General features: G+C 64.7%; 215 protein-coding genes, 2 tRNA genes and 1 pseudogene (1 of these 218 only partly in view). 112 read left to right on the forward strand and 106 right to left on the reverse strand.

Features of this window, described 5'->3' with window-relative positions:
* Together FJ964_RS17545 and FJ964_RS17550 are read right to left on the reverse strand one after the other, a co-directional pair.
* A partial coding sequence (locus FJ964_RS17545; protein WP_140551556.1) for a DUF1003 domain-containing protein occupies positions 1-914 on the reverse strand: 914 nt, incomplete at its 3' end.
* A 472-nt stretch (positions 915-1,386) separates the two neighbouring features.
* Complete coding sequence (locus tag FJ964_RS17550; RefSeq protein WP_140551557.1) at positions 1,387-2,280, reverse strand: D-alanyl-D-alanine carboxypeptidase family protein; 894 nt, start codon at positions 2,278-2,280, stop codon at positions 1,387-1,389.
* Between the two features lie 387 nt (positions 2,281-2,667).
* Between FJ964_RS17550 and FJ964_RS17555 the strand changes: the two genes are divergently transcribed.
* The 3 genes from FJ964_RS17555 to FJ964_RS17565 all read left to right on the forward strand — a co-directional run bounded on the left by FJ964_RS17555 (position 2,668) and on the right by FJ964_RS17565 (position 4,924).
* A complete protein-coding gene (locus FJ964_RS17555) occupies positions 2,668-3,771 on the forward strand; it encodes a hypothetical protein (RefSeq protein ID WP_140551558.1) in 1,104 nt (367 codons plus the stop codon).
* A 128-nt stretch (positions 3,772-3,899) separates the two neighbouring features.
* A complete protein-coding gene (locus tag FJ964_RS17560) occupies positions 3,900-4,511 on the forward strand; it encodes a nucleoside triphosphate hydrolase (protein WP_140551559.1) in 612 nt (203 codons plus the stop codon).
* Between the two features lie 95 nt (positions 4,512-4,606).
* Positions 4,607-4,924: a hypothetical protein gene (locus FJ964_RS17565; protein WP_140551560.1), complete on the forward strand. Its 318-nt coding sequence runs from the start codon at positions 4,607-4,609 to the stop codon at positions 4,922-4,924.
* 40 nt (positions 4,925-4,964) lie between these two features.
* On the opposite strand, the gene FJ964_RS17570 is transcribed toward FJ964_RS17565, so the two are convergent.
* The 3 genes from FJ964_RS17570 to FJ964_RS17580 all read right to left on the reverse strand — a co-directional run bounded on the left by FJ964_RS17570 (position 4,965) and on the right by FJ964_RS17580 (position 7,310).
* A complete protein-coding gene (locus FJ964_RS17570) occupies positions 4,965-5,669 on the reverse strand; it encodes a glutathione S-transferase N-terminal domain-containing protein (RefSeq protein WP_140551561.1) in 705 nt (234 codons plus the stop codon).
* Between the two features lie 173 nt (positions 5,670-5,842).
* Entirely contained in the window at positions 5,843-7,051 is a 1,209-nt protein-coding gene (locus FJ964_RS17575) for a beta-ketoacyl-[acyl-carrier-protein] synthase family protein (protein WP_140551562.1), read from the reverse strand.
* 4 nt (positions 7,052-7,055) lie between these two features.
* Positions 7,056-7,310 (reverse strand): acyl carrier protein, encoded by a 255-nt coding sequence (locus FJ964_RS17580; protein ID WP_140551563.1) that lies wholly within the window; start codon positions 7,308-7,310, stop codon positions 7,056-7,058.
* 203 nt (positions 7,311-7,513) lie between these two features.
* Here FJ964_RS17580 and FJ964_RS17585 point away from each other — a divergent pair, with 203 nt between their 5' ends.
* The 5 genes from FJ964_RS17585 to FJ964_RS17605 are packed head-to-tail and all read left to right on the forward strand — an operon-like array spanning position 7,514 to position 9,883.
* A complete protein-coding gene (locus FJ964_RS17585) occupies positions 7,514-8,356 on the forward strand; it encodes an urease accessory protein UreD (protein ID WP_140551564.1) in 843 nt (280 codons plus the stop codon).
* Positions 8,357-8,384: 28 nt separating this feature from the next.
* A complete protein-coding gene (locus tag FJ964_RS17590) occupies positions 8,385-8,687 on the forward strand; it encodes an urease subunit gamma (protein ID WP_140551565.1) in 303 nt (100 codons plus the stop codon).
* Between the two features lie 10 nt (positions 8,688-8,697).
* Complete coding sequence (locus tag FJ964_RS17595) at positions 8,698-8,952, forward strand: DUF1272 domain-containing protein (protein WP_140551566.1); 255 nt, start codon at positions 8,698-8,700, stop codon at positions 8,950-8,952.
* Between the two features lie 31 nt (positions 8,953-8,983).
* A complete protein-coding gene (locus FJ964_RS17600; protein WP_140551567.1) occupies positions 8,984-9,571 on the forward strand; it encodes a HupE/UreJ family protein in 588 nt (195 codons plus the stop codon).
* Between the two features lie 6 nt (positions 9,572-9,577).
* The gene (locus tag FJ964_RS17605) at positions 9,578-9,883 is read left to right on the forward strand and encodes an urease subunit beta (protein ID WP_140551568.1); all 306 of its coding nucleotides are present in this window, start codon (positions 9,578-9,580) and stop codon (positions 9,881-9,883) included.
* Between the two features lie 80 nt (positions 9,884-9,963).
* On the opposite strand, the gene FJ964_RS17610 is transcribed toward FJ964_RS17605, so the two are convergent.
* On the reverse strand, positions 9,964-10,452 hold the full coding sequence (locus FJ964_RS17610; protein ID WP_140551569.1) for a hypothetical protein: 489 nt from the start codon (positions 10,450-10,452) through the stop codon (positions 9,964-9,966).
* A 132-nt stretch (positions 10,453-10,584) separates the two neighbouring features.
* Complete coding sequence (locus FJ964_RS17615) at positions 10,585-10,962, reverse strand: hypothetical protein (RefSeq protein WP_140514392.1); 378 nt, start codon at positions 10,960-10,962, stop codon at positions 10,585-10,587.
* A 164-nt stretch (positions 10,963-11,126) separates the two neighbouring features.
* On the opposite strand from FJ964_RS17615, the gene ureC reads away from it, so the two are divergent.
* The 9 genes from ureC (at position 11,127) to FJ964_RS17660 (ending at position 17,908) form a co-directional block, all read left to right on the forward strand.
* Positions 11,127-12,842 carry an urease subunit alpha gene (gene ureC / locus FJ964_RS17620; protein ID WP_181172516.1) on the forward strand — a complete coding sequence of 572 codons (1,716 nt, stop codon included), beginning with the start codon at positions 11,127-11,129 and terminating at the stop codon, positions 12,840-12,842.
* Between the two features lie 127 nt (positions 12,843-12,969).
* Positions 12,970-13,458 (forward strand): DUF29 domain-containing protein, encoded by a 489-nt coding sequence (locus FJ964_RS17625; RefSeq protein WP_140551571.1) that lies wholly within the window; start codon positions 12,970-12,972, stop codon positions 13,456-13,458.
* Positions 13,459-13,508: 50 nt separating this feature from the next.
* The gene (locus tag FJ964_RS17630; RefSeq protein ID WP_140551572.1) at positions 13,509-14,102 is read left to right on the forward strand and encodes a hypothetical protein; all 594 of its coding nucleotides are present in this window, start codon (positions 13,509-13,511) and stop codon (positions 14,100-14,102) included.
* Between the two features lie 45 nt (positions 14,103-14,147).
* Complete coding sequence (locus FJ964_RS17635) at positions 14,148-14,753, forward strand: glutathione S-transferase family protein (protein WP_140551573.1); 606 nt, start codon at positions 14,148-14,150, stop codon at positions 14,751-14,753.
* Positions 14,750-15,325, forward strand: a complete 576-nt coding sequence (ureE, locus tag FJ964_RS17640) for an urease accessory protein UreE (RefSeq protein WP_140551574.1) — start codon at positions 14,750-14,752, stop codon at positions 15,323-15,325. The genes FJ964_RS17635 and ureE overlap by 4 nt, the downstream gene beginning before the upstream one ends.
* Positions 15,318-15,989 (forward strand): urease accessory protein UreF, encoded by a 672-nt coding sequence (locus tag FJ964_RS17645; RefSeq protein WP_140551770.1) that lies wholly within the window; start codon positions 15,318-15,320, stop codon positions 15,987-15,989. Before ureE ends, FJ964_RS17645 begins: the two co-directional genes overlap by 8 nt.
* Positions 15,986-16,426, forward strand: a complete 441-nt coding sequence (locus tag FJ964_RS17650; RefSeq protein WP_140551575.1) for a DUF3995 domain-containing protein — start codon at positions 15,986-15,988, stop codon at positions 16,424-16,426. The genes FJ964_RS17645 and FJ964_RS17650 overlap by 4 nt, the downstream gene beginning before the upstream one ends.
* Complete coding sequence (ureG, locus tag FJ964_RS17655; RefSeq protein WP_140551576.1) at positions 16,423-17,064, forward strand: urease accessory protein UreG; 642 nt, start codon at positions 16,423-16,425, stop codon at positions 17,062-17,064. The genes FJ964_RS17650 and ureG overlap by 4 nt, the downstream gene beginning before the upstream one ends.
* Positions 17,065-17,140: 76 nt before the next feature.
* On the forward strand, positions 17,141-17,908 hold the full coding sequence (locus tag FJ964_RS17660) for a class II aldolase and adducin N-terminal domain-containing protein (RefSeq protein ID WP_140551577.1): 768 nt from the start codon (positions 17,141-17,143) through the stop codon (positions 17,906-17,908).
* A gap of 270 nt (positions 17,909-18,178) precedes the next feature.
* Here FJ964_RS17660 and FJ964_RS17665 read toward each other — a convergent pair whose 3' ends face one another.
* On the reverse strand, positions 18,179-18,811 hold the full coding sequence (locus tag FJ964_RS17665) for an HAD family phosphatase (protein WP_140551578.1): 633 nt from the start codon (positions 18,809-18,811) through the stop codon (positions 18,179-18,181).
* A gap of 255 nt (positions 18,812-19,066) precedes the next feature.
* On the opposite strand from FJ964_RS17665, the gene FJ964_RS17670 reads away from it, so the two are divergent.
* Positions 19,067-20,026 carry a sugar-binding transcriptional regulator gene (locus FJ964_RS17670; protein WP_140551579.1) on the forward strand — a complete coding sequence of 320 codons (960 nt, stop codon included), beginning with the start codon at positions 19,067-19,069 and terminating at the stop codon, positions 20,024-20,026.
* Positions 20,027-20,073: 47 nt separating this feature from the next.
* On the opposite strand, the gene FJ964_RS17675 is transcribed toward FJ964_RS17670, so the two are convergent.
* The gene (locus FJ964_RS17675; protein WP_140493424.1) at positions 20,074-20,259 is read right to left on the reverse strand and encodes a hypothetical protein; all 186 of its coding nucleotides are present in this window, start codon (positions 20,257-20,259) and stop codon (positions 20,074-20,076) included.
* A gap of 110 nt (positions 20,260-20,369) precedes the next feature.
* Here FJ964_RS17675 and gcvA point away from each other — a divergent pair, with 110 nt between their 5' ends.
* From gcvA to FJ964_RS17720, 9 genes are all read left to right on the forward strand, one after another.
* On the forward strand, positions 20,370-21,275 hold the full coding sequence (gcvA, locus tag FJ964_RS17680; protein WP_140551580.1) for a transcriptional regulator GcvA: 906 nt from the start codon (positions 20,370-20,372) through the stop codon (positions 21,273-21,275).
* A 213-nt stretch (positions 21,276-21,488) separates the two neighbouring features.
* Entirely contained in the window at positions 21,489-22,799 is a 1,311-nt protein-coding gene (locus tag FJ964_RS17685; protein WP_140551581.1) for a sugar ABC transporter substrate-binding protein, read from the forward strand.
* A gap of 125 nt (positions 22,800-22,924) precedes the next feature.
* Positions 22,925-23,797, forward strand: coding sequence for a sugar ABC transporter permease (locus FJ964_RS17690; RefSeq protein WP_140551582.1), 873 nt, complete (start codon positions 22,925-22,927; stop codon positions 23,795-23,797).
* Between the two features lie 11 nt (positions 23,798-23,808).
* On the forward strand, positions 23,809-24,633 hold the full coding sequence (locus tag FJ964_RS17695) for a carbohydrate ABC transporter permease (protein WP_140551583.1): 825 nt from the start codon (positions 23,809-23,811) through the stop codon (positions 24,631-24,633).
* Between the two features lie 60 nt (positions 24,634-24,693).
* Positions 24,694-25,698: an ABC transporter ATP-binding protein gene (locus FJ964_RS17700; RefSeq protein WP_140551584.1), complete on the forward strand. Its 1,005-nt coding sequence runs from the start codon at positions 24,694-24,696 to the stop codon at positions 25,696-25,698.
* Positions 25,695-26,465: an L-iditol 2-dehydrogenase gene (locus FJ964_RS17705; protein WP_140551585.1), complete on the forward strand. Its 771-nt coding sequence runs from the start codon at positions 25,695-25,697 to the stop codon at positions 26,463-26,465. The genes FJ964_RS17700 and FJ964_RS17705 overlap by 4 nt, the downstream gene beginning before the upstream one ends.
* Positions 26,466-26,627: 162 nt before the next feature.
* Complete coding sequence (locus FJ964_RS17710; RefSeq protein WP_140551586.1) at positions 26,628-28,106, forward strand: mannitol dehydrogenase family protein; 1,479 nt, start codon at positions 26,628-26,630, stop codon at positions 28,104-28,106.
* Between the two features lie 9 nt (positions 28,107-28,115).
* Positions 28,116-28,799, forward strand: a complete 684-nt coding sequence (locus FJ964_RS17715; RefSeq protein WP_140551587.1) for an HAD-IA family hydrolase — start codon at positions 28,116-28,118, stop codon at positions 28,797-28,799.
* Positions 28,796-30,382: an FGGY-family carbohydrate kinase gene (locus tag FJ964_RS17720; protein ID WP_140551588.1), complete on the forward strand. Its 1,587-nt coding sequence runs from the start codon at positions 28,796-28,798 to the stop codon at positions 30,380-30,382. Before FJ964_RS17715 ends, FJ964_RS17720 begins: the two co-directional genes overlap by 4 nt.
* Positions 30,383-30,504: 122 nt before the next feature.
* Here the strand turns inward: FJ964_RS17720 and ugpC are convergent, their stop codons facing one another.
* The 6 genes from ugpC to FJ964_RS17750 all read right to left on the reverse strand — a co-directional run bounded on the left by ugpC (position 30,505) and on the right by FJ964_RS17750 (position 36,927).
* Entirely contained in the window at positions 30,505-31,590 is a 1,086-nt protein-coding gene (ugpC, locus tag FJ964_RS17725) for a sn-glycerol-3-phosphate ABC transporter ATP-binding protein UgpC (RefSeq protein ID WP_140551589.1), read from the reverse strand.
* 2 nt (positions 31,591-31,592) lie between these two features.
* A complete protein-coding gene (locus FJ964_RS17730) occupies positions 31,593-32,639 on the reverse strand; it encodes an NAD(P)-dependent alcohol dehydrogenase (RefSeq protein ID WP_140551590.1) in 1,047 nt (348 codons plus the stop codon).
* Positions 32,640-32,654: 15 nt separating this feature from the next.
* Entirely contained in the window at positions 32,655-33,467 is an 813-nt protein-coding gene (locus tag FJ964_RS17735) for a carbohydrate ABC transporter permease (protein ID WP_140551591.1), read from the reverse strand.
* Positions 33,468-33,478: 11 nt separating this feature from the next.
* Positions 33,479-34,345, reverse strand: a complete 867-nt coding sequence (locus FJ964_RS17740) for a sugar ABC transporter permease (RefSeq protein ID WP_140551592.1) — start codon at positions 34,343-34,345, stop codon at positions 33,479-33,481.
* Positions 34,346-34,498: 153 nt separating this feature from the next.
* Positions 34,499-35,770 carry an extracellular solute-binding protein gene (locus FJ964_RS17745; protein WP_140551593.1) on the reverse strand — a complete coding sequence of 424 codons (1,272 nt, stop codon included), beginning with the start codon at positions 35,768-35,770 and terminating at the stop codon, positions 34,499-34,501.
* A 230-nt stretch (positions 35,771-36,000) separates the two neighbouring features.
* The gene (locus tag FJ964_RS17750) at positions 36,001-36,927 is read right to left on the reverse strand and encodes an AraC family transcriptional regulator (RefSeq protein ID WP_140551594.1); all 927 of its coding nucleotides are present in this window, start codon (positions 36,925-36,927) and stop codon (positions 36,001-36,003) included.
* A 284-nt stretch (positions 36,928-37,211) separates the two neighbouring features.
* On the opposite strand from FJ964_RS17750, the gene FJ964_RS17755 reads away from it, so the two are divergent.
* Positions 37,212-38,615 (forward strand): MATE family efflux transporter, encoded by a 1,404-nt coding sequence (locus FJ964_RS17755; protein WP_140551595.1) that lies wholly within the window; start codon positions 37,212-37,214, stop codon positions 38,613-38,615.
* A gap of 48 nt (positions 38,616-38,663) precedes the next feature.
* Here FJ964_RS17755 and speB read toward each other — a convergent pair whose 3' ends face one another.
* Positions 38,664-39,719: an agmatinase gene (gene speB / locus FJ964_RS17760; RefSeq protein ID WP_140551596.1), complete on the reverse strand. Its 1,056-nt coding sequence runs from the start codon at positions 39,717-39,719 to the stop codon at positions 38,664-38,666.
* A gap of 194 nt (positions 39,720-39,913) precedes the next feature.
* Here speB and pncB point away from each other — a divergent pair, with 194 nt between their 5' ends.
* From pncB to FJ964_RS17800, 7 genes are all read left to right on the forward strand, one after another.
* Positions 39,914-41,218 (forward strand): nicotinate phosphoribosyltransferase, encoded by a 1,305-nt coding sequence (gene pncB / locus FJ964_RS17765; RefSeq protein WP_140551597.1) that lies wholly within the window; start codon positions 39,914-39,916, stop codon positions 41,216-41,218.
* A 60-nt stretch (positions 41,219-41,278) separates the two neighbouring features.
* A complete protein-coding gene (locus FJ964_RS17770) occupies positions 41,279-42,721 on the forward strand; it encodes a hypothetical protein (protein WP_140551771.1) in 1,443 nt (480 codons plus the stop codon).
* Positions 42,722-42,877: 156 nt separating this feature from the next.
* Positions 42,878-44,182 (forward strand): ABC transporter substrate-binding protein, encoded by a 1,305-nt coding sequence (locus tag FJ964_RS17775; RefSeq protein ID WP_140551598.1) that lies wholly within the window; start codon positions 42,878-42,880, stop codon positions 44,180-44,182.
* Positions 44,183-44,400: 218 nt separating this feature from the next.
* On the forward strand, positions 44,401-45,282 hold the full coding sequence (locus FJ964_RS17785) for a branched-chain amino acid ABC transporter permease (protein WP_140551599.1): 882 nt from the start codon (positions 44,401-44,403) through the stop codon (positions 45,280-45,282).
* Positions 45,279-46,241 (forward strand): branched-chain amino acid ABC transporter permease, encoded by a 963-nt coding sequence (locus FJ964_RS17790; RefSeq protein ID WP_140551600.1) that lies wholly within the window; start codon positions 45,279-45,281, stop codon positions 46,239-46,241. The genes FJ964_RS17785 and FJ964_RS17790 overlap by 4 nt, the downstream gene beginning before the upstream one ends.
* Complete coding sequence (locus tag FJ964_RS17795; RefSeq protein ID WP_140551601.1) at positions 46,238-46,963, forward strand: ABC transporter ATP-binding protein; 726 nt, start codon at positions 46,238-46,240, stop codon at positions 46,961-46,963. The genes FJ964_RS17790 and FJ964_RS17795 overlap by 4 nt, the downstream gene beginning before the upstream one ends.
* Positions 46,960-47,679 carry an ABC transporter ATP-binding protein gene (locus FJ964_RS17800; protein WP_140551602.1) on the forward strand — a complete coding sequence of 240 codons (720 nt, stop codon included), beginning with the start codon at positions 46,960-46,962 and terminating at the stop codon, positions 47,677-47,679. Before FJ964_RS17795 ends, FJ964_RS17800 begins: the two co-directional genes overlap by 4 nt.
* 55 nt (positions 47,680-47,734) lie before the next feature.
* Here FJ964_RS17800 and FJ964_RS17805 read toward each other — a convergent pair whose 3' ends face one another.
* Positions 47,735-49,117 carry a sodium:proton antiporter gene (locus FJ964_RS17805; RefSeq protein ID WP_140551603.1) on the reverse strand — a complete coding sequence of 461 codons (1,383 nt, stop codon included), beginning with the start codon at positions 49,115-49,117 and terminating at the stop codon, positions 47,735-47,737.
* Between the two features lie 76 nt (positions 49,118-49,193).
* Positions 49,194-49,808, reverse strand: coding sequence for a bifunctional nicotinamidase/pyrazinamidase (pncA, locus tag FJ964_RS17810; RefSeq protein WP_140551604.1), 615 nt, complete (start codon positions 49,806-49,808; stop codon positions 49,194-49,196).
* 333 nt (positions 49,809-50,141) lie between these two features.
* On the opposite strand from pncA, the gene FJ964_RS17815 reads away from it, so the two are divergent.
* From FJ964_RS17815 to FJ964_RS17840, 6 genes are read left to right on the forward strand one after another with little or no spacing between them, the layout of a single operon-like run.
* The gene (locus tag FJ964_RS17815; RefSeq protein ID WP_140551605.1) at positions 50,142-51,002 is read left to right on the forward strand and encodes a xanthine dehydrogenase family protein subunit M; all 861 of its coding nucleotides are present in this window, start codon (positions 50,142-50,144) and stop codon (positions 51,000-51,002) included.
* On the forward strand, positions 50,999-53,824 hold the full coding sequence (locus tag FJ964_RS17820; protein ID WP_224713353.1) for a molybdopterin-dependent oxidoreductase: 2,826 nt from the start codon (positions 50,999-51,001) through the stop codon (positions 53,822-53,824). The genes FJ964_RS17815 and FJ964_RS17820 overlap by 4 nt, the downstream gene beginning before the upstream one ends.
* The gene (locus FJ964_RS17825; RefSeq protein WP_140551606.1) at positions 53,821-55,362 is read left to right on the forward strand and encodes a 6-hydroxynicotinate reductase; all 1,542 of its coding nucleotides are present in this window, start codon (positions 53,821-53,823) and stop codon (positions 55,360-55,362) included. Before FJ964_RS17820 ends, FJ964_RS17825 begins: the two co-directional genes overlap by 4 nt.
* Positions 55,363-55,379: 17 nt before the next feature.
* On the forward strand, positions 55,380-56,264 hold the full coding sequence (locus FJ964_RS17830) for a UPF0280 family protein (RefSeq protein ID WP_140551773.1): 885 nt from the start codon (positions 55,380-55,382) through the stop codon (positions 56,262-56,264).
* Entirely contained in the window at positions 56,257-56,841 is a 585-nt protein-coding gene (locus FJ964_RS17835; RefSeq protein ID WP_140551607.1) for an amino acid synthesis family protein, read from the forward strand. The genes FJ964_RS17830 and FJ964_RS17835 overlap by 8 nt, the downstream gene beginning before the upstream one ends.
* Entirely contained in the window at positions 56,838-57,299 is a 462-nt protein-coding gene (locus FJ964_RS17840; RefSeq protein WP_140551608.1) for a MarR family transcriptional regulator, read from the forward strand. The genes FJ964_RS17835 and FJ964_RS17840 overlap by 4 nt, the downstream gene beginning before the upstream one ends.
* A gap of 203 nt (positions 57,300-57,502) precedes the next feature.
* Here the strand turns inward: FJ964_RS17840 and FJ964_RS17845 are convergent, their stop codons facing one another.
* The 3 genes from FJ964_RS17845 to FJ964_RS17855 are packed head-to-tail and all read right to left on the reverse strand — an operon-like array spanning position 57,503 to position 61,361.
* Positions 57,503-58,471: a substrate-binding domain-containing protein gene (locus FJ964_RS17845; RefSeq protein ID WP_140551609.1), complete on the reverse strand. Its 969-nt coding sequence runs from the start codon at positions 58,469-58,471 to the stop codon at positions 57,503-57,505.
* On the reverse strand, positions 58,468-59,778 hold the full coding sequence (locus FJ964_RS17850) for an ABC transporter permease (RefSeq protein ID WP_140551610.1): 1,311 nt from the start codon (positions 59,776-59,778) through the stop codon (positions 58,468-58,470). Before FJ964_RS17850 ends, FJ964_RS17845 begins: the two co-directional genes overlap by 4 nt.
* Positions 59,775-61,361 carry a sugar ABC transporter ATP-binding protein gene (locus FJ964_RS17855; protein ID WP_140551774.1) on the reverse strand — a complete coding sequence of 529 codons (1,587 nt, stop codon included), beginning with the start codon at positions 61,359-61,361 and terminating at the stop codon, positions 59,775-59,777. The genes FJ964_RS17850 and FJ964_RS17855 overlap by 4 nt, the downstream gene beginning before the upstream one ends.
* Positions 61,362-61,580: 219 nt before the next feature.
* Between FJ964_RS17855 and FJ964_RS17860 the strand changes: the two genes are divergently transcribed.
* The gene (locus tag FJ964_RS17860; protein WP_140551611.1) at positions 61,581-62,600 is read left to right on the forward strand and encodes a LacI family DNA-binding transcriptional regulator; all 1,020 of its coding nucleotides are present in this window, start codon (positions 61,581-61,583) and stop codon (positions 62,598-62,600) included.
* Between the two features lie 48 nt (positions 62,601-62,648).
* On the opposite strand, the gene FJ964_RS17865 is transcribed toward FJ964_RS17860, so the two are convergent.
* On the reverse strand, positions 62,649-63,650 hold the full coding sequence (locus FJ964_RS17865) for an LLM class flavin-dependent oxidoreductase (RefSeq protein ID WP_140551612.1): 1,002 nt from the start codon (positions 63,648-63,650) through the stop codon (positions 62,649-62,651).
* A gap of 110 nt (positions 63,651-63,760) precedes the next feature.
* Positions 63,761-64,930 carry an AI-2E family transporter gene (locus FJ964_RS17870; protein ID WP_140551613.1) on the reverse strand — a complete coding sequence of 390 codons (1,170 nt, stop codon included), beginning with the start codon at positions 64,928-64,930 and terminating at the stop codon, positions 63,761-63,763.
* Between the two features lie 194 nt (positions 64,931-65,124).
* On the opposite strand from FJ964_RS17870, the pseudogene FJ964_RS17875 reads away from it, so the two are divergent.
* Positions 65,125-65,550, forward strand: a pseudogene (locus FJ964_RS17875) (transcriptional regulator); the annotation flags it as partial.
* A 44-nt stretch (positions 65,551-65,594) separates the two neighbouring features.
* On the opposite strand, the gene FJ964_RS17880 reads toward FJ964_RS17875, so the two are convergent.
* Positions 65,595-66,653 (reverse strand): LLM class flavin-dependent oxidoreductase, encoded by a 1,059-nt coding sequence (locus FJ964_RS17880; protein WP_140551614.1) that lies wholly within the window; start codon positions 66,651-66,653, stop codon positions 65,595-65,597.
* 220 nt (positions 66,654-66,873) lie between these two features.
* Between FJ964_RS17880 and FJ964_RS17885 the strand changes: the two genes are divergently transcribed.
* Positions 66,874-67,302, forward strand: coding sequence for a DUF6481 family protein (locus tag FJ964_RS17885; protein WP_140551615.1), 429 nt, complete (start codon positions 66,874-66,876; stop codon positions 67,300-67,302).
* A 184-nt stretch (positions 67,303-67,486) separates the two neighbouring features.
* Here the strand turns inward: FJ964_RS17885 and sugE are convergent, their stop codons facing one another.
* Together sugE and FJ964_RS31005 are read right to left on the reverse strand one after the other, a co-directional pair.
* Positions 67,487-67,801 carry a quaternary ammonium compound efflux SMR transporter SugE gene (gene sugE, locus FJ964_RS17890; RefSeq protein WP_140491423.1) on the reverse strand — a complete coding sequence of 105 codons (315 nt, stop codon included), beginning with the start codon at positions 67,799-67,801 and terminating at the stop codon, positions 67,487-67,489.
* 250 nt (positions 67,802-68,051) lie between these two features.
* Entirely contained in the window at positions 68,052-68,252 is a 201-nt protein-coding gene (locus tag FJ964_RS31005) for a hypothetical protein (protein ID WP_181172521.1), read from the reverse strand.
* A gap of 200 nt (positions 68,253-68,452) precedes the next feature.
* Between FJ964_RS31005 and FJ964_RS17900 the strand changes: the two genes are divergently transcribed.
* Complete coding sequence (locus FJ964_RS17900; protein ID WP_140551616.1) at positions 68,453-69,406, forward strand: cation diffusion facilitator family transporter; 954 nt, start codon at positions 68,453-68,455, stop codon at positions 69,404-69,406.
* A 125-nt stretch (positions 69,407-69,531) separates the two neighbouring features.
* Complete coding sequence (locus tag FJ964_RS17905; RefSeq protein ID WP_140551617.1) at positions 69,532-69,936, forward strand: GFA family protein; 405 nt, start codon at positions 69,532-69,534, stop codon at positions 69,934-69,936.
* Positions 69,937-69,956: 20 nt separating this feature from the next.
* Here the strand turns inward: FJ964_RS17905 and FJ964_RS17910 are convergent, their stop codons facing one another.
* A complete protein-coding gene (locus FJ964_RS17910; RefSeq protein ID WP_140551618.1) occupies positions 69,957-71,243 on the reverse strand; it encodes a DNA recombination protein RmuC in 1,287 nt (428 codons plus the stop codon).
* A 103-nt stretch (positions 71,244-71,346) separates the two neighbouring features.
* On the opposite strand from FJ964_RS17910, the gene def reads away from it, so the two are divergent.
* The 4 genes from def to truA are packed head-to-tail and all read left to right on the forward strand — an operon-like array spanning position 71,347 to position 74,096.
* Complete coding sequence (gene def / locus FJ964_RS17915; RefSeq protein WP_056573548.1) at positions 71,347-71,877, forward strand: peptide deformylase; 531 nt, start codon at positions 71,347-71,349, stop codon at positions 71,875-71,877.
* 7 nt (positions 71,878-71,884) lie between these two features.
* Positions 71,885-72,820 (forward strand): methionyl-tRNA formyltransferase, encoded by a 936-nt coding sequence (gene fmt, locus FJ964_RS17920; RefSeq protein ID WP_140551619.1) that lies wholly within the window; start codon positions 71,885-71,887, stop codon positions 72,818-72,820.
* A complete protein-coding gene (locus tag FJ964_RS17925) occupies positions 72,817-73,323 on the forward strand; it encodes an N-acetyltransferase (protein WP_140551620.1) in 507 nt (168 codons plus the stop codon). The genes fmt and FJ964_RS17925 overlap by 4 nt, the downstream gene beginning before the upstream one ends.
* Before the next feature lie 23 nt (positions 73,324-73,346).
* Positions 73,347-74,096, forward strand: coding sequence for a tRNA pseudouridine(38-40) synthase TruA (gene truA / locus FJ964_RS17930; RefSeq protein ID WP_140551621.1), 750 nt, complete (start codon positions 73,347-73,349; stop codon positions 74,094-74,096).
* Here the strand turns inward: truA and FJ964_RS17935 are convergent.
* Together FJ964_RS17935 and dapE are read right to left on the reverse strand one after the other, a co-directional pair.
* A complete protein-coding gene (locus tag FJ964_RS17935; RefSeq protein WP_140514320.1) occupies positions 74,084-74,713 on the reverse strand; it encodes a transporter in 630 nt (209 codons plus the stop codon). The two genes, truA and FJ964_RS17935, sit on opposite strands and share 13 nt — an antisense overlap.
* A gap of 5 nt (positions 74,714-74,718) precedes the next feature.
* A complete protein-coding gene (dapE, locus tag FJ964_RS17940) occupies positions 74,719-75,912 on the reverse strand; it encodes a succinyl-diaminopimelate desuccinylase (protein ID WP_140551622.1) in 1,194 nt (397 codons plus the stop codon).
* Between the two features lie 129 nt (positions 75,913-76,041).
* Between dapE and FJ964_RS17945 the strand changes: the two genes are divergently transcribed.
* Complete coding sequence (locus FJ964_RS17945; protein WP_140551623.1) at positions 76,042-77,079, forward strand: 2-dehydropantoate 2-reductase; 1,038 nt, start codon at positions 76,042-76,044, stop codon at positions 77,077-77,079.
* A gap of 74 nt (positions 77,080-77,153) precedes the next feature.
* On the opposite strand, the gene FJ964_RS17950 is transcribed toward FJ964_RS17945, so the two are convergent.
* Positions 77,154-77,531, reverse strand: a complete 378-nt coding sequence (locus FJ964_RS17950; RefSeq protein ID WP_224658961.1) for a DUF805 domain-containing protein — start codon at positions 77,529-77,531, stop codon at positions 77,154-77,156.
* Positions 77,532-77,672: 141 nt separating this feature from the next.
* Positions 77,673-78,527, reverse strand: coding sequence for a 2,3,4,5-tetrahydropyridine-2,6-dicarboxylate N-succinyltransferase (dapD, locus tag FJ964_RS17955; RefSeq protein ID WP_140551625.1), 855 nt, complete (start codon positions 78,525-78,527; stop codon positions 77,673-77,675).
* Between the two features lie 146 nt (positions 78,528-78,673).
* Here dapD and FJ964_RS17960 point away from each other — a divergent pair, with 146 nt between their 5' ends.
* On the forward strand, positions 78,674-79,519 hold the full coding sequence (locus tag FJ964_RS17960; protein WP_140551626.1) for an LOG family protein: 846 nt from the start codon (positions 78,674-78,676) through the stop codon (positions 79,517-79,519).
* Between the two features lie 59 nt (positions 79,520-79,578).
* Here the strand turns inward: FJ964_RS17960 and FJ964_RS17965 are convergent, their stop codons facing one another.
* Positions 79,579-80,289, reverse strand: coding sequence for a pyrimidine 5'-nucleotidase (locus tag FJ964_RS17965; RefSeq protein ID WP_140551627.1), 711 nt, complete (start codon positions 80,287-80,289; stop codon positions 79,579-79,581).
* A 161-nt stretch (positions 80,290-80,450) separates the two neighbouring features.
* Here FJ964_RS17965 and FJ964_RS17970 point away from each other — a divergent pair, with 161 nt between their 5' ends.
* The 3 genes from FJ964_RS17970 to FJ964_RS17980 all read left to right on the forward strand — a co-directional run bounded on the left by FJ964_RS17970 (position 80,451) and on the right by FJ964_RS17980 (position 82,986).
* Positions 80,451-81,212, forward strand: a complete 762-nt coding sequence (locus FJ964_RS17970) for a GGDEF domain-containing protein (protein WP_140551628.1) — start codon at positions 80,451-80,453, stop codon at positions 81,210-81,212.
* A 167-nt stretch (positions 81,213-81,379) separates the two neighbouring features.
* Positions 81,380-81,550 (forward strand): hypothetical protein, encoded by a 171-nt coding sequence (locus tag FJ964_RS17975; protein WP_140551629.1) that lies wholly within the window; start codon positions 81,380-81,382, stop codon positions 81,548-81,550.
* The gene (locus FJ964_RS17980; RefSeq protein ID WP_140551630.1) at positions 81,547-82,986 is read left to right on the forward strand and encodes a GMC family oxidoreductase; all 1,440 of its coding nucleotides are present in this window, start codon (positions 81,547-81,549) and stop codon (positions 82,984-82,986) included. Before FJ964_RS17975 ends, FJ964_RS17980 begins: the two co-directional genes overlap by 4 nt.
* Positions 82,987-83,121: 135 nt before the next feature.
* Here the strand turns inward: FJ964_RS17980 and FJ964_RS17985 are convergent, their stop codons facing one another.
* The 3 genes from FJ964_RS17985 to FJ964_RS17995 all read right to left on the reverse strand — a co-directional run bounded on the left by FJ964_RS17985 (position 83,122) and on the right by FJ964_RS17995 (position 86,342).
* A complete protein-coding gene (locus FJ964_RS17985; RefSeq protein ID WP_140551631.1) occupies positions 83,122-84,096 on the reverse strand; it encodes an amino acid ABC transporter permease in 975 nt (324 codons plus the stop codon).
* A complete protein-coding gene (locus FJ964_RS17990) occupies positions 84,093-85,397 on the reverse strand; it encodes an FAD-binding oxidoreductase (protein WP_140551632.1) in 1,305 nt (434 codons plus the stop codon). The genes FJ964_RS17985 and FJ964_RS17990 overlap by 4 nt, the downstream gene beginning before the upstream one ends.
* A 180-nt stretch (positions 85,398-85,577) precedes the next feature.
* A complete protein-coding gene (locus FJ964_RS17995; RefSeq protein ID WP_224519058.1) occupies positions 85,578-86,342 on the reverse strand; it encodes a transporter substrate-binding domain-containing protein in 765 nt (254 codons plus the stop codon).
* Positions 86,343-86,419: 77 nt separating this feature from the next.
* Here FJ964_RS17995 and FJ964_RS31360 point away from each other — a divergent pair, with 77 nt between their 5' ends.
* Positions 86,420-87,253 (forward strand): Lrp/AsnC family transcriptional regulator, encoded by an 834-nt coding sequence (locus FJ964_RS31360; protein WP_224713355.1) that lies wholly within the window; start codon positions 86,420-86,422, stop codon positions 87,251-87,253.
* Positions 87,254-87,414: 161 nt separating this feature from the next.
* Here FJ964_RS31360 and phhA read toward each other — a convergent pair whose 3' ends face one another.
* Positions 87,415-88,251 (reverse strand): phenylalanine 4-monooxygenase, encoded by an 837-nt coding sequence (phhA, locus tag FJ964_RS18005; RefSeq protein WP_140551634.1) that lies wholly within the window; start codon positions 88,249-88,251, stop codon positions 87,415-87,417.
* 129 nt (positions 88,252-88,380) lie between these two features.
* Between phhA and FJ964_RS18010 the strand changes: the two genes are divergently transcribed.
* Complete coding sequence (locus FJ964_RS18010; RefSeq protein ID WP_140491470.1) at positions 88,381-88,857, forward strand: Lrp/AsnC family transcriptional regulator; 477 nt, start codon at positions 88,381-88,383, stop codon at positions 88,855-88,857.
* 303 nt (positions 88,858-89,160) lie between these two features.
* On the forward strand, positions 89,161-89,619 hold the full coding sequence (locus FJ964_RS18020; protein WP_140551635.1) for a RidA family protein: 459 nt from the start codon (positions 89,161-89,163) through the stop codon (positions 89,617-89,619).
* 25 nt (positions 89,620-89,644) lie between these two features.
* On the opposite strand, the gene argB is transcribed toward FJ964_RS18020, so the two are convergent.
* Complete coding sequence (gene argB / locus FJ964_RS18025; protein WP_140551636.1) at positions 89,645-90,538, reverse strand: acetylglutamate kinase; 894 nt, start codon at positions 90,536-90,538, stop codon at positions 89,645-89,647.
* Positions 90,539-90,705: 167 nt separating this feature from the next.
* Positions 90,706-92,199 carry an amidase gene (locus FJ964_RS18030; RefSeq protein WP_140551637.1) on the reverse strand — a complete coding sequence of 498 codons (1,494 nt, stop codon included), beginning with the start codon at positions 92,197-92,199 and terminating at the stop codon, positions 90,706-90,708.
* Positions 92,200-92,345: 146 nt separating this feature from the next.
* On the opposite strand from FJ964_RS18030, the gene FJ964_RS18035 reads away from it, so the two are divergent.
* The 4 genes from FJ964_RS18035 to msrB all read left to right on the forward strand — a co-directional run bounded on the left by FJ964_RS18035 (position 92,346) and on the right by msrB (position 95,053).
* A complete protein-coding gene (locus tag FJ964_RS18035; protein WP_140551638.1) occupies positions 92,346-92,885 on the forward strand; it encodes a sigma-70 family RNA polymerase sigma factor in 540 nt (179 codons plus the stop codon).
* Entirely contained in the window at positions 92,882-93,580 is a 699-nt protein-coding gene (locus FJ964_RS18040; protein ID WP_140551639.1) for an anti-sigma factor, read from the forward strand. The genes FJ964_RS18035 and FJ964_RS18040 overlap by 4 nt, the downstream gene beginning before the upstream one ends.
* A gap of 222 nt (positions 93,581-93,802) precedes the next feature.
* A complete protein-coding gene (locus FJ964_RS18045; protein WP_140551640.1) occupies positions 93,803-94,360 on the forward strand; it encodes a fasciclin domain-containing protein in 558 nt (185 codons plus the stop codon).
* 189 nt (positions 94,361-94,549) lie between these two features.
* Positions 94,550-95,053 (forward strand): peptide-methionine (R)-S-oxide reductase MsrB, encoded by a 504-nt coding sequence (gene msrB / locus FJ964_RS18050; RefSeq protein ID WP_140551641.1) that lies wholly within the window; start codon positions 94,550-94,552, stop codon positions 95,051-95,053.
* A gap of 168 nt (positions 95,054-95,221) precedes the next feature.
* Here the strand turns inward: msrB and FJ964_RS18055 are convergent, their stop codons facing one another.
* Both FJ964_RS18055 and FJ964_RS18060 read right to left on the reverse strand, forming a co-directional pair.
* Complete coding sequence (locus tag FJ964_RS18055) at positions 95,222-96,814, reverse strand: DHA2 family efflux MFS transporter permease subunit (protein ID WP_140551642.1); 1,593 nt, start codon at positions 96,812-96,814, stop codon at positions 95,222-95,224.
* 22 nt (positions 96,815-96,836) lie between these two features.
* Positions 96,837-98,021, reverse strand: a complete 1,185-nt coding sequence (locus FJ964_RS18060; protein WP_140551643.1) for an HlyD family secretion protein — start codon at positions 98,019-98,021, stop codon at positions 96,837-96,839.
* 128 nt (positions 98,022-98,149) lie between these two features.
* On the opposite strand from FJ964_RS18060, the gene FJ964_RS18065 reads away from it, so the two are divergent.
* Complete coding sequence (locus FJ964_RS18065) at positions 98,150-98,884, forward strand: TetR/AcrR family transcriptional regulator (RefSeq protein WP_140551644.1); 735 nt, start codon at positions 98,150-98,152, stop codon at positions 98,882-98,884.
* Between the two features lie 17 nt (positions 98,885-98,901).
* Here the strand turns inward: FJ964_RS18065 and yihA are convergent, their stop codons facing one another.
* From yihA to FJ964_RS18080, 3 genes are all read right to left on the reverse strand, one after another.
* Positions 98,902-99,561 (reverse strand): ribosome biogenesis GTP-binding protein YihA/YsxC, encoded by a 660-nt coding sequence (yihA, locus tag FJ964_RS18070; protein ID WP_140551645.1) that lies wholly within the window; start codon positions 99,559-99,561, stop codon positions 98,902-98,904.
* Positions 99,558-100,196, reverse strand: a complete 639-nt coding sequence (locus FJ964_RS18075) for a CatB-related O-acetyltransferase (protein ID WP_140551646.1) — start codon at positions 100,194-100,196, stop codon at positions 99,558-99,560. Before FJ964_RS18075 ends, yihA begins: the two co-directional genes overlap by 4 nt.
* 123 nt (positions 100,197-100,319) lie before the next feature.
* Positions 100,320-100,634, reverse strand: coding sequence for a hypothetical protein (locus FJ964_RS18080; RefSeq protein ID WP_140551647.1), 315 nt, complete (start codon positions 100,632-100,634; stop codon positions 100,320-100,322).
* 176 nt (positions 100,635-100,810) lie between these two features.
* Here FJ964_RS18080 and FJ964_RS18085 point away from each other — a divergent pair, with 176 nt between their 5' ends.
* From FJ964_RS18085 to FJ964_RS18095, 3 genes are read left to right on the forward strand one after another with little or no spacing between them, the layout of a single operon-like run.
* Positions 100,811-101,275 carry a MarR family transcriptional regulator gene (locus FJ964_RS18085; protein ID WP_140551648.1) on the forward strand — a complete coding sequence of 155 codons (465 nt, stop codon included), beginning with the start codon at positions 100,811-100,813 and terminating at the stop codon, positions 101,273-101,275.
* Complete coding sequence (locus FJ964_RS18090) at positions 101,268-102,557, forward strand: HlyD family secretion protein (protein ID WP_140551649.1); 1,290 nt, start codon at positions 101,268-101,270, stop codon at positions 102,555-102,557. The genes FJ964_RS18085 and FJ964_RS18090 overlap by 8 nt, the downstream gene beginning before the upstream one ends.
* Complete coding sequence (locus FJ964_RS18095; RefSeq protein ID WP_140551650.1) at positions 102,554-104,092, forward strand: DHA2 family efflux MFS transporter permease subunit; 1,539 nt, start codon at positions 102,554-102,556, stop codon at positions 104,090-104,092. The genes FJ964_RS18090 and FJ964_RS18095 overlap by 4 nt, the downstream gene beginning before the upstream one ends.
* Before the next feature lie 299 nt (positions 104,093-104,391).
* Here the strand turns inward: FJ964_RS18095 and yidC are convergent, their stop codons facing one another.
* The 3 genes from yidC to rpmH are packed head-to-tail and all read right to left on the reverse strand — an operon-like array spanning position 104,392 to position 106,729.
* A complete protein-coding gene (gene yidC / locus FJ964_RS18100) occupies positions 104,392-106,212 on the reverse strand; it encodes a membrane protein insertase YidC (protein WP_140551651.1) in 1,821 nt (606 codons plus the stop codon).
* Positions 106,213-106,226: 14 nt separating this feature from the next.
* A complete protein-coding gene (gene rnpA, locus FJ964_RS18105) occupies positions 106,227-106,580 on the reverse strand; it encodes a ribonuclease P protein component (RefSeq protein ID WP_140514294.1) in 354 nt (117 codons plus the stop codon).
* 14 nt (positions 106,581-106,594) lie between these two features.
* A complete protein-coding gene (rpmH, locus tag FJ964_RS18110) occupies positions 106,595-106,729 on the reverse strand; it encodes a 50S ribosomal protein L34 (protein WP_008833937.1) in 135 nt (44 codons plus the stop codon).
* Positions 106,730-107,020: 291 nt separating this feature from the next.
* Between rpmH and FJ964_RS18120 the strand changes: the two genes are divergently transcribed.
* Together FJ964_RS18120 and FJ964_RS18125 are read left to right on the forward strand one after the other, a co-directional pair.
* On the forward strand, positions 107,021-108,508 hold the full coding sequence (locus FJ964_RS18120; RefSeq protein ID WP_140551653.1) for a HAMP domain-containing sensor histidine kinase: 1,488 nt from the start codon (positions 107,021-107,023) through the stop codon (positions 108,506-108,508).
* Between the two features lie 226 nt (positions 108,509-108,734).
* Positions 108,735-108,811: transfer RNA gene (locus FJ964_RS18125), tRNA-Arg, on the forward strand.
* A 207-nt stretch (positions 108,812-109,018) separates the two neighbouring features.
* On the opposite strand, the gene FJ964_RS18130 is transcribed toward FJ964_RS18125, so the two are convergent.
* From FJ964_RS18130 to FJ964_RS18165, 9 genes are all read right to left on the reverse strand, one after another.
* Entirely contained in the window at positions 109,019-109,672 is a 654-nt protein-coding gene (locus tag FJ964_RS18130) for a hypothetical protein (protein ID WP_140551654.1), read from the reverse strand.
* A gap of 142 nt (positions 109,673-109,814) precedes the next feature.
* On the reverse strand, positions 109,815-110,189 hold the full coding sequence (locus tag FJ964_RS18135) for an avidin/streptavidin family protein (RefSeq protein ID WP_140551655.1): 375 nt from the start codon (positions 110,187-110,189) through the stop codon (positions 109,815-109,817).
* A gap of 154 nt (positions 110,190-110,343) precedes the next feature.
* Positions 110,344-110,466 carry a hypothetical protein gene (locus FJ964_RS31675; protein ID WP_263493428.1) on the reverse strand — a complete coding sequence of 41 codons (123 nt, stop codon included), beginning with the start codon at positions 110,464-110,466 and terminating at the stop codon, positions 110,344-110,346.
* Entirely contained in the window at positions 110,463-111,053 is a 591-nt protein-coding gene (locus tag FJ964_RS18140) for a DUF308 domain-containing protein (protein ID WP_140551656.1), read from the reverse strand. Before FJ964_RS18140 ends, FJ964_RS31675 begins: the two co-directional genes overlap by 4 nt.
* Before the next feature lie 314 nt (positions 111,054-111,367).
* Positions 111,368-111,991, reverse strand: coding sequence for a hypothetical protein (locus FJ964_RS18145; RefSeq protein WP_140551657.1), 624 nt, complete (start codon positions 111,989-111,991; stop codon positions 111,368-111,370).
* A gap of 96 nt (positions 111,992-112,087) precedes the next feature.
* A complete protein-coding gene (locus tag FJ964_RS18150) occupies positions 112,088-112,669 on the reverse strand; it encodes a TetR/AcrR family transcriptional regulator (protein WP_140551658.1) in 582 nt (193 codons plus the stop codon).
* A 159-nt stretch (positions 112,670-112,828) separates the two neighbouring features.
* Positions 112,829-113,893, reverse strand: a complete 1,065-nt coding sequence (gene arsB / locus FJ964_RS18155; RefSeq protein ID WP_181172518.1) for an ACR3 family arsenite efflux transporter — start codon at positions 113,891-113,893, stop codon at positions 112,829-112,831.
* 56 nt (positions 113,894-113,949) lie between these two features.
* Positions 113,950-114,456 (reverse strand): arsenate reductase ArsC, encoded by a 507-nt coding sequence (locus tag FJ964_RS18160; protein WP_140551660.1) that lies wholly within the window; start codon positions 114,454-114,456, stop codon positions 113,950-113,952.
* Between the two features lie 17 nt (positions 114,457-114,473).
* Positions 114,474-114,806, reverse strand: a complete 333-nt coding sequence (locus FJ964_RS18165) for a metalloregulator ArsR/SmtB family transcription factor (RefSeq protein WP_140551661.1) — start codon at positions 114,804-114,806, stop codon at positions 114,474-114,476.
* 281 nt (positions 114,807-115,087) lie between these two features.
* Here FJ964_RS18165 and FJ964_RS18170 point away from each other — a divergent pair, with 281 nt between their 5' ends.
* Positions 115,088-116,065: an alpha/beta hydrolase gene (locus FJ964_RS18170; RefSeq protein WP_140551662.1), complete on the forward strand. Its 978-nt coding sequence runs from the start codon at positions 115,088-115,090 to the stop codon at positions 116,063-116,065.
* Positions 116,066-116,092: 27 nt separating this feature from the next.
* Entirely contained in the window at positions 116,093-116,524 is a 432-nt protein-coding gene (locus FJ964_RS18175; RefSeq protein WP_140551663.1) for a nuclear transport factor 2 family protein, read from the forward strand.
* A 20-nt stretch (positions 116,525-116,544) separates the two neighbouring features.
* Here the strand turns inward: FJ964_RS18175 and FJ964_RS18180 are convergent, their stop codons facing one another.
* The 3 genes from FJ964_RS18180 to FJ964_RS18190 all read right to left on the reverse strand — a co-directional run bounded on the left by FJ964_RS18180 (position 116,545) and on the right by FJ964_RS18190 (position 118,744).
* Positions 116,545-117,102, reverse strand: coding sequence for a TMEM175 family protein (locus FJ964_RS18180; protein WP_246676195.1), 558 nt, complete (start codon positions 117,100-117,102; stop codon positions 116,545-116,547).
* A gap of 215 nt (positions 117,103-117,317) precedes the next feature.
* The gene (locus FJ964_RS18185) at positions 117,318-117,917 is read right to left on the reverse strand and encodes a Pr6Pr family membrane protein (RefSeq protein ID WP_210243370.1); all 600 of its coding nucleotides are present in this window, start codon (positions 117,915-117,917) and stop codon (positions 117,318-117,320) included.
* 125 nt (positions 117,918-118,042) lie between these two features.
* Positions 118,043-118,744, reverse strand: coding sequence for a GntR family transcriptional regulator (locus tag FJ964_RS18190; protein ID WP_181172512.1), 702 nt, complete (start codon positions 118,742-118,744; stop codon positions 118,043-118,045).
* Between the two features lie 217 nt (positions 118,745-118,961).
* On the opposite strand from FJ964_RS18190, the gene FJ964_RS18195 reads away from it, so the two are divergent.
* From FJ964_RS18195 to FJ964_RS18225, 7 genes are all read left to right on the forward strand, one after another.
* Positions 118,962-120,002, forward strand: coding sequence for an ABC transporter substrate-binding protein (locus FJ964_RS18195; RefSeq protein ID WP_140551665.1), 1,041 nt, complete (start codon positions 118,962-118,964; stop codon positions 120,000-120,002).
* A gap of 73 nt (positions 120,003-120,075) precedes the next feature.
* Entirely contained in the window at positions 120,076-121,158 is a 1,083-nt protein-coding gene (locus FJ964_RS18200; RefSeq protein ID WP_140551666.1) for an ABC transporter ATP-binding protein, read from the forward strand.
* On the forward strand, positions 121,158-122,084 hold the full coding sequence (locus tag FJ964_RS18205; protein WP_140551667.1) for an ABC transporter permease: 927 nt from the start codon (positions 121,158-121,160) through the stop codon (positions 122,082-122,084). The genes FJ964_RS18200 and FJ964_RS18205 overlap by 1 nt, the downstream gene beginning before the upstream one ends.
* Positions 122,081-122,881: an ABC transporter permease gene (locus FJ964_RS18210; RefSeq protein ID WP_140551668.1), complete on the forward strand. Its 801-nt coding sequence runs from the start codon at positions 122,081-122,083 to the stop codon at positions 122,879-122,881. Before FJ964_RS18205 ends, FJ964_RS18210 begins: the two co-directional genes overlap by 4 nt.
* Before the next feature lie 48 nt (positions 122,882-122,929).
* A complete protein-coding gene (gene ggt, locus FJ964_RS18215) occupies positions 122,930-124,516 on the forward strand; it encodes a gamma-glutamyltransferase (protein ID WP_140551669.1) in 1,587 nt (528 codons plus the stop codon).
* Between the two features lie 141 nt (positions 124,517-124,657).
* Positions 124,658-126,178, forward strand: coding sequence for an acyl--CoA ligase (locus FJ964_RS18220; protein ID WP_140551670.1), 1,521 nt, complete (start codon positions 124,658-124,660; stop codon positions 126,176-126,178).
* A gap of 2 nt (positions 126,179-126,180) precedes the next feature.
* Positions 126,181-127,161, forward strand: coding sequence for a 2-dehydropantoate 2-reductase (locus FJ964_RS18225; RefSeq protein ID WP_140551671.1), 981 nt, complete (start codon positions 126,181-126,183; stop codon positions 127,159-127,161).
* Between the two features lie 206 nt (positions 127,162-127,367).
* On the opposite strand, the gene FJ964_RS18230 is transcribed toward FJ964_RS18225, so the two are convergent.
* The 7 genes from FJ964_RS18230 to FJ964_RS18265 form a co-directional block, all read right to left on the reverse strand.
* On the reverse strand, positions 127,368-129,263 hold the full coding sequence (locus FJ964_RS18230) for an ABC transporter ATP-binding protein (protein WP_140551672.1): 1,896 nt from the start codon (positions 129,261-129,263) through the stop codon (positions 127,368-127,370).
* Between the two features lie 208 nt (positions 129,264-129,471).
* Positions 129,472-130,416: an acetamidase/formamidase family protein gene (locus FJ964_RS18240; RefSeq protein WP_140551673.1), complete on the reverse strand. Its 945-nt coding sequence runs from the start codon at positions 130,414-130,416 to the stop codon at positions 129,472-129,474.
* A complete protein-coding gene (locus FJ964_RS18245) occupies positions 130,406-132,049 on the reverse strand; it encodes an ABC transporter substrate-binding protein (protein WP_140551674.1) in 1,644 nt (547 codons plus the stop codon). Before FJ964_RS18245 ends, FJ964_RS18240 begins: the two co-directional genes overlap by 11 nt.
* Before the next feature lie 34 nt (positions 132,050-132,083).
* The gene (locus FJ964_RS18250) at positions 132,084-133,004 is read right to left on the reverse strand and encodes an ABC transporter permease (protein WP_140551675.1); all 921 of its coding nucleotides are present in this window, start codon (positions 133,002-133,004) and stop codon (positions 132,084-132,086) included.
* Positions 133,001-133,909 carry an ABC transporter permease gene (locus tag FJ964_RS18255; protein ID WP_140551676.1) on the reverse strand — a complete coding sequence of 303 codons (909 nt, stop codon included), beginning with the start codon at positions 133,907-133,909 and terminating at the stop codon, positions 133,001-133,003. The genes FJ964_RS18250 and FJ964_RS18255 overlap by 4 nt, the downstream gene beginning before the upstream one ends.
* Entirely contained in the window at positions 133,887-134,504 is a 618-nt protein-coding gene (locus FJ964_RS18260) for an ANTAR domain-containing protein (RefSeq protein WP_140551677.1), read from the reverse strand. The genes FJ964_RS18255 and FJ964_RS18260 overlap by 23 nt, the downstream gene beginning before the upstream one ends.
* Positions 134,501-135,595 carry a transporter substrate-binding protein gene (locus tag FJ964_RS18265; protein WP_140551678.1) on the reverse strand — a complete coding sequence of 365 codons (1,095 nt, stop codon included), beginning with the start codon at positions 135,593-135,595 and terminating at the stop codon, positions 134,501-134,503. Before FJ964_RS18265 ends, FJ964_RS18260 begins: the two co-directional genes overlap by 4 nt.
* A gap of 979 nt (positions 135,596-136,574) precedes the next feature.
* Here FJ964_RS18265 and FJ964_RS18270 point away from each other — a divergent pair.
* From FJ964_RS18270 to FJ964_RS18280, 3 genes are all read left to right on the forward strand, one after another.
* Complete coding sequence (locus FJ964_RS18270) at positions 136,575-137,429, forward strand: MetQ/NlpA family lipoprotein (RefSeq protein ID WP_140551679.1); 855 nt, start codon at positions 136,575-136,577, stop codon at positions 137,427-137,429.
* Between the two features lie 93 nt (positions 137,430-137,522).
* On the forward strand, positions 137,523-138,620 hold the full coding sequence (locus FJ964_RS18275; RefSeq protein WP_140551680.1) for a methionine ABC transporter ATP-binding protein: 1,098 nt from the start codon (positions 137,523-137,525) through the stop codon (positions 138,618-138,620).
* The gene (locus FJ964_RS18280; protein WP_140551681.1) at positions 138,601-139,254 is read left to right on the forward strand and encodes a methionine ABC transporter permease; all 654 of its coding nucleotides are present in this window, start codon (positions 138,601-138,603) and stop codon (positions 139,252-139,254) included. Before FJ964_RS18275 ends, FJ964_RS18280 begins: the two co-directional genes overlap by 20 nt.
* A gap of 43 nt (positions 139,255-139,297) precedes the next feature.
* Here FJ964_RS18280 and FJ964_RS18285 read toward each other — a convergent pair whose 3' ends face one another.
* Both FJ964_RS18285 and FJ964_RS18290 read right to left on the reverse strand, forming a co-directional pair.
* Positions 139,298-140,983 carry a hydantoinase B/oxoprolinase family protein gene (locus FJ964_RS18285; RefSeq protein ID WP_140551682.1) on the reverse strand — a complete coding sequence of 562 codons (1,686 nt, stop codon included), beginning with the start codon at positions 140,981-140,983 and terminating at the stop codon, positions 139,298-139,300.
* A 1-nt stretch (position 140,984) separates the two neighbouring features.
* Positions 140,985-143,069: a hydantoinase/oxoprolinase family protein gene (locus tag FJ964_RS18290; RefSeq protein ID WP_140551683.1), complete on the reverse strand. Its 2,085-nt coding sequence runs from the start codon at positions 143,067-143,069 to the stop codon at positions 140,985-140,987.
* 222 nt (positions 143,070-143,291) lie between these two features.
* On the opposite strand from FJ964_RS18290, the gene FJ964_RS18295 reads away from it, so the two are divergent.
* The 5 genes from FJ964_RS18295 to FJ964_RS18315 all read left to right on the forward strand — a co-directional run bounded on the left by FJ964_RS18295 (position 143,292) and on the right by FJ964_RS18315 (position 149,738).
* Positions 143,292-144,119, forward strand: a complete 828-nt coding sequence (locus FJ964_RS18295; protein WP_140551684.1) for a ferredoxin--NADP reductase — start codon at positions 143,292-143,294, stop codon at positions 144,117-144,119.
* Positions 144,120-144,328: 209 nt separating this feature from the next.
* On the forward strand, positions 144,329-145,369 hold the full coding sequence (gene deoC, locus FJ964_RS18300) for a deoxyribose-phosphate aldolase (protein WP_140551685.1): 1,041 nt from the start codon (positions 144,329-144,331) through the stop codon (positions 145,367-145,369).
* Positions 145,370-145,438: 69 nt separating this feature from the next.
* On the forward strand, positions 145,439-147,811 hold the full coding sequence (locus FJ964_RS18305; RefSeq protein WP_140551686.1) for an aldehyde dehydrogenase family protein: 2,373 nt from the start codon (positions 145,439-145,441) through the stop codon (positions 147,809-147,811).
* A 181-nt stretch (positions 147,812-147,992) separates the two neighbouring features.
* On the forward strand, positions 147,993-148,724 hold the full coding sequence (locus FJ964_RS18310; RefSeq protein ID WP_140551687.1) for an SDR family oxidoreductase: 732 nt from the start codon (positions 147,993-147,995) through the stop codon (positions 148,722-148,724).
* Between the two features lie 168 nt (positions 148,725-148,892).
* A complete protein-coding gene (locus FJ964_RS18315) occupies positions 148,893-149,738 on the forward strand; it encodes a fumarylacetoacetate hydrolase family protein (protein ID WP_140551688.1) in 846 nt (281 codons plus the stop codon).
* Between the two features lie 52 nt (positions 149,739-149,790).
* Here the strand turns inward: FJ964_RS18315 and FJ964_RS18320 are convergent, their stop codons facing one another.
* The 6 genes from FJ964_RS18320 to FJ964_RS18355 all read right to left on the reverse strand — a co-directional run bounded on the left by FJ964_RS18320 (position 149,791) and on the right by FJ964_RS18355 (position 156,770).
* A complete protein-coding gene (locus FJ964_RS18320; protein WP_140551689.1) occupies positions 149,791-150,789 on the reverse strand; it encodes an ABC transporter ATP-binding protein in 999 nt (332 codons plus the stop codon).
* Positions 150,790-151,015: 226 nt separating this feature from the next.
* Positions 151,016-152,077 carry a Gfo/Idh/MocA family oxidoreductase gene (locus FJ964_RS18330; protein WP_140551690.1) on the reverse strand — a complete coding sequence of 354 codons (1,062 nt, stop codon included), beginning with the start codon at positions 152,075-152,077 and terminating at the stop codon, positions 151,016-151,018.
* 124 nt (positions 152,078-152,201) lie between these two features.
* Complete coding sequence (locus tag FJ964_RS18335) at positions 152,202-153,041, reverse strand: carbohydrate ABC transporter permease (protein ID WP_140551691.1); 840 nt, start codon at positions 153,039-153,041, stop codon at positions 152,202-152,204.
* A 221-nt stretch (positions 153,042-153,262) separates the two neighbouring features.
* Complete coding sequence (locus FJ964_RS18345) at positions 153,263-154,192, reverse strand: sugar ABC transporter permease (RefSeq protein WP_140551692.1); 930 nt, start codon at positions 154,190-154,192, stop codon at positions 153,263-153,265.
* A gap of 249 nt (positions 154,193-154,441) precedes the next feature.
* Positions 154,442-155,701, reverse strand: coding sequence for an ABC transporter substrate-binding protein (locus FJ964_RS18350; RefSeq protein WP_140551693.1), 1,260 nt, complete (start codon positions 155,699-155,701; stop codon positions 154,442-154,444).
* 118 nt (positions 155,702-155,819) lie between these two features.
* Positions 155,820-156,770 carry an N-acetylmuramic acid 6-phosphate etherase gene (locus FJ964_RS18355; protein WP_140551694.1) on the reverse strand — a complete coding sequence of 317 codons (951 nt, stop codon included), beginning with the start codon at positions 156,768-156,770 and terminating at the stop codon, positions 155,820-155,822.
* A gap of 199 nt (positions 156,771-156,969) precedes the next feature.
* On the opposite strand from FJ964_RS18355, the gene FJ964_RS18360 reads away from it, so the two are divergent.
* The 5 genes from FJ964_RS18360 to FJ964_RS18380 are packed head-to-tail and all read left to right on the forward strand — an operon-like array spanning position 156,970 to position 161,973.
* Positions 156,970-157,848 carry an N-acetylglucosamine kinase gene (locus FJ964_RS18360; RefSeq protein ID WP_140551695.1) on the forward strand — a complete coding sequence of 293 codons (879 nt, stop codon included), beginning with the start codon at positions 156,970-156,972 and terminating at the stop codon, positions 157,846-157,848.
* Positions 157,845-158,627 carry a GntR family transcriptional regulator gene (locus tag FJ964_RS18365; protein ID WP_140551696.1) on the forward strand — a complete coding sequence of 261 codons (783 nt, stop codon included), beginning with the start codon at positions 157,845-157,847 and terminating at the stop codon, positions 158,625-158,627. The genes FJ964_RS18360 and FJ964_RS18365 overlap by 4 nt, the downstream gene beginning before the upstream one ends.
* Positions 158,624-159,676, forward strand: a complete 1,053-nt coding sequence (locus FJ964_RS18370) for an SIS domain-containing protein (RefSeq protein ID WP_140551697.1) — start codon at positions 158,624-158,626, stop codon at positions 159,674-159,676. The genes FJ964_RS18365 and FJ964_RS18370 overlap by 4 nt, the downstream gene beginning before the upstream one ends.
* Positions 159,673-160,851 carry an N-acetylglucosamine-6-phosphate deacetylase gene (gene nagA / locus FJ964_RS18375; protein ID WP_140551698.1) on the forward strand — a complete coding sequence of 393 codons (1,179 nt, stop codon included), beginning with the start codon at positions 159,673-159,675 and terminating at the stop codon, positions 160,849-160,851. The genes FJ964_RS18370 and nagA overlap by 4 nt, the downstream gene beginning before the upstream one ends.
* Positions 160,852-160,860: 9 nt before the next feature.
* Positions 160,861-161,973, forward strand: a complete 1,113-nt coding sequence (locus FJ964_RS18380) for an NAD(P)/FAD-dependent oxidoreductase (RefSeq protein WP_140551699.1) — start codon at positions 160,861-160,863, stop codon at positions 161,971-161,973.
* A gap of 106 nt (positions 161,974-162,079) precedes the next feature.
* Here FJ964_RS18380 and FJ964_RS18385 read toward each other — a convergent pair whose 3' ends face one another.
* The 5 genes from FJ964_RS18385 to FJ964_RS18405 all read right to left on the reverse strand — a co-directional run bounded on the left by FJ964_RS18385 (position 162,080) and on the right by FJ964_RS18405 (position 171,743).
* Positions 162,080-163,609: a malonyl-CoA synthase gene (locus FJ964_RS18385; protein ID WP_140551700.1), complete on the reverse strand. Its 1,530-nt coding sequence runs from the start codon at positions 163,607-163,609 to the stop codon at positions 162,080-162,082.
* 217 nt (positions 163,610-163,826) lie between these two features.
* On the reverse strand, positions 163,827-164,570 hold the full coding sequence (locus FJ964_RS18390; protein WP_140551701.1) for a GntR family transcriptional regulator: 744 nt from the start codon (positions 164,568-164,570) through the stop codon (positions 163,827-163,829).
* 266 nt (positions 164,571-164,836) lie between these two features.
* Positions 164,837-165,514, reverse strand: a complete 678-nt coding sequence (rpe, locus tag FJ964_RS18395) for a ribulose-phosphate 3-epimerase (protein ID WP_140551702.1) — start codon at positions 165,512-165,514, stop codon at positions 164,837-164,839.
* Between the two features lie 213 nt (positions 165,515-165,727).
* Positions 165,728-169,486: a hypothetical protein gene (locus tag FJ964_RS18400; RefSeq protein ID WP_140551703.1), complete on the reverse strand. Its 3,759-nt coding sequence runs from the start codon at positions 169,484-169,486 to the stop codon at positions 165,728-165,730.
* Positions 169,487-169,496: 10 nt separating this feature from the next.
* Positions 169,497-171,743, reverse strand: coding sequence for a hypothetical protein (locus FJ964_RS18405; protein ID WP_224713356.1), 2,247 nt, complete (start codon positions 171,741-171,743; stop codon positions 169,497-169,499).
* A 319-nt stretch (positions 171,744-172,062) separates the two neighbouring features.
* Between FJ964_RS18405 and dnaK the strand changes: the two genes are divergently transcribed.
* From dnaK to FJ964_RS18450, 9 genes are all read left to right on the forward strand, one after another.
* On the forward strand, positions 172,063-173,979 hold the full coding sequence (gene dnaK / locus FJ964_RS18410) for a molecular chaperone DnaK (RefSeq protein ID WP_140551705.1): 1,917 nt from the start codon (positions 172,063-172,065) through the stop codon (positions 173,977-173,979).
* 212 nt (positions 173,980-174,191) lie between these two features.
* A complete protein-coding gene (gene dnaJ / locus FJ964_RS18415; protein ID WP_140551706.1) occupies positions 174,192-175,322 on the forward strand; it encodes a molecular chaperone DnaJ in 1,131 nt (376 codons plus the stop codon).
* Positions 175,323-175,528: 206 nt separating this feature from the next.
* Positions 175,529-176,134, forward strand: coding sequence for a phospholipid N-methyltransferase PmtA (pmtA, locus tag FJ964_RS18420; RefSeq protein WP_140551707.1), 606 nt, complete (start codon positions 175,529-175,531; stop codon positions 176,132-176,134).
* 105 nt (positions 176,135-176,239) lie between these two features.
* A complete protein-coding gene (locus FJ964_RS18425; RefSeq protein WP_140551708.1) occupies positions 176,240-176,836 on the forward strand; it encodes an NADPH-dependent FMN reductase in 597 nt (198 codons plus the stop codon).
* Entirely contained in the window at positions 176,833-177,546 is a 714-nt protein-coding gene (pyrF, locus tag FJ964_RS18430; protein ID WP_181172513.1) for an orotidine-5'-phosphate decarboxylase, read from the forward strand. The genes FJ964_RS18425 and pyrF overlap by 4 nt, the downstream gene beginning before the upstream one ends.
* Positions 177,547-177,575: 29 nt before the next feature.
* Positions 177,576-177,863 carry a DUF1330 domain-containing protein gene (locus FJ964_RS18435; RefSeq protein ID WP_140551709.1) on the forward strand — a complete coding sequence of 96 codons (288 nt, stop codon included), beginning with the start codon at positions 177,576-177,578 and terminating at the stop codon, positions 177,861-177,863.
* Between the two features lie 279 nt (positions 177,864-178,142).
* Positions 178,143-178,463: a helix-turn-helix domain-containing protein gene (locus tag FJ964_RS18440; RefSeq protein ID WP_140551710.1), complete on the forward strand. Its 321-nt coding sequence runs from the start codon at positions 178,143-178,145 to the stop codon at positions 178,461-178,463.
* Entirely contained in the window at positions 178,460-178,924 is a 465-nt protein-coding gene (locus tag FJ964_RS18445) for an SRPBCC family protein (protein ID WP_140551711.1), read from the forward strand. Before FJ964_RS18440 ends, FJ964_RS18445 begins: the two co-directional genes overlap by 4 nt.
* Before the next feature lie 28 nt (positions 178,925-178,952).
* Positions 178,953-179,369, forward strand: a complete 417-nt coding sequence (locus FJ964_RS18450) for a GFA family protein (RefSeq protein WP_140551712.1) — start codon at positions 178,953-178,955, stop codon at positions 179,367-179,369.
* A gap of 54 nt (positions 179,370-179,423) precedes the next feature.
* Here the strand turns inward: FJ964_RS18450 and FJ964_RS18455 are convergent, their stop codons facing one another.
* From FJ964_RS18455 to FJ964_RS18485, 7 genes are all read right to left on the reverse strand, one after another.
* Complete coding sequence (locus tag FJ964_RS18455) at positions 179,424-180,497, reverse strand: D-alanine:D-lactate ligase-like protein (protein ID WP_140551781.1); 1,074 nt, start codon at positions 180,495-180,497, stop codon at positions 179,424-179,426.
* Between the two features lie 118 nt (positions 180,498-180,615).
* On the reverse strand, positions 180,616-181,497 hold the full coding sequence (locus FJ964_RS18460) for an SMP-30/gluconolactonase/LRE family protein (RefSeq protein WP_140551713.1): 882 nt from the start codon (positions 181,495-181,497) through the stop codon (positions 180,616-180,618).
* Complete coding sequence (locus FJ964_RS18465; protein ID WP_140551714.1) at positions 181,497-182,135, reverse strand: 2-dehydro-3-deoxy-6-phosphogalactonate aldolase; 639 nt, start codon at positions 182,133-182,135, stop codon at positions 181,497-181,499. The genes FJ964_RS18460 and FJ964_RS18465 overlap by 1 nt, the downstream gene beginning before the upstream one ends.
* Entirely contained in the window at positions 182,132-183,106 is a 975-nt protein-coding gene (locus FJ964_RS18470; RefSeq protein ID WP_140551715.1) for a 2-dehydro-3-deoxygalactonokinase, read from the reverse strand. The genes FJ964_RS18465 and FJ964_RS18470 overlap by 4 nt, the downstream gene beginning before the upstream one ends.
* A complete protein-coding gene (locus FJ964_RS18475; RefSeq protein WP_140551716.1) occupies positions 183,103-183,870 on the reverse strand; it encodes an SDR family oxidoreductase in 768 nt (255 codons plus the stop codon). Before FJ964_RS18475 ends, FJ964_RS18470 begins: the two co-directional genes overlap by 4 nt.
* A gap of 154 nt (positions 183,871-184,024) precedes the next feature.
* Positions 184,025-185,374, reverse strand: a complete 1,350-nt coding sequence (locus FJ964_RS18480; protein WP_140551717.1) for an EAL domain-containing protein — start codon at positions 185,372-185,374, stop codon at positions 184,025-184,027.
* A gap of 153 nt (positions 185,375-185,527) precedes the next feature.
* Positions 185,528-187,324: a GtrA family protein gene (locus FJ964_RS18485; protein ID WP_140551718.1), complete on the reverse strand. Its 1,797-nt coding sequence runs from the start codon at positions 187,322-187,324 to the stop codon at positions 185,528-185,530.
* Between the two features lie 163 nt (positions 187,325-187,487).
* Here FJ964_RS18485 and FJ964_RS18490 point away from each other — a divergent pair, with 163 nt between their 5' ends.
* The 4 genes from FJ964_RS18490 (at position 187,488) to FJ964_RS18505 (ending at position 191,610) form a co-directional block, all read left to right on the forward strand.
* Positions 187,488-188,498 (forward strand): glycosyltransferase, encoded by a 1,011-nt coding sequence (locus tag FJ964_RS18490; RefSeq protein WP_140551719.1) that lies wholly within the window; start codon positions 187,488-187,490, stop codon positions 188,496-188,498.
* 4 nt (positions 188,499-188,502) lie between these two features.
* Complete coding sequence (locus FJ964_RS18495; protein ID WP_140551720.1) at positions 188,503-188,877, forward strand: GtrA family protein; 375 nt, start codon at positions 188,503-188,505, stop codon at positions 188,875-188,877.
* Between the two features lie 73 nt (positions 188,878-188,950).
* Positions 188,951-189,892, forward strand: coding sequence for a glutathione synthase (gene gshB, locus FJ964_RS18500; protein WP_140551721.1), 942 nt, complete (start codon positions 188,951-188,953; stop codon positions 189,890-189,892).
* 185 nt (positions 189,893-190,077) lie between these two features.
* Positions 190,078-191,610, forward strand: a complete 1,533-nt coding sequence (locus FJ964_RS18505) for a YifB family Mg chelatase-like AAA ATPase (RefSeq protein WP_140551722.1) — start codon at positions 190,078-190,080, stop codon at positions 191,608-191,610.
* A gap of 56 nt (positions 191,611-191,666) precedes the next feature.
* On the opposite strand, the gene FJ964_RS18510 is transcribed toward FJ964_RS18505, so the two are convergent.
* The 7 genes from FJ964_RS18510 to FJ964_RS18540 all read right to left on the reverse strand — a co-directional run bounded on the left by FJ964_RS18510 (position 191,667) and on the right by FJ964_RS18540 (position 200,561).
* Positions 191,667-193,838, reverse strand: coding sequence for a malate synthase G (locus FJ964_RS18510; RefSeq protein ID WP_140551723.1), 2,172 nt, complete (start codon positions 193,836-193,838; stop codon positions 191,667-191,669).
* A gap of 163 nt (positions 193,839-194,001) precedes the next feature.
* Entirely contained in the window at positions 194,002-196,041 is a 2,040-nt protein-coding gene (locus FJ964_RS18515; RefSeq protein WP_140551724.1) for a hydantoinase/oxoprolinase family protein, read from the reverse strand.
* 309 nt (positions 196,042-196,350) lie between these two features.
* Positions 196,351-196,977: a CDGSH iron-sulfur domain-containing protein gene (locus FJ964_RS18520; protein ID WP_140551725.1), complete on the reverse strand. Its 627-nt coding sequence runs from the start codon at positions 196,975-196,977 to the stop codon at positions 196,351-196,353.
* A 107-nt stretch (positions 196,978-197,084) separates the two neighbouring features.
* On the reverse strand, positions 197,085-197,456 hold the full coding sequence (locus FJ964_RS18525; protein WP_140551726.1) for a hypothetical protein: 372 nt from the start codon (positions 197,454-197,456) through the stop codon (positions 197,085-197,087).
* A 114-nt stretch (positions 197,457-197,570) separates the two neighbouring features.
* Complete coding sequence (locus FJ964_RS18530; RefSeq protein ID WP_140551727.1) at positions 197,571-197,927, reverse strand: hypothetical protein; 357 nt, start codon at positions 197,925-197,927, stop codon at positions 197,571-197,573.
* A gap of 48 nt (positions 197,928-197,975) precedes the next feature.
* Positions 197,976-199,460, reverse strand: coding sequence for an aspartate aminotransferase family protein (locus FJ964_RS18535; protein ID WP_140551728.1), 1,485 nt, complete (start codon positions 199,458-199,460; stop codon positions 197,976-197,978).
* A gap of 12 nt (positions 199,461-199,472) precedes the next feature.
* Positions 199,473-200,561, reverse strand: coding sequence for a pyridoxal-phosphate dependent enzyme (locus FJ964_RS18540; RefSeq protein ID WP_140551729.1), 1,089 nt, complete (start codon positions 200,559-200,561; stop codon positions 199,473-199,475).
* 233 nt (positions 200,562-200,794) lie between these two features.
* Between FJ964_RS18540 and FJ964_RS18545 the strand changes: the two genes are divergently transcribed.
* Both FJ964_RS18545 and FJ964_RS18550 read left to right on the forward strand, forming a co-directional pair.
* Positions 200,795-202,864: a transcriptional regulator gene (locus tag FJ964_RS18545; protein WP_140551782.1), complete on the forward strand. Its 2,070-nt coding sequence runs from the start codon at positions 200,795-200,797 to the stop codon at positions 202,862-202,864.
* A 93-nt stretch (positions 202,865-202,957) separates the two neighbouring features.
* Positions 202,958-203,137, forward strand: a complete 180-nt coding sequence (locus FJ964_RS18550; RefSeq protein ID WP_140524353.1) for a hypothetical protein — start codon at positions 202,958-202,960, stop codon at positions 203,135-203,137.
* A 183-nt stretch (positions 203,138-203,320) separates the two neighbouring features.
* Here FJ964_RS18550 and FJ964_RS18555 read toward each other — a convergent pair.
* The 10 genes from FJ964_RS18555 to FJ964_RS18600 form a co-directional block, all read right to left on the reverse strand.
* Positions 203,321-203,405: transfer RNA gene (locus FJ964_RS18555), tRNA-Leu, on the reverse strand.
* A 138-nt stretch (positions 203,406-203,543) separates the two neighbouring features.
* The gene (locus FJ964_RS18560) at positions 203,544-204,164 is read right to left on the reverse strand and encodes a 2,3-bisphosphoglycerate-dependent phosphoglycerate mutase (protein WP_140551730.1); all 621 of its coding nucleotides are present in this window, start codon (positions 204,162-204,164) and stop codon (positions 203,544-203,546) included.
* A 92-nt stretch (positions 204,165-204,256) separates the two neighbouring features.
* Complete coding sequence (gene dapB, locus FJ964_RS18565; RefSeq protein WP_140551731.1) at positions 204,257-205,099, reverse strand: 4-hydroxy-tetrahydrodipicolinate reductase; 843 nt, start codon at positions 205,097-205,099, stop codon at positions 204,257-204,259.
* A complete protein-coding gene (locus tag FJ964_RS18570) occupies positions 205,096-206,967 on the reverse strand; it encodes an ABC transporter ATP-binding protein (RefSeq protein WP_140551732.1) in 1,872 nt (623 codons plus the stop codon). The genes dapB and FJ964_RS18570 overlap by 4 nt, the downstream gene beginning before the upstream one ends.
* Positions 206,968-207,130: 163 nt before the next feature.
* Positions 207,131-208,156, reverse strand: a complete 1,026-nt coding sequence (locus FJ964_RS18575) for a glucokinase (RefSeq protein ID WP_140551733.1) — start codon at positions 208,154-208,156, stop codon at positions 207,131-207,133.
* A gap of 133 nt (positions 208,157-208,289) precedes the next feature.
* Entirely contained in the window at positions 208,290-208,865 is a 576-nt protein-coding gene (locus tag FJ964_RS18580; RefSeq protein WP_140551734.1) for a cation transporter, read from the reverse strand.
* 64 nt (positions 208,866-208,929) lie between these two features.
* Positions 208,930-210,003, reverse strand: coding sequence for a penicillin-insensitive murein endopeptidase (gene mepA, locus FJ964_RS18585; protein WP_140551735.1), 1,074 nt, complete (start codon positions 210,001-210,003; stop codon positions 208,930-208,932).
* A 167-nt stretch (positions 210,004-210,170) separates the two neighbouring features.
* Positions 210,171-211,073, reverse strand: a complete 903-nt coding sequence (locus FJ964_RS18590) for an SDR family oxidoreductase (RefSeq protein WP_140551736.1) — start codon at positions 211,071-211,073, stop codon at positions 210,171-210,173.
* Positions 211,070-212,224, reverse strand: a complete 1,155-nt coding sequence (gene queG, locus FJ964_RS18595; RefSeq protein ID WP_140551737.1) for a tRNA epoxyqueuosine(34) reductase QueG — start codon at positions 212,222-212,224, stop codon at positions 211,070-211,072. The genes FJ964_RS18590 and queG overlap by 4 nt, the downstream gene beginning before the upstream one ends.
* Entirely contained in the window at positions 212,205-212,897 is a 693-nt protein-coding gene (locus tag FJ964_RS18600) for a glutathione S-transferase family protein (RefSeq protein WP_140551738.1), read from the reverse strand. The genes queG and FJ964_RS18600 overlap by 20 nt, the downstream gene beginning before the upstream one ends.
* 318 nt (positions 212,898-213,215) lie before the next feature.
* Here FJ964_RS18600 and FJ964_RS18605 point away from each other — a divergent pair, with 318 nt between their 5' ends.
* Together FJ964_RS18605 and FJ964_RS18610 are read left to right on the forward strand one after the other, a co-directional pair.
* On the forward strand, positions 213,216-214,022 hold the full coding sequence (locus FJ964_RS18605; protein ID WP_140551739.1) for an undecaprenyl-diphosphate phosphatase: 807 nt from the start codon (positions 213,216-213,218) through the stop codon (positions 214,020-214,022).
* A 244-nt stretch (positions 214,023-214,266) separates the two neighbouring features.
* Positions 214,267-215,907, forward strand: a complete 1,641-nt coding sequence (locus FJ964_RS18610; protein ID WP_140551740.1) for an ABC transporter substrate-binding protein — start codon at positions 214,267-214,269, stop codon at positions 215,905-215,907.
* A 658-nt stretch (positions 215,908-216,565) separates the two neighbouring features.
* Here the strand turns inward: FJ964_RS18610 and lepA are convergent.
* A complete protein-coding gene (gene lepA / locus FJ964_RS18615) occupies positions 216,566-218,371 on the reverse strand; it encodes a translation elongation factor 4 (RefSeq protein WP_140551741.1) in 1,806 nt (601 codons plus the stop codon).
* Between the two features lie 210 nt (positions 218,372-218,581).
* Between lepA and FJ964_RS18620 the strand changes: the two genes are divergently transcribed.
* The 5 genes from FJ964_RS18620 to msrA all read left to right on the forward strand — a co-directional run bounded on the left by FJ964_RS18620 (position 218,582) and on the right by msrA (position 222,359).
* A complete protein-coding gene (locus tag FJ964_RS18620) occupies positions 218,582-219,661 on the forward strand; it encodes a TadE/TadG family type IV pilus assembly protein (RefSeq protein WP_140551742.1) in 1,080 nt (359 codons plus the stop codon).
* A 74-nt stretch (positions 219,662-219,735) separates the two neighbouring features.
* Positions 219,736-220,107, forward strand: a complete 372-nt coding sequence (locus FJ964_RS18625) for an endonuclease domain-containing protein (RefSeq protein WP_140551743.1) — start codon at positions 219,736-219,738, stop codon at positions 220,105-220,107.
* Between the two features lie 274 nt (positions 220,108-220,381).
* Complete coding sequence (locus FJ964_RS18630) at positions 220,382-221,086, forward strand: DUF1223 domain-containing protein (protein ID WP_140551744.1); 705 nt, start codon at positions 220,382-220,384, stop codon at positions 221,084-221,086.
* Positions 221,087-221,222: 136 nt separating this feature from the next.
* Positions 221,223-221,501 carry a hypothetical protein gene (locus tag FJ964_RS18635; RefSeq protein ID WP_140551745.1) on the forward strand — a complete coding sequence of 93 codons (279 nt, stop codon included), beginning with the start codon at positions 221,223-221,225 and terminating at the stop codon, positions 221,499-221,501.
* A 132-nt stretch (positions 221,502-221,633) separates the two neighbouring features.
* Positions 221,634-222,359, forward strand: a complete 726-nt coding sequence (gene msrA, locus FJ964_RS18640; RefSeq protein WP_140551746.1) for a peptide-methionine (S)-S-oxide reductase MsrA — start codon at positions 221,634-221,636, stop codon at positions 222,357-222,359.
* A gap of 226 nt (positions 222,360-222,585) precedes the next feature.
* Here msrA and FJ964_RS18645 read toward each other — a convergent pair whose 3' ends face one another.
* The 3 genes from FJ964_RS18645 to FJ964_RS18655 form a co-directional block, all read right to left on the reverse strand.
* Positions 222,586-225,198: a mechanosensitive ion channel family protein gene (locus tag FJ964_RS18645; protein WP_140551747.1), complete on the reverse strand. Its 2,613-nt coding sequence runs from the start codon at positions 225,196-225,198 to the stop codon at positions 222,586-222,588.
* 140 nt (positions 225,199-225,338) lie between these two features.
* Positions 225,339-226,343 (reverse strand): cytochrome d ubiquinol oxidase subunit II, encoded by a 1,005-nt coding sequence (locus FJ964_RS18650; RefSeq protein WP_140551748.1) that lies wholly within the window; start codon positions 226,341-226,343, stop codon positions 225,339-225,341.
* A gap of 9 nt (positions 226,344-226,352) precedes the next feature.
* Positions 226,353-226,743: the 3' end of a cytochrome ubiquinol oxidase subunit I gene (locus tag FJ964_RS18655; RefSeq protein WP_140551749.1), read on the reverse strand. Its footprint extends 971 nt past the window's final position; 391 of the gene's 1,362 nt are visible here — the last part of the coding sequence; its start codon lies off the right edge, out of view; its stop codon occupies positions 226,353-226,355.

Below are 226,743 nucleotides of genomic sequence, written 5' to 3' on the forward strand. Positions count from 1 at the left end.
GCCTCACCCCGCACTGCCCGCCTCCGCACCCCTCTTGCCGCGCGCTTCGCCTTCTTCGCTCCGGTCAGCTCGTGCATGGCGTCGAGCTGCATCTGCTGCATCTCAGCCAGGCGCGTCCATTGGCGCGAGATGAGGTAGTCGAGCTTTTCGTGCAGATGGCGCACTTCGAGCTCGGCCTTGAGGTTGACGCGGTAGTCGTTGAAGGAGCGCAGGCGGTCTTTCACCTCCTGGCGCTTCTGGCTCATCATGATGATGGGCGCCTGGATGGCGGCGATGCAGGAGAGCAGCAGGTTGAGCAGGATGAAGGGGTAGGGATCGAAGGCGCGGTTCAAGCCCTCGAACAGATTGATGGCGATCCACACCAGGAGCACGCCGGCGAAGGAGATCAGGAACCACCAGCTGCCGCCGAAGGCGGCCATATTGTCGGAAACGCGGTCGGCGAAGGAGCGGTGCTCCTCGAACTCCTCTTCCGAGTTTTCCGAAATCGTGTCCTGCCTGGCGATCGATTCCACCACCTGGCGGTCGAGCTCGGAGAATTCGCCGTGCTCCTGCTGGAGCAGTTCCTCCATATAGCGCATGCGGTAGCGGCCGAGCTCCTCGCGGCTGATGCGGGCGCCATGCGGCAGGCCCGGATGGTCGGCGCGGATGCGGTCGGCGAGGCTCGGGCGCAAATCGTCGATGCGCACCAGGTCGCGCTTGCGGAATTTGCGGCCCGAGATCGCCGACGGTCTTTTCTTGGGCTTTGCCCGCGAGGCGCCGGGGCCCGCCGGTTCGGAGTCGGGCACTTCGGGCGTGTCGAAATGCTCGTCCGAAACGCCATGCAGGTCCTCCCCGGTGGTCGGCGCCTCGAAATATTCGCCGCCGCTGTCATTGTCCGCCGCCTGCTGCTCGGATGCCTTGGGAACGGTGCTCATGATGCGGGCTCCTGCCGTGGTGGAAGACGATAGACCGATGCGGCGATGCTTAGCCAGCATCGCGGCGGATTTGAGCAGCCCTATGCCATGCCTTGCGGACGATTGCGTGACAGGAAGGGGGCAGCGGGCCGCCTTTCGGGGCTCGCCCGGTCGAGAGACATTCGAGGCTAGCCGCCCTGGCGACGGCAACAAAAAACCCGCCTTGCGGCGGGCGGCTGGCGCAAATCAGCACCATAGCGAGAACAGTAGCATAGTGGCCCTCACCCTGTCAAGAAAAAATTCCTATCGGGGACAACTGGCGGCAGATTGCAGGTTTCGGCGCTGGCGTCCGCTTTCGAGCGCCGGCGCCGCCCCTCATTGCCCTGCCGGGCATTTCTCCCCGTATAGGGACGGGGAGAAATGAGCGCCGCGACGCCGGCGCTATCCTCGCGACGCTGGTGATTGGCGAAAGCGGCGACGACAGCTCGCCCGCTCACTGCTGTTCGGCGTACATCACCCTGGTCGGGGCGTCGGCTATCGCCGGCGACAGGCTGCGCTGGATCAGCGCCTCGACATGGTCGTTGCGCTGGCGGGCGCTGTCGGCACCCATCACCACCACGATCAGCTGGCGGCCGTCGGCTTCGTAGGAGGTGACGATGTTGAAGCCGGAGGCCCTGATATAGCCGGTCTTGATGCCGTTCACGCCGCGCACGCGGCCGAGCATGTCGTTGTGGCCGCGCACCAGCCGGCCGCGGAACATGAAGTCGCTTTCGGAAAAATAATGGAAATGCTGGGGGAAGCGCTGGTGCAGCGCCATGCCGAGCACCGCCATGTCGCGCGCGCTGGTGACCTGGCCGCCGTCGGGCAGGCCCGAGGCGTTGCGGAAAACGGTGCTGGTCATGCCGAGCTGGCGCGCCTTGGATGTCATCATGGCGGCGAACTGCTCCTCCGAGCCGCCGAGATATTCGCCCACCGCCACCGCCACGTCATTGGCCGATTTGACGACGATGGCGCGGATGGCGGAATCGACGTCGATCGTTTCCCCGCGCCGGAAGCGCAGCTTGGTCGGCGGCTGCGAGGCGGCGTGGTCGGAGACCGGGATCTGCGTTTCCTTGGAGACGCGGCCGCTCTCCATCGCCTCGAACAGCAGGTAGAGCGTCATCATCTTGGTCAGCGAGGCCGGATAGCGCGGCGCCCTCGAATTGACCTCGAACAGCTGCTTGCCGCTTCTGATATCGACGACGATGGCCGCGTATTTCTGCGGCGGCGCCGGCACGGCGAGCACCGAGTCCGGCGGTGTCGTGGTCGAGCAGCCCGCAGCCATCAGCAACAGGCCAAGGGCGACGAAAAGTCTCTGGACGAGCGGAAGGCGACGCTGGTGGGACAAGGGCAAGTCTGTTCGGGTCAGGCTGTTGCTGAGATGCGGCGAAGCTAACGTAACCCGCCGGCTGCGTCCATTTGGTTAATGGCGGTAGCCCCAGCTTTGTCTGCTTCAAGCTTGGGTTTCCTCGCCCCCACAAAGTGGGGGAGAGGTGGCTCGGCGAAGCCGAGACGGAGCAGGGGCAGCGCCGACCATGCCGTATGATCTGGAGACATTGCAGGTCTGCGCCCTACGAAAGCCCCCTCTCCGGCCGCTTCGCGGCCACCTCTCCCCCGCCTTTCGCGGGGGCGAGGAACCCAAGCCTTCCAACGCTGATGCAAAATGCCGGTCGCGGTGCTTGCGCATCCGGTGGCGAACGGTTCTTGTTGCGCTTTCGGATTCGATGAGAGCGCAATGGATACGGTCACCCTCAAGGCACGCGGCATTTCGGTTTCGCTCGACACCACGGTCGGCCATATCGCCGACATGGTTGTCGAGGATGGCGGGCGCCAATTGCGGCCGCTGCACCGCGCGCCCTGGGTCGGCGCGCCACGCGATACGCTGCCGGCCGACTTGCCCGCGGGCACGGCGCGGCTGTCCGGCGATTTCCTGTGCGCGCCGTTTTCGCGCAGCGACGTCGAGGAAGCGCCGCTGCATGGCTGGCCGGCCAACAGCGCCTGGGACGTCACCGAAAGCAGCGCCGTGGACGGCGGCTGGCGAGCCGTCTTCCGGCTGCGCCGCAAGGTGATGGGCGCGAGTGTCGACAAGGTCCTGACGCTGCGCGACGGCCATCCCTTTCTCTACCAGGAACATGTGTTTTCCGGCGGCCACGGCGCGATCTCCGTCGCCCATCATCCGATGACGGCGATGACGGATGGCGGCCGGCTGGCCTTTTCGCCCAAACGCTTCGCCGCCTCGCCCGCCGATCCGCTGGAGCCCGATCCCGCACGCGGCCGCTTCCTGCTCGCCTATCCCGGGCGCACCAGCGATCTCGGCCGTTTTCCCGCCGCCGGCGGCGGCACGCTCGACCTGACGGATTACCGCATGGACGACCGGCGCGAGGATTTCGTCACGCTGGTCGAGGCCGATCATGGCGGACCGGGCTGGACGGCCCTGGCGCGCCGGGCCGAGGACGATTTGGTTCTGGTGCTGAAGAACCCGGCCGAGCTGCCGGTCACCATGCTGTGGTTCAGCAATGGCGGCCGCGACTACGCGCCGTGGAGCGGCCGGCATCTGGGCGTGCTCGGCATCGAGGACGGGCGCACAGCCGTCGGCCATGCCGCCTCGATCGGCGACAACTGGCTGACGCGCGAAGGCGTGGCGACGGCGTTCGCGCTCGGCGAAGGCCTCTACGTCTCCTTCCGCCATGTCATCGGCGCCCTGCCGCTGTCGGGCACCGAGCCGCCGCAAGAGGTCACCACGGCGGACGGCCGCATGCGGCTCTCGGGCGGAGGCCCGGCGCGGGAGGTGCCGTTCGACAGCGATTTCCTGCGCATCGGCCAGGCCGCGGCCGGCTGAGTGGATGCTTCGAACGCCCCGCTTTTGACATTCGACCGCCGCTCCTTACCCAAAATGCCGGTTTGAAATTTCCGCCGAATGCCGCCAGAATAGCGGTCGCGCCAACCATCAGGGCACGCGAGGCTGCCATGTCCGAAATCGCCCATCTCGCCGCCACCATCTTCAAGCGCGCCGGCAAGGCAAAGCGCTTCATCGTCGCCATTGCCGGACCGCCGGGGGCCGGCAAGTCGACATTGTCGGCGAGCCTGCACGATCTGTTGCCGGAAGGCGCCGTGGAGGTCGTGCCGATGGACGGCTTCCACTATGACGACGTCGTCCTCAACCGGCGCGGGCTGCGCGCGCGAAAGGGCGCGCCGGATACGTTCGACTTCGGCGGCTTCGAGACGCTTCTGAAGCGCATCCGGGCGGGAGAGCCCGACATCGCCATCCCGGTGTTCGACCGCACCATGGAACTGTCGCGCGCCGCGGCCGCGATCATCGGCGCGGAGACCAAATTCATCCTGGTCGAGGGCAATTATCTGCTGCTCGACGAGGAGCCGTGGTCGCGGCTGGCGCCGCTGTTCGATTTCTCGATCTTCGTCGAGGTGCCGCGCAACGAGCTTGAGCGCCGGCTGATGGAGCGCTGGCACGAACATGGCCGCACCGAGGAGGATGCGCGCGCCTGGATCGCCTCCAACGACATGCCCAACATCGAACGCGTGCTGGCGCGGCGCCGGGCGGCCGATCTGGTGATTGGTTAACCTGTTTAATTGTCGATATTTGCAGGCGGGAACCTTAAGGGGTTTCGCACCGTTATGACCGCGAACCCGATTGTCCGGCGTAAGGGGATTTTGCAATGGCAACCAAGGCAAGAAAACCCGCGGCCGCCAAGACCAGGACGGCGAAGACGACGCAGGCGAAAGCCGGCGCTGGTCCGGCGATCGCCGAACGTTCGAAGGACGCCAAGCCCAGCTTCGGCAAGGCCGCACCTCGGAAAGTCGCGGCCGCGGCCGCAAAGCCGGCCAGCGCGCGCAAGCCGGCGCCAGACAAGCCCGGCACTGTCCGCACAGTGGCGAGCGTTGCAGCCGGCGCGGTGGTGGCGACAGCGCGCGGCGCCGCTTCGCTGGCGGCTTCCGTGATGGGCAAAGGCGGCTCGAAAGCCAAGGCGAAATAGCCGAGCCTACGACATTCCGCGCCCAGGGCGGCGGGAGCTTTCAGCCCTTTGCCGGAATGGTCAGGCCTTTCTGCACCGCCGGCCGCGCCAGGCTGCGCTCCAGCCATGCCGCCAGGCTGACGAAATCATCGAAGCCAACGAGGTCGCGCGCCTCATAGAAGCCGATCAGGTTGCGCACCCAGCCGATGAGCGAGATGTCGGCGATGGTGTAGTCATTGTCCATGATCCATTTGCGGCCCTTCAGCCTGCCGTCGAGAACGCCGAGCAGGCGGCGCGATTCATCGCGGTAGCGCTCCAGCGGCCGCTTGTCGGCGATCTCGCGGCCGGCGAATTTGTGGAAAAAGCCGACCTGGCCGAAGATCGGGCCGATGGCCGCCATCTGGAAGAACACCCACTGGATCGTCTCGTAGCGCCGCGCCGCGTCCGCCGGGACGAGCAGGCCGGTCTTGTCGGCGAGGTAGAGCAGGATGGCGCCGGACTCGAACAGGCCGATCGGCTTGCCGTCCGGACCGTTCGGATCGATGATCGCCGGTATCTTGCCGTTGGGATTGAGCGACAGGAATTCCGGCGTCCAGCTTTCGTTTTTGCCGATGTCCACATAATGCGGCTCGTAGGCCAGCCCGATCTCTTCCAGGGCGATCGATATCTTCACTCCGTTGGGGGTCGTCGCGGAATAGAGCTGGATCCGGTCCGGCTGCCTGGCCGGCCAGCGGGCGGTGATTGGAAAGGCGGACAGGTCGGCCATCGAAACTCCTGGGCGGGAACCGCACCGAGCGGCGCGGTCGTGGTGGGCAAAGGATTAGGCGTCGGCCCCGGCATGATCAATGCAGCGGCAGAGGTTTGGCCGTGCATGCACAGTCAACAAATCGAAGGGTGCCGGCAGATGGAGACCTGCGGGGAAGACCATGATCGTCGGGATCAGATCGCCTTGAAGGCCAGCACCGCATTGGTGCCGCCGAAGGCGAAGCCGTTGCTGATGGCGGCGCGCACCTTGCGCTCGCGCGCGACGTTCGGCGTCACGTCGAGATCGCATTCGGGGTCAGCCTCGCGGAAATTCGCGGTCGGCGGCACCACGCCCTCGCGGATCGCCATGACGCAGGCGATCATCTCCAGCCCGCCCGAGGCGCCAAGGCAATGGGCATGCATCGACTTGGTCGACGAGACGGAAAGCGAGCGCGCGTGCTCGCCGAAGACGCGCTTGATCGCGGCGGTCTCGATCTGGTCATTGGCCTTGGTGCCGGTGCCGTGCGCATTGAGGTAGTCGATATCCTCGGGGTTCAGCCCGGCGTCCGCCAGGCAGAAACGCATCGCCGCTTCCGGCCCTTCTATGGTTGGCGCAACGATGTCGGAGGCATCGGCCGAGAGGCCGGCGCCGACGATTTCGGCGAGGATGTTTGCGCCGCGCGCCACCGCATGGTCGTAGCTTTCCAGAACCGCCATGCCGGCGCCTTCGCCGAGCACCAGGCCCTGGCGATCGGCCGAAAACGGCCGGCAGGTGTCGGGCGACAGCACGCGCAGCGCTTCCCAGCCCTTCAGCACGCCCCAGACCAGCGGCGCCTCGGTGCCGCCGGCGACCATGACGTCGGCGCGACCGAGCCGGATCTGGTCGACCGCCGATGCGATGGCGTGGTTGGCCGACGAGCAGGCCGAAGTGACGCCGAACACCGGTCCACGCAAGCCGAGATGCATGCTGACCTGGCCGGCGGCGGCACCCGGCATGACCTTCGGCACCGTGAAGATGCCGGCGCGATTCTTGCCCTCGATCAGGATGGCGCGGTAGTTCTCCTCGACCGTCTCGAAGCCGCAGACGCCGATGCCGATGACGGCGCCCATGCGGTAGGTATTGTCCGCATGGGGGGCCAAGCCGGACTGCTGTAAGGCTTCGCGGGCGGCAATCACCGCCAACAGGCTGAAACGGTCCATCGACACCAGCTGCTTGCGCTCGATGCCATGGTCGGGCAGGGCCTTGATCTCGCAGCCGATCTTGACCTTCAAATCGTGCAGGAACGGGTTGTCGATGGGACCGATCGCCGAGCGCCCGGCCCGCATCTCGGTCCAGATGGCCTGCACATCGGTGCCCAGACCACACAGCCCGCCGATGCCGGTAATGACGACGCGCTTGTGCATCCGGTCAGGCTTTTTTCGCGATCAGCGCGCGAACGGCCTCGACGATGTCGCCAACATTCTTCAGGTTGCTCCAGGCATCGACCGTGTTCATCTCGATCTCGATGCCATACTGCTCCTCGAGATCGAAGATGATCTCGGTCAGTTCCAGCGAATGGATGCCGAGCGCCGTCAATTCGGTGCTGGTGGTGATCTCCTCGCCGCCCGGCTCGGCATGAGCCTTGATCTTTTCGATGATTTCGGTCGCCAGTTGGTCAGCCATTCGGTCTCTTCCCCACTTTGTCGTTTCCCGACGCCAACTGAACAGCGCCTTTTTTGTCCTCGATATCAGGCCGCGACCGTCGCCTTAGACCCCCGCCAAGCGTCGCATGAGCGTACCAAGGTGGCTCCCTCTATAGAAACGGAAACGCCATCAAGCAACAAGCTATATATCGACAAAACCGCCGCGGTGCTTAACCTGACGGCGTGGATACGATCGTACATACCGGATTTTCGGCCCCGCCGGCGCAGCGGGCGGCCGGACTTGCGCAGCTTGTCTGCGCCAGCCAAGACGGCCGCACAAGGCTGCGCCGCCTCTATCAGGACGGTTCCGCCAAGATAAGGATGCCGGCCGTTTCCGGCGGCCCGCTGGAAGCCGTGCTGATCAACACCGCGGGCGGGCTGACCGGAGGCGACCGCCTCGGCTGGGAGATCGACGTCGGCGCGCATGCCAGCGCCACGATAACGACCCAGGCCTGCGAGAAGATCTATCGCGCCGCGTCCGACCGGGCCGAAGCCAACGTCCGGCTAAGGGTCGGCGAAAACGGCCGCATCGCCTGGCTGCCGCAGGAAACCATCGTTTTCAACCGATCGGCCTTTGCCCGCACGCTCGACCTCGATCTTGCCGCCGGCGCCGAGGCGCTGGTGCTGGAAGCCACCATCTTCGGCCGGACGGCAATGGGCGAACGCGCGGTCCAGGGCGGCTTTCACGACCGCTGGCGCATCCGCCAGGGCGGAGCTCTCATCCATGCCGAGGATTTCCGCATCGGGCCCGACATCGCCGCGACCCTGGCGCGCGCGCCGATCGCCGGCGGCGCCGTCGCGATGGCGACGGTCCTGCTGATCTCGCCGCGGGCGGAAGCGCTTCTCGATCCGGTTCGGGAGATCATTGGCGGCCAGGGCGGCGCCAGCGCCTGGAGCGTGCAGGAATCTGGCAAGCTTCTTGCGAGGCTTTACGCCGGCGACGGCTACCGGCTGCGCCAGCATCTGGTTCCGCTCGTCGGCTTGCTCAACGGAAAGGCGGGACTGCCCAAAATATGGTCACTGTGATCGTGTCCGCATCATTCCAGGGAAACGCATGAACCTGACGCCGAGGGAAAAGGACAAGCTGCTGATCGCCATGGCGGCGATCGTGGCGCGCAAGCGGTTGGAGCGCGGCGTCAGGCTCAACCATCCGGAGGCGATCGCGCTGATCACCGATTTCGTCGTCGAAGGCGCCCGCGACGGCCGCCCGGTCGCCGAGCTGATGGAAGCCGGCGCCCACGTCGTCAGCCGCGCCCAGGTGATGGATGGCATCGCCGAGATGATCCACGACGTGCAGGTGGAGGCGACATTCCCGGACGGCACCAAGCTGGTGACCGTGCATGAGCCGATACGATGAGGAGACAAACATGCTTGAGCTGCGCCCGAACTGCGAATGCTGCGACAAGGACCTGCCGCCGGAAGCGACGGATGCGCTGATCTGCACCTTCGAGTGCACCTTCTGCGCCGATTGCGCGAGAAATCTGCTCGGCGGCACCTGCCCCAATTGCGGCGGCAATTTTTCGGCACGGCCGATCCGTCCGCCGGCAATGCTGGAGAAATATCCGGCGTCCACCAGGCGCGTCCTCAAAGCCGAGGGCTGCGGTCCGGCCAAGGCCGCGTGACCTTTGCGCTCACAAACGAAAGGCAAGTAGAATGATCCCCGCCAAACGCCTGTGCCTCTCTGCGATCCTGCTCCTGGCTGCCGCAATGCCCGCCTATGCCCATGTCGGGGCAGGCACGACCTCCTCCTTCACCGCCGGCTTCATGCATCCGCTCTCCGGCCTCGATCATATGACCGTGATGGTCGCGGTCGGCCTGTGGGCGGCACAGAAAGGCGGCAAGGCCATGTGGGCCTGGCCGGCCGCGTTCGTGGGCGTGATGCTGGCCGGCGGCGCGCTCGGCATGCTGCATGTGCCGCTGCCCTTCGTCGAGCCGGGCATACTGGCGTCGGTGGTGGCGCTCGGATTGTTCGTGGCGCTGGCCGTCGATCTTCCTGTCACGGCCGGCGTCGCCATCATCGGCGCGTTCGCGCTGGTTCATGGCCACGCCCATGGCACCGAAGTGCCGGAAAATGCCGCAGGGCTTGAATATATGGCCGGCTTTGCCGTCGCCACGGCGCTGCTGCATGCCGCCGGCATCGCCGCCGGGCTTGGCCTCGGCACCCGGCTTCGCGTGCTCGTGCGGACCGCGGGTGCCGCCTGCACGGCCATCGGGCTCGGCCTCGTCTTCGGCGCCGTGTGACGAACGATGATTCCGGGCGAAATCATTCCCGCCGGCGGCGACATCGACCTGAACAAAGGCTTGCCGACAGCTACGCTCAAAGTGGCCAACAGCGGCGACCGGCCAATCCAGGTCGGCAGCCACTATCATTTCTTCGAGACCAATGAGGGCTTGAAATTCGACCGCGAACGGGCGCGCGGCATGCGCCTCGACATCGCCGCCGGCACCGCCATGCGCTTCGAGCCCGGACAGGAGCGCGACGTCACGTTGGTGCCGCTGGGCGGCAAGCGCGAGGTCTATGGCTTTCAGCAGAAGGTGATGGGCAAACTGTGAGGCCGATGGCGTCTCATGCGCGGCGTGCAAAGACCGCAAAGGGCTTTCGGGCGAGCATGAAAACGAGCTGTGCTCTCGGCTCAATCGGACGGCTTGGCCGCCGCATAGATAACGATCTTTCCGGGGTCGTCGAATTCCACGGCGAGAACGTCCTGCGCAAGCACGCGTCGCGAGTCGATGGCGTTGAACAGCAGCGCGTTGGCCTCGATCTCCTTGCGCAGTTCCGCAATGTCGTCCTGATGCTGCTTGACCTTGGTCTCGATCGCCGGCGGCGGACCGCCTTCGGTGCGCGCGGCATCGGTCAGGAAGACGATATCGACCTTGTCGAGCTTGGATGTCTTGCGCACCGTGCCGATGTTTTCACGCGTCCGGTCGATCGCCCTGGCGACTTTGCCGGCTTCGGCATCGCTCCTGGTTTCTTCCTGCTTGACGTCGGAACCGATGATCCGGTTGACGGTCTCCGGACTTTCAAGCCCTTGCGCGTGAAGGGAGGCTCCGGGGCTGCCTGCCACCAGGAATGCCATCGAGGCGAAGGCACAGAGCCGTCTCTTGCCGGGGTTGATCGCCATCGCTCGCTCCTGGACGGGTTCGTTTCGCGGCGCCGTTCAGCGCCGATGAAACGAAACGGCTCCTGCCCGGCCAAGGTTCCCTTCCAGATAGCGCGGGCGGACCGGACGACGGCCCGCCGCGCGGGCGTGCCGTCAGCTCGCCTTCTTGGTGATCAGGGTCAGGGCCCCGTTGGGCTCCATGCTGGCCGCGACCACCTGCGCCGAGGTCATGCCCTTGGCCTCGAGGGCGGATTTGACCTTGGGCGTGGCGTCGATCGAGCTGCGCAGCTTCTGGAGGCCAGCATCGCCGCGCTGGGCGATCACCTGGTTGACCTGCGTCTGGGTATCCTTCGGCAGTTCGGTGATGTCGACGATGTTGACGCTCTGGATCGTCGGCGCGGCCTGCTGCCCGCCGGGGGCGGGCGCGGCCGGCGCTGCTGGAGCGGGCTGTTGCGCGGGCTGCTGCTGGGCACTGGCGGCGCCTGCCAGCATCAGGGTGGCGGCAGCGGCGAGAACTATCGTTTTGCGCATGGATTTTCCTTCCATCGATTTGGCAAACGGTCGTTTTGGGGTGACCTGCCAACCTCAACCGCCAAATGGGATCAGAAGGTGTCGGCCAGCGGGTCATTGCGTGACCATTGGATGGCGGCAATGTGCAGCCCGGTTTCACCAGCACCGCAATTCGGGAGCAATCACTGATGGCCAGAATAACCCGCGCCGCCTATGCGCAGATGTACGGCCCGACCGTCGGCGACAGGGTGCGGCTCGCCGACACCGAACTCATCATCGAGGTCGAGAGGGATTTCACCATTCATGGCGAGGAGGTGAAATTCGGCGGCGGCAAGGTCATCCGCGACGGCATGGGCCAGAGCCAGGTCTCCCGCGCGCAAGGAGCGGTCGACACCGTCATCACCAACGCGCTGGTGATCGACGCCAACGCCGGCATCTTCAAGGCCGATATCGGCCTCAGGGACGGCCGCATCGCGGCGATCGGCAAGGCCGGCAATCCAGACACGCAGGATGGCGTCACCATCATCATCGGCCCCGGCACCGAGATCATCGCCGGCGAAGGCAAGATCCTGACCGCAGGCGGCTTCGACGCGCATATCCATTTCATCTGTCCGCAGCAGATCGAGGAAGCGCTGATGTCGGGCATCACCACGATGCTCGGCGGCGGCACCGGCCCGGCACATGGCACGCTCGCCACCACCTGCACGCCCGGGCCATGGCACATGGCGCGCATGATCCAGTCCTTCGACGCGTTCCCGATGAATATCGGCCTGTCGGGCAAGGGCAACGCCTCCCTGCCCGCGGCGCTCGAGGAGATGGTGCTGGGCGGTGCCTGCTCGCTGAAGCTGCACGAGGACTGGGGCACCACGCCGGCCGCGATCGACTGCTGCCTGTCGGTCGCCGACGACCATGACGTGCAGGTGATGATCCACACCGATACGCTCAATGAATCCGGCTTCGTCGAGAACACGGTGGCGGCGATCAAGGGCCGCACCATCCACGCCTTCCACACGGAAGGGGCCGGCGGCGGCCATGCGCCCGACATCATCAAGGTCTGCGGCCTGCCCAACGTCATCCCGTCCTCGACCAACCCGACGCGGCCCTACACGGTCAACACGCTGGCCGAGCATCTCGACATGCTGATGGTCTGCCATCATCTGTCGCCGTCGATCCCGGAAGACATCGCCTTCGCCGAAAGCCGCATTCGCAAGGAGACCATCGCGGCGGAAGACATCTTGCACGACATCGGCGCCTTCTCGATCATCTCCTCGGACTCACAAGCGATGGGCCGCGTCGGCGAGGTGGCGATCCGGACCTGGCAGACCGCCGACAAGATGAAGCGCCAGCGCGGTTCGCTGCCGCAGGAAACCGGCGACAACGACAATTTCCGCGTCCGCCGCTACGTCGCCAAATACACGATCAACCCCGCCATCGCGCACGGACTGTCGAAGGAGATCGGTTCGGTCGCTGTCGGCAAACGCGCCGACCTGGTGCTGTGGAACCCGGCCTTCTTCGGCGTCAAGCCTGATATGGTGCTGATCGGGGGCATGATCGCGGCGGCGCCGATGGGCGACCCGAACGCCTCGATCCCGACGCCGCAGCCGATGCACTACCGGCCGATGTTCGGCGCCTACGGCAAAGCGCGGACCAATTCCTCGGTGACCTTCGTCTCGAAGGCGGCACTGGAGTCCGGTCTGCACGGCCGGCTCAGCATCGACAAGCAATTCGTCGCGGTGGAAAACACGCGCGGCGGCATCGGCAAGCATTCGATGGTGCTCAACGACGCCACGCCGCATATCGAAGTCGACCCCGAGACTTACGAGGTTCGTGCCGACGGCGAACTCTTGACTTGCGAACCGGCGACGGTGCTGCCGATGGCGCAGCGGTATTTTCTGTTTTGATAAGATCGCCGCGAGCCATTGCCCTCGTTAAATGCGGCGATGAGTGGGTTGTGCCGGGCTGCCCGAATGGGCCCACTCGTTCTCCGCGGACTTGGAAATTGTGCACTTTGGGAGCAATATCTCCTCAATGAACAAGATATTTCGCAAACAGCAATTGACGCCCTACGAGGCCGACTATGCTCAGTGGTGCGCCGAGCAGGGCGCGTTGCTGCGCGAAGGTCGTCTTTCCGACCTCGATCGTGAGAATGTGGCCGAGGAGATCGAGAGCTTGGGGCGGAGCGACAAAAGGGAAATTGCGAGCAGGCTTGGCACTTTGGTCCTTCACTTGCTGAAATGGGAGTTTCGGTCTGAGCAGCGCAAAACGGGCTGGTTGCTGACAATTCGGGAGCAACGGCTTCGGATTGAGGGCCTGCTTGATGAAAGTCCGAGCCTCAAAAAATATCCTGCGCAGGTGCTCGATCGAGAGTTCAAGATAGAAAGATCAAAGGCATTCGACGAAACAGGCCTGAGAGATCGGGATTTTCCTGTCCATTGCCCCTATGGGATCAAGGAAATCCTGGACGATGATTATTTCCCAGGATCACCGTGGTCTTCAGACAACCTTATGCGCGAATAGACTGACGGTGGTGTGTTGACGGACGTTCCATCACCTGGCGAGCATTCGGCATGGCCACCGAAATAGCTTCGCCCCACGACATCTTCCCGCATATCCGCATCGTCATGGGCATGGTGATCGGGCTCGGCGTCGCGCGCCTGCTGTCGGGGGTGGCGCGCATCGTCCAGCACCCCGGCCAATACCGGCTCTATACGGTGCACCTGGCCTGGGTCGCCTCGGTGCTGTTGATGCTGGTGCATTTCTGGTGGTGGGAGTTCGGCCTCTATGCCATCGAAACATGGACCTTCGGCAAGTACCTGTTCATCATCTTCTACGCCATCACCCTGTTCCTGCTCTGCGCGCTGCTGTTTCCGGATTCGATGCTCGACTACACCAGCTATGAGGATTTCTTCTATTCGCGGCGCGCCTGGTTCTTCGGCCTGCTGGCCGCGACCTACCTGCTCGACGTGATCGACACGCTGCTGAAGGGGCCGGAGCATTTCGCCCGCTTCGGCAGCGAGTATCTGTTTCGCACGCCAGTCTTCGTCGCGTTGTGCATCGTCGCGATCCTGGTGCGCGACCGCCGGTTCCACATCGCCTTCGTCGCGGCGGCGCTGATCTACCAGATATCGTTCATCCTGCGGCTCTTCGACACGATCGTATGACGGCCGCGGATGCTCTAGGCTGACCGGGAAAGGCAGGGTTCAACCATGTACAAGGCCGTCGGATCGCGTGGATCCCGGGTCAGCCGTGTTCTGTGGATGCTCGAAGAACTCGGGCAGGCCTATGAATTCGTCGAAATTCCCCTGCGCTCGCCCGAAGCCTATGCGCTCAATCCCTCGGGCAAGGTGCCGATCCTGATCGACGGCGAGCTGACGCTGACGGATTCGGCGGCGATCTGCGTCTATCTCGCCGATAAGCACGCGGATAAGGGCATGGGCGCCAGTCCCGGCCTCGCAGGCCGCGCCGAAATGGATTCCTGGATGCATTTCGCCCAGTCCGAGCTGGAAGCGCCATTGTGGAACAAATTGCGCCACCGTTTCCTGCTGCCCAGGGAGGTCCGGGTCGATGTCGGCCCCGCGGCCGCTTACGATTTCGCCTCCGAGATCAAGGCGCTGGACCGCCGGCTGGGCGACAAGCCATTCGCGCTCGGCGACCGGTTCTCGGCTGTCGACGTGCTGCTCGGCGACATGGGCGGCTGGGCCAGAGCCGGCCGCTTTCCAATAGAATCCGAACGCGTCAACGCCTATTTCGACCGCGTGCTTTCACGCCCTGCCCGTGCCCGGGCGCAAGCCAATGGCGGAGCCATGAAATGAAGCTCAACCTCAACACCGACTTCACCAAGTTCCCGCGCGCCATCTCGGTGCTGACCTCCGGCAATGCCGGCACCACGGCGCCATCCGGACGTGCCGTTCTTGCCCATGACGAGCGGCATCTGCGCCGCCGGGCGATCGAATTGTCCGACGGCAGCAAGGTGCTGGTCGACCTGCCGGAGCCCGTCGCGCTCAACGACGGCGACCGGCTGGTGCTGGAAGATGGTCGACATATCGAGATCTTCGCGGCGCCGGAGGAGGTCTATGACATCCGCGCCCGCGACGCCGTGCATCTGGCGGAACTGGCCTGGCATATCGGCAACCGCCATCTCGCGGCGGCGATAGAGGCGGAGCGCATCCTCATCCTGCGCGATCATGTCATCAAGGCGATGCTGGAGGGGCTCGGGGCCACGGTGCGCGAGGTCTCCGAACCGTTCAAACCGGTGCGCGGCGCCTATTCCGGCGGCCATGACCACGGCCATGCCCACGCCCATAGCCACGCCGAAGCGCATTCGCACAGCCATTCGCACAACCACCACGATCATCACGATCATCACCATGATCACCATGACTGACCAGCCATCCGGCATCGCCCTGCTGCGATTGATGGCATGGCTGTCGCCGGTCTTTCCGGTCGGCGGCTTTTCCTACAGCCATGGTCTCGAGCGCGCCGTGCACGATGGGCTGGTGGCCGATGCGACGGGCCTGGCTGCATGGCTTGAAACGCTGGTCGAGAGGGGCTCCGCCTGGAACGATGCCGTGCTGTTCGCCGAGGGCTGGCGCAAAGCCCGCGAAGGCGGCGATCCGGCCGAAGTCGCCGCACTGGCCGAGGCGTTGGCCGGGTCGCGCGAGCGCCATGCCGAGACCATGCTGCAAGGTGCGGCTTTCCTCAAAGCGGCCGCCGCCTGGCCCACTCCCGTGCTGGAGTGCTTGCCCGCCGATTGTGCGTACTGCATCGCCGTCGGCGCTGTTGCCGGCGGCAATGGTATCGCGCTTCAGGATGCGCTGTGCGCCTTCCTGCAGGCCTTCTTCTCCAACCTCGTCCAGGCCGCGATCCGGCTGGGTGTCGTCGGACAAAGCGGCGCGACCAGTTTGCTCGCCGGCTTCGAGCCGCTGGCCCTTGCGACCGCCGCCCGCGCATCCCGCTCGACATTGGACGATCTCGGCGGTTGCGCCTTTGTCTCCGATATCACGGCGATGCAGCACGAAACCCAGTATTCGCGATTGTTCCGCTCATGATCGTCCTTGCCTTCGTCCTCTCCTTCGTCCTGCTGGTGATCACCGCGTTGCATGTCTATTGGGGCATTGGCGGGATATGGCCGGGCAAGGATGCGGCGTCCTGCGCGCATGCGGTGGTCGGCTTTCACGGCGTCGACGAGATGCCGGCGCCGTTCGCCTGCTTTGCCGTCGCCGCCTGCCTGGCGCTGGCGACGCTCTGGCCGATGGCTCTGGAGGGCGTGTTTGCCTCGCCCTTTCCCAGGGAAGGCCTCGCCGCCACCGCGCTGCTGATCGGATTGGTGTTCCTCGGACGCGGCATTGCCGGCTTCACGCCCTGGTGGCGCCGGCTGGCACCGGAACAGCCTTTCGCGCGGCTCGATATCAGGCTTTATTCGCCGCTGTGCCTGCTGATCGGGCTCGGCTTCGCAGTCCTCGCCATTACGGAGTTCCCGACATGACGCAGCCCAACGGTCCCCTTCGTATCGGCATTGGCGGCCCCGTCGGTTCGGGCAAGACGACGCTCACCGAAAAGCTGTGCAAGGCGCTGCGCGAGGAATTCTCCATCGCCGTCGTCACCAACGACATCTACACAAGGGAAGACGCCATGATGCTGGCGCGGCTGCAGGCGCTGCCGGAGGAGCGCATCGTGGGCGTCGAGACGGGCGGCTGCCCGCATACCGCCATCCGCGAGGACGCCTCGATCAATCTGCAGGCGATCGCGGAGCTCAACCGCAAGTTCCCCGATCTCGACATCATCTTCATCGAATCCGGCGGCGACAATCTTGCCGCCACCTTTTCGCCGGATCTCGCCGACCTCACGCTCTATGTCATCTCCGTCTGCCAGGGCGAGGAGATCCCGCGGAAAGGCGGTCCGGCGATCACCCGTTCCGATTTCCTGATCATCAACAAGAGCGACCTGGCACCCTATGTGAACGTCAATCTCGACGTGATGGAGAGCGACGCCGCCCGCATGCGCGGCAAGCGACCGTTCGGCTTCACCGACCTGTCGCGCGGCAAGGGGTTGCGAGAGGTCATCGATTTCATCGTCGAGCATGGCGGCTTGAGGGTCGGGACCGGCGCAAGCACGGCGGCGTGAGCTGGCTGCACCAACCGAAACCGGTTGCGGGCTCGAACAGGGCACGGCATTGTTGCAAAAAACCGGAGGATTTTCGATGAGCATCGCCCGCCTGCAAAAGGAACCGCTGACCAACCTGCCCTTCTATGAAGAGCGTGTCGATCTTGCCTGCGCTTTCCGCTGGACGGCGCGGCTCAACATGCATGAGGCGGTGGCCAACCATTTCTCGCTGGCCATCAACGAGGACGGCACAAAATTCCTGATGAACCCCAACCAGGTGCATTTCTCGCGCATCAAGGCGAGCGACCTGCTTGTGATCGACGCCAACGATCCCGAGACGCTGTCCGGCCCGAACGCGCCCGACCCGACCGCGTGGGGCCTGCACGGCGCCATCCACCGCAATGTTCGCCACGCGCGCTGCGTCATGCATGTGCATTCCATCCATGCCACCGTGCTGGCCTCGCTTGCCGATTCTAGGCTGCCGCCGATCGACCAGAATTCGGCGATGTTCTTCAACCGTCATGTGGTCGACGCCCATTATGGCGGGCTGGCCTTCGAGGAGGAGGGCGAGCGATGCTCGCAGCTTCTGACCGACCCCAAGGTCAAGGTGATGGTGATGGGCAATCACGGCGTGCTGGTCATCGGCGACACGGTGGCCGATGCCTTCAATCGCATGTTCTATTTCGAACGCGCCGCCGAGACCTACATCAAGGCGCTGTGGACCGGGCGTCCGCTGCGCACGCTGTCCGACGCCATCGCCGAGAAGGCCGCAAGCGAGATGGACGACTATCCCGGTCAGGCCGAACGCCATCTCAGCGAGTTGAAGGCGATTTTGGACGAGCAGGAGCCGGTTTATCGGAATTAAAGCCGGACTCTTCCTTCTCGCCGTTTACGCCACGCTATCCATCTTTTGTGACTGGCGTGAACGACCGGCCCGAGGCTTGATTGCCAGGTGGTTCCCCCAATCCGTCGCTGCTTCGCAGCGCCACCTTTCCCCCCTCCGGAGGGAAAGGAAGGGAGCGTTGCTAGACGAGCGTTGATGACAAAAAGCTTGGCTTCCTTCCCCTCCCCCGTCGATCGGGGGAGAAGTGGCTCGGCGAAGCCGAGACGGAGTGGGGGTCGACCAGCGCTTAGCTCAGAGCCCCAGTTCTCTGCGCAATTCCTCGGCGCTGTTGATGACCACAGCTCCGGGCGGTCCTTCCATCGGTTTTTCCGGCCAGAAGATCGTCTTCATCCCCGCCGCCAGCCCGGCCATGGCACCCGGCCAGCTGTCGTCGATCGCCACCGCGTTCGCGGGATCGACATCGGCGAGATAGGCGGCGCGCAGGAACGGCTCGGCGTTCGGCTTGCCTTCGCGCACGTCGTTGCGGCTGATGGTCTTCATGCCGGGATAGGTCAGGCCGACGATGCCCAGATTGGCGTCGACGATCATGCGGTCGGAATTCGAGACCACGGCCTGCTGCACGCCAAGCGTGCGCAATTCGTTGAAGATCTCGATCGCACCGGGGCGCGGCTTCAATGTCGCAACAAGCGGCAGATAATGCTCGTATTTGTGGACGATCCACTCGTCGAAGGGCAGATCCAGGCCGAACTCGTCGCGCATCATCAGATAGACCGGCCAGGCAGCGACCCCGAGAACGCGCTCATGCAGGTCGGCCGGGGGCGTGAGGCCGACATTGCGCATCGCCGCCACCAGGGCTGCCTCGTGCAGCGGTTCGCTGTCGACCAGCGTGCCGTCCATGTCCCAGAAAACCGCTTTCGGTGTCATGCAACGCTCCTTTTGGCGTTCCCTTAAAGGGTTTACCCCGCGAGATAAACCATCCGGACGGCAGAACGTGCCACCTGTCGGAACGGAAATCCTCCTTCTGCCTGCCGCACAACGCGCAGTCCGACGATGGTCCGGCCGAGCGCGTCCCGACAGGCGCAAGCAATTGCCCTGGCGATTGACAATTGCGCAGCGCGCGGTTCCCTGCGAAAGTAGGCGCGGACCGCTTCCATGACTGGCGGTTTCGGGAGGCAGGACGTGAACAACCGGCAGGAGGGCGGCAGCAACAGGTTGGACGATGCCGCCCGCGCGGGCTGGCTTTATTACGTTGCCGGCAACACGCAGGACCAGATCGCCGCCACGCTCGGCATCTCGCGGCAGACTGCGCAGCGGCTGGTGTCGCTGGCAGTGTCGGAGGGCCTGATCAAGGTGCGCGTCGACCATCCGATCGCCAACTGCCTCGACCTCGCCGCCCGCCTGAAGTCGCGCTTCGCGCTCGACCTGGTGGAGGTGGTGCCGAGCGACCCGACCTCCTCGTCGACGACGATCGGCATCGCCGAAGCGGCGGCCGCGGAAATCGAGAGGCGGCTGAGATCGCCGGCCCCGATCGTGCTGGCGATCGGCACCGGCCGTACGCTGAAGGCGGCGATTGAGCAATTGCCGCCAATGGAGTGTCCGCAGCACAAGGTGGTGTCCCTGACCGGCAATATCTCGCCCGACGGTTCGGCCGCTTTCTACAACGTCATCTTCACCATGGCCGACAGGGTCAAGGCACGGTCCTTCCCGATGCCGTTGCCGGTCATCGCCTCCTCGCCGCAGGAACGCGAGATGCTGCTCAGCCAGCCGATGATCCAGCCGACGCTGGCGCTGGCCGCGGAGGCCGACGTCACCTTCGTCGGCATCGGCGACCTCGGCCCGAAGGCGCCGCTCTACGAGGACGGCTTCATTTCCGACGCCGAGCTGAAGGCATTGCAGAAAGCGGGCGGCGTCGCCGAAATCGTCGGCTGGGTGTTCGATCGCGACGGCCGCATGGTCGAGGGCATCACCAACGACCGGGTGTCGTCGGCGGCCCTGCCGTCACGCGAGAAGTCGCTGGTCATCGCGCTCGCAATGGGTGAACGCAAGCTGCCGGGCATCCTGGCGGCCGTGAACCGCCGGCTGGTCAACGGCCTCATCACCGACGAACGAACCGCCGCCGCCCTGCTGGCGAACGGATGAGCCGAAAGCCTCGAAGCAACATCGATTTGCGATAAAATCCGGGCCTGCTATCCGTGCCGTCCGAAAGGATCGTTGCCGTCGAGAAAGCCAAGGTCCCGCTGCAAGTGCGGCGACAGGTCCCTGATATCGAGATGCGCCTTTTTCCTGGTCGCGAACCAGCCGAATCCGTCCGCAAGCCATGAAATCCAGCGATGATCCGGAGCGGGAGTGCATTTTTGCTGCGCCATGGTCATGATCGTCAACCTTCGCTATCTTCAACCCGAGTGACGGGCCGAGGCTGAATGTCGGTCGTGCCGGCCGCCTTTGCCAATCGAACGTCGATAAGGATCCATAAGGAGGCTTTATGCCGGACCTCAGTTCGCGACAGGTTTCGCAGCTTCCGCCGCTGCAGGCGATCCGGGTGTTCGAGGCGGTGGCGCGGCATCTGTCCTTCACAAAGGCGGCCGAGGAACTGGCGATGACGCAAGCAGCGGTCAGCTATCAGATCAAGGTGCTGGAGGAGCGGGTCGGCGCGCCGCTTTTCCTGCGCCGGCCGCGACAGATCGAACTCACCGAAGCCGGGCAGCGCCTGGCGCCGGCGGTCAGCGAGGCCTTCGCCATACTCGGCCAGGCCTATGCGGCGGCGCGCGGCGGGGCCGACGGTCTGCTGTGCGTCACCACGGTGCTGACCTTTGCCTCCAACTGGCTGGCGCATCATCTGGGTTCGTTCCAGATCGCGCATCCCGCCCTTGCCGTGCGGCTCGACACATCCAGCCGGCTCACGGATTTCGCCCGCGAGGATGTCGACCTTGCCATCCGCTCGGGCGGCGGCAAATGGCCGGGGCTGGAAGCCTACAAGCTGCTCGACGCCGATTTCACGCCGATGCTCAGCCCCAAGCTCGCCGCGAGCATCGGCGGCGTCAAGGAACCGGCCGACCTGTTGCGGCTGCCGATCCTCGATCCCGGCGATATCTGGTGGACGCAATGGTTCGAGGCCGCGGGCGTACAAAGCCATGACCTCGCCAAGCGCCCCGGCAGCAGCATGGGCGCGCAGGCTTATGAGGCCAATGCGGCCATCGCAGGCCATGGCGTGGCGATCCTGACCAGGGCGCTGTTCAAGGCGGAACTCGCCGACGGCCGGCTGATCCAGCCCTTCGACCTGGTCGGCGACGACGGCCACGCCTATTGGCTGGTCTATCCGGAGGCGCGCCGCAACGTGCCGAAGATCCGCGCTTTCCGCGACTGGATCCTGGCCGAGATCGCCTGCTGACCGGCTAACTCCAGGATCAAAACCGCGCTCCCTCCAAATCGCCGTTGTCGCCCGGTCCGCGCCTGCGGGACGGCCATTTGCAACGTGTCATTATCCGCGCTCCTCCGTCGAGTGTGCGCTGCACCATCGAATCTGGCTTGACATAATTCATTCTTAGTGAGTAATTGCTCACAGCCAAGGCAAATGCTCATCTTGGTCCATGGGAGGAATTTGATGAAACTTCGTACGCTCATCCTGGGCTTGTGCTCGGCCAGCGCGCTCGCGTTCGCGGCACATGCCGAATCCATCACCATCGCCACCGTCAACAATGGCGATATGGTCCGCATGCAGAAGCTAACCGACGACTTCACCAAGGCGAACCCCGACATCCAGCTCAACTGGGTGACGCTGGAAGAGAACGTGCTGCGCGAGCGCGTCACCACCGACATCGCCACCAAGGGCGGCCAGTATGACGTGATGACCATCGGCACCTATGAGGTCCCGATCTGGGCCAAGCAGAGCTGGTTGTTGCCGCTCGACAAGCTCGGCGACGACTACGACGTCAAGGACATCATTCCGGCGATCGCCGGCGGCCTCTCGGTCGACGGCAAGCTCTATGCCGCGCCCTTCTACGGCGAAAGCTCCTTCGTCATGTACCGCAAGGACCTGATGGAGAAGGCAGGCCTGAAGATGCCCGACGCGCCGACCTGGGACTTCATCAAGCAGGCCGCCGACAAGATGACCGACCGCGCCAATGGCGTGAACGGCGTGTGCCTGCGCGGCAAGGCCGGCTGGGGCGAGAACATGGCCTTCCTGACCGCCATGTCGAATTCCTTCGGCGCGCGCTGGTTCGACGAGAACTGGAAACCGCAATTCGACCAGCCCGAATGGAAGAACACCTTGCAGTTCTATGTCGACCTGATGAAGGCCGACGGGCCGGAGGGTGCGTCCTCCAACGGCTTCAATGAGAATTTGGCGCTGTTCCAGCAGGGCAAGTGCGGCATGTGGATCGACGCCACCGTCGCCGCCTCCTTCGTCTCCGATCCCAAGGCCTCGCAGGTCGCCGACAAGGTCGGTTACGCGCTGGCGCCCGACAATGGGCTGGGCAAGCGCGGCAACTGGCTGTGGGCGTGGTCGCTGGCCATTCCCGCCGGCACGCAGAAGGCCGATGCCGCCGAGAAGTTCGTGTCATGGGCAACCAGCAAGCACTATGCAGAACTGGTCGCTTCGAAGGAAGGCTGGGCCAACGTTCCGCCGGGAACGCGCTCCTCGCTCTACGCCAATCCAGAGTACCAGAAGGCGGCTCCGTTCGCCAAGATGACGCTGGACTCCATCAATGCCGCCGACCCGACGCATCCGACCGTCAAGCCGGTGCCCTATGTCGGCGTGCAGTTCGTCGCCATCCCCGAATTCCAGGGCCTCGGCACCACCGTCGGCCAGCTGTTCTCGGCAGCCCTTGCCGGCCAGTCGAGCGTCGACGACGCGCTGAAGCAGGCCCAGGACGCCGCAACCGCGGCGATGACCGAGGGCGGCTACATCCAGTAAGGCTCCTCCCGGTGCCTAAGGCCGGTCGCCGACCATGGCCGGCAACGGCCGCCCGAAACCCAGTTCGGGCGGCCACCTCCGACAGCTCGAGAAAATTTCCGTCCGATCCTTGAAGGGTGACCGTCATGGCTACTCAGCAGACCCGTTCGCTTGCCCGTTTCATGATGGCGCCATCCGTCGTCCTGCTGCTCGTCTGGATGGTCATTCCGCTGGCGCTCACGCTCTGGTTCTCCTTCCAGCAGTACAATCCGCTCAATCCGATCCGCGACGGCTTCGTCGGCTTCTCCAATTACTCGCTGTTCTATTCCAACCCGGCCTTCCTGCAGTCGATCCTCAATACGCTGCTGATCGTCGTCAGCGTGCTTGTGATCACCGTGGTCGGCGGCATCCTGCTGGCGCTTTTGATCGACCAGCCGATGTGGGGCCAGGGCATCGTGCGCATCCTCGTCATCTCGCCGTTCTTCGTCATGCCGCCGGTGGCGGCACTGGTCTGGAAGAACATGATCATGCATCCGCAATACGGCGTCTTCGCCGACATAGCGCGGTTCTTCGGCCTCCAGCCCATAGACTGGTTCGGACAATATCCGCTGACCGCCATCATCATCATCGTCGCCTGGCAATGGCTGCCTTTCGCGACGCTCATTCTTTTGACTTCGCTTCAGTCGCTGGATGGCGAGCAGAAGGAAGCCGCCGAGATGGACGGCGCCGGCTTCATCAGCCGCTTCATCTACCTGACGCTGCCGCACATGTCGCGGGCGATCACCGTCGTCATCCTGATCCAGACGATCTTCCTGCTTTCGGTCTATGCCGAGATCCTCGTCACCACCAATGGCGGTCCGGGATACGCGTCCACCAACCTCCCCTTCCTGGTTTACCAGAAGGCGCTGCTGGAGTTCAAAATCGGCCAGGCCTCCGCCGGCGGCATCATCGCCGTCATTCTCGCCAACATCGTCGCCTTCTTCGCCATGCGCGCCGTCGGCAAGAACCTGGACAGATAAGGGAGGAAAAGATGGCACGCGCAGTCACAACCCGGCACAAGACGATCGCGACGGCTGCCGCCTGGATCGTCGCCTTGCTGATCTTCTTCCCGATTCTCTACACCATCATCACCTCGTTCAAGTCGGAACAGGAGGCGATCCAGGGCTTCAACCTGTTCCCGTCGGGAACCACGGAAAGCTATTCCGAGGTCCAGGCGCAGAGCGGCTATTTCAAGTTCTTCCTGAACTCGGTGATCCTGTCGGTCGGCTCGACCATCCTGGCCCTGCTGGTCGCCATTCCGGCGGCCTGGTCGATGGCGTTCTCGCCGACCAAGCGGACCAAGGACATTTTGATGTGGATGCTGTCCACCAAGATGATGCCGGCCGTGGCCGTGCTGTTTCCGATCTACCTGATCTTCCGCGACACCGGCCTGCTCGACAGCCGCATCGGCCTGATGGTGATGCTGATGCTGATCAACCTGCCGATCGTGGTGTGGATGCTCTACACCTATTTCCGCGAAATCCCCGGCGAGATCCTGGAAGCGGCGCGCATGGACGGCGCCTCGCTGTGGAACGAGATCATCTATGTGCTCACACCCATGGCGGTGCCGGGCATCGCCTCGACCATGCTGCTCAACATCATCCTGGCCTGGAACGAAGCGTTCTGGACGATCCGGCTGACCACGACGGAAGCAGCACCCTTGACGGCCTTCATCAGCTCCTTCTCCAGCCCGCAGGGCCTGTTCTGGGCGAAACTCTCGGCCGCCTCGACGCTGGCGATCGCGCCGATCCTGATCATGGGCTGGTTCAGCCAGAAGCAACTGGTGCGCGGCCTGACCTTCGGTGCGGTGAAGTAGGGGCGCCGTGAAGTAGCAGCGTGCGCCAGGCGGCGGACGGAAATCCACCGGGAGGAAAGCATGGGAAATATCACGCTCAAGAACGTCTCCAAGTCCTTCGGCTCGACTTCGATCATTCCCAACATCGATCTCGTCATCGAGGACGGCGAGTTCGTCGTCTTCGTCGGCCCGTCGGGCTGCGGCAAGTCCACATTGCTGCGCCTGATCGCCGGCCTAGAGGACACCAGCGGCGGCACCATCAACATTGACGGCCGCGACGTCACCGGCGAGGCGCCGGCCAAGCGCAAGCTTGCCATGGTGTTCCAGTCCTATGCGCTCTACCCGCACATGACGGTGGCCAAGAACATCGCCTTCCCGCTGAAGATGGCGGGCGAAGACCAGGCGACCATCGACAGGAAGGTGAAGGACGCCGCGCGCGTGCTCAATCTCACCAACTATCTCGAGCGCCGCCCCGGCCAGCTTTCCGGCGGCCAGCGCCAGCGCGTCGCCATCGGCCGCGCCATCGTGCGCCAGCCTTCGGCCTTCCTGTTCGATGAACCCTTATCCAACCTCGACGCGGCACTGCGCGGCACGATGCGGCTGGAGATCAGCGAACTGCACCACCAGCTCAAGACGACGATGATCTACGTCACCCACGACCAGGTCGAGGCGATGACCATGGCCGACAAGATCGTCGTGCTGAATGCTGGAAATGTCGAGCAGGTCGGCTCGCCGATGGAGCTCTACAAGACGCCGAAAAACCTGTTCGTCGCCGGCTTCATCGGCTCGCCGAAAATGAACCTGATCGAAGGCGCGCCGGCGGCGAAGTACGGCGCCAAGACCATCGGCATCCGGCCCGAGCACATGGCGATCTCGACCACGGCGGGCGACTGGAAGGCGACGGTCGGCGTCGCCGAACACCTGGGATCCGACACCTTCCTGCATGTCCAGGCCGACGGTGTCGGTCCGCTGACGGTGCGCGCCGACGGCGAACTCAGCGTCCACCACGGCGACAGCATTTATCTCACGCCCGACAAGGCCAAGCTGCATCGCTTCGGCCCCGACGGCAAGGCATTGGCGCCGTGAGGCTGAAAGGCAAATCGGCGCTGGTCACCGGGTCGGCGCGCGGTATCGGCAAGGCCTTCGCCGAAGCCTATGCCCGTGAAGGCGCCGTGGTGGCGATTGCCGACATCGATCTCGAAGCCGCCGAGAAGACGGCCGCCGGGATCGGCGGCACGGCCTACGCCGTGAAGCTCGACGTCACGGACCAGGCCTCCATCGACGCCGCGGTGAAGGCGGTGGAAACCAGGACCGGCGGCCTCGACATACTGATCAACAACGCCGCGATCTTCGACCTGGCGCCAATCGTCGAGATCTCGCGGGCGAGCTACGATAAACTGTTCTCGGTCAATGTCGCCGGCACGCTGTTCATGCTGCAGGCGGCCGCGCGCTCGATGATCGCGCGGGGAAAGGGCGGCAGGATCATCAACATGGCGAGCCAGGCCGGGCGGCGCGGCGAGCCGCTGGTCGCGGTCTATTGCGCCAGCAAGGCGGCGGTCATCTCGCTGACCCAGTCGGCCGGGCTCGACCTGATCAAGCACGGCATCAACGTCAACGGCATCGCGCCGGGCGTCGTCGACAGCGACATGTGGGACCAGGTCGACGCGCTGTTCGCCAAATACGAGAACCGGCCTAAGGGCGAAAAGAAGAGGCTGGTCGGCGAAGGCGTGCCCTATGGCCGCATGGGCAGACCGGAAGACCTCGCCGGCATGGCCGTGTTCCTGGCCAGCGATGAAGCCGAATACATCGTCGCCCAGACCTACAATGTCGATGGCGGCCAGTGGATGAGTTGAGGGCGGGGGCGGTCTCTTCTCCCCGTGCCTCCCGCGGGGAGAAGAGGCCAATATCAAGGTGGCGGCCGCATCGCCTCGGACGGCATGTGCCGCTCCCTACCCTCTCCCGGTGAAGGGGAGAGGAGGGTAACGAAGGCCGCAACCCGGCCAAAGGGTAAACAGATGACCGTGAAACTCTCTTCCGCCAATCTCGCCAACCTGCCCGCCAGCGTCGCCGGTCCGAAATATGACCGCGCGGCGCTGAAGGCCGGCATCGTGCATTTCGGCGTCGGCAATTTCCACCGCTCGCACCAGGCCGTCTATCTCGACGAGCTGTTCAACCAAGGCATCGGCCATGACTGGGCGCTGGTCGGCGCCGGCGTGTTCGAGGGCGAGAAGATCGGCCGCGGCAAATTGGAAGAGCAGGACTGGCTGACGACTGTGGTCGAGCAGGATGAGGGACATATGAGCGCCCGCGTCACCGGCGCCATGATCGATTTCCTGACGCCGGGCGATGCCGCCGCCATCATCGAACGGCTGGCGGATCCGGCGATCAAGATCGTATCGCTGACCATCACCGAAGGCGGCTATTTCATCGATCCGGCCTCCGGCGTGTTCAACCCGACGCATCCCGATATCGTCGCGGATGCGCAACCGGGCGCGACGCCGAAGACCGTATTCGGCATCATCCTCGCCGGGCTGGTGCGGCGCCGTGGCGACGGCATCGTGCCGTTCACGGTGATGTCCTGCGACAACATTCCCCACAATGGCCATGTCACGTCGGATGGCGTCATCGGGCTGGCCCGTCTGATCGACGAGGACCTGGCGGCCTGGGTCGGCGGCAATGTCGCTTTCCCGAACGCGATGGTCGACCGCATCACGCCGGCCACGTCGGACCGCGAACGCGCGATCCTGGCCAAGGATTTCGGCGTCGAGGACAATTGGCCTGTCTTTTGCGAGCCGTTCCGGCAATGGGTGCTGGAAGACAATTTCACCGATGGCCGTCCGCCGCTGGAGAAAGTCGGCGTGCAGTTCGTCAGGGATGTCGCCCCTTATGAGTTGATGAAGATCCGCATCCTCAATGGCGGCCACGCAGCAATCGCCTACCCGGCCGGGCTGATGGACATCCATTTCGTGCATGAGGCGATGCAGGAGCCGCTGGTGCGCGGTTTCCTCGACAAGCTCGAGCACGACGAGATCATTCCGACCGTGCCCCCGGTGCCGGACACGGTCCTGGAGGATTATTACCAGCTCATCGAAAAGCGCTTTTCCAACCCCAAGATCGGCGACACGGTGCGCCGGCTTTGTCTCGACGGTTCCAATCGCCAGCCGAAATTCATCATCCCGACCATCGCCGACCGCTTGAAAGCGGGAAAGAGCGTCGCCGGGCTGGCGCTGGAATCAGCCTTGTGGTGCCGCTACTGCTTCGGCACGACGGATAGCGGCGCGGTCATCGAGCCCAACGACCCGAGCTGGGACCGCTTGCAGGCGACGGCAAAGGCAGCGAAGGAGGCGCCCGCCGCCTGGCTTGCGATGGACGACATCTATGGCGATGTCGGCCGCGCCACCGCATTCGTCGAGGCTTTCGCGCATGCATTGAACGTGCTGTGGATGGATGGCACGCGCGCCACGCTGACGCGCTACCTCGCCGGCAAGCTCTGACACGGGACCATGACGCCGGAACTGGTCATCTTCGACTGCGACGGCGTGCTGGTGGACAGCGAGACGCTGTCGGTCTCGGCGCTGCTCGGCATGATCGCGCTTGCCGGCGGCAGCATTGGCGAAGACACGGCCTATGAGCATTTTCTCGGCAAGAGCATGAAGAGCGTGCGCGAGATCCTCGCCCGCGACTTCGGCCTTCCCATCACCGATCAGCACCTGACCACGATGCGCGTCGAATTGATGCGCAAATTCCGCGAGGAGCTGAAGCCTATCGCCGGCGTCAAGGAAGTGCTGCCGAGGCTCGGCTTGCCGTTCTGCGTCGCCTCCTCGGGCACGCTCGACCGCATCCGCTACGCGCTCGACGTCACCGGATTGCTCGGATTGATGGAGCCGCATCTGTTCAGTGCCGGCATGGTGGCCAGGGGCAAGCCGGCGCCCGACCTGTTCCTTCATGCCGCCGCCACGATGCGGGCGCATCCGCGCAAATGCCTAGTGATCGAGGACAGCCCCGCCGGCGTCGCGGCGGCGCGGGCGGCCGGCATGCGCGTCTTCGCCTTCACCGGCGGCGCGCACGCCGGCAACCCTGCCCTGAAAGCGCGGCTTGCGTCGAGTGAGCCGGACTTTATATTCGCTGACATGCTGCAATTGCCCGATCTGATTGCAGGCCTGGGAGCGAGAGACAGAGCATCTTGACGAAACAGTTCGTTTGCGCGGTCGATGTCGGCACCGGGAGCGCCCGCGCGGGCATTCTCGACACCAGTGGCACCTTGCTCGGCCGCGCCGAGCACCCGATCGCCATGCACCAGCCGAAGGCCGATCACGCCGAGCATGATTCGCGCGATATCTGGTCAGCCGTGTGCGCCGCGGTGCGTGCGGCCCGCGAAAAATCCGGTGTTGCCGCCGAGGACATTGCCGGCATTTCCTTCGATGCTACCTGCTCGCTGGTCGTGCGCGACAGGCAAGGCGGCCAGCTCAGCGTTTCGGTGACCGGAGAGGAGCGCTGGGACACCATCGTCTGGCTCGATCACCGCGCCATTGCCGAGGCCGACGAATGCACGGCGAGCGGCCATCAGGTGCTCGACTATATCGGCGGCGTCATGTCGCCGGAAATGGCGACGCCGAAGCTGATGTGGCTGAAGCGAAACCTGCCGAAGACCTGGAATGAAGCCGGCTATCTATTCGACCTCACCGACTTCCTGACCTGGCAGGCGACGGGGTCGCTGGCCCGCTCGCAGTGCACGCTGACCGCCAAATGGACCTATCTGGCGCACCGGGAACCCGCATGGCAGCGCGATTTCTTCGAACTCGTCGGCCTCGGCGACCTCTTCGAGCACGGCAATCTGCCCGAAAAGGCCAGTCCGGTCGGCGCTTACATCGGCTCTTTGAGCGCGCAAGCAGCGGCGGATCTCGGCCTGACGGAAAAATGCCGGGTCGGCGCCGGGGTGATCGACGCCTATGCCGGCGCGCTTGGCGTGCTCGGCGGCTTTGCCGGCGACGAGCGGAATATCGGCCGTCATCTGGCGCTGATCGCCGGCACATCCTCCTGCGTCATGGCGATGTCACCCGATCCGCAGCCTTTCGCCGGCGTCTGGGGCCCCTATTACGGGGCCGCGCTGCCCAAGCTGTGGTTGTCGGAAGGCGGCCAGTCGGCCACCGGCGCCCTGCTCGACCACATTATCCGCTGGCACGGCGCCGGCGGCGAGCCGAACGCGGCCATGCATGCCAGGATTGCAAGCCGCGTCGCCGAGCTGCGTGCCGCGGAGGGCGATGCGCTTGCCGGCCGGCTGCATGTGCTGCCCGACTTTCACGGCAACCGCTCGCCGCTCGCCGACCCGCATGCGGTCGGCGTGGTCAGCGGGCTTACGCTGGATTCCTCCTTCGACAGCCTGTGCCGACTTTACTGGCGCACCGCTGTCGGCATCGCGCTCGGCGTGCGCCATGTGCTGGAAGCGCTGAACGAGAACGGCTATCTGATCGATACGCTGCATGTCACCGGCGGCCACACCAAGAATCCGCTCTTGATGGAACTCTATGCCGACGCCACCGGCTGCACGGTGGTCGAGCCGCTGGCGGATGAGGCGGTGTTGCTTGGCACCGGCATGGTGGCGGCGACCGCGGCCGGGCTTTTCCCCGACCTCAACGCGGCCTGTCTTGCCATGCAGCAGGGCGGCAGGACGCGCGCCGCCAACCCGGCCGCCGGCGTCCGCTTCGATCGCGACTACCGGATTTTCCTGGAGATGCACCGGCAGCGCCAAGCGCTCGACGCGATACGGTAGAGCGCCTCGAGCAATCCCAGGAAAGTATAGAGCGGTTTCCGCCCGGTATTTGCCTCAAAACAACAGATAGACCAGCTCGCCGTTCGGAACCGGTGAGCTGCTCGAGGGCCAAGGCGCTTAGTCTACTGTTTGTGTAGTGATGCCCCTGACGTCGCGTCGAACAGGTGGATGCTTTCCTCCTCGAACGCGTAGCGCACAGGGGCATGCAGCACCGGGCATTCGCGTGCCGGAACCAGCGCGCTGATCTCCTTGCCGCCGGACCCGAATGTCACCAAGGCGTCATTGCCATGGAATTCGATGAGATCCGCAGTGCCTTGCAGTATGCTGGTCTCACCGGCGCCGGCCGTCTTCAGGTCCGGAGGCCGGATGCCCAGCACGGCGCGATCGCCGTGCTGGAGATGGAAGCCGGAGCCGTTCATCGAAAGCACCGTTCCGGCGCCAGTCAGTGTCCAGCCATTTCCTTTCCGAGCCACCGTCACGTCGATGAAATTCATGTTCGGCGTGCCGATGAAGCCGGCCACGAACATGTTGCGGGGCCGACGGTAGATTTCCGCCGGCGAGCCGACCTGCTCGACGACGCCGTCCTTGAGCAGCACGATCCGGTCGGCGAGCGTCATCGCTTCGAGCTGGTCATGGGTGACATAGACGGTGGTGGTCTTCAGCGACTGGTGCAGCCGGGCGATCTCGACACGCATGTGGTTGCGCAGCTTGGCGTCGAGATTGGACAGCGGCTCATCGAACAGGAAGACTTTCGGCGTCTTGATCATAGCGCGCGCGATCGCCACGCGCTGCTGCTGGCCGCCGGAAAGCTCGGCCGGCTTGCGGCCGAGATAGGGTTCCAGCCCGAGCGTCCTTGACACCGCTTCGACCCGCGTCCGGATCTCGGCCGCCGGCACTTTCTGGCGCCGCAGCCCGAAGGCGATGTTGTCGAAGATCGTCATGTGCGGGTAAAGGGCATAGTTCTGGAACACCATGGCGATGCCGCGGTCGCCCGGATCGAGATCGTTGACCACCTTGCCGCCGATCGAGACCTCGCCGCCGCTGATGTCTTCCAGCCCCGCCAGCATGCGCAGCAAGGTCGACTTGCCACAGCCGGACGGGCCGAGGAACACGACGAACTCGTGCTCCTCGATCGAGAGGTTGAGATCGCGGATGACGGTCGTGGCGCCATAGGCCTTGTCGACATGGGAACAGGTGATCGCGGACATGGTCAGCCCTTTTCGCCGCTGAGCAGGATCTGCAGCTTGACGTCCTGAGGGTGCGCTGCCGCCGCCCGCTCGAAAGCCTCGATGCTGTCAGAGAAATCATAGGTGCCGGTGATCAGCGGCTTGAGATCGACCTTGCCGGAGGCGATCAGCTGCAGGGCGCGGTCGAAAATATTGGCATAGCGGAACACGGTTTCGATGCGCACTTCCTTCGATATGGCCGCCGGCACGTTGAGCGCCACCGGCTCCACCGGCAGCCCGACGAGGACCACCGCACCGCCGGGCCGCACGACGTCGAACAGATCAGCGAAGGCCTTGGGGCTGCCGCTGGCCTCGAAGACGATGTCCGCACCCCAGCCGTCGGTGGCCGCGCGCACCGCATCGACCAGCGGCTGCTCGCCAATGTTGACCGGGACGATCCCTGGATAGCGCCCGGCAATTTCGAGCTTGGGCGCGGAGAAGTCGGAAATCAGCACTTTCGAGCAGCCGCCGGCCAGCGCGGCCAGCGCGATCATGATGCCGATCGGGCCACAGCCGACGACAGCCGCCACGTCACCCGGAACGATGCGCGCGCGCGCCGCCGCCTGCATGCCGATGGCGAACGGTTCGACCATCGCGCCTTCGGCGAACGAGACATTGTCGGGCAGCCTGTAGGTGAACGCCGCCGGATGCACGGCTTGCGGCGCCAGAATGCCGTGCACCGGCGGTGTCGCCCAGAAGGTGACGTCCGGATCGACATTGTAGATGCCGAGCTTGGTCGCACGTGACGACAGGTTCGGCACGCCCGGTTCCATGCAGACGCGATCGCCGACCTTCAGGGTCCGGACATTGGCGCCGATCTCGACGATCGTTCCGGACGCTTCGTGGCCGAGCACCATCGGCGCGCGCACGACATAGCTGCCGATGGCGCCATGGGTGTAGTAGTGCACGTCGCTGCCGCAGACGCCGACCGTGTGGATGGCGATCCTGACGTCGTCCGGGCCGACGTCGAGCGGCAACGCGATCTCGCGCAGGGCCAGCTCGCCCTTTTTCTCAAGCACCAGTGCCCGCATCGTGTCGTCCTCGCTTCAAGTCTTTTTTTGCCGGAAAACGGAATTCAGGAAGCCGCTGAGCACGCCGAGGAACAACAGCGGCGGCAGCGACAGAAGCACGACCGAGGCGTTCAGGATCCCCCACGGCACGTTCATGCCCTGCTGGGAGAGTTCCGAGGCGACGATCGGCAAGGTCTTGGCGTTGGAACTCGACAGCATCAGCGCGATCAGGAACTCGTTCCAGACCAGAACGAAGCTGAAGGCGACCGCACCGATCAGCGAACGCGCCGCGACCGGCAGCGCGATCCTCCAGAACACCGAATAGGCGCCGTAGCCGTCGACGAAGGCCGCTTCCTCGACCTCCTTCGGCACGGCCTGGAAGGCGGGAATGGCGAGCCACATGATCACCGAGATGGTGAGCAGCGAATAGGTGACGATCAGCGCGGCAAGCGTGTCGTAAAGCCCGAGCTGCAGCCAGATCACCATCAGCGGAATGGCAACCGCCACCGGCGGCAGGAAACGCAGCGACAAAACGAAGAACTGGATGTCGCCGGCCCAGCGGTTCGGGTAGCGTGCCACGGCGTAAGCCGCCGGCAGGCCGAGCACCACGCCGATCAGCACCGCGCAACCGCAGGCGACGACCGAATTGTAGAGACCTGTCATGACGCTGTCGCGGCCGACGATATAGCTGATGTTGGCCAGCGTCGGCGTGAACACCAGGCGCGGGACGCGGGTGATGATGTCGACATTGTTCTTCAGCGAATTGAGCGCCGTCCACAGCAACGGAAACACGGCCATGAAGCCTGCAAACGCCAGCACGGTCTTGCCGATCAGGCGGCCGGGTCTCATCCGATATGGTCTCATGCCTGCACCCGCTTCCACAGCATGGTGAAGGTGATGACCGTGGCGATCATCATCAGCACCGCCATCGCCGAGGCGTAGGAGACCTTGCCGGACTCGATGAAGCCTTGCGAGAAGGCGTACATGTCGAGCGTTTCGGTCGCCACGCCCGGGCCGCCGCGGGTCATCACATAGATCAGGTCGAAGGAGCGCAGCGATTCGATCATCTTGACGAACATCAGGCTGATCAGCGGCGCCTTGAGCATCGGCAAGGTCACATAGGCGTGGATCTGCCAGCGTTTGGCATGGTCGAGCCGGGCCGCCTCTATCGGCTGCGGCGGCAGCGTTTCCAGGAGCTTGAGCACGATGACGGCGAAGAACAGGCCCCATTGCCAGACATCGACCGATGCGACCGCGAACAACGCCGTCGACGGCTTGGACAGTGGATCGAAGATCAGCCCACCGGTCAGCAGCCGGTAGGGGTAAGTGGCGATGCCGTAGAGCGGATGGTAGGCGAACTTCCAGACGAAGGCCGCCGACACACGCGGCAGCAGGACCGGGATGATGAACAGCAGGCAATAGAGGTTGCGCAGGCGCGGCGAGGCGACCTCGAACATCAGGACGCCCAGTCCGATGGCAACGGTCATCGTCGCGATGACCGTGACGAATTCCCATTTCACCGACACCCAGACGGCGTTGAGAAAGCGGCGGTCGACGAACAGGTCGGCGAAATTCGAGAACCAGACATAGGAATAGGCTGTCGAGCTGAGTTCACGATTCTGCAGGGCGATGACGACCGCGTAGAGCGTCGGCACCATCGACAGCACCAGAAGGATGCCGAGTGTCGGCACCACGAAGGTGACCGGCAGGGATGAGCGTCGAGGCATCCATCTATCCCCGTTTGCGTCTCGAGCGGTTGAACATGTCTGGACCCTCTTTGCGCGATGGCTGGCTCAATGGCGGTGGACAGAGACCTGCGGCGCACAGGCTCCGGCGCTCCACCGAATGCCGTGGACCGCACGCCGCAGGGGGAGGATGGCTTATTTCTTCACCAGATCGTTGGCATAGGCTTCGAGCTCGTTGAGGCCGCCCTTGATGTCGGTGCGGGTACCGGTGACCAGTTCCTCAAGGATGATGCCCCAGCGGTCGCCGAGATCGGGCCAGCGCGGGTCCTGCCAGAAATTGACCGCCGTGACCTTGCCGGTTTCGGCCAGTGCCTGGCCGAGATCGGCGCCGTAGATGTCGGCGAATTCCTTGCTGGCGAGGATGCTGGTGCGGTTCAGCTCACCGAACTGGTGGGCGTCGAGCCGGCGCTTCTCGTTTTCCTTCGATGTTGCCCAGGCGATGAACAGGCCGGCGCATTTCTTCGACGCGTCGTCGGCATTGGCCTTGGCCGCGATGGCAAGGCCATGGCCGTAACCGCCGCCGGGCAGTGGCGACGGCGGCGGCAGGAAGCCGATGTTGCCGACGACCTGCGAGGTCTTCGGGTCGACCGCCATGCCCGACAGCGGCGTCGATTCGACGAGGATCGCGACCTGGCCCGACAGGAAGGCGCCGGTCGATTCATCCCAGCTGCCGGTCTGCGTGCCGGGCGCCGAATCCTTGAACAGCTTCAGGTAGGTCTCGGTCGCCTTGACCGCGGCATCCGAATTGAAGACCGGCTTGTCGCCGTCGAACCACTGGCCGCCATAGGCCTTGAAGAACGGCATCCAGCGCCAGACATTGGCGCCCGAACCGCGCGCGCCGCGCAGCGCGATGCCATACATGCCCTTGTCCGGATTGGTCAGCTTCGGCACGTCGGCGATCAGCTCGTCGAGCGTCTTCGGCGGCTGGATGCCGGCTGCCTCCAGCACGTCCTTGCGATAGACCATCAGGTCGCCGCCGCCGGTCAGCGGCGCGAACCAGACCTTCCCGTCATAGGTGGCGACCTTCTGGCGGCCGGGGTCGAAGTCGGCATAGTCGTAGTCGGCCGGATAATAGTCGGCCAGAGGCACGATCCATTTCGAGGACGCGAACAGCGCGACATTGGCTTCGTCGACATAGTAGACGTTGTAGTTGCCGACCGTGGACGCATCGGCGCGCGATTTTGCGCGGCGGTCGTTCTCGTTGAGGTAATCGATCTGGAAGCCGGCGCCGGCAAGCTTCTCGAACTCGGCCTTGGAGTCCTCCAGAAGCGTCAGGCCGTCGCGGGGCTGCGCCAGCACCTTGACCGGCGCCGAGCAGACCGGCGCCTGCGCCAAAGCGATGGTGGAAACGGTAGCGGAAAGCATGAAAGCTGCACCAAGGCTGGCAGCGAGCCGAATTGGTTTCATTATTTTCTCCTCCAGGAACACGTCGCAGGAAGCGGACGTCCTCGGGTTGCGCGATCCTCACCATCGCCCGAGCGACTTGCCACCCATCGCCAAAATGCGGCGTTGCAGCGGGTCGCGCTAGAAGCCCCGTTGCAGAAGACCTGTACTTTTATGCATTGTGCGGCGCAAAAAGCGGCATCCGGTTGCGGCCAATCTCACATGAGTATCGATCGGACTTGGGGGCGGTGGTTTTAGGGCGTGCTTACGCGCATCGCCAGCCGCTGCCGCGACAGCTTGCGATAGGATGACGGCGTCATCTTGTGCTTGCGCATGAAGGCGCGGTTGAAATTGGAGATGTTCATATAGCCGACCTGGAAACAGATGTCGGTGATCGGAATATCGGTATCGGCCAGCAGCTTGCAGGCCTGCCACAGCCTCAGCTTGGCAAGGTGGTCACTGAAGGAATTGCCGGTGTTCTTCTGGAAGAAGCGCGAGAACGTGCTCTCGGTCATTCCCGCGAGCGCCGCCACATCAGGCAGCTTCAGATCTTCGGCGAAATGCTGAAACAGATAGGTCAGCGTGCGCTGGATGATGTCGAGCGAGGCGGCATCCAGAACAGGGGAGAAATCCGGCGAAGACAACAGCTCGTATTCGTCGGTCCTGGCGAGGAGATCGACGAGATTCAGGAACAGGCAGAACCTGGTTAGCCCGCTGACGTCCCCCATCCGTTCCATCAACTCGGCGCCTTCCAGTGCTGTGCGGCCATGAAAAACCATGCCGCGCAGCGACCGCTCCAGGAACGGCTCCAATTCGCGCAGTTCGGGCAACAGGCCAGCCGACCCGCGCAGCCTCTCGGCATCGAACTGGAGGACGATGTCGCGGCCTTCGATCAGCTCGCCCGGCTGTACCGCCGTCACCCAATCATGCGGCAGCCCGCCGCCGACGATGGTGAGATAACCCGGTCCGAATTCGCCGATGTGGTCGCCGACCAGCACGACGCCGGAAGATTTTCGCAAGAGGTGGATTTCGTACTCAGGATGGAAATTCCAGACATTGCGCTCCCAGGGATAGTCGTCCAGCCGCCACAGGAAACTGTCGCTCGCCTCGGTGACGATATGTTCGAAGGCCGGCGCCGTGCGAAGCGTCGCAACCGGATTCCTTCTGCGCCTGAACTGCATCCCGCCTCCTGCAAATTGGGGTTCCGTGGCACCTCGTTCGTCCTTGCAATGCGTAGCAGCCTTGGGAGCATGTGTGAAATGGGCCGTCGGAGAGCGTCGGTCACAAGCCTTCGGCGTCATCGGCGATCCGACTGGATCAATCTGTTCCCGCCCCTCTTCCCTTGCCTTCATGTCGCGTTTCGTACAAAAGCTGACGTAAACGCCGCGAAACCGAGGGTCTCGCCGTTTGCAATGCGGCTTCCGGCTTTTTTGCCGATGCGCCGCAACCTTGAAAGAGCGGAACAATGTCTGCGATCGAAGCCGGCGCTCGCGCGCCGGAAAATCTTTGGCGTCAGGAAATCAGGGCGACTTTGGCGCTCGCCTGGCCCATGGTGCTTACCAATCTCGGCCAGACCGCCATGACGGCCACCGACGTCATGATGATGGGCAGGCTGGGGGCGGACACGCTCGCCAGCGGTGCGCTTGGCGCCAATCTCTATTTCATGCCGCTGATCTTCGGCCTCGGCCTGATGCTGGCGACCTCGCCGATGATGGCGACCGAGCTCGGCCGCCGCCGTCATTCGGTGCGCGACCTGCGCCGCACCGTGCGCCAGGGCCTGTGGCTGGCGATCCTCATCTGCATCCCGATCTGGATCGTGCTTTGGCACGGCGAGCCCATTCTTTTGGCCATGGGCCAGGAGCCGGCACTGGCGCATCAGGCCGGCATCTACCTGCGCTGGCTGGAATGGGCGGTGCTGCCCTTCTACGGCTATATCGTGCTGCGTTCCTTCATCTCGGCGCTGGAGCGGCCGGGCTGGGCGCTGATCATCGTCTTCGTCGCGGTCGCCTGCAACGTCTTCTTCAACTGGGTGTTCATGTTCGGCAATCTCGGCGTGCCGGCCATGGGCATATCAGGCTCGGGCCTTGCCACCTCGCTATCCTCAACGCTGATGTTCGTCGGCATGGCCGCCGTGGTGATGTGGGAGAAGAAGTTCAGGCGCTATCGCCTGTTCGGCCGCTTCTGGCGGTCCGACTGGCCGCGCTTCAAGGGCCTGCTGCGGCTCGGCCTGCCGATCGCCGGCATCCTTGCCTTCGAAGTGACGATCTTCAATGCCGCGGCGCTGCTGATGGGGCTGATCGACGCGGATTCGCTTGCCGCGCACGCCATCGCCATCCAGATAGCGTCGATCTCCTTCATGGTGCCGCTCGGCCTCAACCAGGCGGTGACCGTGCGCGTCGGGCTTGCGCATGGCGCCGGCAATCGCGAAGGCGTTTCGCGCGCCGGCTGGACCGCCTTCGTCATCGGAGTCTCGTTCATGGCGCTGATGGGCCTGGTGATGATCCTGTGGCCGCATCTCCTGATCAGCGCCTTCATCGATCTGGCCAACCCCGCCAATACCAGGGTGATCACGCTTGCCGTATCGTTCCTGGTCTTCGCGGCCCTGTTCCAGGTCTTCGACGGCGCGCAAGCGGTTGCCGCCGGCATGCTGCGCGGCCTGCACGACACCAAGGTGCCGATGATCTATGCCGCGATCGGCTATTGGGGCGTCGGCCTGCCGCTGGGCGTGCTGCTCGCCTTCCCTTTCGGCTTCCACGGCGTCGGCATCTGGATCGGGCTGTCCAGCGGACTGGCGGTGGTGGCGGCGTTGCTTCTGGCGCGCTGGCTGCGGCGCGACCGCCTGGCTCCGCCTCTGGTGTTCGAACACTGATGCAGAGGGCCGCCTGGTTGTCCGGCGGCCTTTCCGTCCTTGTCGGCGTCAGCTGTTTTTGAGCGCAGGGCTGAACACCATCAGGCTCAGTATCTCGAACAGAACCTGGGCGCCGGCATGCGCGGTGTTGGTGGTCGCGTCATATTGCGGCGCCACCTCGACGACGTCGCCGCCGACGATGTTGAGGCCTTTGAGACCGCGCAGCAGTTCAAGCACTTCCCGCGTCGTCAGGCCGCCGACTTCCGGCGTACCGGTGCCCGGCGCGAAGGCCGGATCGACGCTGTCGATGTCGAAGGAGACATAGGTCGGACCGTCGCCCACGATCTTGCGCGCCTTATCGATGATGGCCGGGATGCCAAGGCCGGTCACTTCCTCCGCATGGACAACGGTCATGCCGGACTCGTAGGTGAACTCCCACAGATATTCGGCCGAACCGCGGATACCGATCTGGATGGTGCGCGTCGGATCGAGCACGCCATCGAGCACCGCGTTGCGGAACGGACCGCCATGGTGGAACTTGGTCATGTCGAACAAGCCGCTGGTATCGCAATGGGCGTCGATGTGGATCAGGCCGACCGGCGCCTTCTTGCCGACGGCCTTCAGGATCGGATGGCTGATCGAATGGTCGCCGCCGACCGACAAGGGAATGACGCCGGCCTCGACGATCTGGTTGGTGCGGCGCTCGATGTCCTCATGGCTGGTCTCGAGCCGGTAGCGGCTTCGGAACGGCACGTCGCCGATGTCGGCGACCCTAAGCTCGTGCGTGGGGGCGCATTCCAGCACGTGATTGTAGGGACCGATGCGCTCGATGGCGCGCAGCGCCCGCGGCCCGAAGCGGGCGCCCGGCCGGTTGGTGACGCCGAGATCCATCGGCACGCCTATCATCGCCACCTGCAAATCGCCGAAATCCGGGTTGTCGGCCGATATTTCACGATAGGGCGCGGCGAGGAAGGTGGGGATACCGGAATAGGGCGCAAGCCGCGTGCCTGACTTGGAGAATATCTTGTCGGCGACCTTGCGGAACTTCGGGTCGAACATTTCGCCGCCATGGCTCTCGCCGTATTTGCGGCGCAACGCGTCGAGCTTGCCGCTGTCATAACCCATGTCGGTTTTCTCCCGTCTGTCTTCTCCGGAGTGTCCGGTAGCGCCTTGGAAAAATCAATTGCGTTCGGACTGGTCCGCTGCCGCAGGCCTTTCTTTTTGTCGGGCCAGCCTGAAACCGGGCAGCGTTTTTGCAAATTCGATGCTATTAGGCCTGTCGCGATGATGGGTGGCAGGCAGCGAAGGCGGTACGAGACATGGCCAGGACCGATATTGCGCGGCGCGTCTACAACCATACCTGGAAGCTCGATCCGATCGTGCGCAGCCTGCTCGACACGGATTTCTACAAGCTTCTGATGCTGCAGATGATCTGGGGCATGTATCCCAAGGTCGACGCCACCTTCTCGCTGATCAACCGCACCACTTCGGTGCGGCTGGCCGAGGAGATCGACGAGGGCGAGTTGCGCGAACAGCTCGACCACGCCCGCACCTTGCGCTTCTCCAAGAAGGAGATGATCTGGCTGGGCGGCAACAATTTCTATGGCCGCAAGCAGATTTTCGAACCTGAATTCCTGGCCTGGCTGGAGAATTTCCGGCTGCCCGACTACGAGCTTTCCAGGCGCGGCGGCCAGTACGAGCTCTCCTTCAGCGGCCCGTGGATGTACACCACGCTGTGGGAAATTCCCGCGCTCGCCATCATCAACGAGCTACGTTCCCGCGCGGCCATGCGGGCCTTCGGACCGTTCGCGCTCGATGTGCTGTATGCCCGAGCCAAATCCAAGATGTGGGCCAAGACCGAACGGCTGAAAGCGCAGCCTGGCATCCGCATTTCCGACTTCGGCACACGCCGGCGCCATTCCTTCCTGTGGCAGCGCTGGTGCGTGGAAGCGCTGAAGGAAGGCATCGGCGAGGCCTTCACCGGCACCTCCAACGTGCTTCTGGCCATGGACAACGACCTCGAAGCGCTGGGCACCAACGCGCATGAACTGCCGATGGTGCTCGGGGCGCTGGCCAATTCGGAAAAGGAATTGAAACAGGCGCCTTACAAGGTGCTGCAGGATTGGCAGCGTTACTATGGCGGCAATTTGCTGATCGTGCTGCCCGACGCCTTCGGCACGGCTTCCTTCCTGCGCGACGCGCCGGACTGGGTGGCCGACTGGACGGGCTTTCGTCCCGACAGCGCGCCGCCCATCGAGGGCGGCGAAAAGATCCTGTCCTGGTGGCGCGAGAAGGGCAAGGACCCCAAGCAGAAGCTGCTGATCTTCTCCGACGGGCTCGAGGTCGAGACCATCGAGGAGACCTATCGCCACTTCAAGGGCAAGGTGCGGATGTCCTTCGGCTGGGGCACGAACCTGACCAATGATTTCGAGGGCTGCGCGCCTACGGCAACCGACAGCCTCGACGCCATATCGCTGGTCTGCAAGGTGACCGAGGCCAACGGCCGGCCAGCGGTCAAGCTCTCCGACAATCCGGCCAAGGCGACGGGTGACCTCAAGGAGATCGAGCGGTATCTGCGCATCTTCGGTGAAAAGGACCGGGTGGAGCAGTTGGTCAAGGTGTGAGTCGAGATCGGACTCATGGATAGTTCGAGTTCCTTCACGCCCCCCTCTGTCCTGCCGGACATGTTCGGCAGGACAGAGGGGGGCGCCGTAAAGTGCCTCCTCTCGCAAATTCTGCTCGTTTGCCTTGCGGCCTCGGCGCTATCCCTTCCAACCCCCGCCTTCGCCCACGCCTCCGACCGTGGCCATGTCCTGCTCCTGCCGACCGGCTACTATCTGGTCGGCGGCGCTTTCGCCGTGGCTGCCAGTTTCCTCGTGCTGGCGCTGCTGCCGGCGGATCAGCTCGGTCGCTTCTGGCGGCGGCGCCTGCCGCTGTTCACACTGGGTGACGGTGCGCGTGCCGCCCTCAGCCTGATATCTTTTGCCGGCTTTGCCTCTCTCGTCGCCGCCGGCTTTCTCGGCAGCCGCGATCCGCTCTCCAACCCGCTGCCTTTGGTGATCTGGACACTGCTGTGGGCCGGCTTCACGCTGCTGCAAGGTTTCCTCGGCGATCTCTGGTCTTGGCTCAATCCCTGGTACGGCCCGGTGCGTCTCCTGTCGCGCCTGGCCGGCCGAGGCGGTGAAGCGGCCTGGCGCCTTCCACCATGGCTCGGCTGCTGGCCGGCTGTTGTCCTGTTCTTCGCCTTTGCCTGGTTCGAGCTCATCGATCCGGCGCCCGACGATCCGACACGGCTGGCCTGGGCCGCCGGCCTCTACTGGTTGTTCACTTTGCTGGCGATGCTGTTGTTCGGTTATGGGGCGTGGGCTCGCGGCGGCGAGTTCCTCACCGTCTTCTTCTCGATGGTGGCACGCTTCGCGCCTGTCGTGCGCGACGAGCGCGGCCGGCTTGCGCTATGCTGGCCGGGCGCCAAGCTGCTGACCGCCGCGCCTTTGCCGGCAAGCGGCGTAGCCTTCCTGCTGCTCGCCCTGTCCTCGGTTTCCTATGACGGCCTGTCGAAGACCTTCTTCTGGCTGGGCCTGTTCGGCATCAATCCGCTGGAATTCCCAGGCCGCACGGCGGTGATCGGCAGCGGCAGTTTCGGCCTCGTCCTGACATTCGCGTTGCTTGCGGCGGTCTTCCTGCTTGCGGTGGCGGTCGGCCAGGCCCTCGCCGGCGGCGGCCACAGGCTTGGCAAGGCGGCGGGACTGCTGGTCTGGTCGATCGTGCCGATCGCGCTCGCCTACCATATCGCGCATTACCTGACCGCGCTGCTGGTCGACGGCCAATATGCGCTTGCAGCACTTTCCGATCCGTTCGCGCTCGGCTGGAACGTTTTCGGCACCGCCGACATGCAGATCGAGGCCGGCATCGCCGCCGGCGCGGGCTCGGCATGGTGGCTGTGGAACATCCAGGCCGGCGCCATCATTCTCGGTCACCTGCTTGCCGTGCTCGTCGCCCACGGCTTCGCCGCGCGCCTGCATCCGGTTCCCGCCCGCGCCGCGCTCAGCCAGTTTCCGCTCACCTTGCTGATGATCGCCTACACCGTCTTCGGCCTCTGGCTGCTCGCCACGCCGACCGTTGGCTAGTCGCAATGGAAATAAACCGGGATCCCCCCGGGGAAACGGCATTGCCGTGTCCGGACTTTGGTGATTTAGTTTGTACACATGCAATTTCGGCCGTCCGCAGGGAGCGGCCTGTTACGTTCCAGCCATTGGTCAAAACTCAAAAACAGGGGAACTGCCGTGACTGACAAGAATGGGTTTTTCGATCTCTCAAAGGCCGGTCTCACCCGCCGCACGGCGCTGAAGGGGCTGGCAGCAGGCGCCGGCCTGGCCGTCGCGCCCGGTTTCGTCCGCTACTCCCAGGCGCAAAGCTCCGCCCCGATCAAGATCGGCTTCCAGTCGCACCGAACCGGCATCGGCGCCGCCTATGGCCGCTGGTACGAGAAGACCACGGCCGCTGCGGTCAAGGCGATCAATGCCGCCGGCGGCATCAATGGGCGGCCGGTCGAAGTCATCATCGAGGATGACGGCACCGATCCCGGCCGTGGCGCCGAGGTGGTCGGCAAGTTCGCCACCCAGCACAAGACCGACATCGTCTTCGGCACTTTGTTCTCGCATGTCGTCATCGGCTCGGCACCCGCCGCCGGCGAAGCCAAGATGCCCTATTTCGTCGTCAGCGAAGGCCACCATGTCGCCTCGACCAAGCTCAACCGCTATGTCTTCCAGCCCGGCATCACCGACGTGAAGAGCCAGATCCAGTCGATGGCGCCGTGGATCGCGGCCAATGCCGGCAAGAAGGTGACGCAGATCTTCCCCGACTTCGCTTTCGGCTACGACCACCGCGACTACCTCCCGCCGGCGTTGAAGGCGCAGGGCGCAGAGGTCATCGCGCAGATCGCCATCCCGCCGACGGAGAGCTCCTTTACCAAATATTTCCCCCAGATCCCGGCCGAGACCGAGGTGATCTACCATGTCATGGTCGGCCCGGCCGTGCTCACCTTCGTCAAGGAGCTCGGCGAGTTCTACGGCTCCAACCGGCCGCAGCTGTTCGGCTTCATCGATTCGCTCGAAGCCGTCGACATCAACAGCCCCGGGCTCGAATTCCTGGACGGCAGTCATTTCTGGGAAGGCTCGCCGCGTTACGCCCAGGCCAACGATTCCGAGGCGCAGAAGGCCTATCGTGCCGCCGTCGGCATCGACGACAATGGCGCGGCCGTCGGCGACCCCAAGGATGTCTCCACCGCCGCGCACATGTTCGGCTGCTGGGAGACGCTCTACGTCGTCAAGAAGGCGATGGAGGATGCCGGCTACAAGGGCCCGGAGGACCGCGCCAAGTTGGTCGAGGCGACCGAGGCATTGACCGAATTCGCCGAAGGGCCCGAGCATCCGCAAGGACCAAAGACCTTCAACGGCAAGATCCACCAGTGCTTCGGCATCCAGAACATCTCCAAGGTCGAAGGCGGCAAGCTCAAGGTCGTGCACAAGACCAAGATCGAGGACGGGCTTTACGAGCCGGAGGGGGATTACACGACGCAGGCGCTGTGAGCTTGGTACTTTAAGCACAGTGCCCTTCGTCCTACCCCTCTCTGTCCTGCCGGACATCTCCCCCTCAAGGGGGGAGATCGGCAGTTTGTGCGAAGGCACCCGCCTACCAGCCTTGCCGATTGGCGAAGCCCGTGATTACAGCCAATCTCCCCCCTTGAGGGGGAGATGCCCGGCAGGGCAGAGGGGGGCGCCTCGCGCCTCCGTAACCGGGTAGCCCAATGCAGTTCGGTCCCCACCTCCTCCTCGCCGCCCTAGAAGGCCTCGTTACATCCGCCGTGCTGGCGCTGACGGCGCTTGGGCTGTCGCTGGTGTTCGGCGTCATGCGCGTCGTCAATGTCGCGCATGGCGAGTTCTTCATGCTGGGGGCGGTGCTGGCCTGGGCCATCTCGACAGCGATATCGGGCCATCCGGCGCTCGGGTTCCTGGCGGCGCTCATTATTGCACCGCTGATCGTCGGCGCCATTGCGCTGGTCGCCGAGCGGCTGGTGCTGCGCCGGCTGAACTACAATCCGGAAGCCACCATCGTCGCTACCATCGGCATGCTCTACATCATCCAGCAGCTGGCGCTGACCTTCTACGGGCCGGAAGCGCGCCCGGTAGAGCCGCCGTTCAGCTACCGCATCCTTTTGCCGTGGTTCGGCTATTCCGGATACAAGCTGTCTGTTATCGCGGCGTCCGTCCTCCTGCTCGTCATCACATGGCTGGTGCTGACCCGCACCAGGGTCGGCCTCATCATGCGCGCCACGCAGTATGACAGCGAGACGGCGCAGGCCTTCGGCATCCCGGTCGACCGCGTCTATGGCGGCGTCTTCGCGCTCGGCGCCATGCTGGCGGCGATCGCCGCGGTTCTGATCGTGCCGATCAGCCAGGCGCATTATCTGATGGGGCAGGATCCGCTGCTGCTTTCCTTCATCGTCGTCATCATCGGCGGTCTCGGCTCGCTGCGCGGAACCGTCATCGCCGCCGTGCTGATCGGCCTGTCGGACGGCATCGTCTCGATGTTCTTCTCGCCGACGCTGGCCAAGATCATCGCCACGCTGCTGGTCGCCATGGTGCTCGTGTTCCGGCCGCAAGGCCTGTTAGGGACGGCGACGCGATGAGCGAGGCCTCGCCGGCAAAAGCCTATGGCTTGCATCTCGGCATCATCGCGCTGCTTTTTGTGCTGAGCTTCGTGCTGCCGGATTATCATCACGGCCTCGTCGCCCGCATCATGGTGCTGGCGGTGTTCGCCATGGGCTACAACATGCTGTTCGGCTATGTCGGGCTGCTCAGCCTCGGCCATGCCATGTTCTTTGCCGCCGGCCTCTACGGCGCCGGCCTCGGCGTCATCCAGCTTGGCTGGAGCGTACCGGCGGCCTTGTTGAGCGGCATCGCCTGCGGCGCGGTGCTGGCACTGGTGATCGGGCTGCTGGCGCTGCGCACCACGGGTGTCGCCTTCATGATCGTCACCATGATGTTCGCGCAGATCTTCTACCTCCTCATCCTTTATTTTGCCGCCTGGACCGGCGGCGATCAAGGCATGGTGGTGCCGCAGCCGGCACGTGTCCTGAATTTCGGCGCGACCTCGCTCGATCTCACCAATCCGACGGTGCGCTATATGAGCGCGCTGGGGCTGTTCTCGTTCGTGCTTCTGATCACGCTGGCCGTCGTCCGCTCCCGATACGGCCGCGTGCTGGTCGCCATCCGCGAGAACGAGGAGCGGACAAAGATGCTGGGCTACGACACCTTCTCCAACAAGCTCGTGGCCGTGGTCGTCTCCGGCGCGATCTGCGCGGCGTCGGGCGCCGCCTATGCGCTGCTGTTCGGCTATGTCGGATCGAGCTTCGCCTCGATACAGTACTCGATCCTGCCGCTGCTCTGGGTGCTGCTCGGCGGCGCCGCCACAACGCTCGGGCCGCTGATCGGCACGTTGTTCATGTACTATGTCATCGACGTCACCAGCGGCTTCACCTCCGCCTATCTGCTGATCGTCGGCGTGGCACTGATCCTGCTGGTGCTGTTTTTCCCGAAAGGCATTCTCGGCACCACCCGCCAGCGCTGGCTCGGGTGGCTGCCATGACGCCGCTCTTGACCACCAAGGGCCTGTCGCGCAATTTCGGCGGCCTGCGCGCTGTCGACAATGTCGATTTCACGGTGGTGCCGGGCGAGATCCGCGCCGTGATCGGGCCCAATGGGGCTGGGAAGACCACCTTCGTCAGCCTGATCAGCGGCCGCATCCAGCCGTCTTCGGGGGCGATCATCTTCGACGGCGCCGACATTACCGGCCTGCCGGCCTATGCCAGGGTGCGCCGGGGCATCGCCTACACCTTCCAGATCACCAGCGTCTTCGCCAATCTCAGCGTCTACGACAATGTCGCGCTGCCGGTGCAGCTCACGCTGAGCGACGGCCTTTCGAAGGGCGCGATCAAGGCAGGCGTCATGTCGGCGCTCGAACGCACCGGCCTGGCCGACCGCGCCCATATGCCGGCCGGCCAGTTGTCCTATGGCCACCAGCGGCTGCTGGAGGTGGCGATGGGCCTGGCGCTGAAACCGCGCCTGCTGATCCTCGACGAGCCGACGCAGGGGCTGGCCGACAGCGAGATCGACAATTTCATCGCGCTCGTGCGCGACATCGCCGACAGCGCCACGGTGCTCCTGATCGAGCACAACATGCCTGTCGTCATGCAACTGGCCGACCGCATCACCGTCTTCAACGCCGGCAAGATCCTGGCCGAAGGCACACCCGAGGCGATCCGCGAAAACGCGGCGGTGCAGGAAGCCTATCTGGGGACGGCCCCATGATCGCGGCAAACTCCGAAGCGCTCACCATCTCGGGACTGGACTGTTTCTATGGCGAGGTCCAGGTGCTCTACGGCCTCGACCTGGTGCTGAACAAGGGCGAGGTGCTGTGCCTGTTCGGCCGCAACGGCGCCGGCAAGACGACGACGCTGAAAGCGATCATGGGCCTTGTCCCGGCCAGCGCCGGTTCGATCAAACTCGCCGGCCAGGAATTGACCGGCCTGGCCGCCCATGAGGTACCGAAGGCCGGCGTCGCCTATGTCCCTCAGGGCAGGCGGCTGTTCGCCGACATGACGGTGGCGGAGAACATCGAGATCGGGCTGATGGCGCGGGGCAAGGGCAAGGCCGTGCGGGAAAACGTGCTCGACCTTTTTCCATTGCTGCGCCAGCGGCTGCGGCAGCGCTCCGGCACCTTGTCCGGCGGCGAGCAGCAGATGCTCGCCATGGCGCGGGCGCTGTGCCTGGAGCCCCAGGTGCTGCTGCTCGACGAGCCGACCGAAGGGCTGATGCCGTCGATGATCGCAAAAATCCGCGAAACGGTGGCGAAGCTGCGCGAACTGGGCGTTTCCACCATCCTGGTGGAGCAGCGGGTCGACGCCGTGCTGTCGGTAGCCGACCGCGTCGCCTTCATCGAGAACGGCCGCAACCGCGAGACGGTCGATGTCGAGGCGTTGCGCGCCGACCCGTCGGCGGTCAGGCGCTATGTCGGCGTAGGCTGAGCACTACCTCCCCTGGTAGCCGTTCCGCGTCGACCCGCCTGGCGCCATCGCGGGCTTATCCAAAGAACAAAAACCCGGCGATCAAAAACGTCGGAATCAGCACCGCGCCCGACCATGCCATGTAGCCGAAAAAACCCGGCATGTTCACGCCGCGATGCCGGGCAATGGCGTAAACCATGAAGTTCGGCGCGTTGCCGATATAGGTGTTGGCGCCCATGAACACCGCACCCGCCGAGATCGCCGCCAAGGTCGAAGCGAGCTCCGTCATCAGATGCCGGGGAGCGCCGCCGGCGAGCTCGAAGAACACCAGGTAGGTCGGCGCATTGTCGAGGAAGGACGACAGCGCTCCGGTCAGCCAGAAATAGGCGAGATCGTTGGGCATGCCCTGCGCCGACGTGACGAGCGCGACCAGTGGCGCCAGCGCGCCTTCATGGCCGGCCCTCAGGATGGCGACCACGGGTACGATGCAGATGAAGATGCCGGCGAACAGTTTCGCCACTTCCGCGATCGGACCCCAGTTGAAGCCGTTGGCCTCGCGATACTCCTTGCGCGAGACGGCCAGCGAGACGAAGGCAAGCGCCAGGATGACGGCGTCGCGCACAAGGTTCTGCAGCTCGAGGTCCACCCCCTGGATGGAAAGACCGATGCCGGGCTTCCAGGTGGCGGAAAGCAGGATCGCGCCGATCACGCCGGCAAGCAGCGGCAGGTTGGGCAGGCCGCGGATGCGCACCTTCGTGTCCGGCGTCGGGTCCTTGATCTTTGGCGCGCCCCTTTCGCGGCGATGCAGCGTCATGTCGATCACCAGGAAGACGGCGAGCACGACGCCGCCGACGAACAGGGTCTCGCGCCAGAGGTTGGCGGTGGTCCAGAAGAAATCGACGCCGCGCAGGAAGCCGACGAACAGCGGCGGGTCGCCGAGCGGCGTCAGCGAACCGCCGATGTTGGACACCAGGAAGATGAAGAAGATGACGACATGGGCGTTGAACGCCCGGTTGTCGTTGGCGCGGATGAGCGGCCGGATCAGGATCATCGAGGCGCCGGTGGTGCCGATGACGGAGGCGAGCAGGGCGCCGATGAGCAGCAGCCCGGCATTGACCAGCGGCGTGCCGTGGATGTTGCCGGCCACGAGAATGCCGCCCGAAATGGTGAACAGCGCGAACAGGAGAATGATGAACGACATGTATTCGGTGAGCAGCGCATGCAGCACCGCTTCCGTTGCCAGCGTCGTGCCGAAGGCCGATGCGAGCGGCACCACCACGAGAGCCGCCCAAAGCGCTGTTATCTTGCCGTAGTGATGCTCCCAGATATGGTGGAAAAGCAGCGGTCCGGTGGCGATCGACAGCAACAGGCCGGCAAAGGGCAGCGCCCACCACAGCGACATCGTCCGGCCTGGCAGGCCGTGCTCCTCCGCGGCGAAGACCGTTTCTGGAAACAGCATCGCGACAGCCACCACGGCGCTTGCCGTCAAAGCTGTCGCTACCCGGACGGACCCCCTCTTTTCCCCCACGATGCGATTAGTCCGCCGCGTGGTCTTCGAGCGTCACGCCTGCTTGGCGCATCCTCGCCAGCATCGTCTCGACCGAACCGTTGAGATCGATGCCGCGGCAGGCATCGAGCCTGACCGTGGTCCTGAACCCTTGTTTGACCGCGTCGAGCGCCGAGAAGGCGACGCAGAAATCGGTCGCCAGGCCGACCAGGGTCAGCGTGTCGATGCCGCGCTCCCTGAGATAGCCGGCAAGGCCGGTCGGCGTCGTGTGGTCGTTCTCGAAGAAGGCCGAATAGCTGTCGATACCAGGCCGAAATCCCTTGCGGATGACGAGCTCTGCCTTGGTCCAGGCAAGACCCGAGTGAAAATCCGAGCCGAGGCTGCCCTGGATGCAATGGTCCGGCCACAGCGTCTGCTGCCCGTAGGGCATCTCGATGGTTTCGAAAGGCTGGGCGCCCGGGTGGCTGGAGGCAAAACTCGAATGACCGGCGGGGTGCCAGTCCTGCGTCAGCACGACGTGGTCGGTTCGGCGGATCAGGTCGTTGACCAGCGGCACGATCTCGTCGCCGCCGGCCACCGCCAGCGCGCCGCCAGGGCAAAAATCGTTCTGCAGGTCGATGACGACAAGCGCTTCGTCGGCCATGGGGGTTCCTTCCTGTCGGTCTCGGGCACGGGCTCCCAGGGGGATCCCGGCGAAAGAAAGCCGCTGGCGCGACCGGACGGAGAAACTTGACCAGATGGCGGGCCGCGTCAACCATTACAGCGCCGCGCGCACGCCCTCACGCGCAAAGGGTGCTGCGACGCCTTGATCTTGCGCAGAACAAATGGGCGGCACCGGCCTCCAGACGAGGTGCCCGGCAAACTCCGGCTTTGACAATTTCCGCCGACTTGATATCATTTGCATACGAATGAATTTGAGCCGGCCCGAACGCCGGCAGGTTCCCTCGGAAAGGCCCTTTTTCTGGGAAGGCAAAGCGTGATCCGTTACGCGAAACCCACCACGGTCGACGAGGCGCTCGCCCTGCTTGGCGAAGCTTCGTGGCGCATCCTTGCCGGCGGCACCGACTTCTACCCGGCGCAAGGCAGCAAGCCTTTCCGCGACAATGTGCTCGACATCAACGGGCTGGCGGCCCTGCGCGGCATCGCGGAGACCGAAACGCATTGGCGGATCGGCGCGCGCACCAGCTGGACCGACATCGTTCGCCACCCCTTGCCGCCGGCCTTCGATGCGCTGAAGGCGGCCGCGCGGGAGGTCGGGTCCGTTCAGATCCAGAATGTCGCCTCGATCGCCGGCAACCTCTGCAACGCTTCGCCGGCCGCGGATGGCGTGCCGGCGCTGCTGGTGCTCGACGCCGAGATCGAACTGCGCTCGGCGCAAGCGGTGCGCTACCTGCCGCTCGGCGAATTCATCCTCGGCAATCGCCGCACGGACCTGCGGCCCGGCGAGATGGTCATCGCCATCCGCGTGCCGAAAACGGCGGGCACGGGTATGTCGGCTTTCGTCAAGCTCGGCGCGCGGCGCTATCTCGTCATCTCCATCGCCATGGCGGCGGCACGCCTGGTGGTGCAGGACGGCGTCGTCACGCAAGCGGCGGTCGCCGTCGGTTCCTGCTCGGCTGTCGCAAAGCGGCTCGGCGGGGTCGAGGCGGCCCTGCGCGGACTGGCGGCGGATGATGGACTGGCCGCCGCGGTGCTGACCGCGCCGATGGACGAGTTGTCGCCGATCGGCGACGTGCGCGGCAGCGCCGAATACCGGCAGGACGCGGCGCGCGAAATCGTGGCCCGCGCCGTGCTTGCGGCTGCCGGGCCGGTGAGCGGCGACAGGGTGGCGGCATGAACAAAGCTCAGCCTGACATCAGCCTGGGTCGATCCCGCGGAACCCGATCCGACAGTGACGCGGGTCAGCCCAGCCTGGCGCGCGCCGAGATCGCCTTCGCGGTCAATGGCGCCGCCGTCTCGATCAACGTGCCGCCGCTGCGCCGGCTGTCCTCGGTGCTGCGCGAGGAATTGCTGCTGACCGGGACCAAGGTCGGCTGCGACGCCGGCGACTGCGGCGCCTGCACGGTGCTGGTCGATGGCGATCCGGTTTGCGCCTGCCTGATGCCGGCGGCATCGGCCGCCGGGGCGTCGGTGACGACGGTCGAAGGCCTAGCCAATGGCCGGCTGTCGGCGCTGCAGGCCTCCTTCCTGGCCCATGGCGCTGCGCAGTGCGGCATCTGCACGCCTGGCCTGCTGGTGGCCGCGACGGCCCTTCTGGAGAAGAAAGCCAGCCCGAGCGAGATCGAGGTGCAGGACGCGCTGGGCGGTATTTTGTGCCGCTGCACCGGATACCGCAAGATCGTCGCGGCGGTGATGGAGGCCTCCGTCCAGGCTGCAAGTCTGGATTACCGTCTGCCTCGGTCCGGCCACGCCATTGGCTCCTCCCCGATCCGGCTCGATGGCGTGCCGAAGGTAACGGGCGGTGAGAAATTCGGCGGCGATTCCTTCCCCGCCGATGCGCTTTCCGTGCTGGTGGTCCGCTCGCCGCACTACCATGCCAGCTTCGCCTTCGGCGACCTCGATGGCTGGGCAAAAGCGCATCCCGGCATCGCCGGCGTCTTCACGGCGGCCGATATCCCGGGAAAGAACTGTTTTGGCGTGATCGGTCCGTTCGCCGACCAGCCGGTTCTCGCCGAAGGCAGCGCGCGGTTTCGCGGCGAGGCGGTGGCCGTGGTGGCCGGCGAGCGCGAGGCGATGCTCGATCTGGATTTGTCGGATTTCCCGATCCGCTGGACCGAATTGCCGCACCTGTCGCAGCCTTGCGAAGCACGGGCCGAAGGCGCGGCACTGATCCATGCGAACCGTCCGGGAAATCTTCTGACCAAGGGCTTCGTCGAACGCGGCGATCCCGAGGCGGCGCTTGGCGATGCCGCCGTCACGGTGACCGGCGCGATCGAGACGTCCTATGTCGAGCATGCGTATATCGAGCCGGAAGCCGGCCATGCCTATATGGATGGCGACACGCTGGTCATCGTCGCCTGCACGCAGGCACCCTATATGGACCGCGACGAGACGGCGAAGGTGCTGGGCCTGCCCGTCGACAAAGTTCGCATCGTGCCGACCGCGACCGGCGGCGGCTTCGGCTCGAAACTCGACGTGTCGCTGCAACCTCTGATCGGCCTGGTGGCGATGAGGACCGGTCGGCCGGCCGCACTTGCCTACACCCGCAACGAATCGATGATGTCGACCACCAAGCGCCATCCGGCGCAGATGCAAGCGACCATCGGCGCCGATGCCGAGGGTCATGTCACCGGCATGATTTTTTCGGGCGATTTCAACACCGGCGCCTATGCCAGCTGGGGACCGACGGTTGCCAATCGCGTGCCGGTGCATGCCTCCGGTCCCTATGCGACGCCGAACTATCGCGCCGAGGGTCGCGCCATCCATACAAATGGACCGATTTCCGGCGCCTTTCGCGGCTTCGGCGTGCCGCAGGCGACAATCATGCAGGAGACGCTGTATGACGAGCTGGCTGATAAGCTCGGGATTGACCGACTCGATTTTCGCTTGAAGAACTGCCTTCGGAACGGCTCCGAAACGGTTACAGGACAGCTTCTGGAGTCCGGCGTCGGCATTGCCGAGTGCCTCGATGCCCTGCGGCCGCATTGGTCGCGTGCAACGGCTGACGCGGATGCCTTCAACAGTGCCAGCGCGGATAAAAAGCGCGGCGTCGGCATCGCCTCCTGCTGGTATGGCTGCGGCAACACCTCGCTGCCCAATCCGTCGACCATCCGGGTTGGCATTGCGGCGTCAGGCGAGATCATCCTGCACCAGGGCGCCGTCGACATCGGCCAGGGCTCCAACACCGTCATCCCGCAAATCTGCGCCGACGCGCTCGGCTTGCCCCTGGAAAAGTTTCGGCTGAAAGGCGCCGATACCGCGATCACTCCCGATGCCGGCAAGACCTCGGCGTCGCGCCAGACCTTCGTCACCGGCAGGGCGGCCGAGAAGGCCGGCCGTGCCTTGCGCGATGAGATCCTGCGTTTTGCCAATGTCTCGCAAAAGGCGTCGCTTCAACTCGACGGCCCGGCGATCGTCATCCGCGAGGGCGAGGCGACCCGCCGCATCGATCTCGGCTCGCTCGATGAGGATGGAGACGGCTTCGTCTTCCGCGCCGAGGAGACCTACGATCCGCCGACCTTGCCGCTCGACGCCAAGGGCCAGGGCAAGCCCTATGCGGTCTATGGTTACGGCGCGCAGATCGCCGAGCTCGAAGTCGACCTCAAGCTCGGCACGGTCAAGCTGGTCAAGATCACCGCCGCGCATGACGTCGGCAAGGCGATCAACCCGCTGCTGGTCGAGGGCCAGATCGAGGGCGGCATCGCGCAAGGCATCGGCATGGCGCTGATGGAAGAGTATATTCCCGGCCGCACAGAGAATTTACACGATTATCTCATTCCGACCATCGGCGACGTGCCGCCGATCGAGACGATATTGATCGAGGTGCCAGACCCGGAAGGGCCATTCGGGGCCAAGGGCTTGGGTGAACATGTGCTGATTCCGACGGCGCCGGCGATCCTCAATGCCATCCGCCATGCGACCGGTATTGCGATCACCAAAGTTCCGGCGACGCCGACTCGCATCCGCGCCGCCATCCGCGAGAAGGAGGCACGCAGATGAGCGAGCTTGCCGAACGCTTCGAAACCCATGATCCCGGCGAGAAGCTGGTGGCGGAGAAGATCCGCTGCGATGCCTGCCCTGTCATGTGCTACATCGCCGATGGCCGCACCGGCGCTTGCGACCGCTACGGTAATGCCGGCGGCCGGATCGTGCGCATGGACCCGCTGACCATTCTCGATCATACCGCCGAGATCGGCGGCGCTGTCGTGCCCTTCGTCGCAGAGGGCGAGGCCTGGGACGGCGAACTGGTCAACACCGGCCGCCGCTTCGTCACGGCGATCGGCGCCGGAACCACCTATCCCGACTACAAGCCGGCGCCCTTCATCGTCAGCCAGCAGGTCGAGGGCGTCGATCTCGTCACCGTGGTCACCGAAGGCATCTTCTCCTATTGCGGCGTCAAGGTGAAGATCGACACCGACCGTCATATCGGACCCGAAACGGCTGTCGTACGATCGCAAAGCGAGGCGATCGGCCATGTCACGACGGGCGAATATGGCTCGCAGATGTTGTCGCTGGGCGGTGTGCATCATCTGACCGGTGGCTCCAAAGCTGAAGGCCGCGCCACCTGCGATGCGCTGCTCGATTTGTGCAACCGCAAGCCGGTTGAACTGACCATCGACGGCGGCGCGACCGTCATCGTCGAAGCCGGCAAACCGCCTGTGATCGACGGCAAGCAGGAGCACCGCATGCGGGTCGGCTGCGGCTCGGCGACCATCGGCATGTTCGCCACTCAATGGCGCGGGCTGGTCGACGAGGTGGTGGTGGTCGACGATCACATCACCGGCGTCGTCTCGGAGCATCAGGCCGGCAAAGTGCTGGGCTGGCAGGACACGGGGATAAAGATCATCGGCCGCCGCTCGACCCCTGGCCGCTATTTCAAGGTGTCCGAGCCTGGCCTCGGCTGGGGCGGCACCAGCATTTCGGATCCGCTGTCGATCCTGGGCGAATGGAACGCCAAGAAGGGCGCGCGGCCCGGCCTGTCGCTGCTGATGGTCTCCACCACCGGCGAACAGTTCGCCTATTACGAACTCGACGACGATCTGAAGCCGGTCGAAAAACCTTTTCCCGAGCGGTTGCAAAAATCCGTGGGACTGATCGAGGACAATTGCGAACCGGCGCTGTGCACCGTGCTGTTCATCGGCGGCGCCGGCGGCTCGCTGCGCGCCGGCGTCACCGAGAATCCCGTCAACCTCACCCGTTCCGTGCAGGGCCTGACTACCTATGTGACGGTCGGCGGCGCGCCGGTCTATGTCTGGCCGGGCGGCGGCATCACGCTGATGGTGGATGTCATGCGCGTGCCGGAAGGCGCCTTCGGCTACGTGCCGACGCCGGCGCTGGTGGCGCCGATCGAATTCACGCTGCGCCGCGACGATTATGTCAGGCTCGGCGGCTACGAGGCCGAGATCCGCAGCCTCGAGGACATCGTCGCCAAGGGTGGCGAGTATCTGAACGCGCGCCGGGGCGACGGTGCGCCGGCCCGCAACCCATGGCCGCCGCTCGCACAGTTAAGGCGCGCCGCGTCGAACGGAGCCGGATGATGGACGGCCCGCAAGCGATGCCCGGCCCGCAGGCGCATTGGCTGCAGGACGGCAAGCGGCTGCACCTCAACCACGGGCCGATCGACCTGGTCGTCGAGGTCTTCGGCGAGGCGGATGAGCGTCGCGCCGCCTACGCGCAGGCCGTCGCGCGTTTCCAGACGATCCTGACTGAGTTGGTCGAGGAGCTTCCCGAATTGCGCCTCCCGGCATTTTTCCTGGCGCCGCGCAGCTTCGCCGGCCCGACGGCGCGCCGCATGGAAGCAGCCGTCATGCCCTTGGCGGAATGCTTCATCACACCGATGGCCGCTGTTGCCGGATCGGTAGCCGACGAAATGCTCGCCGCGCTGCTCGTCGGTCGCAAGCTCGATCGCGCCTATGTCAACAATGGTGGCGATAGCGCCCTCCATCTTGCCAAGGGCACATCGATCGGCCTGATCATTGCCGGCACCGGCAACGGCATGGCCGACCGGATCACGATCCGCGCGGAAGATGGGGTGCGCGGTGTCGCCACCAGCGGCTGGCGCGGCCGTTCGTTTTCCCTGGGCATTGCAGACGCCGTCACCGTGCTGGCACGGACCGGTGCCGAAGCCGATGCGGCGGCGACGCTCATCGCCAACGCAGTGGATCTGCCCGGCAATCCTGCGATCAAGCGCATTCCCGCACTCGACCTGTCGCCCGACAGCGATCTGGGCTCGCGGCTGGTGACGCAAGGCGTCGGTCCGCTTGCCCCTGGCGAGGTGGCGCGCGCACTGGACAATGGCCTTGCCGTCGCCGAAGATTTTCGCCGGCGCGGCCTAATTGCCGGATCGGCGCTGTTTCTCGGTGGCGAGGCCCGCATCAGCGGCTCCGTTGCACTCGCTGCGCCCAACAAGCACGAACTGGAGGAAGTTGCCCATGCCTGAGTTTCCGGTCCGCAAGATCGCGGTTGTGACCGAAGAGATCTTTCATGAAGGCGGGCCGGTGGCCAAGGTGCCGCGCCGTCGCGCTGCCGCTCTCGCCGTTGTCAAGAACCCGTTCGCCGGGCGCTATGTCGAGGAGTTGCAGAGCGCCATGGACGATCTGAAGCCGCTCGGGCTGATGCTGGCCGACCGGCTGATCGCGGCATTGGGTGGCGACGTGAAGCAGATCGACGGTTATGGCAAAGGCGCCATCGTCGGCACATCGGGCGAACTCGAGCATGGCGCGCTTTGGCATGTGCCGGGCGGCTACGCGATGCGCGAACGGCTCGGCGACGCCAAGGCGATCGTGCCGTCGGCGAAAAAGGTCGGCGCGTTCGGTTCGCGGCTGGACGTGCCGCTCGGCCACATCAACGCCGCCTATGTGCGCAGCCATTTCGACGCCATGGAAGTCGGCGTCAGCGACGGCCCGCGTTCCGACGAGATCCTGTTCTGCCTCGCCATGACCTGCGGCCCGCGCATCCATAATCGCATGGGTGGGCTCGCGGCCGACGACATCAAGGCCTGGGACGGGCTGCGGTGAGCGGCGAGGACAATCTGCTGAAGCTGGTCGAGGCCGAAGAGGCCGAGGATCAGGACTACCACCTGCAGGAGCAGGTCGGCTTCATCCTGCGCAAGGCGCACCAGCGCCACGTCTCGATCTTCGCCGCGCGTATCGGCGACCTGACGCCGCCGCAATTCGCGGCACTGGCCAAGCTGCGCGACGTCGGCGAGACTTCGCAGAACCAGCTCGGCACGCTGATTGCAATGGACGCGGCGACGGTCAAGGGCGTCATCGACCGGCTGAAGGCGCGCGGCCTCGTCGAACTTTCCAAGCACGAAGGCGACAAGAGGCGGCTGCTGGTCAATTTGACCGCCGAAGGACGCGAGGCGATCGAACGCCTGATCCCGCTGGCGCGCGAGATTACGGAGGAAACCTTGGCACCGCTCACGGCCAAGGAGATCGCCACCTTCATGAAGCTGCTGGCGAAATTGGCGTAGGGCCGGCGGCGAGGTCCTTTCCTCTCCCTCCGGACGGGAACCACCTGGCCCGCCGCCGACGGATATTGAAAGGGGCCAGAGCGCGCGCCACGCGTCGACCCCCACACCGTCGAGCTGCGCTCGACGCCTCTCCCCCGATCGACGGGGGAGAGGAAGGGCCGAAGAACCTGGACCTTGGGCCGACGCTTATCTCCGGCGAAAACTCACAGGCCGTTGTCCTTCAGCACCTGGGCGGCGTTTTCCTTGGTGATCTTCTGCGTCGGCAAGGTGATGGTCTTTTCGACCTTCTCGCCGTTGAGGAACTTGATCGCCTGCCGAAGGCCCTCGGCGCCCGGGGTGACATAGGTGAAGGTCGCCGTCAGCTCGCCCTTGTTCACCATCTGCACGCCTTCATTCGGCAGGCCGTCGATGCCGATGAACTTGATGTCCTTCTCGCGGCCGACATCCTTGGCGGCGAGATAGGCGCCATAGGCCATCGGGTCGTTGTGGCCGTAGACGAGATCGATCTTCTCGTTGCTCTTCAGCGCGTTGGCCATCAGATTATAAGCCTGGTCCTGCTTCCAGTCGCCCGACTGCTGGTCGAGCAGGTACTTGATGCCCGGCTCCTTGTCGGTGAACTCATGGAAGCCGTCATGGCGGTCATGCGCCGGCTGGGTGCCCATGCCGCCCCAGATCTCGACGACATTGCCCGATGCCTTGCCCTTGCCGCCGAGCAGCTCGACGGCATATTCGCCGGCCGCGCGGCCGATCAGCTTGTTGTCGCCGCCGACGAACTGGGTGTAGTCCTTGGTGTCGACATTGCGGTCGAGCACGAAGACCGGGATCTTGGCGTCGATCGCCTGCTGCACGACGCCGGTCAGGCCGGCCGATTCCTTCGGCGACACCAAGAGCGCATCGACCTCCTGGCGGATGAGGTTCTCGACATCGGCGACCTGCTTCTCGGTCTTGTCCTCGCCGTCGGTGATAATCAGTTCGACCTCGGGATGCTTGGCGGCCTCGGCCAGTATGTCCTTGTTGAACTGCGCGCGCCAAGGCTCGATGGTGGTCACCTGCGAGAAGCCGATCTTCCACTTCTTGTCCTGGGCCAAGGCGTGGCCGGTGGAGAGCAGCGCGGTGGTGGTCAGCAATGCCGCGCCAAGGGCGGCAAGCTTCAGCGTGTCACGTCGTTTCATTTCTTGTTTCCTCCGAGATTGAGAGACCGGGTCTCTTGCGACGGCCGTTTTGCCGCGGCCGTTTCCTTGTGCGCCGCTCCGGGCAGGCGCAGATAGGCTAGGAGATCACCGGCATTGCGCTCCTGCACGAGCACCGTGCCGATGATGATCATCCCTTTCAGCACCAGCTGAAGGTTCGAATTGATGTTGTGGAGCTGCAATATGTTGGACAGCAGCCCGAAGATCAGCACGCCGCAGAAGGTCCCGGTGAGGCTGCCTCGCCCACCCATCAGGCTGGTGCCGCCGATGACCACGGCGGCGATGGCGTCGAGCTCCAGGCCGGCGCCGGCATCGGGCTTGCCTTGCCGGTACTGAGCGACATAGAGCACCGCGGCAATGCCGGCGAGCAGGCCCGAAACGGCGTAGGTGACGATCTTGACCCGGCCGGCGGCGATGCCGGAAAGCCTGGCCGCCTCCTCGTTGCCGCCGATGGCGTAGACATAGCGGCCGAAGGGCGTGAAGCGCAGCACCGCGCCATAGATCAGGATGGCGCCGAGGAAGAACAGGCCGGGCATCGGGACGACGCCGAACACCATCGAGCGCAGCAGCTCGAAATCCTCGGTGGCGTTCGAGCCGGTATAGACCGGCAGCACGGCATTGTTCTGGCCGGCGGTCAGCCGGGCGATGCCCAACGCCGTCACCATCATCGCCAGGGTGACGATGAAGGGCTGCAGCCGCCCGGCAACGATGATGAAGCCGTTGAGCGCACCGAACAGCAGGCCCACGCATGGCGCGACCAGCAGCACGCCGAGGACGCCGAATTTGGGCTCGACCTGCGGCAGCAGGTACCACAGGGAAAGACAGCACAGGACCACGCCGACGATTGCCGGCGTGACCAGGCCGCGGGCGCGGTCCAGCCTTGCGTCGCGCGAGGCATCGGCGCCGGCGCGCGACTTTTCGAGATTGAGGAAGACGAAGCGGGTGACGATGAAGCCGAGACAGAGCGCCACCAAGGCGACGGTGGGCACGCCAAGCACCACTCCCGGCGTCACGCCCGGAACCGTCAGCAGCATGGCACAGACCACCGAACAGATGGCCATCAGCGAACCGACGGAAAGATCGATGCCGCCGGTGATGATCACCGCGGTCATGCCGGTGGCGATCAGGCCGGTGGTCGACACCTGGCGCAGCACGTCGAGCAGATTACCGTAGGACAGGAAGATGTTGTTGCCCTTGGAGCTGACCGGCGAGCCCAGCACGCCGATCAGGAAGATGGCGATCAGGCCCCAATAGAGCTTGGTGCGGGACAGGAGTTTCAAGGCGGTCATGCGGCAGGTCTCGAAATCGTGCGACGCGGTGCTGCGAGACGCATGATGGCCTCCTCGCTCGCCGCATCGCGGGAAAGGATGCCGGTCTGGCGGCCATCGGCCATCACCAGGATGCGGTCGGAGAGGTGCAGCAGTTCAGGCAATTCGGAGCTGATGACGGCAATGGCCAGCCCGTCGCGCGCAAGCTTGAAGATGAGGTCGTAGATTTCGCGCTTGGCGCCGACGTCGATGCCGCGCGTCGGCTCGTCGAGAAGGAGCACGCGCGGCCGTGTCGCCAGCCATTTGCCGATGACGACCTTCTGCTGGTTGCCGCCCGACAGCGTGCCGGCTGGCTGATCGATGTCCTCGCAGCGTATGCCGAGCGCCCGGACCGCGTGGCGCGCCAGCCCCTGTTCGCCGGCCAGCGAACGGATGCCGAAGCGCGCCAGCGATCCGACCAGCGGCAACGCGACGTTGTCTGTAATGGAGGCCTGGAGATGCAGGCCTTGCGTCTTGCGATCCTCGGTCACCAGCGCAATGCCGAGGCGCCTGGCATCGCGCGGCGAGCGGATCTCGACCGGCGAGCCGCCGAGCCGGATCTCGCCGCCGGTGCGGCCATCGCTCGAGCCGAAGATCGCCTCCAGGATCTCGGTGCGCCCTGAACCCAGCAGCCCGCCAATGCCAAGGATCTCGCCTTCGGCGAGTTCGAAGCTGACGCCGTCGATCACGGTGCACCAGCCATGGGCGTCGGGTTTCGTCAGCGACAGGTTCTCGACGGAAAGCACGACTTCGCCGCCGGAACGGCGCTCCTCTTCCGAGGAGGCCAGCAGATCGCGCCCGACCATCGCCGAAATGATGGCGTTCTCGTCGAGCTCGCCCATCGGCCGCGTCAGCACGTGGCGTCCGTCGCGAAACACGGTGACCCTGCCCGCCAGGTGCATGACCTCGTCGATGCGATGCGAGATGTAGACGATGGCGACGCCGCTGTCGGCAAGCTGGCGGATGATGCGGAACAGCCTCTGGCATTCGGCTGGAGAGAGCGCCGATGTCGGCTCGTCCATGATCAGGATGCGCGCCGACATCGACAGCGCCTTGGCGATCTCGACCAGTTGCTGTTCGCCGACGCGCAAGGTGCCGACACGGGCTTCCGGGTCGAGCTCGATGCCCAGCCGCTGCAGAAGGGCGCTTGCGGCGCGGCTGCTCGCCTTGCGGTCGACGATCAGCCCGGCGATCAGCTTCTCGCGCCCGAGAAAGATGTTGTCGGCGACGCTGAGTTCGGGAACTAGGTTGAGCTCCTGGTGGATGATGGCAATGCCGGCGGCCTCGGCGTCGCGCACGCCGGCGAAATTCGCGGCCACGCCGTCGACGCGAACCGTGCCTTCATAACCCGTGTAGACACCGGAAAGGATTTTCATCAGCGTCGACTTGCCGGCGCCGTTCTCACCCATTAAGGCATGGACTTCGCCGCGCCGCAGCTCGAAACCGACATCGACCAAGGCGGCAATGCCGCCGAAGCTCTTGGAAACGCGTTCGGCGCTCAGGACGACATCCGAACGGTCCGCCGCCGCAACATCCCCACGAGCGATGGAATTTCCCTGCTCCATGACAAAGGCGGCCTCCCTTCCGTCGTCGTCTGACCTCATGAACGCTATTCTAAACGTTTCGATCCTGTCAAGCTTCTATCTGGTCACGCAGGATTGCCTCATTTCAATTCTTGCGAAAAACCGCGATATTCCGTAGGTATGAGGCATCGAGAGGCGGCGAAACGTTTCGAAATGGCAAGGTCAAGGCAGACAAGGCAGCGAAAATCGACGGCGCCGACCATGCTTCACGTGGCCGAAGCGGCGCGCGTGTCGGTCGCCACGGTCTCGGCGCTGATCAACGGCACGGCGACGGTCAGCCCGGAGCTCAGCCAGCGCATCGAGCAGGCGATCCGCGATATCGGCTACAAGCGCAATGCGATCGCCCGCAGCCTGAAAATGGGCACCACGCGCACCATTGGATTGACTGTCCCGCACATCACCAATCCTTTCTTCACCGATGTCGTGTCAGTCATCCAGCAGGCCTTCGACCGCGCCGGCTATGCGGTCATGCTGTGCTGCACGGACGAGGACCTCAACACCCAGGACGACCAGATCAGGCTGCTGCTCGACCGCATGGTCGACGGGCTGATCGTGGCGCGCGTCGGCGATGGGACGATCCTCAAGCGCATCGTCGACGACGCCAACGTGCCGGTCGTCCTGCTTGACCGCATCTGTGACGGTGTCGACACGGATGCCGTGGTGCTCGACAACCAGCGCGCCGTGTTCGACGCCATCACCTACCTGATCCATCTCGGGCACCGGCGCATCGGCTACATCACCGGAACGTCGGATATTTCACCGATGCATGATCGCATGGCGGGATATCGCGAAGCGCTTCAGGCAGCCGGTCTGCCGGTGGCCGAAGAGTTGGTGCGTTCCGGCAATTTTCATGAGATCGACGGCTATAACGCGGCCATGCAGCTGTTGTCGCTGCACGACAGGCCGAGCGCGATCTTCTCCGCCAACAATCCGATGGTGATCGGCACCATGAAGGCGATCCGTGATATCGGCCTGTCCTGCCCGGAAGATGTTTCGATCGCCTGTTTCGACGATTTTCCGTGGTCGGATGTGTTTGTCCCGCAACTGACCACGGTGGCGCAGCCGGTGCAGGCGATCGGCGAACAGGCGGCCAATTTGCTGCTCGACCGCCTTGCCGGAAATCGCGACGCGCCGCCGCGCAAGCTGGTGCTCAAGGGCCGGCTGATGATCCGTAATTCATGCCGACCGCTGGGAACGGTGGCGCAGAGCGTGAGTGCGTAGAGCGGTTCAGTCGTTGAATCGCTATCGGCAAGCGCCGAGCTGGAAATCTCACGCTGCTTGCGACAGCGATTTGTGGGCGTCAGCCAGGATTTCGAAGGACCTCACCCGAGCCGCATGGTCGAATATCTGCGCGGTGACCATCAATTCATCGGCGCCGGTGCGGCGAACGAAGGCGTCGATGCCTTGCCGCACCGTTTCCGGCGAGCCGACCACGGCGCAGGACAGCGCCTGGCCGAGCATGGACTTGGCCATCGGATCGAGATCGCGGTCATAGTTCTCGACCGGTGGTGGCAATTTTCCGGGGCGCCCGGTGCGCAAATTGACGAAGGCCTGCTGCAGCGAGGTGAACAGCAGCCGCGCCTCCTCGTCGGTGGGCGCGGCAAAGACGTTGAGGCCGAGCATGACATAGGGCTTGTCGAGCTGTTCCGACGGCTGGAAACGCGAGCGGTAGATGTCCAGCGCATGGTCTAGCTCGGCCGGCGCGAAATGCGAGGCAAAGGCGTAGGGCAGGCCGAGCATGGCGGCAAGCTGGGCGCCATACAGGCTGGAGCCGAGAATCCAGACCGGCACGGTCTGGCCTTCGCCCGGCACGGCGCGCAGGCGCTGGCCTTCTTCCGCCGGCAGGAAATAGCCCATCAGCTCGACGACGTCCTGCGGGAAATTGTCGGCGCCGGCCTCGAGATTGCGGCGCAAGGCGCGCGCCGTGTTCATGTCCGTACCGGGCGCCCTGCCGAGGCCGAGATCGATGCGGCCGGGGAACAAGGCGGCCAGCGTGCCGAACTGCTCGGCGATGACCAGCGGCGAGTGATTGGGCAGCATGATGCCGCCGGCGCCGACGCGAATGGTCTTGGTGCCGCCCGCGACATGGGCGATGACGACCGAGGTGGCGGCACTGGCGATGCCGGGCATGTTGTGATGCTCGGCCAGCCAATAGCGCTTGTAGCCCAGCCGCTCGGCATGGCGGGCAAGATCAAGCGAATTGGCCAGCGACTGCGAGGCATCGCTGCCTTCGACGATCGGCGACAGGTCGAGGACGGAAAGTTCGGTCATAGACGACATCCTTTGAGGAAATCGGATGTAGGAAGTGCCGGCCTGGGTCGCAAATTCAAATTCTTGAACCTGACTTTTCGCAACGGCGAGCATGCCGGGCCTGGAGTAGCTTACCCTTTCGCGTTTGCCGGCGCCGGGCCCTCCTCGTCCTCGAGAGTGATGGTATGCTGAGCGGCGAGAAAATTGCCGACAGGGCTGAGCCCGTCGAAGTGATCGCAGAAGACCTTGACGACGACCAGCAGCGGCACCGCCATCAGCGCACCGACAAAGCCCCACAGCCATGACCAGAAGGCAATGGCGATGAAGATCGCCACGGCGTTGATCTCGAGCCGCCGGCCGACAACCATCGGCGTCACGAATTGGCCTTCGACGACGTCGCACAAAATCAGGAAGGCAGGCGCCAGCAACGCATAGGAGATCGTGTCGAAGCTGATCAGCGCGATGATCGTGACCACGATGAGCGTGATCATCGCCCCGACATAGGGCAGGAAATTGAGCAGAGCGGCCGTGGCGCCCCAGACGAACGGATTGGGCATGCCGAGCGCCCACAGGCCAAGGCCGATGACCGTGCCGAGACCGATATTGATGATGGTGACGGTGAGCAGATAGTGCGAGATTTCCTGCTCCACGTCGTAAACGACACGCAGCGCCCGCTTCTTCTCGGTGAGGCTGGCGAAGGACTGGATGATCTTTTCGTAGAACATCGTGCCCGAAGCGAGCAGGAACAGTGACAGCACGAAGATGATGGTCAGGCTTGTTCCCGCCGAGAGAATGTTCGAGGCCGCCGACGACAGGAAGCCAGACTGGGCTACCGCTACTTTCTGTATGCCCGGCTCCTGCGACGTCTCGGTGAGGCCTTCGATCTGATGTGTAACCTCCATGATCCTCTCGAGCGGAGGCCGCAAATGCGCCAGCCGCTCGGTCAACCGCTGGCCGATCGACGAGGTGTTGTTGATGAGATCGATCACCGGGCCGCTCAGCAGGTAGCCGGCGCTGGCGAAGAGGCAGAGGGACAGAAGCACCAGAAGCGTCGCCGAAATCACCTCGGGGATGCCGCGCTTGCGCAGAAGCCTGACGATCGGCGTCAGCGTCAATGCCAGCAGAAAAGCCAGTATGACCGGCATGAAGAAGGCACGGGCGAAATAGAGCGCATAGACGGCCATGAAAATGAAGATGCCGACGAGCAGCGAGCGTATCAGATGGGTGTCGGCGCGGGCGACGATGCGCGCCTCTTCTGCTTCGGAAACGCCCGCACCCGAAGCGGTGGGGTCAGCTTTCATCACGGTCCCTCGACGGCGCACCGCAATAGGCGCACCCACTGACGAAAACGCCCCTGCCGCTCCAAGGTTCCGTTAGCCGGCGTCGAGGAACCCCGACATTGAGGACCCTTGCCGCACGGCTTTGCACCAGCTTCGGCTCACGTCGGAGCGTTGCGTATTACATGCCATGTAATTGAACGCGCGCAGCCGGCGGGCCGCGCAACATGCTGCACCTCCTATTCGATCCGGACGGCATGCGCCCGTTCGTCGCCAATTGGCCTGAGGTGGCGCAGAGCTTGTTTGAGCGTGTCTACCGCGAATCCATCGGTCGCGTGGTCGACGAGAAGACAAAGGACTTGCTGGCGGCGCTGCTTGCCTATCCGGATGTAAAAAACGAATGGAAGAACCCGGTGGCGATCGGCTTCATGCCCGTCATTCCGCTTGGGTTCATCAGGGAAGACCGTGTCCTGAATTATTTTTCGATGGTCACCACCGTGGGCACTCCCCAGACTGTTGCCGCCCAGGAGCTTCGCATCGAGTGCCTGTTCCCGGCCGATGAGGCGACCGAGATCCATCATGGCATGATGATGGATGAGGCTCGTGCTGGTGCTGCGCAACGGCCAGGCGAGCACGCCGATTGACGGGCGGCTCTGAGCGAAGCCCGCATCTGCGGCCTCATTCGAGATCATACGGCAGGCGCCGGGGCCGGGCCGGCGTCGGCCGTTTCCTTGCGCACGATCGGCGCCACCCTGGTGCCGTAGAGTTCGATCGCCTTCATGACCTTGGCATGGGGCATGATGCCGATCGCCATCTGCAGCAGGAAGCGGTCGTTGCCGAAGATCTTGTGCTGGGCGACGATCTTCTCGGCGACCTGCTCGGGATTGCCGACGAACAAGGCGCCGCTCGGGCCGCGCGACTGGTCGAAATGCGCCCGCGAGGTCGGACCCCAGCCGCGCTCGCGGCCGATGCGGTTCATCACCTCGGCCTGCGGGCCATAGAAATCGTCGGCCGCCTTCTCGGTCGTCTCGGCGATGAAGCCGTGGACGTTGATGCTGGTGGCAAGGCCCTTCGGATCGGCGCCCGCACGCCTGGCGGCCTCGCGGTAGAGGTCGAAGAGCGGCGCGAACCGCGCCGGCTCGCCGCCGATGATGGCGAGCGCCAGCGGCAGGCCGAGCGCGCCCGCGCGGGCGGCGGACTGCGGCGTGCCGCCGATGGCGATCCAGATCGGCAGTTTTTCCTGCAAGGGGCGTGGGTAGACGCCGCGATCGTTGATCGGCGCGCGCAGATTGCCCGACCAGGTGATCTTCACCTGATCGCGGATGGCGAGCAGCAGGTCGAGCTTTTCGGCGAACAGCTCGTCATAATCCTCGAGCTTGTAGCCGAACAGCGGAAAGGATTCGATGAACGAGCCGCGCCCGGCCATGATCTCGGCACGTCCGCCGGAAAGAAGGTCGAGCGTGGCGAATTGCTGGAAGGCGCGGACCGGATCGTCCGAGGACAGGACAGTGACGGCGCTGGTCAGTTTTATGCGCTTGGTGTGCTCGGCCGCCGCAGCCAGCGCCACCACGGGCGCGGACGCGGCATAGTCCGGCCGGTGGTGCTCGCCGAGGCCGAAAACGTCGAGGCCGACCTCATCGGCCAGTTCGATCTCCTCGATCAGGTTGCGCAGCCGCTCGTGCGGGCCGATTGCGCCAGGGCCCGGCTGCGGGCTGACGTCGGCGAAAGTGTAGAGACCGAGTTCCATCTGGTGTCATCCTGGCGTTTGATTTTCGCGCTAGAGGTAGCGATCAGCCGGCATCGCCACCAGAGGGTCCGACTGCGAACAGTGCGTGTCCGTTTCGGCCGCAAAGGCGTCTCCCGGCTGCAACAGCACGGAATTTCATGGCTGGCATACCGTTTTGGCGCTTGAACTCCCGGTTTTCGCGCGTATGTAAGCGTCGCGAATTGACTTCAGGGAAGTGGACTTGGCTATCTACAGGGAAAAAGACATTTTCGAGCGGCGCAACGCCGCGAACGAGGCAAAGAAGGCGCTTCTGGAGCGCTTCAAGTCAAAGCCGGCGGCGGACGATCCCGCAGTGCTGGCGCGACAGGCTGAACGCAAGGCTATCCTTGCGGCGCGTGAGATACGCGAGGCCGAGAAGGCGAGGCTGAAGCAGGAAAGGCTGGCACGCGAGGCAATCGAGAAGGCCGAGCGCGAGGCCGCAGCCGAAGCCGCACGGATCGCGGCCGAAGAGGCGGCGCAGGCGGAAGCCAGGATTCGTGAAGCCGAAGAGGCCGAGCGTATCGCGCGTCTTTTGGCCGACGAGGCCGAGCGCAAGGCCAAGCGCGATGCGCGCTATGCGGCGCGCAAGGCGCGCACCGGCAGGACGCCGCCGGGCTTTACCGGCCGCTAGCCTCAGACCGCCGGAGCAATCTGCTTCGAGGATCAGGGTCGCTGCGAAGCGGCCCTGCATGCGTTTGTCCGCGCGCCAGTTCATGCGATTGCCGGCGCCGGTCGTGATGCGACTTTCGCGGATTGCTCTGTTTGCTTCGACGCAATTCCGGACGGATGCCGCTTCGCACTTCTCCTGGATTGCTTTACGCCGCGAATTTCAGCCCCATAATGCCACAGACGATGAGCGCGATGCAGGCGAGCCTGATCACGGTCGCCGGCTCGCCGAGCAGCCAGATACCGAGCAGCGCCGTTCCGACCGTGCCGATACCGGTCCACACCGCATAGGCGGTGCCGACGGGCAGCGCCTTCAGCGCCAGTCCAAGCAGCGTGAGGCTGACGATCATCGAGGCGACCGTGAGCACGGTCGGGACGAGCCGGGTGAATCCGTCGGTGTATTTGAGGCCTATTGCCCAGCCGATCTCGAACAGGCCGGCGAAAAACAGAAAAATCCACGACATGGGGAACGCTCCAGCCAAGCATCGCACCGGTCTCCGTTTCAGGACAATGCGATACGCGATCGACAGAGCACCGCGGCAGCCGTCCGGCTGCCGATGCCCTATCAAACAATGGGCGGGTCGTCCCGACCGGATTTCAGAAGATGTGGGGTCGTCCCCGCACCAGATATTGTATGTCCTAACATCCGATCAACAGACTGCCGGCGGTGTTTCGAATGCCGCCGGCGAACTCCGTCCCGAGGCACGCGAAAGCCTATTTTTCCTTGAGCCTCGTTGCCTTGACCGGCGGCGCCTTGAGCGTGGGAGCAGCGGCTGGCTTCTTGGCATCCTTCTTAGGCTTCCGGGCTTCCTTGCCTGCCTTCATCGCACCTTTTGCCATGATTCGTTCCTCCAATTGCGGGAAGCGAAGTGAAACAAGAGAAATGCCTCTAGGCAAGGGGCTGTTCGCGGTCACGGCCGCGAAAATCCGGCAACCTGTTTCGAGGGCCTTTATGAATCTCAACCGGCGCGCACGGACTTGAACGGATAGGGGTTGATGCGTCGTGGATGGCCGGGGAATTTCGCGGGCCGGCAGCACGATCTCAAGGAAATCGGGTCCCACTTTTCCTGGAATTGCTCTAGACTTCGCGCGTCGGACAGGACGACAGGGAAGCAATGGCGGGACATGGCGGCTCTCGAACGGTCATCTACGCGGCGCTCGCCGGCAATCTCGCGATCGCGCTGACCAAATTCGCCGCGGCCTTCTTCACCGGCAGTTCGGCGATGCTTTCGGAGGGCGTGCATTCGCTGGTCGATACCGGCAATGGCGGTCTGCTGCTGTATGGCATGCATCGCGCTGCACGCCCGGCCACCCGCGCGCATCCCCTCGGCCATGGCCGCGAGCTCTACTTCTGGAGCTTCATCGTGGCGCTTCTCGTCTTCGCGCTCGGCGCCGGCGTATCCTTCTACGAAGGCGTGACGCACATCATTGCGCCGCAACCGGCCGCCAATGTCAGGGTCAACTACATCGTGCTCGGCCTGTCGTTCCTGTTCGAGGGCAGCTCGTGGCTGGTGGCGCTGAGGGAATTCCGCCGGCAGAAGGGCCGGCAGGGCTGGCTGCAGGCCGTGCAATCGAGCAAGGATCCAAGCGTCTACACGGTGCTGTTCGAAGACAGTGCCGCGCTTCTCGGCCTGATCGTCGCCTTTGCCGGCATATTGGCGGCGGAGATTTTCGAGATGCCGGAACTGGACGGCGTCGCCTCGATCGGCATTGCTCTGATCCTGGGTGCGACCGCGGCCTTCCTGGCGCGTGAAAGCAAGGGGCTGCTCATCGGCGAGCCTGCTTCACCGGAGGTGCAGAAAGAAGTGCTGGCGATCGCCCAGCAGGATCCGGCCGTGCAGCGGGCGAACGGCGTGCTCACGGTCCACATGGGGCCGGAAGAGATCGTCGCCGGCCTGAGCATCGAATTCGAGGACCATCTGTCGGCACCGGAAATCGAAGCCTGCGTCGAGCGCATCGAAGCGCGGTTGAGGAAGGAAATGCCCGAGATCACCCGGCTGTTCGTCAAGCCGCAGACGTCAGGCACCTGGGAACAGCGGCGCAAGCTGATCGAATCCGCATCCGAGTAGAGCTTGAACATGGTCTCGAGACCGCGTTCCACCTCTCGCGATCATGCCTCTGGATCAGCGTCGCGTCGTTGCCTTGCGCCGCTGCGCCGCTAAGATCGGCCGATCGAATTCTTGGAGGACTGATTATGAAGATCGACGGCGGCTGTCATTGTGGCGCCATCACCTATGAGGCGGAGGTCGAGCCGGAAAAGACCTCGATCTGCCATTGTACCGATTGCCAACAGCTGACCGGCACGGCCTTTCGCGTCACCGTTCCGGCATCTGAAGATCACTACCGGATCACCAGGGGTACGCCGAAGATCTACATCAAGACCGTGGCAAGCGGCGCCAAGCGCGTCCAGGCCTTTTGTGGCGACTGCGGCTCGCACCTTTACGCCACGTCGGTCGGAGATGGCCCCAAGGTCTACGGCATTCGCGTGGGAACCGCGCGGCTACGCCAGGATTTGATTCCGACACTGCAAAAATGGCACCGCTCGGCGCTTCACTGGCTACCTGAATTTCAGGGCATGACCACAGTGGAGGAGCAGTAGCGCCGGCCCGGTGCGGCGCCTCATTCGTCGCCTTCGACGACCCTCAGCCTGAGCTGGCCGGTCTTTGAATCGGCAACGCGCGGGGAATCGACAACGCGCGGGCCGGGTTCGGGCTTGGCAGGGGCTGGTGACGCGATATCAGGGCCGGCTTCGCCACCGGGCTGCGCACCGAACTCCAGAGCTTCGATCTTCTGGCCGCGCTTGGTCACCTTCGACGTCGAGACGAGGATGTCGTCTATATCCTTGGCCGACTGGGCAAAATGGCCCTGCAATTTGCGCACTCGCTCGTCGACGCGCGAAACATCCTCCATCAGCCGGATCACCTCGCCCTGGATCAAGTGTGCCTGCTCGCGCATGCGGGCATCCTTGAGAATCGCCTGGATGACCTGGATCGACAGCATCAGCAGCGACGGCGAGACGATGACGACGCGGGCGCGGTGCGCCTTCTGCACCACCGCCTCGAAATTCTCGTGGATCTCGGCAAACACCGATTCCGACGGCACGAACATGAAGGCGGTGTCCTGCGTCTCGCCCTGGATCAGATATTTTTCCGCGATATCGCGGATATGCACCTCGATGTCGCGGCGGAAGGCCTGCGCCGCGACCTTCTGCTGTTCGACGCCTTCGGCGGCGCGGATGGCATTCCAGGCTTCCAGTGGAAACTTGGCGTCGACGGCAAGCGACGGCGCGCCGTTGGGCATGCGCACCAGGCAATCGGGCCGGCTGCCGTTGGACAAGGTCGCCTGGAACTCGTAGGCGCCGTGGGGCAGGCCGTCGGCGACGATCGCTTCCATGCGCGACTGGCCGAAGGCGCCGCGCGTCTGCTTGTTGGAGAGGATCGCCTGCAATTGCACGACCTGGCCGGCGAGCGACTGGATATTGCCTTGCGCGGTGTCGATGACGGCCAGCCGCTCCTGCAATTTGGCCAGGCTTTCATGCGTGGACCTGGTCTGCTCGGTCATGGTCTGGCCGAGGCGGCCAGTCATGGCGTCGAGGCGCTGGCCGATCGACTGCGTCAGCTCCGCCTGCCGCGCGCCGAAGACTTCCGCGATGGCGCCCATGCGACCCTGCATCTCAGCTTGGCTTTGCAATATACCGGCCATCCGCGCCTCGGCATCGCGGGCATGGTCGGCGGCTTCGGCGGCGGCAACAGCACGCGCCTTGGCCGAGCGCCACAGCGCGACGACAAGCGCCACGAACAGGCCAAGAAACACAAAGGCACCGAAAGCCAGCGCATGGCCGAGCGTGATCGTGGTCGCGCCAAGCCGGGCGACAGGCTCCGAAAGGATGGATGTCAGGTCGTTCATGCGCACAGCATAGACGATTCGGTCGGCCAGCACAGATCAAAACGTGAACGATCCCCCAGCGCACCGGTTGACGCCCTTTATTCAAGGTCTTAGGTGAGACGCCATGCCGATCAAGCCGCTCATCATCCTTCCCGACCCCATCCTGCGCCAGGTTTCCAAGCCGGTGGAGCGCGTCGATGCACCCTTGCGCAAACTGGCCGACGACATGCTGGCGACCATGTATGACGCGCCCGGCATCGGGCTGGCCGCGATCCAGATCGGCGAGCCGCTGCGCATGCTGGTGATCGACCTCGCCAAGGAGGACGAGACGCCGGCGCCGCATGTCTTCATCAACCCAGAAATCCTGGAAAGCGCCGACCAGCGCTCCGTCTACGAGGAAGGCTGCCTGTCCATCCCCGACTATTATGCCGAGGTCGAACGCCCGGCTTCCGTGCGGGTCAAATATCTCGACCGCGACGGCAAGCTGCAGGAGATGGAGGCCGAGGGGCTGATGGCAACCTGCCTGCAGCATGAGATCGACCATCTCAACGGCGTGCTGTTCATCGACCACATTTCGAAGCTGAAGCGCGACATGGTGGTGAAGAAGTTCAAGAAGCTGGCCAAGGACAAGGCTCCGGGCAAGCTGGTGGGATAGGGGACAAATGCCCCTTCGCGTCATTTTCATGGGGACGCCGGAGTTTTCGGTGCCGACGTTGCGCGCGATTGCCGAGGCCGGACATGATGTCGCCGCCGTCTACACGCAGCCGCCGCGAGCCGCCGGCCGGCGCGGCCTTGAGCTGACGCCGTCGCCGGTACAGCGCGAGGCGGAACGGCTGGGCATCGAAACGCGCACGCCGACGTCGCTCAAGGGCGAGGCCGAACAGGCATCTTTTCGCGCGTTGCAAGCCGATATCGGCGTGGTCGTGGCTTACGGCCTGCTTTTGTCCAGGGCGGTTCTCGAGGCGGCGCGACTGGGCTGCATCAACGGTCATGCGTCGCTGTTGCCGCGGTGGCGCGGTGCGGCGCCCATCCAACGGGCGATCATGGCGGGCGACAGCGAAACCGGCATGATGGTCATGCGCATGGAAGAAGGCCTCGACACCGGCCCGGTGGGGCTGGTTGAAAAATGCGTCATCGAACCCGACATGACCGCCGGCGATCTGCATGATCGATTGATGAGCGTCAGCGCCGCACTGATCGTGGAAGCGCTGGCGCGGCTGGAAAGGAATAGCCTGGCATTCACCGCCCAACCGGTTGAGGGGGTGACCTACGCCAAAAAGATCGATAAATCCGATACGCACGTGGATTGGACGCGACCCGCGGCCGAAGTCCACAATAACATTCGCGGCCTGTCGCCCTTCCCCGGCGCCTGGTGCGAGGTTGAAATCGGTGGCCGGGTGGAACGGCTGAAACTGCTTCGCTCGACGCTTGCGCAAGGCGGGGGCGAACCGGGAGGAATTCTCGACGACCGCCTGACGGTCGCCTGCGGAGCGGGCGCGATCCGGCTGGTCGAAGTTCAACGGGCGGGCGGAAGGCCCGCCGCCGCGCAAGAATTCCTGCGCGGGACCAAGATCGAAAAAGGAATGAAACTGTCATGAGCATGATGTCGATACGCGCGGCGACGCCGCGGGATCGCGAGGCCATCCGCCTCGTCGAGGAACACGCTTTCGGCCAGCAGGCGGAAGCCGGGCTGGTTGACGCGCTGGTTTCCGGCGGCGACGCCGTTGTCGAACTGGTGGCGGAAGAAGACGGGCAAGTGGTCGGCCACATCCTGTTTTCGCGGCTTTTCGTCCGCGCCGGCGGCAAGGATTTTCCGGCGGTGGCACTGGCGCCGCTGGCGGTGGAGCCATCGTTTCACGGCACCGGCATTGGCGGCGCGCTGATCCGCGAGGCTCACATCCGCCTACGCGACGCCGGCGAGACGCTGGCCGTGGTGCTGGGCGACCCCGCCTACTACAGCCGTTTCGGCTACAGCCATGCGCGCGCCGAAGGCTTCGAGAGCGACTACCAGGGCGAGGCGCTGCAGGCGCTGGCCTGGGGCGACGCTCCCGAAACCGGCCGGCTGGTCTACGCCTCGGCCTTCACCGCACTCGCCGCCTAGGCGAGTGCGTATAGCCGCCCGGCATGCCGCGTTTTCGCCTCGACATCGAATATGACGGCAGCCTGTTTGCCGGCTGGCAGCACCAGGCGGACCAGCCTTCGGTGCAGCAGGCGATCGAGCAGGCGATCGAAAAATTCTGCGGCCAGCAGGTCCGCTTGCGGGCTGCCGGCCGTACCGATGCCGGCGTGCATGCGACGGCCCAGGTGGCGCATGTCGACCTGGCCAAGGCCTGGCCGGACGACAAGGTGCGCGATGCCGTCAACGCGCATCTGCAGGCCGCCGGCAATCGCATCGCGATCTTGAAAGCCACGACCGTCGTCGACGGCTTCGATGCCCGCTTCTCGGCCATCGGCCGCCACTATCTCTACCGCATCCTAAACCGGCGCGCGCCCTCGGCGCTGGAAAAGGGCAAGGTCTGGTGGGTGCCGAAGCGGCTCGACGCCGCTGCCATGCACGAAGCCGCCAAAGTGCTGCTCGGGCGGCACGATTTCACCACCTTCCGCTCCACGCAATGCCAGGCCGAGAGCCCGGTGCGCACGCTCGACCGTCTTGACGTCAACCGTTCGGGCGACATGATCGAAGTCAGAGCCTCGGCGCGTTCCTTCCTGCACAACCAGGTGCGCTCGATGGTCGGCTCGCTCAAGCGCGTCGGCGAAGGCGCATGGACGGCCGGCGATCTCAAGGCGGCGCTCGAGGCGCACGACCGCGCCGCCTGCGGCCAGGTGGCGCCGCCCGACGGGCTTTTTCTGGTCGCCGTCGATTATCCCGGATAGAGTCCCGAAAGGCTCTGAGCTCCGGTGTCCGGAACCGTGATTCCAAGCAGCGCCTGCAGCCCGAACAGCACGATCAGCGAAGCGATGAACATGCCAACGAAGACAGCGGTCCCGATTGCGGCACCTCTGCCGATAGTCGCGTTGGTCATGCGCCAGGTCAGCACCATCGAGAGCGCGAACAACAGCAGCGACACAAGGCTGGAGATCTGGCTCGCCGAGGTCAGGAAAAGCCTGATCAGTGCCGACGGCAGCATCAGCCAGGCGGTGATAGCCGAAGCCCAGTTCGAGGCCACGACATAGTGGACGAAGCGGCCGCCGATGCCGGCGCGCGGCGCGACCAGAGCGAGTGCGACCAGAGGCAGCACCCAGGAACCGATATCGACTGTCGCCAGCCGCAACAGCATGCTGAAGCGGCCAGCGAAGGCATCGGGATCGCCGATCTCGTTGGCGATGCCGACCCAGCCGACGATCAATGCCGGCGCCGCAACGACGATGGCGAAAAAGGAATTCCAGAAACCATCGGCAGACAGGTCGAGCAGACGCAGGCCATCGGCCCTGCCGAGCATCAGTCGCCAGGCGCCGGTCAGCGAAACTTGGGTTTCGTCCGCCGAAAGCATGCTGCTCAGTCCTGTCCGAACCAGTCTTCGATGAAGCGCTGATAGATTTGCGTCAGCGTCTCGAGATCGGCAAGAGCGACGCTTTCGTCGACCATGTGCATGGTCTTGCCGACCAGGCCGAATTCGACCACCGGGCAATAGTCCTTGATGAAGCGCGCATCCGATGTGCCGCCGGAGGTGGACAGCGCCGGCGCTCTGCCGACCACCGTCTTGACCGAGCCGCTCAATGTCTCGATCAGCCGGTCGTCGCGGGTCAGGAAGACATGGCTCGGTCGGTCGCGCCAGACGAGGTCGTAGTCGACCGGCATCTCCTTGCCCGGCCGGTATTTCTTGCGGCCCGCCGCCTGGTCGAGACGATTGTGGATTTCGGCCTGTATGGTCTCGGCGGTCCAGCTGTCATTGAAGCGGATGTTGAAGGTGGCGGTCGCCTTGGCTGGAATGACGTTGGTGGCCGGGTTGCCTACGTCGATGGACGTCACCTCCAGATTGGTCGGCTGGAAATCCTTCGTGCCCTCATCGAAGACGGGATGCAGCAAAGCATCGACCAGGCTCATCAGCCCGCGTACCGGATTGTCGGCAAGCAAGGGATAGGCGACATGGCCCTGGCGGCCATTGACGGTGATGTCGCCCGACAGCGAGCCGCGCCGACCGATTTTTATCATGTCGCCGAGCGCAGCCGGGTTGGTCGGCTCGCCGACGATCGATGCATCCCATTTCTCGCCCCTGGAAGCCGCCCATTCGAGCAGCTTCGTGGTGCCGTTGATGGCCGGGCCTTCCTCGTCGCCGGTGATCAGCAGCGAGACCGAACCTTTCGGGCCGCCATTCGTCTCGACATGGCGCGCTATCGCGGCGATGAAACAGGCGATGCCGCCCTTCATGTCGACCGCACCCCGGCCATACATCTCGCCATTGGCGATCTCGGCGCCGAAGGGCGGATGCGTCCAGGCGGCTTCGTCCCCGACCGGCACCACGTCGGTGTGTCCGGCGAACATCAGATGCGGGCCATTGCCGGAGCGCCTGGCATAAAGGTTCTCGATATCGGGCGTGCCGTCTTCCGAAAACACCGGGCGATCGACGAGAAAGCCGAGCGGTTCCAGCATCGTCTGCAATGCTGTCAGCGCACCGCCTTCGGCCGGCGTCACGGAGGCGCAACGGATGAGGGCGGCAAGGTTTGCGGCGGGATCGGTCGGCAGCGTCATGGCAAAAGCGATAGTCGAAAGCTGAAGGCCTGTCACGGCCAGACGTAGGGGCCAGTCCTATGACCGGCGATACCGCCGACATTATGGTTTTCATGTCGTATAGTCGTGGGCCCGGTGCGGAGCGACAGGATGGCAAACGGGGACAAGAGAATCGTCATTGCCGGCGCCGGCAGCATCGGCTGCTATGCCGGCGGCTGCCTGGCGCTCGCCGGGCGCAAGGTGATTCTGCTGGCCCGGCCGCGCATCGAGGCGGCCCTGCGGCAAGGCGGATTGCGGGTCAGCGACCTTGAGGGCCGCGACCGGCGCCTTGAGCCGCAAGCGCTTGCCGTCACCACGGATCCAACCGCCGCCTTGCCGGAGGCGGACGTGATCCTGGTCACCGTCAAGAGCGGCGCGACGCGGGAAATGGCTGCGCTCATTGCCGCGCATGCCCCGCCGGACGCCGTGGTGGTGAGCCTGCAGAACGGCATCGACAATGGCGACAGGCTGCGCACCGGTATCAGCGGGCGAACAGTGCTGGCGGGCATGGTGCCGTTCAATGTCGTGCAATCGGCCGAGGGCGAATTGCCGCTGCGTGTCCACCGCGCCAGCGACGGCAAGGTCGTGATCGAGGACAGCGATGCCGGTTTGATCAGCCTTCTCGGCGTCGAAGGGTTCCGGGTTGAAGCCCATGCCGACATGAAAGCCGTGCTGTGGGGCAAGCTTTTGATGAATTTGAACAATGCGCTGGTGGCGCTTTCGGGCCTGCCGCTGGCGAGCGAGCTTGCCGACCGGCACTGGCGGCTGATCCTGGCAAGACAGATCGACGAGGCGCTCCAGGCCATGAGGGCGTCAGGCATCGAGCCGGCGCGGGTCGCCGGCTTGCGGCCGGCGCTGTTGCCCATGGTGCTCCGCCTCCCCGATTGGCTGTTCAGGCTGCTGGCGCGGCGGATGCTGGCCATCGACCCGGAGGCGCGTTCCTCCATGTGGGACGATCTGCAGCGCGGCCGGCCGACGGAGATCGGCGATTTGCAAGGCGCCGTTCTTCGCCTGGCGCAAGAAGCAGGCACACCGGCGCCGACGGTCCGGCGGATCATTGCCCTGGTGCGTGAGGCGGAAGCGGCCGGGCGTGGATCGCCCGGTTTCAGTGCGGATCAGGTCGCCGCGCCTGAAGCGCGTCGGGTCTGAACGACTTCAGGCGACGCGCATCAGGCCTTTGTTTTCATGCATGTCGCCAGTAGCGCATTGGCGACATGCGGCGCTCAGGGTTCGGCCGGTGCATTGGTGCGCCTGCCATAGCGGTTGGGTCCTGGCTGGCCCGGAAACAGGCAAAGTACAACGAAGGCGACGATCGAGACGACCGGCACGAACAGGACCAACGCCGCGACGCCGGGCTTGTCGAGGTCGTGCAGCCGCTTCACCGCCAGCGCGATGTTCGACCACAGCGAGGCAATGAAGGCGATGAAGAAGACGAACGACCACATATTGCTCTCGGGCGAGCCTTCCGCCACCAGCGTGAAGCGGTAGAGCGGGAAGGCCTGGATGATGGCCACGAGCAGCCCGCCAAGAAAATAGGCCGCGCGGCTGACGCGGCCCGATGTCTTGAAGAAAAGCCAAGTGAGGTTGGATCTGTTAGGCAAGCGGGTCCCGTCCATATTGATTGACACCCCGGGTGCCTTCGAAACTCGTCAGCAGATATTTCCAGTCCATGTCACCCTCCATGTTGAACCGGCGCGACCGATCGTCGCGCCGGCGGAAGGTGCGCCCGCTTTCCAAAAAGATCAATCGCGCAGCAATTCGTTGATCGACGTCTTGGACCGGGTCCTGGCATCGACCCGCTTGACGATGACCGCGCAATAGAGACTTGGACCCGGCTCATTGTTCGGAAACGGCTTGCCAGGCAGCGAACCGGCTACGACGACGGAATTCGGCGGCACTTCGCCGTAGAAAATCTCGCCGGTGGCGCGGTCGACGATCTTGGTCGACTGGCCAATGAAGACGCCCATGCCGAGCACCGAGCCCTCGCGCACGATGCAGCCTTCGACCACTTCCGAGCGCGCGCCGATGAAGCAATTGTCCTCGATAATGGTGGGACCGGCCTGCATCGGCTCCAGCACGCCGCCGATGCCGACGCCACCCGACAGGTGCACATTCTTGCCGATCTGGGCGCAGGAGCCCACCGAAGCCCAGGTATCGACCATGGTGCCCGAATCTACATAGGCGCCGACATTGACGAAGGACGGCATCAGCACGGCGCCCGGCGCGACATAGGCCGAGCGGCGCACGACCGACGACGGCACGGCGCGGAAACCGGCCTTCTCGAAATCGACGGCGCTCCAGCCGTCGAACTTCGACGGCACCTTGTCCCACCACACGGCCTGGCCGGGACCGCCCTTGATGATCTCCATCGGGTTCAGCCGGAAGGACAAAAGGACGGCTTTCTTCAGCCATTGGTTGACGTGCCACTGGCCATCGGCCTGGCGCTCGGCAACGCGGGCGGTGCCGCGGTCGAGCAGATCGAGCGCCGACTGGATGGCATCGCGTGTCTCGCCTCTGGTCGCCGTCGAAATCGCGTCACGTTCCTCGAAGGCCCTGTCGATGGTCTTTTCGAGGCTCGCCAGATCCGGCTTCGACATGAATTCGCTCCATTACCAGGCTGTTAAGGGGCTGAGCCTTAACCTGTTTTGAAAATCGCGCGGACCCTATGTGAAGGCAGAGTAGGGGTCAATCGCGACTGCGCCATGGGACGGCGCAAGTAAATGAAATGGACGGACCTGACATCATGACACCCATGGAAAAGGCGGGCTGGACGCCGCTGCCGCATTCGGACGAGGATCTGGAGCGGGCCAGGAGCGTGCCGGACACGCCGCAGACGCGCGCCGAGACCTACCGCCTGGCGTGGAACGATCCCGACTTCATGACGCGGCGCGAACTGCGCGCGGTCAGGCTGCAGCTCGAACTCCTGAAGCCGGAGATGATCCTGGCCGAGCGCGGTATCCGCTCGACCGTGGTCCTGTTCGGGGGCGCGCGGCTGCCTGAACCCGGCGGCGAGGCCTGGGCTGCCAAAAACGAGACGCAGAAGAAGAACCTCGAGGAAAACAGCAAATATTACGAGGAAGCGCGCAAATTCGCCCGCCTCTGCTCGCAGCAATCGGCCAGTTCGTATTACCGCGAATATGTCGTGGTGACCGGCGGCGGGCCCGGCGTCATGGAGGCCGGCAATCGCGGCGCCGACGATGTCGGCGCGCCCTCCATCGGCCTTAACATCGTTCTGCCGCACGAGCAGGCGCCCAACGCCTATGTGACGCCGGAACTCTGTTTCAACTTCCACTATTTCGCCATCCGCAAGATGCATTTCGTCATGCGCGCCAAGGCCGTCGCGGTGTTTCCCGGCGGCTTCGGCACGATGGACGAATTCTTCGAGACGCTGACGCTAATCCAAACCGGGCGCATGGAGCGCGTGCCGGTGATCCTGTTCGGCAAATCCTTCTGGAAACGGGCGATCGACCTCGATTTCCTCGCCGAGCAAGGCACGATCAGTCCCGGCGACCAGGACATCATCGATTTCGTCGACACCGCCGACGAGGCCTGGGGCATCATCAGCCGGTTCTACAAGTTAGGGGACTAGTGAGTAGTGAGTGATAAGCCGTTTGCAGTCTCTGCTCGCCGATCAATTTCCACTACTCACTACTGCCTTATACCCACGACTATCTCCGTCAGGAATCCGGCGAGGTCGTCGGTGACGAAGTCGACATCATCTTCCTGCGCCGGATCGCGCTCCCAGATTTCGGAGAATGTCGGCTCGAAATTGCGCGGCACCACCAGGACCGTCGTCATGCCCAGCGACTTCGGCACGGCCAGGTTGCGCGCGAGATCCTCGAACATCACCGCATTGTGGCCGGTGACGGCGTGGAGTTCGGCGAATTTCTCGTAGGTCTGGCGCGCCGGCTTGGGGTTGAGCCCGGCGGCGACGATATCGAAGATGTCGTCGAAATGATCAAGGATGCCAAGCTGGCGCGCAGTGCGCTCGGCATGCCTGCGGTCGCCGTTGGTGAAGATGAACTTGCGGCCGGGAAGCTGGCGAATGGCGGTGCCGAGGACGGGATCCGGCACCAGCCAGGAATAGTCGATATCATGGACTTTCTCGAGGAAATCGTCGGGGTCTATGCCATGGCGCGTCATCAGCCCGTTCAGCGTCGTGCCATATTCCCGATAAAGTTCCTTCTGCAGCTTGCGCGCGTCCTCGCGCGGCAGCGACAGCAGTTCCCCGACATAGGCGGTCATCTTGACGTCGATCTGCGAGAACAGATTCGAATGGTGCGGATAGAGCGTGTTGTCCAGGTCGAACACCCAGTCGGTGACATGGGCGAAGCGAGCGGGGTCGGGGTGTGTAGCCATGCGCCCCTTATGGCACGAAACGGACGATCTTGAAGGGGCTTTATCCACAACTTCTACGCGCCGAAAGTGGCAGAAACCGTCTCACCGTTCAAATTTTAGGCATCCTGGAAAGGTGGCCTTCAGGGCTTGCTGGCACAGAGGCGGTCCAGTGGGAGCCAGCGATGAGCAGTATAATTCTGAAGTCCGCCACCATTGCTTTCGTCTCTGTCGCGGTTTCGCTCCTTCTGACCCTGATCATCGTCCCCGCCATGGGATTCCCGGTCAACCGCATGATCTGGCTGACCTCGACATTGTGTCCGCTGGTTCTTGCATGGGCGGCCTGCGCAAGCACGTTCTGGCACAGCGACAGGCTGAAGTCGGCGCATCGCGACCTTGCCCGCACGCACGCCCAGCTTGCCGCAGCGCATCGCCGGCTGGCGGAAAAGGCCAGCCGCGACGACATGACGGGCATGCTCAACCGGGAAAGCTTCTTTGCCGTGCTCAACGGCTCCCGGCACAAGCCCGATCGCGGCGCCTTGCTGATCATCGATGCCGACCATTTCAAGATGATCAATGACAGCTTCGGCCATCTGACCGGCGACGACGCGCTGCTCCTGATCGCCAGCGCCATCAAGCGCGGGGTGCGCGACGGCGACGTCCTCGGCCGCATCGGCGGCGAGGAGTTCGGCGCATTGCTGGTCGGAGCCACGGAACGGGAAGCCAAGCGCGTCGCAGAGCACATTCGCCGCGAAGTCGAGCTGATCCGCTTCCGGCCCGTGGACGAGCGGACCATTCCGCTGACCGTCAGCGTCGGCGGAACCCTCTGCGGCGAAAGCGCCAGCGTGTCGGAGCTGATGCGGGCCGCCGACCGGCGCCTCTACCAGGCCAAACATCGGGGACGCAACCTGGTGATCCTCGACACCGACATCTCCGAGGCGGCCTGAACGGGCTGATCCAGCATATCGGCCTGTTAAGCAGTCTCTAACCCTGTTTGCACTCGGCTGCGCATTGTTCCGGCTTGCGACCAGTTTTGGCACGCTTCTGGCTTCGATGATGAAGCATGTGCCGTTCAGGGAACATGCCTGGATAGAGACCCGTCGAGAGACCTGTCATGAGTTTCCTTATCAAGAAGATGTCGCGCCGAATGATCATGCAGACGCTGATCGCGGTGCCTGCCCTGTCGCTGTTCCGCAAATTGCCCGATGCGGGTTCTTCCGAAGCCGCCCCCGATGAGATCGTCGAGGTCAATGGCTGGATCCTGAAGCGGAGCGACCTGGCATGATCTTCGACAGTTATGAGGCGTTTCGCGCCGCGAATTTCACGCCCAGGGTCTGCGTTCTCGGCTCCGGCCCGGCCGGCACCACGATCGCCAGAAAGCTCGGCGCCGCCGGCATACCGGTCGTGGTGCTGGAGGCCGGCGGCAGGGAGTTCAGCGACACCTCGCAGGATTTCTACCGCGGCACCACGGTCGGCGATTTCTATTTCGATCTCGATATCACCCGGCTGCGGTTCATGGGCGGCAGCTCGAACCACTGGGCCGGCTGGTGCCGCGTGCTCGACAAACAGGATTTCGAGCCGAAGGCGTGGGTGCCGGACACGGGTTGGCCGATCCGGCGCGGTGACATCGAACCCTATCTGGGCGAAGTGCGCGAAATCCTGGAACTGCCAGATTTCCGGCCGGACGCACCGATCTCGGACGACATCCGCTGGGTGCAGCTGATCAAGAGCGGTGCGGTGCGCTTCGCTGAGAAATACGCCGACGAGCTCGACAAGAGCCGGAACATCGCTGTCGTGCTCAACACCTGTGCCACCGAGCTTGCCGGCGACGGCAGACGCGTGACCGGCGCCAGGCTGTGGTCGCAGGGGCAGGATGCCGGCTTCTTCAGCGCCGACTATTTCATCGTCTGTACCGGCGGGCTGGAGAATTCGCGGCTGCTTTTATGGTCGAACCAGCGCTCCAATGGAGGCGTCGTGCCGAATGCAACGGCGCTTGGCCGCTACTGGATGGAACACCCGACCTTCCAGGGTGGCAACGCCATCCTGGCCGACTATGGCGCATTCGAGGTCGATGCGGTGAACGAGGCCTTCTTCTCGCCGATGCCGGCCGCGATGGAGCGCCTGCGGATCATGAATTTCGGCATCAGGCTGATCGAGACGCCCTATCCGGGCGTCAAGGACCTGATCGCCGATCTCGCCTGTACGGCGCCCAGCATGGCGGAGTGGCTATCGGGCAGGCTCAACCAGAATCTGCGCTGCGCGGCCCAGCTCTATGTCGCCTGGGAGCAGGCGCCGCTGGCCTCGAACCAGGTCGAGCTGTCGAAGACCGTGGTCGACCACGCCGGCGTGCCGCGCATCGAGCTGCACTGGAAGAAATCGGACTTGGAACGCCGCACGCTGCTCGAAGGGCTGAGGCTTTTCGGGACGACGCTGGCCCGGAAGAACCTGGGGCGGGTGCGTATAGCCGACTGGATTTCGAATGGCGGCGACTACCCGACGGACGAGGAGACGGCCGGCCACCACCACATGGGCGGCACGCGCATGGGCACCGATGTCGCCACAAGCGTCGTGGATGCCAATTGCAAGGTGCACGGCATGGACAATCTCTATGTCGGCGGCTCCTCGGTGTTCTGCACCTCGGGCCAATGCAACCCGACGACGACGATCACGGCGTTGGCCTGCCGGCTCGGCGAGCATCTCGGCAAGGTGATCGCCGCCTGAGGGTTCCGCAGCCCCGCGAAATCATCTCATCCCGGCAAGGCCGCGTCACTTGACGGCGCGGCCCCCCGAGCGGCTTAAAAGCCGTAGATGCCGATGCGCACCAGCATGGCGGCGACGTAGCTTTCCCGAATTGCCCTACGCCCGCTGCTCCGAGCGGCCGAAACGCCGTTCGAGATAGGCCTGGCCGAACTCCAGCGTGATCGACAGGATCCAGTAGATCATCGAGGCGGTGATCAGCATCTCGATATGGCGGAACTCCGTCTGGCCCATGGTGCGGGCGAGATACATGATCTCCCAGACGCCGACGACCGACACCAGGGACGAATCCTTCAGCATGGCGATGAACTGGTTGCCGGTCGGCGGGATGATGACGCGCATGGCCTGCGGCAGGATGACCAGCGCCATGGTCTGGCCGGGGCTCAGTCCAAGCGCGGTGGCGCCTTCGCTCTGTCCGCGCGGAATGCTTTCGATGCCGGCGCGGAAGATCTCGGTCATGTAGGCGCCATAACACAGCGACAACGCCAGAATGCCGGCCGGCACCGCGCCGATCACGTAGCCGACCTGCGGCAGGCCGAGATAGATGATGTAGATCTGCATCAGCAAAGGAAGGCCGCGGAACAACGAGGTGTAGAAAGTGGCCAGCCCGTACACGATGCCGTTTCCGGTCAATTTGGCGATGGCGCCGACAAGTGCGATGGCTGTCGCGATCAGGATCGAGATCGCCGAAATGTAGAGCGTGGTGGTGACGCCCTGGGTGACCAGGAAGCCGATCTTCCTGGCGATGAAGGCAAGCGACAGGTCGAAGGAATAGAAGAACAGCATCAGGAGCACGAACAGTTCGATCCAGACGCCGACGATCTGCTGCCGCCGGGGCAAAAGCAGCAGCAGCTTGCAATTCACCAGCACAATGAGCGCGATCAGCACTGCGGAAACGGCGCGCGACAGGACAGGGTTGGCCTGCAGCCAGCCGGATGCAACTGGAATCACCGAGCCTATCCAGCTTGACTTGATGCCCATCGCGTAGAGGCCGGCGGCCAACAGCGCCAGCACGAGCGCCGCCGCTGCGCGGCGGGTGATCCCCGGATAGAAGAGCATCAGCCTGCCGATCATGCCGTCACCTTGTCTTTCGTGGCGGCATGACGTTCTCGCCACCAGTCCTGCGCCTGCAATTTCCAGTAGGTGAGCTGCGCGGCCGCCAGGCCGGCGGCGCCCCCAGCCCAGCTCAATCCGAATGGCGCGAACTGCCGGTACCGGTCCGAAACGCCCAGAATGCCTTCCGCCACGACTTTTCCGGCGATGGCCGTGGTGTTGAGGCCATGGCCGCCGAAAGCCGTGCAATACCAGACGCCCGGCTGCAATTCGCCGATCTGGGGCATCAGGTGACGGGCATAGGACATCAATCCGGACCAGGCCAGTTCGGTCTTGAGGTCCGCAAGCTGCGGATAAGTACCGACCATCTCGCGGCGCAATTCGCGCGCCAGCGCGTAGGCGGAAGCGGCGCGCGTGGTGATGCGCCCGCCCCACAACAGGCGATTGCCGCCATCGACCAGCCGATAATAGTCGCCGGCCCGCCGGTTGTCGCCGACCGCGTCCGTGGTCGCAACGGCTTGCGCGATCAGGCGCGGCGCCGGCTCGGAAACCATCACATAGGTCGCGATGGGCAGGAAGGCGCGGTGGAGCTGACTGAATACCGGGCCGGTGTAGCCGCCGGTAGCCAGCACGACGCGAGTTGCCCGAAGCGTGCCCTCTCGCGTGCGCAGCATCTTTTGCGACCCCGACAGATCACATTGCGCGACTTCGGAGCTCTCATGGATGCTGCCGCCAAGCCGCTCGATTTCATCGGCCACGGAACGCAGATAATTGAGCGGATGGATGTGAAAGGCTTTCGGGTCGCGCAGGCCCTGATAGTAGCGAGCCGATTTAAGCACCGAACGGACGTCTTCCCTGCGCAGATATTGAAGCTCGTATCCGTGGTCGCGCGCCGTCTGGTCGGCATAGGCCTTGAGCGCGTCGCCATCGTCGTAGCGCAGGACGCTGACCAGCCCGTCGCGCGGCATGGCGGCCGATATGTCGAGCGCCTCAATGGTGTGACGCACGAATTCGACGCCCTCGATCGACAGCCGGTGCAGTTGCCGCGCCGCCTCCTTGCCGACGCGCGCGGCAATGGTGTCGCCGCCGGTGGCGAAGCCAGGCGTGACGAAGCCGCCATTGCGGCCCGAGGCGCCGAAACCGACGACCTGGGCCTCGAGCACGGCGACGCGCAGCCCGGAACGCGACAGCTGCAGCGCCGTGGTCAGGCCGGCCAGTCCCCCGCCGACGACGGCCACGTCACAGTGCGCCTCGCCGCGGAGCGGGGGCCTGAGCTTCCGGTCGGTCATGGTGCGGGCGTAATAGGTGTCCGGATAGGCCATCGGCGACTTTCAGCTGCATCCCGCTCAGAGTCAGGAAAAGCGCGTAGCGCTTTTCCTGGGGAATTGCGCAAGAACAAAAGTTTAGAGAGGGGCGGCGATTGTTTCAAACGCTGCACCGCTCCGGCATCTGACGCGTGATGCCCGCCGGCAGCCGAGCGGCGGCCGGCGAGCGATCCAACGTCATTTGGCGCTGTAGTCCTTGCCGTACCATTTCGTGGTCAGCGCGGCGAGCGTGCCGTCCTTCTTCAGCTCGGCGATGATGCCCGAAACCTTTGCGGTCCACTCGGGATCGTTCTTCTCGGCGATGACCACGAGCGGTTCCCGGAAGGCATATTCCCCTTCGAGTATCTTCACGGGATAGCCGTTCTTGATGGCGTTCTGCGCCGTCTGCTCCGGCGCGATCACGGCATTCAGGCGGACACCGTCGCCGAGCCGCAGGTCATCGAAGGGAAGCATGGAATCGGCGAAGGTGCGGATCTCGCCGGGCTCCAGCTTGTATTCGACGGGAGGCAGGCCGGGCGCGTCGATCTCGAGCTTGCGGCGGATGAAATCCTCCGAGGTGGTGGCCGTCTCGACGCCGATCACCTTGCCGTTGAGATCGGCGACCGACTTCGCGGTGCTATCCTTGTGCACGACGTAGACATAGGGGCTGTAATAATAGATGCCGACAAAATCGATCACCTTGGAACGAGCCTTGGTCGGCGTGACCGAGCCGACGCCGAGGTCGTAGCGCCCTTGCCAGCGGCCGCCGGTCAGCGTCGCCCAGTCGGGGGTCTCGAACGAGACCTCGACTCCCAGCCGTTTGCCGATCTCGCGCGAGACGTCGATGTCGAAGCCGGCGAGTTCGTTGCTGTCATTAAGAAAGCTTTGCGGCGGCCAGGCGGCGTTGGTGGCGACGACCATCGCCTTCTTCGACGTGACGCGATCCAAAGTTTCTCCGGCCATGGCGGCCGTCGTGATCGCGAATGTCGCGGCAGCAAGAATGGCGAAATCGAGCAGTTTTTTCAAGGTTATCCTCCCTTATGGATGCAGCTGAAATGATTTGTGCCTGCGGCGGGCACCAGTGGTTGTTGCGACCGCGACGTCTCCGCGCGTTCGGCTTGCGGATGCAAGTCCAACGCGGCTCGCTGTCGATTTGCGTCCATCGCAGCCGAAGCTGTTCCCCTCATGGGCTGGCGTTTGTGACAGTTGACACTCAGGTCGCGAAAAGCAGGGTTCCACCCGGCGAAATGCCGGATAATGGCAGCCATGCAGTCATTGCGTGCCGTGAGGCGGCAAAATGCCGGATATTTCAGCCTTGCGCAGCCTGCACCGGCTTCCTCAGGATTGTCGCGGACGTGGTTCAGCCGATAGGATCGCGCCGAGGGATTGACGGTTCCAGGGCGGATCGAAGGAGAGGATTGATTGTGGAATTGACCGAAAAAGATCGCCAGCTGCTCGCGCTGATGCAGAAGAACGCGCGTGAGCCGGTCGCATCACTGGCGCGTCAGCTCGGCGTATCCCGGACTGCCTTGCAGGAGCGCATACAAAAGCTCGAGGCGGGCGGCGTCATCGAAGGCTACGCGGTGCGGCTGACCAAGGAGGCAGCTCAGAATTCCGTCCACTGTTTCACCTTCGCCGCCCTGAACAACAAGAGCTACCCGGACGTCTCCAGGAAGATCAAGGCGATGGCTTCGATCCAGGCGGTCTATGCCATAACCGGCGAGTGGGACCTGATCATCCATGTCGCGGCCGAGACGCTCGAGAAGCTGAACCGGGAAGTGAACGCGCTGAATGAAATCGGCGGCATAGTCAAAACCGCTTCGCATGTGGTGATGGAGACGAAGTTCAACCGCAACATCTATGCCGCACTATAGGAAGGGCGAGGTTCGCCCCTGCCCATCCGAATCCGGCTAGAGCAATTCACCGTCTCATGGAACGCTAAACTGCTCTATCTCTTTGTTTTCTGCGCAATTCCCAAGGGAAAGCGCTACGCGCTTTTCCCGGGAAAACCGTGCAGACTTTTCCTGGGATTGCCCTAGACAGTCGCCGGGTCGAGTGCGGGCTCGCCCATGCGGCGAGCGACGATCGCCGCGAAGTCGGCGGTCTGGAATGTGTCGCGCAGCGCGTCGAAGGACGGCAGCACGAAATAGACGCGCTGGAACTTGTCGATTTCGTAGCCCGTGCGCATCACCGTTTCCAGGTCGAAAGGCGCATGGTGCGCATCCTTGCTTTCGACCGCGAACTGCAACTCCGTGAAGGACGACATCAGGCCGGCGCCGAAGGCCTTCAGCGGCTGACCACTCTCCTGCATGAGGCCGTATTCAGCCGTATACCAGTAGAGCCGGCTGATCATTTCGTCGCCGCCGAGCGCGATGATGTCGCCCGCCTTCTGGCCATACATCTGCATGAAGTCGGCGAAGACCGGCTGCGACAGCACCGGCACATGGCCGAAGAAATCATGGAACATGTCGGGTTCGACGATGTAGTCGAGTTCCTGCTGCGTCCGCAGCCAGTTGGTGACGGGGAAACGGCGGCTGGCGAGATGGTCGAAGAAGGGCGCGGCCGGGATGAGCCCTGGCACGGCGACGATCTCCCAACCAGTCAGCTTGCGCAACTTGGCACTGACTTCGTCGAAGTCCGGGATGCGGTCGAGCAGGCCGAGCTTGTCGACGCCGTCGAGATAGGAATGGTGGGCGAGCTTGCGCGTCAGTTTCGTCTGGCGGTCGCACAGTGTGCGCCACACCGCCTGTTCGTCGGCGCTGTAGTCATAGCCCTGCGCCACGGTGAAATCGGCACGGCAGACCGAGTAATCGCCGCGCAGCCCTTGAGCCGCGCAGTCGCGGGCATATTCGGCAACGCTCATCGTCGTCATGGTTTTTCTCCTCGCCAATCCTGAATTTCGGATTCTAATCGGATTTGCGGAGGCAAATCGGTTTTGGTGATGGCCGGAATGAGGATTTTTGGATAACATCCACTCGGAATGTGCCATAGCGGAGTTAAAGTGCCTCAGTTCGACGATTTCGAGATCAAGATGCTCGATATCCTCCAGCGCGACGGACGCAAGCCGGTCTCGGAACTGGCGCAGGAGATCGGCCTATCGACGACACCTTGCGCGCGGCGCTTCGAGGCGCTGCAGGAGGCCGGCATCATCAAGGGCTTTGCCGCCGTGCTAAGCCGCCGTGCCGTCGGCCTGACGGTCGAGGTGTTCATCCAGGTGCGGCTGGTCAGCCACAGCGACGGTTCGCCCGAGAGCTTCATCGCCGCGGTCCAGCGCATGGACGAGGTATCATCCTGCTGGACGATGACCGGCGACCACGACTTCCTGCTGCACGTGATGGTGCCGTCGGTCGACGAACTCAACGCCTTCGTCATGCACCGGCTGATGCGACTCGACGGTGTGCGCGACGTCCACACGCAGCTCGTGCTGCAGAACATCAAGGGACCCGGCCACGTGCCGCTCGGGCATCTGCGGCGGTGATGGCGCCGGCATGGGCGGATCATTCATGAAGAGGTCCGCCATGCGCAGATGGGGCGGCGGGTCTGGTTCCGCGAGTCTGGGGATTTCTGACGCGCCACGGCCGGGTGAAGATGGCCTGACGCCGGCCGATTTCCGGGGCGCGCCGCAGGACGCGCAAGAGCAATCGATGGTGTTCGAACGGACGGCACGGAAACCTGCCGTGCTCGCGGCCATGCATTCGCACCGCGCCTGACTTTTTCACGCTGGCCGTTATCAGGCTGCGCGCTACTTCCTGGAAGCGGAGGGTGTCCGGCAGGAGGACCGATGGAGCTTGTCACCCATAAAAAGATGAAAGAGGGCAGGCTGATGCCTTGGGGAAAAGGCACCGTCGTCAGCGGCGCCAGGGGGTATGTCTTTCTCGCCGGCAATACGGGCACGGCCGAAGATTACGACCCGTCGACGGGCAAAGGTGGCGCCGTCGGGGACGCGGCGACGCAATGGCGCTCCATTTTGACGACCATTAAATCGGACCTGGAGGAGCTTGGCAGCTCGCTCGAGCATCTCGTCAAGATCACCCAATATGTAAAAGGACCATTTCCGGACGGCGGCGTTCTGAGTTCCCCCAATTTCCGGCTGGACGTCATGGACGAATTCTTCGCCACGCACTGCCCGAAGCACTGCAGCTACAACAATCCGCCGCCCTCGGAGGTAATCGGGGTTGCCGCACTTGCGCATCCCGATCTCGTCATCGAGATCGTGGCGGTCGCCGCTCTGCCGGACTAGCGTCCGGCGCGACAACCCACAAATATCAGGGCACGATCAGCGTGCCGGCGCCGTGCTCGGTGAACAGTTCGAGCAGCACCGAATGCGGCGTCTTGCCGTTGAGGATGACGACGCCTTCGACGCCGCGCTCGATCGCCTCGATGCAGGTCTCGACCTTCGGGATCATGCCGCCCGACACCGTGCCGTCCTTGATCAGCGCCCTGGCCTCGGCGACCGTCAGCTCGTCGATCAACTTCTTGTTCTTGTCGAGCACGCCCGGCACATCGGTGAGGAACAGAAGACGCGAGGCCTTGCAGGCGCCGGCGATGGCGCCGGCGAAGGTATCGGCATTGATGTTGTAGGTGTGGCCATCGCGGCCGGGCGCCACCGGCGCCAGCACCGGGATCATCTCGGAGCGCGCCAAAAGGTCGAGCAGCGTGCGGTCGACCTCGACCGGCTCGCCGACGAAGCCGAGATCGAGCACGCGCTCGATGTTGGAGTCCGGGTCGATCATGGTCTTGCGCGCCTTTTCGGCGAAGACCATGTTGCCGTCCTTGCCGCACAGGCCGATCGCCCATTCGCCCTCGGCATTGATGAGCGCGACGATCTCCTTGTTGATCGAGCCCGCCAGCACCATCTCGACGATCTCGACCGTCTTCTGGTCGGTGACGCGCAGGCCGCCCTCGAATTTGGATTCAATGCCCATCTTGTTGAGCATGGCGCCGATCTGCGGCCCGCCGCCATGGACGACGATCGGGTTGACGCCGGACTGTTTCAACAGCGCGATGTCGCGCGCGAAGGCTTTGCCGAGTTCGCTGTCGCCCATGGCGTGGCCGCCATATTTCACCACCACCGTCTTGTTCTCGTAGCGCTGCATGTAGGGCAGCGCCCGCGACAGCAGGGCGGCCTGCATTTCGGCGGTGGCGGCAATGTCCGTCATCGGCGTGGTTCCCTGGTTTTTGATTTCATGCCTGCCGTTGTCCCAAAACCGCTGCGCATTTCTGGGCGACATGCATCAGGTAAAGACGGCGGCGTCTTAGCGGGAATTGGCGCGGGCCGCAAACGGCTTTGCTGTCATATTCGGGCGGCTCACGACCTCGTCATCGCTTATGGCACCATAAGCGGCGTCCTGCGGCCCAGCCAACCGGAGATCTTCTCCATCTGCGCGGCCAGGGACAAAAGCGTCTCCTCGTCACCGGGCCGGCCCGCGGCCTGGATGCCGAGCGGCAGGCCGGCGTCGGTGACATGGACGGGCAGCGCGATCGACGGCTGGCCGCTGACATTCTGGATCGCCGGCCAGTGGGTGAACCACAGGCTCTTGTCCATCAGCTGGCCGAACAGCGGTTCGATCCTGAGCAGCGCCGTGAGGCGAAGCTTGTCGAGCATATTCTCGATGAGCTCGTCGGCGCCCTTCGGGTCCATCGCGCCGCAAGCGAGCGGCGGGTGGGCGATGACAGGCATCAGCACGGCGTCGTAACGCGCCGTCTCCGCAATCAGTTGCCGCGAGGCGGCATGCAGCCGCTGCAAGCCTGCATAGGTCTCGCCGGCCGAGACCATTTCGCCCAATCGGCCGAGCACCCGCGTCGCGCGCTCGATGTCGCCGGTGATGGTGCGGCCGATGCGCACTGCTTCGGCCCGCAACATGCCTGCGACAGCCGAGGCGACCGTTCTGCAGAAATCGGCGAAGAAGTCGCGACCGATGGAGGGCAAATCGATTTCCTCGACGCTGTGGCCGCCCTCGCGGGCGAGCGCCACTGCGGTATCGAGCGCTTTCAGCGTCTCGGCCGAAATCGGCAGGCCAAGCGGAGAGTTCCGGTACGCTGCGAGCTTGAGCTTGCCGGGATCGCGCGCGGCAGCCGCGGCGAACGCACCCTTCGGCGGCGGCGCGGCATAGGGCGCCAGCGTGTCGGGACCATGGGTGAGGTCAAGCAGCAGGGCGCAATCGCGCACCGAGCGGGTGACGGCATGGTCGACCACCATGCCGTACCAGCTTTCGCTCACCAATGGGGACAGCGGGACGCGGCCGCGCGAGGTCTTGAGGCCGACCAGCCCGGTGCAGGCAGAAGGCACGCGGATCGAGCCGCCGCCATCGGAGGCATGCGCCACCGGCACGACGCCGGCGGCGACCAGTGCCGCAGCGCCGCCGGACGAGCCGCCGCTGGTATGGCCGGTGTTCCAGGGATTGCGGGTGATGCCGAAGGCCTTTGATTCGGTCATCAACCGCAGCCCGTGTTCGGGCGATGTCGAGGTGACGATGGGTATCAGTCCGGCGGCGAGATAGCGCTCGGTCAGCACCGAGCTGACCTCCGGCACCCAGGCGGGGATGCGGCTGCCGCCATGCGACGGCACACCTTTGATGGCGATGCCGAGATCCTTGATGGCGAAGGGCACGCCGGCCAGCGGCAGGGAACGGTCGATGCCTTTCGCCCGGCTGCGCGCCGCATCGTAGAGTGGCTCGGCCGTGGCATTGATTTCAGGCCGGCTGGCCTCGGCGCGTGCGATCGCCGCGTCGACCAGTTCGACCGGCGAAACCTCGCCTTTGCGCACCAACGCGGCAAGGCCGGTGGCGTCTTCTTCCCACAGCACCCGTTCGACCGACATGCGCGCTCCCCCGATCCAGGCAAGGTAATCAGCGGCCAATCCGTTGGCAATCGAGCGATGGAACGAGTGCGGCGCGGTGCGGAAAGCTTTGGGTGCACGGAAATTTGCGCCGTTGCAAATACATCGCGATCCCCTAATTTGCCGACATGACGCCACAGGAGATCAGCAATCTGATTGTCCGGACTTCGATGAAGGACCGGGCTTCGTTCGATCTGCTGTACCGGCAGACCAGCGCGAAACTTTTCGGTGTCTGCCTTCGTGTATTGAAGGACCGGGGAGATGCCGAAGAGGCGCTTCAGGAGGTCTTCGTCAAAATATGGACGAAGGCGGACCGTTTTGCCGTCTCGGATCTAAGCCCGATTTCCTGGCTGGTGGCCATCGCGCGCAACCATGCGATCGACCGCATCAGGGCGCGGCGGGAACCCGCCGCCTATATCGATGCCGCGCTCGATGTGGCCGATCCGGCGCCGGGACCGGAGGCCATGACCGTGGCAGGTGCCGAGTCCGAGCGCATCTATCATTGTCTCGAGGAATTGGAGAAGGGCCGGGCAGCGGCTGTCCGGGGCGCTTATCTGAACGGCGAGAGCTATGCCGAACTGGCGGAGCGCCATGGCGTGCCGCTGAACACGATGCGAACCTGGCTGCGGCGCAGCCTGCTGAAGCTCAGAGAGTGTCTGGAAAGATGACGCTGGCAGACGACGACGGACCGGAACGTGGAGGCGACGACCTGTTCGCCGCCGAATATGTTCTTGGCGTGCTGACAGCGGAAGAACGCCAGATCGCGTCCCGCCGCATCGATGGCGACGCCGCATTCGCTCGGCTTGTCGATGCCTGGGAGGCCCATTTTTCGCCCTTGGCCGTCGCCTATCCCGGGACAGAACCTCCGATCAGGGTCAAGGAGGCGATCGATCGCCGGCTGTTCGCCTCGCAGCCTCGCACCGGCCTATGGTCGAGCCTTGCCTTCTGGCGCGGCCTTGCCGCCGCCGCCATCGCGGCGCTGGCGATCTATATCGCCTTGCCTTTCATCAACCCGCCGCTCCAACAACCACAGCTTGTCGCCTCGCTGGCTGCCGAAGGCAGCGACGTCAGATACCTCGTCGTCTATGACGCGGCGCATCATGAAGTCGGCCTGTCGCACGTTTCCGGTGAGCGGGCCTCCGGCAAGGACTTCGAACTGTGGGTGATCGCGGGCAAGAACGCGCCGGTTTCGATGGGCGTCATCCCGGCCGGGAAGGCTGCGCATGTGACGGTTTCGCCTGCCGTGCAGCAGAAACTTGCGCAGGGCGCCGTGCTGGCGGTCAGCCTCGAGCCTTCAGGCGGTTCGCCGACCGGCCAGCCGACGGGACCGGTGGTCGCTGCGGGCGACCTGAAGGGCATCTGACGGCTCCCCGCCCGGGCCGTCAACTTACAAAATAGTGAAGTCTATTTTTGCGTGGATAACTGGGAACCAAATTCCCGCGGTTGGTTCAGCCTATGCGCCGAAATCACGGGACCTCATTCGAAAGAAAAGAATTCTTTCATAGAAAGCGAAACTAAGTTTCTCATGGCCCGTATCTCCTCGCGTTCCCAATAATGGGGAAAACAACCCGAGGAGACTTACATCATGCGTAAACTCGCCACCCTTTTGCTCGCCGGTACGATCGGCCTCTCGGCGCTCGGCACCATCGCCTATGCCGCCAATCCGATGGTCGGGGGCGCACCCATGTACGCCAAGAAGAACATCATCGAGAACGCCGTCAATTCGAAGGACCACACGACGCTGGTCGCTGCCGTCAAGGCAGCGGGCCTGGTCGACACGCTGCAGGGCGCCGGGCCCTTCACCGTCTTCGCTCCCACCAACGAGGCCTTTGCAGCACTTCCGGCCGGCACGGTCGAAACGCTGCTCAAGCCCGAGAACAAGGACAAGCTGACCAAGGTCCTGACGTGCCATGTGATCGCGGCGAAAGCGATGGCCGCCGACGTCGCCAAGATGGCCAAAGCCGATGGCGGCGCGCATGTGGTCAAGACGGCCGGCGGCTGCGAGCTGACGCTCAAGGCCGACAAGGGCAAGGTCACCGTCACGGACGAGAACGGCAATGTCGCCCATGTGACGATTGCCGATGTCAGGCAGTCCAATGGCGTCATCCATGTCATCGACAAGGTTCTTTTGCCGAAGATGTAACAAACGGCTCGCTGCCGGCGAACAGGCAGCAAGGCTCTCCTGCCGGTGCGCGGCTCGCGCGACCGGCAGGCGTCCGCTCCGCCCCGTGGCTCCATCCGGGAGCCTGGTGCGGGCAACGTTCGGTCCTCAACGGCTTTTGATTTTCAGCCGAACGTTGAATGTGGCAAACAGACAGCAGGAGGATTGGCCATGAACCGTCGCGACTTTCTCTTGAGCGGCGCCGCCGCAATCGGCGTGGCTGCCGGCACGGCATCTCTGCTGCGCATGGGCGGGTCGCAGGATGCGCGCGCGGCGGAAACTTTCGAAGTTACCAAGACCGATGCCGAATGGCGCGCGATCCTGTCTCCCGCGGCCTTCGACGTGCTGCGCAAGGAAGGCACGGAATATCCCGGCACCAGCCCGCTGCTCAACGAGCATCGCAAGGGCGTCTTCGCCTGCGCCGGCTGCGACCTGCCGGTTTACTCCTCCGAGACGAAGTTCGATTCCGGCACCGGCTGGCCGAGTTTCTGGCAGGAGATCGCCAATGCCGTCGGCAAAACGGAGGACCGGTCGCTCGGCATGACTCGCACCGAAGTCCACTGTCGCCGCTGCGGCGGCCATCTGGGCCATGTCTTCGACGACGGCCCGCCGCCGACCGGGCTGCGTCACTGCATCAACGGCGTGGCGCTGAGCTTCAAGCCCGCCACAGCCTGAGACCATGCGGCCGCGATATGAAAAAACTCCGGGCTTGCGGCCCGGAGTTTTTTAGCGGTCAATCATTTCGGGCGTGGACTGGAGGAGCTTCCCGAAACGGCTGCCCGTGTTTCCTTGCTTTCAGCGCGATTCCGGACGCAAACCGTCTCTCCCGGTATTGCCCTGGTGTCAGTGCCCGCCGCCACCACCGCCGGCGGCCGCCGGTTTGCGGATCATCATGGTGAACAGGCCAAGCGTCGCGAACAGCACCGTCAGCATGTAGAACACATCCATGAAGGACAGCAGCGCCGCCTGCTGCTGGACCATGCCCGACAATTTCGAGATCGCCGCGCTGGCCGCATCCAGGCCGGCGGTCTGCTCGAAATTGAGCGTCATGTTCTGAAGCTTCTGCTGCGCGGCCGCACTTCCCCACTGCACGTGCTCGGAGAGCCTTGCATAGTGGAAGGCGTTGCGGTCGATCAGCACCGTGTTGATCAGGGCGAGGCCGACGGCACCACCGAGGTTGCGGGTCAGGTTGAACAGGCCCGATGCATTCTTCAGCCGCTCGGGCGGCAGCGTGCCGAGCGCGATGTTGTTGATCGGCACCATGCACAGCATCATCGAACAGCCGCGCAGGATCTGCGGGATGAGCAGCTCGTAGAAATCCCAGTCGGCGGTCAGGTGCGTCATCCACCATGTTCCGGTGGCAAAGCCGAAGAAGCCGATCATCATCATCAGGCGCGGGTCCATCTTGTTCGACAGGATGCCCGAGACCGGCGCGGTGAAGAACATCGCCAGGCCGCTGACGAACAGCGCCTCGCCGATCATCATCGAATCGTAGCCGCGGATGCGTCCGAGGAACACGGGGTAGAGATAGGTGAGACCGTAGAGGCCGATGCCGATGACGAAGGAGAACAGCGAGCCGAAGGCGAAGTTGATATTGCTGAACGCCTTGAGATCGACGATCGGCTCCTCGGCGGTGAACACCCGCCAGAAGAACAGCACCGCGCCGAAGGTCATGACGACGGCACAGATGAACACCGCCTGATCCTGCAGCCAATCATTGTTCGGGCCTTCCTCGAGCACATATTCCATGCAGCCGAGGAACGCCGCCATGCCGGCAAGGCCCCACCAGTCGAACTTCGAGAACAGCTTGAGATTGGGCTTGTCGAAGTCGATCAGCGACCAGGCCGCCGTCGTCACCAATATGCCGGGCACGACATTGACGAGGAACAGCCAATGCCAGGACATTGCGTGGCTGATATAGCCGCCGACAGTCGGGCCGATTGTCGGCGCCAGGGTGGCCACGAGGCCGATCATCGGCGACACGACGGCACGGCGCGACGGTGGGAAGATGGTGAAGGCGGCCGCGAAGACGCTGGGGATCATGCCGCCGCCGATAAAGCCCTGGATGGCGCGATAGACGATCATCTGGTCGATGTTGGTGGCGGTCGCGGCGAGCGCGCTGGCGGCGGTAAAACCCGCCGCCGAAATTGTGAACAGAATGCGCGTCGACAGCATCCGGCTGAGAAAGCCGGACAGCGGGATCATGACCACCTCGGCGATCAGATAGGCCGTCTGCACCCAGGGGATCTCGTCGGAACTGGCGCTCAGGCCGGCCTGGATCTCAGCCAGCGAGGCCGAGACGATCTGGATGTCCAGGATGGCCATGAACATGCCGAACACCATCGCCAGGAAGGCTATGACGCGCCGCGTCGAGATGGTGTCAGGCACAGCCGGCCTCGCCGGCGGCGCTCCTGCGGTCAGGGTTGCGGTAGCCATGGCGTTGCTCCCCGGAGCGCGCTCAGTTGGTCGCGGCCGGCGCGGTGCGGCTGTCGACGGCGACAACGACGCTCAAGCCGGCGCGCAGCCTGCCGCTCTTCAGGGCATCGGCCGGCACGTCGATGCGGACCGGGACGCGCTGCACCACCTTGGTGAAGTTGCCGGTGGCGTTTTCCGGCGGCAGCAGCGAGAACACCGCACCCGAGGCCGGCGCCAGCGAGGAGACAGTGCCCTCGATGGGCTCGCCGTCGATGGCATCGACCGAGATCCTGACCTTTTCGCCGGGCACCAGCCGGGCAAGTTGGGTCTCCTTGAAGTTGGCGACGACATAAAGTTTGTTCATCGGCACGATGACGGCGAGCTTCTGGCCGGGGTTGACGAGGTCGCCCTGCTCGACGGAACGGTTGCCGACGACGCCGTCATAGGGCGCCTTGAGCACAGTGAAGGAAAGGTCCCGCGCGGCCTTGTCGCGGCTGAGCTGCAAGGATGCCAGCGTGCTTGCCGATTCAGCACGCTGCGCCTCCAGCACGCCGATATTGGCCTGTGCCGCGGCGATCTGCGCGTCGGCGCCGACGAGAGCGGCGTTGGCCTGGTCGAGCGCCGTCTGGGCGTCGTCGAGTTGCGCCTGGGTGCCGACATGGGTCTTGAGCAGTTGCGCGGCACGCTGCTGGGCGCGCGCGGCATTGGCCGCCGCGGCCTGATCGGCGGTCTTGGCGGCCTGCGCCTGCTGCAAGGAGGCCTGCGCCGCCTTGGTCTGCGCATCGATGCGATCGAGCGTCCTGGCCAGCGTGGCGATCTGCGCCTCGGCCTGGGCGACCGCTATTTTGTAGTCGCCGTCATCGACCGTCAGCAGCGGATCGCCGGCCTTGACCTGCTGGTTCTCGCTGACCTTGACCTGATCGACATAGCCGGAGATCTTGGGCGAAATGAAAGCCATGTCGGCCTGGACATAGGCGTCGTCGGTCGAAATCATGAAACGGCCGGTGGTCCAGTAATCGTAGCCGTACCAGGCGCCGGCCCCGAGCAAGGCGACGCCGATGATCGGCAGCAGGAAAGAGCGCACGGAACGCTTCTTCTTCGGCGGAGTTTCCGCCAGAGGCGGCGCGGCGACTGGCTGGACGGGAACTTCCGGTGCTTCCGTCGCCGGAGCAACCTTGGCGTTGGGGAAAGGACGGACTTCGGCGGTGGACGGCGCGTTCGAGGACATGACATCTCTCTCATGTTATAATACTGAACCGTTCGGTTCGATCCGGGCGTTGACATAGCGCCTAAAGAGGACCATATCAAGAGGCAATCGAACCGCTTGGTTCGAATTATTTTCGAGGTGTGACTTTAATGGCCGACACAACGCCCGAAGTCGAAAACGACAATTGCGGCGACCTGCTGGACAGCTTGCGCCGCGGCCGCCCGGCAGCCGGACAGGATCCGGTCAAGCGCAGCCAGATCATCGATGGCGCCCGCCGGGTCTTTATCGACAAGGGCTTCGAGGCGGCCTCGATGAACGACATCACGCGGGAAGCCGGCGTGTCGAAAGGCACGATCTATGTCTACTTCGCCAACAAGGAAGAGCTGTTCGAAGCGCTGATCGAGGAAGAGCGCGGCACTATCTTCAAGAACATGTATGACGTGCTCGACCGTGCCGACGACCTGCGCGAGACGTTGGTGAAATTCGGCAAGGTCCTGTCCATGAAGATCACCTCGGCCAAGGTCATCCAGGCCCAGCGCACGGTGATCGGCGCCTCCGACAGGATACCCGACATGGGCGCGCGGTTTTACGAACGCGGCCCCAAACGCGGCCACGACAAGGTCGTGACCTTCCTCAATGCCGCCATCGACCGTGGCCTGCTCAAGATCGACGATGTCGACCTTGCCGCCTATCAGTTCACCGAACTGTGCCTGGCCGGTCTTTTCCGGCAGTGCATCTTCGCCTATCGCGCCAAGGCTCCGAACCAGGACGAAATCGACCATATCGTCAGGTCGGGCGTCGACATGTTCCTGAAGGCCTATGGCACCGAAATGCTTGCCGCGGAGGAAAGCCACAAGATGATCGCCCTGGAGGCGAAGGCTTAACCCGGCTTTTTGTGCCGCTAACCGCCATTGGCCGCGAGAACGATCGCGGCGCGCAGCTCCTCCAGGCCCTCGGCCTTTTCCGATGACGTCGCCAGCACGAAAGGAAATGCCGCCGGTCGCTTCTTGATCTTGGCAAGCGTCTCCTCAATCAGCCGCGGCACGCCGGCAGCCTTGATCTTGTCGGTCTTGGTCAGCACGATCTGGTACGAAACCGCCGCCTTGTCGAGCAGCGACAGCACCTCGTCGTCCTTGGCCTTGATGCCGTGGCGGGCGTCGATCAGCACATAGACCCGCTTCAGCGTGACGCGGCCCTTGAGATAGTCGAAGACCAGCTTCGTCCAATCGTCTACCTTTTCCTTGGGCGCGGTGGCATAGCCGTAGCCCGGCATGTCGACCAGCGCCATTGGCGGCAGGTCGGCGCCCTCCCCCGAAAATCCGTCCGGCACGAAATAATTGAGTTCCTGCGTGCGCCCCGGCGTGTTGGAGGTGCGCGCCAGGCCCTTCTGGTTGACCAGAGCATTGATCAGTGACGACTTGCCGACGTTGGAACGGCCGGCAAAGGCGATTTCCGGCGGCCCTTCCGGCGGCAGGAACTTCATGGCGGGCACACCGCGGATGAAGATCCATCCGCGGGTAAACAGGTCGGTGCCGATCGTGGTGCTGTATTGAGCGTTCAAGCTGCTGTCTCCAGAAGAGAAATATCGGCGCCCCTGATGGCATCGAGGTTGCGGCTGATCTTGTCCACCGGCAAATCCCACCATGCCACCGTCAGCAGCCGCCGGATCGTCCTGTCGTCGAAACGCATCTTGACGACCTTGGCCGCGTTGCCGGCGACGATGGTATAGGGCCGCACGTCGTGCGTGACCACGGACTTCGCCGCGACAATGGCGCCATGTCCGATTTGCACCCCCGGCAGGATCACCGCCTCCATGCCGATCCAGACGTCGTTGCCGACCACCGTGTCGCCGCGCACCTCCTTCGACCATGTGACGGGGTCGAAACCCTTTTCCCAGCCATGGCCGAAAATGTTGAACGGATAGGTCGAAAAACCGGACATGGCGTGGTTGGCGCCGTTCATGATGAAGCGGGCACCTTCGGCGATGGCGCAGAACTTGCCGATGATCAGCCTGTCGCCGATGAAGGAATAGTGGTGCAGCACGCATCTTTCGGCGAATTTGTCCGGCCCTTCCGGATCGTCATAATAGGTGAAGTCGCCGATCTCGATGTTGGGCGCGCTCACCAGCGCCTTGAGGAAGCCGACGCGCGTGTGCATCGGGATCGGGTGCTTGATGTCGGGATTGGGTCCGGTCATGTCGAGGTCCGTCAAGGATTGGCCGATGCGGCGACGTTGAGCTTCGCATGCGCCCGGTCAAAATAGCGTGATCCGCCTATAGCACCAAACGGCGGATGCGCGAGCCTTCGCGAACTGCCGGGCTCAATTGCTGCCGCGGCAGATCACGATCGGATTGGACAGTGCGCTGTCGAAGCCGCTGCCCTGGTAGATAGTGACGTTCGAAGCTCGGGGCGGCAGCGCGAAACTGCCTTCCACGATCTTCTGGTCGCCGGCCGGCGTGTGCAGAGCCCAGCTATAGGTGCAGAACTGGGGCGGCGCCTCGGCCTCGACATGGCTGCAATTGAGCTGCGCTCCGCCCAGCATGGCAGCGCCGCCGCAGCTGACCGCCTCCTTTGCAGTCGCCGCGCCCGGATACCCCAAGAGAGCCGTGACCGCCGCGATCCTGATCCAATTCATCGTCGAAATCCTTGCCGGCGAATTCAAGATCGCAGGCGGCCTTTTCAAGCCGTGGCCCATGCGATTTTTCCAGGCCGGAGCTTACTCGGTCTTGCGCAAAGCGTCCAGCAGGATTATGTGCATGATGATAATAAGCATGCTCACGAAAAGTTGCTCGCCGACCCCGATCTCCTCCCATGCCCTCCTCGCCCAATGTCAGCTTCGTGCTGCACGATGTCGCGCGCCTGCTCAGAAAACGGTTCGAGCAGCGTTCGCGGACGTCAGGACTGACCCGGGCCCAGTGGCAGGTCCTGGCTTTTCTTTCGCTGCATGAAGGCATTCACCAGAACAAACTCGCCGACCTCATCGAGATCGTGCCGATCACGCTTGCCCGGCTGCTCGACAAGATGGAAGCGCGCGGCTTCATCGAACGCAGGCCCAATCCCTCCGACCGCAGGGCCTGGCTGCTGTATCTGACCCCGCAGGCCCGCCCGCTGATCGAAGTGATGCGCAGCAACGGCCAGAAAACACGCAATGAGGCCTTCGCCGGCCTTCCCCCTGAAACACAGCAGCAACTGCTGCAAACCCTCTGCTTGATCAAACCCAATCTGCTCGTGGCTTGCACCCAGCCAGCCGTCGACCGGGAGAAACTACATGGCTGAACCAACCTCACCCAAGAAACCCGCCGAAGCAGAGCCTTCCGCGGGGCGGACCACAGACCAGATCATCCGGCTGGACAGCGAGCGCGAGCAGAGGCGGGCCAATACCGTCATCGACAATGACGAGCTGGAAACGCCGGTCGCTCTGGAGCCAGCGGCACTCGAGGCTCCGTCCAGGGAGCCGCAGGCGGCCAAGGTCGCCGCGGCACCTGCGGCGCCGGCCAAGCCCAGGCGCAGCCTGACGCGGCCGGTCCTGTTTGCCCTGCTCCCCGCGGCGCTGGCGGTCGGCGGCTATTATTACGTCGTCGGCGGCCAGACCATGACGACCGACAATGCCTATATCCAGGCCCAGTCGCTCGGCGTTTCCACCGACGTCTCCGGCACGGTGCAGGAGATAGACGTCCACGAGAACGAGGTGGTGAAGAAGGGCCAGGTGCTGTTTCGCCTGCGGCCCGCCTCATTCGAAACCGCGCTGGCCGCCGCCCAGGCCCAGCTCGGGACCGTGCGCAACCAGGTGCTGACGTTGCAAGCGAGCTATCGGCAGTCGCTGGCGCAGATCGAGCAGGCCGAGGCCGACATCCCCTATTACGAGGCCGCTTTCCAGCGCCAGCAGGATCTGCTCAAGACCTCCACCGCCTCCAAGGCGACGTTCGACAGCGCCCAGCACGACCTCATCGCCGCCCGCCAGAAAGTGTCCGTCGCCAAGGCGCAGGCACAAGCCACACTTGCCCAGCTTGGCGGCGACGCCAACCAGCCGGTCGAGAAGAACCCGTTCTACCTGCAGGCCCGGTCGGCAGTGGACGACGCCCAGCGCAATCTCGCCGATTCCATAGTCAAAGCGCCGTTTGACGGCATCGTCACCAATGTCGACGCGCTGCAGATCGGCAAGTACCTGCCCGCTTCGCAGCCGGCGTTCAGTCTGGTCTCGGCGACCGATCTGTGGATCGCGGCGGAGCCCAAGGAAACCGAACTGACCTATGTCAGGCCAGGACAGACGGCGACGATCAGCGTCGACACCTATCCTGGCGCCGTCTGGCACGGGACCATCGCCTCGATCAGCCCCGCATCGTCGTCGAGCTTCTCGCTGCTGCCGGCGCAGAACACCACGGGCAACTGGGTCAAGGTCGTGCAGCGCATCCCGATGCGGGTCACGATCGATGATCCGCAGGGCAAGCCGCCGCTCAGGGGCGGGATGAGCGTGGTTGTCGACGTCGACACCGGTCATGCGCGCGGCCTGCCCGACTTCGTCACCAACCTCATCCACCGGGCCGAGCAGAAATCATGACCGCGGCAGGCGCCACGCCGGTGGTCGCCAATCGCGGCGCCATCACCGCCTGCGTGATCCTGGCGGTCATCATGCAGGCGCTGGACACCACCATCGCCAATGTGGCGCTGCCCTATATCCAGGGGAGCGTTTCGGCGAGCGCCGACCAGATCAATTGGGTGCTCACCTCTTATATCGTCGCGGCTGCCGTGATGACGCCGCCTTCGGGCTACCTTGCCAACCGGTTCGGCCGCAAACGCATCCTCCTGATCTCCATCACCGGCTTCGTGGTTGCCTCGGTGCTTTGCGGCTTCGCGCAGTCGCTGCCGCAGATCGTCGGCTTCCGCCTGCTGCAGGGCCTTTTCGGCGCGGCGCTGGTGCCGCTGTCACAGAGCATCCTGCTCGATATCTATAGTGTGGAAGAGCGCGGCTCGGCCATGGCACTGTTCGGCGTATCGGTGATGGTCGGGCCGGTGCTCGGGCCGGTCATCGGCGGCTGGCTGACCGAGAACGTCAGCTGGCGCTGGGTGTTCTACATCAACGTGCCGATCGGCGCCCTGGCCTTCGCCGGCGTGTCCATGTTCGTCCAGGAGACGAAAACGGATCTCAAGGCGAGGCTGGACTGGCTGGGCTTCGGCATGCTCAGCATCACCATCGCGGCGCTCCAGATGTTCCTCGACCGCGGCGAGCAGCTCAACTGGTTCTCCTCCTCCGAGATCATCGTCGAAGCGTTGATCTGCGCCTCGGCCTTCTACATCTTCCTCGTCCACACCTTCACCGCCCGCAGCAGCTTCGTGAACCCCAGGCTCTTCCTGGACAGGAATTTCGCCGTCGGCATGGTCTTCATTTTCATCATCGGCATCACCTACCTGGCCTCGCTGGCCCTGATGACGCCCTATCTGCAGACGCTGATGGGCTATCCCGTGGTGACGGCCGGCATCGTCATGGGGCCGCGCGGCCTCGGCACCATGGCCTGCATGTTCCTGGTCGGCAGGCTGGTCGGCAAGGTCGATACACGCTGGCTGCTGTTGACCGGCCTGCTGGTCACCGCCTGGGCGATGTACGACATGACCGGCTGGACGCCTGACGTCTCGCAATGGACGATCATCAGCACCGGCTTCATCCAGGGTGCGGGACTCGGCTTCCTGTTCGTGCCGCTGACCACCATCACCTTCGCCACGCTGGCGCCGGAGCGGCGCGCGGAAGGCACCGGCCTCTACAATCTGTCGCGAAACATCGGCTCCAGCGTCGGCATATCCGTCGTCACCGCGCTGCTGACGCAGAACGTCCAGATCAACCACGCCAACATCGCCACCTATGTGACGCCCTTCAACCAGGCGTTCAGCGATCCGGCGATCGCCCAAGCGATGAACCCGTACACGGCCGCCGGCCGCGCCGCGCTCGACGGCGTGGTGACGCTGCAGGCGACCATCATCGGCTACATGAATGATTTCAAGCTGATGATGATCCTGTCGCTGGCCGCCATCCCGCTGGTGCTCCTGCTGCGCAAGCCGGCAACGCCGGCCAAGATCGATCACAGCGCCGTCATGGAGTGATCGCTCGAGCGCGATCGGGTCACGATCGAGCGCAAACCGCAGCGGCTCTGCGGAAAAACGGGGCCGCACCACGGCTGGTCTGCCCTGCCGCCATTTCATTGCTCGAATGGACCAGTATCCCGCGAAGCGGCGCGGAACCCGGTTTGCCGGAGGCCTGCCAGACACCAGCGTCGCTGCGCCGAAGCCGTCGCGGCGTTGGGCTTGAGAAAAACTGGCGATCGATGCCCGGCCAAGACCTCTGTCCGAACAAAAAACCCCGGACGAGCCGGGGTTTTTTCGAAATCCGGAGCCGGCGCCTTTTATTCCGCCGGCGAGGGTTTCTTGCGGAACAGCGCCAGCAGATTGTCCCACAGTTCGATCTTGGCGCCCTGGCGCTTCATGATCACGCCTTGCTGGAGGATCGACAGCGTGTTGTTCCAGGCCCAGTAGATGACCAGGCCTGCCGGGAAACCAGCCATCATGAAGGTGAAGATGACGGGCATCCAGGTGAAGATCGCGGCCTGCGTCGGATCCGGCGGCGTCGGGTTCATGCGCATCTGCAGGAACATGGTGACGCCCATGATCAGCGGCCAGACGCCGATCATCAGCATGTGCGGAAGCGTGATCGGAACGAGGCCGAACAGGTTGAAGATCGACGTCGGATCGGGCGCGGCCAGATCCTGGATCCAGCCGAAGAACGGCGCATGGCGCATCTCGATGGTGATGTAGAGCACCTTGTAGAGCGAGAAGAAGACCGGTATCTGCAATGCCACCGGCCAGCAGCCGGCGAGCGGATTGATCTTCTCGGTCTTGTACAGCTCCATCATCGCCTGTTGCTGCTTCATCTTGTCGTCCGCGTATTTCTCGCGGATCTCGAGCATCTTGGGCTGCACCTTCTTCATGTTCGCCATCGACGCGTAGGACTTGTTGGCGAGCGGGAAGAAGATGGCCTTGACGATGACGGTGGTGGCGAGGATCGCCAGGCCGAAATTGCCGAGGAATTTGTAGAGCGTGTCGATGAGCCAGAACATCGGCTTGGTGATGAAGTGGAACCAGCCCCAGTCGATCAGCAGGTCGAACCGCTTGATGTGCCGGTCTTCGGCATAGGCATTGATCTTGGCCACTTCCTTGGCGCCGGCGAAGACCTCGGTCTCGACGGTAGCCGACTGGCCGGCCTCGACATTGATCGGGTCGGTGAGGAAGTCGGACTGGTAGCGGTGGCGGCCGTCCACGAAATAGCCGAAGCGCGGCTGGAACGGCTGCTTCTCGCTCGGAACCACCGTCACCGCCCAGTATTTGTCGGTGATGCCAAGCCAGCCGTCGGTCGCCTTGCCCGGCTTGACTTCCTTGTCCTTCTCTATGGACGCGTATTTGTGTTCCTGCAGGCCTTCCGCACCGGTGAAGCCAATCAGGCCTTCATGCAGCACGTAGGTGCTGGCGACTGCCGGCTTGTCGTAGCGGGTGACGCGGCCGTAATTCGACAGCGTAACCGGGGCCGAACCCGAGTTGCGCACCTCGTCGGAAACGGTGAACATGTAGTCGCTGTCCACAGAGAAGGTGCGCTTGAAGGTCAGCCCCTTGTCATTGGTGTAAGTCAGCGTCACCGGCGTCGACGGGGTCAGCGTCGGATTGCCTTCGACGTTCCACACCGTATCCGCGCCCGGTACCGTGCCCGTCCTGTCGTTGCCGACGAAGCCGATCTCGGCGAAGTAGCCGGTGGGCAGCTCCGAAGGGTTGAGCAGTTCGATCTTGGGCGAATTCTTGTCGACGGTTTCGGTGTAGTGCTTGAGCTTGAGATCGTCGAGACGGGCGCCGGTCAGGTTGATCGAGCCTTCCAGGCTCGGCGTATCGATCTTGACGCGCTTCGAAGCCGCCAGCGCCTGGTCGCGACTGGCCGCGGTGACGGTGTCGCCGCCGGGCGCGTTGGGGATGGCACCGGGAGCGGTGCCGGCCGGCGCTGGCGTTGCCGCGCCCGGATTGGCTGTCTCTGCCGCCTTCTTCTGCTCTTCCACGCGCTGCTGCTCGACGCGCGCCGCCTCGCGCTGCTGCTCGACGCGCGGGTTCATGTAGAAAACCTGCCACAGGGTCAGGATCAGCACCGACAGCGCGATGGTGATGAAGAAGTTCCGGTTGTTTTCCATCGAGAGCCCTTGGCCTATCGTGTTCCGCGAAGTCGGCGGGAGAGTTCGGCTTTCAACTGGCCGAACGGGGCGCGGAGCGCATCATCGCGCCCGACGATGACATAATCATTGCCGGGCATCATGTCATCGGCCGCATGGGTGCGCACGGCCTCTTTCAGCCGCCGCCTGACGCGGTTGCGCACGACCGCGTTGCCGACCTTCTTGGTGACGGTGTAGCCGACGCGCGGCGCTCCGCCATCGCCGCGGTCGAGGACCTCGACGAGGAAAAACCGCCCGCGGCGTTTTTCACCACGGCGGACGGCCAGGAATTCCGCGCGTTTCAGAAGCCGCTTGGGATTTTGTCCCACTGGCTTGCCGGTTGCGGGCAACGATCTTGTCTCGCTCAGGCGCTGAGCCGCTTGCGGCCGCGGTTGCGGCGAGCTGCGACGACGCCGCGACCACCCTTGGTGGCCATGCGGGCACGGAAACCGTGCCGGCGTTTGCGGACGAGTTTGGACGGTTGGTAGGTACGCTTCATTTGTTTTAATACCGCGGGGTGCGGCCCTTCTTGATTCTGTCACTCTGTAACAGGAGCTTTGCCGGGCCGGCTTTGGCGCGATCGAAACCGCGCCGGGACGAATGGCCCGAGCGTGAGCGGGCTTATAGAAAGAAGGGTTTTGGAAGTCAATCCGGTGCCGGGGCCGGTGCCGCCGGGCCCGGGAGGAGCACCTTCGGCGGCAATTATATCTCTCCGACCAAGGAGCAAATTGGCAAAAAAGCCGCAATCGCCTAATCTGGGCTGATCAAGCGATTGTGAAGACAGGACCGCATGAGCGAAACCACGCACGCCGAGGAAGGGACAGGACCAGCGCCAGCCGCCGTCCGCAGCGTCCCCTTGTCGCGCGGCCTGTCGACGAAACTGCTGCTGTTGACCATCGTTTTCGTGCTTTTGGCCGAGGTGCTCATCTTCCTGCCCTGGATCGCCAGCTACCGGCTGGCCTGGCTCAAGGAGCGGCTGAGCACCGCCGCGGCCGTATCGATCGTGCTGGTGCAGGGCGAACCGACCTCGCTGTCGCGCACGGCGCAGAACGACGTGCTCATGGCGATCGGCGCCAAGGCGATCGCGGTGCGCGACGGCGGCGTGTCGCGGCTGCTTGTGGTGGCCGACATGCCGCCGCAGGTCGATGAGCACATCGACCTCGCCAGCGTCGGCATGGTCAAGGGCATGACCGGCGCGCTCGACACGCTGTTTTTCGGCGGCAACCGGATGCTGCGCGTCTTCGGGCCGGTCGGCGACAGCGACAAGGAGTTCGAGCTGATCATGCCGGACTACAGCCTGCGCAAGGCCATGCTCATCTATTCGCGCAACGTCGCCTTCGTCTCGCTGCTGATCTCGCTGTTCACGGCGATGCTGGTCTATGCCGCGATCGACCTGATCATGATCGGCCCGATCCGCAACATGACGCGCTCCATGCTGTCCTTCTCGCAGGCCCCCGACGATCCCAGCCGGATCATTCATCCCGCCGCACGCGCCGACGAGATCGGGGTGGCCGAGCGCGAGCTATCGCAGATGCAGGAGCGGCTGCAGAAGATGCTGACCGAGCAGAAGCACCTGGCCGATCTCGGCCTCGCCGTGTCGAAGATCAACCACGACATGCGCAACATCCTGGCCTCGGCGCAGCTCATTTCAGACCGCCTGCGCCAGGTCAAGGATCCGACCGTGCAGGCCTTCGCACCGAAGCTCCTGCGTGCGCTCGACCGCGCGGTCTCCTACTCGGAAGGCGTGCTTCATTATGGCCGCACGCAGGAGCCGCCGCCTTCGCGCCGGCGCGTGCGGCTGCGCCAGCTGGTCGAGGACGTGCACGGCCTGCTCGACATCGAGGAAGGCATCGAGTTCATCAACGCGGTCGAGAAGGCGTTCGAGGTGGATGCCGATTCCGACCAGCTGTTCCGCGTGCTCACCAATCTGTGCCGCAACGCCGTGCAGGCGATGGCGGCGGACACGGAAAGCGCCGTGGTGCGCCGGCTGGCGGTTTCGGCCGAGCGCATGGGCAGCGTCAGCCGCATCGTCGTCACCGACACCGGTCCCGGCCTGCCGCCTAAGGCGCGCGAGAACCTGTTCGCGGCGTTCCGCGGCTCTGCGCGCAGCGGCGGCACCGGGCTTGGCTTGGCGATCGCGCATGAACTGATCCGCGCGCATGGCGGCACGGTGGAGCTGGTCGAATCGATTGGCGGGCGCACCACCTTCGCCGTCACCATTCCCGACCAGCCGGTGCGGCTCGACCAGGCCCGCAACGGGCTGCGCCGCCCGGCCTGAAGGCCCGGGCGCTGTTTCGCCCAGCAGACCGGTCCGGCCCGCTTTGACCTGAATGCCGCTTCGAACAATCCGGATTTCCGGCCGGATTCACCGGATGACGCGTCGAAGACAAAACTTTTGCCGGATCGGCTTGCTTTTCGCGAATTCAGTCGCTAGGGAACTGCACACATTCGCGGCCGGTCCTCGAGGATCGGATCGTGGGGTCATGGAAAGCATGACCTGATGCGCGCCCGTAGCTCAGCTGGATAGAGCACCAGACTACGAATCTGGGGGTCAGGAGTTCGAATCTCTTCGGGCGCGCCATTTCGGTACAACACGACGCCGAGTTACTCCTCGCATCTCCCTGACTCTCCGTCTGAGATTGGGGTGCTTAAGGGCGAGCGAATCCGCAGCCTTGCGGAAGCGGAAGCTACCAGCCTCCGCCACTTCGGCCAACGCAGATGTTTAAGCTCGATCGGCACGCGGCTCACACCTTCGTCTGCTCTGGCCCGAAGCGGCTCCGCAAGTGGGTCATTCCCCGCGCGTGCCTGGGAAAAGAACCGTCAGTCTTTGCTCGGCCGCCGCCCAGGCCCGCAGGTGATAGCTGCGCAGCACGAACACACTTGCAGCGAAGGCGAGCGTCCCGGCTGCCACGCCGAGAGCCATTCCCGCGCCGGCTGCCGCTGTGGCGGCTATGCCTGTAAAGACACCTGCAATGGCGCTGCTGATCACGCTCACCATGCCGGCCGTCGTCATGAAATACTGCAACGGCGATGGGCTGAGCCCCTTGTCCACGAGCACTGCCGAGCGATCGTCGTGCGTGGAATGAACGAGATAGCTTTGCATGGCGGGCGCGACTTCAACGTAGTAGTGCCGGATCCGTGCCATTCCACGGGCGTGCACCATGTCCTCGACAGCAACCTGCACGGCGCGGACGAAGGTGACCAGGCCGATAAAGAAGACGCAGGGCAGCAAGATCAGGCTGAACAGCACGAACGGCATACCCATTTTCGTGACTTGCGCCACGAATGACAGAGCGATCGCTACGCTTGAGACTGACGTGAGGAACAGATTGGCGCGCTGATTCGCCTCCTGAATCGTGGCTGCGCGGGCGGTCTGCAACACGAAGTGCTCGGTTGTCATGCACTGCAGGACTACCTGCGCGTCGTTGCCTTCTTCCGCCATGCCATCGTCCTCCGGTCGGCTCGACCACAGCGCTGCCGAAATCGCTCAGGATCGGCAAGCCGCCTTCAGTCGCGCATATCCCATGCGGGCTTGGCGGCCTTCCATAGCCGCCCCTGGAGCCACGCCGGCCCGAGGGGCTGGGTCATTCCACGCGCTCGAACACATCCAGGCTGGTCCCGAAGGCGCGCCATGCCCCAACTCTGACTATCCTGGCAGGCGCCCCTTCCGCCGATGCGGTAAGGGTCTGCCCTGCAACGGTATGCCAAAGCGTCTCGAGCTTACTTTCCCGCAGAATGCCGGTGTAGCTCACGGCCGCAGGCCCGGCCTTGCCCTGTCCCGCAGCCGTGAAGCCGATTACGTCGCCACAAACAGCGCCATGGATCGGAAGTTCCTGACCAAAGAAACTGCTGTCTTCCAACGCCGTCCTGAACGTGCCGCGGATGACGCCTTCCGCGTCGTCCTCGATGATGACGGTCGAGCCGTATTGGTTTCGCCAAGTCCCGATCCAATCTGGCATGGTGCACTCCACGAGCGGTTCGGGATCAACGTGCAGGGCCCGCACCTGTTCCGAGGCTGCCTGCGCCGCTCGGCGTCGAGGCAAACCTCTGGGCAACCGTTGCCGGGCCATGTGCGGCTCTGATGCCGCAACAGCGCCAATTCCGGCTCCCGCGTCAGCTGACGTCGATGACCACCATCAGCCCGCCGCCGCCTTTTTCCTCGGCAGCGACGCCGAAGCCGATGCGACGTTCGTCTGGCGTCGGACCACGACGCCGGAGACCGACAATGTGGATCATGCTTGAACGGATGCCACTTTCCGGCGCCGCGATTGCGAGACGGTCAGCCAAATGGCTGAGACGAGGAAATAGAAGGCGCCGAAGCCAGCATAGCCTGCGATGTTGGCGATCGAGGGCGGTGCGGACATCTGCGCTTGCGCGATGAAGAATGCGCCGGCGACAGCCGATTGGCCTCCGCTCAAGATCATGGCCCATTGGCCTCCGGCGGCTTTCCAGCGCCGGATTGCGGTTCCAAGCTGCAGCAGGCCGGAGAAGATTGCCCACACGCCGAAAACGCCGAGTACCCAATTCATGTTCATCGCCAGCGCCATGATGACTGCAAGGGCGACCACCGAACTGACTGCAACGTTGAATGCTTGCGTACGATTGGCGGCAAGCCCGCCGTTGCGGGAAGCATCGACATAATTGGCGGCTGCATCCCAGACAGGATAGGCAACAAGCAAGACAGCCGCGATGGACGCCGACTGCCGGCCGACCGTCAAAGCGGTCACGACCCAGACGACGGAAAAGGCCGCACGGGCGAGGTAATACAGCTTGAGCCACTTGTCCTGGTCATTTGAAGCAACTTCACCGCGATCGCGTCTCATTGGATATCCTTCAGGTATGGTTCAATGTGTGTCTGATGATCTCGGCCATCACGGATGGCCGAGGCGCTTGTCAAAGAGGGCTGTTTCACCCTCGTAGCCTTCATTTATCCGCCACTTTCGTCCGGGAGCCGGCGCCGGGGTACAGGCCACAGCCGTCGGCGAATGCGCCGCTTCCGGTGCATGGGAAATGTTGCCGGCATTTCGGACGAGCGGTAGGCGTTCACTGTCGCGTTCGTCCGCGCCGAACCGCTCAGCGTATCTTTCGCCAGCGTCGCCGTGATGGCCGACAGCCTGCGAACGAGCGGCGACGTGGCTCACATGGGCGGGACCACGCCATTTTTGCCGACAACGACCTGATGACCGATCGTTCCGCTTGCGGCCTTCTCGCCTGCTATGAAGACGACGGCACCCGGAACCAGATCGTCCTTGGTTGCCGGAGCGAGGGTCACGACAGGCGTGCCATCCGGGATCGCGATCTTCTTTTCCTTGCCCTGGTAGGACACGGTCACGGTGCGTCCGTCGACGTCCTTGACGGCATCGGCGACGGTTGCATTGGTCATGCTGCTGTTGGGCTTCAGATCCCACCCATAGCTTCCCTCGCCTGCGCCTTTCAACGAGGGCGGGAAGATCAGGACTTCCAGAGCGCCGTCACCGCCCTTGTCCTTCGGCAGCGAGGCAATTCCGACGAAGTCGCCTGGCTTGATATCGGCCACCTTCGCAGTGGCGACGGCAGAGATCTTCCAGCCGTCAGCCAGGGCGACGTCAATGGTTTCTCCTTCCCGCGTGTTGACCTTCAGCGTCGAAGCGCTGAAGGTCAACACGCTGCCCCTGATGTGGATCTGCTCGGCCTTCCGGCTTTGAGCCTGAGCGGGCGCCGTGATGGCGAAGGTCGCCGGGATACCGATGACCAAGAGAGCCGAGAGGAGTTTGTGAAACATAGGGAATTCCTTTACCTACTAGTTGGTAGTTTAATGCGGCGCATTTATCGATGCTCTTGTCGGGGCGACCCGTCGCTTAGCCGCCCGGCACTGATATCATTCGGGCTTCAGCCTCCGCAGGGTCGGGTCGAGAATTGTAGCAAAGACGCCAGGCTTTCCGTATGCCCGGGCCGACAGCATTGCGCCGTGAACGGTGGCCATGAGCGCCTCTGCCTCCACCGGCGCCGGACCAGAGATTTTCAGGGAGCCTTGTTGTTCGCCGCGTTCGATGACCGACGTCAGCCACGCCGAGAGAAACTGAAAATACGCCCGTACCTCCGAGGCGACCTCGTTCGGAAGCGCTGGAAGTTCGCTTGCCAGCAGCGCACATACGCAGAACGGGATGCTTGCATCCTCGATGCATCTGGCCCAATAGCCCGCGTAGGCCTGAACGAGTTCGAGCGGTTCAGGCACGCTGCGCTCGAGATCGGCCATGCCGGCTTCGGCGTTCTCGCGGTAACGCGACACAAGCGTACGCACCAGATCGACCTTGCTGGGGAAGTGGTGGTGGATGCTGGCCTTGCGTATGCCGACCACGGCCGCGATGTCTGCGTAGCTGAATCCGTTATAGCCGCCGGCGATGATCAGCTTTTGTGCCGAGGCCAGAATCTCGTCAGATGTCGTCGAAAAGTTGCTCATATGGTCTGTCTACCTTCTAGTAGGCAGACTGTCAAGCGGACGAATGCCCCGCAATTGACGGGAGAGCGTCGACTGCAATCCCGAGCTTCCTTGCAAGGCAATCAACCAGGGGGCCGCCCGGCCGGCTGAGGGCCAACGGCTAATCTTGCAATTTTTCGATCAAGGTCGAGCATTATTGTTTTCGGCAACACGGGACACTGCGCGGCCACCCTCGTACCAGCCTTTGGAGTGGTTCACGATCCAGACCACGGAGAGCATGACCGGCACTTCGATCAGCACGCCGACGACGGTAGCGAGCGCCGCCCCCGACTGGAAGCCGAACAGGCTGATGGCGGCGGCGACCGCCAGTTCGAAGAAGTTCGAGGCGCCGATCAGGGCCGAGGGGCCGGCGACGCAGTGCTGCTCGCCGGAGATGCGGTTGAGCAGGTAAGCGAGCCCCGAATTGAAATAGACCTGGATCAGGATCGGCACGGCCAGCAGCGCGATGATCAGCGGCTGCGCCAGGATTTGCACGCCCTGAAATCCGAACAGCAGCACGAGCGTGGCGAGCAAGGCCATGAGCGAGAGCGGCTGAAGCCGTTCCAGAAATCGCTTCAAGGCGGCTTCGCGGCCCGCCGCGAGCAGCCGCCGACGCAGGAGTTGGGCACCGATGACCGGCACGACGATGTAGAGCGCGACGGAAAGGACGAGCGTATTCCAGGGCACGGTGATGGCCGAGAGGCCGAGCAGCAAGCCGACGATCGGCGCGAAGGCGAAGATCATGATGGTGTCGTTAAGCGCGACCTGGCTCAGCGTGAAATGCGGTTCGCCTTTCGTCAGGTTCGACCACACAAAAACCATCGCTGTGCAGGGCGCGGCCGCCAAGATGACAAGGCCGGCGATATAGCTGTCGATCTGGTCGGCCGGCAGATAAGGCCGAAAGAGATACCCTATGAACAGCCAGCCGAGCGCCGCCATCGAGAACGGCTTCACCGCCCAATTGACGAACAGTGTCACACCGATTCCGCGCCAATGCTCCTTCACATGGCCGAGCGCGGCGAAGTCGATCTTGACCAGCATCGGCACGATCATCAGCCAGATCAGTGCCGCGACCGGCAGGTTGACCTTGGCGATCTCGGCCTCGCCGACGGCGCGGAAGACACCTGGCATGAGATGGCCAAGCGCGATGCCGGCGACGATGCACAGCGCCACCCACACGGTCAGGTATTTCTCGACGAAGCCGATACCGGATCGGGCCTCGCCCGCGTTCAAAGCATGATCGGTCATGATGCTTTCCTTGCTCAGCCGGCTCTGGGAAGATTGCGGCCGATTTCATTCAGCCGCTTCTGCAAGGCGAGCTTGTCTACCATGTTGATCGGCAGGCTGACGAAGATCGAGATCCGGTTGTTCAGCATGCGATAGGCTTCGGCGAAGGCCAGGTGCTTTTCGGCATCGGTGCCTTCCACGTCAGCCGGATCAGGCACGCCCCAATGCGCGGTCATCGGCTGCCCCGGCCAGACCGGGCACGATTCGTTGGCGGCGTTGTCACAGACCGTAAACACGAAATCCATTTGCGGTGCGCCGGGAACCGCGAACTCTTCCCAGTCCTTCGAACGAGCAAAAGAGGTGTCGTAGTTGAGGTTCTCCAGAAGCTGCAACGTAAAGGGGTGAACCGCTCCCTTCGGATGGGATCCGGCCGAATAGGCCTGGAACCTGCCAGCACCGACACGATTGAGTATCGCCTCGGCGATGATCGACCTTGCCGAATTTCCCGTGCAGAGGAAAAGAACGTTGTATGGCTCGCTCATGGCGTGCGCCCTCCCTTCTAGCATTTGCAGGTCACCGCCTGGATTACCGGCTGACAGAGTTCCGGCGCGCCATTGCAGCAGTCTTCCATGAGATAGGCGAGCAGATCGCGGAATCCGGTCATGTCGGCGACGTAGCGGATTGTGCGGCCGTCGCGCTCGGCGCGGACGAGGCCGGCATGATCAAGAACCTTGAGGTGTGCCGACATCGTGTTCTGCACGATGTTCAAGCGGGAAGCGATCTCGCCGGCGGGGGTCCCCTCGGCGCCCGCCTGGACAAGCAGGCGAAAGACCTCGAGCCTTGTATCCTGGCCGAGTGCCGCCAAAGCGAGGAGCGCTGATTTTTTATCCATGTATCCACACATCCAGAACTAACGGTTCGTAGCACCAACGTATGACGGCCGGATGACAAATAGGCAAGCGCGCTCATCGCGTTTGAAGCTGGGGCAGGAGTTCGGAACCGCAACGCGGGCGCGGACCGAATGTCGGATATTCATTGCCGCGATCACTCCTGAGCCGGCGACAAAAAGATGCATGACCTCCAGGACAGGCATTCGGGTTGCTCAACGCACTCGTTGCGGCCTTCGCCGCCAGCCGTTAAACAGAGACTGACACACGAACGTGAGAAGCGGCCGTGAGCAAACCGACACAGCGAATGGTCGAGACCAACGGCATCCGCCTCAACGTCGCAGAGCAGGGCGACGGCCCTTTGGTGCTCTTGTGCCACGGCTTTCCCGAATCCTGGTATTCCTGGCGCCATCAGATGGGTGCGCTCGCGGCGGCGGGCTTTCACGCCGTCGCCCCCGACATGCGGGGCTATGGCAAGAGCGATCGGCCGGAGGCGGTCGAAGAGTATACGCTCTTCCATCTGGTCGGCGACATGGTGAGCCTCCTCGACGCCCTCGAAACGCCCACCGCCATCATCGCCGGCCACGACTGGGGCGCCGTCGTCGCCTGGCACGCGGCGCTGCTTCGCCCCGACCGGTTCCAAGCCGTCATCGGCCTCAGCGTGCCGTTCCGGCCGCGCGCCAAGGCGCGCCCGACCAGCCTGATGCCGCGAACGACGGACTCGCAATTCTACCAGCTCTATTTCCAGCAACCCGGCATTGCCGAGGCCGAGCTGGAGCGGGACCCCCGGACCACGGTGCGGGCCATGCTTTACGCCGCATCGGGGGATGCCCCGAACACGAGCGCGGGTGGAATCGGCATGGTTCCACATGGCGGAGGCTTCCTGCAAGCCGTCGAGGCGCCGCCGGGCCTGCCGCCCTGGCTCAGCCAAGGCGACCTCGATTTCTACGCCGGCGAGTTCCAGCGCACCGGTTTTTCCGGAGGCCTCAACTGGTACCGCAACATCGACCGGAACTGGGAGCTGATGGCGCCCTTTGCGGGCGCGCGGATCAAGCTTCCCGCGCTCTATATAGCGGGCGACCGCGATCTGGTGGTCGCCTTCCCCGGAATGGATCAGTTGCTGGCCAATCTCGGAAATTTCGTCCCGCAACTCCGCGATATGTTGATGCTGCCCGGCTGCGGGCACTGGACCCAGCAGGAACGCCCGGACGAGGTCAACGCCGCGATGATCCATTTCCTCCGGAGCTTGCGGGAACAGCGCTGACCCTAGGACACGACCGGAGCGGAAATCATGGAGACGAGCGTAAAGAGATTTTTTGAACGCTATCAGCAGTTCTTCAAGGCGTCGCTTGGCGGCAGCATGGACATGGATGAGGCCGCATCGCTCTACACGTCGGAGTTCATAGCCGCCTCGCCTGCCGGCGTCGTGACCGGAAAGAACGACGATCAACTCAAGCAAGTCATGGCCCAGGGCTATGCCCACTACCGGGCAATCGGAACGAAAGAGATGCGGATACGCGATATCCGCATCTCGCCGATCGACGAGCATCATTGCGTTGCCCATGTTGCATGGACCGCGACCTACGCCCGCAAGGGCCAAGCGGATGTCGGGATAGATTTCGACGTTCACTACCTTGTCCGGAAACTCGACGGGGAGCCGAAGATATTCGGATGGGTGTCGGGCGATGAGCAGGCGCTGCTGAAGAAGCACGGCATCGTCTGAAGTCCGCCGCTCCATTGTGGTCAGCCGGCGCGCGCCCCTGGCGCTTCCGGCCGGAGATAGACCGTCAGGCAGCAGCAACAGATCGCCAGTCCGGCGATCGGGTATCTCAGGGCGACGACCGCCGCCAAGCCGAAAAGGCACAGCGTCACGATCGAGCGGATGCGCATGACCTTGCGCACCTTGGGCGGGACGGCGTCGGCCGGCATCGGGTCGATGAGTTCCCGGATCAGGAGAATGTAGGTCAGGTTCACCAGGAAGAAGACGACCGCGTAGAACGCCACCGGCTGCGGGGCCAGCTCGCTGACCGCCATCCAAGCGGTCGCCAGCGGCAGCAGCGACACCGAGAACAGATGCGCGAAATTGTACCACATCAGGCTGGTCGTCGCCGCCGTGGCGTGGCGCAGGAGATGATGGTGGTTCGCCCAGACGATGGCTATGAAGAGATAGCTTACGCCGTAGCTCAGCCATGTCGGCCACAAGGCCAGCAGCGCGGTGAAGGTCGGCAATTCCGGTGGGCGCAGGTCAAGCACGAGCACGGTGATGAGGACGGCGAACACGCCATCCGAAAATGCGCTCAATCGCTCGAGCCCGGCCGAAGGCAGCACGCGGGACCGTCCCTGTCGCTCTATCGCTTTATCGCTTTATCGCATCCGTCGCTATATAGCGCCGTCGCCGGGACATCCATACCGTCGTCGCGAGTCTTGTCGGCGCTGGCTCCGGTAAACCGCTTGCCTGTCTCGGCGGCTGACGATTGGTCCACGCGCCCATCGGCGCGCCGCTGAGAGCGCCCGCATCATCGGCGGCGAGCCAGCGTTCGATCAATCCAGACGAGACCTTCGCCGGCGGCGACGAAACACAGGGCAATCACGACACTGTTTGCCGCCACACGCGCCCAGCCGACCGCCGAGACGTCAATGAACGGATAGGCGTAATGCCCCTCGGCGGCACCCCGGGCCAGGGCGTAGACCAGGTAAGCCACGGGATAGAGCGCCCAAAGCAGCGGGTCGCGCCAGGAGAGCGCTCCCTTGCGCGTGAACAGAAACCATGAAAGCGCCGCCAGAATGGGATTGAGCTGATGGAGCAGAAAGTTCGCCTCCGCGCTCGCGCCGGCCAAGGTACGCAATCCTTGCAGCAGCAAGGTAAAGATCACGCCGACCAGAACGATGGCGGAAACCACGCCCGCCATCAGCCGCGGATGATCGAAATGCTTTCCATTGATCGCAAGGGCGGCGAATACGGCAGCGACAAGGGCGTTGGTCAGAATGGTGAAGTAGCCGCTTAGCGTCCAGGCGGCGCCGGCAATGGACGCACCTTCCTTGATCAGGGTGCCGAATTCCAGCCCGATGCCAACACATGCGGACAGGCAGATCACCAGGGCGAGCGAGCGGGACATCAATATCCAACCCCCTTTCAACCCGTACATCACTGGACGAGCCGCACCAACGCAAGCGCAAAACTTGCCGTCGCCGCCGGTCGGCCCATGAGCGGTAAGCCCGGAGGCGAGACCGATCCGCCCGCTCACGACGCCTTGGCCAGAAAGCTCTGGTAGTCCGATTTGGCCTGCAGCAGGCGCAGCACGTTCTCGCGCGAGCCGCGCACATGGGCGCGCGCCAGGGCGCCGGCGCGCTTGGCGTCGCCGGCGCAGATCGCTTCGACGATCTCGGCATGCTCGTCGCGGGCGATCTTCCATTCGTCGAGCCACAGCAGTTCCGTCCAGACATAATGCTGGCACTTGTCGAGGATGCCGCACAGCATGCCGTGCAGCATCGTGTTGCCGCTGATTTCGGCGATGACGCGGTGCAGGTCGATGCCGACTTCAAGCTCCTGGAATTTTTCCCTTGTGGTTCGATCCGCAATGGCGGCCAACCGCTCGCATTCGGCCAGCATGGCGCGCAGTCGCGCCTTGTCTTTCTCGGTGGCCGCCGCCGCTGCCAATTCGGTGGCGTGGCCGTCGAGCAGTTCGCGGATGTCGAAGGCCTCGCGGAACATGTTGATGTCAAACTCGGTGACGGCGTAGCCCTGCCGCGGCCGGCCGGTGACCAATCCGTCGCGCTCGAGGCGGTTGAAGGCCTCGCGCACGGGTGTGCGGCTGACATTCAGCTTTGCCGCAATGTCGCTCTCGGTGACGCGCGCGCCCGGCGGGATCTGGCCGGTCACGATCATGGCCTTGAGCGCGGAATAGACCGAGTCGCGCAGCGTGTTTTTTGTTTCCTTGGCCAAGGTCCGTATCCAGTCTCCGGTCTGTGCCGGAAATCGTTGTGTTTCACGCGTAGCTGTATTCAAACTCGGCGCGTTTTGCCATTCCCCGAACAGGGTCGGTCGCCCCAAGACCCTGCCGAGCGGAGTTGACTTCGCTGATCCCCGAGGTACACTCAAAATTGTATACAAAATCGCATGCGAAATCAAAAACAATGGGAACACCGGTTGGAGAACCGACATGAACAGCACGAAAAACGTTAGCGTCGTGGCCGTAGCGGGCCTCATGGCAGCGGTCGCGGCACCCGCCGTGGCAGGCGACACCATCACCGTCGCCTCATGGGGCGGCACCTATCAGGAGGCGCAGGGCAAGGCATTCTTCAAGCCGGCCGCCGATGCGCTCGGCATCACCATCAAGGAAGACACCACCAACGGCCTCGACGACGTGCGCCTGCAGGTGACAGGCAATGCGGTGAAGTGGGACATCACCGAGCTCGGCGCCGACGAATGCGCGCGCGGCTCGAAGGAAGGGCTTTTCGAAAAGCTCGATTACAATCTCATCGACAAGAGCGGCATCAATCCCAAGCTCGTGCATGACGATTGGGTCGGCATCTCCTATACCTCCGTGGTGCTCGTCTACCGGACCGATGTGTTCGGCGACAAAGGCCCCAAGACGTGGGCCGACTTCTGGAACGTGGAAAAGTTTCCCGGACGGCGTGCGCTGAGCAGCAGCCAGGCGACGGAGACGCTGAGCGTTGCAGCCCTCGCCTCGGGCCTGCCGATCGACAAGGTCTATCCCGTCGATATCGACGGCGCGCTGAAATCGGTCGACAAGATCCGTGGCCATGTCGATGCCTGGTGGACCTCCGGCGCGCAGGCCATGCAGCTGGTGAAGGACGGCGAGGTCGACATGGCGAGCATCTGGAACGGCCGCGCCGGCACCTTGAAGAAGGAAGGCGCGCCCGTCAGCTTCTCCTTCGACCAGGGCGTGCTCACCGCCGACTGCATGGTCATTCCCAAGGGCGCCAAGAACAAGGAGGCCGCGATGAAGGCGCTGGCGATGTTCGTCAGCCCGCAATTGCAGGCCAACCTGCCGCTTTATGTCGACAACGGACCAGTCAACGAGAAGGCCTTCGAGACCGGCAAGATCCCCCCGGAGCGGATCAAGGACATCAACTCGTCGCCGGAGAACGTCAAGAGGCAGGTGCTGCAGGATGCCGAGTTCTGGCGCGACAACCTCGTCGAGGCGACGGAGAAGTTCAACAATCTGATCCAGCAATAGGCGGGAACCCTGAGATGGCGGGGCGGCTCGAGGTGCCCTGCTTTTTGGAGTCTCTGCCTGGGAGAAAACAATCTTGTCCATTGCGCCATCCGCGCTGCCGATCGGCATGCGCGCGATCGAGAAACGATTTGGCTCCGTATCGGTGCTGCGCGACCTCAACCTCGACGTCGCGGCGGGCGAATTCCTGACGTTGCTCGGCCCTTCCGGCTCCGGAAAGACGACGCTGCTGATGATCCTGGCGGGGTTCGTGCGGGCCAATGCCGGCTCGATAAAGGTCGGCGACGAGGAGATCATCACCACGCCGCCGCACAGGCGCAATATCGGCATGGTGTTCCAGAATTATGCGCTGTTCCCGCATATGAACGTCTTCCACAACATCGCCTTTCCGCTGAAGCAGCGCCGCGTTCCGGCCGCCGAGACGGTGGAGCGCGTCGAGAAGGCGCTGGAGCTGGTGAAGTTGCAGGGCCTCGGCGAACGGCGCGTCGACCAGCTCTCCGGCGGCCAGCGCCAGCGCGTGGCGCTGGCGCGCGCCATCGTGTTCGAGCCACGCATCGTGCTGATGGACGAGCCGCTGTCGGCGTTGGACAAGGGGCTGCGCGAACACATGCAGATCGAACTGCGCGCCCTGCATCGGCGGCTCGGCATGACGACTGTCTATGTCACGCACGACCAGCGGGAGGCCATCACCATGTCGGACCGTATCGCCGTCATGAATGCCGGGCGCATCGAGCAGCTCGACAAGCCCGAAACCCTCTACGCCGCGCCGCGCACCCGGTTCGTCGCCGGCTTCATCGGGGAATCGAATTTCATCCCCGTCGAATGTCGCAGCGGTTCGGCCTGGTACGAGGACAGGCAAATCCACACCGCGGCGCCGGCGCCGGCGTCGGGCCAGCAGCTGATGGTGGTGCGGCCGGAAAAGCTGCGGCTGCTGGCCAATGCCGAGCCGGTCAGGGGCGTCAACGTGCTCAGCGCCACGCTCAGTGACGTCATCTATCAGGGCGACAGCTTCATCTGCTACGCCGTGCTGCGCGACGGGAGGCAGCTGACATTGCGCGACTATTGCCGCAGCGACGTGCTGGCCAGGTTGCCGGCCGCCGGGCAGCCTATCGCGCTTGGCCTCGATGCGCAGGATACGATCCTGGTGGCGGCGGACTGATGAGCGTGCAAACGGCCGCGATGGACGAGACAATCGACGCCATGGCTCAGGACCTGAACGCGTATGCGCTGCGCGCCGACGCGCGGCGCGAGCAGTTTCGGCTGCTGGCGCTGCTGTCGCCAAGCCTGTTCCTCGTCTTTGCCATCATCATCGTGCCGATCGGCTGGCTGTTCTGGCTGTCGCTGTTCGACGAGGCCGGCGTCTTGAGCGCCGCCAACTATGCGCGCTTCTTCGAGCAGGCCTCCTACATCAAGACCTTCCTCACCACCTTCAAGGTCGCCTTCATCGTCGCCGCTGCCTGCGTGCTGCTGGGCTATCCCTTGGCCTATATGTTGTCGCAACTGCCGCGCCGGGCGGCGTCGATCTGCTTGATCTTCGTCATCCTGCCGTTCTGGACATCGGTGCTGGTGCGCACCTATGCCTGGCTGGTGATTCTGCAGCGCAAGGGGCTGATCAACAGCTGGCTGATCGACCTCGGCGTCATCAGCCAGCCGCTGCCGCTGGCCAACAATTTTTCCGGCGTCGTCATCGGCATGACGCATATATTGCTGCCGTTCCTGGTGCTGCCGCTCTACGCCTCGATGAAGACCATCGACACCGACTGCCTGCGCGCCGGGATGAATCTGGGCGCCGGCCCGGTCTCCACCTTCCGCCAGATCTTCTTTCCGCTGTCGCTGCCCGGCCTCGCCTCCGGCGTGGTCATCGTCTTCGTGCTGTGCCTCGGCTTTTTCGTCACCCCGGCGCTGATGGGCGGCGGCAAGGTCGTCATGTGGGCGATGCGCATGGAACAGACCACCAGCCTCTATTCCAACTGGGGCGCCGGCGCGGCGCTGGGCGTCGTGCTGCTCGTGGTCACGCTGGCGCTGCTCGGCCTGTTCCAGTGGCTGCTCGGCGCGCGCGCCACAGGTGTGTGGAGTTCGCGATGAACGGAGATGTCGGCCTGCCGATCTCGCACCGGCAACGTCTGTGGCTCTACGGCCTGGGCGGCCTCGTGCTGTTGTTCCTGATCGCGCCGTCGGTCATCATCGTCATCATGTCGTTTTCGGATTCGACGCTGCTGCAGTTTCCGCCGCAGCAATGGTCGCTGCGTTGGTACCAGACCTACTTCCAGTCGCTGGAGTGGCGCGACGCGACGGTCGTCTCGGTCAAGGTGGCCGTTATGACAGCGCTGGTGGCGACGCCGCTCGGCACCGCCGCCGCCTATGCCGTCAACCGGGGCACGCTGCGCTTCAACGGCACCATCAACGCGCTGATGACGGCGTCGCTGATCGTGCCGGTGATCCTGATCGGCATCGGCACCTTCTTCCTCTACGCGCGCATCGGGCTCAACAACACGCTGACCGGCCTGGTCATCGCGCATACGGTGCAGGCGCTGCCGCTGGTGGTGCTGACGGTGCTTTCGGGCCTGCGCTCCTACGACATGAACCAGGAGCGCGTGGCACGCAGCCTGGGCGCGGGACGTCTCGCCGCGTTTTGGCAGGTAACCATGCCGCAGATCCGCTTCTCGATCGTCTCGGGCGCGCTGTTTGCCTTCATCACCTCCTTCGACGAAGTGGTGGTTTCGCTGTTCATATCGGGCGGCGAGACGACGACCCTGACGCGCCGCATGTTCAACGCGCTGCGTGACCAGATCGACCCGACGATCGCTGCCATCTCGACCTGCCTGATCGTGCTGTCGGTCGTGCTCTTGTCGGTGGCGCAGATCTTCGGCAGGCGGCATTGATTTCACCGGACCAATTGGCTTCAAGTGACCAGGAGATATTCGGACAGAATGCGTGATTTCCAGTTTCCCGGCCGCTCGCCGGTCCGTGCCACCGAGGCGATGGCCGCGACATCGCATCCGCTTTCGACGCTTGCCGCAATCGACATGCTGCGCGCCGGCGGCAATGCCATGGACGCGGCGGTCTGCGCGGCGGCCGTACAGGGCGTGGTCGAGCCGCAATCGACCGGCATCGGCGGCGACTGTTTTGTCCTCTATTGCCCCGCGGGCCAGGGAAACGTGCTGGCCTTCAACGGCTCCGGCCGGGCGCCAGCGGGCGCGACTGCCGACTGGTATCGCGACCAGGGTTTCAGCGAACTTCCCAAACAGGGACCGCATGCCGTGACGGTGCCCGGCGCGATCGATGCCTGGTGCCGGCTGCTGGAGGACCATGGCCGCAAGGACCTTGCCGAAGTGTTGGCGCCGGCGATCCACTATGCCGAGAATGGCTATGTCGTGCATGACCGCGTCGCCTTCGACTGGGCCGAGCCGGAGACCGATCTTTCGGCCGACGAGCATGCCGCGCGCATCTTCCTGCCCGGCGGCAAGCCGCCGCAGGCCGGCGACGTGCACCGGCAGCCGGAGCTTGCCGCCACCTTACGCATCATCGCCAGGCACGGCCGCGCCGGGTTCTATGAAGGCGCCGTCGCCGACGACATTGTGAGCCGGCTCAGGGCATTGGGCGGACTGCATTCGCTAGAGGACTTCGCTTCGACCAGGGGCGACTACGTGGCGCCGGTCAGCGTCTCCTATGGCGGCCACGAAATCCACCAGATGCCGCCGAACAATCAGGGGATGACGGCGCTCCTGATGCTGAATGTGCTGTCGGGGCTGAAGCTCGGCGAGCTCGACCCCAACGGCGCCGAGCGCCTGCATCTTGAGATCGAGGCCGGACGGCTGGCCTACCGTGACCGCGATCGTTTCGTCGGCGATCAGGACCATGTGCCGGTGCCGGTGGGACAGCTTCTGTCGACCGCCTATGCCGGGCGGCTGCGTGCCGAGATCGATCGCGAGCGCGCCATGACGCACCTGCCGGATGTGCAGCTGCCCGGCAGCGACACGGTCTACATCTCGATCGTCGACCGCGACCGCAACGCGGTCTCCTTCATCAACTCCACCTATTATTCCTTCGGCAGCGGCGTCGTCGGCCCTAAGACCGGCGTGGTGCTGCAGAACCGCGGCTCGAGCTTCCGCCTCAACCCGGCGCATCCGAACGCCATCGCGCCCGGCAAGCGCCCGATGCATACGATCATGCCCGGCATGGCGACGCGGAACGGCCGCGCGGTGATGCCGTTCGGCGTCATGGGCGGCGGCTACCAGCCTTTCGGCCACGTCCATCTTTTGACCAACATGCTCGATTTCGGCATGGATCCGCAACAGGCGCTGGACGCGCCGCGCGTGTTCTACAATGACGGCATGGTCGAGGCCGAGCGCAACGTGCCCGCCGGGGCGATCGAAGGCCTGCGCCGGCGCGGCCACCGTATAGGCGAGCCGCATCACCCGCTCGGCGGCGGCCAGGCGGTGCTGATCGACTGGGAAAAGGGAACGCTGACCGGGGCTTCCGATGCGCGCAAGGATGGGATGGCGCTTGGATATTGAGACGATCGGGAGAACTCCGGACGTTGGCGCTACCCCGCCCGTGAACAGCAGAGCAATGCATATGACGTCGTCGGCAATCGTGGGGGGCAGGACCATCCACTGGACTTTCAAAAACTATCGTTTGAACCATAATCGGTGATCATGAGTATGAATTCAAAAGACCTCTCCCGCCGCCTCGCCGCCGGAGCCGACGACGCGCCGGCAATCCTGGCGCCAGAGAGGACCACACTCACCCATGGGGGGTTGCGCAGCCTGATCGCCGCCACGGCCGGACAGTTGCATGCACTCGGCATCGGCCGGGGCGACAGGGTGGCCATCGTGCTGCCGAACGGGCCGGAGATGGCAACCAGCTTCGTGGCCGTGGCGGCCACCGCTGCGACGGCGCCGCTCAATCCCGCCTATCGTGCCGATGAGCTCGATTTCTATCTCACCGACATCGGCGCCAAGGCGATCCTCGTCGCCGCTGATGAAACCGGTGCGGCGGTGACGGTGGCCGAGCGTCTCGGCATCGGCGTGCTGCGGCTTGTCGTGCCGCCGGGTGCGCCTGCCGGCAGCTTCATCATCGAGGGCAATGCGGTCGGCCCGCGGGCGGCGCCCGACATGGCGAGGGACGATGATATCGCACTGTTGCTGCACACGTCCGGCACCACTTCTCGGCCTAAGCTGGTGCCGCTCAGCCATGCCAATGTCGTGGCTTCCGCCGCCCATATCGGCGCGACGCTCGGCCTGACGGCCGATGACCGCTGCCTCAACATCATGCCGCTGTTCCACATCCATGGGCTGATCGCGGCGGTGCTGTCGTCGCTGGCCTCGAGCGGCAGCATCTACTGCACGCCGGGCTTCAACGCGCTGCGCTTCTTCCAGTGGCTCGGCGAGGCCAAGCCCAGCTGGTACACGGCGGTGCCGACCATGCACCAGGCGATCCTGCCGCGCGCGGCGCGCAATCGCGAGGTGTTGGCGGCGACGTCGCTGCGCTTCATCCGCTCCTCCTCGGCCTCGCTGCCGGCGCAGGTGATGGCCGAGCTCGAGACGACCTTCGGCTGCCCCGTCATCGAAGCCTATGGCATGACCGAGGCCGCGCACCAGATGGCCTCGAACCGGCTGCCGCCGGGCCTGCGCAAGCCGGGCAGCGTGGGTGCGGCCGGCGGACCAGAGGTCGCCGTCATGGCGCCGGACGGCCGATTGATGGAGGCAGGCGAGACCGGCGAGATCGTCATTCGCGGGCCGAACGTGACGGCGGGCTACGAGAAGAACCCCGACGCCAATGCGTCGGCCTTCGCGCATGGCTGGTTCCACACGGGCGACCAGGGCGTGCTCGACACGGACGGCTATCTCAAGGTCACGGGGCGGCTGAAGGAGATCATCAACCGCGGCGGCGAGAAGATCTCGCCGCTCGAGGTCGACGACGTGCTGATGGACCATCCGGCGGTGGCGCAGGTGGTCACCTTCGCCATGCCGCACGACAAGCTTGGCGAAGAGGTGGCGGCGGCCGTGGTGCTGCGCGAAGGCATGAGCGCCAGCGAAAGCGATATCCGCGCGTATGCCGCCATGCGGCTCGCCGACTTCAAGGTGCCACGCAAGGTGCTGATCCTGGACGAGATCCCCAAGGGCGCGACCGGCAAGCTGCAGCGCATCGGGCTCGCCGCCAAGCTCGGGCTGTGACGATGAAGATCACCATCTTCGGCGCCGGCGCCATCGGCGGCTATCTCGCGGCCAAGCTTGCTGCGGCCGGCCGGACCGAGCTTTCGATCGTGGCACGCGGTGCCCACCTGGAAGCGATCAGGAAGAGCGGGCTGCGCATGATCGAAGACGGCGCGGAAACGGCGGTTCCGGTCAGAGCCGCGGCTCAGGCCGAGGAGCTTGGCGCGCAGGATTATGTCGTGCTGGCGCTGAAGGCGCATTCCGTCGGCCCCGCGCTGGACCGGATAACGCCGCTGCTTGGAGAGCACACATCAGTCGTCACCATGCAGAACGGCGTGCCGTGGTGGTATTTCCACAAGGCGGGCGGGCCGCTCGAAGGCACCAGGCTGCAAGCGGTGGACCCCGGCGGCACGATCTGGGACCGGATCGGCGCGCGGCGCGTAATTGGCTCGGTCGTCTACCCCGCCGTCGAGGTCGACGCGCCCGGCCTGATCCGCCATGTCGAAGGAAAACGCTTCTCTCTCGGCGAACCTTCCGGCGAAAAGAGCGAGCGCGTCACCCTGCTGGCGCAGGAGATGGTCAAGGCCGGGCTGCAAGTGCCGGTGCGCGACGACATACGCAGCGAGATCTGGGTAAAGTTGTGGGGCAACCTCTCCTTCAACCCGATCTCGGCGCTGACCGGAAGCACGCTTGCCGCGATCGTCGCCGACGAGGCCACCCGCCAGCTCGCCCGCGCCATGATGCTGGAAGCGCAAGCGATCGGCGAGAGCCTCGGCGTGCGCTTCCCCATAGAGGTCGACCGCCGCATCAAGGGCGCCGGCGATGTCGGCGAGCACAAGACCTCGATGCTGCAGGACCTGGAACGCGGCCGTCCGATGGAAATAGACGCGCTGGTGACGGCGGTGCAGGAATTGGGGCGGCTGGTGAAGAAGCCGACGCCGACGATCGATGGGGTGCTGGCGCTGGTAAGGCGGCTGGCGATCGAGCGGGGATGTTATGGCTGAGGTAGTCCGGTCTGTCTCGATCCCGCCGGCGGCGTTTTGCGCCGTGATGTGGGATTTGGGGCTGCTGAACCCGTGCGCGCCTTAAGGCGGGCATCGCCTGACGCGTCTGCGCTTTTCCTGGATTTCTGGATTTGCGCCGGGGACCCGTCACGCATCGCGACAGAATGCTGCGATGGTTTCCGAGCTTTGCATGAGCAGCATACCCCTCACCCCGCCACCAGGTGACCGCCTCCGACATCGCTCAGCACCAGCCTCTGTGGGCTCTCGCCCAGCCTCCGCGTCGCACTTGGAATCTCCTGGTCCAGCCTTGCGAACCGGCTCCTGCGCTTCGCCGGATCAGGCACCGGCACGGCTTCGATCAACCGTTTGGTGTAGGGGTGGCGGGGGTTGGAGAAAACCTGGTCGCGCGTTCCCATTTCGACGATCTGGCCGAGATACATGACGGCGACGCGGTCGGAGATGTTTTCGACCACAGCCATGTCGTGCGAGATGAAGAGGTAGGCGACGCCGAATTCACGCTGCAATTCCTTCAGCAGGTCGAGTACGCGCGCCTGCACGGAAACGTCGAGGGCCGAAACGCTTTCGTCGGCGATGATCAGCTTCGGCCTTAGCGCCAGGGCACGGGCGATGCAGACGCGCTGGCGCTGGCCGCCGGAGAATTCGTGGGGATAGAGCTCCATCTGGCCGGCCGACAGGCCGACCCGCTCGAACAAAGCCGCCACCCGGTCCCTGCGCTCCTCCTTCGAGGCGACGCCATGGATGACCAGCGGCTCGGCAACGAGATCGCCGACGCGCATGCGCGGGTCGAGCGAAGCGTAGGGGTCCTGAAAAATCATCTGCACGTCGCGGCGCACCGCCTTGCGCTCGTCGCGGCCGAGGCCCGACAGGTTGCGTCCGCCGATGACGATGTCGCCGGTATAAGGCACCAGTCCGGCCAGCGCCTTGGCGGTGGTCGACTTGCCGCAACCGGATTCGCCGACCAGCGCCAGCGTCTCGTTGGAAGCGATCGAAAAGCTGACGCCTTCGACGGCATGGACGCGCCGGTTGACCCGGCCGAAGAAGCCGCCACGCAGGTCGAAGCGGACATGCAGATCTCTCACCTCGGCGACAGATTTTTTAGCGTCGGCGCTAGGCCCCCTCATCCGGCCCTGCGGGCCACCTTCTCCCCGGTGGGGAGAAGAGATTGGCGCGGACGCCGGCGATCTCCTCTCCCCTTGGGGAGAGGTCAGCCGAGCGAAGCGGAGGCTGGGTGAGGGGGCAGGCGCCGGGTCCAAATCCGGGCGCTTGCCGATGCGCGGCACGGCGGCGAGCAGCTCGCGCGTGTAGTCGGCCCGCGGCCTGGCGAAAATGTCCGAAGCCGTGCCTTCCTCGACCATGCTGCCATGCCGCATGATGATCACGCGGTCGGCCATTTCGGCGACCACGCCCATGTCGTGGGTGATGAGGATGACGCTGGTGCCGTGCTGGCGCTGCAGGTCGCGCAGCAGCTCCAGAACCTCGCCCTGCACGGTGACGTCGAGCGCGGTCGTGGGCTCGTCGGCGATCAGCACGTCGGGCTCCAGCGCCAGTGCCATGGCGATCATCACCCGCTGGCGCATGCCGCCGGACAGCTCATGCGGAAACTGTTTCAGCCGGCTTTCGGCTTCCGAAATGCGCACTGCCTTCAACGCCTCGATGGCGCGGCTTCGGGCCTCGGCGGGCGAGAGGCTGGTATGCGCCTCGATGGATTCGGTGAGCTGGCGGCCGATCGACAGCACCGGGTTGAGCGAGGTCATCGGCTCCTGGAAGATCATGGCGACGCGGTCGCCGCGGATGCGGCGCATGCGGTGCTCGTCGAGAGCTGTGAGATCGGTGTCGCCCGCATTCCCGCTGAGAAGGCGGATCGTGCCCGAAGATATGCGCGCGGCGGGCTGCGGCAGGAGCTGCATGATCGCCAGCGCGGTCATCGATTTGCCGGAGCCGGATTCGCCGGCAATGCAGAGCGTTTCGCCGCGTTGAAGCGTCAGCGAAAGATTGGAGACCACCTCGCGCTCGCCGTCCTCGCCGCGCACGGAGACGGAGAGATTGGCGATGTCGAGGATTGTTTCGCTGGTCGAGGTCATCGCACGAGCTGGGTTCTGAGAAGTTTATTGCGGCACGCCCCCCTCTGTCCTGCCGGACATCTCCCCCTCAAGGGGGGAGATCGGATGTCGCTTCGGCTTTCGCCAGTCTCCACCCGTTGAAAAAAGGCGAGGCGACGAAACTGCCAATCTCCCCCCTTGAGGGGGAGATGCCCGGCAGGGCAGAGGGGGGTGCAGCGCCGACCGAACATCATTCGAACACGCAGCGCGGGAAGTAGAACGACACCACCCAGTTCGGCATGTCGACGATCTCGCTGATCCTGAGATCGCCGCAGACCGAGGCCAGCATATAGGCCTCGACCGGATCAATCTGGTAACGGCCGGCGAGCAGGTCGATCATCTGGGCGACCGCCTCTTTCGCGCCGGTCATCAGGTCCGGGCCGATGCCGGTGGTCACCTCGTAACCCTTGGCGTCGAGGTGGCGCGTGACCGGACCCGGCGTAGTGAAGCGCGGCATCTTCAGCCTGGCGTCCTTGACCAGGTCGAGCTTGAGCACGACGTCCATCGGGCTTTCGATCGCCGTGCCGCAGACCTCGCCGTCGCCTTGCGCGGCATGCGTGTCGCCGACCGAAAACAGCGCGCCGGCCACCTCCACCGGCAGATAGAGCGTGGTGCCGGCGGCGAGGTCGCGAATGTCCAGATTGCCGCCGACGCGACGGGGCGGCACCACCGAGTGATGGCCCATCTCGCCCGGCGCGTTGCCGATAGTGCCGGCGAAGGGTTTCAGCGGCACGCGGCCGTTCTTGCCGAACAATGCCGGCTGGAGCGAGGCGGCGTCGTATTTCCAGATGTTCAGCGCCGGCTGCTTGAAGTCGTCGGCGAGCAGGCCGAAACCCGGAATGTTCGCCGTCCAGCCGAAGCCGGACGGTTTGAACATCTCGATCGTCACCTTCAAGGCATCACCGGGTTCGGCCCCTTCGACGAAGATCGGCCCGGTGACCGGATTGACCCTGGCGAAGTCCATCTTGGCGACGTCAGCGACCGTGCTGTCGGCTCGCAACTGACCGCCGCTGGCATCAAGGCACTGGAACTCGATGGTCGAGCCGGGCGCAACGCGCTCAGCCGGGACAAAGGAATTGTCCCAGCCGAAATGGTGATGGCGCCCGTGGATGGTATAATCGCAGTTATTGCACATCTTTTACGTACACATTGTCGTAGTTGATCGGGATATGGACCGGGTCGACATAGAGGTTGTCGGCGCCGCCCATGCGCGCGGACTTCATGGTAAAGCGCTGCTCGTTGAAGACCGGCGCCCAGGGCGCGTCCTCCATCACCTTGTCGTAGATGGCGCTCCACATCTTGTAGCGCTCGCCTGATTTGGCCGGGTCGACCACCGAGTCGGCCTCGGCCGCCTTGGCGTCGAGATCCTTGTTGCAATACCACGACCAGTTCCAGCCGCCCGGCACCGCGCCGGCGCAGCCGAGGATCGGGCCGTAGAAGTTCGACGGGTCCGGGAAGTCGGCGATCCAGGCCATGCCGCCCGACCAGATCATCGGTGCACCGGCCTTGTCGCCGCCGGCGGCGATGACGTTTGCCTGGGCGAGCGACTGGATGCTGGCCTTGATGCCGATCGCCGCCAGATCCTGCTGGATCGCCTGCGCGATGCGCGGGTTGGGATCGGTGTTCATGGCGAAAAGCTGCGTCTCGAAGCCGTCAGGATGGCCGGCTTCGGCCAGCAGCGCCTTGGCCTTGGCGACGTCATAGGGATAGCCCTTGAACTCTTTGTCGTAGCCCGGCATCGAAGGCGGCAGCGGCTGATTGGCCGGCACGGCACGGTTGTTGATGATCTGCACTACGCGCGCCTTGTTGATCGCCATGTTGACCGCCTGGCGCACCTTTACGTTGTCGAACGGCGCCATGGTGGTGTTCATGGTGACGTAGCCGGTATGCAGCTGCCCGCCCTCGACGACGCGCGCCTTCTGCTCGGGATCGGCCATCACCTCCTGGAACTTGGCCGGCGGAATGCCGTCGCCGGGCACGTCGATCTCGCCCTTCTGCAGGCGCAGCAGCGCCACGATCGGCTCTTGGCCGATCTCGAAGGTGATCTTGTCCAAATGCGGCAGTCCCTTGTGCCAATAGTCCGCGTTGCGCTCGAAGACGATGCGCTGGCCGAGCGTCCACTCGGCGAGCTTGAAGGCGCCGGTGCCGACCGGATGCTTGCCAAAATCGGCGCCGTATTTCTCGACCTCTTCCTTCGGCACGACATGCGAGAAGTTGATGGCCATGACATGCAGGAAGGTGGCGTCGGGCCGGGTCAGCTCGAACTTGACCGTGTAGGGATCGACCACCGTGACGCCGGACAGTGTCTCCGCCTTGCCGGCGGCGACGTCGTCATAGCCCTTGATCGAGCCGAAGAAGCCGGCGCCGGGGCTCTGCGTCTTCGGATTGGTGACGCGGTCGAGCGAGTATTTCACGTCGTCGGCGGTCATTTCACGGCCATTGTGGAATTTCACGCCATGGCGCAGCTTGAAGGTGAAGGTCTTGCCGTCGGGCGAGATCTCGTAGCTTTCGGCGAGATCGGGCTTGAGGTTGGTGGTGCCGGGCTCATAGTCCATCAGCCCGTCGAACAGGCTCTTGATCATCGACCAGTTCTGCCAGTCATAGCCGATCGCCGGGTCGAGGGTCGCGACATCGTCCTTGTAGGTGATGGTGATGGCGCCGCCCTGCTTGGCGTTGGGATCGAGGGCGTCCTCGGCGCGGACGCTCGTCATGCCGAGCATCAGCGCCAGCGCCGATGCGGCCACGGTGGATGCGAGAAGCTTTTTCATTGTTATGTTCCCTTTCTCTGTTGGTTTTCTGGTTTCATCTGAGCTTGATGCGGGGATCGATGAATGGGGCGATGATGTCGGCCAACAGATTGCCGAGCACGATGGCGAAGGCCGACACCAGCGTGACGCCCATGATGATCGGAATGTCGACGCGCTGGATCGCCTGCCAGGCGAGCTGGCCGATGCCTGGCCAGCCGAACACGCTTTCGACCACCACGATGCCGCCCATGAAGATGCCGATATCGATGCCGATCATCGCGATGACCGGCAGGATGGCGTTGGGGAGCGCATGGCGAAACAGGATGGCGCGGCGCGCCAGGCCTTTGGCGCGCGCGGTGCGCACATAATCCTGACGCAGCACGTCGATCATCGAGGAGCGCATCATGCGCGCGTACCAGCCGGCGCCGAGAATGCCCATGGTCAGCGAGGGCAGCACCAGATGGCGCCAGGTGCCGTAGCCGCCGATCGGGAACCAGCCGAGCCGCACGGCGAACACGTAGAGCAGAAGCAGGCCGACGACGAATTGCGGCGCCGAGACGCCGACGAAGGACGCGACCATCAGCGTCTGGTCGGTGGCGGTGCCGCGCTTGACGGCGGCGGTCAGGCCCATCGAGAGCCCGATCAGCAATTCGCACAGGATGGCACCGACCATCAGAAGCAGGCTCGCCGGCAGCCGCGAGACGATCAGCTCGGTGACCTCGGAGCGCTGGATATAGGAGCGCCCGAGATCGCCGCTGGCAAGCTTCATGAGATAGTGCCAGTACTGGACCACGAAGGGCTGGTCGAGGCCGAGCTGCTGGCGGATGTTCTCGACCGTCTGCGGCGTGGCGCTGCGGCCGGCGATCTGGCGCACCGGGTCGGCGGGCAGCAAATAAAGCAGCGCGAAGGTGATCAGCGAAACGCCGAGCAGGATGAGCAGCGACTGGATCAGGCGGCGGCCGAGATAGGCGATCATGCCCGGCCCCTTTGCGTCGGATCGAGGATGTCGCGCAGCGCGTCGCCGATCAGGTTGAAGGCCAGCGCCAGCGCCAGGATCGCGGCACCCGGGAAGAACACCAGCCAGGGTGCCGCCTGGAAGTAGGTCTGGTTCTCGAAGATGATGTTGCCCCAGGAGGCCGTCGGCGGCTGCACGCCGATGCCGAGGAAGGAGAGCGTTGCTTCCAGCAGCACCGTGGTCGAGATGCCGAGCGTGCCCCAGACGATGATGGTGGGCAGGAGATGCGGCAGGATGTGGCGGAACAGGATGCGCGGCGCGCTCGCCCCGATGGTGCGTTCGGCGTCGATGAACTCGCGTTCGGCAAGCGAAGAGGTTTCGGTGTAGATGACGCGCGCGGTCTGCACCCAGTTGACCAGCGCAATGACCAGAGCGACGATCCAGAGACTTGGCTCGAACACCGCCGCGAGACAAATGGCGAGCAGCAATGCCGGAAACGCCATCATCAGATCTGTGAAGCGCATCAGCGCGCTGCCGATCCAGCCGCGGAAATAGCCCGCCGTGACGCCGACCAGCGTGCCGATCAGCAGCGCCACGCCATTGGCGACGATGCCGATGATCAGCGAGGTGCGCGCGCCGTAGAGAATGCGGGTCAACAGGTCGCGGCCGAGCAGGTCGGTGCCCAGCCAGAATTTAGCATCGGGCGGCAAGGGCGAGCCTTCCAGCGTCAGCCCGTCGAACATCTGCTCATTCGGGTCATAGCCGGTCAGCCATGGCGCGAGGATCGCGCCGGCGAAGACGATGGCGACGATGAACAGACCGAGCAGCGCCAGGCGACGTTTGACCAGCCGGCGCCAGACGCCGGGGCGCGGTTTGACCGGCATGCGTGCGGCCGCCGGAAGATCAGGCGCGATGGGACTGGTCATCGCCGCCTTCCCTGCCCGTCATGGGCTCATCCGTCATCGCCACGATGCGGCGCGCCGCATCCTCGACGCTGATCTGCCAGCTCATCGCCAGCGAGCGCAACTGCGCATAGGCGCGCTCGTCGTCGGCGCCTTTCGAGAGTGCCGCGACCGCGCGCACGATGGTTTGGCGCTCGGCGACGCGCTGGCGCAGCGAGGCGATCTCGCCGGCCAGGTGTTTTCGCGCCTCGAAACTCTGCCTTGCGATCAAGAGCGCGCTGTAAACGCCGGCAGTGCCGACGGGCTTCAGGAGCTGTGCATCCGCCTTGTGCGAGAGCGCCCATTCGATGCGACCAGGCGCCTCCGAACCGATCAGCGCCACCAGCGGCATCGGCGCCTCGCCTGCCTTCCACGGGAATTGCTCATCGAAGCCGAGATCGGCGTCGAAGAACACGAAATCGGCGGCCAGCGCTTCGGGCGGCAGTTCGGGCCAGCAATCCACCGTGACCAGGCCGATGGCGGACAATTGCCTGGTGATGGCCTGAACCGTCGGGTGCGGGCGATGCAGGACGAAGGCCCTGGCGCCGCCGAGATTGGGGATGCGCGGCGTCCTGGTCACGACACCACCCTCAGGCGTGGCCGGCCGAATGTTTTCGCCGGGTCGTAGCGCGACAGATACGGATCCGGCGCGACCTCGTCTTCGCGGCTGACGACCTCGAAGAAGCCGTCGGCGATCCGGCCGATGATCACCGGCAGCGTCGCATGCTGGGAGTGGGCGTCGATGGCGATCGGCCCGAGCCGGGTGGAGAAGCGGCGCTTGGCGAAGGCTTTCGAGAATTCCGCCGGACCGGCGTCGGGATCGCGCGAAAGCACGTCGGCCATCACTTGCACGGAGGCATAGGCGGAGGCCTCGAAAGACGAGGCGAAGGCCGCCGACCGAGGCGCGAAATACGGCCCGACCGACAAATGCCCCCTGCCGTTTTCGCCGATCGCCGGCAGCTCACCCTCGGTGAGGTTGCAGGAGATGACCGGGCACACCCCGGGGCTGAAGGCCGGGTCCTCAACGCCCAGGTCGCGGTAGGCAGCCAGGAAGGCGTAGGAGGTGGTGCCTATGAGATTGTTGAGGACGAAACTCGGCCGCGTGGCCCGGATCTCGGCGATCAGCCGCGACACGTCGGTCTCGCCGATGCGCAGGTAGCGCTCGCCCAAGACCTTGCCGCCGGCGTCCGCGATCAGGTCGCGTGCGACGCGGTTCATTTCCCAGCCCCAGATGTAGTTCGAGCCGAGCAGGAAGCCGTTGGCGCCGAAGCGGGGCACGACATGGGCCATCAGCGGCACCAGATGCTGGTTGGGGCAAGCGTGCATGTAGACGACGTGCTCGTTGGCCTCGAAGCCTTCATAGGGGCAGGCGTACCAGAGCATGCCGCCGGCTTTCTCCAGCACGGGAATCGTCTCCTTGCGGCTCCAGGAGGTGACGCAGCCGACGACATGGCGCGCGCCGCTGGTCCTCAAGATGTCCTCGCACAGCGTCGCGTAGCGATCGGCATTGCTTTGCGGATCGCGCTCGACCGGCACCAGCTCGATGTCATGGCCGCGGTCGGCATTGATATCGGCAATAGCCCGCAGGGCGCCCATCCGGCAGGCATCGGAAACGAGCTGGTAGCTCCCCGAGCGGGAATAGAGGATGCCGATCTCGATACGCCGTTTCAAACAGATCCCCAAAAATAACAATGCCCCGCAGCCACCGCCGGAGGGCGAGGCATACGAGGCATTCTTGCCGCCCGGCGATCGGGGCCGGTATTTTCAACCTAAACTATTCCGTGCGACCGCGCAGTCAAGCAGGAAAGTGCGATCGGTCCAAGTTTGAAATTAAGGCTTGGGCCGCAAGGCGATTGGGCAGGAACCTTCTACCCAGGGATGGGGAGGTTTATGAATCCCTTCGGCCAGGAGAACCTCTCACAGGCGAAGAAGCCGACGACGTGATTGACGACGGCAAGAACCCCCCGCGAAGCGCTGGGGCGAGGGGCGGAAAGAAGCGCCAGAGCGGCGCGCCGAGATCGTCCGGAAGGCGGCTGAGAAACATTGGTCGCCCGGCTTAGAGATAAGTTTCTCTAGCTCCGCAGGTGTCTCTATATGGTCACCGTTCGAAGCGGCAAGATTGGAAACATGTGACCTTTGGACCGCTCGGAATCAGGCCGCCTTGCGCCGTATGAGAGATGCCAGGATGGTACGCATTCCTGAGTATGCCGGGCCGCCGATTGTCACTTCCCAGTCAGTACCGCGTTTTCGGGGAAACTTAGCACTGCGTAGCGCTTCACGGAATGCTGTCGGCTCAACGCCTACGGTTTGAGCCATTTCTTCAGCGGTTGTGCATTTGGCTATCATGAAATCTCCTATGCTTTCCTCCAGGCATATAGGGATTCAGAGCGGGATGCGCCAGCAGACCGGCCAAATCGCAAACCGAGACACTACGGAAAAGTGCGTTTATCAGCTCAACGGCGGCGCTGCGGCCCGCTCGGTGCGGCTAGGCCGGCGTGCTCGCCGTTCAGCAAATTTTGAGAGAATATTCCGAAGTTTGAGGCGAACCGGGGAACGCGGTTCTTTGATAATATCCGTAGAGTTTCTGATGATCAGGGCAAGGCTCGGCATTCCGCCCGGCTTTGTGACTTCGCAACCGCAGAGATCCATCATGTCCGATTTCAGGAACACTTTGTCGTCTTCCCTCTCGTCATATTTCAACCGGCGCGCGGGTCTTGCTTTGCTTTTCGCTTCGGCAGTCGCGGTCACCGGGGTGATTGCGCCCAGCGCCTCGTTCGCCGAGGACAAGAAGGCGATCAAGGTTGGCATCATCAGCGGCGAGGACGAGGATGTCTGGCGCGTCGTTGTCGCCCAGGCGGCGCAAAAGGGCCTCAGCATCGAGACCGTTGTGTTCAACGATTACACCCAGCCCAACGAGGCACTGGAGCGCGGCGAGATCGACGCCAATGCCTTTCAACACCAGCCCTATCTCGACAACCAGATCAAGACACAAGGCTACCACATCGTGCGCGTCGGCTATACCGGCGTCTGGCCGATCGGCCTCTACTCCAAGAAATACACGAAGATCGCCGACCTGCCCGAGGGCGCGGTGATCGGCGTGCCGAACGATCCCTCCAACGAAGGCCGGGCGCTGCGCGTGCTCCAGAACGAAGGCGTGATCAAGCTGAAGGACGGCACCGGTATTCTCGCCACCACCGCCGACATCGCGGAAAACCCGAAAAAGGTCGAGATCAAGGAGCTCGACGCCGGCATTGTCGGACGCTCGGTCGAGGATCTCGATGCCGCCGTGGTCAATACCGACTGGGCGCTGAAAAGCGGCCTGACGCCGGAAAACCGCATCGCGCAAGAGCCCATTGCCGACAACCCCTATCGCAACTTCATCGCGGTCAAGGTCGGCAATGAGAACGAGCCCTGGGTGAAGACGCTGGTCGCGTCCTACCAGAATGAGGCGGTCAAGGCCGAATTCGACAAGGTCTACAAGGGAACCGGCCTCAGCGCCTATTGAGAACGGACCGGGCGCCCGGTTCGACAGCTATAGCGGTCCGCGCTCGAGCGCGGGCCGCAATTTCGTTTTCGGATGACGAGAACAGGAACACGCATGAACCAGCATTTCGCGGCATCAACGGGGACCGTCGGCCCGATCCAGGGCCAGCCTGACGCGTCCCAGGACGTGGTACGTCTTCTCGACCTGAGGCGCCGCTTCGGCGCCACGGCGGCGCTCGACGGCATTTCGCTGACGGTGCGCAAGGGCGAGATTCTCGGCATTATCGGTCGCAGCGGCGCCGGCAAGTCGACGCTGATCCGCTGCCTGAACGGCCTGGAACGGCCAGATTCCGGCGAGGTTTTCATCGAAGGCCGCGAGATCAGCCGGCTCGGCGAGCGCGACCTGCAGCCGCTGCGGCGGCGCATCGGCATGATCTTCCAGCATTTCAACCTTTTGTCGGCCAAGACGGTCGAGGAGAATGTGGCGCTGCCGCTCAAGATCGAGGGCCGCCCGAAGGCGGAGCGGCTGCGGCGCGCCGCCGAACTGCTTGACCTCGTCGGCCTGTCGGAGAAGGCCAAGGCGTATCCGGCGTCACTGTCGGGCGGGCAGAAGCAGCGCGTCGGCATCGCCAGGGCGTTGGCCGCGCGGCCGGCGCTGCTGTTGTCGGATGAAGCCACCTCCGCGCTTGACCCGGAGACGACGCGGTCCATCCTCGCCTTGCTGAGGGACATCAACCGGCAGCTTGGCCTGACCATCCTTTTGATCACCCATGAGATGGAGGTGATCCGCTCGATCGCCGACCGCGTGGCGGTGATCGATGCAGGGCGCATCGTCGAGCAAGGCCCGGTGTGGTCGGTGTTTGCCGAGCCGCGGTCGCAGATCACCAAAAGCCTGCTCGGCGCCATCCGGCCGCAATTGCCAGCCGAGCTCTCGGCTCGGCTGGCGCCGTCAGCCGGCGCGGAGACCATTGTGCGCGTGGATGTGGCCGGCGAGGCCGCGCGGAGCCCGCTTCTGTCCGATCTTGCAGCGGCCGCGCCTGGCCCGTTCCGCCTCGTCCATGGCGGCATCGACCACATCCAGCAGGAACCGGTGGGAACGCTGTTCCTCTCCATTCCCGGCGACGATGCAAGCCATCTCGCTGCTGTCATCGCATTCCTGAAGTCCCGCCAGGCGCGGGTGGAGGTGCTTGGCCATGTCGCCGATTCTGTTTGAGCTTCTTTTGCGGTCGATCTGGGAGACGGTGCTGATGACGGCCGCTTCCGGCCTCATCTCGCTGGTGTTCGGCCTGCCGCTTGGTCTCGCCTTGATCGCCACCGAACGCGGCGGCATCGCCGAAAGCCTGTGGGTCAACCGGGTGCTCGGCGCCGTCATCAACGGCTTCCGCTCGGTGCCGTTCATCATCCTTTTGGTGGCGCTGATACCGGTAACGCGGCTGATCGTCGGCACTTCGATCGGCACCTGGGCGGCGATCGTGCCGCTGTCGATCGCCGCCACGCCCTACTACGCGCGTATCGCCGAAGTGTCGCTGCGCGAGGTCGACCACGGCCTGATCGAGGCGGCGCGCGCCATGGGCGGCAACCGTTGGACGATCATCCGCGAGGTGCTGGTGCCGGAAGCGCTGCCAGGCATCGTCGCCGGCTTCACCGTGACGCTGGTGACGCTGGTCGGCGCCTCAGCCATGGCCGGCGCGATCGGCGCCGGCGGCCTCGGAGACCTCGCTATCCGCTACGGCTACCAGCGCTTCGAGACGTCAGTGATGATCGCCGTGGTGATCGTGCTGATCATCCTGGTCTGCGGCATCCAGTGGGTGGGCGACCGGCTGGTGGCGAGGTTGGATAGGAGATGATGGTCTGCCGGTTGAACATTCGGATCGGCTGAGGCCGGCGAGTTCATGCCGCGCCGAACAAGTCCCTGGCCTGTTCGGCCGTATAGTAGCCAAGCCTGACGTCACGCGCGACCAGTTCCGGATCGCGCTCCAGCGGATCGCCATAGCCGCCACCGCCCGGCGTGCCGACGCGCACGCGGTCACCCGCCATGAGCGGGATGTCCTGCTCCTTGGAGAGGTGCGGCGGCACATGCTCTTCGCCATTGCGGAAGACCGTGACGGTGTTGACCGCGCCATCCTTGCCGCCGAGCGCGCCCTGCGGGCCCAAGCGGCCATGGTCCATGACGAAGGAGGCGCGCGCTTCGCCGCGCAGGATCTCGACTTCGTAGGCAAGGCCAAAGCCGCCGCGATGCTTGCCGGCGCCGCCAGAGCCCTCGCGCAAGGCATAGTGACGGTAAAGCACCGGAAAGGCCTGCTCCATGATCTCGACCGGCGGCGACTTGGAGATGCCGATGGTCGAGCAGCCATTGCTCAGCCCGTCATGGCCGGCATTGCCGCCATAGCCGCCGCCGGAAATCTGGTACATGACATAGTCGCGGCCGCGCGCCGGATCGTTGCCGCCGAGCGCGAAATTGCCACTGGAGCCGGCGGGCGCCGCCGTCACCTTGTCGGGCAGCGCCTGCACCATGGCCGCGAACACCGCCTCGGCGATGCGCTGCGACACTTCCGCGGCGCAGCCCGAGACCGGGCGCGGATATCTGGCATCCAGGAAAGTACCCTCCGGCCGCTTGACCTCGAGCGGCTCGAACGCGCCGGCGCTGATCGGGACATCGGGGAAGATATGGCGCATGGCGAGATAAACCGAGGACAAGGTGGTCGCCAGCACGCTGTTCATCGGCCCCGCGCAGGGTTTTGACGAGCCGGCGAAATCGAAAGTCAGGGTGTCGCCCTTCTTCTCGACGGCGAGCGCGATTGTCAGCGGCTCGTTGACCACGCCGTCGGAATCGACGAAGGCCTTTGAGCGGTAGGTTCCGTCGGGAATGGCCGCTATGTTGGCGCGCATCTGCTCGGCGGCGCGGCGGCGCAGTTCTGCGATTGCCTCGACAACAGTTTCGTCACCGTAACGATCCAGGATTCCATTGAGCCTGTCCTGGCCGATCAGCAGTGCGGCAGCCTGCGCCCTGATGTCGCCGATGCGCTGGTCGGCCACGCGGATATTCGAACAGATGATGGCGTAGATCTCCGGGTCGAGCAGGCCCTTCTTGAACAGTTTGACCGGCGGCAGCCGCAAGCCTTCCTGCTCGACCGCCGTGGCCGAAGCCGAGAAGCCGCCGGGCACCGAGCCGCCAATGTCGGGCCAATGGCCGGTGTTCGACAGCCAGCAGAAAATCTTGCCGTTCCGATAGACCGGCATGACGAAGCGCACATCCATCAGATGCGTGCCGCCGAGATACGGGTCGTTGACGACGTAGATGTCGCCCGGCTCCGGGGCCAGGCAGCGGCCGTCGGCGATCATCTCGATCACCGTCCTGGTCGAATATTGCATGACGCCGACGAATACCGGCAGGCCCTGGCTGCCTTGCGCGATCAGCGAGCCGTCGACGGCCGAATAGATGCCGTCGGAGCGGTCGTTGGCCTCGGCGATGACAGGTGAGAAGGCGGCGCGGGAAAAGGTCAGGTCCATCTCATCGCAGACCTGCTGCAGGGCTGCCTGGAGGACCGAGAGCGTGATGGCGTCGAGCTTTTGCATCTCAGGCCTCGCCGATGTCGATGATGATGTTGCCGTCGACGTCCGAGCGGGCGCGGTCGCCGGGTTCTAGCACGGTGGTGGCGTCCATCTGTTCGAGGATCGCGGGCCCTTCGATGATCCCATCGAGCGGCAGTTCTTCGCGTGCGTATACGGGCGTGTCATGCCAGCGCCCGCTGTACCAGACCGGCCGGATCTCGCGTCTTGCATCGTCGAGCGTCTTTGCCCGCCCGGCGGGGTCGATCAGCCGAGACAGATCGATCGCCGGCCTGACACCCGTCACCGAGGTGTTCAGGTTGACCAGATTGGCGCGGATTTCCGGCAGCTCGACCTTGAAGCGCGCGAAATAGGCCTTTTCGAACAGGGCCTGCAGCTCCTGCCGGGTCACCGACGAGGACGGCAGCAGCACGTTGATGATGTGGGTCTGGCCGACGAACTGCATGTCGGCGGAATGGGTGACGCGGATGGTTTCCGGCTTCACCGCCTCCTTGGCGATCAGCTCCTCACCTTCGTTTCGGTGCCGTTCCAATACTTGGTGGAGCTGGCTTTCGTCGAGCACGCCTACGGGCTGGTTGATGGTGTTGACGAAGTCGTGGCGCAGGTCCGCGACGACGCAGCCGAGCGCGTTGGTGATGCCGGGCCGTGCCGGCACCAGCACCCTGGGCAGGCCAAGTTCGCGCGCCAAAGCGGTGGCGTGCAGCGGGCCGGCGCCACCGAAGGCGAACAGCGCGAAATCGCGTGGATCGTGGCCGCGCGACACCGACACCATGCGGATGGCGCCGGCCATCTTCATGTTGCCGAGCCTGAGCACCGCGCCGGCCGCTTCGACGCCGGACAGGCCGGTCGCCTTGCCGATCCTGTCCTCGAAAATGCCGGTGACACGCTCTGATGTGACCGGATTGTCGACCGCCAGCAGCTTCTTCGGCGCCAGCCGGCCGAGCACCAGATTGGCGTCGGTGATGGTCGGCTCCAGGCCGCCGCGCCCGTAGCAGATCGGGCCGGGATTGGCGCCGGCGCTTTCCGGGCCGATCTGGATCAGGCCGGCCGCGTCGACGCGCGCGATCGAGCCGCCGCCGGCGCCGACCGTATGCACCGCCACCATCGGCACATGGATGGGCATGGCGTATTCGATCTCGATCTCGTTCGAAACCGCCGGTTCGGCGTTGCGGATCAGCGCCACGTCGGTCGAGGTGCCGCCCATGTCGTAGGTGACGAGGTTTTCGAAGCCGGCGCGCTTGCCCGTATAGGCGGCGGCGATGACGCCCGAGGCCGGGCCGGACATCACGGTCTTGGCCGATTCACGTGTGACGAAGCGGGCCGAGATCATGCCGCCATTGCCGTTCATGATCAGGAAATCGCGGGCATAGCCCTTGCCGGCAAGTTCCTTGCGCAGCCGCTCGATATAACGTTCGAGGATCGGCTGCACCGAAGCGTTGACCGAGGCGGTGACGCCGCGCTCGAACTCGCGCGCTTCCGACAGCAGCGCATGGCCCGTGGTGATGTAGCCGTTCGGCCAGAGTTCGCTGGCGATCTCGGCGGCGCGCCGCTCGTGCGAAGGGTTGGCGTAAGAATGCAGGAAGTGGATGACGAGGGATTCGCAGCCGGCATCGATCAGCGTCTTCACCGCCTCGCGCATTTCGGTCTCGTCGAGCGGCGTGCGGACGGCACCTGTCGCTTCGACCCGTTCCGACACTTCGAGCCGCAGGTTGCGCGGGATGACCGGGATGAAGGTGCCCGTCATGCCATAGGGCTGCGGCCGCATGCGCCGGCCAAGCTCGATCACGTCGCGGAAGCCGCGCGTGGTGATCATGCCGGTCCTGGCCAACCTGCGCTCCAGCACCGCATTGGTCGTGGTGGTCGTGCCGTGTACGATGAGGTCGATGCCGTCGACGGGGAAACCCGTGGCGCCAAGCGCCGATACGACGCCGAAAGCCTGGTTGTCGACCGTGGTCGGCGTCTTTGCGATATGCACCTTGCCATTGTTCCTGCCGTCGATCAGAAGCAGGTCGGTGAAGGTTCCGCCGACATCGATGCCGGCGACGACACTGCCCAGGGAATCCGGCTGCTGCACCGAAAAATTCTCTTTCATTGTCGAAACCCGAAATGCTGGGACTACGGATATGTCACAGTTTGGAAAGGTGTTTTACGACGGCATCTTGACGCAAATATCGTTTGTATACTAATAAATTCCGGACACAAGAGCTTACCGCTTTGGAGTGTGCGAGCAGCACGCCGGGACCTGAAAGGTTCGGGCGCGCAGGAATAAGGTTTGGCGCCCGCGTCCGTGAGTTGGGCCAGAAGGTTGGATTTGATGAACACCACATCCGCGTTCAGCACCGCCGGCGCCCGCCCGCTGCAATTTCCGATTCCGGCCAATGTCTATGCCGAAACCGTGGTCTCGGTGAAGCACTACACCGACCGGTTGTTCTCGTTCCGCATCACCCGTCCGCAGTCGCTGCGCTTCCGTTCCGGCGAATTCGTCATGATCGGCCTGCCCAATGCCGAGAAGCCGGTGTTCCGCGCCTATTCCGTGGCCAGCCCGGCCTGGGACGAAGAGCTGGAATTCTTTTCCATCAAGGTACCGGACGGCCCGCTGACCTCGGAGTTGCAGAAGATCCAGGTCGGCGACACCGTCATCATGCGCCAGAAGTCGACCGGCACGCTGGTTGTCGACGCGCTGACGCCGGCGAAGCGACTGTTCATGATCTCCACCGGCACCGGCATCGCGCCCTTCGCCAGCCTGCTGCGCGACCCTGACACTTATGAAAAATTCGAACAGTTGATCCTGACCCACACCTGCCGCGACAATGCCGAGCTGACCTATGGCCAGGAACTGGTGGCGGCACTCGAAAGCGACCCGCTGATCGGCGAACTGACCGGCGGCCGCGTCACACTTTACAACTCCACGACCCGCGAGGAGTCGGCGCGCATGGGCCGCATCACCGCGCTCATCGGCTCCGGCAAATTCTATGCCGACCTCGGCATAGAGAAGCTCAATCCCGAGACCGACCGCATCATGATCTGCGGCTCGATGCATATGCTCAAGGATGTCAAGGAAATGGCCGAGAGCCTTGGTTTCCAGGAAGGCTCGCTCAGCCATCCCTCGACTTTTGTCGTCGAGCGCGCCTTCGTCGGCTGAGGCCTGCTCTCCCCCGACGATCGAGCTTTTGACCTTCTGGTCAAAAATTAGCTGCTTTCGCGGCCTTTTTCATCTATCCCTCGCTTGAGGACTCGTGAAGCGCGGCTTCGCGGGCTATCTTCGTGCGTGTCGCCCAAAAGTGCCCAACGGTTTTGGGAGGACGACATGCACCAAGACATAAGCGCAGTCGCTGAGTGAAAGGGCAGGAGATGAGCAGCACAATCCGCGAGGCCGAGGCCAAGGTGATGCCGCTGCCGGCGCGCGCCGCGGCCAACACCGCCCTCCCGCTGGATCATCGCATCGCGCGCAATCCCGGCATGAAGCTCGACCTGGGCTTCCTGGAATCGGTGCGCAGCGTCAATCGCTCGGCGCTGGAACGGCGCGTCGCCAGCCTGACCAAGCGGCGCTCGATCAAGGCCGACAACCAGGCGGCCTGGCTGCTGCGGGCGATAGCCTGCATGGACCTGACGACGCTGAACTCCAACGACACGGAAGAGCGCGTGCGCCGGCTTTGCGCCAAGGCGATCAATCCGCTGCGCCGCGACATCGCCGAGGGCCTGGGCATTGCTGATGAAACCATCCGCCCGGCCGCCGTCTGCGTCTACCATCCCTTCGTCGCTACCGCGGTCGACGCCGTGCGCGGCACCGGCATCCATGTCGCCGCCGTCTCCACCGCATTCCCGCATGGCCTTGCGCCGCTGTCGACCCGGCTGCAGGAGATCGAGGCCTCGGTTCGCGACGGCGCCGACGAGATCGACGTCGTCATCCCGCGCGGCCTGGTGTTCGGGGCCAAATGGCGGGAGCTCTACAACGAGATCGTCTCGATGCGCGCCGCCTGCGGTGACGCGCATCTGAAGGTCATTCTCGGCACCGGCGACCTCGCCACGCTGCGCAACGTGATGCTGGCCTCGATGGTGGCGATGATGGCGGGCGCCGATTTCATCAAGACCTCGACCGGCAAGGAAAGCGTCAACGCCACGCTGCCCGTCGGCCTTGCCATGGTGCGCGCCATCAGGGCCTATTTCGAGGAGACCGGCTATCTCATCGGCTTCAAGCCGGCCGGCGGCATTTCCACCGCCAAGGCGTCGCTCGACTGGCTGGTGCTGATGAAGGAAGAACTCGGCCGGCCATGGCTGGAACCGGAGCTGTTCCGCTTCGGCGCCTCGAGCCTGCTGACGGACATCGAGCGGCAGCTCGAACATCACCTGACCGGGCACTATTCGGCCAATCACCGCCACGCGATGGCGTGAGGCGGAGTGAAGCCTTGAACGCCGCAGGGTGCTTTCTCTGAAAACAATCTCCTCACAAAGGAGCCGACCATGAACATTCTCGAACGCTATCACGCCATGGACTACGGCCCGGCGCCGGAAGCCCGCAACGAGGCGGACGCGTGGCTTGCCGGGCGCGATTTTTCCAAGGCATTGTTCATCGACGGCACCTGGAAGGCGGCTGGTGGCGGCAAGACCTTCGAGACCAGCGAGCCTTCTTCCGGCAAGCTGCTGGCCAAGGTCTCGGACGCCGGCGCCGCCGACATAGACGCGGCGGTCGCGGCGGCCAGCAAGGCGCTGCCGAAATGGTCGGCCTCCTCGGGCTATGCCAGGGCCAAAGTGCTCTACGCCATCGGCCGCGCCATGCAGCGCCACCAGCGCCTGTTCGCGGTGCTTGAGACAATCGACAATGGCAAGCCGATCCGGGAGAGCCGCGACATCGACGTGCCGCTGGCGATCCGCCACTTCATCCATCATGCCGGCTGGGCGCAGGCGCTGGAGAGGGATTTCCCCGGCCACAAGGGCGTCGGCGTCGTCGGCCAGATCATCCCGTGGAACTTTCCGCTGCTGATGCTGGCCTGGAAGATCGCGCCGGCGCTGGCCGCCGGCTGCACGGTGGTGCTGAAGCCGGCCGAATTCACGCCGCTGACAGCCATCCTGTTCGCCGAAATCTGCGAACGAGCCGGCGTGCCGAAAGGCGTCGTCAACATCGTGCAGGGCGGCCCGGAAGCGGGTGCGGCCATCGTCAACCATCCCGGTATCCAGAAGATCGCCTTCACCGGTTCTTCTGAAGTCGGCAAGATCATCCGCAAGGCTACCGCCGGCTCGGGCAAGAAGCTGTCGCTGGAGCTTGGCGGCAAGTCGGCCTTCATCGTGTTCGACGATGCCGATCTCGACAGCGCCGTCGAGGGTCTGGTCGACGGCATCTGGTTCAACCAGGGACAGGTCTGCTGCGCCGGTTCGCGGCTGCTGGTGCAGGAAGGCATCGCCGACGCCTTCATCGCCAAGGTCAAGGTCAGGATGAGCCGGCTGCGCGTCGGCAGCCCGCTGGACAAGAACACCGATATCGGCCCGCTAGTCGATCTGACGCAGCTCGATCGCGTCAAGGGCCTGGTCGCCGAGGGCGCAAAACAGGGGGCGGTCTGCTGGCAGCCGGATGCGGCGCTGCCCTCATCCGGCTATTACCATCTGCCGACCCTCGCTACCGGCGTTTCGCCGGCTAATATTCTCGCCCAGGAAGAAGTGTTCGGCCCCGTTCTGGCGACCATGACGTTCCGCAACACCGAGGAAGCGATCGAGCTCGCGAACAACACCCGCTATGGCCTTGCCGCTTCGGTGTGGAGCGAAAACGTCAACCTTGCCTTGCACGTCGCGCCGCAATTGAAAGCGGGTGTCGTCTGGATCAACGGCACCAATATGTTCGACGCCGCCTGCGGCTTCGGCGGTTATCGCGAGAGCGGTTTCGGCCGCGAGGGCGGGCGCGAAGGCATGTTCGAATATCTCACGGCAAAGCTGCCGCTTGGCCCCGTCATCAAGCCGGCGGCAGCCTCGACACAACCGGTCGAGCAGGCCGATGGCGCGGCAATCGACCGGACGGCAAAACTGTTCATCGGCGGCAAGCAAGTCCGGCCGGACGGCAACTACTCGCTGGCGGTTGTTACCGCCAAGGGCAAGCTCGCCGGCGAGGTTGGGCTCGGTAACCGCAAGGATATACGCGACGCCGTCGCGGCCGCGCGAGCCTGCAAGGGCTGGCCGGACGCGACCGCCTACAACCGCTCACAGGTGCTCTACTATCTGGCGGAAAACCTCTCCGGCCGGGCGGAGGAGTTCGGCGCCCGTCTCGTCCAGCTCACGGGCGCGACCGCAAAGGCGGCACGCGAGGAGGTCGACCAGTCGATCGAGCGCTTGTTCCTCTATGCCGGACTTGCCGACAAGTTCGAGGGGCGCGTGCACCAGCCGCCGGCACGGGCCGTGACGCTGGCATTGCATGAGCCGATTGGTGTCGTCGGCATCGTGGCGCCCGACAATCAGCCGCTGCTCGGGTTCATCTCACTGGTCGCGCCGGCGCTGGCGATGGGCAACACGGTGGTCGCGGTGCCTTCGGAGCGCCATCCGCTGCTCGCCACCGATCTCTATCAGGTCATCGAATATTCCGACGTTCCGGCCGGCGCCATCAACATCGTCACCGGGCGCACGGCCGAACTTGCCGGCGTGCTGGCCAAGCATGACGATGTCGACGGGCTCTGGCTGTTTGCCGACGCCGAGACCTGCGCCAAGACAGAGGCCGAGTCCATCGGCAACCTCAAGCGCGTCTGGACCGGCAATGGCCGCAGCCTGGACTGGGCCTCCGACGAGGCCGCGGGCGATGCCTTGCTGCGCCGCGCCGTCGAGGTGAAGAATGTCTGGGTGCCCTACGGCGACTGACGTTCCATGCTGTCACAATGGAGATCGGGTTCGGGCTTGACGCTCGGGCTTATGTTCTTTAACGAGAAAAAACATCTTTATCTGTGAACTGACACAGCAGGCCACTTCATGGCCTGTGACTGGCACATGACGCCTTCGCAGGCCGCCGATAAAGGCAGTTGACCCAGGAGGAGAACAGCGCATGGCGGATCTGGCAGGCAAGGTCGTCGTCATCACGGCAGCGGCGCAAGGCATCGGCAAGGCAAGCGCGCTCGCCTTCGCCAAGGCAGGTGCCGTGGTCCACACCACCGACATCAACGAGACGCTGCTGGCAGAACTCGCCAAGACGGCGGGAATCAAAACCCGCAAGGTCGACGTGCTCAACGACGAGGCGGTCACCACCGCCTTCGCCGGGATCGGCCGCGTCGACGTGCTGTTCAACTGCGCCGGCTTCGTCCACTCGGGATCGATCCTGGAGATGAAGGACAGCGATCTGGATTTTGCCTTCAACCTCAACGTGCGCGCCATGATCCGCACCATCCGCGCCGTGCTGCCCGGCATGCTGGAGCGCGGCGACGGGTCGATCATCAACATGGCCTCGCTGGCGAGCTCGCAGAAGGGCGTGCCGAACCGTTTCGCCTATGGCGTCACCAAGGCTGCGGTGATCGGCCTGACCAAGGCAATCGCGGCCGATTATGTCGGCAAGGGTATACGCTGCAACGCCATCTGCCCCGGTACGGTGGAAAGCCCGTCGCTGCAGGATCGCATGCACGCGCAAGGTGATTATGAGGCGGCCCGCGCGGCCTTCATCGCGCGCCAGCCGATGGGCCGGCTCGGCACGCCGGAGGAAATCGCCGATCTGGCCGTCTACCTGGCCGGCGCCACCTACACATCCGGGCAGGCCTACAACATCGATGGTGGCTGGTCGATCTGATCGGATCGAGGAGTCTGAAAATCCCGCTCACCGGCTATCACGATAGGATGTCCGCGCTTGCCCTGGATCAGGCCGGTGGTACGGTCCGCCGGCTTCCTCAAAAGAGCCATTCATTTCGGTGAAGCGTTTGCAAAAGGCCGCGAGGCCGCAACCAGGAGAAGGGTTTAAATGAAACTGCTGCGCTATGGCGAGGTGGGGAGCGAACGTCCCGGCCTGCTCGATGCGGATGGAACGATCCGCGATCTCTCCGCCCATGTCGCCGACATTGCCGGCACCACGCTTCATCCGGCCTCGCTGGAGATGCTGTCCAAGCTCGACGCAAAGTCGCTGCCGGCGGTTTCCGGCAAGCCGCGGCTCGGCGCCTGCGTTGCCGGCACCGGCAAGTTCATCTGCATCGGCCTCAACTATTCCGATCACGCCGCCGAGACCGGGGCCACCGTGCCGCCGGAGCCGATCATCTTCATGAAGGCCAGCTCGGCCATCGTCGGACCGGACGATGACGTGCTGATCCCGCGCGGCTCGGAGAAGACCGACTGGGAGGTCGAGCTCGGCGTGGTCATCGGCAAAACAGCGAAATATGTCAGCCAGGCCGATGCGCTCGATTATGTCGCCGGTTACTGCGTCGCGCACGATGTGTCCGAGCGCGCCTTCCAGGCCGAGCGACAGGGCCAATGGACCAAGGGCAAGAGCTGCGACACGTTCGGCCCGACCGGTCCGTGGCTGGTGACCAAGGACGAAGTAGCAGACCCGCAGAACCTGAAGATGTGGCTGACCGTCAACGGCAAGACCATGCAAAACGGCTCGACCAAGACCATGGTCTACGGCGTCGCCTATCTCGTGTCCTATCTCAGCCAGTTCATGTCGCTGCATCCCGGCGACATTATTTCGACAGGCACGCCGCCCGGTGTCGGCTTGGGCATGAAGCCGCCGGTGTTCCTGAAGGCTGGCGACGTGGTGGAGCTGGGCATCGAAGGGCTCGGCCAGCAGAAGCAGACGTTCAAGGCGGACGAGTAGTCCCGGCTTTCTTCCTTCTCCCCTTGTGGGAGAAGGAAGACCAGTCGCCAGCTTACTTCAGCACCTTTCCGTCCTCCCCGAACCGGTAGGTCTTCGCCGGATCCGGCGTCGCGTAGAGCGTCGCACCGGGCTCGGCGTCATAAACACCGAAGATGCGCACGGTGATCAGCCCGGCCTTTTCGCAGTCGAGGTAGAGATTGGTGTCGGCGCCGAGGTGCTCGGCATGCACGACGGTGCCTTTCCAGGCGCCGGATTTCGGATCGACGGTCAGATGCTCGGGCCGCACGCCGATGGTTTTGGCGGTTTCGCCGAGGCGAGCGCCGTCGATGAAGTTCATCTTGGGCGAGCCGATGAAGCCGGCCACGAACTCGTTTGCCGGCGCATTGTAGAGTTCCATCGGGCCGCCGATCTGCTCGATTTTTCCGGCATTCAGCACCACGATCTTGTCCGCCAGCGTCATCGCCTCGACCTGGTCGTGGGTGACGTAGATCATCGTCGCCTTGAGGCGGCGATGCAGCTGCGCGATTTCCAGCCGCGTGTTGACGCGCAGCGCCGCGTCGAGATTGGACAAAGGCTCGTCGAACAGGAACAGCTTTGGCTCGCGCACCACGGCGCGGCCGATGGCGACGCGCTGGCGCTGGCCGCCCGAGAGTTCCGCGGGACGCCTTTCCAGATAGGGCTCAAGCGACAGCATGGACGAGGCGATGCCGATGCGGCGGTCGATCTCGGCCGCCGGCGTGCCGGCCTGCTTGAGGCCAAGGCCCATATTGTTCTTCACCGTCAGATGCGGATAGAGCGCATAGGTCTGGAACACCATGGCGATGCCGCGTTTCGCCGGCGGCGTGGCCGAGACATCCGCACCATCGATGACAACCCGGCCCGAGGTCGAATCCTCCAGCCCGGCGATCACCCTGAGCAAAGTCGACTTGCCGCAGCCCGAAGGGCCGACGAAGACGACGAATTCGCCATCCGTGACTTCGAGGTCGATGCCCTTCAGCACCTCCACCGGCCCGAAGGCTTTTTTCACGTTTTCGATCTTCAGCGAGCCCACGGCAGTCCTCCAAATTGATAAGCGGGCGCCAGGGCACCCCCCTCTGGCCTGCCGGCCATCTCCCCCTCAAGGGGGGAGATTGGCAGCTTCGAGGCCTCGCGCCTTTCTCCGGCGCTGATAATTGGCGAAAGCCGTGGTGACATCCGATCTCCCCCCGTGAGGGGGAGATCGCCGGCAGGCCAGAGGGGGGCGCCGTAGAGCGCAACCTCTGCCGACAATTCGCTGGTCACAACCGCACCGCCTTCCCGCTGCGCACGCTCTCGTCGGCGGCAAGGCAGACGGCGAGCGACTTGACTGCATCGTCCATATGTTTGGTAAGGTCCAGGTCCTCCCGGATCGCCTTGAGGACAAAAGCCTGTTCGAGATCGCAGAGATCCTGGTGGCCGGGTTCGCCCTCCATCGACAGCATCTCATCCGGCTTGGCGAACTTGCCGTCCGCGCCGGTTGCCGCGCTGTGCAGGCGGATGGTCGAGGTCTTGGTGTGGGTGTCGATGTCGTCGGACTTCACGCCCTCCTTCATGACGATCGACACGCAGCCATTGGGCGACATGACATCCTTCACGAAGAAGGCGGTTTCCGAGATCATCGGTCCCCAGCCGGCCTCGTACCAGCCGACCGAGCCGTCATCGAACAGCACCTGGAGATGACCGTAATTGTACATGGAGGGTGCGACCTCGTCGGTCAGCCGCACGCCCATGCCGCGCACCTCGACCGGCTTGGCGTCGGTGATCTGCAGCATGACGTCGAGATAATGCACGCCGCAGTCGACGATCGGTGAGGTCGTGCGCATCAACTGCTTGTGCGTCTCCCAGGTGTGTCCGGAGGATTGCTGGTTGAGGTTCATGCGGAAAACATAAGGGCCGCCAAGCTTGCGCGCCTCGGCGATGAGCCTGATCCAGGACGGGTGATGGCGAAGGATGTAGCCGATCACCAGTTTCCTGCCATTGGCCCTGGCGGCCGCGACGACGCGCCTGGCATCGGCCACCGTCGTTGCCAGGGGCTTCTCGACGAAGACATGGCAGCCGGCCTCGAACGCCTTCACCGCATAGTCGGCATGGCTGTCGGAATAGGTGGCGATGCAGGCGACATCGGGCTTTTCGTCGCGCAGCGCATCCTCGAAGGAGCGCTTGATGCCATAGCTCGCCAGCCCGTCCGGCAGGGGCACGTCGGAGCGGTTGATAAGCGCCGCGACCTCGAAGCCCGGATTGGTGTGGTAGGCCAACGCATGGCTGCGGCCCATATTGCCGAGGCCCGCGACGACGACGCGAAGGGGTGGTTTGTCGCTCACCTGACTACTCCACTTTCTCTTGAGAGGGTGTCACCCCACCCGGCGCTTCCCCCTCGATGGGGAGGTCGGCGCGCAGCGCCGGGTGAGGTGCAGCGCGGCCCTACGAGGATTTGCCGCCCCTCGATCACTTCACCGCTCCTGACGTGATGCCGCGGATCAGCTGCCGCGAGAAGATGACGTAGAGGATCAGCACCGGCATGATCGCCAGCGAGAGCGCGGCCAGGATGGCGTTCCAGTTGGTGACGAACTGGCCGAGGAAGAGCTGCGCGCCGAGCGTCACCGTCTTGGTCTCTTCCGACGGCGCCAGGATCAGCGGGAACCACAGATCGTTCCAGATCGGGATCATGGTGAAGACGGCGACCGTCGCCATCGATGGCCGCACCAGCGGCAGCACCAGCCGGAAGAAGATGGTGTATTCCGACAGGCCGTCGATGCGGCCGGCGTTCTTCAGGTCGTCGGACACCTGTTTCATGAATTCCGAAAGGATGAAGACAGCCAGCGGCAGGCCTTGCGCGGTGTAGACCAGGATCAGCGCCGTCAGCGTGTTGACGAGCCCGCTCGCCACCATCAATTGCAGGATGGCAACGGTGGCCAGCCGGATCGGGATCATGATGCCCAGTGCCAGATAAAGGCCCATCAGCGTATTGCCGCGAAAGCGGTATTCCGACAGCGCAAAGGCAGCCATGGCGCCGAACAGCAGCACGAAGAACAGCGAGGCGACGGTGACGACGAGGCTGTTCTGGAAATAGTGGATGAAGTCGCCCTGGCCGATCACCGTGGTGTAGCCGATCAGGTCGAAGGTCTTTGGCGTCGGCGGCGTCAAAGGCGCGCCGAAAATGCCGGCGCGGGATTTGAACGAATTCATGATGACCAGGATCACCGGGAACAGCGCGATCGCCGTGTAGGTCAGCAGGACCGCATGGGCGCCGATGGTGCGGGGCAGCGAACGGGTGGCGGTGCTCATTGGAAAGCCTCTCGAGTGCTCAGAGAGGTTGGCGCCAGGGCACCCCCCTCTGTCCTGCCGGACATCTCCCCCTCAAGGGGGGAGATTGGCAGCTTTGATCTTACCGCCCATCTTGCAGCATCGACGATTGGCGAAAGCAGTTGCGACATCTGATCTCCCCCCTTGAGGGGGAGATGGCCGGCAGGCCAGAGGGGGGCATTCAGCCGTGACATCTCCAATCCTCAGAACTGGTAGCGACGCAGGCGCGTCTGGATGAGGAAGAGGTAGACGCAGACACCGCCGAGGATGATCAGGAACATGATCGTGGCGATGGTGGCGCCCATGTTGGGATCGCCGACCTGCAGCTGGAAACCGAAGAAGGCGCGATAGAGGAAGGTGCCGAGAATGTCGGTCGAATAATTCGGCCCGGCGAGTGCGCCCTGCGCGGTGTATATCAGGTCGAAGGCGTTGAAATTGCCGACGAAGGTGAGGATCGAGATGATGCCGATCGAGGGCAGGATCAGCGGCAGCTTGATCTTCCAGAACTGCGACAGGCCGGTGATGCCATCGCATTCGGCCGCCTCGATCACCTCGTCGGGGATCGACAGCAGCGCGGCGTAGATGAGCATCATCGGAATGCCGACGAACTGCCACACCGAGACCAGGCTAAGCGCGGTCAGCGCATACTGCTCCTTGCCTAGCCACGGCGTGAACAGGCTTTTGAGGCCGACCAGATCCATCATATGCGGCGCCACGCCCCATAGCGGCGACAGGATCAGCTTCCAGGCGAAGCCGACGATGACGAAGGACAGGATGGTCGGCACGAAAATCGCCGTGCGGTAGAAGGCCGAAAAGCGCAGCCTGGGGCTGGACAGAAGAGCGGCCAGCAGCACGCCGATCGGGTTCTGCACCAGCATGTGGATGATGAAGAACCAGACATTGTTGCGCAGCGCATTCCAGAAATTCACCGACCAGTTGGGATCGCCGAACAGGGTGCGGAAATTGTCCAGCCCGACGAAGACCTGCGACTGTTCGATGTTGCGGAACAGCGACAGCTGCAAAGTGCCGGCAAGCGGCAGGATCATGATCGCCGTGTAGACGAGCACCGCCGGCGCCAGGAAGACGGCGATATGCCAGCGGAACGGTCTTTTCGGTCTGATATCTGCGGCCATGAGTTCGGTCCCCGCCGATCAGGTCTGGGAAAATGCTTTCGACAACAGCGCTGCCCCTCATCCTTACCCTCTCCTGGTGAAGAACGGAGAGAGGAGGTCGCCAGCGTTGCGGCAACTTCCTTTCTCACCGTCACTGTACGGGGAGAAGGTGCCGGCAGGCGGATAAGGAGCGGCGCCGTCCTTCGCAGTCGATGCTATCGAAAAACGCCGGGCCGTCCACCTGGAACGGCCCAGCTCGTTGCCCGAGCCTTACTTGGCGGGCTTGTACCAGCTGTCGAGGCCGTCCTGCAGCTTCTTGGCAGCGGCTTCCGGCGTATCGGTGCCGTTGATGACATTGGCCGATTCGACCCAGGTCTCGTTCTCGAGGTTCGGCGTGCCACGCGACAGGATCTGGTAGGTCGAGCGGATCGTCGACTTGCACTTGCCGCGCCAGGAGACGAACTCCTGCGCCAGCGGGTCTTCCATCTTCACCGGCGAGGAGTTCAGGCTGAAGAAGCCCGGCAGCGCGTTGGCGTAGATGGTGGCGAAATCCGGCGAGGCCACCCAGGACAGGAAGGTCTTGGCCGCGTCCGCATGCTTGGAGCCCGCGTTCAGGCCCATGCCGATATCGGTATGGTCGGAGATGTAGCAGGTGTCGCCGGCCTTCTCGACCGGCGGCGGGAAGGCGCCCATCTTGAACTGGGCCTGGGTGTTGAACAGGCCGATTTCCCACGAGCCGGCCGGGTAGATGGCGGCGCGGCCGAGTGTGAACAGGTTCTGGCTGTCCGGATAGGTCTGCGCCTCGAAACCGTCACCGAGATAGGGCTTCCACTTGGCCAGTTCCTCATAGGGCGCCACCCAGTCCTTGTCGGTCAGCTTCTGCTCGCCCTTGATGAGGGCCGCACGGCCCTCCTCGCCCTTCCAGTAGTTGGGGCCGATGTTCTGGTAGCCCATGGTCGCGGCTTCCCAGAGATCCTTGGTGCCCATCGCCATCGGAATGTAGGTGCCGTCGGCCTTGATCTTGTCGAGCGCGGCGAAGAACTCATCGCGGGTCTCCGGCACCTTGATGCCGAGCTTGTCGAAGGCGTCCTTGTTGTAGATGAAGCCATGGATGACGGACGCCATCGGCACGCAGAAGGTCGCCTTGCCGTCGTCGGTCTGCCAGGCGGACTTGGCCACTGGCGAGAAATTGTCCATGCCGGGCAGCGAGGAGAGATCGGCGAGGTTGCCCTTCTTGAACAGCTCGAGCGACTTGTCGAACGGGCGGCAGGTGATCAGGTCGCCCGCCGAACCGGCGGCGAGCTTGGCGCCGAGGGCCGCGTCATATTCGGTCGGCGCCGACGGCGCGAACACCACCTTGATGCCGGGATTCTTGGCTTCGAAGGCCGGGATCAGCTTGTCCTTCCAGATGGCAAGGTCGTCGCCGCGCCAGCTTTCGATGTTGAGCGTTACGTCCTCGGCGTGAGCCAACCCGGCCGAGCCGAGAATGCTGGTGCCCAGAAGCAGTGCCGTCAGTAGTTTCGTTGTCATGCTCAGTCTCCCTGTTGACCTTTTTCAGGTTCGGTTTTGATGAGAACAGAGGCGTCGCGCCCCTTGCTCCCCTCGCAAGCCTGCTTCACCCCCGATGGAAATCGGGACGAAACAGGCTCTATTTCTTCGTTCGAGCATGATCTTTTCCGAAAAGCGGTCTCCACTTTTCGGGATCATGCCCCAGCGCGGAAAGGGCCGGCCGCAGCTTCTGGCCGGCCTCTTCCAGTATCTTCTGCGCCGTGTCGGCGCTGTCGGCGCCGGCGGCAAGCAGAATGGCGGTCTTGACCGCGCCGCCGCTCTTTTCGAGCAGGCGGGCCGCGTCGTCGCGGCTGCCGCCGCTAATGGCAGCTACGATCCGCGCCGCGCGGTCGCGCAGCTTGCTGTTGTCGGCCATGAGATTGACCATGTAGCCGTCATGGACATGGCCGAGATGGATGGCGGCGAGCGTCGACAGCATGTTGAGGGCGATCTTCTGGGCGGTGCCTGCGCCCATGCGCGTCGAGCCGGCGATCACTTCCGGCGGGGTTTCGAGCAGGATGGCGGTTCCAGACAGACGCAGCAGAGCTGAGTCCCGGTTGTTGGCGATGCCGATGGTGGCCGCACCGCGACGGGCGGCTTCCTCGATCGCCCGCAGCGCATAGGGCGTCGTGCCACTGGCCGAGATTGCGATCAGGCAGTCGCCCTTGCCGATGCCGGCGTTGGCGACCGCTGTCGCGGCCTCCTCGGTGTCGTCTTCGGGGCCGCCGGCCAGCGTCCTGAAGGCGTCGTCGCCACCGGCGACCAGAATGGCGATGCGGTCGCGCTGGATGCCGAAAGTGCCGGGCAGTTCCAGCGCATCGGCAAGCGCCATCAGGCCGGAGCTGCCGGCCGCGGCGTAGGCAAGCTTGCCGCCGTTGCTCAGGCAGCTCGCGATGACCTCGGCTGCTTTGGCTATGGAAGGGATGGCATCGCGCACGGTCTTCGCGGCCTCGACCTGCGCGTCGGCCAGCGAAGCAAGGATGGCTTCGGGTGCCTGGATATCCAGCCCCTCGGCGTTCCTGTGCAGCGCTTCAGTGCGCGTTTCGGCCATCCCGGTTCCTCCAATTCGGAAAACAATACCAAAAAAATACCACTTGTCCACACGCATTAACGAATTCGCGGTACCGAAATCGCTGACGCAGGTAAACGGCCAAGCTTTTCAGTAAAATATGCCCTAATCTTTTTGCAGCGGAAATTAACCCTTGGCTATTGGTATTTTATTGGTATTATCGGCCCGGAGGAGAAATCACGTGAAATTCGTGCTTGGCATCGATGGCGGCGGCACCAGCTGCAGGGCGGCCCTGGCAATGGCGGACGGCACGGTCCTCGGCCGCGCCAAAAGCGGCGCCGCCAACATCCGCACCGACCTGACCGGCGCGCGATCGAACATCGTCGAGGCGGCGCGGCAAGCCTTTGTCGCCGCTGGCCAGGATCCGGACCTGATCCCGCGAACGCCGGCCATTCTCGGCCTTGCCGGCGCCAATGTCGGCACCTACCGGCAGCAGCTCGAGGCGATCCTGCCTTTCAGCACCAGCCGCGTCGAGACCGACGCCGAGATCGCACTCGAAGGCGCCGTCGGTTCCGGTGACGGCGCCATGGCGATCCTCGGCACCGGCACCGCCTACATGGCGCGCAAGAACGGCAAGTCACGCGCCATCGGCGGCTGGGGCTTCCAGGTCGGCGACCAGGGCAGCGGCGCGCGCATCGGCCGCGACCTGCTCGAACAGACCCTGCTTGCTCATGACGGCGTGCGCGCGCGCACGCCGCTGACCGACAGCATGATGGCCGTGTTCCGCGACAATCCGGAGGACGTTGTCGAGTTCACCACCAATGCCAAGCCCGGCGATTTCGGCGGCTTCGCCCCCAAAGTGTTCGAACATGCCGAAAGGGGCGACGCGGTCGCCAACTGGATCCTCGACAAGGCGGTCGCCGATGTCGAGGCCTCGCTCGGCGCGCTGGAGTTGGCGGACGACGCGCCGCTCTGCCTGCTCGGCGGGCTGGCGCCGCTCTACGCGCCGCGCCTGTCGGCACGCTACCGGGCGCTGCTTCGAGAGCCGCTCGACGATGCGCTCGGCGGCGCCGTGCAGATGGCGGTCCGCCTGTTCGCGCCGAGGGGAGCGGCTCGATGAGCGACGCCGCCGACCAGATCTTCGCTATGCTCAAGCAATCCTCGCAAAGCGGTGCGCCGCTTTACCTGCAGCTCAGGAAGAGCATCGAGGATGCCGTCAACCGCGGCCTGATCGGGCCCGGCGACGCGCTGCCTTCCGAGCGCGACATCGCCATCAAGGCCGATATTTCGCGCGTCACCGTGCGCAAGGCGGTGCAGGACCTGGTCAAGGGCGGCATCCTGGTGCAGCGCCACGGCTCCGGCACCTTCGTGGCGCCGCGCATGGAGCGGGTCGAGCAGTCGCTGTCGCGGCTGACCTCCTTCACCGAGGACATGGCGCGGCGCGGCATGGCGGTGCGCTCGGCCTGGCTCGACCGCGGCCTTTACGCGCCCTCGCCCGACGAGATGATGGTGCTCGGTCTGTCGTCGAACGAACTGGTTGCGCGCGTGGCGCGCCTGCGCATCGCCAACGACACGCCGCTGGCGATCGAACGCGCCTCGCTGTCGGCCAGCGTGCTGCCGGACCCCGCTGGAATTGGCTCCTCGCTCTACGCAGCCCTGGAACTGACCGGCAACAGGCCGGTGCGCGCGGTGCAGCGCATCTCGGCCGCCAATCTCGGTGACGGCGACGCGCGCCTGCTCGAAGTGCCGCCGGGCATTGCCGGTCTGCACATCGAGCGTATCTCCTATCTGGCAAGCGGCAAGGTGATCGAGTTCACCCGCTCCATCTACAGGGGCGACGCTTATGATTTCGTCGCCGAATTGCGGCTGACAGGGCCGAGCGAAGAGGGCCGACCATGACGACCGAGCCGAACAAATCGACTGAGCCGACCCATATGCGGCGCGAGATCGAGGAGATCCCGCAAGCCGTCGCCCGCCTGCTCGACGGTTCCGGCGCCGTGCTTTCCGAAGCCGGCCGCGGCATTCGCGAGCGCGACCCGCATTTCGTCGTCACCGTGGCGCGCGGCTCGTCCGACCATGCCGCCACTTTCATGAAATACGCGGTCGAACTCACCGCCGGTCTGGCGGTGGCTTCGGTCGGCCCCTCGATCGCCTCGATCTATGGTCGCAAACTCAGGCTCGGCGGCTCCGCGTGCCTGGCCATCTCGCAGTCGGGCAAGAGCCCCGACATCGTCGCCATGGCCGAAACCGCACGGGCAGGTGGCGCGCTGACCATCGCCGTCACCAACACCGCCGATTCGCCGCTGGCGCGTGCCTCGGACCATGCGATCGACATACTGGCCGGGCCCGAGCGCAGCGTCGCGGCGACCAAGACCTTCGTCAATTCCGCCGTCGCCGGCCTGGCATTGATGGCGCATTCCACCGGCGACGAAGCGCTTCTCAAGGCGCTCGCCTGCTTGCCCGAGCATTTCGGCAAGGCGATCGCCTGCGACTGGATGAGCGTGCTCGTCGAAACGATCGAAAAGCAGAAGTCGCTGTTCATCCTCGGCCGCGGCCCGTCCGCGGCGATGGCCAACGAGGCGGCGCTGAAATTCAAGGAAACCTGCGGCATGCATGCCGAGGCCTACAGTGCTGCCGAAGTCATGCATGGCCCGCTGGCGCTGATCGGCCCCGATTTTCCGGTGCTGGCGCTGGCCGCACGCGACGCGTCCGAACCGTCCGTGGCCGAAGCCGCCGACAGCCTGGCGGCCAAGGGGGCGCCGGTCTTCGTCACCTCGATGCTTGCCACCAAGGCCACGCGCCTGCCGCATGTCGCCACCGGCCATCCGCTGACCGATCCGCTGGCGCTGATCGTGTCCTTCTACGTTTTCGTCGAGGCTCTTGCGCGCCACCGCGGTCTCGATCCGGACACGCCGCGCAACCTTCGCAAGGTGACGGAGACAGTATGAGCGACCGTTTTGCCCTGACTGGCGCCACTATCTTCGACGGCGACGACTGGCATGACGGTCATGCCCTCGTCGTGCGCGACGGCCTGGTCGAGGCCATCCTGCCCACCGGCGCGCTTGCCGTGGATATGCGCCGCCTCGACACCGGCGGCGGCATGCTGGCGCCGGGCTTCGTCGACATCCAGGTCAATGGCGGCGGCGGCGTCATGCTCAACGACCACCCCGATGTCGCCTCGATCGAGGCCATCTGCCGGGCGCATGCGCCGTTCGGCACCACGGCGCTGCTGCCGACGCTGATCACCGATACAGCTGATATCACCGCCGCGGCGATCGCCGCCGGCGAGGCGTCGGCACTGCGGAAAGTACCGGGGTTTCTCGGGCTGCATCTGGAAGGTCCACATCTGTCGATCGCCCGCAAGGGCGCGCATGACCCGGCGCTGATCCGGCCGATGACGGACAAGGACGAGGCGATGCTGATCGCCGCGCGCGGCAAGCTCCCGGTGCTGCTCACCACGGTCGCGCCCGAATCCGTCGAGGCGACCCGCGTGGCGGCCTTGGCCAAGGCCGGCATCATCGTCAGCCTCGGCCATTCCGACAGTGGCTACGCCACGGCCAAAGCCTTCAGCGAGGCCGGCGCCAGCGTGGTCACCCACCTGTTCAACGCCATGAGCCAGATCGGCAACCGGGAGCCGGGCCTGGCGGGTGCGGCAATCGACATCGGCAGCCTGTCCGCAGGCCTGATCGCCGACGGCATCCATGTCGATCCGGCCACCATCGCAATAGCGCTGCGGGCCAAAAGGGGGCCGGGCAGGATCGTGCTGGTCACCGACGCCATGGCGACGATCGGCACCGACATGACCTCCTTCACGCTCAACGGCCGCACCATCTACCGCAAGGACGGCAGCCTGCGGCTTGCCGATGGAACGCTGGCCGGCGCCGATCTCGACATGATCTCAGCCGTGCGTTTCACCCACCGCAGCGTGGGCGTGGAGCTTTCGGAGGCCTTGCGCATGGCGTCTCTCTACCCGGCGCAGGCGGTCGGCCAGTCGCACCGGCTCGGGCGCTTCGCCAAGGGTACCGCCGCCGACATCGTTTCGCTTTCGGACGATCTCGACATCAAAAGCGTCTGGATCGGCGGCGACAGGGTTTTTTCGACCAGCGTCGGCGGGCAACGGTGAAAGCCGGCCATGGCTGACGTCGATTGCGTCGTCGCCGGAGCCGGCGTCGTCGGGCTCGCCATTGCCAGGGCGCTCGCCTTGTCGGGCCGCGAAGTGCTGGTGGTCGAAAAGGCCGCCTCGATCGGCACCGTCACCAGTTCGCGCAATTCGGAAGTGATCCATGCCGGGCTCTATTACGCGCCCGGAAGCCTGAAGGCGCGTTTCTGCGTCGAAGGGCGCGAGCGGCTCTATGCCTATTGCCGCGAGCGTGGCATCGGCCATCGACGCACCGGCAAGCTGATCGTCGCCGTCGAACCTGGCCAGCTGCCCCGGCTGAATGCAATCCGGGCCAATGCGGAGCAATGCGGCGTCGACGACCTCGACCTGCTGAGCGCCGCGCAAGCCGAAAACCTCGAACCGGCGCTGAGCTGCGCCGGCGCGCTGCTGTCGCCGTCGACGGGGATCGTCGACAGCCAGGCGCTGATGCTGTCGCTGCGCGGCGACGCGGAGGCGGGCGGTGCGTCGTTCGCCTTCCTGACCGCCGTCGCCGGGGCGGCGATCGACCCCGATGGGATCCGTATCAGCACGCACGACGGCGACGGCGAGACATTCACGTTGAAAGCCGGCGCTTTCGTCAACGCCGCAGGGCTCGACGCGCAGGCGCTGGCCGGTAGCATCGAAGGGTTCCCGCCAGAGCTCGTGCCGCCGCTCTGGCTGGCGCGCGGCAACTACTTTTCGCTTTCGGGCCGCTCGCCATTCTCGCGGCTGATCTATCCCGTGCCGGTCAATGGCGGCCTGGGCGTGCACCTGACCATCGATCTCGGCGGCAGCGCGCGCTTCGGGCCCGACGTCGAATGGATCGACCAGACGGACTATACGGTCGATCCCGGCCGCGGCGCGGTCTTCCATGACGAGATCCGGCGCTATTGGCCGGATCTGAGGGACGGCGCCCTGCTGCCGGCCTATGCCGGGATCAGGCCGAAACTATCCGGCCCGAACCAGCCGGCTGCCGACTTCATGGTGCAGGGGCCGGCCGACCACGGCGCCGGCCGGATCGTCAACCTGTTCGGCATCGAGAGCCCCGGCCTGACGGCAAGTCTGGCTCTGGCCGAGCATGTCGTCGGTCTCCTGTATCCCCGATGATGCCCAGGCGACCGCACGAAACTGTTCGCATGTCCTCGTAACCTGTTCTCGCTGTGTCTCGTCAAACAGCAGGACTGGGAGATGAGGGCATCTTGCCTGGATGGGTTCAATTAGCCGGCGTATTGCCAGAAAAAAGGTCCTTGTAGGCGTCGCGCAGCAGGTTCTTCTGCACCTTGCCCATGGTGTTGCGCGGCAATTCGTCGATGAAGATCACGCGCTTGGGATGCTTGTATTTGGCCACGCGCCCGGCAATGGCGGCGAGTATTGCGGCAGCGGTGACGGTCGAAGCCGGCGAGCGAACCACCACGGCCGTGACGCCTTCGCCGAAATCGGGATGGGCAACGCCGATGACGGCGCTTTCCAGGACGCCGTCAAGCGCGTCGATCTCGCTTTCGAGCTCCTTGGGATAGATGTTGTAGCCGCCCGAGATGATCAGGTCCTTGCCGCGGCCGACGATGTGGACATAGCCGTCGGCATCGATCATGCCGAGATCGCCTGTGATGAAGAAACCGTCGGCGCGGAATTCCGCTCTGGTCTTTTCCGGCATGCGCCAGTAGCCGGAGAAGACGTTCGGCCCCTTGACCTCGATCATGCCGACCTCGCCCTGGGCAAGCGGCCTGCCAGTGTCGGGGTCGGCGATGCGCAGCGACACGCCCGGCAAGGGAAAGCCGACGGTACCGGGGCGGCGTTCGCCATCATAGGGGTTGGAGGTGTTCATGTTGGTCTCGGTCATGCCGTAGCGCTCGAGAATCGCGTGGCCGGTGCGCTCGCGCCAGGCCTTGTGCGTCTCGGCCAGCAGCGGCGCCGAGCCGGAAACGAACAGGCGGATGTTTCTTGCCGTCTCGCGGGTCAGCCCGTCCTGCTGCAAGAGCCGGACATAGAAGGTCGGCACGCCCATCAGCGCCGTGGCGTCCGGCAAGAGCGAGGCGACGCGCCCTGCGTCGAACTTCTGCTCGAACAGCATCGAGGCGCCGGCCATCAGGATGACGTTGGTGGCGACGAACAGCCCATGCGTGTGGAAGATGGGCAGCGCGTGGATCAGCACATCGTCTGATGTGAAGTGCCAATAGTCGACCAGCACGCGCGCATTCGAGGCAAGGTTCTCGTGGCTGAGCATGGCGCCCTTCGAGCGGCCAGTCGTTCCCGACGTGTAAAGGATCGCCGCAAGATCGTCAGGACCGCGCGCCACGTCGTGGAAGTCGGGCGATTGCCGCGACGCCTGGTCCGTCAGCGATCCTTCGCCCTTGCCGCCGAGGGTGACGCCAAGGGCGCCGCACTTTTGCGCCAGGGCTTCGATTTCGGCTGCCCGAGCCGGATCGCAGACGACGAGCCGGGGCTCGGCGTCGCCGAAGAAATAGGCGAGTTCGGCCAGCGTATAGGCGGTGTTGAGCGGCAGGAAGACGGCGCCGGCGCGCAGGCAGGCGAGGTACAGCAGCATAGCCTCCGGGCTCTTCTCGACCTGCACCGCGACCCGGTCTCCGGGCTCGACACCAAGTTGCAAAAGCGCGTGCGCCAATTGCGCCGAGCGCGCCAGCATGTCGCCATAGGTCAGCACTCGGCCGTCATCCGTCCGCATCAACAGGCGTCCGGGCTTCGGCATCCGGGACCGGAAAATGTCGAACAGATGATTGCTCATGAGGTCTTCCTGCGTCTGGCGGAGAAAGGCATGTATCCGGACGGAGCCGGGCCTGTCTCCCGGTTCGGCCGCTTTGCACGGCGCCAGACTCTTGGTGGTTCTTGCCGACCCGTCAAGCCCGCAAGGGCGGCTCCACGCGGCCGCCATGATCATGTCGCCGGGCGAAAAGCGGAAAGGCCTTGCCGGTGAGGTGGCAAAGACTTGGCGCGATGCCGCGCTAACGTGGCGTGCGCTCGGCCGCGGCGCCGGCCGGCTCTGATGCTTCGACCTGCTTGAAGCGCTCCATGCACATGGCTGCCGTCAGGCGATAGTGATTGAGCAGGGCTTCGACCGCGGCGTCGGCATTACCGTCCAGCGCATTTTCCGCGATCAGGCGGTGCTCCGCGAAATCGTCGCGCTGGACGCCTTCGCCGTTACTGGCCATTCGCCGGTAGCGGTAGGCGTGATCGGAAAGCTGGTCGCAGAAGCCAACCAGCCATTGCGACCGGCAGGCCGAGATCAGCACACGGTGGAAAGTGCGATGCAGTCTCTCCCATTCCGGATTGAGCGACATGTCCGGTGGGATGAGCCGCGAGGTGCGGCCCAACCGATGCAGCGCCAGCACCAGCTGTTCTTCCCACTCGGCGGTGCGGTGGGCGATGGATTCGCGAAGCGCCCGTTCCTCGAGCCAGCAACGGGTGCGCGTCAATTCCTCGAGCTCTGCCGCGCTGACCGGCATGATGAAGAAGCCTCGCTGGTCATGGCGACCGAGAAGCCCTTCCGAGGCCAGGCGATTGAGAGCCTCACGAACCGGGGAAGCGCCGGCGCCATATTTGGAAACAACCCATTCGACCCGCAGCTTGCTCTCGGTTTCAAGGGCACCCCGCAGAAGATCGGCACGGAGTTGATGGTAGACGGTGCTGGCGAGCGTACTCTTCGAGCCGGTGCCGTCGTCATTCAGGTTGGCAGCTGCGTATGTCAAAATCGGCTCCTTGTCCCCAATTCCGGTCCTGGGCAATTCGAGTCCGAGAAACAGTTCCCTTTCCGTACACTTACCCTACCGCGCGCGTCTCGACGGGCTCAAGCGGGAGATCGCGCCATTGTACTTTAGAACAAAGAAATATGCACGATCCTATATCTGGTCGAACGAAATCGTGTTCGGCTACAACCGCCAGAAATTTAACGTTCGCGGAATTGACCACGGAGGAAATCCAGGCCTCCGGCCCATAGGCTCCTTGTGCGGTGCTTTTAGCCGGCTGCCTTGTCGGCCGCCGTCCTGATCGCCTCGATATTCGCCCGGTAGGCTTCGACGCTGCCGCCCTTGAAGATGGCGGCGCCGGCCACCAGCACGTCGGCGCCGGCGGCGGTCACCAGCGGCGCGGTTTCGGGCGACACGCCGCCGTCGATCTCGATGCGGATCGGCCGGCCGCCGATCAGCGCCTTGACCCGCCTCACCTTGTCGACGATTGCCGGAATGAAGGCCTGGCCCCCGAAACCCGGGTTGACGGTCATGATCAGGATCAGGTCGAGCCTGTCGAGCACGTATTCGATCGCACTTTCCGGCGTTGCCGGATTGAGCGAAACGCCGGCCTTCTTGCCGAGATTCCTGATCGTCTGCAGCGAGCGGTCGAGATGCGGCCCGGCCTCGGCATGCACCGTCATGCCGTCGCACCCGGCCTCGGCGAAGGCGGCCAGATAGGGATCGGCCGGCGCAATCATCAAATGGCAGTCGAAGAAAGCCTTGGTGCGATTGCGGATCGCCTTGATCACCGGCGGACCGAAAGTGATGTTGGGGACGAAATGGCCGTCCATCACATCGAGATGGATCCAGTCGGCGCCGGCTGCCGCGACGGCTTCGACCTCTTCGCCCAGCCTCGAAAAGTCCGAAGCCAGCACCGAAGGTGCGATCAAGGTATTTTTCGTCATGATGATGGGGCCTTTCCGAGCGCCTTTTTCATCTGGTCACTGCCTAAAGCGCAGCGGGTGACTTGTCGAGAGCGCGAGCGTGGCGGTTCCACAGGCTGGGATAGTGTGGCGGCGTCCTCGTCGTGTTGCAGCCAGTTTCGGCTTGCTCCCGAGCTTCGAAGAACCCCGCCGGATTGCTCCCGCGGGGTTTCCGATGTGCCTTTCAGGCGATGGTTACTGCTGCTGGAGATTGAGGATTCTGTTTGGAGCCGTATCCTGCCGCTGGTCGGACTGCGGCCTGCGCCGTGGCAGAACCTGCTGCAGCAGCAATCCCGGGTTGAGTTCCAGCGAGGGCTGCCCGCGCACCGGCCTGCAGTTTGGATAACGTCCGATCGTGCCTTCCGGACAACGCCGCCTGAAGATCGGCTGGCACTGGCCGTTGACCATTTGCGAGCCCGGCGCGCATTCGCTCTCTTGCCTGGACCGCCGGCATGCGCCGTCGATCACCTGGGTGCCACGCGGACAGACACACTCGCCGCGCTTGTTGTGGATCTGGCCGCGTATGTCGCACTGCTCCACATCGGACCGCTTGCGCCGGCACACTCCATTGCGCAGCTCGGTACCCCTTGGGCAGACGCAGTCGCCGTCAGCGTCATGGACCTGACCACGGATGGTGCACTGCTCAGGCTTCGGCCGGACCTGACGACAGGCTCCGTTGCGCAGCTCTGTGCCCCTCGGGCAGACGCAGTCGCCGTCAGCGTCATGGACCTGGCCGCGGATGGTGCACTGCTCAGGCTTCGGCCTGTCGCGTATGCAGGCGTTGGCATCCCGGTCGAGATGCGTGCCCCTGGGACAGGTGCAGCGATCTCCGTCCGATGTCGGCACCGAGCCCGGTATCGCACAGCCCGGCCTGGAGGTCTTGACGCAGGCGCCGTTCTCAAGCTCGGTGCCGCGCGGACAGACGCAGCGTCCATCCCCTGTGCGGATCTGGCCCTCGAGCAGCACGCAACGCTTTGGCTCCTTCGGCGGGATGATGACGCCGCCGGACGAGCACTGGCCGTTGCGATAGGTGGTGCCTTGCGGGCAGACGCACCGGCCGGCGTCGTTCATGACGAAGCCTGCCGAGCATTCCTTCTTCGTCTCATGCCTGATGGTGAAGGGATGGCAGGCATAGGCCTTGCCGCGTTCGCCCCGAGCCTGGTCGCGGGAAAGCACATCGTCACCGCCGCCCTGCACCCGCGTGTCGGGAGAGAGCACGCCGACGCAGTTCTGGCCGTTGAGGCTGCCTTGCAGATTGGCCAGGCGGCCGTCGTCGGGGATGACCACGGTAACCTTGTGGATACGGCTTTCGCCACCGCCAAGCTTCAGGTCGGCGATGCAGGACGCAGGCAGGACCGCCGGTTCCGGCGAGCAGCCGAAGGGCGGCTCGATCGAGGTGATCGCGACGCCTTCCAGCCGGCCGAGGCCTTCGACGCCGATCGCGTCGCCGATACGGACCGGGCCGGAAAATCCCGTCGGGCCGTCATTGGTGATGGTGATCTCGAACGAGCAGGGTTCTCCGGGCCGGCACTCGCTGTCGCCGGTCTTCTCGACGCGGATGGACGAGGCCCCGCCGCCCTTGGCGCAGGCCCGGCCGATCGGATGGACGACATCGTCGCCCTGCGCCGGGCCGTAGGAGCCGCGCGCGCAGTTCTCGAACTCGCCGTTGGCCGAAACGGTGACGTCGAAGTGCCTGCTGGTTCCCGGCGTCATGACGGCACCGGGAATCTGGCACGCCAGCGTGTCGGCCGGAAGCGGTCCACACGCCCATTCCGCGCCGTCAGGGGTGACGGTCCGGATCTCGACGGGCGCGCCGCCCGACACCAAAGTGGCGGCATCAACGACCCGCACCGGACCGGTGGGGGCAGCCGTGCCGGCATTGCTGACGGTGATGCGGCAGGAGACGAAAGCGGCACCCGCCAGCGAGCCGCCGCATGTCTTGGTGATGCGCAGGACAGGCTGGCCGCCATTGGGACGAGGCATGCGTTGCTTGGCGCAGGCCCGGTTGTTGGTGAGGTCGGTCTCGCCGGGAATCGGTTTCACCTCGGCGCAATTCTCGACCATGTCCGACCGATAGCTGGCCGGCACCACCGCCTTGACGACGATCGCCGTCGAGGCGCCCGGCGGCAGCGAGATGCCGGCATTGTCGCAGCGGAACTGGCCGGGCCCGTTCGGACCGCATGTCCAGGGCGGGCTCGGGCCAAAGGTCGAGGAAGCCGGCGCGCCCCCCGGATAGGTGTCGATCACGGTCAACGGCCCGTTATAAGTCGAGGTGCCGTTGTTGATGAGGTCGATGACGAAGCTGCACACGCCATCGGCGGTGCAGGTTTCGGCACGGGCACGCTTTTTCAGGATCAGGTCGGTCTTCTTCTCGATCGGCGGCCGGCAATCGCGGTCGCGATCGCCACGCCGGCAGATCGGGATCGAGGCGCAGCCACGGTCGTTGGCCTGGCTGCCGAACAGCGGCTTGCCGCTGGCGGCATAGTTATAGGCGGCACAGTTGCGCAAGCTTGTGCCTTGCCAGCTCCCGGCCGGCTTGAAGCCGAGCTCGAGGTCGACGAAAGCTCCCGGATTGAGCGTAGTCACCGGGTGGGTGCACGTCATCGGCGCGGTGCCGGGCACGCAGGTCCAGGGCGGATTGGGCCCTGAGTCGAGCGTCGAGCCGGCCGGCAGCGTCACCTCGTCGAGCACGATCTTGCCGCTATAGGGCGCGTCGCCGACATTGCTGACCCGGATGGTGAAGTCGCAGCCGCCGCCCATGGTACAGCGCGTGACATCGGCGCGTTTCTCGATCTTCAGGTCCGGTTGCCTGTCCTTGGGCGGACATCTCTGGTCACGCGGGATGACAATGTCGATGGTCTGCGTGCAGCAGAGCCCCCAACCCTCTTTCGGCCCGGCATAGGTTTCGATGCCGGTGACGACGAGGTGGATGACGTCGCCCGGCGAGGCGCCGACGATCTTCCAGTTCAGCACACCGCCGCCGGCCGGCACCTTCTGGGTGTCGGGGACTATGGTGATGCCGGGCGTCGTCGTCGAAAGCTGCACCCATTTGCCGCCCATCTCGGGACCGACAGGCATATGGTAGATGAAGGCGCCGCCGCCGGGCACGCAGTCGACCGTGCCGCGCTCCACCTTGAAGCATTCCTTGCCGGGTGGCGGCGGTGGCGGCGGATTGCACTTGGTCAGGTCGATCCGGATCGAGGTTTTTTCGCCGGTGAGAAAATTGCCGTCGTCCGGCTTACCGGGATCCTGCGACGGGATGACGGTTCCCGTGCCGGTGCCGACGGTGACTTTGATCAGGCCCTGATTGTCGACCGTCGCCGGCGCGGGGAACGCCGCATGGTCGATCCTGGCGGTGATGCGGAACGTGATGACGCGTTCGTTCGGCGCGCCCGAGCCGTCGAGATCAGAGGCGGAAATCCGGAAATCGGAAACCGTTGCGGTGTCGTTGGGGCCGGCCGAATTGCTGAGGACGGCGCCGGGCAGAGATTCGCCCGACGCATCGGTGCCGTCACCGGAGACCTGCACATTGGTGATTTGCAGGCCGTGCGGCAGCTGGTCCTTGAAGTCGAGCCGGGCCCTCTTCAGCGAAGCCGCCAGGCCCGGGCCGGCGAAGCCTTGCGGGGCGCCGCGCAGGCCGAAGCTCAACGTGTAGAAGACATAGTCGCAGCTTCGCTGGCCGCCGGTCTTGGTGAAGACCGGCACGGCCCGTCCGGGCTCCGGATTGATGATGCGCGGATTGTCGAGCTTGAATTCCATATCCGGGCCGGCGGCCTGGACGGTCTTGGCCGGAGCCGTGTCTTCGGCAAGTGCCGGCAGCGCAGGCAGCATGGCGACCGCGATACCGGCCGCCACCAGCCAGAGCGCAGCGCGCCTGGCAAAAGACAGGCGCCTCGTGTTCATGACGGTTGATTTGTCGGCGACGCCAGCCAAGGAGAGTGCGAGATTGTTCATCGTCCCCTCCTCAACGTTCGCAGCTGACGGCTGGCGTTCTGAGCGGCAAGGTCATCTTGCAGCAAGGGTAGTAGCCGCCCTTGTCCTTGTCGGACTTCCTGTAGAAGCAGAGCCCGACATCGACCGTGTCGCCCGGATCGTGGCCGGTGATGCCGATCGTGTAGGGCTCGCCCCGCGCATGTGACATGGGCGAGGTCACCCCGATGCCTGGCGTCCTGGACCTTGTCTCGGTCGAAGGCTGGGCCTTGATCGAATCGCCGCCGAAGCCGGCATGGTCATGAAGGTAGAGGTCCGCCTCGAGCCCGCGCGGCGTGCAGAAATATCTGACATCGTCGACATCGAGACAGGGGGGCAGGTTGCCGGGCGGTAGGAAGTCCGGCGGATAGAACGGTGGCAGGTAGCCGCCCGGGATTTCCTCATAATAGCCGGCGCGGCCCTCGCAGGGATGCCAGACGGCGACGTCGCCGACATGGCCTTCCACTTCCGGGTCCTCGAAATAGCCGTCGAAGTCGACGAACCAGGAGCCGAAAGGCGGCACATTGGCCGGCTTGACCCGTTCCCTGGGCGTGATCTGCACGCCGTGCACGGCTAGCGGCCCGCCAGCGGCGAGCCGCTCGGCAAGGGCCGGATTGTCACGCAATTTGTCGCCTGACTTGACCAGCGTCTGGGTGCAGGCCGAGGTATCGAGATTGCCCTCGGCGTCATAGCCATATTGCAGGTCCAGCCCGCCGGCCGACTGCCTGAAACCTTGCGGGAAGCCGACGGCATATTCCTGCGGCGCTTCCACCCAAGCCGATTCCGTTGCCGGATCGTCCGGAGACTCGCGCCAGTAGCGGATGACCTCGCCCTTGCCGGAATCGGCGAACTGGCTGTAGTCGTAGCGGTTCTCGACCGGGCCGCGCTGGGCCAGGTACATGAAGCCGCTATTGTCGAAGGCGATGTCGGTGACGGCATAGTCCTTGTCGGCCTTGACCGTTAGCTCCCAACGGGGATCGCCGGCGAAGCGGCCGTCGCGGGCAATGCCCACCGACCAGATCTCGGCCTTCTCGCCGACGGAATAATAGAGCCGGCCGCCATGATAGGCGACGGCCCAGACACGGCGCTCGTCCTGGGTGTAGCCCCAGGTCTCGGGATCTTCCGTGTCGAAGGCGGCGCCCTTTATGTCCATGACGGCGCCATCGTCGGCGACCGGAGCCAGACCATGCGCCGGGCGCCCGGCGATGCCATGGTCGTACGTGTCGACCAGGGCGCCATCGGCGTCGATGCGATGGATCAGGCCGGTATCGAGGTCGGAGGCGAAGACCTGACGGTGGATGGGGTCGAAGGAGAGATTGCCGATGCCCGGCCCGCTGTTGGTATCGATATCGGCGAATTTGGCGACCTGGCCGGTGATGCCGTCGATCTTCCAGATGGTGCCCGGCCCGCCGCCGTTCTCGGTGCCGAACTGGCCCTCCATGAAAGCAGCGCCTGCCATGCCGCGGCGCTGCCGCTCCGGACGGCCGTCATCGTCGGCGTCAGGCGTGACGATGCGGATGCCATGCAGCGAGGTGGCGCCGGCATAGAGATTGGGGATGCCTGACGGGACGCCATCGCGCATGCCGTCATCATAGGTGAGGCCGAAGACCTGGCCGATCTGGCCTGATGTCACCTCGAAAGGCGGCGGCGTGTAGACGAGCTGGCCCGAAGCCGGCCCGCCCAGGCGTGAAACGTCGAAAACGCGCAAGGTGGCGCGCGCGGTGTCGATGAAGGTTTCGTCGACCGGATCGACGCCGGGCGGCAGGCCCCCCTTTTCGGAATCAGAAGAGTCGAAATCGGGAATGACAGTGCCGGAAAAGCCGGTGACCGCCATCGAGCCGGGATAGATGATCCGGGTTTCCTGCGCCCGCGCGGGGCCGCCAAGCCACAGGCCGGCGGTCAGCGCCAGAACAAGAAATGCGCTGGTTGCCTTCGCCACGCGGCGCAATCGGCCGGCACGAAAGGGCACGAACCGGCCGTGATCGCGAGACATGGAACTCCCCCCGAAGCCTAAGGGAGAACCAACCGATCCTGCCGCGCAAACCAAGGCAGGGCGCGGCGTTCCGGCACGTTCGTCCCCGATCGAATTGTCTGCTTTCCTCATGATTACGATACGCCCGCCCCTGTGCAGGGTCAACGGAACCAGCGGAAAGCCAAGCGCATCGACCTTGTCTCGAAGACGATGGTCGCGCCGAGCTCCTGTTGGTCGGGGAGGCCATCGCGTCCCTGGGGTGCTGGTCATGGTGGCTCCCTTTCCCGTGGCCGCATGATGCGGCGCCTGAGCGTCAGTCGGACGCGAAGGTGGAAAGGTTCACTGAGGGGCCCGGCTATTCTTCCAAACGACAGCGAGGCAGGCCTGATCGGGCCGTTTTTCCATGCGCTGGCGAGGATGGTGGAAGCGTTGCGCAGAATGCTTGCGCCCGATGCCGCCTGTTCTTATATACGCGCCAAGCCGTCCAGCGCCGCGACAGCGGTTGCCGAACGGGATTTCTTGTGAACAGGGGCTTTCGTCGGAACGCCTTACGGGTCCTGAGAGCCTGCTTAGCGGAGAGACTAGAAAAATGGCAAAAGTAATCGGTATCGATCTTGGCACCACCAACTCCTGCATCGCCATCATGGATGGCAAGGAACCGAAGGTGATCGAGAATGCGGAAGGCGCGCGCACGACGCCTTCCATCGTCGCCATTTCGGGCGACGGAGAACGTCTCGTCGGCCAGCCGGCCAAGCGCCAGGCGGTCACCAATCCTGAAAACACCATCTTCGCGGTCAAGCGCCTGATCGGCCGCCGCTATGACGATCCGGTGACGGAGAAGGACAAGAAGCTTGTCCCCTACAAGATCGTCAAGGGTGACAATGGCGATGCCTGGGTCGAGGCCGGCGGCAAGAAGCAGTCGCCCAGCCAGATCTCGGCCATGATCCTGCAGAAGATGAAGGAAACGGCGGAAGCCTATCTCGGCGAGAAGGTCGAGAAGGCGGTTATCACCGTTCCGGCCTATTTCAACGACGCCCAGCGCCAGGCGACCAAGGATGCCGGCAAGATCGCCGGCCTCGAAGTGCTGCGCATCATCAACGAGCCGACCGCGGCGGCCCTCGCCTACGGCCTCGACAAGAAGGACGGCAAGACGATCGCCGTCTATGACCTTGGCGGCGGCACGTTCGACATTTCGGTGCTCGAGATCGGCGACGGCGTGTTCGAGGTGAAGTCGACCAATGGCGACACCTTCCTCGGCGGCGAGGATTTCGACATGCGCCTGGTCGAATATCTGGCGGCCGAGTTCAAGAAGGAACAGGGCATCGACCTGAAGAACGACAAGCTCGCCCTCCAGCGCCTCAAGGAGGCTGCCGAAAAGGCCAAGATCGAGCTGTCGTCGACGACGCAGACCGAGATCAACCTGCCGTTCATCACCGCCGACGCGACTGGCCCGAAGCATCTGACGCTGAAGCTGACGCGCGCCAAGTTCGAAAGCCTGGTCGAAGACCTCGTCCAGCGCACCATCGATCCGTGCAAGGCGGCGCTCAAGGATGCCGGCCTGAAGGCGGGCGAGATCGACGAGGTGGTCCTGGTCGGCGGCATGACCCGCATGCCCAAAATCCAGGAGATCGTGAAGCAGTTCTTCGGCAAGGAGCCGCACAAGGGCGTCAACCCCGATGAGGTCGTCGCACTCGGCGCCGCCATCCAGGCCGGCGTGCTGCAGGGCGATGTCAAGGATGTGCTGCTGCTCGACGTGACCCCGCTGTCGCTCGGCATCGAGACGCTGGGCGGCGTGTTCACCCGGCTGATCGAGCGCAACACGACGATCCCGACCAAGAAGAGCCAGGTGTTCTCGACGGCCGAGGATTCGCAATCGGCCGTGACTATCCGGGTCTTCCAGGGCGAGCGCGAAATGGCCGCCGACAACAAGGCGCTCGGCCAGTTCGACCTGGTCGGCATTCCGCCGGCCCCACGCGGCGTGCCGCAGATCGAGGTTACCTTCGACATCGACGCCAACGGCATCGTCAACGTTTCGGCCAAGGACAAGGGCACCGGCAAGGAGCACCAGATCCGCATCCAGGCCTCGGGCGGCCTTTCGGACGCCGACATCGAGAAGATGGTGAAGGACGCCGAAGCCAATGCCGAGACCGACAAGAAGCGGCGTGCGCTGGTCGAGGCCCGCAACCAGGCCGAGGCGCTGGTGCATTCCTCGGAGAAGTCGCTGAAGGAATATGGCGACAAGGTCTCGGAAGCCGACCGCACGGCGATATCGGACGCGATCGCGGCTCTGAAGACCGCCACCGAGGGTGACGACGCAGCGGAAATCGAAGCCAAGAGCCAAGCGCTCGCGGAGGCTTCGATGAAGCTCGGCCAGGCCATGTACGAAGCCTCGCAGAAGGAAGCGGCGGAAGCCGACGCCAAGGCGGACGCCGCCAAGGACTCGGATGTGGTCGATGCCGATTTCGAGGAAATCGACGAGGACGACGACAAGAAGAAGTCGGCCTGAACCGGCTGACGGCAAGACAAAGCGGAAAGCCCGGCGCAAAGCCGGGCTTTTTTGCAACCCTGGCAGAAAAAGTGCGGAAAAATCGTCGAAAAGCACGAACAGCTCCGCACCGGCCCTAGCATCCGGGCTGCGCCGATCCTAAATCGTGGCAACGTGCCGGCAAACGACGCAACACTGCATGAAGACGTTGAGCATCCGGACAGCGGGAAAAAATGAAAGCTGATTTCTACGAAACGCTGGGCGTGCACAAGGGTGCCGACGACAAGGAACTGAAGAGCGCTTTCCGCAAGCTCGCCATGCAGTTCCACCCCGACCGCAATCCGGGCGACCATGCCTGCGAGCACAAGTTCAAGGAAATCAACGAAGCCTACGAGACGCTGAAGGACCCCCAGAAGCGCGCGGCCTATGACCGTTTCGGTCACGCGGCCTTCGAGCAGGGCGGCATGAACGGCGGCGCACACGGCTTCGGCGCCGGCGGCTTCGCCGACATCTTCGAGGATATTTTCGGCGACATGATGGGCGGCCGCCAGCGCCGCTCTTCCGGCGGCCGCGAGCGCGGCGCCGACCTGCGCTACAACATGGAAATCTCGCTGGAAGAGGCCTTTGCCGGCAAGACCGCGCAGATCCGCGTGCCGGCCTCGATCTCGTGCTCGGAATGCTCGGGAACCGGCGCCAAGCCCGGAACCCAGCCGGTCACCTGCTCGATGTGCAACGGCCACGGCAAGGTGCGCGCCACGCAAGGCTTCTTCTCCATCGAGCGCACCTGCCCGCAATGCCAGGGCCGCGGCCAGACCATCAAGGATCCGTGCCCGAAATGCGCCGGTCAGGGCCGCGTCACCGAGGAGCGTTCGCTGTCGGTCAACATTCCGGCCGGCATCGAGGACGGCACCCGCATCCGGCTTGCCAATGAGGGCGAAGCCGGCCTGCGCGGCGGGCCGTCGGGCGACCTCTACATTTTCCTGGCGGTCAAGCCCCACGAATTCTTCCAGCGCGATGGCGCCGACCTCTACTGCAAGGTGCCGATCTCGATGACGACGGCCGCCCTTGGCGGCTCGTTCGAGGTGACGACGCTGGACGGAACGCAGACCAAGGTGAAGGTGCCGGAAGGCACCCAGAACGGTCGCCAGTTCCGCCTCAAGGGCAAGGGCATGCCGGTGCTGCGCCAGCCCAATGTCGGCGACCTCTACATCCAGACGGCGGTCGAGACGCCGCAGAACCTGTCGCGCCGCCAGCGCGAGTTGCTTGAGGAGTTCGAACAGCTCTCCTCACAGGACAATTCCCCCCAGTCGAGCGGCTTTTTCGCCCGCATGAAGGACTTTTTCGAGTCGTTCGGCGAGCATTGATCGACCGCCTGTGCACGTGTGGCTTGCCTTGCCGGCGTCGGCGGCTTCCCCACCTGCCGGCAGCCAAGACACACCGTCAACCGCAGAAGGCGCGCATTTTTGGACGCGACGAAAACTATCTTATCCACGACATTGGCATGACCCTGCCTTGCCTTGGGCGGCTTAGGTGTTAAGTAGCTCTCAGGGGAGCGCTGAGGAGAGCTTGCATGACACGTGGTCCGGGACTGCGGAAGGCGCTTGCCGAAAAGTTCGACGACGAGCTGAAGTTCTTCAAGGGCTGGATCGACAAGCCGAAGACGGTCGGCTCGATCGTGCCGACCAGCTCCATCACCGCCCGCAAGATGGCCTCGATCGTCGACCCGAAGTCCGGCCTGCCGGTGCTCGAGGTCGGGCCCGGCACCGGCGTCATCACCCGCGCCATACTGGCCCAGGGGGTGAGGCCTGAAAACCTTTACGCAGTCGAATATTCGACCGACTTCGTGCGCCATCTGCGCCGGCTCTATCCCGGCGTCAACGTCATCGAGGGCGACGCCTTCAATCTCAACGCCACGCTTGGCGACAAGAGCGGGATGATGTTCGATTCCGTGGTCTCGGGCGTGCCGCTGCTCAACTTCCCGGTCGCCCAGCGTATCGCCTATGTCGAAAGCCTGCTCGACCGCATTCCGGCCGGCCGACCGATCGTGCAGCTGACCTACGGCCCGATGTCGCCGATCCCGCCCGGCCGCGGCGACTACACGGTCAAGCATTTCGACTTCATCATCCGCAACATTCCGCCGACGCAGCTGTGGATCTACCGGCGCGAGGCGCATTAGGGATTGCGAAGTCGACCGCGAATGTCTTCGAAAGTCGACGCTTTGCCTGATCTGCATTGATTTGAGCGGGCTCTGGCTGTACCTGTCCGGGAACAAGGTTGGCCAATGGCAGTGATCCCGAAAATCCTCGTCTTTGCCGGCTCGGTCCGGACCGGGGCCTTCAGTGGCAGAACTGCCGACGTAGCGCAGAAGGAACTTGCGGTGCAAGGCGCCGAGGTCACCCGCATTTCGCTTGCCGACTATCCCCTGCCGATCCTGGACGAGGATCTCGAGAAGGAAAAAGGCGTCCCCGAAAACGCCCTGAAACTCGCCCGGATGATCATTGCCCATGACGGGCTGCTGATCGCCACGCCCGAATACAACGGCTCCATTCCGCCGCTGCTCAAGAACACGATCGACTGGGTGAGCCGGGTGCGCAAGGATGGCGGCCGTGCGGTGAGGCCGTTTGCCGGCAAGGTCGCCGGCCTCAGTTCGTCTTCCAGCGGACACTTCGCCGGGATACGCTGCATCAATCATTTGCGCGCCGTGCTGGTGCGTTGCCAGATGGAAGTGGTGACGCCGGAATGCTCGGTGCCGGAAGGCGGCAACGCCTTCGACGAGGACGGGCGTTTCAGGAACGAACGACTACACCAATCGATGGAGCACCTATGCCGCACGCTGATCGAAACCTCGCGCATGCTGTCGACCCGGGTCGAGCCGTGATCGCCAACGCGATGCAGGCCGACACAATGCGCGAAAGGCTGATCGTCGGCCTCGACGTGCCGAGCTTGAAGGAGGCCGAGAAGGCGGTGCGCGAACTCGACGGCGTCGTCTCCTTCTACAAGATCGGCTACCAGCTCGCCTTCGCCGGCGGGCTCGATTTCGCCAGGGAGCTCGCCAGCGGGGGCAAGAAGATCTTTCTCGACATGAAGCTGCTCGACATCGACAACACGGTGGCCAAGGGGGTCGAGAACATCGTCAAGATGGGCATGACCATGCTGACGCTGCATGCCTACCCAAAGACCATGCGGGCGGCGGTGGAGGCGGCGAGAGGCAGCGAGCTTTGCCTGCTTGCCGTCACCGTGCTGACGTCGATGGACGAACAGGACGTGATCGACGCCGGCTATGAATACGATCCGCACACGCTGGTGCTGCGGCGCGCGGAACAGGCCCTGCATGCCGGCATGGGCGGCATCGTCTGCTCGGCCGCGGAAACAGAGGCGGTGCGCCGCATCGTCGGGCCCGACATGGCGGTGGTGACGCCAGGCATACGCCCCGCCGGCAGCGACCATGGCGACCAGAAGCGCGTGATGACGCCGGCCGATGCCATCCGCAGCGGCTCCAGCCATCTGGTCGTCGGGCGCCCGATCGTCGCCGCGGCGGACAGACGCGCGGCGGCTGAAGCCATCCTCGACGAAATGCGCTCGGCATAATTTCCAACGAACGGCTTCGGAGAAGAAGAATGCCCAAGGGATACTGGATCGCCCGCGTCGATGTGCGCGATGCGGAAGGCTACAAGGATTATGTCGCCGCCGCCAAACCGGCCTTCGAGCGCTTCGGCGCGAAATTCCTGGCGCGCGGCGGCAAGCATGAGAAGGCCGAAGGGGCCGGGCGCGCGCGCAACGTCGTCATCGAGTTCGAGACGCTTGCCGCCGCGCATGACTGCTACCATTCGCCGGAATACCAGCGCGCCGCCGCCATTCGCCAGAAGGTCGCCGACGGCGAGATCGTGCTGGTCGAAGGCGTCTGAAGTCTATCCCGGCCAGCACCCGGTGCTGGCGGCGGCCTTCACAGAAGTCCTCACGGTTCACATCCCGCAGCCTGGCCAGCAGGCGATGCCCTGACCGGTTGTCCTTGAGAGACAACCGGCGCAGCCGTTCGACAACGGCCGCTACATGGCCGGCTCACAACCCGTTCAGCAATCGACGCCCGAGTAGGCCTTAGCCCCGGGTAATCGCGATGCCGGCTGGTCGCTTGTTGACATGCAGGTATTTACCTGCATATTACGACTTCACACAGAGTGAACCCGATGGATGCGGACAAGGTTTTCAAAGCACTGGGCGACCCGACACGCAGAAGGCTGCTTGATCTTCTGTGCGAGAAGAACGGGCAGACGCTGGGCCAGCTTTGCGAACATCTCGATATGGCCAGGCAATCCGCCACCCAGCACATCGACCTGCTGGAGGCGGCCAACCTGGTGAGCACGGTCAAACGCGGCCGCGAGAAGCTGCATTTCATCAATCCCGTACCGCTGCACGAGGTCTACGAGCGGTGGGTGCGCAAATTCGAACGCCAGCGGCTCAGCCTGCTGCACGACCTGAAACAGGAACTCGAAGGAGAAGACCAATGACCGCAGAGACGACCAGCTTTGTCTACGTGACCTACATCCGCTCGACGCCACAAAAAGTGTTCGAGGCCATAACCAGGCCCGACATCGCACGGCGTTACTGGGGCCACGAGAACGTCTCGGACTGGAAGGTTGGATCGAAATGGGAACATATCCGCGCCAATGACGAGCGCACCGTCGAACTGGTCGGCAAGGTCGTCGAGATTTCACCGCCGACGCGTCTCGTGATGACCTGGGCAAACGCTTCGCAGGCCGACGATCCATCGAAATACAGCCGGGTGACGTTCGCCATCGAGGAATACGACACCATGGTGCGGCTGACCGTCAGCCATGACGAACTCGAAGCCGGCAGCGGCATGGCGAAGGGCATCAGCCAGGGATGGCCGGCAGTGCTGTCCAGCATGAAATCCTTTTTGGAAACCGGCAGCGGCATCGACATTTTCGCCAAGCCGAAATCGGCCTGACCAGCAAATCCGTCTGCGGGAAACGACAATGACCAAACGCTACACCGGCGGATGCGCATGCGGTGCGATCCGCTATGAAACGAGCAGCCAACCCATCTTCGAAAACCATTGCCAATGCCACGAGTGCCAGAAGCGAAGCGGCACGGGCCACAGCTCCTATCTGACCTTCCCCCGGCGAGCCGATGTGACGATAACGGGCGAAGCGAGCACCTGGCGGGTGGCGGGCGACAGCGGCAACGAAAAGATCCACGCCTTCTGCCCGACCTGTGGAACGCCGGTCTACCTGACGCAGGTCACAAGACCGGACCTGATAGCGGTTCACGCGACCAGCCTTGACGATCCCGGCCAGTTCAATCCGCAGGTGGTCACATATGCCATCCGCGGCCATGCCTGGGACATGATCGACCCCGCCCTGCAGACATTCGAGCGAATGCCTTTGGGATAGACACGCCGGAACGTGGAAGCATTACGATGTTGCGGGTTCGCTTACGCCGCATCGCTAAGAAGCGACGGTCCGGGCCGTTATCCTGTTCGCTGCGGTTTCCGCCATGGCGTCGGCAAGCCCCAGCCCCCATTGCGACCTGCAATAGGCGCGAAAATCGAAGCAAGGCAGGCCGGGGCAAACCTCGAATTCTATGAGGTGAACGGTGTCGTCGGGCTCGACCCTGAGATCGATGGAAAACACGTCGCGCAGGCCGAGCCCGCGCATCAGCCGCTCGGCGATGGCGCGGACTTTTGCATCGGCGACCGGCTGGCTTTCGGCGACCGGAAGCAGACGCGGCTCGGCGTATTTGCCCGCCGCCTTCGCCGCCTCGCCGGTTTCGCCGTAAAGCGCCAGGCTGTCTTCCATGGTCTGGAAATCGCCGCCGGACTCGACGAAGGCGACGCCGAGCGCTTCGACGCCGGTGTCCGGCCTCAGGCCCAGGAAACTGGCGCGCGCGTTGCGGCCGGCGACATAGGACTGGACGACGACGTCGTCGCGATAGGCGGCGAAAACACGCCGGCTAAGCTCCAGCGCATGGCCGAGATCGCCGCAGCGCGAATCCGGCCAGATGCCGATCTTGGCGCCAAGCCGGTTCGGCTTGACGAACCAGCCGGCGGCGGAAACCGGCGGCTCGACCAGCCATTGTCCGTTGCGCGCCAGACCGGCCTGCGGCACCGGCAGGCCCAGCGCGCCGAGCACGGCGCCGGAGCGAAATTTGTCCTGGCAGAGGGCGGACAGCGCATCCTCGGGGCCTATCGTCTTCAGGCCGTTCAGCCTGGCAAGCGCAGGCGCCGCGCCGCCCCGGAAATAGGCGATGCCGTCGGTCAGCGTCCAGACCAGCGTGGCGGCCGGATCGGCCTTGGCGAGCATATCGGCGGCATCGTCCAACTCCACCGCCGCAAAGCCGAGACCGCGCCGCCCGAAGGCAGAAGCGAGCGCGTCGAACTCGTGCGCGAGATCGGTCGATTGCGCCAGGTAGGACGAAATCTCGGCGGCGCGTTCCGGCGCGTGACCCTCCGCGACGAGCCGCTCGAAGCAAGCCTGTTCGGGCTCATGGGTAAGGATCAGCTTCGGCTGGCGGCTCGACATCATCAACGCTCCCGGCGAGGCATCCACCATTGCATGGTGCATGCCACCGGCTTTCGTGAAACCGACAGCGTCGGACGGTTGCGTGACAACGCCTCGGTCAGCAACCGGACGGGCAGGATCAGGCGATCAGCACGCGGGGCTCGAACCGGCCATTGATCTCGATGTCGAGGAGGAAGGTCATGCCGGCCTGCGGGTCGAGCTGACGCTGCTTGTCGTCCTTGCCGTGCCAGGCCGAGGTAACCGCCAACCGGCTGGCGTTCTTGCCGACAAAGGCCGGGCAGGAAGGCTGCGTCACCGGCATGGCGATCGTGCGCACCAGCTTGCCGTCCGGGGCGTAGCCCTTGACCACCTTGCCGCCCCAGACGGCATTCCACAGGATGCCGTCGCGGTCGAGTACGGAGCCGTCGACGAAGCCCTTGGCCGACCGGTGATCGACGAACACCTTCGGCTCGCCCGCCGGCAGGCCGGTCGCCGGATCGCAGGCAACACGCATCAACAGCCCGGTCGACGTGTCGGTGTAATAGGCGAGCGCGCCGTCCGCGGAAAAACAGATCGAGTTCGACACGGTGATGTCGGAGAACAGCTTGCGCAATTCGCCCTTGAAGAACCAGTAGATCGCGCCGGCGCGCTTCTCCTCGCCCTTGCCCATCGTGCCGGTCCACAGGGCGCCGCAGGGATGGACGCGGGAATCGTTGGAACGGGTGACCGGATTGTCGGCCTCGACAGGCGTGTGCAGCGTCATCTTGCCGGTGGCGACGTCGCGGACAAAAAGCCCGGTTTCGGTGGCGATCAGCTGGCGCTTGTCATCGATGATGGCGATCGCGCTGGCCATCCGGCCGAGCTCGTGCACCCGGGTCGCGCCGCCGGACAGGCGCTTTTCCAGGAGATGGCCCTTGACGATGTCGAACCAGTAGAGCGTGTCGGTGGCGGGGTCGTAGCTCGGCCCCTCGCCGAGCTGGCAGACATGGTCGGAAAAAACCGAAACGATCGCTTCGCTCATCATGCCTCTCCGAACACCGCATCCCAGGCTGTTACCGCCGCCTGGGCCCGCGCAGCCACGTCGTCGACGCTCATGCCCGGCTTGAACAGGCTGGAGCCGAGGCCGAAGACAGAGACGCCGGCGGCCTTGTAGCCGGCAAAGTCCTTTTCCGAGACGCCGCCGACCGCGCCGACCAGCGTCGAAGCCGGCAGCACGGCACGCATCGCCGAAATGCCCGATGCACCCAGCACGCTCGCCGGGAAGAATTTCAGCGCCGAGGCGCCAAGCCGGATCGCCTGGAAGGCTTCCGTCGGCGTGAACACACCCGGCATGGTCACCATGCCGTAATGCATCGCGCGCCCCATCACCTCGGCATCGATGTTGGGGCTGACCAGCAGCCGGCCGCCGGCCTCGTGCAGGCCATCGACATCGACCGCGGTCAGCACCGTGCCGGCACCGACCAGGGCTGTTTTCGGCAGCACTTGGACAATCCTGGCGATAGACGAAAACGGCTGAGGCGAATTGAGCGGCACCTCGATAGCCTCAATGCCGGCATCGAACAATGCCTGGCCGATGGCGATCGCCTCGCTTGCCTTGAGGCCGCGCAGGATGGCGACCAGCCCGCGCTTGAGCTTCGGGAAGGCAGCGGTCTGGCTCATCGGCCAACTCCGGTTCTGGCGATCATGCCGTTTTCGCGCGCCGCCTCGACCAGGCCAGCGCGCACCGCCTCGTCAGCGTCGACGGTCCGCACGCCAAGCCCGGCAAGGCCGAGCGCCTGCCGATAAAGCACCGCAAGCGCGCCGGAGGCAATCAGCACCACCGATGCGGCGCCCGCAGCCTGACGGCGCCTCGCCGAAGCGATCTCGCCGCCGATCAGCAGGCCGGACAGGCAGGCCGCGGCATCGTCGGCCTTCAGATCCTGGAGCAGGCCGGCGGCGCGGATCGAAAACAGCCTTGCGGTGACGTCGCCACCTTCATCCAGCGCCGCCTCGCACCAGCGGCGGAAGAACGGGTTGTCGGCTTCAACCGGCTTGGGATGCTCGCCGAGCGAATGGCGAAGGATCGAATGCGCGGCCAGCACCGAGAACAGCTCGCCGGTCGGCCAGGTGCCGAAACCGGCGACGGCGCCGTCCTCGACCACAACCCATTTCGAATGGGTGCCCGGCATGCAGACGATTTCACGCCCCTTTGCCGGCAAACCGGCGCCGGCAAGCTGCGTCTCCTCGCCGCGCATGACGTCGGGCGCATCGTCCAGGCGCTGGGCAAGGCCCGGCACGATGCGAATGTCGCGGCTCTCGCCCGGGATGCGGGCCGCGCCGCCCAGGATGGCGCCGATCGGCGCCGGCACGGTGACATAGGGCGCTTCGACCCAGCCCTGGCGCGAGCCTGCCATGCCGCAGATGATGACGGGCAGCGCTTCGGGCGCGCCCATGGCGGCGAGATGACCCTCGAGGACCCGGGAAAAGCCCTTCTCGCGCGCGGTGATCAGTCCGTCGTCGCCGCGACGCTCGGCAAGCACCTTGCCGCTGCCGTCGATCAGCCAGGCACGAAGCCGGGTCGTGCCCCAATCGAGCGTCGCGACCGCCGGCACATTGCCGGCAAATCGGGGGCCGGCAAACCCGGGGCTCACAGGAAACCTCCGTCGACGATCAGCATTTGCGCGGTCAGCATGCGCGAGGCGTCCGATGCGAGAAACAGCACCGTGCCGACCATGTCGTCGGGCGACATCACGTCCTTGATGCACTGCTTGGCGACATGAGAGGCAAGCGCCTGCTCCGTGACCCAGCGTTCCTGCTGCCGTTCCGTGATGACCCAGCCGGGCGCGACGGCGTTGACGCGGATACGGTCGGGCCCGAGCTTGCCGGCCAAACCCTTGGTAAGGCCGAGTATGCCGGCCTTGGCGGCGGTGTAGGCCGGCATGTCGGGGTGGTTGATCAGGTAGGAGGTCGAGGTGAAGTTGATGATCGAGCCGCCGCCGGCGCGCTTCATGCCAGGCGCCACGGCCTGCGCGGTGAAGAAATGCGGTCTGAGGTTGATCGCCTGGTTGTTGTCCCAGAACTCCACCGTCACGTCCTCGACGGCGTGGCGTTCGTCCCACGCGGCATTGTTGACCAGCACGGTGACGTCGCCATGCGCTTCGGCCGCCTTCGCGGTGGACGCCCGCAGCGCTTCGATGTCGCGCAGATCGGTTGTGAGGTAGAGCGGCCGGCGGCCGAGCTCTTTCTCGATGCGGTCGGCGAGTGCGATGCTGGGCTTGTCGGCGATGTCGATGAAGGCGACCTTGGCGCCCTGGCGCATGAAACCCTCGGTCAATGCCGCGCCGATGCCGGAGCCGCCGCCGGTGATCAGCACCGAAGCACTTTCGAGGTCGGCAAAACGTGCCGATGGCATCATGGTTTTCGTCTCCCGGGTTGATCGGCGCGCATCCTAGCCAGACCGATCCGGCGGGCAAGGGCGAAAAGACGGATTTTCCGCCTTATGTCTGACAAAAAGCCTGGAGGCCGCGCACGGGCACGCCTGGACCTCGATCGGGACGGACGATCGCCGTTCAGATCGCCTTGGCGCGCAGGGCGCCACGGAAGGAGTCGCGGAGATAGCCGAGCGTGGCGTCGGCGTCGGCCGGCTTGCCGAACAGATAGCCCTGCCCACCGGCGCAGCCGAACTGGACGAGCCGGTCGGCCTGCGCCTCTTCCTCGATGCCTTCGGCGACGACATCCATGCCAAGCCCTTCGCACATTGCGAGAATGGCGCGGATGATGTGCTCCGACGGGCGGTCATCCAGAATGGAGGAGACGAAGGCGCGGTCGATCTTGAGCTTGTCGAAATGGAATTCGCGCAGCCGCCCGAGCGAGGACTGGCCGGTGCCGAAATCGTCCAGCGAAACGCGGATGCCGACGCGGCGCAGGTCCTCGACGATCTGCGCGGCCGAGGCCGGATCGTTCATCAGGCCGGTCTCGGTTATCTCTATCTCCAGACGGCGCGGATCGAAGCCGGTGCGGTCGAGGATCGCCAGTATGTGCAAGCCGGTGTTCTGGTCGACGAGCTGCGAGGGCGACAGGTTGAAGGACAGGAACAGGTCCTTCGGCCAGCTCCTCGCCGCCTCGGTCGCCTTGCGCAGCACCAGCTGCGACAGCGGGCCGATGATGCCGCGCTCCTCGGCGATCGGAATGAAGACGGTCGGCGGTACCGAGCCGAGATCGCGGTCGGTCCAGCGCGCCAGCGTCTCGAAGCCGATGGTGCGGCGCGTGGCGAGGTCGACGATCGGCTGGAAATGCGGCTCAACCTCGCCGGCCGAGACGGCGCGGCGCAGCGCCTGCTCGATGCGGGTGACGCGCTTGGCCGCCTCTTCCATTTCGCGGGTATAAACGACGACCCGCCCGCGGCCGGACCGCTTGGCATGGTAAAGCGCCGTTTCGGCCTTGTTGATGAGGATCTCGGTGGTCTCGTCGCCGGAATAGAACAGCGAACAACCAACGGAGGCCGACAGCCTGGCGGTGCGCTCGCCGACATCGTAAGGGGCGGATAGGATCTCGATCAGCATGCGCGACTTTTCGGCCGCCGCCTCCTCTGAGAACACCAGCGGGTAGAGGAAGGCGAATTCATCGGCGCCGATGCGGCAGACCGTGGAATGGCCGTCCATCGAGGCGCGCAGCCGCATCGCCACCTGGATCAGGATGTCGTCGCCGGCCTTGTGGCCGAACAGATCGTTGATCGGCTTGAAGCCATCAAGGTCGAGAATGCCGACGGTGAAGGGCGCGGGATCGTCGGCACGGTCGCTGATCAGGCGATCGACCTTGTCGAAGAAGCGGCGATGGTTGCCAAGCCCGGTCAACGGATCGGTGAATGCCAGATCCGTGCTCTCCCTGTTTGCCTGACCGGTGCCAAACGAAGTTTGCATCGGTGTCCCTGTTTCTCGAAGTCGGAATTTATGCCCGAGACTGGCAGCAAACCCTTTAGGAAACGTATCGGGAAAATCGATTTTTCGCCGCTAAAGCGCGTTGTTCTCCGCAAAGCCGTCCAGGCTCAAGGGCGTCGTCGCTCACGCGGATTCTCAACCGGCGGGGCGAACGCGATAGAGCTCCAGCGGCGCGCCCTGGGTCTCCGCCACCGGTTCCAGCCAATCCGGCACGCCGCCATGCATCAGCCCGGCCAGAAAGCCGTCAGGCGCCTTGGCTGCGAGAAGCCTCGTTTCGGGGTTGCCGCGGCAGAGCGCGACAATCCCGACGCGATGGCTTGCCACGACGGCTTTCGCGTCAGTAGCCGAGCCCAGCAAGGCATCGAATACGAGCAGGTTTCCGGCAACATTGCGGTGGTAGGGCCCAGCGAGCGCGCGATGGCGGGTAAAGGCCAGGATCGGCGAGCCGAGATTGGAGACGGCCAGCACCGTGGTGTGAGGCATGCGGGCGAGCGCGGCGAACGAGGCCTTGCTGTTGCAAGGTGCATCGATGCCGGCGTCCGTGATGGCCGTACCGGTCTGGAAGGCATTCGATGCCGCCTCGGCGGCGCTGGACCAAACTGCATTGACCGAGATCAGCCAGGCTGCGGCCATACGGAGCACGGAGCCACCGGACGGACTGTTTTCGGCGCGCTGCCGCCATTTGGCGATCCAGGCGCAAAGCGGGATCACCGCGAAGGCGATGGAGAAGGTCGAGCCGCGGACCTCCCAGGCACTGACCAGGAAAGCCACCAGCAGCAGCGCCCCGACGAGACTGTCCTGCCGCCGCCAGCCGCCCTTGCCGAGGCGCAGCGCCATCAGGATGATCGCCACCAGCGGCGTCGCGAAGCGCGCCACCGCCCTGGCCGGATCGGCCGCGACGAGCTGGAATATCGATTGCGCTTCGTCGATATGACCGAGCCACATCTGCTGGAGGCGCGGGTCGAGGTCCGCATAGGGGGCAGCCAGGCATTGCGGGAACAGAAACATCACGACAAGGATAAGCACGAATGCCAGCAGGCCGAGCGAGACCAGGCGACGGCCGTACGTCGCATTGGCGGCCCGCCATGAGGCGATGACCGCAAGGCCGGCGCCGGCAAGCGCGGCAACCACGAACTGCACGGTCGAGAAGGTGTCGCATTGGGCCTGCCCCCATGCCGAAGCCGGTATGGTGGCGATGAAAACAAGGGCCGAGACGGCGGTGACGCCCAAGCCAAAATCCCTGGCGATCAGCCTTTCGCCGGCACCGCTGACGAGGAACAGCAGGGCGACGACGGCGCCGAGGGTTCCAGCATAGGGGGCGCTTTCCATGCCGATCGCTAATGCCAGGGTGGCGCACGCGCCGGCAAACAGGGCGGCGGGCCGGTGGCGAGGTGCTTCAAGCAGCAAAGCCAGGCCGGCCAAGGTCAGCATCAGCTGGACATTGTGGTGATCGAGTGCGCCGGGCGAGAAGATTCCGAGATAGTACAAAGCCGCTCCGCCGACCACCGCAGCGGGCAGGACCGCGTGCTCGCCGGCGAAAGCGCGCGCGGCGCGCATGATGGAGAACAGCGCGAGCCAGAATTGCAGGAGAGGCCAAAGCACCTGCACGACCTGCTCGCCCAAAGCGGTACTGCCCGTCAGGGCCGACAGGGCAAGCATGCCGAGCGCCAGCGGGGCGTCGAGCAGCCGCGACCAGTGCATGACGAAGCCACCCTCCAGCCCCATCCTGTACTGGTGCAGGTCGAACCAGCCCTGGCCGGCCAGGAGGTCGCGAACCTCCACCAGTTGCAGCAGGCTGTCATTGTCGCCGGCCGGGTTGGCCAGTTGCGGGAATCCGGCATAGCGATCGAGCGCCAGCAGCAGCAAGGTGGCAAGCAACGCAAACGCGATGTCGGCCTTCCAGGTGGAAGCGCCGTTACTGGCTGTGCTCATCCCCATCGCCTCTAGCAGGAATGCCGGGCCTTTCCGGCCAATCGACACTCGTACAGTCCGGCCTTAAACCTAGCCTTAACGGCTTCAATAAATAGTAAAACCGCCTGAACGCGCCTGACTTTGGCGCGAACCGCGCGTGGCGGCGAGGCACCCGGAGAGGAAAATGCCGCAAGAGCTTCGCTACGAACCCACCATTGCCGTACTCCTGCCTTGCTACAATGAGGAATTGACGGTCGCCGAGGTGGTGCGGCGCTTCCGCGAGACGCTGCCTTTGGCGACGGTCTATGTCTACGACAACAATTCGCGCGACCTGACCGCGTTGCGCGCCCGCGCGGCCGGCGCCATCGTGGTGCGCGAAGCGCGCCAGGGCAAGGGCAATGTGGTGCGGCGCATGTTCGCCGACATCGACGCCGACATTTACCTGATGGCCGACGGCGACGGCACCTATGCGCCGGAAGACGCGCCGCAATTGATCAACACGCTTCTGACGGAGCGCTCCGACATGGTGGTGGGCACCCGGCGCGGCGTCACCAACCATGCCGGCAGGACCGGCCATGCCTTCGGCAACCGCGTCTTCAACAGCCTCTATAAAGGGCTGTTCGGCAGCGATTTCACCGACATATTCTCGGGCTACCGCGTCTTTACCCGGCGCTTCGTCAAGAGCTTCCCCGCCGTCTCCGGCGGCTTCGAGATCGAGACCGAAATGTCGGCGCATGCCTCGCAGCTCAAATTGCCCGTCAGCGAGATCGCGCTCGATTACGGCAAGCGGCCGGACGGCTCGTCGTCGAAGCTTTCGACCGTTCGCGACGGTGCCAGGATCCTTTGGATGTTCGCCATGCTGATGAAGGAAACGCAGCCGCTGCGTTTCTTCGGCGCCTTCGCCCTGGTCTTCCTGGCGTCGAGCTTGTTCCTGATGGCGCCGGTGCTGGTCGAATTCGCCGAGACCGGGCTGGTGCCGCGCATGCCGACATGGGTGCTGTCGGTCGGCCTGCTCTTGCTCTCGATGCTGGCTGGTGTGACCGGCGTGATCCTCGATTCGGTGTCGCGCGGCCGCGCCGAACAGAAGCGCATCTTCTACCTGTCGATGCCTTCGGGCCGCATCGAGCGGCGCGAGCGCGCCAGCGAGCCGACTGCCGCGAAGGCCGGCCCAGGCAAGACGCCTCGCGCCGCATGAAGCGGTGAGCCGTCTCATCCGCTTCCTCTTTGCCGGCGGCATCGGCTTCGTCGCCGACGCTGCCGCCCTCTGGCTGCTGCTTGCGGTCACGCCGCTCGGCCCTTTCAGCGCCCGCATGCTGTCCATCGGCTTTGCACTCTGCGTCACCTGGCAGATAAACCGGCATCTGACCTTCTCGCCGTCGAGCCGCGGCTTGGTGCGGGAAGGCGCGCGCTATGGCGGCGTCGGCATCGCCACCAGCATCGCCAACTATCTGGTCTACTGCGCCATCCTTGTCGTCCTGCCGACAACCCCGCCATTGACCGCCCTTGCTTTCGCTTCGCTGACCGCGATGGCGGTGTCCTTCCTCGGCTATTCCAGGCTGGTCTTCGACCGCTAGCGGCGTGGCCCGATTGGCAGAAGGCGCCGGGACCCTTATATCGCTCTCTCATCGACCGTGCTGGGGACCTGACATGAAGCTGAAAATCGCCGTCCAGATGGACCACATCTCCACCGTGTCGATCGCCGGAGACACTTCTTTCGCGCTGTCGCTGGAGGCGCAGCGGCGCGGCCATCAGCTCTACCACTACACGCCCGACCGGCTGTCGCTGCGCGACGGCAAGGTGTTTGCCCGCATCGAGGAGATGCAGGTGCGCGACGAGAAGGGCAGCCACTATTCGCTGGGGGAGAAGGTGCGAACCGACCTGTCGGAGATGGACGTGATCCTGCTGAGACAGGACCCGCCCTTCGACATGAACTACATCACCACCACGCACATACTGGAGCGCATCCACCCCAGGACGCTGGTGGTCAACGACCCGGCGTGGGTGCGCAACAGCCCGGAAAAGATCTTCGTCACCGAGTTTTCCGACCTGATGCCGGAAACGCTGATCACCAAGGATCCCCAGGAGGTCGCCGCCTTCCGCAAGGAATTCGGCGACATCATCGTCAAGCCGCTCTACGGCAATGGTGGTGCGGGCATCTTCCACCTGCTGGAGGCCGACCGCAACCTCGCATCGCTGCTCGAAATGTTCGGCCAGATGTTCCGGGAGCCGTACATCGTGCAGCGTTACCTGAAGGATGTGCGCAAGGGCGACAAGCGCATCATCCTGATCGACGGCGAGCCGGTCGGGGCCATCAACCGGGTGCCGGCCGAGCACGACTCCCGCTCCAACATGCATGTCGGCGGCCGCGCCGAGAAGACCGAACTGACGGAGCGCGAACGCGAGATCTGCGCCCGCATCGGGCCGGCACTGAGGGAACGCGGCTTCATCCTCGTCGGCATCGACGTCATCGGCGACTACATGACCGAGATCAACGTGACCTCGCCGACTGGCGTGCGCGAAGTCCAACGCTTCGGCGGCGCCGACATCGCCAGCCTGTTCTGGGACGCGGTGGAGGCCAAGCGGAAATAGCCGTTTTCAATTTGTATTAACCATGTTCCGTTTTTGCAACCGGAGACAGTCGGACCGCAACTTAAGCGATTGCATGTTCCTGTAATGTTCTTGATTTAGCCGAGGAACTGTGATTGTCTCCGGCCCAGGCCCTTCGCGGCCTGATTGCAAAAGGCTTGGGGCAAGCCCAGATCCGGGGGCAAAACATGGTTGCGCGGGTTCGCACGGTTGCTTTCCAGGGCATCGAGGCCGTGCCGGTCGACGTGCAGGTGATGATCGCGCCCGGCAAGGTCAACATGCATATTGTCGGCCTGGCCGACAAGGCGGTGGCCGAAAGCCGCGAACGGGTGCAGGCGGCACTCCATGCTTCCGGCCTGTCGATGCCGTCCAAGAAGGTCACGGTCAATCTGGCGCCCGCCGACCTGCCCAAGGAGGGCAGCCATTACGATTTGCCGATCGCGCTCGGCCTGATGGCGGCGCTTGGCGCCATTCCGGGCGACATGCTGGCCGGCTATGTCGTGCTTGGCGAACTCTCGCTCGACGGCACCATTGCGGCGGTCGCCGGCGCCCTGCCGGCGGCGATTGGGGCTAATTCTGAAGGCAAGGGCCTGATCTGCCCCTTCGCCTGCGGCTCGGAGGCCGCCTGGGCCGGCAAGGATTTCGACATACTCGCGCCGCGCAGCCTGATCGCCATCGCCAATCATTTCCGCGGCACGCAGGTGCTGTCGCGCCCCGAAGCCGGCATCCATGCCGCGGCGCGCGACCTGCCCGATCTCGCCGACATCAAGGGCCAGGAAACCGCCAAGCGGGCGTTGGAAGTGGCGGCGGCCGGCGGGCACAATCTGCTGATGGTCGGCCCGCCCGGCTCGGGAAAATCGATGCTGGCGCAGCGGCTGCCGTCGATCCTGCCGCCGCTGGCGCCGAAGGAATTGCTCGAAGTGTCGATGATTGCCTCTGTCGCCGGCGAGCTCGGCGAAGGCAAGCTGACCGACCGGCGGCCGTTCCGCGCACCGCACCATTCGGCCTCGATGGCGGCGATGGTCGGCGGCGGCATCCGGGCGCGGCCGGGCGAAGTGTCACTTGCGCACCACGGCGTGCTGTTCCTCGACGAATTTCCCGAATTCACACCGCAGACGCTCGACGCGTTGCGCCAGCCGCTGGAGACCGGCGACTGCATGATCGCTCGCGCCAACCATCGCGTCACCTATCCGGCGCGCATCCAGCTTGTGGCGGCGATGAACCCGTGCCGCTGCGGCATGGCCGGCGAGCCCGGCTATCGCTGCCTGCGGGGAGAGCGCTGTCGCACCGACTATCAGGCCCGCATCTCGGGCCCGCTGCTCGACCGCATCGATCTCAGGATCGAGGTGCCGGCGGTTTCGGCCAGCGACCTGATCCGGCCCGACCGGGCGGAGAAGAGCGCCGACGTGGCGCTGCGCGTGGCGCGTGCCCGCGCCCTCCAGCGCGAGCGCTTCGAACGGCTCGGCGTCACCAGCGCCACCACAAACGCGCATTGCGCGCCGGCGGTCATCGAGGAGATCGCCATGCCCGACGCAGCGGGCCTGTCGCTGCTCAAGGACGCCAGCGAAAAGCTTGCCTTCTCGGCGCGGGCCTACCACCGGGTGCTGAAAGTGGCGCGCACGCTCGCCGATCTCGACGCCAGCGAGACCGTCGGCCGCATTCATCTGGCCGAAGCGATCTCCTATCGTATGAGCTCGGAGCGCGTGGCGCAGGCGGCGTAGCGCGCTCTCCCTCGAGAGGAGGGGAACGGAACGCCCGCCGGCTCCAACCCTCCGGTTCAGGCCGCTCCCTTCGCCTTCAATTCCAATCTCCGCGCGTGCAGCACCGGCTCGGTGTAGCCGTTGGGCTGGATGCGGCCCTTGAAGACGAGGTCGCAGGCGGCCTGGAAGGCGACGGAGCCGTCGAAATCGGCGGCCATCGGCCGGTAGAGCGGGTCGCCCTGGTTCTGCTGGTCGACGATCGCCGCCATGCGCTTCATCGTTTCCATCACCTGGTCGGCCGCACAGACGCCATGGTGCAGCCAGTTGGCGATGTGTTGCGAGGAGATGCGAAGCGTGGCGCGGTCCTCCATCAGGCCGACATCGTTGATGTCGGGCACTTTCGAGCAGCCGACGCCCTGGTCGATCCAGCGCACGACATAGCCCAGAATGCCTTGCGCATTGTTGTCGAGCTCCGCCTGGATGTCGGCCGGCGACCAGTTCGGCCGCACCGCGACCGGCACCGACAGGATGTCGTCGAGCTTGGCCTTCGGCCGGCTCTTCAGCGCCGCCTGCACGGCGTGGACATCGACCTTGTGATAATGGGTGGCGTGCAGCGTCGCCGCGGTCGGCGAAGGCACCCAGGCGGTGTTGGCGCCGGCCTTGGGGTGGGCGATCTTCTCGGCGAGCATCGCCGCCATCAGATCGGGCATCGCCCACATGCCCTTGCCGATCTGGGCGTGGCCGGCAAGCCCGCATTCCAGCCCAGTGTCGACATTCCAGGCCTCGTAGGCGGAAATCCAGGCAGCCTGCTTCATGTCGCCCTTGCGGATCATCGGGCCGGCTTCCATAGAGGTGTGGATCTCGTCGCCGGTGCGGTCGAGGAAGCCGGTGTTGATGAACACGACGCGCTCCCTGGCGGCGCGGATCGCCTCCTTGAGGTTGACGGTGGTGCGCCGCTCCTCGTCCATGATGCCCATCTTGATGGTATTTTTTTCCATGCCGAGCAGGGCCTCGACGCGATCGAAGATCTCGACGGCGAAGGCAACTTCCTCGGGTCCATGCATCTTGGGTTTCACGACATACATCGAGCCCGCGCGGGAATTGGCGCGGCGGCCGTTCGGCCCGACATCGTGCAGCGCGATCAGCGCGGTCATCGCCGTGTCCATGATGCCTTCCGGCACCTCGTTGCCGTCGCGGGCCGTTATCGCCGGATTGGTCATGAGGTGGCCGACATTCCTGACCAGCATCAGCGAGCGGCCGGGCAGCGTCACCGTGCCGCCATTGCGCGAGGTGTAGGACCGATCGGGGTTGAGCTTGCGGACAAAGGTCCGGCCGCCCTTGGTGATCTCTTCGGTGAGGTCGCCCTTCATCAGGCCGAGCCAGTTGCGGTAGACGACGACCTTGTCCTGCGCATCCACCGCCGCGACCGAATCCTCGCAGTCCTGGATGGTGGTCAGCGCCGATTCCAGGATGATGTCGGCGATGCCGGCCGGATCGGTGCGGCCGATCTGGTTGTCGCGGTCGATTAATATCTCGATATGCAGGCCGTTGCTGACCAGCAGCACGGCTTGCGGGTTGGCGGCGTCGCCGCGATAGGCGACGAACTGCCTGACGTCGGCAAGCGTGGTCGAGCCGGCACCGGCGCTGAGCCGCAGCGCGCCATTGGCCAGCGAAAGGCCGTTGACGCCGGCCCATTTGCCCGATGTGAGCGGCACCGACTGGTCGAGAAAGTCCTTGGCCCAGGCGATGACTTTCGCACCACGCGCGGGGTTGAAGCCCTTGCCCTTCCCGGCGCCGTCCGTCTCGGGAATCGCGTCGGTGCCGTAAAGCGCATCATAGAGCGAGCCCCAGCGGGCATTGGCGGCGTTGAGCGCATAGCGCGCATTCATCACCGGCACCACAAGCTGCGGTCCGGCGACGACGGCGATCTCGGGATCGACCTTTTCGGTCGTCACCGAGAAGGCCGGGCCTTCGGGGACGAGATAGCCGATCTCCTTCAGGAAGGTTTTGTAGGCTTCCAGGTCGACCGGCGCGCCATTGGCGCGATACCAGTCATCGAGCTTTTCCTGTATAGCGTCGCGCTTTGCCAGCAGTGCCCGGTTCTTCGGAGCGAGGTCGTGGACGATGGCCGAAAAGCCGTTCCAGAACTTATCCGGATCGATGCCGGTGCCCGGAGCGGCCTCGTTGACAACGAAGTCATGGAGTTCGCGGGCGATCCGCAATCCGGCGATTTCGACGCGATCGGTCATCAGGCTGCTCCAGATGAAAGGCTTTCGCGCGCCTTTGGCATGTTGGGAGTGCAGGGTCAATTCAGCTTAGGGTGAAGGCAGGGCAGCTAGGCGCGGTTTTTAGGCTTGGTGCCGGCGGCGACGCTGCCAATCTCCCCCCAACTAGGGGAGATTACACTCTCCATCACACCGCGATCCGTGGCCTGCCCGAAGCCACCGCCACCACATGCGCCTCGATGAACATGCGCTGGGCTTCGACGGTGGAGACGCGGAATTCGGTCGCGACATCGATTTCGGCGCTGTCGGTGCCGGCATCCCTGGCGCGCTGCGCCGCGATGGCGCGTACATCGGCCTCGGCGGCCGCGATCGCCGCCGCCTCGTCGAGGAAATCGCGCACGGTTTCGCCCGAGGCAAGACGGAACAGACCTTCCTTGGGCTGGCTGACGCGCGCCTCCGCCGATACCCGGACCTGGCCGACCACGGCGCCGAGCGCGTTGGCGACATCGGTGTCATCAGGCACCACGCAGTCATTGCCGACCAATGGCGGCAGTCCGGCATAGTGCAGTGGCGCCGAGGCACCGAGGCCGATCACCGGCCGGTCGAGCGCGACGCTCAGGCGCGCAATGCCTGGATGCGCGTCGACGGCGCGCTGCACCAGCGCATGCGCAACGGTGGCCGCGCCGTCGAGCCCGTCTTCGGCGAAGGCGGTTTCGAGGATATATTCGGCCGACCAGCGCGTCAGCGCCGCCAGCACGCGCTCCGAGATCGCCTCGGGAGAGGCCGCGATCGCCTGGCCGCGGCCGTCGCGCTTGCGCGCGAACAGCTCTGCGCCGAGGCGGGCGGCGGCGGCATCCCAGTTCGCCTGCTTGCCAAGCACATGCGCCGCATCCGATGGGGTGAAGCCTGAAATGTGCACCAGCCCGCGCGACACCAGGCGGTTCAAGGTGGCGTTTTGCGCATTCGAGGTCAAAAGCCTGTCGAGAGGCAAGGGCATTGCGCCGATCGCTTCGTAGAGCCTTGCTTCCGGGGCGGTCAGCCCGGCGGCAAGACGGTCGGGCACGCCGGTGCGCATCGCGAAACGGCCGTCCATGCGGCCGGTGTTCGGCGCGCGCAGCTGGCGCTCGAGTTCCGCCAAAACGGCCTCGCGATGCACCATGCCGGCCAGCGCCAGCGGCACCAGCCGGCGCGGTCCGAGCAGGAGCCTGGGATTGAGAGCGCCGTCTTCCAACGCCACTTCGGAATCGCCGCCGAGGCCGAAGGTGCGCATGGCGACGGCCTCGACCATGGTGCGAAAGCCGCCAACGGTGGCGCCTTCCGGATCGAGCCGCGGCCGTCCCTTGTCGAGCACGGCAACGTCGGTGGTGGTGCCGCCGATGTCGGAAACCACCGCGTTTTCCAACCCGGTCATGTGGTGCGCGCCGACCAGGCTGGCGGCCGGGCCGGAGAGAATGGTCTCGATCGGCCGCTGGCGGGCAAACGCCGCCGACACCAGCGCGCCGTCGCCGCGCACCACCATCAGGGGCGCCGCGATGCCGCGCGCCTCGAGAAAGCCTTCGGTCGCCGCCACCAGCCGGTCGATCATCGAGATCAGCCGGGCGTTGAGCAGCGTCGTCAGCGCCCGGCGCGGGCCGCCGAGCTTGGCCGACAATTCATGGCTTGCGGTGACCGGCAGGCCGGTTTTCTCCCGGATCAGCTCGCGGGCGGCGATCTCGTGCGCCGGGTTGCGGGTGGCGAAATAGGCGCAGACGGCAAAGCCCGAGACCGAGCCGCCGAGTTCGGGCAGCGCCGCCTCGAGGCCGGACAGGTCGAGCTTGGCGGTGTTGCCGTGCACATCGTGGCCGCCAGGGCAGAACACGACCGGATCGGTGCCCAACGCCGCCTTCAGCCCATCGCGGGCAAGGTCCGCCTCGGAAAAGCCGATCATGACAAGCGCGACGCGGCCGCCCTGGCCCTCGACCAGCGCGTTGGTGGCAAGCGTCGTCGACATGGAGACAAGCTTGATGGCGGCAGGATCGGTGACCGCTTTTTCCAGAACCGCGTCGACGGCGCCGGAAATGCCAACGGCGAGATCGTGCCTGGTGGTCAGAGCCTTGGCCTTGGCCAGCACCTTTCCCTTGTTCGGCCCGCTCTGCGGGCCTTCGGTTTCGGACCACAGCACGGCATCGGTGTAGGTGCCGCCAGTGTCGATGCCGAGGAAAAGAGGTTTTGGCTTGGTCTTGGTCATTTCTGATGATGGCCCGCATTTATCTACCTGCCCTTAGCCGATAGCGGCCGGCCGATAAAGCCGCGAGCGCTGGGCCAAGGGAAGCAGCGTTGGCGCGACGGAGGATTTATTGAGGGCCGGAGCGAGGCGCCCCCCTCTGTCCTGCCGGACATCTCCCCCTCAAGGGGGGAGATCAGATGTCGCAACCGCTTTCGCCAATCGCCAACGTTGCAGAAGGAGCGCCGGCGTTCAAGTTGCCAATCTCCCCCCTTGAGGGGGAGATGCCCGGCAGGGCAGAGGGGGGTGCCTCGCACCAACCTCCGCGATTGGCTACCCCACAAACCCGACCTTCTTGTGCGAGCCATCGCAATACGGCTTGTTCGCGGAATGACCGCAGCGGCACAGGAAGGCGCGTTGCGTGCGGTCGACCGTGTGGCCGGTGCCGGTGACGATTTCCATATTGCCTTCGAGCTTGAGCGGCCCGTCTTTCGTCGGCGTTACCTTGAGTGGCCCGTCGCGCGCGTCCAGCGCCGGCGTGTCCTTCAGCGCCGGCTCGCCGGTGGCGGCAAAACCTGATTTGTTGTGGCTGCCGTCGCAGAACGGCTTGTTCTGCGACGCGCCGCAGCGGCAGAGCGTGGCGCGGTGGAACGTCTCGCCGTCGAGCATAATCTCGGCGTGGACGGCCAGCGGGCCATTTTCCCTGATGCGCACGGTGTTGACCAGCGGCGGCCTTTCCTGCGGCCCGCCATCCTTCCTGACATAGGTGATGGCGCCTGACGGGCAGCTTTCGGCAATGGCGACGATCTTCTCGACGCTGGCCGCGTCGGGATGGATCCACTCTCCCGGCGCGTTCGGCACGAAGACATGCGGATCGCCCAGCACGCAATTGCGCGAATGGATGCAGCGCCGGCCGGCAAAGCCGACATCGATCTTCTCGCCCTCGACCGGACCCGCCATCGCCTTGCTCCTGTTGCCTGACACACGCCGCCCGGATGCGGCGTGCTTTGGGTGCTGTTCTTGCAGGCTATGCCCCAGGCAGGAAAAGCGTCAAGCTGGCAAGCCGGTCAGGGAACCAGTTCGATCTCCTCGGTCTCGCCGCCGCTGCAGGTATAGCAGCAATCGTCGCATTTTTCCTTGTCGCCGGGGCCGACGCCCCAATAGGTGCCTTCGTCACCGTCGACCCAGGCGCCGTAGCAGATCGATTCGCCCTCGTCGCAGGAGACCGGGAGTTGCCTGGTCTCGCCGTCGTCGAGGTAGAAATCCTTGCCGTTGCCCGGCCACACATAGTCGCGGTCCTGGCTGTAGAGCTCGAGGCGCATGGCATTGGGATGGCTGTTCTTGATGGCGAAAGTGACGTCGCCGGCACGGGCCGACGGCACCAGCAGCATGGCAAGAGACAGCGCGGCCAGCGAACGGCGCGCATAGGCGTAGAACATGATATCCCCCAAAAATAAACGGCCCACCCGGCCGCCCTGCGGGCATTGCACGGGGCCACCGATCGCTAAAGGGGTCGACCGCGACAATCCCGGACTAATTTTGGGGAGATTGGCCTACTCAACCAGGTCGACGGTCTCGGTCGAATGGTCCACGCAGATGAAACAGCAATCGTCGCAGGGCCGGTCGTTGTCCGGCCCGACGCCGGCCGAGATGGCGTCGTTGCCGTTGACCCACGCGCCGTAGCAGATGCGTTCGCCCTCATTGCACGAAATCGGCACCGATTTGCGTGAGCCGGGATCGAACAGGAACACCTTGTCGTCGCCCGGCCAGACCGTTTCGCGGTCGCGGCTGAACAGTTCGACGGCAACGGCCTGCCCGCGCTGGTTCTTGACGAAGAAAGCCATGTCGGCCGCCCCGGCCGAGGTGGTGAAGATCAATGCCGCGACAGCGGCCGTGCGAAAGAGCGTCACGGTTGGACCTTTCGAATCATGCCGGCAGAATCGCATGGCCGCCGCGAACTAGGAAGCCGCCTCCGCCGCGATCTGGCGTCCCAGCCGCAGCGTTTCCCGCACCAGCAGGTGAAGATCGTCGCGCCGGGTCCGGTGGTTGGTGATCGCCACGCGCAGGCAATGCTGGCCATGCACCGTCGTGTCCGACAGTGCCGCAATGCCTTGTTCCTGCAAACGCAGCATGATTTCCGTGTTGAACCGCTTAAGCTCCTCGCCGGACGCCCCGGCAAGCCGATGCCGGAAGCAGACGATGTTGATCGTGGTCGGCGCCATCAGCACCAGCGACGGCTCGGCCTCGATCAGTCCGGCGAGATAGGCCGCTTGCGCGATGTTCTGGTCGATCAGGCGGCCGAATTTGTCGGCGCCATGCTCCTTCAGCGCCATCCATACTTTGAGCGCGCGAAAGCCGCGCGACGTCTGCAAGCCGTAGTCATGCAGCCATTCGCCGGAGGCGAGACCGCGCGGCGTCGATTCCAGATATTCGGGGGTCACGGCGAAGGTACGGCGATGGGCGACGGCGTCCCTGACCAGGGCGCAGCCGGCCTCGAACGGTGCGTGCAGCCATTTGTGCGGATCGAGCGCGATCGAATCGGCCCATTCGATGCCGGCGACCCGATGGGCGTTCTGGGGGGCGATCGCGACCAGGGCGCCGATGCAGCCATCGACATGGAACCAGAGCTCTTCCTCATGCGCCAGTTTGGCAAGCGCCCGCAGGTCGTCGATCGCTCCGGTGTTGACGGTGCCGGCATTGCCGATCACGCAGGCAGGTTTGAAGCCCGCCTGGCGATCCTCGGCAATTGCCGCTCGCAAGGCAGTGATGTCGATGCGCAGCCCGGCATCGGTCGGTATTCGCCGCAAGGCCCGGTTGCCGAGGCCGAGCGCCTCCATGGCCTTGCGGTGACAGGAATGGAGCTGGTCCGAGCCATAATAGCGCAGGGGCTTCTCGATGGCGGCAACGCCATGCTCGCGCACGTCGATGCCGGCCTTGACGTTGCGCGCCACCGTCAGCCCGATCAGGTTGGCCATCGAACCGCCGCTGACCAGCGTGCCGCTGGCCGAGACGGGAAACCCCAGCATTTGCTTGCACCAGTTGACGACCTGGCAGTCCATCAGCCCGGCGGCATGGTTGCCGCCGCCGAGGTTGGAGCCCTGGATCGCCGCCAGGAAATCGCCGAGCGCGCCGGTGAAGTTGCTCGAGCCCATGTACCAGGCCCAGAAGCGAGGATGGATGTTGCCCATCGGGTATGACATCACGGTGCGGGAAACCTCGCCATAGACGGCGGCCAGCCGCGCCGGGGTTCGCGGCAGGGGTGCAGCGAAGACCTCCCTCACGTCTGCCGGCACCTCCCGCCAGACCGGACGGTCGCGCACGTCGCGCAGATAGTCGACGACATCGTCGATGACCCGGTGAGACAAAGCCTGCACATCGGCCCAGTCCGAGGGGTCAAGCGTCTCCTCGGCCACAGTGGCAAGGGTTTCCTGCGCGACGTCCATGACAGCCTCCCGTCAAGTCGCCGGGAACTGGCAGCCGGGCGTCGAGCGCGACAGCGCCGTCTCGTCGGCGTCCATCTCGGCATCGATGCCGTCGAACAGCGGCGTCGTCATGTAGCGTTCGCCGGTGTCGGGCAGCATGCACAGGATCACCGATCCGGCCGGCGCCTTCTCGGCGACCTGCCGTGCCACGGCGAAGGTGGCGCCGCCGGAAATACCGGTGAAGATGCCTTCCTTCTGCGCCAGCGCCTTGGCCCATTTGATGCCTTCGGGTCCGGCGATCGGCATCACCTCGTCATAGAGGCCGGCGTCGACCGCTTCCTGCAGCACGTTGGGGATGAAATCAGGCGTCCAGCCCTGGATCGGATGCGGCTCGAAGGCCGGGTGGCTGGCGGCGGGCGCCCCGTCGGCACCGCGCTGCTGCGCCTTGCCGCTGCCGATGAGCTGGGCGTTGGCCGGCTCGGAAAGGATGATGCGGACATCCGGCCGCTCACGGCGCAGCACGCGCGCCACGCCGACGACGGTGCCGCCAGTGCCGTAGCCGGTGACGAAGCAATCGAGCCGCGAGCCGGCGAAATCATTGATGATCTCGCGCGCCGTCGTCGCCTCGTGGATGGCGGCGTTGGCCCTGGTTTCGAACTGTCGCGCCAGGAACCAGCCATTGGCCTCGGCCAGCTCTACGGCCTTCTTGTACATGCCGAAACCCTTTTCGGCGCGCGGCGTCAGCACCACCTTGGCGCCCAGCATGCGCATCAGCTTGCGGCGCTCGACGGAAAAGCTGTCGGCCATGGTGACGACCAGCGGATAGGCTTTCTGCGCGCAGACCATGGCGAGCCCGATGCCGGTGTTGCCGCTGGTGGCCTCGACGATGGTCTGGCCCGGCTTCAACGCGCCGCTGCGCTCGCCCTCCTCGATGATGTTGAGCGCCAGCCGGTCCTTCACCGAGGCAGCCGGGTTGAAGAACTCGGCCTTGACGTAGATCGTCGCGTGGGCCGGGCCGAGATTGTTGATGCGGATGACCGGCGTGTCGCCGACCGTGTCCAAAATGCTGTCGAACAGGCGGCCGCGGCCGGCCGTGGTTCTGATTCTTGCTTGCTGCAACATGTGTGGTCTCCTCGTCTGTGTTGGTGCCTTGCGGTCACGGGCCGGTTACAAACCGGCGGTTTGGGCGGCGAGGTTTCGAGACCTTGCCGCGCTAGGGTCGCTCGACGTGCCGGCAATGCGGCTGCCCGCATCCCGGCGCGCAACTCGCAAACCGGGTGCGTTCATGCCGTGTTCGGTGATAAAACGAGGGCCGACCGGCCAACGTGGGAGGAAGCGTGGGAGCAAGCGTGGAAATGCACGTGGAATCCGCTCGACCGAGCCTGGATCGCGGCAAGCCCGCTCTTGCCGTGCGCCTGCTTGGCCCGTTTGCGGTCGTGCGCGATGGCGTGCGGGCCGAATTGCCGGCATCGCGCAAGCTGCGCGCGCTGCTTGCCTATCTGGCGCTGGCGCCGCATCCGGTGGGACGCGCTCGGCTGTGCGAGCTTTTGTGGGATGTTCCGAACGATCCCAGGGGCGAGTTGCGTTGGTGCCTCAGCAAGCTTCGCGCCGTCCTCGATGAGCCGGGGCACCGTCGGGTCGAGACACAGGACGACACGGTCGCATTGCGCCTCGACGGCTGTTTCGTCGACGCGCTGGAGGTTGGCGCCGCCGCCGCGCAAGGGATCGCCTCGCTCGACGCCGAGCGCCTGCGGTCCCTGTCGGAGCTGTTCGCCGGCGACTTTCTCGACGGTCTGGAGCTCGACCGCAGTCCGTTTTTCGAGAGTTGGCTGATCGCGCAACGACGCCGCTTCCAATCGTGTCACGCCGCCGTTCTGGAGCAACTGGTCGCGGCGCTTCCGCCCGGTTCCGAAGCGGCAGCCGCCGGTCTCGACCGGTGGGTGGAGCTGGCGCCGTTCGACGGCCGCGCGCATCTGGCGCTGCTCACGCATCTGGCCGGGCGCGGCGCCATCGGTGCGGCCGAGCAGCATCTGACGGCGACGGCGCAATTGTTCCAATCGGAAGGGCTGGACTTCGGACCGGTGCGCGCAGCCTGGCAGGCGCTGCGCGACAAGCCGGTTGTAGATCGGCCGGCTGTAGATAGGCCGTCGGTAGATCCGCCCGTGGTAGATCGGCTTTCGGCGCAGCCCGTCGGCATCACGGCATCGCCGCCGTCGCCCGCTCCGGCGGGCGTGGAGCCCAGCCACGCCTCTCTGGCGGTGATGCCGTTCGTCGAGGCTGCCGGCCTTTGCGGCACGCGCGGCGGGATCGCCGACGGCCTGACCCATGACATCATCACGCGCCTGGCCAAGCTCAGGGATTTCTTCGTCATCGCGCGCGGCTCGGTCTTCGCGCTCGCCGAGAAGAACATCGCGCCGCAGGAAGCGGGGCTCAAGCTGAATGTGGACTATGTCGCCACCGGCACGGTGCGCACCGTGGCCGGCCGCGTCGTCATCGCCGTCGAGCTCATCGAGGTTCGCACGGCCAGGATCGTCTGGGCCGAGAGCTTCGAGCGCCGGGCCGACGACCTCTTCGGCGTGCTCGATGATATCGGCAACGCGATCGTCTCCTCGATCTCGGCCGAGATTGAGACGGTCGAACGCAACCGCGCGATGCTGAAGGCGCCCAACTCGCTCAACGCCTGGGAAGCCTATCACCGCGGCCTCTGGCACATGTACCGCTTCACCCAGCCGGAGAACGAGTTGGCGCAGCACTTCTTCGGCGTGGCGACGGCGCTCGACCCGACCTTCGCCCGCGCCCATGCCGGCCTGTCCTTCACCCATTGGCAAAGCGCTTTCCAGCGCTGGGGCGACCGCGACCACGAAAGCGCGCTGGCCTACGAGACAGCGGGACACAGTCTCCTGGTCGACGAACAGAACCCTGCCGCGCACTGGGCGATGGGCCGGGCGCTGTGGTTGCGCGGCGAACAGGACGGGTCGCTCTTCGAATTGGAACGGGCAGTGGAGCTCAGCCCCAATTTCGCGCTCGGCCACTATGCGCTGTCCTTCGTCCACTCGCAGTCCGGCGATCCGCAGGCGGCGATCGGCTCTTCCGACCATTCGCGCCATCTCAGCCCCTTCGACCCGCTGCTGTTCGGCATGCTGGGCGCGCGCGCCATGGCGCATGTGCGGCTCGGCCAGTTCGAGGAAGCGGCCGAATGGGCGCTGAAGGCGGCGGCGCGGCCCAATGCCCACGCCATCATCCTGGCGATCGCTGCACACTGCCTGGCGCTGGCCGGTCGGCTCGACGAGGCACGCAATTTCGCCGCCGCCATCCGCAAGGCGCTGCCGGACTACCGCGCCGACGATTTCATCGGCACGTTCCGTTTCGAAGCAGATGCGGAGGCATTGTTCCGGCAAGGCGCAAGGCGGATCGGATTGAACTGAATCCGCGCAATTTCCGTCGATTAACGATTTCGGAAGTGGTTGTTTAACCGTTCGTCGCTATGTCAGCGCCCGGAGGGGCATGACAGAGAGTGTATGATGAGCGACAGCCCTGACAAGCGCAATGAATGGCGCGCCATTCTTTACGTGCAAGCCCGCGTGGCGGTTCTTTTCGTCCCGGTCGTCGCCAGCCTGCTGATCATCGCCGCACTTGCAGGCAACGACCGCAAATCCGTCCCAGCCGTGGACCGGACGGTAACGGGATCGGTGCGATAAGGGCACGGTCATCGACAGCGCACGTTTCCCAAGAGGCGTGCGCATGATGTCGGGCAAGTCCCCGCGGCTTTCCGTTGGCGGGAATGACCATGCGAGCGATCGTGCACCCAACAAAAAAGCCCGGACGAGCCGGGCTTTTTTGTTGGGTCTCCGAACCTTCGAACGGTTCGAAACGGAAAAAAATGGTGCCCAGAAGAGGACTCGAACCTCCACTCCTTGCGGAACACGGACCTGAACCGTGCGCGTCTACCAATTCCGCCATCTGGGCTGGTGCGGGCTCAATAAGCGGGCAAGCGGTGTGTGTCAACGCGGTTTTTGGAACATGATCCCGAAAGGTGGGACCGGCTTTCACAAAAAGATCATGCCCGGCCAGAGCCGCCGCCTCTGACTGCCGGCCCCGGACCGGTCAGCCTTCCAGCACTTCCTTCGAGGCCACGGTGGAATCGGCGTTGAGCGTGTAGATGACCGGCACGCCGGTGCCGAGCTCCAGCTTGACGATCTCCTCGCCCGACTTGCCGTCCAGCGCCATGATCAGCGCCCGCAGCGAATTTCCGTGGGCGGCGACCAGCACCGTGCCGCCGCGCAGCACATGAGGCTGGAGGTCGTGCAGGTAATAAGGCCAGACGCGGGCGCCGGTGTCCTTCAGGCTCTCGCCGCCGGGGGGCGGCACGTCGTAGGAGCGGCGCCAGACATGCACCTGCTCCTCGCCCCATTTCTTGCGCGCGTCGTCCTTGTTGAGGCCGGAGAGGTCGCCATAGTCGCGCTCGTTCAGCGCCTGGTCGCGGATGGTTTTCAGGTCGCTCTGGCCGACGGCGTCGAGGATGTGCTGGCAGGTTTTTTGCGCCCGGATCAGCGCCGAGGTGAAGGCGATGTCAAACTTCAGGCCGCGTGCCTTGAGCTTCTGGCCGGCCGCCTTGGCCTCGGCGTGGCCCTGTTCGGTCAGGTCGACGTCGCGCCAGCCGGTGAACAGGTTCTTCAAATTCCATTCGCTCTGGCCATGGCGCACGAGCACGAGGGTTCTCGACATTTTTGCTCCTCTGGGATCTGAGCAATTCCAGCAGAAGTGGGAAGCGGTTTTCTGTCCGGAATTGCATGGGGACGAAGACGGTTCAGGGTCGTTCAGGCAAGCCCGAGTACGTCCCGCATCGAGTAAAGGCCGGGCTTCTTGCCATGCGCCCAAAGGGCTGCCTTGACGGCGCCGCGGGCGAAGATGGCTCGGTCCTCGGCATGGTGGGCGAGCGTGATGCGCTCGCCGGTGCCGGCCAGGATGACGCTGTGGTCGCCGACCACCGAGCCGCCGCGCAGCGTTGCGAAGCCGATCGAGCCAGGCTTGCGCACGCCGGTGTGGCCGTCGCGGACCCGCACATCGTTGCCGGCAAGCGGCACGCCGCGCCCCGCGGCGGCGGCTTCGCCCAGCAGCAGAGCGGTGCCGGACGGCGCGTCGACCTTGTGCCTGTGATGCATTTCGAGGATCTCGATGTCGAAATCGCCCGCGTCGAGGGCGCGCGCGGCCTGTTCGACCAGCACCGCCAGGAGGTTGACGCCGAGGCTCATATTGCCCGACTTGACGATCGTCGCGTGGCGCGCCGCGGCGGCGATCCTGGCATTGTCGTCGGACGAGCAGCCGGTCGTGCCGATGACATGCACGATGCGCGCCTGCGCCGCATAGCCGGCGAATTCGACGGTTGCAGCCGGGGCGGTGAAATCGAGCACGCCGTCCGCCCCTGCGAAGGCCGGCAGCGGATCGTCCGAGATCGCCACATTGATGATGCCGATGCCGGCAAGCTCGCCCGCATCCTTGCCGAGATAGGGCGATCCTTGCCGCTCGATCGCGCCGGCGACGCGTGCGCCCGGCATTGCGTGGATGGCGCGGATCAGCGTCTGGCCCATGCGGCCGGCGGCGCCCACCACCACCAGGCCCATATCGCCCGCGGGCCTGTCGGCTGTCGGCGTTTCACTCATCTCGCGCTCCCGGCGATGCCCTGCGTCTCGATAGTTTGCGTCGGCCCTGGCGCCGGAGTTTGGATCGGCGCGCCGTCATCGACAAGCCCCAGGCCCTTCCTGCCCTGCACCCGGTGGAAGCGGGAATAGACGCTGTGCGGATCGGCCATCAGCGAGGCATGGGTGCCCTGTTCGACCAGATGACCCTGTTCCAGCACGATGATGTGGTCGGCATTGACCACCGTCGACAGCCGGTGGGCGATGACGATGGTGGTGCGCCCCTCCATGACGTGGGTCAGCGCTTCCTGGACCTTGGCTTCCGCCTCGTTGTCGAGCGCCGAGGTCGCCTCGTCGAGCAGCAGGATCGGCGCCTGGCGGACGATGGCGCGGGCGATCGACACACGCTGGCGCTGGCCGCCCGACAGCGACGCGCCGTTTTCGCCGACGGGCGTGTCGTAGCCCAGCGGCTGCTGGCGGATGAAGCCGTCGGCCTGGGCCAGTCGCGCGGCCTGCTCGATCTCGGCGTCAGTGGCGGAGAGCCGGCCATAGCGGATGTTGTCGCGGATGGTGCCTTCGAACAGATAGGGCTGCTGCGAAACATAGGCGATGGAGCTGCGCAGCGACTGCTTGGTGATCTTCGAAATGTCCTGGCCGTCGATCTCGATCGTACCCGCCTCGACGTCGTAGAAACGCTGCAGCAGCGCCACCAGCGTGGTCTTGCCGGCGCCGGAGGCGCCGACGATGGCAGTCATCTTGCCGGCGGCGGCGACGAAGCTGAGGTCCTGCAGGACCGGCGCCTCCTCGACATAGCGGAAGCTCACATTGTTGAACCGCACTTCGCCCGTGGTGAAATTCGCCTCGGCGGCTCCCGGCGCGTCGCCCTGCTGCGGTTCGAGATCGAGGATTTCGTAGATCATGCGCGCATTGACCAACGCGCGCTCCATGCCGACCTGCATGCGCGCCAGCCGCCTTGCCGGGTCGTAGGCCAGCATCAATGCGGTGATGAAGGAGAAGACGGCGCCCGGCGGCTGCCCGAGGACGAGCGCACGATAGCCGGAATAAGCGATGACGCCAGTGACGGCGAGGCCGGCCAGCATGTCGGAAATCGGCGACAGCCGTTCCGAAACCCGGGCGATCTTGTTGCCGCGGTGCTCGGCGCTGTTGGCGAGCTGGCCGATGCGCCGCGACAGCTCGTCCTCCATGGTGAAGGCCTTGACGATGGCGATGCCTTGCGTGGCTTCCTGCATGGCGCCGATCAGCCGCGAGTTGATCTGCACCGATTCGCGGGTGATGCGACGCACCCGGCGCATCAGATAGACAACGGTGTAGATGAGCGGCGGTCCGATCACCAGCGAGCTGAGCGACAGGACCGGATCCTGGTAGATCATGACGCCGAGCAGCCCGAACAGCGTCACCCCGTCGCGCGCGATCGACGTCAGCGTCATCGACAGCAGGTCGCGAATGCCGTTGACGTTCTCGTTGACCTGCGCTGCCAGCCGGCCCGATCTCGTGTCGTTGAAGAAACCGACGCCGAGCTTCATCAGGTGATCGAAGATGCGGCGCTGGTAGCGCGCAACCAGGTTGTTGCCGACCGTGGCCAGCGTCACCGCCTGGCCGTAGCCGGCGAACCCGCGCACGAGGAAGGCACCCATGATACCGGCGCAAATCCACACGATCAGATCGCCGCGCCGCTCGTAGAATATCTGGTTGACGACCGGGCTCATGATCCAGGCGGTGAACGCGGTCGTGGAGGACACGGCCAGCAGGCAAGCCCCGGCAAAGACGTAGGACCACAGGTAGTCGCGGCCGTTCTCGGCGATGATACGGCGCAGCACCGCCCAGACCTGGCCTGGGGTGGCTTTCTGCTTATGTGGAGCTTGGAGTGTCAAATCGGGAGCGCTTCGTGGTTTCCGCTTGGTGGGACCGGGCTGCACATTGCATCCCTTCTGGCGCCCCTCTTAGCGCCAAGCGGCCGGCTTGCCTATGCCCGCGGCTGATTAACTTCGTCGCGGGTATAGGACCGACGCCTGTGTCCGCCATGCGATCGCAGGGCTAAGCCTGCCAGCGGCGGCCTGCGGTCTGGACGCCGAACAGCGAAGGGTTCCTGGCGTAGGCGGCGAGGCCCAGAAGTGCCGCCAGCGGATGGGTGATGACATAGACGGGCAAGGTGCGCATCAATTCGCTGTGCGGCGCCTTGTCCTCGAAGGCGGTGCGGAAATTGCCCTGTTTCAGCGCCGGCACGATCTTCTGCGCGATGCCGCCGGTGAGAAAGACGCCGCCGCGGCTCATGAACACCAAGGCGAGATCGCCGGCGGTGCGCCCAAGGCAGGTGACGAAGATCTCCAGCGCCTCCTGCGCAACCGGATCGGTCTTGGCAAGCGCCGCTGCGGTGATCTCGGCCGGCGTGGTGAAGGGCGATGGTTTGCCGTCCGCCTTGGCCACCGCCCGGTAGACGTTGACCAGGCCGCGTCCGCTCAGGATCTGCTCGCCCGAAATGCGGCCCTCGAGCTTCTCGATATGCGGGAAAACCTCGAAATCTCTGACAGTGCGCGGGCCGATGTCCATATGGCCGCCCTCGCCGGGCACCGGGATCCAATGGCGCAGCGCGTGCACCAGCCCGGCGACGCCGAGCCCGGTTCCGGGGCCGAGCACCACGCGGCCGGCATCGGGCTCCGGCGCGCCGCCGCCGATCTTTTCCATGTGCTCTTCGCCGAGCGCCACGACGGCCAGCGCCTGCGCCTCGAAATCGTTGAGCACGACGATGTCGCTGAGGCCGAGGCTGGCGAACATCTGCCGGGGCTTGACGATCCACGGGCAATTGGTGAGCTCGATCTCGTCGCCGTCGACCGGGCCGGCCACCGCCAGCACCGCCGAATTGGGGCGAACCGAGGAGCGGTCGAGCACCGCCGCCTGGATCGCCTCGTCTATGGTGTTATAACTGGCGGTCTGGACGATCGCCGGCTCGCCGGCTTCCGAATTGGCGTCGAGCACGACCGAGAAGCGCGCATTGGTGCCGCCGATGTCGCCGATCAGGATCGGGAACCGCAGCGCCGTGTCGTCGTCGCCTGTGTTTGGCATGCTTTGTCGTCCGTCCCCGGCGCCCGACGGCCCATTGCCGTTCTCCCGTTGACTAGCGCATGAGTTAAAAAAGGGAAACGGTTTTCGAAACCGATGGTGCGCACGACCGATTTATGAAGTCGAACGGCCGCGACTAGGCTGCCGCCTTGTGCTCCTCGCGGGCAGCGGACCAGACCTCGCGGGCCGCATCGGCATTCATGGCGGCAATTCCCAGACCGACAATCAGGTCGGGCCACGCAGAATGCCAGATGGCGGCGGTGAGAAGGCCCGCGGCGATTATGGCGACGTTGGCAAAGGCGTCGTTCCGCGCGGAGAGGAAGGCCGCCTTTGTCAGGCTGCCGCTGTGATGGCGGAAGCGCGCCAGCATGAACGCGCAGGACAGGTTCACGGCCAACGCGCCTACGCCCGCAAGCGACAGTGGCAACGGCGCCGGTGCGACCGGCAGGTTGAACTTGGCCCAAGCCGTCCAGAGCGTCGCCAAGGCGGGCACCAGAAGAATCGCCGCCAGAGCCATGCCGACCCTTGCGCGGCTGCGTGCGCCCCAACCCAGGGCAATGAGAATAAGAAAATTGACCGAGGCATCTTCCAGGAAATCGACACTGTCCGCGAACAGCGACACGGAGCCGATCGCAGATGCCACGGCGAATTCGACGATGAAGTAGCCCAGGTTCAGAAGGACCACCCAGCGGACGACGCGGCGAAGGCCCATATCCTGCGTTTTCAATGCGGCGGGCCTCCTGCTCGCGGGAGACGGGGTTGTCAGATAGGACCAGTCAGTTTCCCGGCCGTGGCCGCGGCAACGGCACGCCGATCTCCGGCGTCGCGGTGAAGGCGTTCACCACGCCTGGCAGGCCGGCCGTCCCGCTGGCCGCGGTGACGGGCAGCGACGGCGCCTCCGCTTCGGGCGCGGCGACCGCGACCGGCACGGTGCCGCCATGGTAGGTGGCCGCCTCGACCGAGGTCGGCCCGGGCGCGTCGAGGACGGCGCGGCATTCCCTGGGCAGGTTCGCCATCGTCATCAGATCGCGCGCCTTGGGCGCATCCGGGTTCTTGTTGGGCCGCCACGGCTCCTCGGTAAACCACCAGGCCAGCGGCTTGCCGCAGCCATCGTCGGCCGGGGTCGCTTCCTGCGCCTTGCAGTTGGGCGAGCCCGGCTGGCAGCCGATGCGCATGTGGAAATGATAGTCGTGGCCCCAGAACGGCCTGATCTTGCGCAACCAGGAGCGGTCGCCCCTGACGGTGTCGCAGAGCTTCTTCTTGATGCCGGGATTGACCAGGATGCGCTCGACCTCGGGATAGCTCGCCGCGCGCTTCAAAAGCCGCGTATGCGCCGGCGTCCACAGCGCGTCCTTCACCAGATGCGTCTTTTCGTCGACCATCAAGGTCGCGCTCATCGTCTCGCGCTGCACCCTCGACAGCGGCCGGCGGGGCATCGGTGTCAGCCAGATGTCGGCATCGAGCCCGATCTGGTGCGAGGCATGGCCGGTCAGCATCGGGCCGCCGCGCGGCTGCGCGATGTCGCCGATCAAAAGGCCCGGCCAGCCGTCGGCGACGGCATCGCGCGACAGTTTCTCGACCAGCGCGATCATCGCCGGATGGCCCCAGCGGCGATTGCGCGACGGCCGCATCACCTGCCAGGTCGGGCCGTCCATGGGGATGGCGACGCCGCCGGCAAAGCAGCCCTTGGAGTAGAATCCGAAGGATTGCGGCGCGGTCGCCGCCGGCAGTTTCTCGGCGCCGAACAGGTCCTTTGCCCGTTCCTCGGCGGCCGCCGGCCGCGCGGCGAGGCTTGTGAGGGCGAGCAGGCCAAAAGCCGCCGCCAGCCGTGAACGCTTGCCGAGCCGCATCGCTGTCTCCTTGAACCCCGCCGCAAACCCAAGCCCGAATCATAGCACGCAATGGACGTGGCTTCGATCACCGGAGCGGTTCCGTTTTTCACAAACCGGTCAACCGCCCTGTTTTCTTTTCCGACCCATTCCGGACCGCAACCGTGTCACGTGTTGCCTGGAATGCGTCAACGTTTCATCGGGCTGCGCGGCGCGCCGTCGCGCCAGTCGCCGCTTGCCCACATATGGTCGAAGGCGGCGCGATAGTCCGGGAAGCGGAACCGGTAGCCCGCCGCCCTGAGCGCCGCATTGGCGACGCGCTTGTTCTCGCCATAGAAGGATCGCGCCATGGGCGAAAGTTGGGCGGCCTCGAAGGGAATTTCGGGCGGCGGTGTGACGCCCATCAGCGCGGCGGCATAGGCCACGACGTCCTGTGGCGGCGCCGGCTCATCGTCGGTGACGTTGAAGATGCCGCCTGTGTTGCTCCCGATCAGATGCCACAGCGCGCCGGCTATGTCGGCGCAGTGGATGCGGTTGAACACCTGGCCTGGCTTGACCAGCCGCCGCGCGGTGGCGTTTTCCAAATTGACCAAGGCGTTGCGGCCGGGGCCGTAGATGCCGGAGAGCCGCAGCACCGCCGCCGGCCTGCCGATCTCGCGGCCAAGCCGCAGCCAGTCCTGCTCGGCCGCCACGCGCATCGCAGAGCGTTTCGACACCGGCCGGCATTGCGCCGTCTCGTCGACCCAGGCACCGCCATGGTCGCCATAGACGCCGACGGTGGAGAGATAGCCGATCCATTCGAGCGCAGGCATCCGCGCGATCGCCGCGCGGGCGGCGTTCAGCACGGGATCGCCGGCCTCCTCGGGCGCGATCGAGATCACCAGATGGGTCGTTGTTGCCAGCGCATCGCCGATTTCGTCGGTCAGCGCGCCATCGAACAGCAGCGGTGCGATGCCGGCCTGGCGGAGCGCGTCGAATTTCTCCGCGGAGCGCGTCGTGCCGCGGACCGTCGTGGCGGCATCCCGGCTGGCGCGCGCAAAAGCCTGACCCGAATAGCCGGCGCCGAAGATGAATATCCGCTTTTCGCTCATGCAGTCGCCCTGGCTGGAACCGGCCGCGCCCATTCCTCGCGCACGGCCGCGTCGCCCTCGGTTTGCAGACCGGCTGCGGCGCGCTTGCGATATTCGGCCTCCGGCACCAGCCGCGCCAGCGCCCATATTGCCGCGCCCCGCACCACCGGCGAGGCGTCGGCGAGCAGTGCACGCACAGCATCTGAGAGCGCGGCATCGCGGGAATTGCCGGCGGCGATCAGCACGTTCCGGACAAAGCGGTCGCGGCCGATGCGCTTGATCGGCGAGCCGGAAAAGAAGGCGCGAAAGGCCGTGTCGTCCAGCCGCAGGAGATCGGCCAGCGCCGGCTCGCGTAGATCCTCGCGCGCGGCGAGCTTGGCCTCGGACGCCACCTTGGCGAACTTGTTCCACGGGCAGGCGGCGAGACAGTCGTCACAGCCATAGATGCGGTTGCCGATTTTTTCCCGGAATTCATGCGGGATCGGGTCCTTGTTCTCGATGGTGAGATAGGAGATGCAGCGCCGCGCATCGAGCCGGTAGGGCGCCGGGAAGGCGTCGGTCGGGCAGGCGTCGAGGCAGGCGCGGCAGGAGCCGCAATGGTCCTCCTCCGGCATGTCGGGGGCCAGTTCGGCCGTTGTGAAGATGGTGCCGAGGAACAGCCAGGAACCGTGCTGCCGGCTGACCAGATTGGTGTGCTTGCCTTGCCAGCCGAGCCCGGCGGCCTCGGCCAGCGGCTTTTCCATGACGGGCGCGGTATCGACGAAGACTTTCACGTCGCCTCCCGCCCGCGCCACGATCTTGCCGGCGATTTCCTTCAGCCGACCCTTCATCACGTCGTGATAGTCGCGGTTTTGCGCGTAGACCGAGATCGCGCCCCGGTCGCGCCTGGCCAACAGGTCGCGCGGATCATGGTCCGGTCCGTAATTCATCGCCAGCACGACGATCGAACGCACTTCGGGCCAGAGCATTGACGGCTCGCTGCGGCGTTGCAGCGTCTCGGCGAGCCAGCCCATGGAGCCGTGGAACCCGTCCGCCACGAAGGCGGCGAGCCGGGCCGGCGCCAGCGGGATCGCATCGGGGGTAGTGACGGCGACCGCCTCGAAACCGGCGCGCCGCGCCTGCGCGTCGATCAGCGCGCGCAGTTTCGCGGCGTCAGAAGTCGAGGTCCGCATAATGCGACACCGGCGACAGGCCGCGCACCCGGTCGGTCAAGAGCGGCCGGAACGAAGGCCGCGACTTGACCCGCGTGTACCATTCGCGCGCGGCAGTGTGCTCGCGCCAGTCGATCTCGCCGAGATAGTCGAGCACCGAGAGCGTCGCGGCGGCGGCAAGGTCGGCATAGGTGACCCTCGAGCCGGCCAGCCAGTGGCGAGTGCCGGCCAGCCAGTTGGTGTATTTCATGTGCTGGCGGATGTTGGCCCGCGCCGCGCGGATGGCGGCCGAATCGGGCGAGCCGCCGCCGGCGGTTTCCGGCATGACCGGCTTCAGCACGCGTTCGCGCACCAGATGCCGGGTGACCTCGCTCTCGGCCTTGTGGAGATACCAGTCAATGAGCCGGCGGATCTCGGCGCGCTGCATCGGGTCCTCGGCGAACAGGCGCTTGTCGCGCTTCAGGACGCCGCGCGTCTCGTCGAGATATTCCGAGATGACCGTGGCGCCGACGATCGGCACGTCGCCCTCGGCCAAAAGGATCGGCAGCGTGCCGGCCGGGTTCAGCGCCAGAAACTCCTTGCGCCGCGTCCACGGCTTCTCCTCGATCAGGGCCAGCTCCTCGCCATACTCGCCGAAAGCGAGGCGCACGAACCGGCAGGAGGCGAACATGGGATGATGGAAAAGCGTCAGCATGGTTCCGCTATGATAAAGCGCACTGGTGGTTTGGATTTGAAGTTCCTGTCCCCTCAACGGCATCTGCGTTCAGGAACTTCAAATCCAAACCACACCAGAACTTGAAGTTGGCAGTGTGGCTCAGAATCCGGAATTCACGCATCGCGCTCCTCCCGGCTGTGGCGAATTCCGGATTGCCACACTGGCGAATCGCCGGGCGCACCGGTAAGTCTTGGCCGCCCGGTAAGCGGGCCGTCAGGGTGTTGCGACCTATAGGGGGAGTTCGGCGCCATGACAAGCAAGCCCTGTCAGTCCATCCCGCGAATGCCGAGGTAGCCAATGGAAAGCCAGACAATCGTCGAAGCCCTGCTGCTCGGTCTCCTGGAGGGATTGACCGAGTTCATTCCGGTGTCCTCTACCGGCCATATCCTGCTCGCCGGCCACTTTCTCGGCTTCCACTCGACCGGCAAGGCCTTCGAGATCCTGATCCAGCTCGGCGCCATCCTGGCTATCTTGAGCGTCTATTTCCGGCGGTTGTGGCAGATGCTGCTCGACCTGCCGCATGACCGGCTGACGCGGCATTTCGTCATCGGCATCCTCATCGCCTTCCTGCCGGCGGCCATCATCGGCGCGCTGGCGCATGATTTCATCAAGACCATCCTGTTCGAATCGCCGCGGCTGATCTGTATCATGCTGATCATCGGCGGCGTGGTGCTGCTCGCCGTCGACCGCATGAACCTCAAGCCGATGTACCGCGACGTCGAACGCTTCCCGACCCGGCTCTATCTGCAGATCGGGCTGTTCCAGTGCCTGTCGCTGATCCCCGGCACCTCACGCTCGGGATCGACCATCGTCGGCGCGCTGCTGCTTGGCGTCGACAAGCGGGCGGCGGCGGAATTTTCCTTCTTCCTCGCCATCCCCACCATGGTCGGCGCCTTCGCCTTCGACCTGTTCAAGAACCGCAACGTGCTGACGTCGGCCGACCTGCCGATCATCGCCGTCGGCTTCGTCGCAGCCTTCGTCACCGCGCTGCTGGTGGTGCGCCTGCTGCTCGATTACGTCTCGCGCAAAGGCTATGCGCTGTTCGGCTGGTGGCGGCTGGTGGTCGGCATCGTCGGGCTAGTCGCGCTGATGATCTGGGGGTGACCTCGACATCCACGGGCGAAGCAAGGAGTGCAGCGACGCAGCGCAGACCCGTGGATGACGAAGGTGAAGGCCTTCGCGCGCCCTTGCATGCGAACCTCCCTGCGGAGCAGCGCACAAGTCCTGCGGATTCCAGAACACTCCGCTGCGTAAGCTCGCCCTATCATCCCTCAGGCAATGGCGTCCGGCGAGCCGCATCCGCCCCCGCGCACGCGGTCGGCCGGGCGCCCAACAAGAGGGAACGACGATGAAGTTCATGCTGACCGACAGGAAACTGCACCCGCGGGCCAAACCCGTCGCCGAGGATTTCAGAAGCGGCGCCATCAACCGGCGCGAATATCTGGCGCTGATGGCCGGGCTCGGCGTCAGCGCCGCCGGCGCTTTTGCCCTGGGCGGACTGACCGCGACGCCGGCCCGCGCGGCGGAGCCCAAGAAGGGCGGCACCCTGCGCGTCGCCATGAACGTCAAGGGTTTCAAGGACCCGCGCACCTTCGACGGCGTCGAAATGTCCAACGTCGCGCGCCACTGCAACGAATATCTGGTGCGCTGGAACACCGATTTCTCCTTCGAGCCCTGGCTGCTCGAAAAATGGGAGATGAGCGACGACGCCAGGACGCTCACACTCCATGTGCGCAAGGGCATCACCTGGTCGAACGGCGACGCCTTCAACGCCGACGATGTCGTCCACAACCTCACCCGCTGGTGCGAGGCCGGCGTTGCCGGCAATTCGGTCGCCGCGCGCATGGGCGCGCTGGTCAACGCCGACACCAAGAAGGTGGTCGAGGGCGGCATCGAGAAGGTCGACGACTATACGATCAAGCTCAATTTGCCCAAGCCCGACATTTCTCTGATCGCCGGCATGGCCGACTATCCCGCTTTGATCATGCACCGCTCCTATGACGGCGACGGCGATCCCCTGAAGGCGCTTTCGATCACCACCGGCCCTTGCGAGCTGGTGAAGTGGGACGCCGAGACCGGCGCCGAGGTGAAGCGCAAGGACAAGCCCTGGTGGAAGGGCGAATTCTGGCTCGACGGCATCCAGTGGATCGACTACGGATCCGACCCCAACGCCATGCTGTCGGCATTCGAATCCGGCGAGATCGACACCGACCACGAAACCGCCTCCGATGCGGTCTCGCAGACCGAGCAGATGGGCTTGAAGAATTCCGAGATCGCCACCGGCTCCACCATCGTCGCCCGCTTCAATGTCGCCAACGCGCCCTATGACGACGTCAAGATGCGCCGCGCCGCGCAGCTCGCCGTCGACAATTCGGCCGTGCTGGCGCTCGGCCTCGGCGGCAGGGGCAAGCCCGCCGACAACCACCATGTCGGCCCCATGCACCCCGAATATGCCGATATCGGCCCGGCCAAGCGCGACGTCGAGGCGGCCAAGAAACTGCTGGCCGAATCCGGCAAGGCGGACCATGAATACGACCTCATCTCGGTCGATGTCGAATGGCAAAAGAGCACCGGCGACGCGATCGCCGCGCAGATGCGCGAGGCCGGCCTCAAGATCAAGCGCACCGTGCTGCCCGCCGCCACCTTCTGGAACGACTGGAGCAAATATCCCTTCTCCTGCACCGAATGGCTGGGCCGCCCGCTCGGCGTCCAGGTGCTGGCGCTGGCCTACAAATCGGGCGCCGCCTGGAACGAAAGCGCCTACGCCAACAAGGAGTTCGACGAGCTGCTCGACAAGGCGCTCGCCACCCCCGACGCCGCCCAGCGCAAGGAGATCATGGCCGGCATCGAGAAGAATTTGCGCGACTCCGGCATCATCATCCAGCCCTACTGGCGCTCGGTCTATCGGACGTATCGCAAAGGGGTGGAAGGGTGCGAACAGCATCAGGCGCTGGAGCAGCACTTCGAGAAGGTTTGGATCGAAAGCTGAGCCTTCGCCGCTTCTTCCTTCTCCCCTTGTGGGAGAAGGTGGATTGCCGCGAAGCGGCAAGACGGATGAGGGGTGCGTGACGGATCGCTGCCTTGCAGAATCAAACGCTTGTAAGCGCGCTCAATCTTTCCACCGCCTCACTCCGCTGGAACACCCCTCATCCGTCTCGGCGCTGAAGCGCCGATCCACCTTCCCCCACAAGGGGGGAAGGTAAGGCGCCGCAACGCCGGCGCTTTTTCTACAACGCTGGCGATTGGCGAAAGCGGTAAAGGCAGCGTCCTTCTCCCCGTTTTACGGGGAAGATGGCGGCAGCCAGACGAGCGGCAGCGCCAACGCTGGTTCTTCCTTCTCCCCTTGTGGGAGAAGGTGGCCTCGCGAAGCGAGATCGGATGAGGGGTGCTCCAGCTTGGCGCGGACGTCGATAACGAACCACACCAGAAAACCCCAAACGCCTCACTCCGCTGGAACACCCCTCAACCGTCTCGGCGCTGCGCGCCGATCCACCTTCTCCCACAAGGGGAGAAGGTCAGCAGCGTCAGCGCCCCGCCCCCATGCAGCAACGAGTGCGGTGAGCCGCATCCACAAAGCGAAGGTCTTCGGACACCGACCATGACCAGCGCTGCCCGCCGGGGCGATGCGTTCGGCCGGAGGCCGGACCTCAATCCCCCATCTTCAAGGCCTGAATAAACGCCTCCTGGGGAATATCCACCTTGCCGAACTGGCGCATCCGCTTCTTGCCCTCTTTCTGCTTGTCCAAGAGCTTGCGTTTGCGGCTCACGTCGCCGCCATAGCACTTCGCGGTGACGTCCTTGCGGAGCGCGGAGATGGTTTCGCGGGCGATGACCTTGCCGCCGATCGCGGCCTGGATCGGGATCTTGAAGAGGTGGTGCGGGATCAGTTCCTTCAGCTTCTCGCACATCTGGCGGCCACGCTTTTCCGCCGCCGTGCGGTGCACCAGCATGGAGAGCGCGTCGACCGGCTCCTCATTGACCAGGATCGACATCTTCACCAGATCGCCCTCGCGGTAGTCGGTGAGGTGATAGTCGAACGAGGCGTAGCCTTTGGAGATCGACTTCAGCCGGTCGTAGAAATCGAAGACGACTTCGTTGAGCGGCAGGTCGTAGGTCAGCATGGCGCGCTTTCCCACGTAGGACAGGTCGGCCTGGATGCCGCGCCGGTCCTGGCAGAGTTTCAATATGCCGCCGAGGTAGTCGTCGGGGGTGAGAATCGTGGCGCGGATCCACGGCTCCTCGATGGCCGAGATCTTGACCACGTCGGGCATGTCGGCCGGGTTGTGCAGTTCCTTCACCGAGCCGTCATTGAGGAGCAGCCGGTAGACGACGGATGGCGCGGTGGCGATCAGGTCGAGGTTGAACTCGCGCTCCAGCCGCTCCTGGATGATTTCGAGATGCAGCAAGCCAAGGAAGCCGCAGCGATAGCCGAAGCCGAGCGCCGCGCTGGTTTCCATTTCATAGGAGAAGGAGGCGTCGTTGAGGCGCAGTTTGCCGACAGCGGCGCGCAGGTCCTCGAAATCGGCGGCGTCGACCGGGAACAGGCCGCAGAACACCACCGGCTGCGCCGGCTTGAAGCCGGGCAGGGCATGCGCGGTCTGGCGCTTGTCCTCGGTAATGGTGTCGCCGACGCGTGTGTCGGCCACTTCCTTGATCGAGCCGGTGAAGAAGCCGAACTCGCCGGGGCCGAGCTCATCGACATTGATGCGGGCGGGCGTGAACACGCCGGTGCGCTCGACCAGGTATTTGGCGCCGGTGCCCATCATGCGGATGGTCTGGCCCTTCTTCAGCACGCCGTCGATGACGCGCACCAGAACGATGACGCCGAGATAGGCGTCGTACCAGCTGTCGACCAGCATCGCCTTCAAGGGGGCGGTCGCGTCGCCCTCGCGCGGCGGCGGCAATTGATGGACGATGGCCTCCAGCACGTCGGGAATGCCCAGGCCCGTCTTGGCCGAGATCAGCACAGCGTTGGAGGCGTCGATGCCGATCACCTCCTCGACCTGCTCGCGGATGCGCTCGGGCTCGGCGGCCGGCAGGTCGACCTTGTTCAGCACCACGACGATCTCGTGGTTGTTGTCGATGGCCTGGTAGACATTGGCCAGCGTCTGCGCCTCGACGCCCTGGGAGGCGTCGACCACCAGCAGCGAGCCCTCGCAGGCGGCGAGCGAGCGCGACACTTCATAGGCGAAGTCGACATGGCCGGGCGTGTCGATCAAATTGAGGATATAGTCCTCGCCATTATTGGCGCGGTACTTCAGCCGCACCGTCTGCGCCTTGATGGTGATGCCGCGCTCGCGCTCGATGTCCATCGAGTCCAGCACCTGCTCCTTCATGTCGCGCAGCTCCAGCCCGCCGGTCAGCTGGATCAGGCGGTCGGCAAGCGTGGATTTGCCATGGTCGATATGGGCGACGATGGAGAAATTCCTGATGTGGTCGAGGGGCGTGCTCATGCCGCGCGCTTTAGCAGGGGCGGCTTGCTGCGGCAAGGCTTGCAGCGCAAGGCGCGCCCCGGTCATCACAAAGCGGTGAACCGGGGGCAAAAGCCCGAAACGGCGGGCGGGAGCGGCCGGATGCTTAAACTTTGAACGATCATCTTAGACGCCGGTTTGCCGGCGCATGTTAGTTCCTGCGCAGATAAATCGTCTCTGGGGGTAGAAAACATGCTGGGGCTTGCAGGAAGGTTCGCCCGCTCGCGCGGCGGCTCGATGATGCCGCTGTTCTTCATCAGCCTGGTGCCGCTGGTCACCGTGGTCGGCTTCTCGGTCGATTATACCAGTGCGGTCCAGACCCGGTCCAACATGCAGCAGGCGCTCGACGCGGCGACGCTGGCCATCACCACGCTGCCGAAGACGACGGCGCTGGCGGCCCGCCGGCAAATGTTACAGGACACCTTTGCCGCCAATGGCGGGCAAGGCACCGCAACGCTGGTGAGCTTCACCATCGCGGCCAACGGCACCGCCACGGCGCAGGCCTCGGCGAGCTTCGCCATGCCGACCGACTTCATGCAGATCGCCAGGATCAACACCGTGCCGGTCGGCGTCACCTCGGCGGTCAACAAGGCGCCGGCCCTGGTGCAGACCACCTTCAAGATCGAGAAGGCGTCGGGCTGGTGGGACAAGACCATGTATCTCTACGGCACGCAATTCGGTTCGACCACGAAGCAGAAGCTGATGCAGATCAGCTATGTCTACAACAAGGGCGGCGATCCAAAGGGCTATGGCACCACCACCGTCTCCACCGTCAGCGGCACCACGCTTACCCAGGTGCAGCAGCAGGTGTGCAACACCACGACGGTCGCGAATTTCGACAACACGCCCGCCGGCGCCATCACCAGCACCGACGGCAACGGCGTGATGCGGCAGACCGTCTGCACCACCAGCCCGGCCAACAGCGCCGGCGCGGTCATCGACGTCAGCCAGATGGACCAGCTCTATCTGGAAATGAACGTGCCCTCCGCCGCGACGGCGAAACCGGCCCAGCCGACCACGCTAAGGTCGAACGACCCGAAAACCTCGGACCGGCTCTATATCGGCACCAGCCCGACCGACATGCCCGAAATCGCAACGGGCCAGACCGTGGACATCTTCACCGCCGTGCCGTGCGGCCAGACAGGCTACCAGGCCTGGGAAGACGGCGGCTCGGCGGTGCCGGCGCCCGTCGTCAACGCCGACTTCTTCTACACCGTGATGGGCAAATGCGACTTCAACCAGCGCCCCTCGCAAACCGTGCTGACGCAGTAGGGGCGAAGGGATCGGCGCGCGACGCCGACAGAGAGGGTGCTGGACGAAGCGCAGTGGCTGGTTAATCTGGCGCCATGCCGCATCAACCCGTCATCCCCGCCAAGCGCAACTTTGCTCGTTCGCTCCGCCGTGACATGACGGAAGCGGAAGACAGGCTTTGGCAGGAACTGCGCGACCGCAGGCTGGACCGGATCAAATTCAGGCGCCAGGTTCCTTTCGGAAAATACATTGCCGATTTCGTTTGCCTCGAAGCCGGGCTGATTGTCGAGATCGACGGCAGCCAGCACGCCGACTCGGATGCTGACCGGATCCGCAAGGCCGATCTGGAGGGGAGGGGTTTTCGCGTTCTGCGCTTCTGGAACGACGATGTCCTGAAGGAGATGAATGCCGTTTGCGACACGATCATCGCCTATGTCCGGGACAGAAATCTGCAGCCTTGGCGATAGTGGCGCCGTCTCCCCTTCTCCCCTTGTGGGAGAAGGTGGCCTCGCGCAGCGAGGTCGGATGAGGGGTGTTCCAGGGAACGCCAACGCCTCACTCCGCTGGAGCACCCCTCAACCGTCTCGGCGCTGCGCGCCGATCCACCTTCTCCCACAAGGGGAGAAGGAAGAACCCGCTGGCGCTCAATCACAAACCGGTGAGCTCTGTAACGAAGCGGCGAATGGCGGCGAAATGGGGGCATGAGCGGCGCATCGCAGCGCCGTCCCAGGGAGCAAGCCGATGTCGCAAGCCAAACGCCGCAAGTTCCTCGCAATGTCCAGCCTGGGCGCGCTTGCGCTTGCGGCGTCGCTCGGTGCGGCCGCGGCGCAGCCGCTTACCGTAGTCGAGCTGTTCACCAGCCAGGGCTGTTCGTCCTGCCCGCCGGCCAATGCCAACCTGATCAAGATCAAGGACCAGCCCGGCGTGCTGGCGCTGTCCTTCAACGTCACCTACTGGGACTATCTCGGCTGGAAGGACATTTTCGGCCGGCAGGAATTCACGCAACGCCAGGTCAGCTACGAGCCGCCGCTCGGCCATGACGGGCCGTTCACGCCGCAAGTGGTGGTCAACGGCCATGCCGATGCGGTCGGCGCCGCGCCTGGCGAGATCGAACGGCTGATTGCGGCGAGCGGCCGCGTCAAGGGACCGTCGCTGTCGCTCGATGGCGGCAAGGCCAACATCGGCGCGGGGAGCGTGCCGGGCGGCAAGGCCGACATCTGGCTGGTGCGCTATGCCAGGGGCGTCGTCGAGGTGCCCGTGGCGCGCGGCGAGAACACCGGCCGCACCTTGCCGCACGGCAATGTCGTGCATGCGCTGACAAGACTCGGCAACTGGACCGGAGAGGCCACGACGCTCGACGTGCCGCCGGCCGCCGATGGCCTCAGCACCGCCGTGCTGGTGCAGTCGCCGGGCGGCGGGCCGATCCTGGCCGCTGCCGCCAACTAGCTTTCGAGCGGGCGTGATCGCGGAAACTCCCCGGTTTCGGAGAGACCATGCCCGACCAGAAATTGCGCAACGCCGCGCCTGCGGCGCCGCAACAGCCGGCCGCCGCAAGGGCGCGCCACCAACCAAGGAGACCATCATGACCGTTCTTTCCCGCCTGACGCTGCCGGCGCTCGCGCTCGCTTTGTGCTCGACGGCAATGCTGGCCGGCGGCATCGCCCGTGCCGACGAGGCCACCAACGCCATGAAACCCGCCGCCGACGCGATGAAACCGGCAACCGATGCGATGAAGCCGGCCGACCCGATGGCCACCAATGCCATGAAGCCCGCCGACGATGCGATGAAACCGGCGGACGCCATGAAGCCGGCGGCTGACGCGATGAAGCCGGCGACGGATGCGATGAAGCCTGCCAATTAGGTCAACCGCGGCGGAGAGTTACGCACCCGCCGGGGCCGCACGCGAATGTGAGCCTCCGCCGCGACTCGCGCATCGCACCGGCGACGCTAATTCAATAGACTGAACTCAATGGAAGCCATCAGGAGTGCAACCATGACCGATATCAAGAAGCGTTCGAGCGGCTTCGTCCGCGGCGCGCTCGCAGCTTTCGCGCTCGCCGTCGCGGGCGCCGCCTTCTGGCTGACGCCGGCCGTCTCGGCGGAAGACGCCGTGGTGATCCCGCCGCCGGCGCTGGATGAAAAGGCCGCGGGCGGCAGCGAGACGGCAATCTTCGCCGGCGGCTGCTTCTGGGGCGTGCAAGGCGTGTTCCAGCACGTCAAGGGCGTCACCAAGGCGGTCTCGGGCTACACCGGCGGTGCCAAGGACGACGCCGTCTACGAGACGGTGGGCACCGGCCGGACCGGCCATGCCGAATCCGTCGAGATCACCTACGATCCCTCCAAAGTCACCTATGGCCAGCTGCTGCAGGTGTATTTCTCGGTCGCCCACAATCCGACCCAGCTCAACTATCAGGGGCCGGACCAGGGCACGCAGTACCGCTCGACGATCTTCGCCGAGAACGACGAGCAGAAGAAGATCGCGCAGAGCTATATCGCCCAGCTCGACAAGGCCAAGCTGTTTTCCAAGCCCATCGTCACCACGATCGAAACCGGCAAGACCTTCTACCCGGCCGAGGAGTACCACCAGGATTTCCTGACGCTCAACCCGACCTATCCCTACATCGTCTACAACGACCTGCCAAAGGTGGCGAATTTGAAGACGCTGTTCCCGAAGCTTTACAGCGACAAGCCGGTGTTGGTGCTGTCGGCCAGCAATTGAGGCTTTGCAGGGTGAGAAGAACGACAGGTCGGCGGGACAGCGCCTCCCTCTGCCCTGCCGGGCATCTCCCCCACGAGGGGGGAGATCGGCGGCCTCGCCGTCCCGCCCCGCTGTCAACGTTAGACATTAGCGAAAGCCGTCACGACATCCAATCTCCCCCCTCGTGGGGGAGATGGCCGGCAGGCCAGAGGGGCGCGAGGGATCGCGGCCTCTCCTGCGAAGAAGGTTACACCCTCTTGCGCCACGGCAGGCTCCAGCGCGCCTTCTCCAGCGAGGCCTTGGCTTCGACCGTGGCGGGGGCGGTCTGGGCTTCGCGGTATTGCACCGAGCCCTGCGGCGGATAGGGCAGGCTGTCATTGAGCTCCAGCCTGTCGAGCTGGCTGAAATCGGGGAAAGGCAGTTTTTCCTCTTCACGCCAGGCGCTGACCCGCTTTTCCGCGGCGATGCGCTTTTCCTGGTCGAGCGGCAGGTCGGCGGCGCTGTATTCCAACTGCGCCGGGAAGGCGAACTGGGCGCCGGCCTCGTCCATCACCGCGATCATCGACAGCAATATGTCCTCGCGGATGGCGAGAAACTCCGAGGCATCCGCGGTCATGATGTAGGTGAAGACCTCGATGTCGAGCGAATAGGGGCCGAAGCCGACGAACCGCACGCGGCAGGGATCGTCGATGACGCGCGGATGCGCGATCAGGAGCTTGCGCAGCGCCGCCAGCGTGTAGCGCAACTGGTCGGGCGTCGTCTCGTAGCGCAATTGCAGCGTCGTGGCGAAGCGAGTGCGGTCGCGATGGGCATAGTTCTCGATCTGCATGCCGGCGAAGTCCGAGTTCGGCACCGAGATCACCGTGCGGTCGACCGAGCGGATGCGGGTCGAGCGCATGCCGATATGCTCGATGGTGCCGGACTGGTTGCCGAACTTGCAGAAGTCGCCGACGCTAACCGGCCGGTCGGCATAGAGCGTCAGGCCGGAAAGGAAATTCTGCAGCGTCGGCTGCGCTGCCAGCGCCACCGCCAAGCCGCCAATGCCGAGGCCGGCCAGCACGCCCTGATAGGGGATCGCCAGCACCTCGGCCAGGAGCAGGAAGGCGACCACCAGGGCGGCGATGCGCGCCACGCCGGTCAGCAGCGAGATCAGCGTCTCGTGGTAGCCGGGCACGTTGAATGTGGCGCGGTAGCGCTCGGCGATCTTGCCGATCAGGTGCCAGACGACGGGAACCGCGCCGATCAGGATCAGGCTCCAGGCCGCCGCCTTGGCGGATGCCGCGATCACCTGCGGCAAGCCGAGCGGCCGCAGCGCAAACAGCAGGAACAGGCCGAGGAAGATCGAGCGCACCGCCCATTCGACGACGCGGAAGAAGCCGGCCCGCCCCGAACTCCTGCCGCTGCGGGCGAAGAACACGATGACGGCGTTGGCAAGGAAACCGAAGGCGATGCCGGCAAGCACCGCAATGCCGAGCCCCAGCCATTGCCAGCGTTCGATCGGCCCGGCGCGGGTCAAAAGGGCAGGGCTGATCTCGCGGGCAAGGCCCCTCGTGGCGAAGAACGGATCGTTGCTGGCGAAGGCGGTGAATTCCGGCGCCACCGGCGCATCTTCGATATCGGCGTAGAGCGTGCGGATGTTGGCCAGCGTTTCCGGCGTGAATTTCCACAGCTTGCCGCCTTTCTCGGTCCCCACCGGAGCGACGACGATGTTGCCGGCCGGGTGCTCGAAATACACATAGGGCGTGTTGCTTTGGGGATCGTCGGGAATTTCCTGCCAGTAGACGTAGCCGATGCGGTCGATGACTTTCTTGAGATAGCTCTCGAGCAGAACCGCCTCGTCGGACCGCACCGCCGGATTGTAGCCGCGCATGTCGAGCGCCGTTTGCGGCGAACTGCCATTCTGGTCGGCGATGCCGCCGAGCAGCATCTTGAACGTGTCGCGCGGCGAAGCGAGCTTGGCCGGATCGTCGACCATGTCGGGGGCTTCGCCACGCGCCGCCTGGAACTCGGCGAGCTTGGCCTGCAGCACGGCGAGCTGCGGCCCGACGATGAACCATTCGCCGGCCTTGCGGCGGAAGGTGACGTCGAAGAAAACCTTGCTGCCATATTGCTGCAGCCTGGCTGTCACCTCGTCGCCGGGGATCGCATCATGCGGCAGGTTCCACAGGCGCAAGGTGGCGTTGTCGATCACCGAAAACAGGAGCTTGGTATAATCGGGCATGTTGAGGCCGCCGCGATCGGCCTCCGTAACGTCGACGAGGCCGGCCGCCTGCGCGGCAAGGCCCATGCCGCCGCCGGTGGCGCGCGGCACATTGTCGGCGCCGCTCTCGTTCATGGTCTGAAGGAATGAGCGCATCGTCGTCATCGGGCTGGTCTGGTCGACCTTGAGGGTCTCGGCGGCGTCGACGCGCACGCCCGTCCACCATTCGGCGGTGGCGGATTCGAAACGGCCCATGAAGCTCGCGCCGTCCGGCGCCATGACGAAGCTGAACTCGCCCTGGCGACTGCCCTCGAACCAGCGGCCGAACAGCTTTTCGCCTTCGGCCTTGGCTTCGATGCGGCCGCCATACAGGGGATAGACGCCCTTTACCTCGGCGCCGTCCTGCTCGAAGGTGATCTGGGCGCCGCCGCCGCGCCATTTGGTGTCCCAGACACCGGCCCAGTTGGCCGTCTGCTGGGCATGGGCGGGCTGGACGGCGGGCAGCAGGCTGGCCAGCACAAGCGCGGCGATCAGCGTGACCAGGCGGATCAGGGCCAGAGCAACTCCAGGAACGCCGCGTAGGGATTTTCCCGGGAAAGGTGCGTAGCGCTGCCGCGCCTGCGGATCGTGTTCTATCGAGGCAACCGGGACACCGCGCATTGCATTGCCCTTCTTCTCGCACCGCTGCCATCAGGCCGCAGCATGTCGCGGAAGGTTATTCCGCGTGAAGATGAATATTGTCTTTCCGGTCGGCGACATGCGGCAGGCGGAGGCCCTGATTTCGCCCGCCGCTTGGCCCCTCAGTCGTAGGTCAGGTCCGTCGCCTTGCCGCCGAACACGCGGTAGGCATAGAAGGAATAGAAGATGATGATCGGCAGCACGACAACGGTGCCGGCCAGGATGATGGCCAGGCTTTCGGGCGCGGAAGCCGCCTGCCAGATGGTCAGCCTGTCGGGCACCACGAACGGATAGAACGACCAGGCGAGCCCGGCAAAGCCGAGCGCGAAGATGGCGGCCAGCGTCAGGAACGGCGTCAGCGAATGGCGGTCATCGGGCCTGGGCAGATGGAAGGTCTGCCGCCACAGCCACAGGAACAGCAGCGCCGACAGGATCGGAAGCGGCGACAGATAGAGCATTTCGGGCAGGACGAACCATTTGGCGAAGATGCGCGGGCTGGCGAAAGGCGTGGCCAGCGACACGGCGGCCATGCCGAGCGCGGTCAGCACCAAGGCGGTGCGCAGCCAGCGTACCGCCTTCTTCTGCAAGTCGCCTTCGGCCTTGTAGATGACCCAGGCCGCCCCCATCGCGGCGTAGGCCGCCGCCAGGCAGAACGCCACCAGCACGCCGAACGCCATGCCGCCCAGGCCGAAGTCGAGGCCAAGCACATAGACGCCCAGCATATAGCCTTGCGCCAGCGAGGCGATGAGCGAGCCGAGGAAGAAGATGCGGTTCCAGCGATGCTTGCGCTCGGTCGCCACCTTGGCGCGGAAGTCGAAGGCGACGCCGCGCAGGATGAGGCCGACCAGAAGCACGAACACCGGGATGTAGAGCGCGCTGAGGATGACGCCATGGGCCATCGGAAAGGCGACCAGCAGAAGGCCGACGGCCAGCACCAGCCAGGTCTCGTTGGCATCCCAGAACGGGCCGATGGCGGCGATCATCGTGTCCTGCTCGGCGTCCTCGGCCGCCGCGAACAGGATGCCGATGCCGAGATCGAAGCCGTCGAGAATGACATAGATCAGGATGGCGAGGCCCATCAGGCCGGCGAAGATGAGGGGGAGCAGGGTCGGCCAGTCATAGGTCATTTCTCTCTCCTACTCGCCAGCCGCCGGCTGCGACATCGGCCTGTTGAGCACGCCCGGCAGCGGCGATGTGTCGCCGTCCTTGGCCGCCTTCAGCGCCAGATGGACCAGCACGCCGAGATAGGCGATCAGCAACAGCACATAGAGAACGAGATAGACGGCCAGCGTCAGCGCCACATGGCCGCCGGCCACCGGGCCGACGGCGTCGGCGGTCCGCAGCACGCCCGTCACCAGCCAGGGCTGGCGGCCGATCTCCGTCGTATACCAGCCGGCGAGCGTCGCCACCCAACCGGAAATGGTCATCGGCACCATGAGCAGCGCCAGCGGCCTCGGCAGGCTGTGGCGGCGCTTGAGGAAGAAGGCGGCCGACCAGGAGACGGCGAGCATCAACAGGCCGGTGCCG

This window comes from Mesorhizobium sp. B2-3-2 (assembly GCF_006442295.1).
Taxonomy (GTDB): domain Bacteria; phylum Pseudomonadota; class Alphaproteobacteria; order Rhizobiales; family Rhizobiaceae; genus Mesorhizobium.

Coding starts and splice junctions, on each gene's coding strand:
- FJ964_RS18225 (WP_140551671.1), top strand. CDS start 126,181: ATGAAGATCACCATCTTCGGCGCCGGCGCCATCGGCGGCTATCTCGCG.
- FJ964_RS17855 (WP_140551774.1), bottom strand. CDS start 61,361: ATGGAGCAGGGAAATTCCATCGCTCGTGGGGATGTTGCGGCGGCGGAC.
- FJ964_RS18185 (WP_210243370.1), bottom strand. CDS start 117,917: ATGTCCCGCTCGCTCGCCCTGGTGATCTGCCTGTCCGCATGTGTTGGC.
- FJ964_RS17615 (WP_140514392.1), bottom strand. CDS start 10,962: ATGCGCAAAACGATAGTTCTCGCCGCTGCCGCCACCCTGATGCTGGCA.
- FJ964_RS18285 (WP_140551682.1), bottom strand. CDS start 140,983: ATGCAAAAGCTCGACGCCATCACGCTCTCGGTCCTCCAGGCAGCCCTG.
- FJ964_RS18160 (WP_140551660.1), bottom strand. CDS start 114,456: ATGAGCGAGCCATACAACGTTCTTTTCCTCTGCACGGGAAATTCGGCA.
- FJ964_RS18165 (WP_140551661.1), bottom strand. CDS start 114,806: ATGGATAAAAAATCAGCGCTCCTCGCTTTGGCGGCACTCGGCCAGGAT.
- FJ964_RS17690 (WP_140551582.1), top strand. CDS start 22,925: ATGGCTACTCAGCAGACCCGTTCGCTTGCCCGTTTCATGATGGCGCCA.
- FJ964_RS18045 (WP_140551640.1), top strand. CDS start 93,803: ATGCGTAAACTCGCCACCCTTTTGCTCGCCGGTACGATCGGCCTCTCG.
- FJ964_RS18055 (WP_140551642.1), bottom strand. CDS start 96,814: ATGGCTACCGCAACCCTGACCGCAGGAGCGCCGCCGGCGAGGCCGGCT.
- FJ964_RS18270 (WP_140551679.1), top strand. CDS start 136,575: ATGTCCGATTTCAGGAACACTTTGTCGTCTTCCCTCTCGTCATATTTC.
- FJ964_RS17740 (WP_140551592.1), bottom strand. CDS start 34,345: ATGCCTCGACGCTCATCCCTGCCGGTCACCTTCGTGGTGCCGACACTC.
- FJ964_RS17925 (WP_140551620.1), top strand. CDS start 72,817: ATGAGCATGATGTCGATACGCGCGGCGACGCCGCGGGATCGCGAGGCC.
- FJ964_RS18350 (WP_140551693.1), bottom strand. CDS start 155,701: ATGACAACGAAACTACTGACGGCACTGCTTCTGGGCACCAGCATTCTC.
- argB (WP_140551636.1), bottom strand. CDS start 90,538: ATGACGGACATTGCCGCCACCGCCGAAATGCAGGCCGCCCTGCTGTCG.
- FJ964_RS18385 (WP_140551700.1), bottom strand. CDS start 163,609: ATGAGCAATCATCTGTTCGACATTTTCCGGTCCCGGATGCCGAAGCCC.
- FJ964_RS18645 (WP_140551747.1), bottom strand. CDS start 225,198: ATGCGCGGTGTCCCGGTTGCCTCGATAGAACACGATCCGCAGGCGCGG.
- FJ964_RS18030 (WP_140551637.1), bottom strand. CDS start 92,199: ATGTCGGTCGAACGGGTGCTGTGGGAAGAAGACGCCACCGGCCTTGCC.
- ugpC (WP_140551589.1), bottom strand. CDS start 31,590: ATGTCCGCGATCACCTGTTCCCATGTCGACAAGGCCTATGGCGCCACG.
- FJ964_RS18425 (WP_140551708.1), top strand. CDS start 176,240: ATGGCAGTGATCCCGAAAATCCTCGTCTTTGCCGGCTCGGTCCGGACC.
- FJ964_RS17595 (WP_140551566.1), top strand. CDS start 8,698: ATGCTTGAGCTGCGCCCGAACTGCGAATGCTGCGACAAGGACCTGCCG.
- FJ964_RS18140 (WP_140551656.1), bottom strand. CDS start 111,053: ATGAGACGCGATCGCGGTGAAGTTGCTTCAAATGACCAGGACAAGTGG.
- FJ964_RS18345 (WP_140551692.1), bottom strand. CDS start 154,192: ATGGCCGCAGATATCAGACCGAAAAGACCGTTCCGCTGGCATATCGCC.
- FJ964_RS17755 (WP_140551595.1), top strand. CDS start 37,212: ATGTCTGCGATCGAAGCCGGCGCTCGCGCGCCGGAAAATCTTTGGCGT.
- FJ964_RS17935 (WP_140514320.1), bottom strand. CDS start 74,713: ATGCTTTCGGCGGACGAAACCCAAGTTTCGCTGACCGGCGCCTGGCGA.
- FJ964_RS18255 (WP_140551676.1), bottom strand. CDS start 133,909: ATGACCAGTCCCATCGCGCCTGATCTTCCGGCGGCCGCACGCATGCCG.
- FJ964_RS17650 (WP_140551575.1), top strand. CDS start 15,986: ATGATCGTCCTTGCCTTCGTCCTCTCCTTCGTCCTGCTGGTGATCACC.
- FJ964_RS18460 (WP_140551713.1), bottom strand. CDS start 181,497: ATGAGCGAAGCGATCGTTTCGGTTTTTTCCGACCATGTCTGCCAGCTC.
- FJ964_RS17825 (WP_140551606.1), top strand. CDS start 53,821: ATGAGCGAGCTTGCCGAACGCTTCGAAACCCATGATCCCGGCGAGAAG.
- FJ964_RS18575 (WP_140551733.1), bottom strand. CDS start 208,156: ATGCCAAACACAGGCGACGACGACACGGCGCTGCGGTTCCCGATCCTG.
- FJ964_RS18535 (WP_140551728.1), bottom strand. CDS start 199,460: ATGGACGTCGCGCAGGAAACCCTTGCCACTGTGGCCGAGGAGACGCTT.
- FJ964_RS17945 (WP_140551623.1), top strand. CDS start 76,042: ATGGCAAACGGGGACAAGAGAATCGTCATTGCCGGCGCCGGCAGCATC.
- FJ964_RS18475 (WP_140551716.1), bottom strand. CDS start 183,870: ATGATGCCATCGGCACGTTTTGCCGACCTCGAAAGTGCTTCGGTGCTG.
- FJ964_RS18480 (WP_140551717.1), bottom strand. CDS start 185,374: ATGCAAACTTCGTTTGGCACCGGTCAGGCAAACAGGGAGAGCACGGAT.
- msrB (WP_140551641.1), top strand. CDS start 94,550: ATGAACCGTCGCGACTTTCTCTTGAGCGGCGCCGCCGCAATCGGCGTG.
- FJ964_RS18205 (WP_140551667.1), top strand. CDS start 121,158: ATGAGCGTGCAAACGGCCGCGATGGACGAGACAATCGACGCCATGGCT.
- rpe (WP_140551702.1), bottom strand. CDS start 165,514: ATGACGAAAAATACCTTGATCGCACCTTCGGTGCTGGCTTCGGACTTT.
- mepA (WP_140551735.1), bottom strand. CDS start 210,003: ATGCGGCTCGGCAAGCGTTCACGGCTGGCGGCGGCTTTTGGCCTGCTC.
- FJ964_RS18135 (WP_140551655.1), bottom strand. CDS start 110,189: ATGCCAGATTGGATCGGGACTTGGCGAAACCAATACGGCTCGACCGTC.
- lepA (WP_140551741.1), bottom strand. CDS start 218,371: ATGAGCACGCCCCTCGACCACATCAGGAATTTCTCCATCGTCGCCCAT.
- FJ964_RS17990 (WP_140551632.1), bottom strand. CDS start 85,397: ATGGCCTATCCGGACACCTATTACGCCCGCACCATGACCGACCGGAAG.
- FJ964_RS18365 (WP_140551696.1), top strand. CDS start 157,845: ATGAGCGACGCCGCCGACCAGATCTTCGCTATGCTCAAGCAATCCTCG.
- rpmH (WP_008833937.1), bottom strand. CDS start 106,729: ATGAAGCGTACCTACCAACCGTCCAAACTCGTCCGCAAACGCCGGCAC.
- FJ964_RS17580 (WP_140551563.1), bottom strand. CDS start 7,310: ATGGCTGACCAACTGGCGACCGAAATCATCGAAAAGATCAAGGCTCAT.
- dnaK (WP_140551705.1), top strand. CDS start 172,063: ATGGCAAAAGTAATCGGTATCGATCTTGGCACCACCAACTCCTGCATC.
- phhA (WP_140551634.1), bottom strand. CDS start 88,251: ATGACGACGATGAGCGTTGCCGAATATGCCCGCGACTGCGCGGCTCAA.
- FJ964_RS17555 (WP_140551558.1), top strand. CDS start 2,668: ATGGATACGGTCACCCTCAAGGCACGCGGCATTTCGGTTTCGCTCGAC.
- FJ964_RS18440 (WP_140551710.1), top strand. CDS start 178,143: ATGGATGCGGACAAGGTTTTCAAAGCACTGGGCGACCCGACACGCAGA.
- FJ964_RS18210 (WP_140551668.1), top strand. CDS start 122,081: ATGAACGGAGATGTCGGCCTGCCGATCTCGCACCGGCAACGTCTGTGG.
- FJ964_RS17770 (WP_140551771.1), top strand. CDS start 41,279: ATGTTCGGCAGGACAGAGGGGGGCGCCGTAAAGTGCCTCCTCTCGCAA.
- FJ964_RS18650 (WP_140551748.1), bottom strand. CDS start 226,343: ATGACCTATGACTGGCCGACCCTGCTCCCCCTCATCTTCGCCGGCCTG.
- FJ964_RS18095 (WP_140551650.1), top strand. CDS start 102,554: ATGACCGCGGCAGGCGCCACGCCGGTGGTCGCCAATCGCGGCGCCATC.
- FJ964_RS17605 (WP_140551568.1), top strand. CDS start 9,578: ATGATTCCGGGCGAAATCATTCCCGCCGGCGGCGACATCGACCTGAAC.
- FJ964_RS18540 (WP_140551729.1), bottom strand. CDS start 200,561: ATGTTGCAGCAAGCAAGAATCAGAACCACGGCCGGCCGCGGCCGCCTG.
- FJ964_RS17735 (WP_140551591.1), bottom strand. CDS start 33,467: ATGAGACCCGGCCGCCTGATCGGCAAGACCGTGCTGGCGTTTGCAGGC.
- def (WP_056573548.1), top strand. CDS start 71,347: ATGCCGATCAAGCCGCTCATCATCCTTCCCGACCCCATCCTGCGCCAG.
- FJ964_RS17630 (WP_140551572.1), top strand. CDS start 13,509: ATGGCCACCGAAATAGCTTCGCCCCACGACATCTTCCCGCATATCCGC.
- pncB (WP_140551597.1), top strand. CDS start 39,914: ATGGCCAGGACCGATATTGCGCGGCGCGTCTACAACCATACCTGGAAG.
- FJ964_RS18065 (WP_140551644.1), top strand. CDS start 98,150: ATGGCCGACACAACGCCCGAAGTCGAAAACGACAATTGCGGCGACCTG.
- FJ964_RS18120 (WP_140551653.1), top strand. CDS start 107,021: ATGAGCGAAACCACGCACGCCGAGGAAGGGACAGGACCAGCGCCAGCC.
- FJ964_RS18605 (WP_140551739.1), top strand. CDS start 213,216: ATGGAAAGCCAGACAATCGTCGAAGCCCTGCTGCTCGGTCTCCTGGAG.
- FJ964_RS18490 (WP_140551719.1), top strand. CDS start 187,488: ATGCCGCAAGAGCTTCGCTACGAACCCACCATTGCCGTACTCCTGCCT.
- FJ964_RS18455 (WP_140551781.1), bottom strand. CDS start 180,497: ATGTCGAGCCGCCAGCCGAAGCTGATCCTTACCCATGAGCCCGAACAG.
- FJ964_RS17700 (WP_140551584.1), top strand. CDS start 24,694: ATGGGAAATATCACGCTCAAGAACGTCTCCAAGTCCTTCGGCTCGACT.
- FJ964_RS18310 (WP_140551687.1), top strand. CDS start 147,993: ATGGCGGATCTGGCAGGCAAGGTCGTCGTCATCACGGCAGCGGCGCAA.
- FJ964_RS18380 (WP_140551699.1), top strand. CDS start 160,861: ATGGCTGACGTCGATTGCGTCGTCGCCGGAGCCGGCGTCGTCGGGCTC.
- nagA (WP_140551698.1), top strand. CDS start 159,673: ATGAGCGACCGTTTTGCCCTGACTGGCGCCACTATCTTCGACGGCGAC.
- FJ964_RS17665 (WP_140551578.1), bottom strand. CDS start 18,811: ATGACACCGAAAGCGGTTTTCTGGGACATGGACGGCACGCTGGTCGAC.
- FJ964_RS17905 (WP_140551617.1), top strand. CDS start 69,532: ATGAAGATCGACGGCGGCTGTCATTGTGGCGCCATCACCTATGAGGCG.
- FJ964_RS18220 (WP_140551670.1), top strand. CDS start 124,658: ATGAGTATGAATTCAAAAGACCTCTCCCGCCGCCTCGCCGCCGGAGCC.
- pmtA (WP_140551707.1), top strand. CDS start 175,529: ATGACACGTGGTCCGGGACTGCGGAAGGCGCTTGCCGAAAAGTTCGAC.
- FJ964_RS18545 (WP_140551782.1), top strand. CDS start 200,795: ATGCACGTGGAATCCGCTCGACCGAGCCTGGATCGCGGCAAGCCCGCT.
- FJ964_RS18035 (WP_140551638.1), top strand. CDS start 92,346: ATGACGCCACAGGAGATCAGCAATCTGATTGTCCGGACTTCGATGAAG.
- FJ964_RS18305 (WP_140551686.1), top strand. CDS start 145,439: ATGAACATTCTCGAACGCTATCACGCCATGGACTACGGCCCGGCGCCG.
- FJ964_RS18630 (WP_140551744.1), top strand. CDS start 220,382: ATGTCGCAAGCCAAACGCCGCAAGTTCCTCGCAATGTCCAGCCTGGGC.
- FJ964_RS17635 (WP_140551573.1), top strand. CDS start 14,148: ATGTACAAGGCCGTCGGATCGCGTGGATCCCGGGTCAGCCGTGTTCTG.
- FJ964_RS18600 (WP_140551738.1), bottom strand. CDS start 212,897: ATGCTGACGCTTTTCCATCATCCCATGTTCGCCTCCTGCCGGTTCGTG.
- FJ964_RS18505 (WP_140551722.1), top strand. CDS start 190,078: ATGGTTGCGCGGGTTCGCACGGTTGCTTTCCAGGGCATCGAGGCCGTG.
- FJ964_RS17570 (WP_140551561.1), bottom strand. CDS start 5,669: ATGGCCGACCTGTCCGCCTTTCCAATCACCGCCCGCTGGCCGGCCAGG.
- FJ964_RS18040 (WP_140551639.1), top strand. CDS start 92,882: ATGACGCTGGCAGACGACGACGGACCGGAACGTGGAGGCGACGACCTG.
- FJ964_RS31360 (WP_224713355.1), top strand. CDS start 86,420: ATGGATGCAGCTGAAATGATTTGTGCCTGCGGCGGGCACCAGTGGTTG.
- FJ964_RS18625 (WP_140551743.1), top strand. CDS start 219,736: ATGCCGCATCAACCCGTCATCCCCGCCAAGCGCAACTTTGCTCGTTCG.
- FJ964_RS18485 (WP_140551718.1), bottom strand. CDS start 187,324: ATGAGCACAGCCAGTAACGGCGCTTCCACCTGGAAGGCCGACATCGCG.
- FJ964_RS17995 (WP_224519058.1), bottom strand. CDS start 86,342: ATGGCCGGAGAAACTTTGGATCGCGTCACGTCGAAGAAGGCGATGGTC.
- FJ964_RS18245 (WP_140551674.1), bottom strand. CDS start 132,049: ATGAAAAAGCTTCTCGCATCCACCGTGGCCGCATCGGCGCTGGCGCTG.
- FJ964_RS18550 (WP_140524353.1), top strand. CDS start 202,958: ATGATGAGCGACAGCCCTGACAAGCGCAATGAATGGCGCGCCATTCTT.
- FJ964_RS17590 (WP_140551565.1), top strand. CDS start 8,385: ATGAACCTGACGCCGAGGGAAAAGGACAAGCTGCTGATCGCCATGGCG.
- FJ964_RS18445 (WP_140551711.1), top strand. CDS start 178,460: ATGACCGCAGAGACGACCAGCTTTGTCTACGTGACCTACATCCGCTCG.
- FJ964_RS17975 (WP_140551629.1), top strand. CDS start 81,380: ATGAGTTTCCTTATCAAGAAGATGTCGCGCCGAATGATCATGCAGACG.
- FJ964_RS18085 (WP_140551648.1), top strand. CDS start 100,811: ATGCCCTCCTCGCCCAATGTCAGCTTCGTGCTGCACGATGTCGCGCGC.
- FJ964_RS17960 (WP_140551626.1), top strand. CDS start 78,674: ATGACACCCATGGAAAAGGCGGGCTGGACGCCGCTGCCGCATTCGGAC.
- FJ964_RS17980 (WP_140551630.1), top strand. CDS start 81,547: ATGATCTTCGACAGTTATGAGGCGTTTCGCGCCGCGAATTTCACGCCC.
- FJ964_RS17610 (WP_140551569.1), bottom strand. CDS start 10,452: ATGGCGATCAACCCCGGCAAGAGACGGCTCTGTGCCTTCGCCTCGATG.
- FJ964_RS17835 (WP_140551607.1), top strand. CDS start 56,257: ATGCCTGAGTTTCCGGTCCGCAAGATCGCGGTTGTGACCGAAGAGATC.
- FJ964_RS17785 (WP_140551599.1), top strand. CDS start 44,401: ATGCAGTTCGGTCCCCACCTCCTCCTCGCCGCCCTAGAAGGCCTCGTT.
- FJ964_RS18280 (WP_140551681.1), top strand. CDS start 138,601: ATGTCGCCGATTCTGTTTGAGCTTCTTTTGCGGTCGATCTGGGAGACG.
- FJ964_RS18520 (WP_140551725.1), bottom strand. CDS start 196,977: ATGGCGGGTCCGGTCGAGGGCGAGAAGATCGATGTCGGCTTTGCCGGC.
- pncA (WP_140551604.1), bottom strand. CDS start 49,808: ATGGCCGACGAAGCGCTTGTCGTCATCGACCTGCAGAACGATTTTTGC.
- FJ964_RS18610 (WP_140551740.1), top strand. CDS start 214,267: ATGAAGTTCATGCTGACCGACAGGAAACTGCACCCGCGGGCCAAACCC.
- FJ964_RS17660 (WP_140551577.1), top strand. CDS start 17,141: ATGAGCATCGCCCGCCTGCAAAAGGAACCGCTGACCAACCTGCCCTTC.
- FJ964_RS17685 (WP_140551581.1), top strand. CDS start 21,489: ATGAAACTTCGTACGCTCATCCTGGGCTTGTGCTCGGCCAGCGCGCTC.
- FJ964_RS17860 (WP_140551611.1), top strand. CDS start 61,581: ATGCTTCACGTGGCCGAAGCGGCGCGCGTGTCGGTCGCCACGGTCTCG.
- FJ964_RS18560 (WP_140551730.1), bottom strand. CDS start 204,164: ATGTCGAGAACCCTCGTGCTCGTGCGCCATGGCCAGAGCGAATGGAAT.
- dapB (WP_140551731.1), bottom strand. CDS start 205,099: ATGAGTGAAACGCCGACAGCCGACAGGCCCGCGGGCGATATGGGCCTG.
- speB (WP_140551596.1), bottom strand. CDS start 39,719: ATGGGTTATGACAGCGGCAAGCTCGACGCGTTGCGCCGCAAATACGGC.
- FJ964_RS18275 (WP_140551680.1), top strand. CDS start 137,523: ATGAACCAGCATTTCGCGGCATCAACGGGGACCGTCGGCCCGATCCAG.
- gcvA (WP_140551580.1), top strand. CDS start 20,370: ATGCCGGACCTCAGTTCGCGACAGGTTTCGCAGCTTCCGCCGCTGCAG.
- FJ964_RS17730 (WP_140551590.1), bottom strand. CDS start 32,639: ATGCGGGCACTGGTGCTTGAGAAAAAGGGCGAGCTGGCCCTGCGCGAG.
- FJ964_RS18290 (WP_140551683.1), bottom strand. CDS start 143,069: ATGAAAGAGAATTTTTCGGTGCAGCAGCCGGATTCCCTGGGCAGTGTC.
- FJ964_RS17800 (WP_140551602.1), top strand. CDS start 46,960: ATGATCGCGGCAAACTCCGAAGCGCTCACCATCTCGGGACTGGACTGT.
- FJ964_RS17695 (WP_140551583.1), top strand. CDS start 23,809: ATGGCACGCGCAGTCACAACCCGGCACAAGACGATCGCGACGGCTGCC.
- FJ964_RS17575 (WP_140551562.1), bottom strand. CDS start 7,051: ATGCACAAGCGCGTCGTCATTACCGGCATCGGCGGGCTGTGTGGTCTG.
- sugE (WP_140491423.1), bottom strand. CDS start 67,801: ATGTCGTGGATTTTTCTGTTTTTCGCCGGCCTGTTCGAGATCGGCTGG.
- FJ964_RS17600 (WP_140551567.1), top strand. CDS start 8,984: ATGATCCCCGCCAAACGCCTGTGCCTCTCTGCGATCCTGCTCCTGGCT.
- FJ964_RS18620 (WP_140551742.1), top strand. CDS start 218,582: ATGCTGGGGCTTGCAGGAAGGTTCGCCCGCTCGCGCGGCGGCTCGATG.
- FJ964_RS18195 (WP_140551665.1), top strand. CDS start 118,962: ATGAACAGCACGAAAAACGTTAGCGTCGTGGCCGTAGCGGGCCTCATG.
- FJ964_RS18230 (WP_140551672.1), bottom strand. CDS start 129,263: ATGACCTCGACCAGCGAAACAATCCTCGACATCGCCAATCTCTCCGTC.
- FJ964_RS18150 (WP_140551658.1), bottom strand. CDS start 112,669: ATGAGCAACTTTTCGACGACATCTGACGAGATTCTGGCCTCGGCACAA.
- FJ964_RS18405 (WP_224713356.1), bottom strand. CDS start 171,743: ATGACCAGCACCCCAGGGACGCGATGGCCTCCCCGACCAACAGGAGCT.
- FJ964_RS18465 (WP_140551714.1), bottom strand. CDS start 182,135: ATGAGCCAGACCGCTGCCTTCCCGAAGCTCAAGCGCGGGCTGGTCGCC.
- gshB (WP_140551721.1), top strand. CDS start 188,951: ATGAAGCTGAAAATCGCCGTCCAGATGGACCACATCTCCACCGTGTCG.
- FJ964_RS17985 (WP_140551631.1), bottom strand. CDS start 84,096: ATGATCGGCAGGCTGATGCTCTTCTATCCGGGGATCACCCGCCGCGCA.
- queG (WP_140551737.1), bottom strand. CDS start 212,224: ATGCGGACCTCGACTTCTGACGCCGCGAAACTGCGCGCGCTGATCGAC.
- FJ964_RS17850 (WP_140551610.1), bottom strand. CDS start 59,778: ATGACCGCCTTGAAACTCCTGTCCCGCACCAAGCTCTATTGGGGCCTG.
- FJ964_RS17565 (WP_140551560.1), top strand. CDS start 4,607: ATGGCAACCAAGGCAAGAAAACCCGCGGCCGCCAAGACCAGGACGGCG.
- FJ964_RS17865 (WP_140551612.1), bottom strand. CDS start 63,650: ATGACCGAACTTTCCGTCCTCGACCTGTCGCCGATCGTCGAAGGCAGC.
- FJ964_RS17970 (WP_140551628.1), top strand. CDS start 80,451: ATGAGCAGTATAATTCTGAAGTCCGCCACCATTGCTTTCGTCTCTGTC.
- deoC (WP_140551685.1), top strand. CDS start 144,329: ATGAGCAGCACAATCCGCGAGGCCGAGGCCAAGGTGATGCCGCTGCCG.
- FJ964_RS17645 (WP_140551770.1), top strand. CDS start 15,318: ATGACTGACCAGCCATCCGGCATCGCCCTGCTGCGATTGATGGCATGG.
- FJ964_RS18355 (WP_140551694.1), bottom strand. CDS start 156,770: ATGGCCGAAACGCGCACTGAAGCGCTGCACAGGAACGCCGAGGGGCTG.
- FJ964_RS18400 (WP_140551703.1), bottom strand. CDS start 169,486: ATGAACAATCTCGCACTCTCCTTGGCTGGCGTCGCCGACAAATCAACC.
- FJ964_RS18315 (WP_140551688.1), top strand. CDS start 148,893: ATGAAACTGCTGCGCTATGGCGAGGTGGGGAGCGAACGTCCCGGCCTG.
- FJ964_RS18590 (WP_140551736.1), bottom strand. CDS start 211,073: ATGAGCGAAAAGCGGATATTCATCTTCGGCGCCGGCTATTCGGGTCAG.
- FJ964_RS17745 (WP_140551593.1), bottom strand. CDS start 35,770: ATGAAACCAATTCGGCTCGCTGCCAGCCTTGGTGCAGCTTTCATGCTT.
- FJ964_RS18370 (WP_140551697.1), top strand. CDS start 158,624: ATGACGACCGAGCCGAACAAATCGACTGAGCCGACCCATATGCGGCGC.
- FJ964_RS18635 (WP_140551745.1), top strand. CDS start 221,223: ATGACCGTTCTTTCCCGCCTGACGCTGCCGGCGCTCGCGCTCGCTTTG.
- FJ964_RS18175 (WP_140551663.1), top strand. CDS start 116,093: ATGGAGACGAGCGTAAAGAGATTTTTTGAACGCTATCAGCAGTTCTTC.
- fmt (WP_140551619.1), top strand. CDS start 71,885: ATGCCCCTTCGCGTCATTTTCATGGGGACGCCGGAGTTTTCGGTGCCG.
- FJ964_RS18250 (WP_140551675.1), bottom strand. CDS start 133,004: ATGATCGCCTATCTCGGCCGCCGCCTGATCCAGTCGCTGCTCATCCTG.
- FJ964_RS17820 (WP_224713353.1), top strand. CDS start 50,999: ATGAACAAAGCTCAGCCTGACATCAGCCTGGGTCGATCCCGCGGAACC.
- FJ964_RS18580 (WP_140551734.1), bottom strand. CDS start 208,865: ATGGGCCTTCGCCGCGTCGTCCGCTGGGTGGTCCTTCTGAACCTGGGC.
- FJ964_RS17830 (WP_140551773.1), top strand. CDS start 55,380: ATGCCCGGCCCGCAGGCGCATTGGCTGCAGGACGGCAAGCGGCTGCAC.
- FJ964_RS17675 (WP_140493424.1), bottom strand. CDS start 20,259: ATGACCATGGCGCAGCAAAAATGCACTCCCGCTCCGGATCATCGCTGG.
- FJ964_RS18525 (WP_140551726.1), bottom strand. CDS start 197,456: ATGTTCTACGCCTATGCGCGCCGTTCGCTGGCCGCGCTGTCTCTTGCC.
- FJ964_RS18020 (WP_140551635.1), top strand. CDS start 89,161: ATGGAGCTTGTCACCCATAAAAAGATGAAAGAGGGCAGGCTGATGCCT.
- FJ964_RS18435 (WP_140551709.1), top strand. CDS start 177,576: ATGCCCAAGGGATACTGGATCGCCCGCGTCGATGTGCGCGATGCGGAA.
- FJ964_RS17900 (WP_140551616.1), top strand. CDS start 68,453: ATGGCGGGACATGGCGGCTCTCGAACGGTCATCTACGCGGCGCTCGCC.
- FJ964_RS18510 (WP_140551723.1), bottom strand. CDS start 193,838: ATGACCGATCGCGTCGAAATCGCCGGATTGCGGATCGCCCGCGAACTC.
- FJ964_RS17805 (WP_140551603.1), bottom strand. CDS start 49,117: ATGCTGTTTCCAGAAACGGTCTTCGCCGCGGAGGAGCACGGCCTGCCA.
- truA (WP_140551621.1), top strand. CDS start 73,347: ATGCCGCGTTTTCGCCTCGACATCGAATATGACGGCAGCCTGTTTGCC.
- FJ964_RS17560 (WP_140551559.1), top strand. CDS start 3,900: ATGTCCGAAATCGCCCATCTCGCCGCCACCATCTTCAAGCGCGCCGGC.
- FJ964_RS17870 (WP_140551613.1), bottom strand. CDS start 64,930: ATGAAAGCTGACCCCACCGCTTCGGGTGCGGGCGTTTCCGAAGCAGAA.
- ggt (WP_140551669.1), top strand. CDS start 122,930: ATGCGTGATTTCCAGTTTCCCGGCCGCTCGCCGGTCCGTGCCACCGAG.
- FJ964_RS18075 (WP_140551646.1), bottom strand. CDS start 100,196: ATGACCGGACCCAATCCCGACATCAAGCACCCGATCCCGATGCACACG.
- msrA (WP_140551746.1), top strand. CDS start 221,634: ATGACCGATATCAAGAAGCGTTCGAGCGGCTTCGTCCGCGGCGCGCTC.
- dapD (WP_140551625.1), bottom strand. CDS start 78,527: ATGTCGAAGCCGGATCTGGCGAGCCTCGAAAAGACCATCGACAGGGCC.
- FJ964_RS18335 (WP_140551691.1), bottom strand. CDS start 153,041: ATGAGCACCGCCACCCGTTCGCTGCCCCGCACCATCGGCGCCCATGCG.
- FJ964_RS17710 (WP_140551586.1), top strand. CDS start 26,628: ATGACCGTGAAACTCTCTTCCGCCAATCTCGCCAACCTGCCCGCCAGC.
- FJ964_RS18145 (WP_140551657.1), bottom strand. CDS start 111,991: ATGTTTCACAAACTCCTCTCGGCTCTCTTGGTCATCGGTATCCCGGCG.
- dnaJ (WP_140551706.1), top strand. CDS start 174,192: ATGAAAGCTGATTTCTACGAAACGCTGGGCGTGCACAAGGGTGCCGAC.
- FJ964_RS18295 (WP_140551684.1), top strand. CDS start 143,292: ATGAACACCACATCCGCGTTCAGCACCGCCGGCGCCCGCCCGCTGCAA.
- FJ964_RS18090 (WP_140551649.1), top strand. CDS start 101,268: ATGGCTGAACCAACCTCACCCAAGAAACCCGCCGAAGCAGAGCCTTCC.
- FJ964_RS31675 (WP_263493428.1), bottom strand. CDS start 110,466: ATGATCCACATTGTCGGTCTCCGGCGTCGTGGTCCGACGCCAGACGAA.
- FJ964_RS17965 (WP_140551627.1), bottom strand. CDS start 80,289: ATGGCTACACACCCCGACCCCGCTCGCTTCGCCCATGTCACCGACTGG.
- FJ964_RS17880 (WP_140551614.1), bottom strand. CDS start 66,653: ATGGAACTCGGTCTCTACACTTTCGCCGACGTCAGCCCGCAGCCGGGC.
- FJ964_RS18515 (WP_140551724.1), bottom strand. CDS start 196,041: ATGACCAAGACCAAGCCAAAACCTCTTTTCCTCGGCATCGACACTGGC.
- FJ964_RS18240 (WP_140551673.1), bottom strand. CDS start 130,416: ATGTGCAATAACTGCGATTATACCATCCACGGGCGCCATCACCATTTC.
- FJ964_RS18060 (WP_140551643.1), bottom strand. CDS start 98,021: ATGTCCTCGAACGCGCCGTCCACCGCCGAAGTCCGTCCTTTCCCCAAC.
- yidC (WP_140551651.1), bottom strand. CDS start 106,212: ATGGAAAACAACCGGAACTTCTTCATCACCATCGCGCTGTCGGTGCTG.
- FJ964_RS17750 (WP_140551594.1), bottom strand. CDS start 36,927: ATGCAGTTCAGGCGCAGAAGGAATCCGGTTGCGACGCTTCGCACGGCG.
- ureE (WP_140551574.1), top strand. CDS start 14,750: ATGAAGCTCAACCTCAACACCGACTTCACCAAGTTCCCGCGCGCCATC.
- FJ964_RS17795 (WP_140551601.1), top strand. CDS start 46,238: ATGACGCCGCTCTTGACCACCAAGGGCCTGTCGCGCAATTTCGGCGGC.
- FJ964_RS18080 (WP_140551647.1), bottom strand. CDS start 100,634: ATGAATTGGATCAGGATCGCGGCGGTCACGGCTCTCTTGGGGTATCCG.
- dapE (WP_140551622.1), bottom strand. CDS start 75,912: ATGACGCTGCCGACCGATCCCGCCGCAAACCTTGCCGCCCTCATCCGT.
- FJ964_RS18130 (WP_140551654.1), bottom strand. CDS start 109,672: ATGGCGGAAGAAGGCAACGACGCGCAGGTAGTCCTGCAGTGCATGACA.
- FJ964_RS17715 (WP_140551587.1), top strand. CDS start 28,116: ATGACGCCGGAACTGGTCATCTTCGACTGCGACGGCGTGCTGGTGGAC.
- FJ964_RS17790 (WP_140551600.1), top strand. CDS start 45,279: ATGAGCGAGGCCTCGCCGGCAAAAGCCTATGGCTTGCATCTCGGCATC.
- FJ964_RS18450 (WP_140551712.1), top strand. CDS start 178,953: ATGACCAAACGCTACACCGGCGGATGCGCATGCGGTGCGATCCGCTAT.
- FJ964_RS17625 (WP_140551571.1), top strand. CDS start 12,970: ATGAACAAGATATTTCGCAAACAGCAATTGACGCCCTACGAGGCCGAC.
- ureG (WP_140551576.1), top strand. CDS start 16,423: ATGACGCAGCCCAACGGTCCCCTTCGTATCGGCATTGGCGGCCCCGTC.
- FJ964_RS17910 (WP_140551618.1), bottom strand. CDS start 71,243: ATGAACGACCTGACATCCATCCTTTCGGAGCCTGTCGCCCGGCTTGGC.
- FJ964_RS17845 (WP_140551609.1), bottom strand. CDS start 58,471: ATGAAACGACGTGACACGCTGAAGCTTGCCGCCCTTGGCGCGGCATTG.